At 65.5% G+C, this 218048-nt stretch carries 186 protein-coding genes, 1 other RNA gene and 1 pseudogene (1 of these 188 cut by a window edge); 89 read left to right on the plus strand and 99 right to left on the minus strand.

Annotated features, from left to right (window positions below; genetic code table 11):
* The 8 genes from U5768_RS12255 to U5768_RS12290 form a co-directional block, all read right to left on the minus strand.
* Positions 1-1211, minus strand: partial view of an oligosaccharide flippase family protein gene (locus tag U5768_RS12255; protein ID WP_322030660.1) — the 5' portion only. It extends 88 nt beyond the left edge of the window; only the first 1211 of its 1299 coding nucleotides appear in the window; the start codon lies at positions 1209-1211; its stop codon lies off the left edge, out of view.
* Positions 1204-2604, minus strand: a complete 1401-nt coding sequence (locus tag U5768_RS12260) for a hypothetical protein (protein WP_322030661.1) — start codon at positions 2602-2604, stop codon at positions 1204-1206. The genes U5768_RS12255 and U5768_RS12260 overlap by 8 nt, the downstream gene beginning before the upstream one ends.
* 65 nt (positions 2605-2669) lie before the next feature.
* Entirely contained in the window at positions 2670-3887 is a 1218-nt protein-coding gene (locus U5768_RS12265; RefSeq protein ID WP_322030662.1) for a glycosyltransferase family 4 protein, read from the minus strand.
* Positions 3875-4981 (minus strand): glycosyltransferase family 1 protein, encoded by a 1107-nt coding sequence (locus U5768_RS12270; protein ID WP_322030663.1) that lies wholly within the window; start codon positions 4979-4981, stop codon positions 3875-3877. Before U5768_RS12270 ends, U5768_RS12265 begins: the two co-directional genes overlap by 13 nt.
* 227 nt (positions 4982-5208) lie before the next feature.
* Positions 5209-6033: a methyltransferase, TIGR04325 family gene (locus tag U5768_RS12275; protein WP_322030664.1), complete on the minus strand. Its 825-nt coding sequence runs from the start codon at positions 6031-6033 to the stop codon at positions 5209-5211.
* Positions 6034-6111: 78 nt separating this feature from the next.
* Positions 6112-8352, minus strand: a complete 2241-nt coding sequence (locus tag U5768_RS12280) for a GNVR domain-containing protein (protein WP_322030665.1) — start codon at positions 8350-8352, stop codon at positions 6112-6114.
* 61 nt (positions 8353-8413) lie between these two features.
* Entirely contained in the window at positions 8414-9616 is a 1203-nt protein-coding gene (locus U5768_RS12285; RefSeq protein WP_415913888.1) for a polysaccharide biosynthesis/export family protein, read from the minus strand.
* Between the two features lie 101 nt (positions 9617-9717).
* Positions 9718-10824: a sugar transferase gene (locus U5768_RS12290; RefSeq protein ID WP_322030666.1), complete on the minus strand. Its 1107-nt coding sequence runs from the start codon at positions 10822-10824 to the stop codon at positions 9718-9720.
* Between the two features lie 525 nt (positions 10825-11349).
* On the opposite strand from U5768_RS12290, the gene U5768_RS12295 reads away from it, so the two are divergent.
* From U5768_RS12295 to U5768_RS12305, 3 genes are all read left to right on the plus strand, one after another.
* Positions 11350-12699, plus strand: a complete 1350-nt coding sequence (locus U5768_RS12295; protein WP_322030667.1) for a calcium-binding protein — start codon at positions 11350-11352, stop codon at positions 12697-12699.
* 90 nt (positions 12700-12789) lie between these two features.
* The gene (locus U5768_RS12300) at positions 12790-13893 is read left to right on the plus strand and encodes a glycosyltransferase (protein ID WP_322030668.1); all 1104 of its coding nucleotides are present in this window, start codon (positions 12790-12792) and stop codon (positions 13891-13893) included.
* A gap of 295 nt (positions 13894-14188) precedes the next feature.
* Complete coding sequence (locus U5768_RS12305) at positions 14189-14644, plus strand: host attachment protein (RefSeq protein ID WP_322030669.1); 456 nt, start codon at positions 14189-14191, stop codon at positions 14642-14644.
* A 34-nt stretch (positions 14645-14678) separates the two neighbouring features.
* Here U5768_RS12305 and U5768_RS12310 read toward each other — a convergent pair whose 3' ends face one another.
* Both U5768_RS12310 and U5768_RS12315 read right to left on the minus strand, forming a co-directional pair.
* Positions 14679-14855 (minus strand): DUF1427 family protein, encoded by a 177-nt coding sequence (locus tag U5768_RS12310; protein WP_322030670.1) that lies wholly within the window; start codon positions 14853-14855, stop codon positions 14679-14681.
* Positions 14856-14883: 28 nt separating this feature from the next.
* Positions 14884-15852 carry a zinc-binding alcohol dehydrogenase family protein gene (locus tag U5768_RS12315; protein ID WP_322030671.1) on the minus strand — a complete coding sequence of 323 codons (969 nt, stop codon included), beginning with the start codon at positions 15850-15852 and terminating at the stop codon, positions 14884-14886.
* A gap of 271 nt (positions 15853-16123) precedes the next feature.
* Between U5768_RS12315 and U5768_RS12320 the strand changes: the two genes are divergently transcribed.
* On the plus strand, positions 16124-17227 hold the full coding sequence (locus tag U5768_RS12320) for an acyltransferase (protein ID WP_322030672.1): 1104 nt from the start codon (positions 16124-16126) through the stop codon (positions 17225-17227).
* A 49-nt stretch (positions 17228-17276) separates the two neighbouring features.
* Here U5768_RS12320 and U5768_RS12325 read toward each other — a convergent pair whose 3' ends face one another.
* A complete protein-coding gene (locus U5768_RS12325; RefSeq protein WP_322030673.1) occupies positions 17277-18164 on the minus strand; it encodes an MBL fold metallo-hydrolase in 888 nt (295 codons plus the stop codon).
* 140 nt (positions 18165-18304) lie between these two features.
* On the opposite strand from U5768_RS12325, the gene U5768_RS12330 reads away from it, so the two are divergent.
* The 4 genes from U5768_RS12330 to U5768_RS12345 are packed head-to-tail and all read left to right on the plus strand — an operon-like array spanning position 18305 to position 21200.
* Complete coding sequence (locus U5768_RS12330; RefSeq protein ID WP_322030674.1) at positions 18305-18640, plus strand: metalloregulator ArsR/SmtB family transcription factor; 336 nt, start codon at positions 18305-18307, stop codon at positions 18638-18640.
* The gene (locus U5768_RS12335; RefSeq protein WP_322030675.1) at positions 18637-19083 is read left to right on the plus strand and encodes a YeeE/YedE family protein; all 447 of its coding nucleotides are present in this window, start codon (positions 18637-18639) and stop codon (positions 19081-19083) included. Before U5768_RS12330 ends, U5768_RS12335 begins: the two co-directional genes overlap by 4 nt.
* Positions 19084-19095: 12 nt before the next feature.
* On the plus strand, positions 19096-19518 hold the full coding sequence (locus U5768_RS12340) for a DUF6691 family protein (RefSeq protein ID WP_322030676.1): 423 nt from the start codon (positions 19096-19098) through the stop codon (positions 19516-19518).
* A gap of 47 nt (positions 19519-19565) precedes the next feature.
* Positions 19566-21200 (plus strand): beta-lactamase hydrolase domain-containing protein, encoded by a 1635-nt coding sequence (locus U5768_RS12345; protein WP_322030677.1) that lies wholly within the window; start codon positions 19566-19568, stop codon positions 21198-21200.
* Positions 21201-21230: 30 nt separating this feature from the next.
* On the opposite strand, the gene U5768_RS12350 is transcribed toward U5768_RS12345, so the two are convergent.
* Together U5768_RS12350 and rarD are read right to left on the minus strand one after the other, a co-directional pair.
* A complete protein-coding gene (locus tag U5768_RS12350) occupies positions 21231-21611 on the minus strand; it encodes a DUF5594 family protein (RefSeq protein WP_322030678.1) in 381 nt (126 codons plus the stop codon).
* A 170-nt stretch (positions 21612-21781) separates the two neighbouring features.
* Positions 21782-22669 carry an EamA family transporter RarD gene (gene rarD / locus U5768_RS12355; RefSeq protein WP_322030679.1) on the minus strand — a complete coding sequence of 296 codons (888 nt, stop codon included), beginning with the start codon at positions 22667-22669 and terminating at the stop codon, positions 21782-21784.
* A gap of 267 nt (positions 22670-22936) precedes the next feature.
* Between rarD and U5768_RS12360 the strand changes: the two genes are divergently transcribed.
* Positions 22937-23725 carry a sulfite exporter TauE/SafE family protein gene (locus U5768_RS12360; protein WP_322030680.1) on the plus strand — a complete coding sequence of 263 codons (789 nt, stop codon included), beginning with the start codon at positions 22937-22939 and terminating at the stop codon, positions 23723-23725.
* 40 nt (positions 23726-23765) lie between these two features.
* Here the strand turns inward: U5768_RS12360 and U5768_RS12365 are convergent, their stop codons facing one another.
* Positions 23766-24026 (minus strand): hypothetical protein, encoded by a 261-nt coding sequence (locus U5768_RS12365; RefSeq protein ID WP_322030681.1) that lies wholly within the window; start codon positions 24024-24026, stop codon positions 23766-23768.
* 245 nt (positions 24027-24271) lie between these two features.
* Complete coding sequence (locus tag U5768_RS12370) at positions 24272-24622, minus strand: BON domain-containing protein (RefSeq protein WP_322030682.1); 351 nt, start codon at positions 24620-24622, stop codon at positions 24272-24274.
* A gap of 543 nt (positions 24623-25165) precedes the next feature.
* Here U5768_RS12370 and U5768_RS12375 point away from each other — a divergent pair.
* The 4 genes from U5768_RS12375 (at position 25166) to U5768_RS12390 (ending at position 29658) form a co-directional block, all read left to right on the plus strand.
* The gene (locus U5768_RS12375; RefSeq protein ID WP_322030683.1) at positions 25166-26665 is read left to right on the plus strand and encodes a TAXI family TRAP transporter solute-binding subunit; all 1500 of its coding nucleotides are present in this window, start codon (positions 25166-25168) and stop codon (positions 26663-26665) included.
* Positions 26666-26744: 79 nt separating this feature from the next.
* Positions 26745-27410: a 2-hydroxychromene-2-carboxylate isomerase gene (locus tag U5768_RS12380; RefSeq protein WP_322030684.1), complete on the plus strand. Its 666-nt coding sequence runs from the start codon at positions 26745-26747 to the stop codon at positions 27408-27410.
* 150 nt (positions 27411-27560) lie between these two features.
* Positions 27561-28571 (plus strand): LysR family transcriptional regulator, encoded by a 1011-nt coding sequence (locus U5768_RS12385; protein ID WP_322030685.1) that lies wholly within the window; start codon positions 27561-27563, stop codon positions 28569-28571.
* Between the two features lie 136 nt (positions 28572-28707).
* Complete coding sequence (locus U5768_RS12390; protein ID WP_322030686.1) at positions 28708-29658, plus strand: M23 family metallopeptidase; 951 nt, start codon at positions 28708-28710, stop codon at positions 29656-29658.
* A gap of 14 nt (positions 29659-29672) precedes the next feature.
* On the opposite strand, the gene xdhC is transcribed toward U5768_RS12390, so the two are convergent.
* The 3 genes from xdhC to xdhA are packed head-to-tail and all read right to left on the minus strand — an operon-like array spanning position 29673 to position 34217.
* Positions 29673-30263, minus strand: coding sequence for a xanthine dehydrogenase accessory protein XdhC (gene xdhC, locus U5768_RS12395; protein ID WP_322030687.1), 591 nt, complete (start codon positions 30261-30263; stop codon positions 29673-29675).
* Entirely contained in the window at positions 30260-32626 is a 2367-nt protein-coding gene (gene xdhB / locus U5768_RS12400; RefSeq protein ID WP_322030688.1) for a xanthine dehydrogenase molybdopterin binding subunit, read from the minus strand. Before xdhB ends, xdhC begins: the two co-directional genes overlap by 4 nt.
* A 40-nt stretch (positions 32627-32666) precedes the next feature.
* Entirely contained in the window at positions 32667-34217 is a 1551-nt protein-coding gene (gene xdhA / locus U5768_RS12405; RefSeq protein WP_322030689.1) for a xanthine dehydrogenase small subunit, read from the minus strand.
* A gap of 443 nt (positions 34218-34660) precedes the next feature.
* Between xdhA and U5768_RS12410 the strand changes: the two genes are divergently transcribed.
* Positions 34661-35914: an MFS transporter gene (locus U5768_RS12410; RefSeq protein WP_322030690.1), complete on the plus strand. Its 1254-nt coding sequence runs from the start codon at positions 34661-34663 to the stop codon at positions 35912-35914.
* 83 nt (positions 35915-35997) lie between these two features.
* Here the strand turns inward: U5768_RS12410 and U5768_RS12415 are convergent, their stop codons facing one another.
* The 3 genes from U5768_RS12415 to aspT (U5768_RS12425) all read right to left on the minus strand — a co-directional run bounded on the left by U5768_RS12415 (position 35998) and on the right by aspT (U5768_RS12425) (position 41217).
* Positions 35998-37659, minus strand: coding sequence for a bifunctional aspartate transaminase/aspartate 4-decarboxylase (locus U5768_RS12415; protein WP_322030691.1), 1662 nt, complete (start codon positions 37657-37659; stop codon positions 35998-36000).
* Between the two features lie 74 nt (positions 37660-37733).
* The gene (gene aspT, locus U5768_RS12420; RefSeq protein ID WP_322030692.1) at positions 37734-39419 is read right to left on the minus strand and encodes an aspartate-alanine antiporter; all 1686 of its coding nucleotides are present in this window, start codon (positions 39417-39419) and stop codon (positions 37734-37736) included.
* 115 nt (positions 39420-39534) lie between these two features.
* Positions 39535-41217, minus strand: a complete 1683-nt coding sequence (aspT, locus tag U5768_RS12425) for an aspartate-alanine antiporter (protein WP_322030693.1) — start codon at positions 41215-41217, stop codon at positions 39535-39537.
* A gap of 581 nt (positions 41218-41798) precedes the next feature.
* Between aspT (U5768_RS12425) and U5768_RS12430 the strand changes: the two genes are divergently transcribed.
* Positions 41799-42779: a LysR family transcriptional regulator gene (locus U5768_RS12430; protein WP_322030694.1), complete on the plus strand. Its 981-nt coding sequence runs from the start codon at positions 41799-41801 to the stop codon at positions 42777-42779.
* A 70-nt stretch (positions 42780-42849) separates the two neighbouring features.
* Here the strand turns inward: U5768_RS12430 and U5768_RS12435 are convergent, their stop codons facing one another.
* On the minus strand, positions 42850-43380 hold the full coding sequence (locus U5768_RS12435) for a plasmid fertility inhibition factor family protein (RefSeq protein ID WP_322030695.1): 531 nt from the start codon (positions 43378-43380) through the stop codon (positions 42850-42852).
* 117 nt (positions 43381-43497) lie between these two features.
* Here U5768_RS12435 and U5768_RS12440 point away from each other — a divergent pair, with 117 nt between their 5' ends.
* The 3 genes from U5768_RS12440 to U5768_RS12450 all read left to right on the plus strand — a co-directional run bounded on the left by U5768_RS12440 (position 43498) and on the right by U5768_RS12450 (position 46860).
* Positions 43498-44319, plus strand: a complete 822-nt coding sequence (locus U5768_RS12440) for a crotonase/enoyl-CoA hydratase family protein (RefSeq protein WP_322030696.1) — start codon at positions 43498-43500, stop codon at positions 44317-44319.
* A gap of 136 nt (positions 44320-44455) precedes the next feature.
* Complete coding sequence (locus tag U5768_RS12445; RefSeq protein WP_322030697.1) at positions 44456-45640, plus strand: MFS transporter; 1185 nt, start codon at positions 44456-44458, stop codon at positions 45638-45640.
* A gap of 62 nt (positions 45641-45702) precedes the next feature.
* Positions 45703-46860, plus strand: a complete 1158-nt coding sequence (locus U5768_RS12450; RefSeq protein ID WP_322030698.1) for an MFS transporter — start codon at positions 45703-45705, stop codon at positions 46858-46860.
* Positions 46861-46935: 75 nt separating this feature from the next.
* Here the strand turns inward: U5768_RS12450 and fahA are convergent, their stop codons facing one another.
* Positions 46936-48249, minus strand: a complete 1314-nt coding sequence (gene fahA, locus U5768_RS12455) for a fumarylacetoacetase (protein WP_322030699.1) — start codon at positions 48247-48249, stop codon at positions 46936-46938.
* On the minus strand, positions 48246-49595 hold the full coding sequence (gene hmgA / locus U5768_RS12460; protein ID WP_322030700.1) for a homogentisate 1,2-dioxygenase: 1350 nt from the start codon (positions 49593-49595) through the stop codon (positions 48246-48248). Before hmgA ends, fahA begins: the two co-directional genes overlap by 4 nt.
* A 242-nt stretch (positions 49596-49837) precedes the next feature.
* Between hmgA and U5768_RS12465 the strand changes: the two genes are divergently transcribed.
* On the plus strand, positions 49838-50665 hold the full coding sequence (locus tag U5768_RS12465; protein ID WP_322030701.1) for an EAL domain-containing protein: 828 nt from the start codon (positions 49838-49840) through the stop codon (positions 50663-50665).
* A gap of 60 nt (positions 50666-50725) precedes the next feature.
* Here U5768_RS12465 and murB read toward each other — a convergent pair whose 3' ends face one another.
* Positions 50726-51781 carry a UDP-N-acetylmuramate dehydrogenase gene (murB, locus tag U5768_RS12470; RefSeq protein WP_322030702.1) on the minus strand — a complete coding sequence of 352 codons (1056 nt, stop codon included), beginning with the start codon at positions 51779-51781 and terminating at the stop codon, positions 50726-50728.
* 226 nt (positions 51782-52007) lie between these two features.
* Between murB and U5768_RS12475 the strand changes: the two genes are divergently transcribed.
* Complete coding sequence (locus U5768_RS12475; RefSeq protein WP_322030703.1) at positions 52008-52493, plus strand: YajQ family cyclic di-GMP-binding protein; 486 nt, start codon at positions 52008-52010, stop codon at positions 52491-52493.
* A 128-nt stretch (positions 52494-52621) separates the two neighbouring features.
* Here U5768_RS12475 and U5768_RS12480 read toward each other — a convergent pair whose 3' ends face one another.
* From U5768_RS12480 to queG, 9 genes are all read right to left on the minus strand, one after another.
* Positions 52622-53110, minus strand: coding sequence for an SRPBCC family protein (locus U5768_RS12480; protein ID WP_322030704.1), 489 nt, complete (start codon positions 53108-53110; stop codon positions 52622-52624).
* Positions 53103-53426, minus strand: coding sequence for a helix-turn-helix domain-containing protein (locus U5768_RS12485; protein WP_322030705.1), 324 nt, complete (start codon positions 53424-53426; stop codon positions 53103-53105). Before U5768_RS12485 ends, U5768_RS12480 begins: the two co-directional genes overlap by 8 nt.
* Before the next feature lie 62 nt (positions 53427-53488).
* The gene (locus U5768_RS12490; RefSeq protein WP_322030706.1) at positions 53489-53962 is read right to left on the minus strand and encodes a DUF2442 domain-containing protein; all 474 of its coding nucleotides are present in this window, start codon (positions 53960-53962) and stop codon (positions 53489-53491) included.
* Positions 53949-54197 carry a DUF4160 domain-containing protein gene (locus U5768_RS12495; RefSeq protein ID WP_322030707.1) on the minus strand — a complete coding sequence of 83 codons (249 nt, stop codon included), beginning with the start codon at positions 54195-54197 and terminating at the stop codon, positions 53949-53951. Before U5768_RS12495 ends, U5768_RS12490 begins: the two co-directional genes overlap by 14 nt.
* A gap of 247 nt (positions 54198-54444) precedes the next feature.
* A complete protein-coding gene (plsY, locus tag U5768_RS12500) occupies positions 54445-55065 on the minus strand; it encodes a glycerol-3-phosphate 1-O-acyltransferase PlsY (RefSeq protein ID WP_322030708.1) in 621 nt (206 codons plus the stop codon).
* 198 nt (positions 55066-55263) lie between these two features.
* A complete protein-coding gene (gene ybaK, locus U5768_RS12505; protein ID WP_322030709.1) occupies positions 55264-55755 on the minus strand; it encodes a Cys-tRNA(Pro) deacylase in 492 nt (163 codons plus the stop codon).
* A 43-nt stretch (positions 55756-55798) separates the two neighbouring features.
* Positions 55799-56779 carry a site-specific tyrosine recombinase XerD gene (gene xerD, locus U5768_RS12510; protein WP_415913889.1) on the minus strand — a complete coding sequence of 327 codons (981 nt, stop codon included), beginning with the start codon at positions 56777-56779 and terminating at the stop codon, positions 55799-55801.
* Between the two features lie 4 nt (positions 56780-56783).
* The gene (locus U5768_RS12515; RefSeq protein ID WP_322030711.1) at positions 56784-57269 is read right to left on the minus strand and encodes a methylated-DNA--[protein]-cysteine S-methyltransferase; all 486 of its coding nucleotides are present in this window, start codon (positions 57267-57269) and stop codon (positions 56784-56786) included.
* A 172-nt stretch (positions 57270-57441) separates the two neighbouring features.
* Positions 57442-58821 carry a tRNA epoxyqueuosine(34) reductase QueG gene (gene queG / locus U5768_RS12520; RefSeq protein WP_322030712.1) on the minus strand — a complete coding sequence of 460 codons (1380 nt, stop codon included), beginning with the start codon at positions 58819-58821 and terminating at the stop codon, positions 57442-57444.
* Positions 58822-58838: 17 nt separating this feature from the next.
* On the opposite strand from queG, the gene tsaE reads away from it, so the two are divergent.
* Both tsaE and U5768_RS12530 read left to right on the plus strand, forming a co-directional pair.
* On the plus strand, positions 58839-59420 hold the full coding sequence (tsaE, locus tag U5768_RS12525; protein WP_322030713.1) for a tRNA (adenosine(37)-N6)-threonylcarbamoyltransferase complex ATPase subunit type 1 TsaE: 582 nt from the start codon (positions 58839-58841) through the stop codon (positions 59418-59420).
* Positions 59402-60979: an N-acetylmuramoyl-L-alanine amidase gene (locus U5768_RS12530; protein ID WP_322030714.1), complete on the plus strand. Its 1578-nt coding sequence runs from the start codon at positions 59402-59404 to the stop codon at positions 60977-60979. Before tsaE ends, U5768_RS12530 begins: the two co-directional genes overlap by 19 nt.
* A gap of 88 nt (positions 60980-61067) precedes the next feature.
* Here the strand turns inward: U5768_RS12530 and U5768_RS12535 are convergent, their stop codons facing one another.
* A complete protein-coding gene (locus tag U5768_RS12535) occupies positions 61068-61964 on the minus strand; it encodes an EamA family transporter (protein WP_322030715.1) in 897 nt (298 codons plus the stop codon).
* A 231-nt stretch (positions 61965-62195) separates the two neighbouring features.
* Between U5768_RS12535 and U5768_RS12540 the strand changes: the two genes are divergently transcribed.
* Both U5768_RS12540 and trxA read left to right on the plus strand, forming a co-directional pair.
* Positions 62196-63077 carry a pirin family protein gene (locus tag U5768_RS12540; RefSeq protein WP_322030716.1) on the plus strand — a complete coding sequence of 294 codons (882 nt, stop codon included), beginning with the start codon at positions 62196-62198 and terminating at the stop codon, positions 63075-63077.
* Between the two features lie 96 nt (positions 63078-63173).
* Entirely contained in the window at positions 63174-64022 is an 849-nt protein-coding gene (trxA, locus tag U5768_RS12545; protein ID WP_322030717.1) for a thioredoxin, read from the plus strand.
* Between the two features lie 53 nt (positions 64023-64075).
* On the opposite strand, the gene U5768_RS12550 is transcribed toward trxA, so the two are convergent.
* On the minus strand, positions 64076-65617 hold the full coding sequence (locus U5768_RS12550; protein ID WP_415913890.1) for a mannose-1-phosphate guanylyltransferase/mannose-6-phosphate isomerase: 1542 nt from the start codon (positions 65615-65617) through the stop codon (positions 64076-64078).
* A gap of 737 nt (positions 65618-66354) precedes the next feature.
* On the opposite strand from U5768_RS12550, the gene U5768_RS12555 reads away from it, so the two are divergent.
* Positions 66355-67089, plus strand: a complete 735-nt coding sequence (locus U5768_RS12555) for a Crp/Fnr family transcriptional regulator (protein ID WP_322030718.1) — start codon at positions 66355-66357, stop codon at positions 67087-67089.
* A gap of 88 nt (positions 67090-67177) precedes the next feature.
* Here U5768_RS12555 and tcdA read toward each other — a convergent pair whose 3' ends face one another.
* A complete protein-coding gene (tcdA, locus tag U5768_RS12560) occupies positions 67178-68050 on the minus strand; it encodes a tRNA cyclic N6-threonylcarbamoyladenosine(37) synthase TcdA (RefSeq protein ID WP_322030719.1) in 873 nt (290 codons plus the stop codon).
* Between the two features lie 169 nt (positions 68051-68219).
* On the opposite strand from tcdA, the gene pdxH reads away from it, so the two are divergent.
* The 3 genes from pdxH (at position 68220) to U5768_RS12575 (ending at position 71707) form a co-directional block, all read left to right on the plus strand.
* Positions 68220-68861 (plus strand): pyridoxamine 5'-phosphate oxidase, encoded by a 642-nt coding sequence (pdxH, locus tag U5768_RS12565; protein WP_322030720.1) that lies wholly within the window; start codon positions 68220-68222, stop codon positions 68859-68861.
* A gap of 152 nt (positions 68862-69013) precedes the next feature.
* The gene (locus tag U5768_RS12570; protein WP_322030721.1) at positions 69014-70228 is read left to right on the plus strand and encodes a cyclopropane-fatty-acyl-phospholipid synthase family protein; all 1215 of its coding nucleotides are present in this window, start codon (positions 69014-69016) and stop codon (positions 70226-70228) included.
* 123 nt (positions 70229-70351) lie between these two features.
* Positions 70352-71707 (plus strand): DUF72 domain-containing protein, encoded by a 1356-nt coding sequence (locus U5768_RS12575; protein ID WP_322030722.1) that lies wholly within the window; start codon positions 70352-70354, stop codon positions 71705-71707.
* A 31-nt stretch (positions 71708-71738) separates the two neighbouring features.
* Here U5768_RS12575 and msrA read toward each other — a convergent pair whose 3' ends face one another.
* Positions 71739-72287, minus strand: a complete 549-nt coding sequence (gene msrA / locus U5768_RS12580) for a peptide-methionine (S)-S-oxide reductase MsrA (protein ID WP_322030723.1) — start codon at positions 72285-72287, stop codon at positions 71739-71741.
* Between the two features lie 201 nt (positions 72288-72488).
* Between msrA and U5768_RS12585 the strand changes: the two genes are divergently transcribed.
* Positions 72489-73001, plus strand: a complete 513-nt coding sequence (locus U5768_RS12585; protein WP_322030724.1) for a flavin reductase family protein — start codon at positions 72489-72491, stop codon at positions 72999-73001.
* Positions 73002-73039: 38 nt separating this feature from the next.
* Here U5768_RS12585 and U5768_RS12590 read toward each other — a convergent pair whose 3' ends face one another.
* Complete coding sequence (locus U5768_RS12590; protein WP_322030725.1) at positions 73040-73546, minus strand: Lrp/AsnC family transcriptional regulator; 507 nt, start codon at positions 73544-73546, stop codon at positions 73040-73042.
* 130 nt (positions 73547-73676) lie between these two features.
* Between U5768_RS12590 and kynB the strand changes: the two genes are divergently transcribed.
* From kynB to kynA, 3 genes are read left to right on the plus strand one after another with little or no spacing between them, the layout of a single operon-like run.
* Positions 73677-74321 (plus strand): arylformamidase, encoded by a 645-nt coding sequence (kynB, locus tag U5768_RS12595; RefSeq protein WP_322030726.1) that lies wholly within the window; start codon positions 73677-73679, stop codon positions 74319-74321.
* Between the two features lie 34 nt (positions 74322-74355).
* Positions 74356-75606, plus strand: coding sequence for a kynureninase (kynU, locus tag U5768_RS12600; protein WP_322030727.1), 1251 nt, complete (start codon positions 74356-74358; stop codon positions 75604-75606).
* Positions 75607-75617: 11 nt separating this feature from the next.
* Complete coding sequence (gene kynA, locus U5768_RS12605; RefSeq protein WP_322030728.1) at positions 75618-76562, plus strand: tryptophan 2,3-dioxygenase; 945 nt, start codon at positions 75618-75620, stop codon at positions 76560-76562.
* Positions 76563-76644: 82 nt separating this feature from the next.
* Here kynA and purM read toward each other — a convergent pair whose 3' ends face one another.
* A complete protein-coding gene (purM, locus tag U5768_RS12610) occupies positions 76645-77718 on the minus strand; it encodes a phosphoribosylformylglycinamidine cyclo-ligase (protein WP_322030729.1) in 1074 nt (357 codons plus the stop codon).
* Between the two features lie 295 nt (positions 77719-78013).
* Here purM and hda point away from each other — a divergent pair.
* The 6 genes and pseudogenes from hda to panB all read left to right on the plus strand — a co-directional run.
* Positions 78014-78715: pseudogene (gene hda, locus U5768_RS12615) on the plus strand (DnaA regulatory inactivator Hda); the annotation flags it as partial.
* A 635-nt stretch (positions 78716-79350) separates the two neighbouring features.
* Positions 79351-80037 carry an HAD family hydrolase gene (locus U5768_RS12620; RefSeq protein ID WP_322030730.1) on the plus strand — a complete coding sequence of 229 codons (687 nt, stop codon included), beginning with the start codon at positions 79351-79353 and terminating at the stop codon, positions 80035-80037.
* Complete coding sequence (gene pcnB / locus U5768_RS12625; RefSeq protein ID WP_322030731.1) at positions 80034-81665, plus strand: polynucleotide adenylyltransferase PcnB; 1632 nt, start codon at positions 80034-80036, stop codon at positions 81663-81665. Before U5768_RS12620 ends, pcnB begins: the two co-directional genes overlap by 4 nt.
* Before the next feature lie 72 nt (positions 81666-81737).
* Positions 81738-82277: a 2-amino-4-hydroxy-6-hydroxymethyldihydropteridine diphosphokinase gene (gene folK, locus U5768_RS12630; RefSeq protein ID WP_322030732.1), complete on the plus strand. Its 540-nt coding sequence runs from the start codon at positions 81738-81740 to the stop codon at positions 82275-82277.
* A complete protein-coding gene (locus U5768_RS12635; RefSeq protein ID WP_322030733.1) occupies positions 82274-82966 on the plus strand; it encodes a deoxynucleoside kinase in 693 nt (230 codons plus the stop codon). Before folK ends, U5768_RS12635 begins: the two co-directional genes overlap by 4 nt.
* Positions 82967-83032: 66 nt before the next feature.
* Entirely contained in the window at positions 83033-83848 is an 816-nt protein-coding gene (panB, locus tag U5768_RS12640) for a 3-methyl-2-oxobutanoate hydroxymethyltransferase (protein ID WP_322030734.1), read from the plus strand.
* A gap of 100 nt (positions 83849-83948) precedes the next feature.
* Here panB and pabB read toward each other — a convergent pair whose 3' ends face one another.
* The 7 genes from pabB to hrcA all read right to left on the minus strand — a co-directional run bounded on the left by pabB (position 83949) and on the right by hrcA (position 93385).
* The gene (pabB, locus tag U5768_RS12645; protein WP_322030735.1) at positions 83949-85844 is read right to left on the minus strand and encodes an aminodeoxychorismate synthase component I; all 1896 of its coding nucleotides are present in this window, start codon (positions 85842-85844) and stop codon (positions 83949-83951) included.
* A 53-nt stretch (positions 85845-85897) separates the two neighbouring features.
* Positions 85898-87031: a molecular chaperone DnaJ gene (gene dnaJ / locus U5768_RS12650; RefSeq protein ID WP_322030736.1), complete on the minus strand. Its 1134-nt coding sequence runs from the start codon at positions 87029-87031 to the stop codon at positions 85898-85900.
* A 282-nt stretch (positions 87032-87313) separates the two neighbouring features.
* Complete coding sequence (dnaK, locus tag U5768_RS12655) at positions 87314-89272, minus strand: molecular chaperone DnaK (RefSeq protein ID WP_322030737.1); 1959 nt, start codon at positions 89270-89272, stop codon at positions 87314-87316.
* A 239-nt stretch (positions 89273-89511) separates the two neighbouring features.
* Complete coding sequence (gene grpE / locus U5768_RS12660; protein ID WP_322030738.1) at positions 89512-90108, minus strand: nucleotide exchange factor GrpE; 597 nt, start codon at positions 90106-90108, stop codon at positions 89512-89514.
* Between the two features lie 544 nt (positions 90109-90652).
* On the minus strand, positions 90653-91060 hold the full coding sequence (locus U5768_RS12665) for an RNA-binding S4 domain-containing protein (protein ID WP_322030739.1): 408 nt from the start codon (positions 91058-91060) through the stop codon (positions 90653-90655).
* 36 nt (positions 91061-91096) lie between these two features.
* The gene (gene hemH / locus U5768_RS12670) at positions 91097-92164 is read right to left on the minus strand and encodes a ferrochelatase (RefSeq protein WP_322030740.1); all 1068 of its coding nucleotides are present in this window, start codon (positions 92162-92164) and stop codon (positions 91097-91099) included.
* A gap of 201 nt (positions 92165-92365) precedes the next feature.
* A complete protein-coding gene (gene hrcA, locus U5768_RS12675; RefSeq protein ID WP_028202023.1) occupies positions 92366-93385 on the minus strand; it encodes a heat-inducible transcriptional repressor HrcA in 1020 nt (339 codons plus the stop codon).
* A gap of 233 nt (positions 93386-93618) precedes the next feature.
* On the opposite strand from hrcA, the gene U5768_RS12680 reads away from it, so the two are divergent.
* Positions 93619-94530, plus strand: a complete 912-nt coding sequence (locus U5768_RS12680) for an NAD kinase (protein ID WP_322030741.1) — start codon at positions 93619-93621, stop codon at positions 94528-94530.
* Positions 94531-94651: 121 nt separating this feature from the next.
* Positions 94652-96328: a DNA repair protein RecN gene (gene recN, locus U5768_RS12685; RefSeq protein WP_322030742.1), complete on the plus strand. Its 1677-nt coding sequence runs from the start codon at positions 94652-94654 to the stop codon at positions 96326-96328.
* A 52-nt stretch (positions 96329-96380) separates the two neighbouring features.
* Here recN and glnE read toward each other — a convergent pair whose 3' ends face one another.
* Positions 96381-99200, minus strand: a complete 2820-nt coding sequence (gene glnE, locus U5768_RS12690; RefSeq protein WP_322030743.1) for a bifunctional [glutamate--ammonia ligase]-adenylyl-L-tyrosine phosphorylase/[glutamate--ammonia-ligase] adenylyltransferase — start codon at positions 99198-99200, stop codon at positions 96381-96383.
* A 275-nt stretch (positions 99201-99475) separates the two neighbouring features.
* Here glnE and U5768_RS12695 point away from each other — a divergent pair, with 275 nt between their 5' ends.
* The 4 genes from U5768_RS12695 (at position 99476) to aroG (ending at position 107902) form a co-directional block, all read left to right on the plus strand.
* A complete protein-coding gene (locus tag U5768_RS12695; protein ID WP_322030744.1) occupies positions 99476-103924 on the plus strand; it encodes a YhdP family protein in 4449 nt (1482 codons plus the stop codon).
* Positions 103925-103999: 75 nt separating this feature from the next.
* Positions 104000-104827, plus strand: coding sequence for a carbon-nitrogen hydrolase family protein (locus U5768_RS12700; RefSeq protein ID WP_322030745.1), 828 nt, complete (start codon positions 104000-104002; stop codon positions 104825-104827).
* A 123-nt stretch (positions 104828-104950) separates the two neighbouring features.
* Complete coding sequence (tldD, locus tag U5768_RS12705) at positions 104951-106417, plus strand: metalloprotease TldD (RefSeq protein ID WP_322030746.1); 1467 nt, start codon at positions 104951-104953, stop codon at positions 106415-106417.
* A 411-nt stretch (positions 106418-106828) separates the two neighbouring features.
* Complete coding sequence (gene aroG, locus U5768_RS12710; protein ID WP_322030747.1) at positions 106829-107902, plus strand: 3-deoxy-7-phosphoheptulonate synthase AroG; 1074 nt, start codon at positions 106829-106831, stop codon at positions 107900-107902.
* A gap of 34 nt (positions 107903-107936) precedes the next feature.
* Here the strand turns inward: aroG and U5768_RS12715 are convergent, their stop codons facing one another.
* Positions 107937-108854: a glycosyltransferase gene (locus U5768_RS12715; protein ID WP_322030748.1), complete on the minus strand. Its 918-nt coding sequence runs from the start codon at positions 108852-108854 to the stop codon at positions 107937-107939.
* A 413-nt stretch (positions 108855-109267) separates the two neighbouring features.
* Here U5768_RS12715 and U5768_RS12720 point away from each other — a divergent pair, with 413 nt between their 5' ends.
* Entirely contained in the window at positions 109268-110434 is a 1167-nt protein-coding gene (locus U5768_RS12720; protein ID WP_322030749.1) for a glycosyltransferase, read from the plus strand.
* A gap of 22 nt (positions 110435-110456) precedes the next feature.
* Here the strand turns inward: U5768_RS12720 and U5768_RS12725 are convergent, their stop codons facing one another.
* On the minus strand, positions 110457-111704 hold the full coding sequence (locus tag U5768_RS12725; protein WP_322030750.1) for an oligosaccharide flippase family protein: 1248 nt from the start codon (positions 111702-111704) through the stop codon (positions 110457-110459).
* A gap of 276 nt (positions 111705-111980) precedes the next feature.
* Here U5768_RS12725 and U5768_RS12730 point away from each other — a divergent pair, with 276 nt between their 5' ends.
* A complete protein-coding gene (locus U5768_RS12730) occupies positions 111981-113285 on the plus strand; it encodes a glycosyltransferase (protein WP_322030751.1) in 1305 nt (434 codons plus the stop codon).
* A gap of 12 nt (positions 113286-113297) precedes the next feature.
* Here the strand turns inward: U5768_RS12730 and U5768_RS12735 are convergent, their stop codons facing one another.
* Positions 113298-114479, minus strand: coding sequence for an acyltransferase (locus U5768_RS12735; protein WP_322030752.1), 1182 nt, complete (start codon positions 114477-114479; stop codon positions 113298-113300).
* A 312-nt stretch (positions 114480-114791) separates the two neighbouring features.
* Here U5768_RS12735 and U5768_RS12740 point away from each other — a divergent pair, with 312 nt between their 5' ends.
* The 3 genes from U5768_RS12740 (at position 114792) to U5768_RS12750 (ending at position 118875) form a co-directional block, all read left to right on the plus strand.
* On the plus strand, positions 114792-116189 hold the full coding sequence (locus tag U5768_RS12740) for a sulfite exporter TauE/SafE family protein (protein ID WP_322030753.1): 1398 nt from the start codon (positions 114792-114794) through the stop codon (positions 116187-116189).
* Positions 116186-117415 carry a glycosyltransferase gene (locus U5768_RS12745; protein ID WP_322030754.1) on the plus strand — a complete coding sequence of 410 codons (1230 nt, stop codon included), beginning with the start codon at positions 116186-116188 and terminating at the stop codon, positions 117413-117415. Before U5768_RS12740 ends, U5768_RS12745 begins: the two co-directional genes overlap by 4 nt.
* Positions 117416-117735: 320 nt before the next feature.
* Entirely contained in the window at positions 117736-118875 is a 1140-nt protein-coding gene (locus tag U5768_RS12750; protein ID WP_322030755.1) for a polysaccharide biosynthesis/export family protein, read from the plus strand.
* 65 nt (positions 118876-118940) lie between these two features.
* Here the strand turns inward: U5768_RS12750 and U5768_RS12755 are convergent, their stop codons facing one another.
* Positions 118941-119645, minus strand: a complete 705-nt coding sequence (locus tag U5768_RS12755; RefSeq protein ID WP_322030756.1) for a DapH/DapD/GlmU-related protein — start codon at positions 119643-119645, stop codon at positions 118941-118943.
* A 166-nt stretch (positions 119646-119811) separates the two neighbouring features.
* On the opposite strand from U5768_RS12755, the gene U5768_RS12760 reads away from it, so the two are divergent.
* Positions 119812-120435 (plus strand): hypothetical protein, encoded by a 624-nt coding sequence (locus U5768_RS12760; RefSeq protein ID WP_322030757.1) that lies wholly within the window; start codon positions 119812-119814, stop codon positions 120433-120435.
* Between the two features lie 58 nt (positions 120436-120493).
* Here the strand turns inward: U5768_RS12760 and U5768_RS12765 are convergent, their stop codons facing one another.
* From U5768_RS12765 to U5768_RS12795, 7 genes are all read right to left on the minus strand, one after another.
* Entirely contained in the window at positions 120494-121846 is a 1353-nt protein-coding gene (locus U5768_RS12765) for a glycosyltransferase WbuB (RefSeq protein WP_322030758.1), read from the minus strand.
* Between the two features lie 201 nt (positions 121847-122047).
* Entirely contained in the window at positions 122048-123007 is a 960-nt protein-coding gene (locus U5768_RS12770; protein WP_322030759.1) for a GDP-L-fucose synthase, read from the minus strand.
* 4 nt (positions 123008-123011) lie between these two features.
* Positions 123012-124130 (minus strand): GDP-mannose 4,6-dehydratase, encoded by a 1119-nt coding sequence (gene gmd, locus U5768_RS12775; protein WP_322030844.1) that lies wholly within the window; start codon positions 124128-124130, stop codon positions 123012-123014.
* Positions 124131-124232: 102 nt separating this feature from the next.
* Entirely contained in the window at positions 124233-126464 is a 2232-nt protein-coding gene (locus tag U5768_RS12780; RefSeq protein ID WP_322030760.1) for a polysaccharide biosynthesis tyrosine autokinase, read from the minus strand.
* A 92-nt stretch (positions 126465-126556) separates the two neighbouring features.
* Complete coding sequence (locus tag U5768_RS12785) at positions 126557-127948, minus strand: undecaprenyl-phosphate glucose phosphotransferase (RefSeq protein ID WP_322030761.1); 1392 nt, start codon at positions 127946-127948, stop codon at positions 126557-126559.
* Positions 127949-127990: 42 nt separating this feature from the next.
* The gene (locus U5768_RS12790; protein WP_322030762.1) at positions 127991-129499 is read right to left on the minus strand and encodes a mannose-1-phosphate guanylyltransferase/mannose-6-phosphate isomerase; all 1509 of its coding nucleotides are present in this window, start codon (positions 129497-129499) and stop codon (positions 127991-127993) included.
* Positions 129500-129612: 113 nt separating this feature from the next.
* The gene (locus U5768_RS12795) at positions 129613-130617 is read right to left on the minus strand and encodes a GlxA family transcriptional regulator (RefSeq protein WP_322030763.1); all 1005 of its coding nucleotides are present in this window, start codon (positions 130615-130617) and stop codon (positions 129613-129615) included.
* Between the two features lie 640 nt (positions 130618-131257).
* Here U5768_RS12795 and U5768_RS12800 point away from each other — a divergent pair.
* From U5768_RS12800 to U5768_RS12810, 3 genes are all read left to right on the plus strand, one after another.
* Complete coding sequence (locus U5768_RS12800) at positions 131258-133219, plus strand: hypothetical protein (RefSeq protein WP_322030764.1); 1962 nt, start codon at positions 131258-131260, stop codon at positions 133217-133219.
* 192 nt (positions 133220-133411) lie between these two features.
* On the plus strand, positions 133412-133864 hold the full coding sequence (locus tag U5768_RS12805; RefSeq protein ID WP_322030765.1) for a GDP-mannose mannosyl hydrolase: 453 nt from the start codon (positions 133412-133414) through the stop codon (positions 133862-133864).
* A 305-nt stretch (positions 133865-134169) separates the two neighbouring features.
* The gene (locus U5768_RS12810; protein WP_322030766.1) at positions 134170-135177 is read left to right on the plus strand and encodes a GlxA family transcriptional regulator; all 1008 of its coding nucleotides are present in this window, start codon (positions 134170-134172) and stop codon (positions 135175-135177) included.
* Positions 135178-135296: 119 nt separating this feature from the next.
* Here the strand turns inward: U5768_RS12810 and hmpA are convergent, their stop codons facing one another.
* Entirely contained in the window at positions 135297-136499 is a 1203-nt protein-coding gene (gene hmpA / locus U5768_RS12815; RefSeq protein WP_322030767.1) for an NO-inducible flavohemoprotein, read from the minus strand.
* Positions 136500-136689: 190 nt separating this feature from the next.
* Positions 136690-137271, minus strand: coding sequence for a cob(I)yrinic acid a,c-diamide adenosyltransferase (locus tag U5768_RS12820; protein WP_322030768.1), 582 nt, complete (start codon positions 137269-137271; stop codon positions 136690-136692).
* Positions 137272-137472: 201 nt separating this feature from the next.
* On the opposite strand from U5768_RS12820, the gene U5768_RS12825 reads away from it, so the two are divergent.
* The 6 genes from U5768_RS12825 to proC all read left to right on the plus strand — a co-directional run bounded on the left by U5768_RS12825 (position 137473) and on the right by proC (position 144653).
* The gene (locus U5768_RS12825) at positions 137473-138888 is read left to right on the plus strand and encodes an FAD-binding oxidoreductase (RefSeq protein ID WP_322030769.1); all 1416 of its coding nucleotides are present in this window, start codon (positions 137473-137475) and stop codon (positions 138886-138888) included.
* 48 nt (positions 138889-138936) lie between these two features.
* The gene (locus U5768_RS12830; RefSeq protein WP_322030770.1) at positions 138937-140442 is read left to right on the plus strand and encodes an FAD-linked oxidase C-terminal domain-containing protein; all 1506 of its coding nucleotides are present in this window, start codon (positions 138937-138939) and stop codon (positions 140440-140442) included.
* Positions 140443-140595: 153 nt separating this feature from the next.
* Complete coding sequence (gene glcE / locus U5768_RS12835; RefSeq protein WP_322030771.1) at positions 140596-141684, plus strand: glycolate oxidase subunit GlcE; 1089 nt, start codon at positions 140596-140598, stop codon at positions 141682-141684.
* An 18-nt stretch (positions 141685-141702) separates the two neighbouring features.
* Complete coding sequence (glcF, locus tag U5768_RS12840; protein WP_322030772.1) at positions 141703-142932, plus strand: glycolate oxidase subunit GlcF; 1230 nt, start codon at positions 141703-141705, stop codon at positions 142930-142932.
* 184 nt (positions 142933-143116) lie between these two features.
* Entirely contained in the window at positions 143117-143815 is a 699-nt protein-coding gene (locus tag U5768_RS12845) for a YggS family pyridoxal phosphate-dependent enzyme (RefSeq protein WP_322030773.1), read from the plus strand.
* Between the two features lie 22 nt (positions 143816-143837).
* A complete protein-coding gene (gene proC, locus U5768_RS12850) occupies positions 143838-144653 on the plus strand; it encodes a pyrroline-5-carboxylate reductase (RefSeq protein ID WP_322030774.1) in 816 nt (271 codons plus the stop codon).
* 77 nt (positions 144654-144730) lie between these two features.
* Here the strand turns inward: proC and ubiA are convergent, their stop codons facing one another.
* From ubiA to recG, 6 genes are all read right to left on the minus strand, one after another.
* Positions 144731-145594 (minus strand): 4-hydroxybenzoate octaprenyltransferase, encoded by an 864-nt coding sequence (ubiA, locus tag U5768_RS12855; protein ID WP_322030775.1) that lies wholly within the window; start codon positions 145592-145594, stop codon positions 144731-144733.
* 154 nt (positions 145595-145748) lie between these two features.
* Entirely contained in the window at positions 145749-146237 is a 489-nt protein-coding gene (locus tag U5768_RS12860; RefSeq protein ID WP_322030776.1) for a Dps family protein, read from the minus strand.
* Positions 146238-146378: 141 nt separating this feature from the next.
* Positions 146379-146567, minus strand: a complete 189-nt coding sequence (locus U5768_RS12865; RefSeq protein ID WP_322030777.1) for a hypothetical protein — start codon at positions 146565-146567, stop codon at positions 146379-146381.
* Between the two features lie 88 nt (positions 146568-146655).
* A complete protein-coding gene (locus tag U5768_RS12870; protein WP_322030778.1) occupies positions 146656-148095 on the minus strand; it encodes a catalase in 1440 nt (479 codons plus the stop codon).
* Positions 148096-148481: 386 nt separating this feature from the next.
* A complete protein-coding gene (locus U5768_RS12875) occupies positions 148482-149441 on the minus strand; it encodes a hydrogen peroxide-inducible genes activator (RefSeq protein ID WP_069268466.1) in 960 nt (319 codons plus the stop codon).
* Between the two features lie 149 nt (positions 149442-149590).
* Positions 149591-151987, minus strand: a complete 2397-nt coding sequence (gene recG / locus U5768_RS12880; RefSeq protein ID WP_415913891.1) for an ATP-dependent DNA helicase RecG — start codon at positions 151985-151987, stop codon at positions 149591-149593.
* 135 nt (positions 151988-152122) lie between these two features.
* Here recG and queA point away from each other — a divergent pair, with 135 nt between their 5' ends.
* From queA to secF, 5 genes are all read left to right on the plus strand, one after another.
* On the plus strand, positions 152123-153184 hold the full coding sequence (gene queA, locus U5768_RS12885) for a tRNA preQ1(34) S-adenosylmethionine ribosyltransferase-isomerase QueA (RefSeq protein ID WP_322030780.1): 1062 nt from the start codon (positions 152123-152125) through the stop codon (positions 153182-153184).
* 103 nt (positions 153185-153287) lie between these two features.
* On the plus strand, positions 153288-154499 hold the full coding sequence (gene tgt / locus U5768_RS12890; protein WP_322030781.1) for a tRNA guanosine(34) transglycosylase Tgt: 1212 nt from the start codon (positions 153288-153290) through the stop codon (positions 154497-154499).
* Between the two features lie 222 nt (positions 154500-154721).
* On the plus strand, positions 154722-155051 hold the full coding sequence (yajC, locus tag U5768_RS12895; protein WP_322030782.1) for a preprotein translocase subunit YajC: 330 nt from the start codon (positions 154722-154724) through the stop codon (positions 155049-155051).
* Positions 155052-155202: 151 nt separating this feature from the next.
* Positions 155203-157266 (plus strand): protein translocase subunit SecD, encoded by a 2064-nt coding sequence (gene secD / locus U5768_RS12900; protein ID WP_322030783.1) that lies wholly within the window; start codon positions 155203-155205, stop codon positions 157264-157266.
* Between the two features lie 15 nt (positions 157267-157281).
* Entirely contained in the window at positions 157282-158232 is a 951-nt protein-coding gene (secF, locus tag U5768_RS12905; RefSeq protein ID WP_322030784.1) for a protein translocase subunit SecF, read from the plus strand.
* 73 nt (positions 158233-158305) lie between these two features.
* Here secF and U5768_RS12910 read toward each other — a convergent pair whose 3' ends face one another.
* Positions 158306-158869 carry a YceI family protein gene (locus tag U5768_RS12910; protein ID WP_322030845.1) on the minus strand — a complete coding sequence of 188 codons (564 nt, stop codon included), beginning with the start codon at positions 158867-158869 and terminating at the stop codon, positions 158306-158308.
* A gap of 42 nt (positions 158870-158911) precedes the next feature.
* A complete protein-coding gene (locus tag U5768_RS12915; protein WP_322030785.1) occupies positions 158912-159511 on the minus strand; it encodes a YceI family protein in 600 nt (199 codons plus the stop codon).
* 298 nt (positions 159512-159809) lie between these two features.
* Between U5768_RS12915 and U5768_RS12920 the strand changes: the two genes are divergently transcribed.
* The 5 genes from U5768_RS12920 to U5768_RS12940 all read left to right on the plus strand — a co-directional run bounded on the left by U5768_RS12920 (position 159810) and on the right by U5768_RS12940 (position 165150).
* Positions 159810-160640 carry a paraquat-inducible protein A gene (locus U5768_RS12920; RefSeq protein ID WP_322030786.1) on the plus strand — a complete coding sequence of 277 codons (831 nt, stop codon included), beginning with the start codon at positions 159810-159812 and terminating at the stop codon, positions 160638-160640.
* Positions 160637-161299, plus strand: a complete 663-nt coding sequence (locus U5768_RS12925) for a paraquat-inducible protein A (protein WP_322030787.1) — start codon at positions 160637-160639, stop codon at positions 161297-161299. Before U5768_RS12920 ends, U5768_RS12925 begins: the two co-directional genes overlap by 4 nt.
* Positions 161292-162905, plus strand: a complete 1614-nt coding sequence (locus tag U5768_RS12930; RefSeq protein ID WP_322030788.1) for an intermembrane transport protein PqiB — start codon at positions 161292-161294, stop codon at positions 162903-162905. The genes U5768_RS12925 and U5768_RS12930 overlap by 8 nt, the downstream gene beginning before the upstream one ends.
* On the plus strand, positions 162902-163606 hold the full coding sequence (locus tag U5768_RS12935; protein WP_322030789.1) for a PqiC family protein: 705 nt from the start codon (positions 162902-162904) through the stop codon (positions 163604-163606). The genes U5768_RS12930 and U5768_RS12935 overlap by 4 nt, the downstream gene beginning before the upstream one ends.
* Positions 163607-163821: 215 nt before the next feature.
* Positions 163822-165150, plus strand: coding sequence for a class I SAM-dependent RNA methyltransferase (locus U5768_RS12940; RefSeq protein WP_322030790.1), 1329 nt, complete (start codon positions 163822-163824; stop codon positions 165148-165150).
* Positions 165151-165245: 95 nt separating this feature from the next.
* Here the strand turns inward: U5768_RS12940 and U5768_RS12945 are convergent, their stop codons facing one another.
* Entirely contained in the window at positions 165246-166022 is a 777-nt protein-coding gene (locus U5768_RS12945) for a glycosyltransferase family 2 protein (RefSeq protein ID WP_322030791.1), read from the minus strand.
* Positions 166023-166247: 225 nt separating this feature from the next.
* On the opposite strand from U5768_RS12945, the gene U5768_RS12950 reads away from it, so the two are divergent.
* Together U5768_RS12950 and U5768_RS12955 are read left to right on the plus strand one after the other, a co-directional pair.
* Positions 166248-166637, plus strand: a complete 390-nt coding sequence (locus tag U5768_RS12950) for a VOC family protein (protein WP_322030792.1) — start codon at positions 166248-166250, stop codon at positions 166635-166637.
* A gap of 79 nt (positions 166638-166716) precedes the next feature.
* Positions 166717-167403, plus strand: a complete 687-nt coding sequence (locus U5768_RS12955) for a YafY family protein (protein WP_322030793.1) — start codon at positions 166717-166719, stop codon at positions 167401-167403.
* A gap of 101 nt (positions 167404-167504) precedes the next feature.
* On the opposite strand, the gene U5768_RS12960 is transcribed toward U5768_RS12955, so the two are convergent.
* Genes U5768_RS12960 through U5768_RS12970 form a run of 3 tightly spaced genes read right to left on the minus strand, consistent with a single transcriptional unit; the run spans position 167505 to position 170466 of the window.
* Complete coding sequence (locus U5768_RS12960; protein ID WP_322030794.1) at positions 167505-168968, minus strand: NAD(P)(+) transhydrogenase (Re/Si-specific) subunit beta; 1464 nt, start codon at positions 168966-168968, stop codon at positions 167505-167507.
* Complete coding sequence (locus U5768_RS12965) at positions 168968-169297, minus strand: NAD(P) transhydrogenase subunit alpha (RefSeq protein WP_322030795.1); 330 nt, start codon at positions 169295-169297, stop codon at positions 168968-168970. Before U5768_RS12965 ends, U5768_RS12960 begins: the two co-directional genes overlap by 1 nt.
* 17 nt (positions 169298-169314) lie before the next feature.
* Entirely contained in the window at positions 169315-170466 is a 1152-nt protein-coding gene (locus U5768_RS12970) for a Re/Si-specific NAD(P)(+) transhydrogenase subunit alpha (RefSeq protein WP_322030796.1), read from the minus strand.
* Positions 170467-170746: 280 nt separating this feature from the next.
* On the opposite strand from U5768_RS12970, the gene U5768_RS12975 reads away from it, so the two are divergent.
* From U5768_RS12975 to U5768_RS12985, 3 genes are all read left to right on the plus strand, one after another.
* Positions 170747-171268 (plus strand): NUDIX hydrolase, encoded by a 522-nt coding sequence (locus tag U5768_RS12975; RefSeq protein WP_322030797.1) that lies wholly within the window; start codon positions 170747-170749, stop codon positions 171266-171268.
* Positions 171265-172464, plus strand: coding sequence for a tRNA 2-thiouridine(34) synthase MnmA (gene mnmA / locus U5768_RS12980; protein ID WP_322030798.1), 1200 nt, complete (start codon positions 171265-171267; stop codon positions 172462-172464). The genes U5768_RS12975 and mnmA overlap by 4 nt, the downstream gene beginning before the upstream one ends.
* A gap of 244 nt (positions 172465-172708) precedes the next feature.
* A complete protein-coding gene (locus U5768_RS12985; protein WP_322030799.1) occupies positions 172709-174316 on the plus strand; it encodes an FMN-binding glutamate synthase family protein in 1608 nt (535 codons plus the stop codon).
* Between the two features lie 88 nt (positions 174317-174404).
* On the opposite strand, the gene U5768_RS12990 is transcribed toward U5768_RS12985, so the two are convergent.
* Positions 174405-175016, minus strand: a complete 612-nt coding sequence (locus U5768_RS12990) for a glutathione S-transferase C-terminal domain-containing protein (protein ID WP_322030800.1) — start codon at positions 175014-175016, stop codon at positions 174405-174407.
* A 271-nt stretch (positions 175017-175287) separates the two neighbouring features.
* Here U5768_RS12990 and U5768_RS12995 point away from each other — a divergent pair, with 271 nt between their 5' ends.
* From U5768_RS12995 to U5768_RS13035, 9 genes are all read left to right on the plus strand, one after another.
* Positions 175288-176697, plus strand: a complete 1410-nt coding sequence (locus U5768_RS12995; protein WP_322030846.1) for an aminopeptidase P N-terminal domain-containing protein — start codon at positions 175288-175290, stop codon at positions 176695-176697.
* Between the two features lie 58 nt (positions 176698-176755).
* Positions 176756-178060, plus strand: coding sequence for a UbiH/UbiF/VisC/COQ6 family ubiquinone biosynthesis hydroxylase (locus U5768_RS13000; RefSeq protein ID WP_322030801.1), 1305 nt, complete (start codon positions 176756-176758; stop codon positions 178058-178060).
* A 258-nt stretch (positions 178061-178318) separates the two neighbouring features.
* Positions 178319-179386 (plus strand): tRNA dihydrouridine synthase DusB, encoded by a 1068-nt coding sequence (gene dusB, locus U5768_RS13005; protein ID WP_322030802.1) that lies wholly within the window; start codon positions 178319-178321, stop codon positions 179384-179386.
* Entirely contained in the window at positions 179383-179616 is a 234-nt protein-coding gene (locus tag U5768_RS13010; protein WP_028216158.1) for a Fis family transcriptional regulator, read from the plus strand. Before dusB ends, U5768_RS13010 begins: the two co-directional genes overlap by 4 nt.
* A 64-nt stretch (positions 179617-179680) precedes the next feature.
* Positions 179681-181246 carry a bifunctional phosphoribosylaminoimidazolecarboxamide formyltransferase/IMP cyclohydrolase gene (gene purH / locus U5768_RS13015; RefSeq protein WP_322030803.1) on the plus strand — a complete coding sequence of 522 codons (1566 nt, stop codon included), beginning with the start codon at positions 179681-179683 and terminating at the stop codon, positions 181244-181246.
* A gap of 153 nt (positions 181247-181399) precedes the next feature.
* Positions 181400-181942, plus strand: coding sequence for a crossover junction endodeoxyribonuclease RuvC (ruvC, locus tag U5768_RS13020; RefSeq protein WP_322030804.1), 543 nt, complete (start codon positions 181400-181402; stop codon positions 181940-181942).
* 106 nt (positions 181943-182048) lie between these two features.
* Positions 182049-182630, plus strand: a complete 582-nt coding sequence (gene ruvA / locus U5768_RS13025; RefSeq protein WP_322030805.1) for a Holliday junction branch migration protein RuvA — start codon at positions 182049-182051, stop codon at positions 182628-182630.
* A gap of 99 nt (positions 182631-182729) precedes the next feature.
* The gene (gene ruvB / locus U5768_RS13030) at positions 182730-183806 is read left to right on the plus strand and encodes a Holliday junction branch migration DNA helicase RuvB (protein WP_322030806.1); all 1077 of its coding nucleotides are present in this window, start codon (positions 182730-182732) and stop codon (positions 183804-183806) included.
* A 25-nt stretch (positions 183807-183831) separates the two neighbouring features.
* Complete coding sequence (locus tag U5768_RS13035) at positions 183832-184776, plus strand: oxygenase MpaB family protein (protein WP_322030807.1); 945 nt, start codon at positions 183832-183834, stop codon at positions 184774-184776.
* An 89-nt stretch (positions 184777-184865) separates the two neighbouring features.
* On the opposite strand, the gene U5768_RS13040 is transcribed toward U5768_RS13035, so the two are convergent.
* The 6 genes from U5768_RS13040 to U5768_RS13065 all read right to left on the minus strand — a co-directional run bounded on the left by U5768_RS13040 (position 184866) and on the right by U5768_RS13065 (position 189479).
* Positions 184866-186011 (minus strand): branched-chain amino acid ABC transporter substrate-binding protein, encoded by a 1146-nt coding sequence (locus U5768_RS13040; RefSeq protein ID WP_322030808.1) that lies wholly within the window; start codon positions 186009-186011, stop codon positions 184866-184868.
* Between the two features lie 309 nt (positions 186012-186320).
* The gene (locus tag U5768_RS13045; RefSeq protein ID WP_322030809.1) at positions 186321-187004 is read right to left on the minus strand and encodes a histidine phosphatase family protein; all 684 of its coding nucleotides are present in this window, start codon (positions 187002-187004) and stop codon (positions 186321-186323) included.
* A gap of 31 nt (positions 187005-187035) precedes the next feature.
* On the minus strand, positions 187036-187506 hold the full coding sequence (gene dtd / locus U5768_RS13050) for a D-aminoacyl-tRNA deacylase (RefSeq protein WP_322030810.1): 471 nt from the start codon (positions 187504-187506) through the stop codon (positions 187036-187038).
* Positions 187503-188756 carry a tyrosine--tRNA ligase gene (tyrS, locus tag U5768_RS13055; RefSeq protein WP_322030811.1) on the minus strand — a complete coding sequence of 418 codons (1254 nt, stop codon included), beginning with the start codon at positions 188754-188756 and terminating at the stop codon, positions 187503-187505. Before tyrS ends, dtd begins: the two co-directional genes overlap by 4 nt.
* A 123-nt stretch (positions 188757-188879) precedes the next feature.
* On the minus strand, positions 188880-189191 hold the full coding sequence (locus U5768_RS13060) for a HigA family addiction module antitoxin (protein WP_322030812.1): 312 nt from the start codon (positions 189189-189191) through the stop codon (positions 188880-188882).
* Positions 189192-189200: 9 nt separating this feature from the next.
* On the minus strand, positions 189201-189479 hold the full coding sequence (locus U5768_RS13065; protein ID WP_322030813.1) for a type II toxin-antitoxin system RelE/ParE family toxin: 279 nt from the start codon (positions 189477-189479) through the stop codon (positions 189201-189203).
* A gap of 276 nt (positions 189480-189755) precedes the next feature.
* On the opposite strand from U5768_RS13065, the gene U5768_RS13070 reads away from it, so the two are divergent.
* Positions 189756-190934 carry an anhydro-N-acetylmuramic acid kinase gene (locus U5768_RS13070; protein WP_322030814.1) on the plus strand — a complete coding sequence of 393 codons (1179 nt, stop codon included), beginning with the start codon at positions 189756-189758 and terminating at the stop codon, positions 190932-190934.
* 83 nt (positions 190935-191017) lie between these two features.
* Here U5768_RS13070 and erpA read toward each other — a convergent pair whose 3' ends face one another.
* The 3 genes from erpA to rplM form a co-directional block, all read right to left on the minus strand.
* A complete protein-coding gene (erpA, locus tag U5768_RS13075) occupies positions 191018-191383 on the minus strand; it encodes an iron-sulfur cluster insertion protein ErpA (protein ID WP_042262553.1) in 366 nt (121 codons plus the stop codon).
* A gap of 214 nt (positions 191384-191597) precedes the next feature.
* Positions 191598-191990, minus strand: a complete 393-nt coding sequence (gene rpsI / locus U5768_RS13080) for a 30S ribosomal protein S9 (RefSeq protein WP_158948273.1) — start codon at positions 191988-191990, stop codon at positions 191598-191600.
* A gap of 11 nt (positions 191991-192001) precedes the next feature.
* Complete coding sequence (gene rplM / locus U5768_RS13085; RefSeq protein WP_028201949.1) at positions 192002-192430, minus strand: 50S ribosomal protein L13; 429 nt, start codon at positions 192428-192430, stop codon at positions 192002-192004.
* 611 nt (positions 192431-193041) lie between these two features.
* Here rplM and U5768_RS13090 point away from each other — a divergent pair.
* Positions 193042-193464: an OsmC family protein gene (locus U5768_RS13090; RefSeq protein ID WP_027795839.1), complete on the plus strand. Its 423-nt coding sequence runs from the start codon at positions 193042-193044 to the stop codon at positions 193462-193464.
* A gap of 83 nt (positions 193465-193547) precedes the next feature.
* Here U5768_RS13090 and rnpB read toward each other — a convergent pair.
* From rnpB to pyrC, 3 genes are all read right to left on the minus strand, one after another.
* An RNA gene (gene rnpB, locus U5768_RS13095) (RNase P RNA component class A) lies at positions 193548-193958 on the minus strand.
* A gap of 69 nt (positions 193959-194027) precedes the next feature.
* Positions 194028-194969 carry a DUF3025 domain-containing protein gene (locus tag U5768_RS13100; protein ID WP_415913892.1) on the minus strand — a complete coding sequence of 314 codons (942 nt, stop codon included), beginning with the start codon at positions 194967-194969 and terminating at the stop codon, positions 194028-194030.
* Positions 194966-196042, minus strand: a complete 1077-nt coding sequence (gene pyrC / locus U5768_RS13105) for a dihydroorotase (RefSeq protein WP_415913893.1) — start codon at positions 196040-196042, stop codon at positions 194966-194968. The genes U5768_RS13100 and pyrC overlap by 4 nt, the downstream gene beginning before the upstream one ends.
* Positions 196043-196190: 148 nt before the next feature.
* Between pyrC and U5768_RS13110 the strand changes: the two genes are divergently transcribed.
* Positions 196191-197099 (plus strand): class II glutamine amidotransferase, encoded by a 909-nt coding sequence (locus U5768_RS13110; protein ID WP_322030816.1) that lies wholly within the window; start codon positions 196191-196193, stop codon positions 197097-197099.
* A 70-nt stretch (positions 197100-197169) separates the two neighbouring features.
* On the opposite strand, the gene U5768_RS13115 is transcribed toward U5768_RS13110, so the two are convergent.
* From U5768_RS13115 to U5768_RS13145, 7 genes are all read right to left on the minus strand, one after another.
* Positions 197170-197895 (minus strand): amino acid ABC transporter ATP-binding protein, encoded by a 726-nt coding sequence (locus tag U5768_RS13115; protein WP_322030817.1) that lies wholly within the window; start codon positions 197893-197895, stop codon positions 197170-197172.
* Positions 197892-198569, minus strand: coding sequence for a glutamate/aspartate ABC transporter permease GltK (gene gltK / locus U5768_RS13120; protein ID WP_322030818.1), 678 nt, complete (start codon positions 198567-198569; stop codon positions 197892-197894). The genes U5768_RS13115 and gltK overlap by 4 nt, the downstream gene beginning before the upstream one ends.
* A complete protein-coding gene (locus tag U5768_RS13125) occupies positions 198569-199309 on the minus strand; it encodes an amino acid ABC transporter permease (RefSeq protein WP_322030819.1) in 741 nt (246 codons plus the stop codon). The genes gltK and U5768_RS13125 overlap by 1 nt, the downstream gene beginning before the upstream one ends.
* Before the next feature lie 90 nt (positions 199310-199399).
* Complete coding sequence (locus U5768_RS13130) at positions 199400-200293, minus strand: glutamate/aspartate ABC transporter substrate-binding protein (protein ID WP_322030820.1); 894 nt, start codon at positions 200291-200293, stop codon at positions 199400-199402.
* Positions 200294-200482: 189 nt separating this feature from the next.
* Positions 200483-201769: a Glu/Leu/Phe/Val family dehydrogenase gene (locus tag U5768_RS13135; protein ID WP_322030821.1), complete on the minus strand. Its 1287-nt coding sequence runs from the start codon at positions 201767-201769 to the stop codon at positions 200483-200485.
* A 157-nt stretch (positions 201770-201926) separates the two neighbouring features.
* Entirely contained in the window at positions 201927-202883 is a 957-nt protein-coding gene (locus U5768_RS13140; protein WP_322030822.1) for a LysR family transcriptional regulator, read from the minus strand.
* 112 nt (positions 202884-202995) lie between these two features.
* Positions 202996-204786, minus strand: a complete 1791-nt coding sequence (locus U5768_RS13145; protein ID WP_322030823.1) for a tetratricopeptide repeat protein — start codon at positions 204784-204786, stop codon at positions 202996-202998.
* Between the two features lie 265 nt (positions 204787-205051).
* Between U5768_RS13145 and purB the strand changes: the two genes are divergently transcribed.
* Positions 205052-206440 (plus strand): adenylosuccinate lyase, encoded by a 1389-nt coding sequence (gene purB, locus U5768_RS13150; protein WP_322030824.1) that lies wholly within the window; start codon positions 205052-205054, stop codon positions 206438-206440.
* 74 nt (positions 206441-206514) lie between these two features.
* Here the strand turns inward: purB and U5768_RS13155 are convergent, their stop codons facing one another.
* From U5768_RS13155 to edd, 4 genes are all read right to left on the minus strand, one after another.
* On the minus strand, positions 206515-207024 hold the full coding sequence (locus tag U5768_RS13155; protein ID WP_322030825.1) for a gluconokinase: 510 nt from the start codon (positions 207022-207024) through the stop codon (positions 206515-206517).
* Between the two features lie 14 nt (positions 207025-207038).
* Entirely contained in the window at positions 207039-208400 is a 1362-nt protein-coding gene (locus U5768_RS13160; protein WP_322030826.1) for a GntP family permease, read from the minus strand.
* 309 nt (positions 208401-208709) lie between these two features.
* The gene (gene eda / locus U5768_RS13165) at positions 208710-209351 is read right to left on the minus strand and encodes a bifunctional 4-hydroxy-2-oxoglutarate aldolase/2-dehydro-3-deoxy-phosphogluconate aldolase (RefSeq protein WP_322030827.1); all 642 of its coding nucleotides are present in this window, start codon (positions 209349-209351) and stop codon (positions 208710-208712) included.
* Positions 209352-209374: 23 nt separating this feature from the next.
* The gene (gene edd / locus U5768_RS13170) at positions 209375-211273 is read right to left on the minus strand and encodes a phosphogluconate dehydratase (protein WP_322030828.1); all 1899 of its coding nucleotides are present in this window, start codon (positions 211271-211273) and stop codon (positions 209375-209377) included.
* A gap of 291 nt (positions 211274-211564) precedes the next feature.
* On the opposite strand from edd, the gene U5768_RS13175 reads away from it, so the two are divergent.
* On the plus strand, positions 211565-212422 hold the full coding sequence (locus U5768_RS13175) for a MurR/RpiR family transcriptional regulator (RefSeq protein ID WP_322030829.1): 858 nt from the start codon (positions 211565-211567) through the stop codon (positions 212420-212422).
* Positions 212423-212661: 239 nt separating this feature from the next.
* Here the strand turns inward: U5768_RS13175 and U5768_RS13180 are convergent, their stop codons facing one another.
* Positions 212662-213726, minus strand: a complete 1065-nt coding sequence (locus U5768_RS13180; protein WP_322030830.1) for a hypothetical protein — start codon at positions 213724-213726, stop codon at positions 212662-212664.
* On the opposite strand from U5768_RS13180, the gene U5768_RS13185 reads away from it, so the two are divergent.
* Entirely contained in the window at positions 213691-216120 is a 2430-nt protein-coding gene (locus U5768_RS13185) for a hybrid sensor histidine kinase/response regulator (RefSeq protein ID WP_322030831.1), read from the plus strand. The two genes, U5768_RS13180 and U5768_RS13185, sit on opposite strands and share 36 nt — an antisense overlap.
* A gap of 286 nt (positions 216121-216406) precedes the next feature.
* Here the strand turns inward: U5768_RS13185 and U5768_RS13190 are convergent.
* Positions 216407-218048, minus strand: a 1642-nt coding sequence (locus U5768_RS13190) for a YadA family autotransporter adhesin (RefSeq protein WP_322030832.1), incomplete at its 5' end; no start/stop codon positions are given.

Consider the following 218048-nt stretch of genomic DNA (forward strand, 5'->3'; position numbering starts at 1 on the left):
CCGACGACCAGCATGGCCAGCAACGAGCCCTCCGCCAGCAATCGCGCCAACACCATGCCCGTGGCTCCCCAATAGCCTGCAAAGGGAATGGCCGCAGCCAGATTCACCAGTGCGCTAGTCACCCCGCTCAGGGCGAGCAACTTCTCGAGTTTTCGGGGGATCAGGAAATACATGCTCAACACCCGCGTACAAACGGCAAGTGGCATAACGAGCACCATGATCTTGAGAATGGGGACCGCATGAACGAATTCCCGTCCGAACAGCAGCGGGACGAGCCGTTCCGAAAGCAATGTCGTGAGGATCACGCCGGCTACCGAACCAAAGAAGAAAATGGCGAATGTCCGTCGAGCGAGCAGATTGGCTCGCGCCTCGTTGCGGGTAACCAGATACATGATTTTCGGCGCCAGAATTTGCGACGCGGGCGCCATGATGCTCAGCCCGGCTGAGACCAGGCGCTCAGAGAGACCGAAGGCGCTCACCTCCGAGGGCGAGGCCAACACCGACAAGATATAGGTGGACGAGACGAGCACCAATACCGCCGTCCCCCCGTAGATGAAGATCGTGGCCGATCGCTTGATCAGATCGATGGCTGCACGCAGCGGCGCAATGAACCCGGTGTGCTCCTTTCGAACAAGCCAATAGGCGAGCACCGTCTGCGCCAGATTGGAAGCAAATATCACGGGGAAAACACGGTCGATATCCGCCGGCTTTCGAATGAACGTAAATAGCAGCGTGAGCGAAAGCATGAGCCCCAGCATTTCGATCATCACGCTCGTGCGCGGGCGGCCTGTGCTGGTGAAATACCAGCCCAGGTTAAAAGCGTTCAGCAGCCCTCCGACCACGACAAAAAAACTCACACCGGGAACACCGGAAATGATCTCCGACCTTGACGCCGCAAGTCCGCCGATGATCAAACCCGGAATGCACAACAGCAGCCGGGCCGTGAACTGATCGCGAAAAATCGAATCGCGTTCGCTAATGTTTTCGGTATGGACGATATCCCGTCCACCGATGGTGGAAAAACCGAAGTCGGTGCAAAGCCAGATCGTGCTGGACAACGACATCCCCGCCAGCACCACGGCGTAGCCGTTGGAACCCAGCACTCTCCCGTAATAAGGAACCAGAATGAGCGGGTAGATGTACCGCACAACATACGAGAAATAAACCGCTAGCAATTCGATCTTTGATAGCGACGCGTGAACTTTATTCATGAGCCCCCCTGATAGCCCACCCTCTGCGCGCGGACGCACGTCGCGGCACACGCGACGAAAGCGCGCCTGCTGCAGCCGCAAATATGTAGAAACAAGTACCGAGTTCGAACACGCTGAGCGACGCCGACGCTACGATCAGCGTCGAAATCATGGCGTGACGCGCCGCATAGCAGACAGCTCGCTCGGTGAACGAATAATGGGCAGGCACCGGCAACAGCAGCGACTTCCCGAGGAACATCCCATAGCACACCACCCCCACGACACCCAGGCTTCCCACCAGCACGACCAGAAAACTCGATGCACGAATGCTGCCCAGCCCAACGCCTATTCCGTACGTATCGAAGAAGTTGGTGATACCTTGAGCATTCCATCCCATCCGCTCGACGCCTGAGTCGCTCCCCGCCTTGCTCAGGACCGCTGCGTCTACGAAATCACTGAGCACGTTCACCACCCCCGGCAGAAAGACGATCACGTAGAGCACGCCCAGCAGACCAACGCACGACGAGATAACCCACATGCGCTGTTTGCGTACGATCGCGCTACGCGAAATGACGCCGGGCCGGCTCACCAGCAGGACAAGCTGATACACACCCAGTCCGACATACGCCGTTCCCGAAGTCGATAACAGCAGGAGGATTGCGGTCGCAATCGCAAGCGAACCGGCGATCTTCGGACGCAAGCCGACGAGCCAGAGATTCAGACAAAAGACAAAGAGCGGCAGCGTAAAGGCCGAAAACCCGGAAGTTTCGCTGAACGTACCGCTGATGCGGACCAGGCCGCCCATTTCCTCGCCCGTCAAATCGGCGAACTGCGCCGTCTTGACCACCGAGAGCATGTCGATGCCCGCAGCGTGTGAAACGATATCGATTACGCCGGCAAGCACGTCGAGCGCGGCGAGCAAAAAGATGGCGTTCGCGAGCGTCCGGTACACACCACGATATTTCAGGAACACGAACATGGAGCAATACACCACCACGTCGCTAATACAATAAATCGTCTGGGACAGATTGCCGGAGACCGGCCGGAGCGGCTGCAAAAAAATGTACTGACTGCTGCGATCGACGGGAAACACGAGTGTCGCGCCACCCAGCAAGCGCGGCAGCAGGATGGCTCCCGCAACAGCCCACAGACATGTGCAGAGCAGCCAGAAACCGGGTTTTTCCTGCGTGAGCGCCTCAGCAAGCCCCTTGCCGCCTGAGAGATTGAATGCCCTGAGTGCGAAGAACGCGAGAAACAATTGTGCTGGCAAAATGCCGATGCCGGCCAGATTAAGCGCGAGCGTGCATCCAAACAGCGAAAACGCCGCCATGGCGTAAATCACACCGCGATGCGACGCGTAAAGCGCCGCCAGCCCGGTGACGAATACGAAGACTCCAAATATCGTCAGTTCCACTTTGCTGAAACCCCCATCCGTTCATCCGGCATTCGCGCGCGAACGGTTCTCGTTATTTCGCCAGCTCAGGCCGAGTGCCAGCGCCGCACCACGGGCGGCGTGTCGGCGGGCACTTTGTCGGCATCCATCGCGCGTTCCACAACACTGAGGAACTCTTGCTTGAATCGATCTCTTGTAAAGCGCATGGCATTGCGGCGGCAGACTTCCGCTTTGAGCGGGGGTTGCCGCTCGAAGCGCTCCACCGCATCGACTATCGATTCCACGCTCTGCTCGCTGAAGAACAACCCCGTGCCGCGCTCGGGGTCCGGCGAATCCACCACGATCTCGCGCGACCCGCCGCGACCCAGCGCGATGACCGGAGTGCCACAGGCTTGTGCCTCCACCACCGAAATGCCGAAGTCTTCTTCTGCGGCGACGACGAACGCCCGCGCGCGCTGCATGTAGTCGACCAGCACCTCGTCGGGCTGATAGCCGAGCAACGTCACATTGGGCGTGGCGCAAGCCTTCACGCGCGCAAATTCGGCGCCGTCGCCGATCACCACGAGACGCCGCGACGGCATCGCGGCGAATGCCTCGACGATGAGCGGTATCCGCTTGTACGGCACCATGCGCGAAGCAATCAAATAGAAGTCTTCGTGCTGCTCGCCCAATTCGAATCGCTCCACATCGACCGGCGGGTAGACCACCGTGGCGTCGCTCCCGTAAGCCTTGCGAATGCGTCGCCCAACAAAAGCGGAATTGGCCACAAAGGCATCCACGCCATGCGCCGTGCGCTGATCCCAGATACGCATGTAGTGAAGCAACGCCCGCACGATCCAGCTTTTCATGCCGCGCTGCAGCCCTGCTTCGCACAGGTATTGATGCTGCAGATCCCACGCATACCGGATAGGCGAGTGCACGTAACTGACGTGCACCTGGTGCGGCCCGGTCAAAATGCCCTTGGCCACCGCATGGCTCGAGGAAATCACGAGATCGTAGGACGAAAGGTCGAATTGCTCGATCGCCAGCGGCATAAGCGGCAGATACGTGCGAAACGATTTGCGCGCTCGTGGCAAATGCTGAATGAACGAGGTCGTGGCGTGTCGACCGCCCAGCACGCCTCGCAGCGACTCGGGGAAAAAGTCCACGACGCTGTAAAGATCGGCCTGGGGAAAGAGCTGAAGTATCTGCTCCACCACCTTCTCCGATCCCGCATACGTAACAAGCCATTCATGCACGAGCGCGACACGGCCGAACCGGCGCGGATCGTTGGCGAGACTGGATGCAAGCGTTACATTAGCCACGGCGAGATCTCCTCGATCAACCTGGTGGCGGTGGCTTGCCAGGTAAGTTCAGCGGTCCGCGCGCGGCCCCGGGTACGCAAGCCTTCCCGCAATGCGGCGTCGCTCGTGATTCGCTCGAGCAGGCTCGCCAGCTCCGCGGGATCGTCCGGGGACGTGTAGAGCACGGCGTCGCTGCATGCCTCCTGGACAGCCGGCAGCCGCGAAGCAATCACCGGGCAGCCCAGCGCCAGCGCTTCGACCGGCGGCAACCCGAAGCCCTCGTAGCGTGACGGATAAACGAAGCACGCTGCACGCCGATAGAGCGCAGCGAGTTCACCGTCGCTCACGTACCCGAGATGCTTGACGAACGCGGGCAACGCGTCCTGGCCCGTTCCGTATACGCGGGCGTCCCCTCCACCCACCACGACGATATCGAACTGCGCCTCGCGAATGAGGCGCGCGGCGTCGGCCACGAGCTGAAAATTCTTGTGACGGTTCAGGCTTCCCACTGCAAGCACGAAGGGACGTTCGTCGGGCGCCGCTTCCGCCGTGGCGCTCGCATCCTGTTGCACGCGCAACATATGCTCGCCGCTCTCTGGCACGACGCCGATCTTCTCCGCCGGAATCCGGTAGGCGTCGCACAGTTCGCGCCGCGAGAATTCGGACACCGTAATGACACGCTGCGATATACGGCCCAGGCGCGGCGCCATCAGCCGGTACCAGGCCACGAAGGCGCGGCTGTAGCTGTCTGGCACGCGCGCCGGCGCAGCATCGTGCAGCACCGTAATTTGACGGCGATACATCAGCGGCCCGGAGTTGCAGAGATTGAGCAGTAGCCGGCCGCTTGCCGCTTGTGGCAATGCGAGTTGCTCCCAGCGCAGACCGCCGCCCTTTCCGCTCGCGCGCAGGCCGACGTGCCGGAACGGATTCGGCAGGGCGGCCAGCGCTTCGGGCACGACGATCTCAGTGCGCAATCCGGCGACGCGCGGATCGCGCAGTTCGATCAACTGGTCGAGCGCGCGGATCGTCTCGAACGCAAAGCGATCGACACCCGTCGCGCGGCGGCCGAGGAAGCGGCCATTGATCATGAGATTCGGGGCATGCACGTTTTTCATCGCTGGGTCCAGAGCGTCGCTCACGGCTGGATTTGCCAAGCCGCGACATGCAATTTGTATGTATTGCAGTGTGGCCCGTCTTTGATCCGGCGAATGTTCGCCGTCGCTCATGCCGCTCCAACTCACGCATCCCGAACCGGTTTTAAGCAATCGAAGGCGAATAGGGCAGGCACGCGCGTCGTGGTGCGGCCAGCGGCTGTCGGAGAAGGAATTGGGTGAATCCGGATCTACCGGAGTTCAAGCCATAGGCCCGTAAAGGCACCCACGCTGGAGGAAGGCCGATCCAGCACCGGAACCCGGAAATCGGGCGACTCCCATTCGCCGACCACCTGGTAGCCCAAACGCCCGAAATCAGCAATGAGTTTCGAGCGGTTGTAGAGCATGCAAGCGACACGAATGTGGCCGCCATCCTGAACAACCGCGAAGTCCTGTCCCTCTGTGAGCGGAGTTCGGTTAATCAGTACGTATTGGGGAAGCCGCCCGACGTGCGAGAGCAGCTCCGGCACTGACTTGTCGAAATAGTGAAGGGATCCGCTGGCAACGAACAAGTCCGCGCCGTCGATCTGCCGGAAGTCATCGGTAAACTGGAGATTCGTTATATTCCTGCTGCTTGCGAGCGCTTCTCCGCGCGCAATCGTTTCCGGCAAGTCATAGACTATCCAGCGTATGTCCGTTCTCAGAGGCACGTAATTTCTATAGCAATAGAAAAGATTGCCGACATTCCCGCCCAGATCAAATACCTTTTGAATGTGAAGCACGCGATCCCGCAGGTAATAAAACGCGGCGTAGTCGCTCAATCTGACCGAAAAGCCGATATGCAGGTCGACGTTTGCGGTACTTTCGTGGCCGCCTTTCCCGTATGGCTTGACTGCCCTCTCGGCCTCACCGAGTGTACGGAAACTACGCCGATATCCCAGCATCAATCCCAGTGTCGCGGCTCCGACCCGCGTGCTTCCCGTTGCTTCTATCAGCCGGCAACCATAGCCGCTCTTGCCGAGGGCCCGGAGGATTTTCGCCGTCGTGACGATTTGCATGTCGCGTAGAGTGTTCATATCTCGCATCCGGAGGTTCGGACACGACATTGATATTCGCTAGCACGGTCATCAAATCAACGCTGCCGGCGATACCCGCTATTCGGCCCCTGCTCTCCCCGCCTCCTTGGCAAAGCCATAGCTCGAATAGCCATATGCCGCGTACTCGTTGCCATAGCGTCCCGGCCGCGCGGTCATGTCGTTGAAGATCACGCCGTGAATCGGTACGCCAACCTGCTCGAAACGACGAACCGACTCGCGCAGGTCGGCCACGCTTGTCGCGCCCTGGCGCGCGATCACGAACACCGTGCCCGCCAGTTTCCCGATGATCCCGGCGTCGGCCACGGGCAGCACCGGGGGCGCGTCGATCAGCACGAGGTCGTAGGTCATGTTGGCCCAGGCCACGAAATTCTTGAAAGCGTCCTTTCGCAGCAGTTCGCTCGCATTCGTCACATAGCCGCCGGTCGCGACGAAGTCGACGCCCGGCATCACATCGCGGTTCACCACGTGCTCGTAGCTTTGGCAGGGCTCGAAGATGTTCGTCACGCCCGGCATACCCGGCACCGCCATATGCAGGTTCAGCGACCCGCGCCGCAAATCCGCGTCGATCAGGAGCACACGCTTGCCCGATGCGCCGAACACGGCCGCGAGATTGACCGAGACGAACGACTTGCCGACCATCGGCGTGGGGCCCGCCAGCAGCACCACGCGGTTGTCCGCATCCTCGAGCTTGTGTTCGAGCGCGCTACGGAAGCTGCGCAGACTCTCCACCGCGGGATCGAACACGGCCGTATGGGCGAGCACCGTATTCGTGCCCGGCGCGCCATGCGGCAGGCGGCGCGTAAGCCCATGCTGGATGCGGCTGCGCGGCACGGCGGCAAAGACGGCGAGCCCCGTTCCCGCTTCGATCTCGTCCACGACCGAGACACCGCGATTGAGCTTGCGACGAAGCAGCACGAGCGCCGCGCCGGCAAACAAGCCCGTAAACACCGCTGCAACCACGGCGACCGCGCGCTTGGGCCGGATGGGCCACTCGGGCGGCACCGCCGCATCGATCATGCGCACATTCGATACACGGCCGGCCTTGAGCAGACGCAGTTGCTCGCGGCTATTCAGAAGGTTCGTGTAGATGTTCGTGTCGACCGTCACTTCCCGCTGCAGGCGCACGAGCTGCTGCTCCACCGGCGGCAGCGCGCGGGTCTGGTCGGCCAGGTGTTCCAGCGACTTCTGGGCTTCGGCCAGTTGCCCGTTTACCGCGACGAGAGCGGGATTGTCGTCGGTAAAACGCGCCTCCAGTTGCGCGCGCTGCTGGTGCAGATCGGAGATACGTTGCTGCGCCAGCGCCGAACTCTGCAACAGCGCCGACGCTTCGGCGCCCAGGTTCACCGCGCCGTGATCCGAGCGGAACGAGTTGTACTCGTTCTCGGCCTTTTCGAGCTGGGCCTTGAGCACCGGCAGTTGCTGATCGAGAAAGGCAATCTGCTTTTGCGCCTCTTCCTGGGTGCGCTGGGCGTTCTGCCGGATGTATTCGTTGCCGATCGCATTGAGAATGGTGCTGGTGAGAACCGGGTCTTCGCCATCGAGCGAAACGCCGATAACGTCGGATTCCTTACCTTTTTCCGTAATGGCGATGGAGTTCTGCAACGACTGGATCGCACTCAGTTCGGACAGGCGCATCACATTGAATATCGTGCCCGGCCGTCCGGCGATCCGGTTCACGAGGAGGTCGATGGTGCCGCCCACGGTCGGCGCATGCAGCGTTTCACCCACGCGCCCTTCGAGCGTGAGGCCGCCGCCCTCCAGGGTGTAGGCGCCGTTGCCCCGGTAGGTGAGGACGAACGGTCTGCCTTGCAGCCGGGCCGGCACGTCGAATTGCGTCACGTCGATCGCTTCGTCGCCCCACGCGTAACCGCCCCATCCCAACCAGTTGCCGAGGTTCAGATGGCGTGCGGCCCAGCGGCCCACCACGGGGAAATACCGCGGCGTCGCCTTGATATACAGCTTCGTCGCATCCACGGCGGAGGAAACGACCATCCGCGAGCGCAATACCTCCATTTCCGCCGACGCCTGCGTCTTCACCGCGAACTGGGACAGATCGGCTAGCGCCGATTTCGCGGCATTCGGGCTCTCTTCGACCTGGATGAGCATGTCCGACTGATAGACGGGCGAAGCGAGCAGCGCATAGACGCAGCCCACAAGCGTAAAGAGAATCGTGACGAGCAGGATCGTCTTGCGGCCCGAATACAGCGTATCCAGCAGATTGCCCATATGCCCGCCATCGGGGGCGATCGGCATGACTGTCTCCACAGTCCCTTCGAGCAGATAGTCGCGGTTATTCATCGTGTTTCCCCGAAAAGGTCGACCGGCGCGGTTCGTATGGTCTATATCGTTCATGTGCGCATCAGTATCCAATCGCGCGGCTGGCTGCCGCGGCCTGGGTCGTCGGCAAAATCAGGCTGATGACACGACTCCACTTCACGAGAGAAGACGTATCGACGAATACGACGTCGTTGGGCTTGAGGTCGAACGAATCGGCCGTGGCCATCGCGGCGGCACTGCTGGCGTCGAGATGGAACACCACCGGCTGGCTGGTGTCGCGTCCGCGCACGACGTACACCTGCGATGCATCGCCCGACGACTGGCTGATCCCGCCCGCGTTGCCCAGCGCTTCGTTGAGCGTCATGTGGCCGTTGTTGAACGTCACGCCGCCGGGATGCTCGACTTCGCCCACGACGAAAACCTTGCTGTCGGTCGCTGCGAAAACACGCACGAGGTCGCCGTCGTCCAGAATGATCCGGTCCGGATTGAAGCCCTTGCGGATCATCGACGGCATGTCGATATCGACGGTCGTGTCGCCACGCGTGACCGAAACATGCGAGCGGTCGGCATTGGCAGTGAAGCCGCCTGCCCGGTTGATCGCCTCGGGCAACGTCATCGGCCGGTCGTTGAGCACCTGCACGCCAGGCGTTTTGACCTCGCCGTCGAGATACACGCGCTTGCTGCGGTACGACTGGATGCGCACGGTGATCTGCGGCTGACGCACGTATTTCGCGAGTTTGTCCGCGAGAATATCGCGCACGCCCATTTCCGAGAGACCCGCGACCTTCAGCGGGCCAATATAGGCGTACTGAATAAAGCCGTTGGTGTCGACGGTGTAGCCGGCCGAGACCGAGCTTGATGCGCCGTCGCCACCGCCGCCGGCGGCGGGAAGATTGAGTTCGGGGTGGTCCCAGACCACGATGGTGAGAATATCGCCGGGGCCGATTTGATACGGCGTGGCCTTGGCGAAGAGCTTTTCCACATCGGTGGGAATGCCCTTGGGCCGCTGCGCGATCTCCTTGTCCACCAGTTCGCGCGTGATCTCCACGAGCGATCCCGATGGCGCGCCGGAGAATCCCTTGGCGACCACGCTATCCGGCACCGAGGCGCCGGCCGGCGTCCCGCCGCCCGAGTTCGACGCCGTGTACGACATGCCCGGCGCGAGGGCGCAGCCGCTCATCGCAACGAGCGCCAGCCACGCCGCACACGCGGCCCCGCGGCGCAGCGCTCTCGCCACGCCGAATTTCTGCCCGAGACGCCCGGACGCAGCCTCGATAGATTCCATCGCGTTCAGTCCCATTGCAAATACCCCCAATCCCTTTACCCGTGTTCCAGGCCATGCCGTGTGGCCCGGATACCCGAAAAGAACAGCCGCTTCTGCGCCAGTCAATACGCGCCAGTACCGCGAATCACCACGAAAAACGTCTTGAACAGAATCCCGATGTCTTTACGGAAGGTCCAGTTCATCACATAGGCCACGTCGAGCGACACGCGCGTTGCGTAGTCGATATCGTTGCGCCCGCTCACCTGCCACAGACCGGTGATGCCGGGCGTCGCCATCAGGTAATACTTGCTGGCCTCGCCATAGCGCTCCAGTTCCTGGTCGATGATCGGACGCGGGCCGACGAAGCTCATCTGGCCGCGCAGCACGTTCCACAACTGCGGCAATTCGTCGAGACTCGTGCGCCGCAGGAAGTGGCCGATGCGCGTTACGCGCACGTCGTTCTTGAGCTTGAATTCACGCTCCCATTCGGCGCGGGCTTCGGGATCGTGTTCGAGCAGATCCTTGAGCACCTGCTCCGAATTCATCACCATCGACCTGAATTTGAGGCAGCGAAATTTCTTGCCGTGACGGCCTACACGCGTATGGCCGTATAACGCGGGACCATGATCGCGCTTGACCATCAACGCGATCACGACGAGCAGCGGCGAAAGGAGAACCATCGCACTGACTGCGGCGACGATATCGAACGCACGCTTCAGCGCATGCCCGATTACGGCGTCGCGAACCGTGCTGCGCGAATCCACTTCCAGCGCTTCCCGGCGCCACCAGGCACGGGTCAGTCGCAGTACGCTGAATTCCGAAAAGAACAGGGTGTGCGACGCGAGCAGCGAAATGCCCGTTGTCAGCGTCCAGTACATGAACCACGGCAGCGCCAGCAGGTGATCGTGATGAATCGAGTAAAGCAGTACGAGTCCGCAGAGCTGCACGGCAAGCCATGCGATCGCCGTGCGGCCCGCGACGCTGAAAAGCGACCGGCTGCCACGCGTGCCATAGGTTCCGCATGCGGGAAACACCGATAACGCGAGCGCGGCGCAGAACGCCACCAGAGTGGGATCGGGGTGATGCACCGCGGCCACCTGCGCGGAATTCAGATTCAGGTGCACCGCGCATATGGCGCCCAGCACGATCAGCACGACATCGACCGTGCGTTGCAGCACGACGTCGACCGTACGTTGCGTAAACTCTGACCGTTGCGTTAGCTCTGACATTTCCCTACCCCAGTGCGTGTCGTGTTCGTCAGACGTTCATGGTCTGGCGCGGTCGTCCGCCACCGGCGAACGCACGGATCTCCTTGTTTCGGGCGATCCCTATGTGCGCGACGCCCGCCCCGATAAGTCACGACAACACATTACGGCGGGGGCGACGCAGGAACCGTGCGCAACCCCACCAACGGTTTGTGATCGTCGCCGCCTCATGAGCCGAACCGCGCGCGAGCCGCTCCACAAGCCACGTGCGCACCTTGCGCTATGTGCGATAGCGCACATAGCGCAACGCTCCCGCGACAGGATCAGCCGATTAATATGAAGGAATCCTGAATGTTTACCCTGGGCGCCGCGGGATTCAGTGCGATTTTTATTATTCACTCGCGCCATCTGTGGTAAGCGGAATCTAATCTCCTGCGGAATACTTATCCGTTCGCCGTCGCACATAGGGCTGGGGCAACCACACGGCAAAATGACTTTCGAGTGCGCAGTAACCGGCAACCGGCAACCGTCTCAGGCGAGGAATATGGCGTGAAGGAATCCGTACCAGTCACCCCTGCTCCGCTTGCCGATTCCATCCGCCGGTTCGGCATGCGCGCCGTCGGTAGCTTCGCCGCGGCTGTCTGCGCGCTCGGATGCGTGTCGAGTGTGCACGCGAGCGGCGCCGTGCAGGCCATGCCGGCCGAGAACTTTCTCCAGACGCTCGCTGTCGTGACCCACGTGAGCTACACCGACGGCGCGTACGTCAACGTGCACAACGTCGCCGACGACATGGCCTGGCTCGGCATCCACCACGTTCGCGACTACGCGCCGGGCTCCTCCATTCCGTTCTCGAGTTACGTCTATCTCGCGCAGCGCGGCGTGAAATTCAACTTCCTGATGGGCGCGGACTTCGAAAAGCAGATCGGGCAGGTTGCGAAGTTGAATACCGAAGTGCCAGGCAGCGTCGCGGCCATCGAAGGGCCCAACGAACTCAACAACTTTCCCGTGGCTTACCAGGGGCTTACCGGCGCCGCAGCCGGGCTTGCCGTGCAACGCGACCTCTACGCACGCATACACGGCATGCCGGAACTTAAAGGAGTGCCCGTATACGACGCGACCGGCTTCGACCCCAAGTCGGTCGAGACGCGCGCCAATTCGGCGGATTACGCGAATCAGCACGTCTATCCGCAAAACGGCGAACAACCGCTTTGGAACGAAAACGGCGACAAGTGGATGCTTGCCGCCATTCACCTCGGCCAGCGGTTCCAGTTGCCGCTCGTCATCACCGAGTTCGGCTACTTCTCCTTGCCGCAGGCTGGCTGGTACATGCTCGGCGTGGACGAGCCGACACAGGCCAAGGGCGTTCTCAACGGTTATATGGACGCGGCGGCGGCGGGCGTAAAGCGCCTCTACGTGTATGAACTGCTAGACGAAAAACCCGATCCCACGCGCAAGAACGACGAAATGCATTACGGGCTCTTTCGCAACGACAACAGCCCCAAGCCCGTGGCCTACGCGATTCGCAATCTCACGTCGATCCTGAGCGCCAACGCCACGCGACGCGCAAACGCAGCGGCGCACACTACGCTCGCCTATACGCTTTCGGATATGCCGGTATCGGCAAACAGCCTGCTGCTGCAAAAGAAGGACGGACGCTTCGTGCTGGTGCTCTGGAACGAAACGCTCATCTGGAACCGGGCCACGGGCACCCCGCTCGCGAGCCCGCCCGCGCGCGTCGATCTCAGCTTTGGCGGAAAAGCAAAACGTGTCGACCTGTACGATCCGCTAGCTTCGGCGCAACCGTTCGAAAGCCATCGCGACCTGAGCCAGCTCACCGTGAACGTGCCCGATCACGTCATCCTGCTCGAGATCACACCGGCGGACACGCCGGGAACCTGAGCGCGCCGCCGGCCGCAGGAGGTTCCGCGCGGGCGGCGTGTCCGCCTTTGTATAATCGCGCATTCCTCCTTCCGGTCGCGGTTCCCTTTCATGCTCAGTTTCGCCCTCGGCTTTCTCGTTTCCTTGCTGGTCACGCTGCTGATCGTGCGTTACGCGCATCTGCATGAACGGTTTTCCGTCGATTCCGATCTCGCGGGCGTGCAGAAATTTCACGTGCGGCCCGTGCCGCGCATCGGCGGAACGGGCATCCTGGCCGGGCTCATCGTGGCCGCCGCGCAGTTGCACGGGGCGTATCCGGCCGTCTCGGGCGGCATACTCGGCATTGTCGCTTGCGGGCTGCCCGCGTTCGCCTCGGGGCTGATCGAGGACCTCACCAAGCGCGTCTCGCCGCTTGCGCGCCTCATTTGCACGATGGCCGCCGCCGCGCTCGCGTTCTGGTTCCTCGGCATCGCGGTCACGCGAATCAGCGTGCCGCCGCTCGACTTCCTGCTTTCCTACGCGCCGATTTCATTCGTCATCACCGTGCTCGCGGTCGCGGCGCTCGCCAACGCGATCAACATCATCGACGGCTTCAACGGCCTCGCCTCGATGGTCGCGTTCATGATGTTCGCCTCGCTCGCCTACGTGGCTTTCCAGGTGCACGATCCCGTGGTGCTCTCCGCGTCGTTCATCATGATGGGCGCGGTGCTGGGCTTTTTCATGTGGAATTTCCCGGCGGGGCTGATCTTCCTTGGCGACGGCGGCGCGTATTTCATCGGCTTCATGCTCGCCGAACTGTCGATCCTGCTCGTCATGCGCAACCGCGACGTCTCGGCGTGGTATCCGGTGCTGCTCTTCATGTATCCGATCTTCGAGACCTGCTTCTCGATCTACCGGAAGAAGTTCGTGCGCGGCATGTCGCCCGGCATTCCCGACGGCGTGCACCTGCACATGCTCGTCTACAAGCGTCTCATGCGCTGGGTGGTGGGCGCGCGCAACGCCCGCGAACTCACGCGGCGCAATTCGCTCACGTCGCCGTACCTGTGGCTGCTCTGCCTGATCGCCGTGATTCCCGCCACGCTGTTCTGGCGCCACACGCTGCACCTGTTCTGTTTCGTCGTGCTGTTCGCGCTGACCTACGTGTGGCTCTACGTGAGCATCGTGCGTTTTCGCTCGCCCAAGTGGCTTGTGGTGCGCAGGACGCGCAAGCGCTGAAAACGGCGGATGACGGCCAGGCGGCGCGCTCGCGCCGTCTCGCCGCATGCGGCCCCGTTTCGCTTCGAAAGACGGTTTGAGGGGCAGGCGACGGCCGCGCGCGGCTCGCGCTCCCCACGCTTCGCGCTCGGCGCGAATGCCAGTGACCCCGCCAGCGGGCCGCCTGCAAGGGCGGCGGCACTTCCCGTGCCGTGCGGCGCGAAGCGCGCTACCCTTGATGTTCACGCCGCGTGGCGCGAGTCCACTCAACCGCCCGGCAGCCGCAGGCGCCGGGCGCCATGGCAGGGAGTCGAACATGTCGAAAACGATCTGGATTGTCGTCGCCAACCGCGTGACCGCGCGCATTTTCGCCGCAGAAAGCCCGCTGGGCGCCATCGACGAGGTCGAAACCCTGCTGCATCTTCAGGGCCGCATGACGGACGAGAACCTCGTGACCGACAAACCGGGGCGGACCACCGACCGCGTCGGCTTCGGGCGCAGCGCCACCGATCCCGACACCAGCCAGCACGACCACGAAGCCACCGTGTTCGCGGCGGAAATCGCGGCGACGCTCGCGAAGGCCCGCAACGACGCACGCTACGGCACGCTCGTGCTCGCGGCGCCGCCCGCGTTCCTCGGCGTGCTGCGCAAGGCGATCGACGCGCAAACGCGCAGCCTCGTCACGCTCGAACTCGACAAGGATCTGGCCGCGCTCGACGCGCGGGCCCTGCGCGCGCGTCTGCCCGAGCGGCTCGTGCGGGCCGAGGCGTAAGCCGGAGGTACACGGTGAGCGAGGAACGCCCCGCTCACCCCACGAGATGCGCAACACAAGCGCGCACAAAGCCGACGGCATTCTCGCCCGCCAGCATGCCGAGCAGCCCGACGAGCGCGATGGTCGGCGGCGCGGGCGATTTGACGTGCAGCACGTTGTAGAGCAGCCCCGCGAGCGCGCCGACCGCGAACGACACCAGATACCCCTTCATCGTCATCTCCCGTTCGTTCGTGGGGCGCTTACGCCATGTCGATCACGACGCGCCCGGGCGTGCCCGCCGCCACCGCCTCGTAGGCTTCGCGCGCACGCGCGAGCGGAAAATGCGCGGCCACCACGGGCGGCTCGAACTGGCCCGCGTCGAACGCCTGCGCAATCGCGTGCATGAGCGGCGCGGATTCGGCCACGCCGAGCTTCGCGCTATCGGCGCCCAGCAACTGCGTTTCGTTGTGGTAGAAGTCGATGAGATCGAATTCCACGCGCCGCTTGCCCGTTGCGCTGATTTCGACCACGCGGCCGCGCCGCTTCGCAAGCGACAGTGCCAGTTCGAACGCCACGCCGCCCACGGCGTCGTAGACCACGTCCGCGCCCGCGCCGCCGGTTAGCTCGCGTACGCGTTCGGCCGTGCGCTCGTTCATGGGCACGAAGGCGTCGATGAGACGCGCGGCCGGCGAACCGGCCAGCGGCGCCTCGCGGCCCACGCCGATCACGCGCGCGCCGCGCGCCTTCGCGATCTGCGTGACCGCGCCGCCCACCCCGCCCGACACGCCAGTCACGGCGATCGTTTCGTCCCTGGCGAGACGCGCGTAATCGACGACGCCGAGCCACGCCACGACAAAGTTCACGCCGATCGACGCCGCCTGCGCGTGCGAGAGCGCCGCGGGCTTGCGCGCGAGCGCGGCCACGGGCACCTCGATGAACTCGGCATGCGTGCCGTCGCGCGTGAAGCCGATGTCGCCGCCCGTTCCCCACACCTCGGCGCCGAGCCACGCTTCGGGGCCCGCCACCACGACGCCGCTGAAGTCGCGCCCAGGCACCCGCGGCGGTACCGTATGCTCGAAATGGCCGGAGACGTTTTTCACGTCGCTCGGGTTGACCGAGGCGGCGTACACCTGCACGAGCGCGCTGCCCGCGCCGGGCGCGGGCGTCGGCAGATCGACGTACTCGAGCACTTCCGGCTTGCCGAATGTTTTGAACTGAATGGCTTTCATATCGCGACTCCGTGGAATCCGCTTTCGCGCCACTGCGTGCGCGAAAGCGGTATTGGACTGGAAGTCAATGTAATGTGCTGCGGCCCGGTTGTGCGGACAGAGACTTTCGAATTTCGGACAAGCTCAATTCGCTTTAACTAATTGCTGACTTCTGTACGGCCGCACACAAAAATACGTATCCGCATACTTTTCGACAATGTCAGAATAGCCGCGCAAATACAGTGCATTCATTCCGGCCGCCACTGGCGAACGCGCAGACCGCGCATCCACCATGCAAAAGCTCACGTCCCTTACCGTGCTGCGCGCGGTTGCAGCGATAACGGTCATCTTCTTTCACATCATGTCGCCCACCGGACATACGTTCGGTGAATTCGGCGTGGACATATTCTTTGTGATAAGCGGTTTCGTCATCGCGCTCGTGCTGGACAATCCCGAACTGACTACACAGCGCTTTCTCGCGGACCGCATTGCGCGCATCGTGCCGCTCTACTGGGTGCTGACGTTCGGCGTATTCGCCGGCGCGCTCGTCGCGCCCGCGTTGTTGAATTCGACCACAGCGGACCCTGGCAATCTGCTGAAGTCGCTGTTCTTCATTCCCTATCGCAAGGAAAGCGGCCAGATATTTCCGATGTTGTTCGTCGGCTGGACGCTGAATTACGAAATGCTGTTTTACGCGGCCACAGCCGTTTCGCTGGTGCTGGTGCGCCGCCACCGCCTGCTGTTCACGTCCGTGGTGATCCTTGCGATCTTTTGTGCGGCGAAGGCGTCCCGCTCGCACGGCGTGTTTGCCGCGTTCTACACGAACGAGCGCATGTTCGAATTCCCGCTCGGTTTCGTGGCGTACCGGTTCTGGAAATTCGGTATCCCGATCAAGCCGACGCTTGCCGGGTGCATCGCGCTGGCCGCTTATGCATGGATGGCCTTTATCAACTGGCACGACCTTTCCAATGCGCCGTTGCTCTTTTACGGTCTTCCGGCTTTCGTGCTGATTGTCAGCACACTGAGTCTCGAATCGGCGATGGGCTCGGGGCCGATGACTCGCGCCGCGATATTCATCGGCAACGCGAGCTATGCCATCTACCTGAGCCATCCCTACTGCGTGGAAGCCGCGCGAAAGCTGCTGCCGGGCGCGATCAACGGCTTCGACCCGACGGCTCCGCTCGGGGTGATCCTCACGATGATCGTCGCTACGGCGATGGGCGCCGCGCTCTACCAGTTCGTCGACTGGCCGCTGCACAGACGCGCCCGTCGTCTGCTGCACCGCGCACCGACCGTTGCGCCGCGCAGAGCCCCTCTCGCCCAGGCGTGCCGCCCTGGCACGATTACCCGGCGAGAACCGGCCGGTCGCGTTCCGGTCAACGAGGACGCGCACTGAATAGCGACGCGCGCGTTCCCTGGCGGCACGCGATCCTTCAATGCGCGTTTCAAAGCGCGTCAACCGGAATCTTCAGATACCGCACGCCGTTGGCTTCGGGCTCCGGCATGCGGCCCGCGCGGATATTCACCTGGATCGACGGCAGGATCAGGTTCGGCATGGCGAGCGTGCGGTCGCGCGCGGTGCGCATCTGCACGAACGCCTCCTCGCTCACTGTGTCGTTCAGGTGGATGTTGCCGCTGCGCTGCGCGCTCACCGTGGTCTCGAAGCAGGGTGCGCGGGAAGCCGGCGGATAGTCGTGGCACATGAAGAGACGTGTGTCGCCCGGCAGGTCGAGCAGCTTGCGCGCCGAGCGGTAGAGCGTGTGGGCGTCGCCGCCCGGGAAGTCGCAGCGCGCCGAGCCCACGTCGGGCATGAAGAGCGTGTCGCCCACGAACACGGCATTGCCGATCCGGTACGCGAGGTCGGCGGGCGTGTGGCCGGGCACGTGCAGCGCGCGCGCCTCCAGGGCGCCGACCTGGAACGTCTCGCCGTCCCGGAAAAGCACGTCGAACTGGCTGCCGTCCGGCTCGAGCGTTTCGCCCAGATTGAACACCGCGCGAAACACGCCCTGCACCGCGCGAATATGCTCGCCGATGGCAATGCGCCCGCCCAGTTGAGCCTTCAGATACGGCGCCGATGAAAGATGATCGGCGTGTGCGTGCGTTTCCAGCAGCCACTCGACGCGCAGTTCGTATTCGCGCACGAATGCGATCACGCGGTCCGCGGACTCGGTGGAAGTGCGGCCCGATCTGGGATCGTAGTCGAGCACCGGGTCGACGATCGCGCACGCCGTGCCGCGCCCCGCATGCACAACGTAGGTGACCGTGGCCGTGACGGGGTCGAAAAAAGGCTCGACGATCGGTTCGGATGTGTGTGGCTGGACAGGGATGGACATGAGCGGCTCCGCGAAAATATCCCTCTATTGAAACACATATTATTAATTTATATAATGTTTTCAGGGAAAGTATAATGCGACCATTCGCCCTCTTTCGCCCTGTCACTTCGGCCGTTTAACCTCGTCCAGCGAGGCGACCCATGAACTCACCCCTCACCCCCGAAGCGCTCTCAGCCCTGCGCGAATCCGCCGAAAAATGCTGCGCGCTGCTCAAGGCGCTGGCGCACGAAGACCGTCTGCTGCTGCTTTGCCAGCTCACCGAAGGCGAGCGCAACGTCGGCGAGCTGGAGGAGCTGGTGGGCGTGCATCAGCCAAGCCTTTCGCAGCATCTCGGCAAGCTGCGCGACGAAGGTCTCGTCGATACGCGCCGCGAGGGCAAATACATCTACTACCGCCTCGCGAGCCCCGAGGTCATCCAGGTCATGCAGACGCTGTCGAGCCTGTATTGCGGGCGCCTGAAGGCGCAAGCAGCGTGAACCTCGACCTCACCCACTTCACGCCCTACGCGTCGTTTGCGGGCGGCCTCATGATCGGCGCGGCCGTCGCGCTCTTCGTGCTCGTGAATGGCCGCATCGCCGGCATCAGCGGCTTGCTGGGCGGGCTGTTGAGCGGATCGCGGCCGGGCGCGGGCGGCGAGCGCGGCGTGAACGCCGCGTTCGTCATCGGGCTCGTGGCCGCGCCGTTGCTCTGGCGGCTGCGCATGGCGCTGCCGGCCATGCATATCGATGCGTCCGCGCTCACGCTCGCCGTGGCGGGCCTGCTGGTCGGCGTGGGCACGCGTTACGGGTCGGGCTGCACGAGCGGCCACGGCGTGTGCGGAATCGCGCGCGGCTCGCGGCGCTCGTTCGTCGCCACGGGCGCGTTCATGGCGGCGGGCTTCGCCACCGTGTTCGCCGTGCGTCATCTGACTGGAATCTGACTGGAGGCCGGGATGCGAAAACTCAGTGCGTTCGTGTGCGGCCTGCTGTTCGGTCTCGGCTTGCTCGTCTCGGGCATGGCCAATCCGGCCAAGGTGCTCGGCTTTCTCGATCTCGCCGGTAACTGGGACCCCTCGCTTGCCTTCGTGATGGCGGGCGCCGTCGCGCTCGCCGCACCCGCGTTCCGGCTCGCGCGCACGCGCGCGTCGAGCCTCGCCGGCGCGCCCATTCAACTGCCTGCGTCGCGGCGCATCGACGCCCGGCTGGTCGGCGGCGCCCTGCTGTTCGGCGCGGGCTGGGGACTCGCGGGCTTCTGCCCCGGCCCCGCGCTCGTCGCGGCGGGCGCCGGAGAGCCGCGCGCCTGGCTCTTCGTCGCCGCCATGCTCGCGGGCATGGCGATTTACGCCGTACTGGAGTCGCGCCGCCGCCCGCAATAAATCATCTCCATCCGTACTACGCCGCATCAGCCTCGGGATCCAACGCCATGCAAATCACTCAACACGACGCGCGCTTCGCGAGCGCCGACCAGATCACGCCCGACGACCTCGCCGCCATCCACGCCGCGGGCTATCGCTCGATCGTCTGCAACCGGCCCGATGGCGAAGGCGGCGAAGCGCAACCCACGGCGCAGGCGCTGCGCGACGCCGCCTCGCAGTTCGGCCTGCAGTTCGCGTATCTGCCGGTGAAGCCCGGCCAGATCACCGCCGAGGCCGCCGCGCAGTTCGCCCAGTTGCTCGTCGATCTGCCCGGCCCCGTGCTTGCGTACTGCCGCAGCGGCAACCGCGCGGCGAGCCTCTACCGGCTCGCGCATCAAGGCGCGCCGGCGCAAGCGTCGCAAGCCACTAATGCCGCTAATGCCACCAATGCCGCCCGCGCCGCGACGGCCGCCTGCGCATGGGAAGGCGAAACCTGGGACGTCGTCGTGATCGGCGGCGGCACGGCGGGCATTTGCGTCACCGCGAGCCTGTTGCGCCGCGAGCCGAACCTGAAGATCGCCGTGGTCGAGCCGAGCGATCATCACGACTATCAGCCGGCCTGGACGCTGGTCGGCGGCGGCGCCTACGACGTGACGAAAACGCGCCGCCCCATGGCGAGCGTCATGCCTGCGGGCGTGAAGTGGCTGCGCACGGCGGCCACGCGCGTCGAGCCGGATGCGAACGTCGTGCAGCTCGAGAACGGCGAGCGCGTGGCCTACCGCCAGCTCATCGTGGCGCCGGGGCTGCGGCTCGCGTGGGAGCGCATTGCAGGCCTCGCGGAAACGCTCGGCAAGAACGGCGTGACCTCGAACTATCGCTATGACCTCGCGCCGTACACGTGGCAGCTCGTGCAGCAGATGAAGGGCGGCACCGCGCTCTTCAGCCAGCCCGGCATGCCGATCAAGTGCGCGGGCGCGCCGCAAAAGGCCATGTATCTCGCGTGCGATCACTGGCGCCGCGAAGGCGTGCTCGGCAAGATCGGCGTGGAATTCAATCTTGCCGGCCCAGTGCTGTTCGGCGTGCCGACTTTCGTGCCGCCGCTCATGGAGTACGTGAAACGCTACAACGCGAACCTCGCGTTCTCGTCGAATCTCGTGGCCGTCGATGGCCCGGCGCGTATCGCCACGTTCGAAGTGAAGGATGCAAACGGCAACGTCACGCGCGTCGAGAAGCGCTTCGACATGCTGCACGCCGTGCCGCCGCAGGTCGCGCCCGACTTCATCCGCGACAGCCAGCTCGCCGACGAAACCGGCTGGTGCGAGGTGGATCACGCCACGCTTCAGCACCTGCGCTATCCGAACGTGTTCTCGCTCGGCGACGTGTGCTCCGCGCCGAACGCCAAGACCGGCGCGGCCGCGCGCAAGCAGGCCGTGATCGTGGCCGGGAACCTGCTCGCCGCGCGCGCGGGAGCGCCGCTGCCCTGGCGCTACGACGGCTACGGATCGTGCCCGCTGACCGTGGAAAAGGGCAAGGTCGTGCTCGCCGAATTCGGTTATGGCGGACGCCTGTTGCCCACCTTCCCGCTCGACCCCACGCGGCCGCGCCGCCTCATGTGGCTGCTCAAGGCGAACGTGCTGCCGGGCTTCTACTGGTGGGGCATGCTCAAGGGCCGCGAGTGGCTCACGCGCGCCGCGCGCGGCTGATGAAGCGAACGGGATTCGAGGGCCGCTGGATCAGCCCTCGAAATCGAGCCCGCCGAGCAGCACTTCGGGCTCGCGCTGCGTGCGCGAAGCAAAATCGATCGCGCGCGCCGACTCCCACGACGCCAGCTTGCGCCCCGTCGCTGCGAGGTAATGCTCGAAGCGCGCTTCGCCGCCGGGCTCCATCAGACTCTCGATCTCCTCGGTGTCCCACGTCAGCGAGACGTTCAGCGGATATCCATAGGGATGACGGTGCTCGTTCGCGAGCCCGCGCAGACGCACGCGCGTAGGATGGCCGTGTCCGGCGTTGGGCACGATGTCGACGTGCACCGACGCTCCGAACTGTTTCGCCAGCTTCGCCGCAATGCGCGGCGCGAATTCGGCTTCGAACCGGCGAAGGGCTTCGATACTCATGCGCGGGGCTCTCCACGGAGGGTTGGCTGCGGGCCAGAGCGCCGCGGGCGCGACCGTATCGCTACTGAACCGCGACCGACTCGCGCGACCGTACTGCGCACTGTGCTGGCATCCTACCGCGCCGTCGGCCTGTCGGCCAATGTCCGACAGCGCATCGCCGCCCAGCCGGCTCACGCCGCCCGGCGCTCGCGCGAGGCTGCAAGGCTGCGCACGCCCTCGAGCGAATACACGCCGAGCGCGACCCAGATCGCGCCATAACCCACGGCGCGCACCGCGCCGAACGGCTCGCCGTAGATGAGCACGCCAGTGAGCAACTGCAGCGTGGGCGTGACGTACTGGATCAGACCGAGCATCGAGAGCGGAATGCGCCGCGCGGCCGCGCCGAAGAGGAGCAGCGGGATCGCCGTGATCGGGCCGGACGCCGCGAGCAGCACTTGCAGCCCGCGCGAGGCATGCGTGAAATGGCTCTCGCCCGCGAGCCCCACGATCGTCAGATAGACGATCGCAACCGGAAAGAGCAGCACCGTTTCGAGCGCGAGGCCCTCCAGCGCGCCGAGCTGCGCCGTCTTGCGCAGGAGCCCATAGCCGCCGAAGGTCACGGCGAGCGCGAGACTGATCCACGGCGGCGCGCCGTTCTGCCACGTGAGCCATATCACGCCCGCGGCGGCCAGCGCCACGGCGGCCCATTGCAGGGCGCGCAGGCGCTCGCGCAAAAACGCATAGCCGAACAGCACGTTGATGAGCGGATTGATGAAATAGCCCAGGCTCGCCTCGACGATGTGCCCGGCGTTGACGGCCCAGATATAGGTGCCCCAATTGGCCGACAGCAGCACGGCGCTCGCCGCGAATCGCCCGAGCAGGCGCCGGTCGCGCAGCACGGGCCCGAACCAGCGCCAGTGGCGGCGCGCGACGAGCACGGCGGCCACGAACAGCAGCGACCATGCCATGCGGTGCGCGAGCATTTCGAGCGCGGGAATCTGGTGCAGCGACTTGAAGTAGATGGGGAAGAGCCCCCAGAGAACGAATGCAGCGAACGCGTAGAGGATGCCGTGATTCATGTTCGATTGGTTAGGGTGACGCCAGTCCCGCGCGGCGCTGTCCGGCATGGGCTCGCGCGAGAACGGGTCCGTGCGAAGGCAACCGAAAGCCACTGGAAACGCGCGCGATTTGGCTCAACCCTGCGCCAGGGCGCCGGTTTTGCGACAATAGCGGATTTTCGCCGCCAGCCCTGGCCGTTGTCCAGCCTGACGCGCCGCTTACGGCGCGCGCTGTTCTCGACGCAGCAGGCAACGGCGTAGCCCAATGAACCGGCCTCCTCGCGCGCGATGTCCTTCCCCCATATCGATCTGCTGTATTCGCTGTCCGGCCTGTTCGTCGGATTTCTGGTCGGCCTGACCGGCGTGGGCGGCGGCTCGCTGATGACGCCGATCCTCGTCCTCGTCTTCAACGTGCATCCCGCCACGGCGGTCGGCACCGACCTGCTCTACGCGGCCGCGACCAAATCGGCGGGCACCCTCGTGCACGGGCTCAAGGGTTCGGTGGACTGGCGAGTGACGCTGCGGCTCGCGGCCGGCAGCGTGCCCGCCGCGACGCTCACGCTGATCATGCTGCACCGCTATGGCATGGACACGCCGCGCGCGGGGCATCTGATCCAGGCCGTGCTGGGCGTGGCGCTCCTCATCACGGCGGTGGCGCTCATCTTCCGGCCGCAGCTCGCGGCGTTCGCCGCGCGTCACCGCCACGGGCCGGGCGAAGCGCGCACGCTCTTTTTCACGATCCTCACCGGCGCGGTGCTCGGCGTGCTCGTCTCGCTCACCTCGGTGGGCGCGGGCGCCATCGGCGTGACCGTATTGCTGCTGCTCTATCCGGCGCTGCCCACGGTGCGCATCGTCGGCTCCGACGTCGCGCACGCCGTGCCGCTCACGCTCCTCGCGGGCGCGGGCCACTGGCTGCTCGGCTCGATCGACTGGCACATGCTGCTTTCGCTCTTGTGCGGCTCGCTGCCCGGCATCGCCATCGGCAGCCTGCTTTCTTCGAAGGCGCCCGAAAGGCTGCTGCGCGTGCTGCTCGCCGCGACGCTCACGCTCGTGGGCGTGCGGCTAGTGCTCTCCTGAACCGAAGGCGCCGCTGTGCGCGTGCGTCCGGCGTACGCGCTCAGGCGTGAGGCGCCTGGCGAAAAAACCTCCCGTTGAGATCGACCTCGAACTGACGCAGCCACTGGCCGCGCGCATCGATGCGATACGCCTGCGCCCAGGCGCCGCGCCGCACGATCAGCATGTCGCCGTGGTTCGGGTCGTTCGGATCGGCTTCGCCGCGAATATCGAACTGCATGGGTGCGAAGCCGTGCCGCGCACAGGCCAGCTCGAAGGCCGCCCGGTCGACGAGCGGCAAGTCGGTATAGGTATGGATGGTCATGGCGATTTCCTGCTTGCCAGCAATGAGGCCGCGCTCGACCCCGGAAAGACGCGCGATACCCACGGTATACCCCCAAAGGCGGGAAAACTGTGTGTCAAACTACACTTTGGCGGCTGCGGTGCAGCATGACGCGAGTTGCCTGGCGGCCGCCTTCCGCGCGCATAAAAAAAGTCCGGCCTGCGAAGGCCGGACTTTTTTCCTTCCGCTTGCCGCAAGCGCCCTGTTACCAAGGCGCGCGACAGCGTTTATTGCTGCATGACCGTCAACTTGTTCGTGACCGACTTCACGCCTGCCACGCCCTGCGCAACCTGGCCGGCCTTGTCGATCTGGCCCTGGTCGGGCACCGTGCCGGACAGCGTCACCGCGCCACCGCGCGAGCGCACGGCAATGTTCGAAACGTCGACGCCCTGGGTCTTCGAGAGCGCCTTGCGCACCGTATAGCCCAGCTTGCGGTCGGTCTTCTTGGCCGACGTCGCCGGCGCAGCCGTCGTAGCAGCGGGTGCGCTCGCCGAGTCGTCTTGCGCGTAGGAGGCGCTGCAAGCCACCGACAGGCACAGTGCCGCGCCCAGCATCTTCAGAATAGCGATCGATTTCATGTTTTCTCCTTGTGTCTTCGCATTGTTGCGGGTTGTTGCCTGAAATAGGACCGCCTCCCTTGCCGGCGGACAGCGCGCAGGCCGCCCGTCAGTCATGGTCTGACGGCTTCGTTACCACTACCGATGACAGCGCACGGCGCGCAATGCGCGCGTACGCGGCCAGGGTCTGGACGCGATGCGAGAGGCAAGGATGAAGGACGTCGAATTACCACTGCTTGTTAAACCCGCCCGGACAGGTCTGCGCCTGTTTCCTGTTTGTTATGCATGTCGTGCGTTGATACGCGACGCGAGGCGCAGCAGGCGAATCACAATTTAGCCTGGCCGCGTCACAAGCGCAAAGAGTTTAGCGCAGGCGCATGGGGCATGCGCCCAGGGCGTGCCGCGAGGCACGCGAGCATGCCGCCGCAACGCCGATTCTCATGTACCATCGGCTCCACAGAGCCCGCGCGGCGCGCGCGGCCGAGCCCATCCGGCGCGAGCGCCGGACCCGACGCGGACCCGACCCGCACTTCTTTCGAACCACCCGAGGCCCGCCTTACCCCGATGAAGTTCCGCACCGGCCGCAAACCTCCTCCCCGTCTCGTCGCGCGCTTCGTGGCGATTTCGTGGCGCGACCTGGCAGTCACGTTCGGCCCCATCCTGCTCGTGAGCGCGGCGGCCATCTGGCTCGCGGTGCGTCTCATCCAGCCCGCGCCGCCCAACACGCTCGCCATGAGCGCCGGGCCCAAGGGCAGCACCTTCTGGAATGCCGCGCAAAAGTACAAGGCCATCCTCGCGCGCAACAACATCACGCTGAACGTGCTCGAATCGGAAGGCTCGGCGCAGAACCTGCAGCGTCTCGCCGATCCCAACGCGAACGTCGACGTCGCGTTCGTGCAGGACGGCCTCGCGAGCAACGTGCCTGGCGGCCTGGTCTCGCTCGGCAGCGTGGCTTACGTGCCGCTCGCGGTGTTCTATCGCGGTCCCGTCGCCACGCGCCTTTCGCAGTTTGAAGGCCAGCGCATCGCCATCGGCGCCGAGGGCAGCGGCACGCGCGAGCTTGCGCTCACGCTGCTCAAGGCCAACGGCATCGAACCCGGCGGCGCGACGAAACTCCTGCCGCTTTCCGGCGACGACGCTGCGCGCGAACTCGTGGCAGGCAAGCTCGACGTCGCCATTCTCGCGGGCGACTCCGCGCAGCCGCCCGTCATGGGCCGCCTCATGCGCATGCCGGGCATACGCTTTTTCGACTTCACCCAGGCCGAGGCCTACGCGCGCCGCTTTCCGTTCCTCACGGCCATCACGATCCCGATGGGCGCGTTCGACTTCGGCCGCAACCTGCCGGCGGCGCCGCTGCATTTCATCGCGCCCACGGCCGAGCTGGTCGCGCGCGATTCGCTCCATCCCGCGCTCTCCGACCTCCTGATCGAAGCAGCCAAGGAAGTGCACGGCCGCTCCACGCTGCTGCAGCGCGCCGGCGAATTCCCCGCGCCGCGGGCCCAAGACTTCCCGATCAGCGCCGACGCCGCGCGCTACTACAAGTCGGGCAAGAGCTTCCTCTACCGCGTGCTGCCCTTCTGGGTGGCGAGTCTCGCGGACCGGCTCGTGGTGCTGCTCGTGCCGATCATCGTCGTGCTGATTCCGGGCCTGCGGATCGTGCCTTCGCTCTACGCCTGGCGGGTAAAATCGCGCATCTACCGCTGGTACGGCTCGCTCATCGCACTCGAGCGCGCCGCGATGGCCGACAACTCGCCCACCGAGCGCCGCGCGCTGATCCGCCAGCTCGACAAGATCGAGGAATCGGTGAACGGCATGAAAATGCCGCTCGCCTACGCCGAACAGTTCTACGTGCTGCGCGAACACATCGGCTTCGTGCGCGCGCGCCTGTCTGAAACGCGCGAGGCGCCGGACGCAGGCGCGAGTACCGACGAAGAGCAGACAGCGGAAAGCGCCGAAGAGGCGCACGCGCCGCAAGGCACGAGCAACGACGCAGGCACAGCGGGTACAGAGGCGAGCCATGCAGACGAAAGCGGCAGCAACGAAACAGGCGAGCGCACGCATTAGCGCCGCTGCACGCATTTTGAACCGAACAATGGGCCATGCAGGCAATGGCCCGGATATCGCCCAAGAGCGGAGGAACAGCATGATCGACGGCATCGACGCCAGCAAGCCGGCCTGGTTTTACGACTTCGTGTCGCCGTTTTCGTATCTGTTGCTGGAACAGCACGAGAAATGGCCCGGCTTCGACTTCGTGCCGACGCCCGTGCTGCTGTCCGAGCTATACCGCCACTGGGGCCAGCCGTTCAGTTCCGCGGTGCCGGCCAAGCGCGTCTTCACCTACCGGCACGCGCTCTTTCGCGCCGAACAGCTCGGCATTCCGTTCAAGATGCCGCCCGCCCACCCGTTCGATTCGGTCAGGCCCATGCTGCTTGCCATCGCCGCGGGCGGCGACCTCGCGTGCGTGCGCGAGATCTTCCGTTTCATCTGGCGCGAGGGGCGCGACCCGTCGAGCGACGAGGGCTTCGAGCAGCTTTGCGAGCGCGTGGGCATCGCGCACGGCGAGTCGCTGATCGAGGAAGAAGCCGTGCGCGCGCAGTTGCGCCGCAACACCAACGACGCCATCTCGATGGGCGTGTTCGGCGTGCCGACGTTCTGGATGAACAAGCAGCTCTTCTGGGGCGAGGACGCCTTGCCGATGGTGCTGTACTGCGCGCGCAGCCCGAACTGGCTCGACTCGCGCGAGGTCAAGCGCATCAGCTCGCTGCCTTCGGGGCTCGCGAAGCCGGTGACGAAGCCGGTTACGGAGTAAGCGGCAACGCGCCCGGCGCGCCTTTCTGATCCCCGTCATGCCGCGCAGCCTATGGCGGTGACGCGCGCGCCGGCTTATGGTTATGGGTGAACGCGTGCGCGCGCAGGTCTTATCGCTCAATCGCGCACGTGCCTTAGCCCGCCACGCCCCATGGACGACGATAACGCCCTCACCCTCGACATCTGGCTGGTGCGCGTGCTGCGCACGCTGCTGGTCGAGCGCAGCGTCACGCAGGCCGCGCTGCGCCTGAACCAGACGCAACCCGCCATCAGCACGGCGCTGCGCCGGCTGCGCGAGATCCTGGGCGATCCGATTCTCGTGCGCGGCAAGGCCGGCATGGTGCCGACCGAATATGGCGAGTCGCTGCTGCAGCACGCGCAGCGCGTGCTGCGCGACGTGGAGTTCGTGGCCACGCCGCACGGCGACTTCGACCCGGAGCGCTCGAAGCGCACGTTCCGCGTCGCCGCGCCCGACTATCTCAACGACTTCTTCATGCCGACGCTGATCGCCCGCTTTCGGGAGACGGCGCCCGCCGCGCGGCTGGAGATTCTCTCGCTCTCGCCCACGCTCGACCACCACGGCGCGCTGGACGCGGGCGAACTCGACATCGTGATCGGCAACTGGCCGAAGCCCGAGCCGCGGTTCGCGCGCAGCGATCTGTTCTCCGACAAGGTGGTCTGCATGATGCGCGCGGATCATCCGCTCGCGCGCCGCGAACTCACGCGCGAGGCGTATCTCGCCGCGCCCCATCTCGCGCCGACGCCCTACACGGGCGCGCATGCCAGCGCGATCGATCTAGGCTTCGCGAAGGCGAAGGCCGAGCGCCGCATCGTCGCGACGCTGCCCTACTTCGGGCTCGTGCCGCAGGTCTTGCTGCAATCGGATCTGATCTTCACGACGACGCGGCGCTTCGCGCAGCATTACGCGAAGCTCATGCCGATTGCCGTGGTGGAGACGCCCATCGCGTTTGCGCGCATTCACTGCTATCAGATGTGGCATCCGCAGCCCGACCGGCCGAGCGACGTGGGATGGCTGCGCGGATTGATCGACGAGGTGTCGCGCACGCTGACGGCCGAGCGGCGGCCGAAGCGCCCGGCGGCGAACCGGTCGGCTCCCGCGGCGGACCGCGAGACGCCCACGCCGCCCGTCGAGGCTGCCTGAAGCCGCCTGAAGCTGCCGGAAGCTACCTGAAGCGGACACGATCAGATTAGAACCCTTTCGATATAAGCCGCACGCGTCCTGGCCCACCATCTCAATATTGATTGGATATTGACTGCAAGCCAGCGTGGAGAGATCGATGGGGCCCGTTTTCCGTATGCCGCAAGGCAGGTTTCGCGTGATCATTGCGTGCGCCGCGGCCGTCTTCGCGCTTGCGACCGGTTTCGCAACCGGCCGTCTCACCAGCGCGTATTCATCGACGCCCCGGACTGGCGCCGATGCAATGGCCAACGAGCGCCACGCCACAACAGGCGCAATCGGGCGTTCGACCGCCGCTAACGCCTCACTCGATACGCGTATCGCCCGGCTGAGCGGCCAACTCGCTGCGCTGGATCAGTTCGACCAACGCATGCGGGCCCAGCCGCCGCGCGGGACGGCCGGTGAAATCACCCTCGCCGCCGCGCGCCCGCACGATGGCGCAGACGCAAACACAGACGCAAAGGGCGGCCCCGAACTCGGGCCGCGCAAGTGCCTCGACGCGTCAACGGCACGTGCGAACGCGACGCCCGGCGACGACGAGTACGACTGTGTATCGGCGACGCTCTCGGCGCTCGAACAGGCGACTGCGGAGCACGAGGCGGCCTGGCGGGCGTATCCCGGTCGCCGCCCGATCAGCGGCGGACGCGATGGCTCGCCGTTCGGCAATCGCATCGATCCGTTCACGCACCGCATGAGCTTTCATCCCGGTATCGATCTGGTCGCGCCCGCCGGCACGCCCATTTTTGCCGCGGCGTCCGGCCGCGTCGTCTTTGCGGGCCCGAAGGCGGGATATGGCAACGCGGTCGAGATCGACCACGGCAACGGCTTCGTCACGCGCTACGGGCACGCCTCGAAAATCGACGTGCGCGTGGGCCAGATCGTGCAGCCGCACGAACACATCGCCGACGTGGGCACCACCGGACGCTCAACGGGGCCGCACCTGCACTTCGAGGTCCTTGTCGCCGGGCGCGCGGTCGATCCGGCCGCGTATCTCGCGCTCTTTGCCGCTCCGCTCGATGCGGGGCTCACACCGCATGGTCAGGACGCCTGAGCAAAGGCGCAGCATCAAACCCTTTCGAGCGCCACCGTCCTCGTCACAGCCGGGCGCTGCGCCACCCGCATCTGCATGAGTTGAGCGGCCACGGCCACCGCAATCGACGAAGGCGCCTTGTCGACGATACCCGTCACGCCGATCGGGCACGTCATCTCGTCCATGCGCCGCGCGTCCACGCCGCGCTCCATGAGCCGCCGCTCGAACTTCACGCGCTTCGTTTTCGAGCCGATCAGGCCGAACCAGGCGAAATCGCGCCGTCGCATGATGCGCTCGGTCAGTTCGAAATCGAGCGCGTGGTTGTGCGTCATCACGAGAAAATAGGCGCCCGCCGGCGCTTCGTCCACGATGGCCGCGGGCGTGTCCGTCGCTTCGACCTGCACGTTGGCGGGCACTTCGTCGGGAAACAGTTCGTCGCGCTCGTCCACCCACTGCACGACGCACGGCAGCATGCCGAGCAGCGTGACGAGCGCGTGGCCCACGTGGCCCGCTCCGAACAGCACGATGTGCATCGGGCCGTAGTGTGGGACCGGCGTGCTGCGGCGGCCGACGATCACGCGTCCTGCCTCGTCGACGCGCACGCAATGTTCAGGATGCCGATTCATTTTGCGGCCCCCGCGCGCGCCATGGTCCGCACCGCGCGCACGCCCTTGAGGATTTCCTCGGCGGTGGCCGGCGCGTTCATCGGCGGATTGAAGCGGTAGTCGGCCACGCTCGCGACGGCGTCGCGAATCGCGAAGAACACCGAGAACGGCAGCAACAGCGGCGGCTCGCCCACGGCCTTCGAGCGGTGAATGCTGTCCTCCGCGTTGCGGTTCTTGAAGAGCCGCACGTTAAATTCGGCGGGCGTGTCGTTCACGGTCGGAATCTTGTAGGTGGATGGCGCGTGCGTCATGAGCTTGCCGTCCGGCTTCCACCACAGTTCTTCCGTGGTGAGCCAGCCCATGCCCTGGATGAAGCCGCCTTCCACCTGGCCCACGTCGAGCGCCGGGTTCAGCGACGCGCCCACGTCGTGCAGCGCATCGGCGCGCAGCACGCGCATTTCGCCCGTGAGCGTGTCGATCACGACTTCCGATACCGCCGCGCCGTACGAGTAGTAGTAGAACGGCCGCCCGCGCAGCGCCGCCTGATCCCAGTACAGCTTGGGCGTGGTGTAGAAGCCATCGGACCAGAGTTGCACACGCGCGAGATAGGCCTTCGAAACCAGCGTCTCGAACGGCACGATCGTCTCCCCCACGATCACGGAGTCGTTGGCAAAGATCACGTCCGCAGCCGTGATGTCGCCCTTGCCGTACGTCGTCGCCGCCAGTGTGGCGAGGCGCACGCGCAACTGGCGCGCGGCGTCCTGCGCGGCCTTGCCGTTCAGGTCGGTGCCCGTGGATGCGGCCGTGGCGGACGTGTTCGCGACCTTGCTCGTGTCCGTTGCGGTCACGCGCACGCGGCCGAACTCGATGCCCAGTTCCTGCGCCACGACCTGCGCGACCTTAGTGTTCAACCCCTGGCCCATTTCGGTGCCGCCGTGGTTCACGAGCACGGAGCCATCGGTGTAGATGTGAACGAGCGCGCCCGCCTGGTTGAAGTGCGTGACGTTGAACGCAATGCCGAACTTCACGGGCGTAAGCGCAATGCCCTTCTTGAGCACCTCGTTGTTCGCATTGAATTCGCGGATCGCGGCGCGGCGCGCGCGGTAGCCGCTCGTTTCCACCAGCTCGTCGATCAGTTCGTGAATGACGTTGTCCTCGACGACCTGGCCGTACGGCGTCTCGTTGTTCTGCGTCTTGCCGTAAAGATTGCGGCGGCGCACGTCGAGCGAATCGAGGCCGAGCGAGCGCGCCACGTCGTCCATGATGTATTCGATCGCGAACGCGCCCTGCGGGCCGCCGAAGCCGCGAAACGCCGTGTTCGACTGCGTGTTGGTCTTGCCGCAGAAACCGGCGATCGACACGTCGGGCAGCCAGTAGGCGTTGTCGAAGTGGCAGACGGCGCGCGTCATCACCGGGCCCGAGAGGTCCGCGGAAAAGCCGCAGCGCGAGGTCATGTCCACGCTCACGCCTTCTATCGTGCCCTGATCGTCGTAGCCCACCTCGTACGTGTAGTGGAAATCGTGACGCTTGCCCGTGACCATCATGTCGTCGTCGCGGTCCGGGCGCAGCTTCACGGGGCACAGCAGCTTCCATGCGGCGAGCGCCGCGCAGCACGCGAAGAGGCCCGACTGCGATTCCTTGCCGCCGAAGCCGCCGCCCATGCGGCGGCATTCCACGAGCACGTTGTGCGAGGCGACGCCCAGCACGTGCGCCACCAGATGCTGCATCTCGCTCGGGTGCTGCGTGGAGCACCACACGTGCATGCCGTCGTCGTCTTTAGGCACCGCGTAGGCAATCTGGCCTTCGAGGTAGAACTGTTCCTGGCCGCCCAGCAGCATCTCGCCTTCATGACGATGCGCGGCACGAGCAGCCCGCGTGGACGCCTCGCCACGCGCGAGTTTCATCGGCGGCAGCACGGATTGATTGGCGGCGCGCGCCTGCTGCGCCGTGAGCACGGCGGGCAGCTCTTCGTACTGCACTTCGGCGCGGCGCGCGGCGAGGCGCGCGGTATCGTGCGACGTGGCCACGACGATGAACATGGGCTGTCCCACGTACTGCACGACGCCGTCGGCGAGCACCGGATCGTCGTGGATGATCGGGCCGCAGTCGTTCACGCCGGGGATGTCCTCGGCCGTAAGCACCGCCACGACGCCCGGCGTCGCCCGCACTTTGGCGAGGTCCATCGACACGATGCGCGCGTGCGGCTTCTGCGAGAGTCCGAGCGCGGCGTGCAGCGTGCCGGCAACGACCGGAATGTCGTCGGTGTAAGTGGCGCGGCCGCTCACATGCAGATGCGCCGATTCGTGCGGCCGCGATACGTGCACTTGCGCGAAGGGCTCGCGCGCCTTGAGTTCGTCCAGGAACGGTTCGGCTTGCTGGTTCATTGTTTCGTTCTCCGTATTTCTCTTCCGGTTCCTGAATGTCTCAAGCCGTTTCGGCGGCTACGTTGCGCACGTTGAGCGCTTGCGGCGCAAGCGGATTGTGCGCGCGCGTTTCGAGCCAGAAACGGTACAGCGTGTTCTTCGCGGCTTCGAGACGGTACTCGCTCGTCGCGCGCATGTCGGAAAGCGGCGCGTAGTCCTGGCCCAGCGCGATCATCGCGGCCTGCGCGGTAGCCTCGTGCCATTGAGCGTCGGCGAGCACGGCTTCGGCGTGGGTCGCGCGCTTCGGCGTCGCGGCCATGCCGCCGAAGGCGATGCGAGGCTCGCGGATCGTGTCGCCATCGGCGATATAGGAGAAAGCGGCACACACCGCCGAGATGTCCGAGTCGAAGCGCTTCGAGACCTTGTAGGTGCGAAAGCGCAGGTTCGCGCGCGCGCCGGTGCGCGTGGGCACCTTGAGCGCGAGCACGAATTCGTGCTCGGCCATGTCCTTCTTCTGGTAGGCGAGATAAAGCTCTTCGAGCGGCATTTCGCGCTCGGTGTCGCCGCCGCGCAGCACCACGCGCGCGCCGAGCGCGATCAGGCCCGGCATCGAGTCGCCGATGGGCGAGCCGTTCGCCACGTTGCCGCCGATGGTGCCCGCATTGCGAATGGGCAGCGACGCGAAGCGCTGCCACATCTCTTCGAGTTCCGGGTAATGCTTCGCGAGTTCCGCATAGCCGCGCTCGACGCTCACGCCCGCGCCGATCTCGATGAACGCGGGGTTCACGTCGATTTTGCGCATCGCGTCGACCTGGCCCACGTAGACGATGTCGCCGAGTTCGCGCATCTGCTTCGTGACCCACAGGCCGATGTCGGTGCTGCCCGCGAGAATGCGCGTGTTCGGGCGCGCGGCCTTGATGGCGGCGAGCGACTCGACGGTGCGCGGCGCGTCGTAGTGCTGGCCACGGTTTTCGTAGTGGAACGTGTCCTTGCGCTCAAGCGTGGCGAGGGTTTGGGCGAGCGCCTTGACGTCGAGGGGCTGCTTCGGCGCGCCGGCCTGGAACATTTGCTCGGCCGCGTCGAGGATCGGCCGGTAGCCCGTGCAGCGGCACAGATTGCCCGTGAGCGCATTGGCGATCTCGTCGCGCGACGGCACGCTGCAGGCGCCCTTGCCCGCACACGCGCTTCGGCCCGCCTGGTCCGCGTGACCCGCGTGCTCGTGGCCATGTTTTTCGTACAGCGCCCACATCGACATCACAAAGCCGGGCGTGCAGAATCCGCACTGCGAACCGTGGCAATCGACCATGGCCTGCTGCACGGGGTGCAGCGAGCCGTCGGGCTGGCGCAGGTCTTCGACGGTAAAGAGCGCACGGCCGTCGAGCGTGGGCAAAAACTGGATGCAGGCATTGACCGCCTTGAAGCTCACGCCGCCCGCTTCGTCGCGCTCGCCCACCACGACGGTACAGGCGCCGCAATCGCCTTCCGCGCAGCCTTCCTTGGTGCCGGTGCAGCGCGCGTCTTCGCGCAGGTACTGGAGAACGGTGCGAGTGACGCCCGCGTCGCTGACTTCGCGAATCGCGTTGCGGTGATAAAAGCGGATCGGCTGGCTCATGGTTTCTGGCTCGTCGTGGGAGGCGGCTCGCAAAAGGCGTATGCCGCTCGAGTGGACGATTCGAAAACTATCACCGCCAATATTGGCAACCCATAGCGGGAGGTGCATGGGGGATATATCGTTGAATCGATAAATTGGCGTGCTGCGGTGCGTTCGCGCTTATGTTGATGTGTCTCGATCGCGCGATTTCTTTGCGGATTTGTGAGTATCGGACATCATTCGCTCATGCCAACGATTAGACGAATTGGGGCGTTCGCCTCAAATTCGGGCAACGTCGCCCAATGCCACGGGAACTTCGCAAACACCCAATCGCACGCAAAACCCCTCATAACCGCCGAAAACCGCGCGTTCCGCGCGCTGGAACAGCTTTTCAATTTCTGCATAAAAACCGGTTCCATGGGACAATTGCGCCTTTCCCGCCGTTTTCCATCCGCGTTTTCCCCATGTCTGCTGATTTGCCGCTCAGGCGCAACGCCGCATCGACGACCCTGCAGATCATTCCGGTCGTCTTTTTCACCTTCCTCTGTTATCTGACGATCGGCATTCCGCTCGCGGTGCTCCCCGGTTACGTCCACAACGACCTCGGTTTCAGCACTGTGGTGGCGGGCGCCGCGATCAGCGTGCAGTACATCGCCACGCTTTGCTCGCGCGCGCTCGCGGGCCGCTCGGCGGACACGCTCGGTCCCAAGAAAACTGTGACGATCGGCCTGACGATCTGCGGCGCGAGCGGCGTGCTGCTGTTGCTTGGCACGCTCGTCGATCACTGGCCGGCGCTCTCGCTCGCGCTGCTGGTGGTGAGCCGCCTGCTGCTCGGCTGCGGCGAAAGCCTCTGCGGCACGGGCGCGATTCTCTGGGGTATCGGCCGTGTGGGCACCGCGCACAACGCGAAGGTGATCTCGTGGAACGGCATCGCCACTTACGGCGCGCTCGCGATCGGCGCGCCGCTCGGCGTGGTGATGGCGCACGCCATCGGCTACTGGATGCTCGGCGTTTCCGTCGTCGCGATGGCCGCGCTCGGCTTCTGGCTCGCCCGCCCCATCGCGCCGGTGCCGGTCGTGCACGGCGAGCGCATGTCGTATCGCAGCGTGTTCACGCGCGTGCTGCCGCATGGCATCGGCCTCGCGCTCGGCTCGGCGGGCTTTGGCTCCATCGCCACGTTCATCACGCTGTTCTACGCCGCGCGCCACTGGCCCAACGCGGCCTTCACGCTCACTGTGTTCGGTCTGATGTTCATCGGCGCGCGCCTGTTGTTCGCCAATACGATCAAACGCTTCGGCGGCTTTCGCGTCGCGATCGCTTCATTCTCGTTCGAATGCGCGGGCCTGCTGCTGCTGTGGCTCGCGCCCACGCCGCAAGTCGCGCTCGCGGGCGCGGCGCTCACGGGCTTTGGCTTCGCGCTCGTGTTCCCGGCGCTCGGCGTCGAGGCGGTCGGGCTCGTACCGCCCGCCAGCCGCGGCGCGGCGCTTTCGGCGTACTCGGTGTTCCTCGACCTCTCGCTGGGCATTACCGGCCCGCTCGCGGGCTATGTGGCGAACCTGTTCGGGTACGGGTCGGTGTTTCTCTTCGCGGCCATCGCGGCGGCTTGCGCCGTGGCGCTTTCTGTTTCGCTTCATCGCAAGAGCGTGCGCGCGCACGCCGCGCAAGGCGCAAGCGCTGCAAGCGGCGCCAGCGCCCCCGCCGGGCAACACGTCGAATAAAAAAAACCGCACCCGGCCAACCACGCCGGATGCGGCCCGGACTTCAGACAGCCTCACAACGGGCGGCTGCGCGCCGCCTGCGCTCACTTCTGCACTGCAGCCGTATCGATCTTCTTGCCGGTCGCCTCGTTATAGCGCTGCACGTACGCCTCGGTCAGCCTGGCCACCGCACGGCCGATCTTGCGGTAATCCGACTCGTTGAGGTTCGCGAGCGACACGCGGCCCGACGGATGCGCCGTGCCAAAGCCTTTCCCCGGCAGCAACACGACCCGCGCCTCGGCCGCTAGCTGGAACAACAGTTCGTTCGGCTTCACCTGCTTAAGCAGCCAGTCGACGAAATCCCGTCCGAAGCGCTTCTCGCCCAGGTACTCCATATCGAGAATCGTGTAGTAGTCGACCTGGTTCGGATCGTCTTCGTCGTAAGTCGCGCCCATGGCTTCGAAAAGCGCGCGCTTGCGGCTGCGAATCAGGCGCTTGAGCGCATTCTTGTATGCGTCGGGGGTATCCATCAGCGAGAACAGCGAGAACAACACCATCTGCACCTGTTGCGGCGTGGAGAGACCCGCCGTGTGATTGAGCGCAACGGTGCGGCTGTCCGCCACCAGACGGTCGATGAACTTGAGGTTGTCCGGGTCCGTCGTGATCGACTCGTAGCGGTGGTGCAGTTCTTTCTTCTCTTCCTTCGGCAGCTTTGCGAGCAGATGATCGAGGACGTTGTCGCGGTGCGTCGCGATGGCGCCCAGACGCCAGCCGGTCGCTCCAAAGTATTTTGAATAGGAGTACACGAGAATCGTGTTCTTCGGCGCGAGCGCGAAGAGCGAGACGAAGTTGTCGGCGAAGGTGCCGTACACGTCGTCGGTGAGGAAGATGAGATCCGGGCGCTCCTTGACGATCTCGGCAATGTATTCGAGGCTCGCGTCGTCGAGCTTCACGGAAGGCGGGTTGCTCGGGTTCACGAGGAAGAACGCCTTCACCTTCGGGTCGCGCAACTTGTCGAGTTCTTTCTTCGAGTACTGCCAGTTGTTCTCCACCGTGGCGTTCATATGCACCACGTTCAGCTCGTAGTCGTTGAGCTCGGGAATCTCGATGTAGGGCGTAAAGATCGGCATGCCGAGCGCAATCGTGTCGCCCTTCTTGATCAGGAAGTTCTCGCGCATCGTGTTGAAGATGTACGTCATGGCCGCCGTGCCGCCTTCCACGGCGAACACGTCGAACTCGCCGACGAACGGATGCTTGCCGATCATCTCGCGGCGCAGATACTGGCCAACGATGATCTCCGAAAGCTTGAGCATGCGGTCCGGCACCGGGTAATTACAGGCCAGAATGCCTTCGCACATCTCATAGAGGAAGTCGCCCGCCGAGAGGCCCAGTTGGTCGCGCACGTATGAAACCGCACCGCCGATGAAATCGATGCCGGCCTGGCCCTTGTTCTCACGCAGGAACTGATCGAAGCGCTCGACAATGCCGGGGCGCTGCGGGAAGCCGCCCACGCCTTCGGGCATGTAGGCGAACGAGCGCTCCGATTCGCGCATGGCGAAGAGGCCCAGTTGCCAGAAGCCATGGCGCGGAATGGTGGCGAGGAAGTTGGGGTTGCCGCGGCCCGCGTTGAGCATCGAGAGATTGGCCGGGCGCTCGGCCGCGCCGCCGCCGGCGGCCTTGATGAGTTCGTCCTTCAGTTCGAACGGGCTCAGTGCATCGAGACCCGACTTTTCCTTCGTGCCGTTACCCTTCGCTTTCGTTGCCATGGTGTTCTCCATTGGAAGACGTTGCGTGTGCCGCGCGCTTGTCGCTTCCTCGCGCGGCGCACATGGGGTTCATGTCATGCAAGACCGACCACGAGCGGCCCGAGCAGCGTGAGCAGCACGTTCGCGATCGCGTAGGTGATGGCGAACGGCACGGTCGGCACCGCGCTTTCCGCCTTGTCGAGAATGCCGCCGAAAGCCGGGTTCGCGCTGCGAGAGCCGGAGAGCGCGCCCGCGAGGATGGCGGCGTTGTTGTACTTGAGCACGTAGCGGCCAAACAGCATGGTGAGGATGAGCGGTACGATCGTCACCACCACGCCGAGCAGGAAAATGGTGAGGCCGCTCTGCTTGATCGTCACGACGGCCTGCAGGCCCGAGTTCAGCCCCACCACCGCCACGAACGCCGCCAGCCCGAAGTCCTTGAGCAGTTGCGAAGCGGCAGGCGGCATGACGCCGTACATCGGATGCTTGCCGCGCATCCAGCCGAACACAAGACCCGCGAGCAGGCAGCCGCCGCCGGAACCGAGCGTGAGCGGAATGCCGGCCACGTTCACGACGACGAGACCCACCAGCAAGCCGAGCACGAGGCCCACGCCCATGTAGATGAAGTCGGTCTTGTTGCTGTACGCGAGTTCATAACCGGCGGCCTGCACGGCGCGCTTCGTGTCGGTGGCCGTGCCGTAGACCGTCACCACGTCGCCGTGCTCGAGCTTCGTTTCGGGCAGCAGCGGCACGGGCTGGCCCACGCGCTCGATCTTCTCGATGTACACGCCATGACGCAGATCGCGGTCCACGTTCTTGCGCACCTCGGCAATCGTCGTGTGATTCATGCCTTTTTTCGTGAAGACGAGCTGGCGCGTTTGCATCACGAGGCTCATGCCGCCCGAGTCTGGCACTTCCGGCCCGATCAGCGCGCCCACTTCGACCATCTGCTCGCGGCGGCCCACTACCAGCACGATGTCGTCGCGGCTCAGCACGAAGTCGGGCGTGGCGTCGAGCATTTTCCCCGCGCGGCGAATTTTCTCCACCGCGACGAAGTCGCTCTCGGCCAGTTCGATCTGCTTGACGGTCTTGCCCGCCGCATTCTCGACACGGAACACGCGGCCGAACAACTCGGGCAGCGCCGTGATCTGGCCGGGCCCCGTGACGGGGGTGCCGCCCGACATCTCGCGCTCGGCGTCCGCCGATGCGTCCTTGAGGCTGCGGCCCATGAACTTCGGCAGGATGTTCACGCAGACGATGATCGCGCCGAGCGAGCCGAACACGTAGGTCACGGCATAGCCGATGGCGACGTCGGCCTGCATGGCCTTCACCTGGTCGGGCGGAAGTCCCAGACGCGCGATGGCGTCGCCGGCCGTGCCGATGATGGCCGACTGCGTCATGCCGCCCGCGGCGAGGCCGGCCGCGAGGCCCTTGTTGAGGTGAAAGAGCCTCGCGCAGATGAGCACGGTGGCGAGACCCGCCAGCGCCATGAACACCGCCATGGCGATTTCGCGCAACGTCTTGCGGTTGAGCGAGTTGAAGAAGCCCGGGCCCGAGTCGTAACCCACGGCGTAGATGAAGACGGCGAACATCACCGACTTCACGCCGTTGTCGACCGTCACGCCCACCTGACTCACCACGACAGCCGCGAGCAGCGAGCCGCCTACGCCGCCTAGCTGGAACTTGCCGAAGTTGATCTGGCCGATCCAGTAGCCAATGGCCAGGGAGAGAAATAGGGCGATTTCCGGGGATTTGTGAAAGATGTCATGTAGCCATTCCATCGTGTCCTCGCTTTGGGAAAGAACCGTCCGTTGCTGCCGGGATGGCCGGGAAGCTCGAATCAACGCCGGCCAGATCCAGCAAGAAACGCCAGCCAAAAATCATCAGCTTGACCAATCAACCGAACTTCGCCGCGAGCCCGACCACCACCGGGCCCATGAGCGGCAAGAGGATGTTCGACAGCGCATACGTGATCGTGTAGCCGATCACCGGAGTCGAGTTGCCGGCTACGCCGACGAGCGCACTGATTGCCGGCGTGCTGCACTGCTGGCCTGCAATCGCGCCGAGCAGCATCGGCGCTTCGAGCTTGAGGAACATGTGCCCGATCCAGAGTGAGAGGAGCCCGGGAATGAGCACCATCAGAATGCCGGCGAACGGCAGCGCGAGACCGTACTCGCGCACGAGCTTGATGGCGTCCGGGCCCGCGGAAAGCCCCACGGCCGCGATGAAGGTGGCAAGACCGAAGTCCTTGAGCACCTGCGCGGCGGCCGAGGGCAGCGAGCCCACCACCGGGAAATGCGAACGCAGCCAGCCGAAGAAAAGGCCCGAGAGCAGGCAGCCGCCGCCCGTGCCGAGCGCGAGCGTGATGCCGCCCATCGTCACGCCGAAGCGCCCGATCATCATGCCGACCAGCACGCCCAGGCCCAGATAGACGAAGTCGGTTTTCTGGGTCTGCTGGATCACGTAGCCAAGGCGCTTCGCGCCGCGCGCGACGTCGCTGGGCGTGCCGACCAGCGTGAGCACGTCGCCGCGATGCACGACCGTGCCGGGCAGCGCGGGCACCGTGGTGTCGAGCCGCGTGATCGCGCCCACATAGATGCCGCGGCCCGCTTCCGGCGAGGCGCGCTCGCGCATTTGCGCAAGCGTGAGGCCGTTGACGTCGCGCTGCGTGATCATCACGTCCACGCGTTTGGCGAGCAGCTTGAACAAGCCCTCGCCCGGCATCTCCTCGCCGAGGCTGCGCGCGGCCTCGATCACGGCTTCGCGGCGCCCGGCGACGAGCACGATGTCGCCCGCCTGCAGCACGGTCTGCGCGGCGGCGTCGAGCTGGCGTCCGTCGCGCAGCACGTGCTCGATCGTGACGTTGTTGCCGAAGCGTGCCTCGAAGCCGGCGACGGCGGCCCCGGCCGCGGGCCCCACCTTGAACGCGCGGCCCACGAGCGGCGGCAGCGCAAGCCGCTGCCCTTCGTCGAGCGCGCCGTCGCCGCCTAGCTTGCGATACAGGCGCGCGGCCTCATCGCGCAGATTCACGCGCAGGATGAGCGGTGCAATCTGGCTCGTGAAGAGCACGATGGTGATGAGGCCGAAGAGGTAGCTCACGCTGTACGCGGTCACGATGTGCGCCTGCAGCGCGCTCACCTGGGCGTCGGCGAGACCAAGCCGCGTGATCGCCTCGGAAGCCGTGCCGATTACGGCCGATTCGGTGGCCGCGCCCGCAAGCAGGCCCGCCGCCGTGCCCGCATCGAGCTTCATCACGACGACCGCGATCATGATGAGCGCCATGACCGAAACGATCTCGACGATCGACAGGAGACCGTAGCGCCAGCCGCGCCCGACGTTCGCGAAAAATTGCGGACCGCCCGTGAAGCCGAGCGCGAAGATGAAGAGCGCAAAGGCGATGTTCTTGAGGTCGGCCGAGATGCGCGCGCCGGTTTGGCCGAGCACGAGCGCGACGATCAGCGTGCCGCACACGCCTCCGAGCGAGATGGGCCCGAAGCGGATGGAACCAATCAGATAACCGAGCGCGAGGCTCACGAACAGGGCAATCTCGGGTTGCGACTTCAGCAATTCGACGATCATATCTGCTCTGCCGATTTACGTTTTAGTTAGCCCGAAAGCTTGCTCGAAAAACGCGTGGTAATGCACATTAAATAACATGCAATGGAAATTGCCGGCCGCAATTCCCCCATTTGCAACAATTCTTTCACACAACAAAAGAATCAATGCGCGCTTATTGCCGGCTGGTGAATTACGACGAATTCACGGAATCTAATGATCTACAATTCACCATGCGCAAAGATGCATCCGTTATGAATCTGACATAGCCGCCACGGGCTCGCCGCCTGCATGAAACGCCCAGAAAATCTATCCGCAATGCACAAAAATCACATGATGCAAAAATCGCGCAATGCATTCCTCATTCATTGATTCCATTCGAACTATTGGAACTAATGAACCTTTTACAAGTGTGAAATGCTGGTGCGTGTTGAGATAGATATTGTAATTCTCCGGGACTGTCAATATTATTTTTGTTAGTTTGCCGCGCCCGTCCATTCGAGGTATTTCGCACGGAACAACGCGACTCACCGCTTCGGTCCCCCGCTTCGCAGCAGTCGCAGCGCCCCTCAACCGGTCCATGCACCGAGCATACGAGGCTACACATGAATCAGATCCACGCCATGCGCGTCTTCGTCAGGGTTGCGGAAACCGAGAGCTTTCGTCGCGCCGCGCAGCAGCTCGACGTCTCCAACGCGCTCGTCACGCGCTCCGTCGCGATGCTCGAGGCGCACCTGAACACACGCCTCATCAATCGCACCACGCGCAATCTCGCGCTGACCGAGGCGGGCCTGCGTTATCTGGAAGGCTGCCGTTGCGTGCTCGAAGAACTCGATCATCTGGAGCGCTCGCTCGCGCACACGGAAAGCGAGCCGAGCGGCACGCTGCGCGTCGTGGCCGCGGGCGCGCTCTCGCTCGCCACGCTCACGCCGCTCATCGACGGCTACCGGCGTCTGTATCCGCGCGTGAACGTGCGGCTCACGCTCGCCGAGCGGCCCGTGGATCTCGTGGAAGACGGCTTCGACGTGGGCATTGTCGGCGCCACGCCCGCGCGCAACGGCGAGTGCGTGGCGCGCGCGCTCGGCACCACGACGTTCGTGCCGTGCGCGGCGCCCGCATGGCTCGCCGAACACGGCGAGCCGCATACGCCCGAGCAGCTCGCGCAGTGCGCGGCGGTCGCGCTGCCTCCCGAGGAGCGCAGCGCGACGTGGCAGTTCGCGAAGGCCGGCGAGCGGGCGAGGCAGGTCACGCTGCAGCCAGGCTACGCCGTCAACAACATGCTGATGGTGCGGCTCGCGGCGCTGGCCGGCATGGGCGTGGCGGTCGTGCCAGCGCCGCTCGTGGCCGACGACTTCAGCGCGGGCACCTTGCGGCGGCTTTTGCCCGACTACGATATCGACGACCCGGAAGCGCGCATGTCCATCGTCTATCCGAGCCGCCAGTATCTGCCCGCGAAGACGCGCCGCTTCGTCGACTACACCGTCCAGCATTTCGAACACGCGCACAACGCAACAGGCGCGACGAACCCCGCATCGTTGTCGGCGAATTCTCCTGACACGCCGGCGCGCCCGCTGAGCGTGGCATAAACAAACAACGAAGCGCACCGCGTTGGTGCGCCCGTTGTTTGTGAACATGCGCGTCGCGCGCAGTGGTGCATCAGCGCCTGGGCGAATGGCCGTCGACGGGAACCAGCAAATCCAGGTCGCCCGCGCCGCAGAGTTCGCGCAGCAAGGCCGCTTCGCGCTCGTGCACTTCCACAGGCAGCCACGAGGCCCCCGCCCACGCGAGATAGCGCGCGCGGTGCTGGCCGTTGCGAAACGCCACCACGCCCTCGTGCGCGAGTCTGAACCAGCCGGCCAGTCCCGCCACGCGTCGCCTGCTGATCGTCACGTAGGGCATCTGCGGCACACGCTCGTTGCCGGGGTCGAGAAATTCGCGAATGCCGCGCACCTTGCCGCTATGCCAGTCGTCCACGGGCTTGAGCACGTAATCGGTATCGTCGCGGTCCGCGCAGAGCAGCAGCTTGTGCAGATCGACGATCACGACGACATGGCGCGTGCCGTCGGTCGTGAAGACGCGCTTGAAACGCACGTGGTCGTACGCGTCGTGCTCGGGCAACGGGACGCTCCAGAAGGGTCCACAAGCGGGATACGGCGAGGAATCCGGAACGGAGGTGATGCTGGACATGGACGTCGATTGCATGCGTGCGAGAGATAGCGTGGCTCGGGCAATTAAACCGGCTTAAGCTACGGATGGACCATGAAATTTTTATGACGAATGCGGGGCGCATCGAGGATGGAGCCTATGACCATCGAAACCTTCGGCGAACACGTCCGCATCGAAACGCAAAATCGTGTAGCAATTCTCGTGCTAGATCGTCCCGCGCGGCGCAACGCCATCGACCGGCCCGTAGCGAATGCGCTCGCCGCCGCCTTTACGCGCTTCGAAGAAAATCCCGCATGGCTCGCGGGCGTGCTGTACGGCGCGGGCGGCACGTTCTGCGCGGGCGCCGACCTCGCCGCGCTCGCCGACCCCGCACGCCGCAACGAGATTCACGCGGACGGCAGCGGCCCCGGCCCGCTCGGCCCCACGCGCATGTCGCTCAGCAAGCCCGTGATCGCCGCGATTGCGGGCCATGCCGTTGCGGGCGGCCTCGAACTCGCGCTGATGTGCGACCTGCGCGTGGTCGAGGAAGACGCCGTGCTCGGCGTGTTCTGCCGCCGCGTGGGCGTGCCGCTCATCGACGGCGGCACGGTGCGTCTGCCACGCCTGATCGGCCTTTCGCGCGCGCTCGATCTGATCCTCACGGGCCGCACCGTCGATGCGCAGGAAGCCCTCGCGTTCGGTCTCGCCAATCGCGTGGTCGCGAAGGGCTGCGCGCGCGAGGCCGCCGGGCAGCTCGCCGCGCAACTCGCGGCGTTTCCGCAAGCCGCGTTGCTCGCGGACCGCCGCTCCGCGCTCGAACACAGCATGCTGCCCGACATGGCCGAGGCGCTGCGCCGCGAAGGCGCGTGCGGCTATCGCGCGGTGCTCGAAGAAGGGCTCGCGCTCGCGGCGCGCTTCGCGGCGGGCGCGGGCCGCCATGGCGAACCGCTCGACGAACCGCCCACGCGCCCGGCGCCCTGACGCCCCTGTTGTTTTCCCCCACAGTGTTGAAATGCGCAACGTATGCGGTGTGTCCGGTTTCAGTACAATTCCGCGTCGACTTAAATAAATCGGCTTCGTGCTCGAGCGCGTCGCCGGACTGCGCCGAATCCACGCCATGCCCCTTCCCCTCCTCGCTCTTGCCGTTGCCGCCTTTGGCATCGGCACCACCGAATTCGTCATCATGGGCCTCTTGCCCGACGTCGCGCGCGACCTGAGCGTGTCGATCCCGGCGGCGGGCATGCTCGTCTCGGCCTACGCGCTCGGCGTGACGATCGGCGCGCCCATCGTCGCCATCGCCGTTGCCAACGTGCCGCGCAAGCAGGCGCTCATGCGCCTGATCGGCATCTTCATCGTCGGCAACCTGTTGTGCGCGCTCGCCCCGAACTACGCGATCCTGATGGCCGCGCGCATCGTCACCGCGTTCTGCCATGGCGCTTTTTTCGGCATCGGCTCGGTGGTCGCCGCCGGCCTCGTCGCGCCGAACCGCCGCGCCCAGGCCATCGCGCTCATGTTCACCGGCCTCACGCTCGCCAACGTGCTGGGCGTGCCGCTCGGCACGGCGCTCGGTCAGATCGCCGGCTGGCGCACGACGTTCTGGGCAGTGACGGCCATCGGCATTCTCGCGGCGGCGGCGCTGCAGGTGTGCCTGCCCGCGAAGATCGAAATGCAGAAGGCGAGCCTCGTGCATGAGTTCGGCGTCCTGAAGAACCCGCAGGTGCTCATGGTGCTCGGCATGAGCGTGCTGGCATCGGCTAGCCTCTTCGCGGTGTTCACCTACATCACGCCGATTCTCGAAGACGTCACCGGTTTCTCGCCGCATGAAGTGACGTTCGTGCTGCTGCTGTTCGGCCTTGGCCTCACGGTGGGCAGTACGCTGGGCGGCAAGCTCGCCGACTGGAAGCTCATGCGCTCGCTGCTCACGTTCCTCGCGATGATCGCCGTGGTGCTCGCGGTGTTCTCTGCGACGATGCACGACCCGATCGCGGCCATGGCGACGATCTTCGTGTGGGGCATTCTCGCGTTCGCGATCGTGCCGCCGCTGCAGATGCTGATCGTCAACCGCGCGAGCGACGCGCCCAACCTCGCCTCCACGCTCAACCAGGGCGCGTTCAATCTCGGCAACGCGGGTGGCGCGTGGATCGGGGGCGTGGCGATCAGCGCGGGCGCGCCGCTCACGGCGCTGCCCTGGGTGGGCGTGGCCACCGCGTTCGCGGCGCTCGCGCTCACGCTGGTTTCGGCGCAGATCGACCGGCGCGCGCGCCGCCGCGTGGCGGTTTCCGGGCCGGCTTCCTGCGCTTGATAAACCGCTAACAGGGCATGGGACTGCCTGCTCGAGGCAGCGCCGTAGTAGCATCTCGCCCGATGAAAACCGTCCTCACCCGCGACTTTCTCGCGCTGATCCTGAGCGTGGCCGTGGTTGGCCTCGGCTCCGGCGCGACGCTCCCGCTCACCGCCCTCGCCCTCACCGACGCCGGCTACGGCACCGCCATCGTCGGCCTGCTCACGGCCGCCCAGGCGCTGGGCGGCCTCGCCGTCGTGCCGTTCACGGCATGGATCTCCACACGCTTCGGCTCGCGCCAGGTGATCGTCGGCTCGGTGCTGAGCGTGGCCGCCGCGACCGCGCTGATGCAGGCGAGCGACAACCTGTGGCTGTGGGCCGTGCTGCGCATGCTCTGCGGCGCCGCGCTCATGCTGCTCTTCACGATCGGCGAAGCGTGGGTCAACGAACTCGCCGACGACTCTAACCGTGGCCGCGTGATCGGCATCTACGCCACCACGTTCACGCTGTTCCAGATGTCGGGCCCCGTGCTCGTGAGCCAGATCGCCGGCTACACGGCATGGCGCTTCGCGATCTGCGGCGCGATCTTTCTCATCGCGCTGCCGATGCTCGCAGCGATCCGCACGAGTCCGCAGCAAACCGACATGCACGAGCCGCACGGAAGCTGGCGCCACGTGATGCCGAAAATGCCCGCGCTCATCATCGCCACGGGGTTTTTCGCATTGTTCGACACGCTCGCGCTCTCGCTGCTGCCGCTCTTCGCGATGGGGCATGGCATCAGCAGCGAAGTGGCCGTGCTGTTCGCCTCGGTCGTGCTGCTCGGCGACACGATCATGCAGTTCCCCATCGGCTGGCTTGCCGACCGGCTTGGCCGCGAGCGCGTGCATGCGCTCATGGGCGTGATCGTCGCCGTGCTGCTGCCGCTGCTGCCCTTCGTCGTCGATACGCCGTGGCTGCGCTGGCCGCTTCTCTTCGTGCTGGGCGCGGCGGCGGGTTCCATCTATACGCTGGCGATCGTCGCGTGCGGCGAGCGTTTCGAGGGCGTCGCGCTCGTTTCCGCGAGCGCTCTCGTCAGCGCTGCGTGGAGCGCGGCAAGCTTCGGCGGCCCGATCGTCACCGGCGCGCTGATGGAGCACGCGGGCCGCGACGCGATGCTGTGGGTGCTGTTCGCGGGCGCGCTCGTGTTTCTCGGCGCGCTGCGCTGGGAGCGTTCGCGAGGTTTGGCGCAAGCTCGCGCATAGCGGCTTCGCAAACGAATGACGGCCGATACGCCTTCAAGGCGCATCGGCCGTTTTGCTTGTCAGACTACCAGGCGGTTACTTCAGCGCAGGCAGAATCTTGCCGACGCACGCGCCAAAGCCCACGCGATAACCGTCGCCCTGGCACCAGCCCGCGAGCGTGAGCTCGTCGCCGTCTTCGATGAAGCCGCGCGTGCCGCCGCCCTTCAGTTCGAGCGGATGCTTCGCGTTCCACGTGAGTTCGAGCAGACTGCCGAACGAGTCCGGCGTCGGGCCCGAGATCGTGCCCGAACCCATCAGGTCGCCCACGCGGGTGTTGCAGCCCGCCACGGTATGATGCGCGAGCTGCTGCGCCATCGACCAGTACATGTGGCGGAAATTCGTGCGCGCGATGGTCGTCGCTTCTTGAGCGCCCTCGGGGCGCATCAGCACTTCGAGCGAAATATCGAACGCATGATCGCCTTCGTGGCGCAGGTATTCGAGCGGCTGCGGCTCCTGCGCCGGCTGCGCGACGCGAAACGGCTCCAGCGCGTCGAGCGTAACGACCCACGGGGAGATCGTGGAAGCGAAGGTCTTCGCGTTGAACGGCCCGAGCGGCACGTATTCCCATTGCTGGATGTCGCGCGCGCTCCAGTCGTTGAGCAGCACCATGCCGAAGATATGGTCCTCGGCGTCCTCGCACGCGATCGGCTCGCCGAGCGCATTGCCGCGCCCGATGATGAAACCCGTTTCCAGCTCGATATCGAGCTTGCGGCACGCGCCGAACACCGGACGCTCCTGGTCCGGCAGCTTCAACTGGCCGTTCGGGCGGCGCACCGGCGTGCCGCTCACCACCACCGACGAAGCGCGGCCGTTATAGCCGATCGGCATTTCGGACCAGTTCGGCAGCAGCGCATTCTTCGGATCCCGAAACATCGAGCCGACGTTCGTCGCGTGTTCCTTCGACGAGTAGAAGTCGGTGTAGCCTGGAATCTGCACGGGCAGATGCAGCTTTGCATCGCCGAGCTTCACGAACGCGCGCTGGCGCAATGCCGCGTCGTCGCGCAGCGTGGCCGTTTCCCGCGCGAGCAGCGACGAAAGCTGCACGCGCACGCTGCGCCACGTATCGCGGCCGAGCGCGATGAAGTCGTTCAACGCCGCACGCGCAAAGACGTCCTGCTGCGCGCTCGCGGGCAAACGCAGCAGCCCCGTCTCGTGCAGCACAGCGAGGTCGGCCACGAGGTCGCCGATCGCCACGCCCACGCGGGCTTGCGCATTACCTGCATCGGAGAACACGCCGAACGGCAGGTTCTGGATCGGGAAGTCGCACTGGGCGTCGTTCGCGCTCTCGACCCAGCTCTTGCGCGTGGGATCGAGCGTCGCCTTGAGTTCGTCCGTGATGGTGCTGATCATTGCTGCTCCGGATTGAAGTGTTTCGTGAGCCCTTGCCAGCACTCGTAGTAATGCGCCTGCAACTGGCTCGTTTCGAGCGCATAACGCGTCGGGCGAATCAGCGTGCGGGTCTCGAACATGAAGGCCATCGTGTCGCCGACCTTGTGCGGTTTCGTCGTGTCGGCGTTCGAGGCTTTCTCGAAGGTCTCGGCATCAGGCCCGTGACCCGACATGCAGTTGTGCAGGCTCGCGCCGCCGGGCACGAAGCCTTCGGCCTTGGCGTCGTACACGCCGTGCACGAGGCCCATGAACTCGCTCGCCACGTTGCGGTGATACCAGGGCGGCCGGAACGTGTTTTCGGCGGCGAGCCAGCGCGGCGGGAAGATCACGAAGTCGATCGCGTCGACGCCCGGCGTATCCGTGGGCGACTGCAGCACGAGGAAGATCGACGGATCGGGATGGTCGTAGCTGATCGAGCCGATGGTGTTGAAGCGGCGCAGGTCGTACTTGTAGGGCGCGTAGTTGCCGTGCCACGCCACCACGTCGAGCGGCGAGTGGCCGATGTCGGCGCGCCAGAGCTGGCCGTTCAGTTTCGTGACGAGTTCGAAATCGCCTTCGCGGTCTTCATAGGCGGCGACGGGCGTCAGGAAATCGCGCGGATTCGCGAGGCCGTTCGAGCCGATCACACCCAGATCCGGCAGACGCAACAGCGCGCCGAAGTTCTCGCAGATATAGCCGCGTGCTTCGCCATCGGGCAGATCGACAGTGAAGCGCACGCCGCGCGGGATCACCGCGATCTCGAACGGCTCGACGTCGAGGCGGCCCATCTCCGTGCGGATGGCGAGGCGCCCTTGCTGCGCGACGATCAGCAGTTCGCCATCGGTGTTGTAGAAGAAGCGGTCAACCATCGGCCGGTTCGCGGCGTAGAGGTGGATCGCGCAGCCGCTCATCGAAGCGGCCGAGCCGTTGCCCGCCATCGTCACCCAGCCGTCGATGAAATCCGTGGGCTCGGCGGGCATGGGCAGCGCGTCCCAGCGTAGCTGGTTGGGCGGCGTGGGCGGCACACCCCCGAAATCGGCGACAAGGCGCGGCGCGCCGCTCACGGCGAGGCGCGAGGCGACCGGCTCAAACGGCTGATGCACGGCGCCCGGGCGGATCCGGTAGAACCACGTGCGGCGGTTGTGCGAGCGCGGCGCGGTGAACGCGGTGCCCGAAAGCTGCTCGGCGTACAGGCCATAGGCGCAGCGCTGCGGCGAGTTCCGGCCTTCGGGCAGCGCGCCCGCGAGCGCCTCGGTCGCGAATTCGTTGGCGAAGCCGCTCATGTAGCCACGCTGGACTTCCGTTGGGTGCCGCAAAGGTGCGTTCATTGCTGTCTCCACGTTCTCGGAACGTGACATAAGGTCACGCGATTTACGGATGGTAAAACGAATTACGTTTAGTGAAATCAAGCGTAAACCCTGGCACGCTGCAGGTGGCCTCCAGAACCGGGACAAGCTGCCGATAACGATATGACCAAACAGTCCATCAAGCGCGGCTGCGGGCTGCTACCATCGGGTCATACGACCCCGTCGTGGGCTCGCGCTCTTCACCCGCTTCCCGCTACATCGCCATGATCGCTCCCACCATTCCCGAGCTTGTTGCCCGCGCCGCCGAACATCCGTTTCTCGGCGAGCATCTGGCGATGGGCGCAGGCGCGCACGCCAACGAGGCCGTGGCGCGGCGGCGCGGCGTGGAGCTATTGAGCGCCTATGAGCCGATTTACGACATCAGCGTGCACAGCGGCGCCCAGTCGCTCACCGCCGACCTCGCGATGGCTTCGCGCTTCGGCGACGAACTCGGCTACCAGGCGGTCACGCTGCGCGAGCAGAACGGCGTGCTCGCGCCTTGCGACCCGTTCAGCGACACGCTCGACGACCCCGACCTCGTCGCGGTCGATCGCATGGTGCGCGCGCTGCACGCCATCAATTTTCTGGGCGGCCAGCAGCACGGGCTGCTCTTTCTGCGCGTGCACGAGCGGTTGCTGAAGAGCGTGAAGTACGACCATGGACGCCATTTCTCGAACGTGCTGGTGTCGTTCGGGCTCAACCCCGGGCGCATCGTGATCGAGCTGCCGCCGGCCGCGGTCGCGCACCGTACGTTCCTCGGCTATCTCACGAAGAGCTATCAGCGGTATGGGTTCAAGGTGGCGGGCAATCTGCCCAATGCCGGGCAGATTCTCTCGGTGTCGGACATCCCCCGGCCCGACTTCGTGAAGATGGATGCTGCGTCCGCGCTGCGCGATTCGATGGTGAAGCCGCTCGTGAGCTACGCGGCGCGGCTGCGCATTCCGCTCATTTTCAACCGCGTGACCGATGCGGCGCAGTTCGAGCAGTTGCAGCAGTACGATGTGCGCTTCGTGCAAGGGCCGGTGTTCGCGGCCCAGGACAAGGTGGTTTGAGGGCGATGCAGGCGTGGAGGCGCGTTCTGGGCTCGTTTGGGCCTCGTGTGGGCCTTGGCCTTACAGGCTGACGGGTTCCTGCTCCAGCGTCACGCCGAAGCGCGCGAGCACATCGCGCTGGATCGCTTGCGCGAGTTCGAGAATGTCCGCGCCGGTCGCGCCGCCCCGATTGACCAGGACGAGCGCCTGACGCTCATGCACCGCCGCCGCGCGCAGCGCCCGGCCTTTCCAGCCGCACCGGTCGATCATCCAGCCGGCCGCGAGCTTCACGCGTCCATCGGCCTGCTGATACGAAACGATCTGCGGTTCGCGCACGACGAGCGCCTCGAACTGCTGGACTTCGATCACGGGATTCTTGAAGAAACTACCCGCATTGCCGAGTTCGAGCGGATCAGGCAGCTTCGCGCGCCGCACCGCGACCACGGCGTCGAACACGGCGCGCGCATGCGGCGCGCGGCCCGCGTGGTGCTGCGCCAGTTCGCGCGCCAGATCGGCATAGCCCGCGTTGGGCTGCCACACCTTCGGCAGGCGGAACGTGACCGAGGTAATGACGAAGCGGTCGCGCCCTTCGCGCTTGAAAAAGCTGTCGCGATAGCCGAAGCGGCAGGCGGCCGCGTCGAATTCCACGGCTTTTCCCGACGCCATTTCGATGGCGCGCACCGCGACGCAGCGCTCGGCCATCTCCAGTCCGTAGGCGCCGATGTTCTGAATGGGCGCCGCGCCCACCGTGCCCGGAATCAGCGCCAGATTCTCGAGGCCCGGCATACCGGCTTCGAGCGTCCAGGCCACGAAATCGTGCCAGTTCTCGCCCGCGGCCGCTTCCACATACCAGGCGTCGCCGTCCTCGCGGGCCACGCGCTTGCCCGCCAGCGCCATGAGCAGGACGAGACCGTCGAAGTCGCGCGTAAGCACGACGTTGCTGCCGCCGCCCAGCACGAGTGTGCGTAAGCCCTGGGCGCGCGGATCGCGCACGGCGGCGGCGAGATCGGCCTCGCTTTCGATCCGGCACGCGTAGCGAGCGCGCACGTCGAAGCCGAACGTGTTGTGCGCGCGCAGCGCAAAGCCGGCGGCAAACCATACGGAAGACGTAGCGACGGGCGTTTGGACGGCGGGCATGGGGGAAGAACAGAACACGGACAGCGGACGGAAAAAGGCCGGAAAGCGCCGGAAAGCAGTGCCTGGCGGCGGCAAACCGCCTTGGGCAAACGCAACGACGCCGGTAGAATGACGTCGGTCCGTGATTATAGCGAGTGCGCGAACCGCTGCCTGAAAATGCGGCAGCGAGACGCGGGCGCGTAGTTTGCACCGCCGTTTGCGCACCTCGTACTTTTTGGAGAAAGCAATGCCATCGTTTGACGTCGTCAGCGAAGCCAACATGATCGAAGTTAAGAACGCCGTCGAGCAATCCAACAAGGAGATCTCCACGCGCTTCGACTTCAAGGGCTCGGATTCGCGTGTCGAGCAAAAAGAGCGCGAGCTGACCGCGTTCGCCGACGACGACTTCAAGCTCGGCCAGGTGAAGGATGTGCTGGTCTCCAAAATGGCCAAGCGCAAAGTGGACGTGCGCTTTCTCGACTACGGCAAGATCGAGAAGATCGGCGGCGACAAGGTCAAGCAGGTCATCACCGTGAAAAAGGGCGTGTCGGGCGACCTCGCGAAGAAGATCGTCAGGCTCGTGAAGGACAGCAAGATCAAGGTCCAGGCGAGCATTCAGGGCGACGCCGTGCGCGTGACGGGCGCCAAGCGCGACGACCTGCAAAGCGTGATCGCCATGCTGCGCAAAGACGTGACCGACACACCGCTCGACTTCAACAACTTCCGCGACTGAAGCGGCTCAAAGCCGCTCACGCGGCAACGCTAAAGCGCTCACGCGGCAAGTCCATCGCAGCGCGGGGCGGCTCGGGCCGCCCCGTTTCGTTTCACGCGCTCCCGATTTTTTCTCGCCCGGTTTCTCGCTCAGTCCGCCGTCACCACGGCCGGCATGAGCACCTCGCCGGTTTCCAGCAGCGTCTTGAGATTCGAGAGAATGCGCGGCCAGCCGCCCGATACTTTCTCGATGAAAATCGACCCCGGCCGCGCCATGGTGTGCGTAATCGTGAGCTTCACCGCGTGCTCGACAGCCTCGATGTCGATCGTGCATTGCGAATCGCCCTCGGCATTCAGTTCGGCCAGGAACATGTTGCGCCAGCGCAGGACGAGCCGGCGCGGGGGATCGGATTCGACCACGGCGCCCGAGTCGGCGATACGGCCATCGCCAAAGCGCAGCGACCAGGGCGAGCCCGGTTGCCAGTCGCATTCGTGATGCATGCCGAACCAGTAGCGCTGCGTGAACTCGCGGCTCGTGAGCGCCGTCCACAACGCTTGCGGCGTGGTGCGGATGAACGTGACGTAGACGAACGTCGAGTTGCCAGCGGCATTGCCCTGCGCGCGCGTTTCGCTACTCATGACTGTCTCCTTCGAGTGAGCGTTTGAGGTCGACGAGCGCGCCCACGCGCCCGTGCTCGAACTTGCCGATCCACCGGGCCGCAATCTCGCCGATGGGCACCGGGTTGATGAAATGCCGTTTCTCGCGCCCATGCCACTGCGTCGCGACGAGATTCGCCTCTTCCAGCACCGCGAGATGTTTCGTGACCGCCTGGCGCGACATGGCCAGCCCCTGGCACAAATCGGTCAGCGTTTGCCCGTTTTTCGCGTGGAGTCGGTCGAGCAGTTGACGGCGGCTCGCGTCCGCCAGCGCCCGGAATACGGCGTCGTCATTCATGTATCGATTATGCAACCAAATAGTTGCATGTCAAGCCGGAAAAACGGGGCCGCGACCAGGTATCAGGTGGTCGGGGCTGCTTGAGGGAACGCCTGGACGCCCGCTTCTTCGTCGCTCGCCTCGCGGGCGGCCTGCTTGCGAGGCCGGCCGCCCTTGCGCCCGTTCGCGCGCGCCGCGGCAGCCTTTGCCGGCGACGTGGACGAGCCCATCGCCCGCGCGAGTTCGCGCATCCATTCCTGCGTGCCGAACACGCCTTGCAGCAGGCCGGGCGCCCACAGCAAAAGATCGAGCCGCGGGAGGTAGAGCGACTGGCCGCCGCCCCAAATCTCGACCTCGGCCAGTTGCGCGGCCGTGGGCGCGCGCGCAAGGCTTTGCAGCTCCTGGATCAGCTCAACAGGCACGCCAATGGCCACGCCGCTGGCGAACTCGATGTCGAGCCGGGCGCGCGCACGGCTGTAGCGCGCGGATACGGCAACCGGACTTTGCGCGCCAGCCTCGCGCGCCGCGGCAATCTGCTTCTTGCTAATGGAAACCATGAATCCTCCACCACGCCATGCACAACACGTTGATTTCCGGCTCGAGCGCGCGTGCGAGGCGCGCAACCTGCTGTTCCGCGAGTTCGTACAGCTCGCGCAATTCGAGCGGACCTTCAGGGCAATTCAGCTTGAATACACACGATCCTTGCGGACTGGCGACATGAACATGGGCGGGACGATGATCGTGCGGGAAGATCGCCACGCGGTAACCAGCTACGCGATGAACAGTGGGCATGGTTCGGATAATAACCTAACGTTGGGTTTTAAATACCTCGATTCGAGGCGCGCACGCACGCCCTTTGTCTTATGACAAACTTTGGCGTCCGCGTGAAATCAGCTTACCGACGTGGCGTCTGGCGCAAAGTCATCCGTTAGGGATAAGCCGTTTCCGAAAGGCCGATGGCGGCCCGAATGGCAGCGCATGGCAGATTCAGGGCGAAAAAAAAGGCGCCGCAGCGCCGTTTCTCTTGCTTCGCGCCCACCTACTTGCTGGCGCCCGCAGCCTTCTTCTCGCCGATGCGGCTTTCCTTGCCCGCGATGAGCTTGGAAATGTTCGCGCGATGCCGCCAGAACAGCAGCACGCTCATGGCGAGGATAGCGAGCGCGACCACGCGCGGACCGAACATGAACACGTAGTAGAGCGGCGCGAACACGGCGGCTGCCAGCGCCGCGAGCGACGAGTAACGCGTGAAGAACGCGACGATGAGCCACGTGGCGAGCGTGGCGACGCCAAGGATCGGATTCACGGCGAGCAGCACACCGGCCGCCGTGGCGACGCCCTTGCCTCCCTGGAAGCGGAAGAACACGGGATAGAGGTGGCCGAGGAACACGGCGATCGCCGCGAGCGCGACGGCTGCATCGCCCAGACCGTAGCGCGGGCCGAAATGCGCGACGAGCCAGACGGCGAGCCATCCCTTGAACGCGTCGCCGATCAGCGTGAGGATCGCGGCCTTCTTGTTGCCGCTGCGCAGCACGTTGGTCGCGCCGGGATTGCCGGAGCCGTAGGAGCGCGGATCGTCGAGGCCCATGGAGGCGCTCACGATCACGGCGAACGAAACCGAGCCGACCAGATAGGCGAGAACGGCGACGAACAGGTTGTACATGCACGAAACCCGGAGGAAGTGGAACGATGCGCGCCGGGCCGACGTTGTGATCGTCTGCGCCCGGCAACGCGCGACGGCGCTCATTCTACCGAAGCGCGGGCGCGTACCGCCCGCACGAGCGGCACAACCGCGCGCAAACCAGGGTAAATCAGGGAGCCAACGGCAACCGGCCGCAAGGCGCGCAGCGACCGCCGCGCGTCACTCCACGCTCGCGCACTGCACCGGCTTCGCGTTCAGGAGCGCCGTGAGCACGGCGGGCGCCAGGCTCACAAGATAGCCGCGCCGGCCGCCGTTGAGCCAGATTTCGTCGAGTTCGAGTATGGTCGATTCGACGTACACAGGCATCGCTTTCTTCGTGCCGAACGGCGACGTGCCGCCCACCAGATAGCCCGAATGACGGTTCGCGACGTCGGGCTTGCAGGGCTCGATGCGCTTCGCCCCGATCTGTCGCGCGAGATTCTTCGTCGACACCTTGCGGTCGCCGTGCATGAGGACGATGAGCGGCTTCGCGTGCTCGTCCTCCATCACGAGCGTCTTGACGACGCGATGCTCGTCCACACCGAGCTGGCGCGCGGATTCTTCCGTGCCGCCATGCTCGACATACTCGTAGGGATGCTCGCCGAACGCGACGCCCGCGCGGCGCAGCATCTGCGTGGCGGGCGTTTCGGACACATGTTTCGTTTTGCTCATCGGCGCATTGTAATCGGAGGGCTCGCAACGAACCGCACCGCGCTCAGCCGCGCGGATGATGCTTTGCGTGCAACAGCCGCAGTCGCTCGCGCGCGACGTGCGTGTAGATCTGCGTGGTCGAAATGTCGCTGTGGCCGAGCAAAAGCTGCACGACGCGCAGGTCGGCGCCGTGATTGAGCAGGTGCGTCGCGAACGCATGGCGCATGGTGTGCGGCGAGAGCGGCGCATGCACGCCCGCCGCCGCCGCGTGGCGCTTGATGATGTGCCAGAACTGCTGGCGCGTCATGCCTTCGGCGCGCGCGGTCACGAAGAGCGCGTCGGCCGTGCGCGCGCCGAGCAGCGCGGGCCGCGCCTCGCGCAGGTAACGCTCGATCCACGCGTGCGCCTCCTCGCCGAACGGAATGAGGCGCTCCTTCGAGCCCTTGCCGAGCACGCGCACGACGCCTTCGTTCAAGCCCACCTCGACGGTCTTGAGCGTGACGAGTTCGGTCACGCGCAGGCCGCTCGCGTACATCAGCTCGAGCATCGTGCGATCGCGCAGGCCGAGCGGCGTTTGAACGTCGGGCGCGCCCAGCAGCGCCTCGACCTGCGCCTCGCTCAACGTGGACGGAAAGCGCGGCGCCTGCTTCGCCGAGCGGATGCGCACGGTCGGGTCCGAATGCACGTGCTGTTCGCGCAGCGCCCAGCCGTAATAGCGGCGAAACACCGAAAGGCGCCGGTTCGCCGAAGTGGATTTATCGTCCTTGCGGCGAGCGCTGTAGGCGAGCAAATCGTCTTCGTGGGTCGTGTCGAGCGCGTTGGAACGCTCGCGCGCGAGCCACTGCGCGAAGAGACGCAAATCGCGCCGATAGGCGTCGAGCGTATTGCGCGAAAGGCCGTGCTCCAGCCACATGGCGTCGCAAAACGTGTCGATGGCGGTGAGGCTCGAAGCGAGCGCTTCGGCCGCCGCGGGGTCGAGCGGCGGCTGCGTTTCGCCTGCGGCGTCGCTTGCGGCAAACGGCGGCGGATTCGTCGTCATCGTCATCGTGTCAGCGCAGTTGAAACCGGTTCGAGGTGCATTCGTGGGCGAGCAGCCAGCGCTTCACGTCGCGAAAGAAGCCCTCGCCGCCGTGATGCGCAAAGCCGCCAAGGCCGCTCGCCGACACCACGCGATGACACGGAATCACGAGCGGAAAGGGATTGTCGCCGCACGCCTGGCCCACGGCGCGCGGGCTCACGTCGCCGATGCGTCTCGCAAGTTCGCCGTAGGTCAGGACCTCTCCCGCCTCGATTGCGCAGATGCCGTCCCACACGCGTCGCTGGAATTCGGTGCCACGCGGCGCGAGCGGCAGGTCGAAGCCGGCATCGGCGCTTTCGAAATACCGGCCGATCTGTTCGGCCGCGCGCGCGGCGAGTTCGCTATCGGGCTCGACGGCCGCCGTATTCCCCGGCAGATAGACGATCTCGCACAGCGCCTGCCCAGCCGTGCGAATGCCGACCTTGCCGAAGGGTGCGTCGATCACGGCGTTGAACATCGTCTTCTCCTGTCGATTCGGAGTTCGCGCTTCACCGCTTACTCCGATCCCATGCAAAACCATGCGCGAACGTTGCACGCCATGGTGCCGCGTTGTGCGCGCAATTTCCAGCGCGCCGTCGTTCAGTTTCATGCCATGTCCGCCTCTGCCGTTTCCGGTCGCATGAGCCGCTTCAAGCGGCCTCCAGCGCCCACAACACGTGTTCTCGCACGATCGCCGAGTCGTCGTGCTCGCGGCCGCGCAGCGCCTGCACGATCGCAGCGCGCGCGGCGTCGCGGGCGTTATCCGCGCCCGCGCGCGGCGCGCGCAGCGCATTGCCCATCGCCACCGCGATATTGCGCGACCAGCTTTCATAGCCGATGCGCCGGATCGCACTGCCCTGCATGCGCTCGTCGAACTGCGCCGCGCTCCACGCGAACAGATCGACGAGGCTCGCGCGATCGAGCCCGTGACGCACGTCGAAATCCGCGACGGGCGCGGCTTGCGCGAACTTGTTCCATGGGCACACGAGCTGGCAGTCGTCGCAACCATACACACGATTGCCGATCAGCTCGCGCAGTTCCAGGGGAATGCTGCCCTTGAGTTCGATCGTCAGATAGGAGATGCAGCGGCGCGCATCCACGCGATACGGCCCGGTGATCGCGCCTGTCGGGCACGCGTCGATGCAGCGCGTGCAACTGCCGCAATGCGCGCCCGGCGTTTCGGGCGCGACGCTCGCGGGGTCTTGCGCGTCGGTCGGCAGCGGCACGTCCACGTAGATCTCGCCGAGAAAGAACAGCGAGCCCGCGTCGCGCTGCAGCAGCAGCGTGTGCTTGCCGCGCCAGCCCAGGCCGGCCTTCTGCGCGAGTTCGACTTCGAGCACGGGCGCCGAGTCGGTGAACACGCGAAAACCGAACTGGCCTATCTCGGCCTCGATGCGCTCGGCAAGCTGCTGCAGCCGCGCGCGCAACACCTTGTGATAGTCGCGGCCACGAGCGTAGATCGACACGACGGCGGCATGCGGATCGGCAAGGCGCGTGTGCTCGCGCAGACGCCAATCGGCGTGAATGCTCTCCTGGGCAACGTTTGTGCCAGCTTCCTTGCCAACGTCGCCGCCAGCTTGCGAAGCACTTTCGCGCGTCTTTCCCGCTGCATTCGGCGCGAGCGTATCCACAGGCAGATAGGCCATGCGTGCGGTGATCACGCGTCGCGTGCCGGCCACAAGCTCGGCTGGCCGCGCGCGTTTCATCCCATGTTTGGCCATATAATCCATCTCGCCGTGGCAGCCTGCTTCGAGCCACGCGGCGAGGCCCGCCTCGGCATGGGAAAGGTCGGTGTCACTGATACCGATCGCACCGAACCCCAGCTCGCGCCCCCACGTCCGGATACGCGCCGCGAGCGCGGCGAGCGCCGCCTCGTCGGGCAGCGTGGCCTGCTCAAGGGCCGGCGCAGACGACTCTCGCGACGCATGCGCATGCGCTTGAGCACGCGCCTGAGCGGCCGTTGGGTCGAGCGCCTCCGAAGACGCGCGCGCACCCTGCGCGGAGTTGGAAGGAGAATGCGTGGGGTTCATTACGTCATTTTACGAGAATGCCCGACACCCCCGGTCACGACCACGCGCCGCTTCCGCTTGATCCCTCCGCCGCCGTTCTCCTCGAACGCCGTTTCGATCTCGCCGATGCCGACGCCACCGACGCCTTCGGCGCACGCTTTGCGCACGCGCTGGATTCGCTGCGCGCGAATCGTGGGGAAAACGCGCCGCCCTTTCACGGTCTGCACGTGCAGTTGCACGGAGACCTCGGCGCGGGCAAGACCTCGCTCGTGCGCGCCACGTTGCGCGCGCTCGGCCATGCGGGCCGCGTGCGCAGCCCCACTTACACGCTCGTCGAACCGTACATGGTCACGACGCCCGGCGCGGCGGGTGGGGAACTCCAGCTCTATCACTTCGATCTGTACCGTTTCAGCGATCCGGCCGAATGGGCCGACTCGGGCTTTCGCGAATATTTCGCGCAAGGCGCGGTGTGCCTCGTCGAATGGCCGCAGCGCGCGGGCGGCCTGCTTGGCGTACCCGATCTCGTGTTTTCGCTGGAGCCGGACGCAAGCGGCGAAGGCCGCGTGCTCACCGCCTACGCATACAGCGCATCAGGAAAGGCATGTCTAGAAAGATGTTAATCAAACCGTTCCGCTCGATCGAATCGGCCGCCACCGCCACGCACAACTGGCGTCGCCGGCAGATTCTGAAGGCGGGCGCCTCCACGCTCGTGCTCGGGCTTGCCGTGCCGCGCCTCGCGTGGGCCACCTCGGTCATCGGCGTGCGTGTGTGGCCCGCGCGCGACTACACGCGCGTCACCATCGAGTCGGACCAGCCGCTGCAGAACGCGCAGCAATTGCTGCAAGGCCCCGATCGTCTCGTCGTCGACCTGACCGGACTCGATCTCGACGACGCGCTCAAGAACCTCGTCTCCAAGATCACGCCGAACGATCCGCAGATCCAGGCCGTGCGCGTGGGCCAGTACCAGCCGCACGTGGTGCGCATGGTGTTCGACCTCAAGGGGTCGGTGAAGCCGCAGGTGTTCTCGCTGCAGCCGGTGGGCTCGTACAAGTACCGGCTCGTGTTCGACCTCTATCCGGCCGTCGCGCCCGACCCGCTCATGGACCTGCTGGCGCAAACCGAGCGCAAGCAGCAGCAGCTCGACGCGCACGAAGCGATGAAGGACAGCGCGCCGCCTTCGCCGCCCACGCTCGCGGGTCCCAGTGCGGGAATCGGCGCGCCCTCCGCGCGCGACAACAGCGACGCGTTTTTCGAGCGCTACGCGCAGAACGACGCCGGCGCCACGCCCAGCGCGCCGCGTCCCGCGCCCCCGGCGCCGCCCGCCGCGGTCGTGCCGCGTCCGGGCAAGCCTGCCGTGCCGAAGCCGCCCGTCGTCGCCCAGCGCAACAACGACGACAACAATAACGACAGCGCCAGCGCCGACGACAACTACGGCTTCACCACGCCGAAGTCCACGCGAGGCGGCACCACGCGTCTGTTGACCGTCGCGATCGATCCGGGCCACGGCGGCGAGGACCCGGGCGCGATCGGCAGCGCGGGCACGTACGAGAAGCACGTCGCGCTCGATATCGCGAAGAAGCTGCGCGCGAAGATCGACGGCCAGCCCAACATGCGCGCGATGATGACGCGCGACGCCGACTTCTTCGTGCCGCTGAACGTACGCGTGCAGAAGGCGCGCCGCGTGGGCGCGGACCTGTTCGTCTCGATCCACGCCGACGCGTTCACGACGCCCTCGGCGCGCGGCTCGTCGGTGTTCGCGCTTTCCGAGCACGGCGCGACGAGCGCCGCGGCGCGCTGGATGGCGAACAAGGAGAACTCGTCGGACCAGATCGGCGGCATCAGCGTGCAAACGGCCGACGCCGCCGTGAACCGCGCGCTCTTCGACATGTCGACGACGGCGCAGATCCGCGACTCGCTGCGTTACGGCGGCTTCGTGCTCAACGAGGTCGGCGAAATCAACAAGCTGCACAAGGGCTCGGTCGAACAGGCGGGCTTCGCGGTGCTCAAGGCGCCCGACATTCCGTCGATCCTCGTTGAAACGGCCTTCATCAGCAATCCTGAAGAAGAGACGAGGCTCAACGACGACGCCTATCGCGACAAGATGGCCAACGCCATTCTCAAGGGCATCAAGCGCTATTTCGCGGCCAATCCGCCGCTTGCGAAGAGCCGCATGACCTGAGCGCCGCGCGAGGCGTTCAGCGGCTAAAAAAGCGCCGCGCAAGCCTTCGGGCTCGCGCGGCGTTTCTCTTTCGTTTGCAGCGGGACGATTACGGGCGCGCGGCCCCGAGGCGCTGCTTGACCCAGCCGCCGAAGACGTTGACGGCAAGGCCGCCCATCACGAGCACCGCGCCGCCGATCTCGGCTGCGCTCAACTGCTCGCCGAGCAGGAGCGACGCCGACGCGAGCCCGACGATCGGCACGAGCAGCGAGAACGGCGCCACCTGGCTTGCGGGATACTTCGAGAGCAGGCGGCTCCAGAGGCTATAGCCGACGAGCGTCGCGACGAACGCGAGATACACGATCGCGCCTATCGAAGTCATGCCGATGCCCTCCAGCGCGGACGCGATGCGCTGCGGCCCCTCCATCAAATACGAGAGCGCGAGAAACGGCAGCGGCGGCACGAGGCTCGCCCACACTACAAGCCCGACGAGATCCACCTTGCCCACCTTCTTCGTGACGATATTGCCGAGCGCCCACATGCAGGCCGCGCACAACGTGAGCAAGAAACCGGCTATGGTCATGCCTTGCGCGCCGCCACCCATCGACTGCACGCCGATCAGCGCGAGACCGCCCGCGGCGATCAACAGGCCGATCACGTTCTGCGCGTGAAAGCGCTCGCGCAGGAACACCGCCGCAAAACCGAGCGTGAAAAACGCCTGCGCCTGCAGCACGACCGAAGCGAGGCCCGCGGGCATGCCCACGTACATGGCGGTGAAGAGAAACGCAAACTGGCCGAGCGAGATGGTCGCGCCGTAGGCCAGCAGCCAGCGCAGCGGCATGCGCGGGCGCTTCACGAACAGCACCGCAGGAAACGCGGCCAGCATGAAGCGCAGCGCGCCGAGCAGGAGCGGCGGCACGCCGTGCAATCCCACCTTGATCACCACGAAATTCACGCCCCACGCGAGCACGACAACCAGCGCGAGCAACAAGTCCTTCGGCGACATCCCCTCTCTCCCTTATTGCGTCATACCTTTTCTTCGAAGCGGCGATCTTACCGCCTCGCGCTACGTCGTGAACGCCAGCGCCGCGCCTGCGCCGCGTCCGGGCATTGGCCGCACGTGTGGAACACCGGCGTTAGAATGAGTGCCAGCCTCGCGCGCAGCTTGCTTCGCGTACCGAATTCGCCCATGAGGCGGCCTTAGGGCAGCCACCGTCCGACTCATTCAGGAAGCGTCATGTCCTCATCGATCAAAGCGGTTCTCAAGCCTCATCAACGCGACATCGGCAATCTCTATGTGCGGCGCGTGCTGCCCGCGCTTGCGGCGCGCCTCGTCGGCCCGTTCATTTTCTTCGACCACATGGGTCCGGCCACGCTGGCGCCGGGCTCGGGCGTGGACGTGCGCCCGCATCCGCATATTGGCCTCGCGACGGTCACTTATCTCTTCGACGGCGCGCTCATGCATCGCGACAGCATCGGTTCGAGCCAGAAGATCGTGCCGGGCGACGTGAACTGGATGACGGCCGGGCGCGGCATCGTCCACTCGGAGCGCACGCCCGACGAAGACCGCGCCACCGGTCTCACCATGCACGGCATCCAGACGTGGGTGGCGCTGCCGTTCGATCACGAAGACACCGAGCCGTCGTTCTTCCATCACGCCGCCGCCACGCTGCCCGAAATCGAGCGCAACGGCGTCACGATGCGGGTGATCGCGGGCACCGCGTTCGGCGCGGCCTCGCCGGTCGCGACCTTCTCGGGCACGCTCTACGTCGCCGCCCATTTCGCGCCGGGCAGCGCATTCGCGCTCGACGCCGAGCACGAGGAGCGCGGCGTCTATCTCGTGGAGGGCGATCTCGCGATCGACGGCACGCCGCTCGAACAGCACACCATGGCCTTGCTGGCGCCGGACGAAACCGTCACGCTCGCGAGCACGAATGGCGCGCGCGTGATGCTGCTCGGCGGCGAAAAGCTCGAAGGCGAACGCTTCATCGAATGGAACTTCGTGGCAAGCTCGCGCGAAAAGATCGAAGCGGCGAAGCAAGCGTGGATGCGCCAGGAAATGGGGCATGTTCCCGGCGAAACGGAATGGATTCCGCTGCCGGAAAAGAAGCCGCGCTAAGGGGCCTCAAAGCGGCAAGCCAACGCCGACGGACGATTGAAACCCGCGCGTTTCGTCCCCAACTAGCGGCATAACGGATTTCTCAACGAGGACGCAATGGACACCACTCTCGCCACTTTCGAAAAAGACGTGATCGAAGCGTCGGCGCTCGCGCCGGTGCTGGTCGACTTCTGGGCGCCCTGGTGCGGCCCTTGCAAAAGCCTCGGCCCGATGCTCGAAAAGCTCGAAGCCGAATACGAGGGCAAATGGAAGCTCGTGAAGGTGAACGTCGACGAAAACCAGGAGCTGGCCGCGCATTTCGGCGTGCGTAGCATTCCGCACGTCGTGGCGTTCGCCGACCGCCAGGCGGTCGATCAGTTCGTGGGCGTGCTGCCCGAAGGCCAGTTGCGCCAGTTCCTCGACGGCCTGATCCCCGACGGCGTCGACGCCGCGCGCCGCGCCGCGCAGGAAGCGCTGGCCGAAGGCCGCCGCGACGAAGCCTATGAAGCGCTGCAGTCCGCGCTCGCCTTCGATCCGGGCAACGATGAAGTGCGCATGGACCTGATCGAAATGCTGCTAGCCGACAACCGCGCCGACGACGCGCAAAAGGAAGTCGAACTGCTTTCGCCCAAGACCACGCAGGGCATCGACGCGCGCTTCAACGCGCTCAAGACGCGCCTCGACGCGCTCGACGCCGCCGCAGACCTGCCGCCCACCGACGCGCTCGAAGCCCAGGTCGCCGCCCATCCCAGCGATCTCGAAGCGCGCTTCGACCTCGCGAACGCGCTGATCGCACGCCGCAAATATGCGGGCGCGCTCGAGCATCTGCTGGAGATCGTGAAGCGCGACCGCGCCTTCCGCGACGACGTGGGCCGCAAGACCATGCTCTCCGTATTCGATCTCGCGGCGCATCAGCCGCAGCTCGTGGCCGAGTGGCGGCGCAAGCTGAGCGCGACGCTGAATTGATGTCGAGCGAGAGGACGCCGCGTGCGTCCTCTCGCCAGTTTCAGTCAGCGGCTTCAGCCAACGCGGCCATACTGGTCGTCGAAACGCACGATGTCGTCCTCGCCGAGATAACAGCCCGACTGCACCTCGATGATCTCGAGCGACGTCTTGCCCGGATTCTCCAGCCGGTGCTTCATGCCAAGCGGGATATAGGTCGATTCGTTTTCGGAAAGCAACAGCACCTCGTCGCCGCGCGTCACGCGCGCCGTGCCGCGCACCACGGTCCAGTGCTCCGCGCGGTGATGATGCATCTGAAGCGAAAGCCGGCCGCCGGGCTTCACGACAATGCGCTTGACCTGAAAGCGCTCGCCCTGATCGACCGAGTCGTACCAGCCCCACGGACGCTCCACGCGCCGGTGCTGGCGCGCCACTTCGCTATGCTGCGCCTTGAGCTTCGCGACCACGGCCTTGACGTCCTGAACGCGGTCCTTCGCGGCAACGAGCACGGCGTCCGCCGTCTCGACCACCACCATGCCCCGCACGCCCACGCAGGCAACGAGCCGGCCGTCGGAGTGCACGAAGGTGTCCGTCGCGTCCTCGAACAGCACGCGCCCGCGCGCGACGTTGCCGTTCTCGTCCTTCTCCGAGACCTGCCACAGCGCATCCCACGCGCCGACGTCCGACCAGCCTGAACGAAGCGGCACGACCACACCCGCCAGGCGCGCATTCACGCCGACCGATTCCATCACCGCGTAGTCGATCGAATCGGACGGGCAGGCCGCGAGCGCATCGCGATTCAAATGGACGGTACCGTCGGCGTCGACGGCGGCGCATTCGAACGCCGCTGCGCATTGCGCCGCGATAAGCGGCCGGCTGTGCGTAATCGCCGCGAGCCAGACCGATGCGCGCACAACGAAAATTCCGCTGTTCCAGAGATAGTTGCCCGAAGCGACATAGCTCGCCGCGCGCGCCGCATCGGGCTTCTCCACAAAATGCTCGATGCTGCGCGCCCCGCTGCTGCCAAGCGGCAAACCCGCGCCGATATAGCCGTAGCCCGTTTCGGCACGCTGAGGCGGCACGCCGAGCGTGACGATCGCGCCGCGCGCCGCGTGCGTCACGGCTTCTTCCAGCGCGGCGGCGAACGCGGCGCCATCGGCAATCAGATGGTCGGCGGGCATGGCGACGAGCACGGGATCGCCCTCGACGCTCGCGGCCAGCGCCACCGCCGTGAGCGCGGGCGCCGTGTTGCGCGCGAGCGGTTCCAGCACGAAGCGCGCGGCCATGCCGCTGCGTCCAAGACGGTCGGCGGTCAGATGGCGCAGGTCTTCGCTGCTCACGACGAACGGCGCGACTTTGCGCACTGCCGTATGTGCTGTATGCGCTTCATACGATGCGCCGTTGGCGTTCACGAACGCGCCGTCGAGACGCCGCACGGTCGCCTCGAGCAGCGACTCGCCGCCGAGCAGATCGATCAGTTGCTTGGGACAGTGTTCGCGCGAAAGCGGCCAGAGCCGCGTGCCGGAACCGCCCGCGAGCACGACGGGTTGAACGATGAGTTCGGCTTCGCTCTCATCGATAGCGGCCATCAGGCCGGCAGACGTCGCATCGTTGTTCATTCGAATCCCTCCCCCCACAGCAATGCATCTGGTCTCATTTGTGGTCCGCGCAGGTTCGCGGACGAATGACATTTGACCAGGACGCGTTGCGCGAATCTGTTCGCGCAACCACATTGATCGCAAGGAGCGCGACGAATGCTTTCTGCGCGACGGCGATGCAGCCCATCGCTATGTGCGGCAGCGCACGAAGCCCGGACGGGGCCGCGCGAGGTGATGTTTCACATCCGAACGTTTTTGCGCGAGTGTCAGCGGGACCCCAACAGAACTGAGTCAAAACCGCGTCGCTTCAGAGGCCCGCGCGCAAGGCTCGCGAAACCTTGGCCCAGGGATGTTTCAGCAAGGACTCATTTCCTGCAACCCTCAGACAGAACGCAAATATTCAAATAAATCAATACCTTATACGCATCAATCTTCAGCGGATTCGCAAGCTGCGCCCCATGGGCGCTGTACAGATTTGAAACAATAATGCGGCAATACGTCCTCCTGGAAATTGCCCGCGCCGCGCGAACCCGCAAGCGTCCTCACTTTCGCCCCCGCTGGCATAGCCCCTGCTAAGTAGAGTTCGCCACCGGGCGTACATGCCGACAGTCGAGATCGACAAGACGCTAACGGGCTAATGGGGCTGGCGAACGAACGAATAGCCGACGTTGATAACAACGGCGACAACAAAAAAAGTTCAGAAACCGGAAACAGAAAAAACAGGAGGCGGCATACGCCGCTTTACGCGAGGACCGATCATGTTGACCCTTCAATCCGATCTGCACGGCAACCATCTGCTGGGCGCACTTCCGTCCAACGAGTGGCAAGCACTGGCACCGCATCTCGAACTCGTTCAGCTACGCACAGAGCAACTGCTTTGCGACTGCGGCCAGCGCATCCATCATGTGTATTTCCCGACGACCGCCGTCATCTCGATGCTCACGACAATGGAAGACGGAAGCTCCGTCGAAATTGCAGCCGTGGGCCGGGAAGGCATGACCGGCGTGCCCGTGCTGACCGGTGGCGAGACGATGCCGAACCGCGTGCAGGTGCAGAGTTCCGGCTTTGCCTACCGCATCAGCGCACAAGCGCTCAAGCAGCAGTTCGCGCGCTCCGAACTTCTGCGCCGCATTACGCTGCTCTACATGCACGCCCTGCTCACGCAGATCGCACAGACGGCCGCCTGCAACCGCCACCATTCGCTGAGCAAGCAGTTGTGCCGGTGGCTGCTGATCGAAGTGGATCGCGTGGACTCCAACGATCTGAGCGTGACCCAGCAACTCATCGCCGATATGCTCGGCGTGCGCCGCGAAGGCGTCACGGAAGCGGCCGGCAAGCTGCATGACGAAGGGCTGATCCATCACAGCCGCGGCAAGATCCGCGTACTCGATCGCACGCGGCTCGAGGCGCGCGCATGCGAGTGCTACGGTCTCGTGCGCCGCGAGTTCGATCGCCTGCTGCCGCGCCTGCACGAAGCGGAAGCCGTGGAATAGGCGAGTCGTTTTTCCGGGGCTGGAAAGCAGGAAAGCGTGTCGTACGAGACACGCTTTTCTGCTTTTTAGCCGCCGGTTTCAGCGCGCGTCAGCCCTTCATCGCCTGATGCGCCAGCGCCCGCAGCACATACGAAGCCGCCGCGAAACCAAAGCTCGCCGTCACACACACGCTCGAACCGAAGCCCGCGCAGTTCAGTCCCACTGGACCGTGATGGCCCGGCGACGTGGTCACATGCTCGGCCTCGGCGTCGATATCGCACACCGCCGCTTCGGGATAGATGAGCGGCTCGTCCGAATACACCGCACTCACCTTGAACCTGGATTTCGGCCCGCGCGGAAAACCGTGCTGCTTGCGCAACTGGCCGCGCACCTTGGAGAGCAGCGGGTCCTGAATGGTGAGCGCGAGATCGTCGATGCGAATGCGCGTAGGGTCGAGCTGTCCACCCGCGCCGCCCACGGTGATGAGCGGCACGCGATGCTCCACGCACCAGGCGATCAGCGCGGTCTTGGTGCGCACGCTGTCGATGGCGTCGATCACGAAGTCGAAACCGCCGCCGAGCAGTTCGGCAAAGTTCGACGGCTCGACAAAATCTTCCACGAGACGCACCTCGCAGGCCGGGTCGATCAGCTTGATGCGCTCGGCCATGGCCTCGACCTTGGGCTTGCCGTAGTTGCCGTCGAGCGCGTGAATCTGGCGATTGGTGTTGCTCTCGGCCACGTTGTCGAGGTCGATGAGCGTGAGCTTGCCGATCGCGCTGCGCGCGAGCGCCTCGGCGGCCCAGGAGCCCACGCCGCCAATGCCGATCACGGCGACGTGGGCGCGCTCGAAGGCGTCGAGCGCGGGTGCGCCATAAAGCCGCGCGATTCCGCCGAATCGGCGGGCGCGGTCGGCAACATCGCCGGCAGGGCTCGCGGTAAGATCGACGGAGCCGGCGGGAGGGGAAATCGGGGTACTGGACATGACGGTAGGCAATCGTAAGCGGACCGCGGACCGGTCGCACACTGCCGTCGCGGTCCTCGCAAGACCCGTATTCTGCCTGATCGCGCCGTATGAGGCCGCGCGCCGCGGTGACTTCGTCTCTTTCCCGTCCGTTCGATATCCTTGTCCGCATGAAGCGTCTGCATAAAAAATGACCTCCCTCGCCGATCTCCGCAAGACCTACTCGCTCGGTTCGCTCGACGCCGCCGACGTCGATCCCGATCCGATCCGCCAGTTCCAGACCTGGTTCGCCCAGGCGCTCGACGCGAAGCTGCCCGAACCCAACGCCATGACCGTCGCCACGGTCGACACCCAAGGGCGCCCTGCCGCGCGCATCCTGCTCATCAAGGGCGTGGACGAGCGCGGCTTCGTGTTCTTCACGAACTACGAGAGCCGCAAGGGCCGCGAACTGAGCGCGAATCCGCACGCGGCGCTGCTCTTTCACTGGATCGAGCTGGAGCGTCAGGTCCGCATCGAGGGCAAGGTCGAACTCACGAGCGCCGAAGAAAGCGATGCCTACTTCAACTCGCGGCCGCTCGGCTCGCGCATCGGCGCGTGGGCTTCGGAGCAGAGCACGGTGATCGCCAGCCGCGAAACGCTCGAAGCACGCGAGCGCGAGATCGCCGCGCAGTATGGCGAAACGCCGCCGCGCCCGCCGCACTGGGGCGGCTACCGGCTCGTGCCGGAGGCCATCGAGTTCTGGCAGGGGCGGCCTTCGCGGCTGCACGACCGCATCCGCTATACGCGTGACGGCGCAAGCGCGCCGTGGAAGATCGAACGCCTCGCGCCTTGAACGCGGGCGCGCGGCGGTCAATGCTTTACGCCGCGCCTGCCCAGGTTTGTTCCGTAGCTAGCTGTTGCCGTAACGCTGTTGCCAAAAAACCTGCATCGCAATTCGCTTTTGTCGTTGGGCTTCAATCGTTCATCTGACAGGGAGAGAAACGCATGTTCTGGGAGAAAAAACTCGCACAGTGGGCAGACGAAGTGCGCAGCAAGGCCAATCTGCCCGCCCGCCTCGTGCTCTGGAGCGGGCAGCAATACGACTTCGGCCACTTCGCGGCGCCTGCCGTCACGCTCAAGGTCAATAGCGCGTCGGCGCTGCCGCTCCTGCTCACGCCGAGCCTCGACAATCTCGGCGAGGCTTACGTGAAGGGCAAGATCGACATAGAAGGCAAGCTCGCCGACATCATCAACATCAGCTATTCGCTCGCGCGCAACACCGTCACGAGCGCCGGCAAGCTCGCGCGCGTGCGCCGCTATTTCACGCACTCGAAGTCCACGGACAAACAGGCCATCCAGTACCACTACGACGTCTCGAACGAGTTCTACCAGCTCTGGCTCGACGAGAACATGGTCTATTCGTGCGCGTACTTCGAGAACGGCGACGAAGATCTCGCCACCGCGCAGCTCAAGAAAATCGACCACATCCTTACCAAGATCCAGGTGCGGGAAGGTCAGACGCTGCTCGATATCGGCTGCGGCTGGGGCGCGCTCGTGCTGCGCGCCGCGCAGAAGTTCGGCGCGCGTTGCGTGGGCGTAACGCTTTCGCAAAACCAGTTCGATCTCGCCACCGCGCGCGTGAAGGCCGCGGGCCTCGAAGAGCGCATCGAGATCCGGCTGCAGGACTATCGCGACATACAAGGCCAGTTCGACCGCATCACGAGCGTGGGCATGTTCGAGCACGTGGGGCGCAAGAATCTGCCCGGCTATTTCCGCAAGGTCCACGACCTGCTCGCCGACGACGGCGTCGCGATGAACCACGGCATCACCTCGTCGGACGCCGACTCGGGCGAAACGGCGCTCGGCGGCGGCGAATTCATCGACCGCTACGTTTTCCCCGACGGCGAGCTGCCGCACATCGGCCTCGCACTCGAAGCGGCGCAGCGCGGCGGGCTCGAAGCGGTTGACGTGGAAAGCCTGCGCCGTCACTATGCGCACACGCTCGATTTGTGGGCGGAGAATTTCGAGGCGCGCGCCGAGGAAGCGAAACGGCTCGTCGACGACGAGAAGTTCCGCATCTGGCGCGTTTATCTGGCGGGTTGCGCGTACGCGTTCGAGCACGACGACGTGTCGATCTTCCAGATCGTCTGCCGCAAGGCCGGCCGCAGCGCGGCAACGCTGCCGTGGTCGCGCCGGTATATGTACGAGAAGCCGCTCTGACGCAGGCGGCGGCGCGGGGGCATCGCCTGCGCGCCGCCTGAGCCGTTATTGGCGAGCAGGCGGCTTCGCCCCACGACCGCCATCACCACGACACTGCGCGACGGCACTGCGCAACGCCACTGCATGAACGAACGCGACGACGGCCACGACCTGTTCGGCGACATGACGCCCGGAGCGGGCAACCATTCCGGACCCGCCGACGCCCACCCGGCCGCGCGCCCAGCCACCCGCCGCAGCCCGCCGAAGGAGGCCGAAGCGCGCGCCGAACCGCAGCCAGACCTGTTCGGCTTCGCGGCGCCCGTGGCCGCCCCAAAATCCCACACCCAGCGCGCCCCGCACGAGGACGACGCCGAAGAGGAGGAAGGGGAGCCGCGCGCTAAAGCTTCGAAGCAGCCCGCGCCCAACTCCGACGCCCCCAAGCGCCGCGGCCGCGGCGTGCTGCCCGCCGTGGCGACGCAGGACACGCTCGACGTCGCCGCCGCGCTGCCCGCGAACGTGCGCCTCGGCACCTCGTCGTGGTCGTTTCCGGGCTGGCGCGGCATCGTCTACGGCGAGGACTACAGCCAGTCGAAGCTCGCCCGCGACGGCCTTTCTGCCTACGGCGCGCATCCGCTGCTGCGCTCGGTAAGCATCGACCGCTCCTTCTACGCGCCGCTGACTGTCACCGACTACCTGCGCTATGCGCAACAGGTGCCGGACCATTTCCGCTTCATCGTGAAGGCGCCCGCGCTCGTCACTGACGCCAGCGTGCGCGGCGAACGCGGCGAGCCCGTTTCGGCGAACCCGTGCTTTCTCAATGCGGAGCTGGCCGTGCGCGAATTCGTCGAGCCGTGCCTCGCGGGCCTCGGCAGCAAGGCAGGCGCGCTCGTGTTCCAGTTTCCGCCGCTGCCCGACCCGCTACTGGCCGACCCGGCGGTATTCGTCGAACGCCTGACCGTCTTTCTCGCCGCGCTCCCGCCCCTGCCCCGACAGACCGGGCCCGATGCAGCCGACGACGGCCCTTACTACGCCGTCGAGATCCGCGACGCGATCCTGCTCACGCCGCGCTTCGTGCGCGCGCTGCGCGCCGCAGGCGTGCGCTACTGCGTGGGCCTGCACGCGCGCATGCCTGACCCGCTACGCCAGGCCGCCGCGCTGGCGCTGATGGACGGCGAAGCGCCGGCCGGCCCGCTGATCGTGCGCTGGAACCTGCACAGCGGCTTCAAGTACGAGCAGGCGAAAGCCCGCTACGAACCCTTCGACAAGCTGGTGGACGAAGACCTGCACACGCGGGTCACGCTCGCGGAACTGGCCGCGCGCTATGCGATGGCGGGCCGCCCCGTGCTGATCACGACGAACAACAAGGCGGAGGGATCGGCGCCGCTAACCTGCGCGAAGCTCGCGCGGGCGATTACGGAGGAGATGGAGCGGCTGCGCGCGGAAACGGCGCCGGACGAAGCATCGCCCGGCGCGCACGAAGAGCAGGCACACGAGGATTGAGGCGCGAACCCGCCCGCGCCCCTGCCGAACCTTATTCCGCCTTGAGCCGGTGCGCGAACTTCTGGCGGAACTTCGCGACCTTCGGCGCGACCACGAACGAGCAATAGCCCTGGTTCGGGTGCTGCGCGAAGTAGTTCTGGTGATACGCCTCGGCGGGGAAATAGTTGCCGTCGAGCGGCAGCACCTGGGTGACGATCTTGCCGTCGTATACGCCCTCGGCGGCCAGTTCGCGAATCGCCTGTTCCGCCGTTTCGCGCTGCGCCTCGGAGTGCGTGAAGATCACCGAGCGGTACTGCGTGCCCACGTCGTTGCCCTGGCGGTTCAACTGCGTGGGGTCGTGAATCGCGAAGAAGATGTCGAGAATCTCGCGATAGCTGATCTTCGCGGGATCGAAATCGACCTTCACGACCTCGGCGTGGCCGGTCTCGCCGTCGCAGACCTGTTCGTAGCTCGGGTTGGCCGCGTGGCCGCCCGCGTAGCCCGACTCCACGGCGCTCACGCCATCCACGCGCAGATACACCGCCTCCAGGCACCAGAAGCATCCGCCGCCCAGGGTGGCCGTTTCGACTGTCTGACTCATGCTATTCGCTCCTTTGATCGTGAATGCGGACGTCGCTTCGGATACAAGCGCGGATATCGCTGCGCGGCAGCCCGCGCGACCCGCCTGCCGCCGCTTCCGTTAAAATTGTGACAATTCGCCGATTTTCCACATGACGTTGATCCCGATTTCCGCTCCCGCCGCCGCCCTCGCCGCCCGCATAGCCGCTACAGGCCTGCACCGATGACCCGCCGCGCCACCCCGCCCAACTTCGACGACGGCGCATTCCGCCGCGCGCTCGGCCAGTTCGCCACCGGCGTGACCGTGATCACGACGCGCGCACCCGACGGCGCGCTCATCGGCATCACGGCCAGTTCGTTCAACTCGGTCTCGCTCAATCCGCCGCTCGTGCTGTGGAGCCTCGCCACGCGCTCGGCATCGATGCCCGTGTTCCGCTCGAACAGCCATTATGTGATCAATGTGCTCGCCGCGTCGCAGCTCGACCTGTGCAAGCGCTTCGCGACCGTCAAGGGCGACCGCTTCGAGGGCGTCTCGCACGCGGCCGGCGACACGGGCATGCCCGTGCTGGAAGGCGCGATCGCGTGGTTCGAGTGCCACAACCGCAGCCGCTACGACGAAGGCGACCACGTGATTTTCGTCGGGGAAGTGGAACGCTGCGGCGTGCGCGAAGACGGCACGAACGCCTCGCCGCTCGTGTTCCACGGCGGCGCGTTTCACCAGCTTCAGTCGCTCTGATACGGCGCGGCGCCAAACGAGCGCCCTCGCCCGGACCCTTACGCAGGCGTGTTCTTCGGCTCGCGCTGCGCGATCAGGTCCACGGGCACGCCCGATTCCACCTTGAGCGTCGTGAGCACGATGTTCGAGCGGATGTCCATCACGCCCGGCGCCTTGTACAGCTTGTTGAGCACGAAGTCCGAGTAGTGCTTGAGGTTGTGCGCGAGCACGCGCAGCAGGTAGTGCGTCTCGCCCGTCACCACATACGCCCCCACCACCTCCGGCCAGTCGCGCAGCGCCGTGACGAAACGCTCGTGCCAGCTCTCCTGGTCGTTGCGCATCGACACCTGCACGAAAGCCTCCATCTCGAAGCCGAGAATTTCCCGGTTCAGACTCGCGCGGTAACGCTCCACCACGCCCTGCTCCTCCAGCAGCCGCAAACGGCGCAGGCACGCCGATGGCGAAAGCGAAATGCGCTCCGCCAGATCCAGGTTACTGATCCGCCCCTCGTTTTGCAGCACGGCGAGAATACGGCAATCGGTAGCATCCAGTGAGATTGCGTTCATATTTGGTCTCCATTCCCCTTTTGAGACAAATTATGTGCCAACAACCGAAGTTTGCGGCGTTTTTTTCGCAAGCACATTTCGCGTGGGGTTGCCTATCATTCGAAAGATCAGGAGACGAAGCAACTTCGAGATGACCCAAATCAAAGACATTTCCCCGCCGATTCGCCCCGAAACGCCCGTCTGGCCCGGCGATACGCCTGTTGGCGTCGAGCGCGTGTGGCGCATGGAAGCGGGTTCGCCGGTCAACGTCGCTCGCGTGACGCTCTCGCCGCACACCGGCGCGCACACCGACGCCCCGCTGCACTACGACGCCCAGGGCGCGCCGATCGGCGAGGTGCCGCTCGACACGTATATCGGCGCGTGCCGCGTGATTCATTGCGTGAGCGCCGCGCCGCTCGTGCTTCCCGAGCATGTGGAAGCCGCATTGCCGGGCGTCCCGCCGCGCGTGCTGCTGCGCACCTACGCACAAGCGCCGCAGGACCGCTGGGATAGCAAGTTTTGCGCCGTCGCGCCGGAAACCATCGATCTGCTGGCCGCGCACGGCGTGCGGCTCATCGGCATCGACACGCCTTCGCTCGACCCGCAGGAATCGAAGACGATGGACGCGCATCACCGCATCCGCGCGCACGGCATGGCGATTCTCGAAGGCGTGGTGCTCGACGAAATAGCGCCCGGCGACTACGAACTCATCGCGCTGCCGCTGAAGTTCTCGACGCTCGACGCGAGCCCCGTGCGCGCCGTGCTGCGCGCGTTGCCTCAAGCCGCAGCCAACTGATTCCACTTAACCCGCCAAACAACGAAACGCAGACATGAACGACCGCAACGAAGCCCTGGCAGCCGATCGCGCCGATCCGCTCGCCGCCCTGCGCGAGCAATTCACGCTCGCGGCCGGCACCATTTATCTCGACGGCAACTCGCTCGGCGTGCCGCCCTCGGCTTCGGCCGCGCGCGCACAGGCCGTGATCGGCGGCGAATGGGGCGAAGGCCTCATCCGTAGCTGGAACACCGCGGGCTGGTTCGCCATGCCCAAGCGCCTCGGCAACAAACTCGCGAAGCTGATCGGCGCGGCCGACGACGAAGTGGTCGTCACCGACACCATCTCGATCAACCTCTTCAAGGCGCTTTCCGCCGCGCTGCGCGTGCAGAACGCGCGCGACCCGAAGCGGCGCGTGATCGTCTCGGAGCGCTCGAACTTCCCGAGCGACCTGTACATCGCGCAAGGGCTCATCGAGCAACTGGACCGCGGCTACGAGCTGCGCCTCGTCGACGACCCGTCCGAGCTGCGCGCCGCGATCCGCGAAGACGTCGCGGTGGCGATGATCACGCACGTGAATTACCGCACGGGCGAGATGCACGACATGCGCGCGCTCACCGGGCATATTCACGCGCAGGGCGCGCTCGCGCTGTGGGACCTCGCGCATTCGGCGGGCGCCGTGCCAGTGGACCTGAACGGCGCGAACGCCGATTACGCCGTGGGCTGCACGTATAAATATCTGAACGGCGGCCCCGGTTCGCCGGGCTTCGTGTGGGTGCCCAAGCGCCACCAGAGCGCGTTCTCGCAGCCGCTTTCGGGCTGGTGGGGCCACAAGAAGCCGTTCGAGATGAGCCCCGAGTACCGCCCCGACGACGGCATCGCCCGCTACCTCTGCGGCACGCAGCCGATCGTTTCGATGGCGCTCGTCGAATGCGGTCTCGACGTGTTCCTGCAAACCGACATGCAGGCCATTCGCCGCAAGTCGCTCGCGCTCACGGATCTCTTCATCGAACTGGTGGAAACGCGCTGCAAGGAATACGGCCTCACGCTCGTCACGCCGCGCGGCCATGCCGGGCGCGGCTCGCACGTGAGCTTCGAGCATCCGCACGGCTATGAGGTGATGCAGGCGCTGATCGCGCGCGGCGTGATCGGCGACTATCGCGAGCCGCGCGTGCTGCGCTTCGGCTTCACGCCGCTGTATGTGCGTTACGTCGACGTGTGGGACGCCGTGGAGACGCTGCGCGACGTGCTCGCGACCGAGTCCTGGCGCAAGCCCGAATTTGCCGAACGCGGCGCGGTGACCTGAGGAACATTTCGATGAACGATCACATGCAGGTTCCCGGCATGCCCGACGCGGGCGAAACCGGCAAGACCGAACGGACGGCGCAAGGCGGCTGTCCTTTCGGACACGGCGCGGCGACTGCGGAACAAGCGACGCAAGGCGAAGGCTGGCACGACGCGCAGCTCGACTTCTCGAAGTCGATGAGCTACGGCGACTACCTCGCGCTCGATTCGGTTCTCAACGCGCAGCATCCTTTGTCGCCCGATCACAACGAGATGCTGTTCATCGTGCAGCATCAAACGAGCGAACTGTGGATGAAGCTCGCGCTTTATGAGCTGCGCGCGGCCCTGGCGAATGTCCATCGCGACGCGCTGCCGCCCGCGTTCAAGCAGTTGGCGCGCGTGTCGCGGATCATGGAGCAGTTGGTGCAGGCGTGGAATGTATTGTCCACGCTCACGCCTTCCGAGTACACGGCCATGCGGCCGTACCTCGGCGCATCGTCGGGCTTCCAGTCGTATCAGTACCGGCAAATCGAATTCCTGCTCGGCAACAAGAACGCGCAGATGCTCAAGCCGCACGAGCATCGGGACGAGATTTTCGGGCAGGTGAAAGCGACGCTCGAAGCGCCCTCGTTCTACGACGAAGTGATACGCCTGCTCGCGCGGCGCGGCTTTGCGATCGCGCCCGAGCGTCTGAACCGGGACTGGTCGCTGCCGACCGAACACGACGCCACCGTCGAGGCGGCATGGCTCGCGGTGTATCGCAATCCTTCGGAGTACTGGGATTTGTACGAGATGGCCGAAGAGCTTGTCGACCTCGAAGACGCGTTCCGTCAATGGCGCTTTCGTCACGTGACGACGGTCGAGCGCATCATCGGCTTCAAGCAGGGCACGGGCGGCACGAGCGGCGCGCCGTATCTGCGCAAGATGCTCGACGTCGTGCTTTTCCCCGAGCTTTGGCACGTGCGCACGGTGCTGTAACGCGTATCGCGCCGGCAAAAAAAATGCCCGCCAACGATGGCGGGCATTTTTATGAGCGTCAGCGCGTGAAGGCGCGTAAAGCTTAGATCACCACGGTCTGCGCTTCGCCTTCCTTGCTTTCGCGCACGAAACCGATCTTCCACACCAGTTCGCCGCCGGCTGCGAGCAGCGCGGCGGCCGCATCGGCCTGATCCGCCGACACGACCACGGCCATGCCAATGCCGCAGTTGAACACGCGGTGCATTTCCGCATCGGCCACGCCGCCGTGCTTTTGCAGCCACGAGAAGAGCGGCGGCAGCGGCCATGCAGCGTGGTTCAGTTCGGCCGTGAGGCCTTCGCGCAGCACGCGCGGAATGTTCTCGACCAGACCGCCGCCCGTGATGTGCGCCATGCCCTTCACCGTGATGGTTTCCATCAGCTTGAGCAGCGGCTTCACATAGATGCGCGTGGGCGCCATCAGCGCGTCCGCGAGCGAGCGGCCGTCGAAGTCGGCGGCGAGGTCCGGCTGCGCGCGCTCGATGATCTTGCGCACGAGCGAGAAGCCGTTCGAGTGGATACCGCTCGAAGCGAGACCGAGCACCACGTCGCCCGGGGCGATCGTGCTGCCGTCGATGATCTTGCTCTTTTCGACCGCGCCCACCGCGAAACCGGCCAGGTCGTATTCGCCGTCGGGGTACATGCCCGGCATTTCGGCCGTTTCGCCGCCGATCAGCGCGCAGCCCGACAGTTCGCAGCCTTGCGCGATGCCCTTCACGACCGTGGCCGCCGTATCGACGTCCAGCTTGCCGCAGGCGAAGTAGTCGAGGAAGAACAGCGGCTCGGCGCCCTGCACGAGGATGTCGTTCACGCTCATCGCGACGAGATCCTGGCCGACCGTGTCGTGTTTGTTCAGATGAAACGCGAGGCGCAGCTTGGTGCCCACGCCGTCGGTGCCCGAAACCAGCACCGGCTCCTTGTACTTCTTCGGCACTTCGAAGAGCGCGCCGAATCCGCCGATACCGCCCATCACGCCTTCGCGCAGGGTCTTCTTCGCAAAGGGCTTGATGCGGTCGACGAGCGCGTCGCCCGCGACCATGTCGACGCCCGCGTCGGCGTAGGAGAGGCCTTGGCCCTGCGACGGGTCCTGATTAGCGGGGCCGGATTTCGGTTGATTCATGGGGAAGCGCCAGAAGGTCGGTAAAATGCGATTTTAACCGATTGACGGCGCCCCGCCGCCGCGCCTGGAGCGAGATTTGGCACGCGCCTCGCCCCGCGCCCCACAACCGGAAACCGAGTTTTGCCGCAGAACACACCGTACATCGCACCGCATATTGCACCGCAGCCGCGCCGGGCCGCCATCCGCACCGGAATCGCGCACGCCTTCGGCAACGGGCTGCGGCGCGCGCGGCCCCGTGATCTGCGCGATTCTCACGAGAGCACGCTTTACTAGAACCGACTCCGCCCAGACCACCGTGCAGCGACAGTTAACGCTCGATCTCGGCACCCCGCCGCCATCGACCTTCGACAACTTCCATATCGGCGCCAACGCCGAGCTGGTCGCGCGCCTGCGCGGGCTGGACGCGGCGCTCACGGCGGGCCCGGTCGCCGATCGCACGTTCTATGTCTGGGGCGAGCCGGGCAACGGGCGCAGCCATCTGCTGCACGCGCTCGCCGACGAAGCGCCGCCGGGCCACGTGCGCTATCTCGGTCCGCAAAGCGCGCTGGCCGCATTCACGTTCGATCCGCGCGTGACGATCTACGCCGTGGACGACTGCGATTCGCTCTCGGGCGCCCAGCAGATCGCGCTCTTCAACCTGTTCAACGAGGTGCGCTCGTACCCCGCCTGCGCGCTCGTCGCGACAGGCAATGCGCCGCCGATGGGTCTCGCGGTGCGCGAGGATCTGCGCACGCGCCTCGGCTGGGGCCTCGTGTTCCACCTCGCGCCGCTCTCCGACGAAGGGAAGGCCGCCATCCTCAAGCTCGCGGCGCGCGAGCGCGGCATTGCGCTCGCCGACGACGTGCCCGCCTACCTGCTCACGCATTTCCGGCGCGACATGCCGAGCCTCATGGGTTTGCTCGACGCGCTCGACCGCTTCTCGCTCGAACAGAAGCGCGCGGTGACGCTGCCCCTCTTGCGCGCGATGCTCGCGAAGGGCGTGGGGGACCTGGTGAGCGCGGCGAGCACGCTGGCGACGGAAGACGCGTTTTCCGGCGAAGAACCGGCGCAGGCGGACAACGCGAACGAAGCCCACGAAGACGAGAGCGCATGCGCCGCGGCGCAGGCTCGGCCAGCCGAAGATAACGAGCCGCCCGCCGCTCCGGCGCTCTTCCCCGACGAGCCAGAGGCGCCCGGCTCCGAACCCGACGACGCCGCGCCCTACGAGGCGCCGAAAGCGCCGGCCTTGCAGGCGCGCGCACTGGCGCCCGCGCCCTTCGTCAAGCCGACCGACAATGTCGAAGGCGAATTGGGGGCCAAATATCGTCATGTGGTCCACAAGGAACTGGGCACGGAACTCAAGGGCGAAGTCGAAGCCGACGTGAGCAACGAAATGAGCGGCGAGCTGCGCGGCGATCTCGATCCGCCGGACGCAAGCACCCCAAATGCTTCAAACGCCCCAAATGCCGCAGGCGCCGGCGAGGCATCCGCAGAGGTCCCGGCCACGCCCGACCCCTCCCCCGCGCCGAACACCGAACCAACGCCGGCGAACGGCACGCCTTGCGAACCCGAATCCTCCGCGGACCCCGCCGCGCCGACACCGCCCGCCGACGGCGGCAACGGCGTTCCCCGCTTCAAGTAAAATGAGCGCCCATGGCTAACCTTGCACTTTTTGACCTCGATCACACCCTGATCCCCACCGACAGCGACCACGAATGGGGCCGCTTCATGGTGAAGCTGGGCATTGTCGACGGCGAGCGCTTCGCGCAGCAGAACGACCGCTTCTACGCCGACTACAAGGCCGGCAAGCTCGACATCCAGGCGTACCTCGTCGCCATGCTCACGCCGCTCGCGAAGTATTCGCGCGCGCAGCTCAAGGAATGGCACGACCAGTACATGCACGAGGTGATCAAGCCGACCATCCTGCCGAGCGCGGTCGAACTCGTGAAAAAGCACAAGGAAGCGGGAGACCTCTGCTGCGTGGTCACGGCCACCAACGAATTCATCACGGCGCCGATCGCCGATGTGTTCGGCGTGGACAAGCTGATCGCGTGCGAAGTCGAAACCGTGGACGGCCATCCGGCATCGGCCTTCACCGGCCGCCCCACGGGCACGCCGAGCTACCGCGAAGGCAAGATCGTGCGCGTCGAGCAATGGCTCGCCTCGCTCGGCAAACGCTGGTCGGACTTCGAGCACAGCTACTTCTATAGCGACTCGCACAACGACATCCCGCTGCTCGAAAAAGTCACCGACCCGATCGCCACCAACCCCGACGACACCCTGCGCGCTCACGCGCAACAAAAGGGCTGGCGCATCCTCGATTTGTTCCAAGCCCAGTGATCAAGAAATTTATCCGCAAGCTGTTCGGCCAGGACGACGCCGAAGCCGCGCAAGACACCGAAGTCCCCGCCGATTCGCGCACGGCCTCGCATGAAGGCGCGGCCGCCGTCGCCGGCACTCCCCGCGCGCGCCGCAAGCCGGCCAGCGCGAAGAAAGCATCGAAGCCGCGCGCAGGCATTGGCGCGCAGCACGATCCGGCCACGCCCATCATCCTTTCGGCCGACGTCCACGGCATCAATCCCGCGCTCATCTCGCGCAACGCCGTGCGCGTGACCGAAGGCCTGCAGCAGGCGGGCTTCCGGGCGTTCATCGTGGGCGGCGCGGTGCGCGACCTGCTGCTGGGCATCGCGCCGAAGGACTTCGACGTGGCTACCGACGCCACGCCCGACCAGGTGCAGAAGCTGTTCCGCCGCGCGCGCATCATCGGCCGGCGCTTCCAGATCGTGCACGTGCAGTTCGGCCAGGAAATCATCGAAACGTCGACGTTCCGCGCGCTGGTCGATCCGCCGCCCGCCGACGCCGCGCCTGCCGCCGCGCCGCAAAAGCGCATGCGCCGCGACGAACTCGACCGCAAGACGCATCACGTCGACGCGAGCGGCCGCGTGCTGCGCGACAACGTGTGGGGCGAGCAGCACGAAGACGCCACGCGCCGCGACTTCACGATCAACGCGATGTACTACGATCCGGCCACGCAAACCGTGCTGGACTATCACAACGGCATGGCCGACATGCGCGCGCGTCTGCTGCGCATGATCGGCGACCCGGCCACGCGTTATCGCGAAGACCCGGTGCGCATGATGCGCGTGGTGCGTTTCGCGGCCAAGCTCGGCTTCGAGATCGAAGAGCACACGCGCGAGCCGATCGTGAAGCTCGCGGACCTCATCAACAACGTGCCGGCGGCGCGTCTCTTCGACGAGATGCTCAAGCTGCTGCTCTCGGGCCACGCGCTCGAATGCCTCAAGTGGCTGCGCAAGGAAGGGCTGCATCACGGTCTGCTGCCGCTGCTCGACGTGGTGCTCGAACAGCCGCAAGGCGAGCGGTTCATCACGCTCGCGCTCTCGAACACCGACGCGCGCGTGCGCGCGGGCAAGTCGGTGTCGCCGGGCTTCCTGTTCGCGACGCTGCTGTGGCACGACGTACAGCAGCGCTGGCAGCAATACACGGCCGAAGGCGAATTGCCCGTGCCGGCGCTCCATCGCGCGATGGACGACGTGATCGACGCGCAAACGGAGAAACTCGCGATCCATCGACGCTTTTCGTCGGACATGCGCGAGATCTGGGGTCTGCAGTTGCGCCTCGAAAAACGCGGGCGCGGCGCGCTCAAGCTGCTGGAACACCAAAGATTTAGAGCGGGGTATGATTTCCTCCTGCTGCGCTGCGAATCGGGCGAGCTGGATGCCGAAGTCGGCCAATGGTGGACCGACTTCATCGACGGCGATCTCACGGCGCGCGAAGCGCTGCTCACGCAAGGCGGAACGAAGGAGCGCGCGCCGCGCAAACGCCGCCGCCGCGGCGGTGCGAAGAGCCGCAGAACGGGCGAAGGCGCGGCGTCGGAAGCCGCGGGCGGCGACGTGCACGAAGCGAGCAGCGCCGACTACGACGGCCACGCCGGTCCGCACGAGGACTGACGCCGCGCGGCGTCGCGGCGAGCCGCGGCGCGCATGTGTCGAACAGCAACAAAAGTCGCAGGAAGTGAAGCCATGACGGTTGCCTGGCTGGGAATCGGCGCGAATCTGGGGGATGCGCGCCAGACCCTCAAAGACGCGGTGGTGTGCCTCGCACAACAGCACACCCTCACCGTCGTCGCGAAATCGAGTCTGTACCGCACCGCGCCCATCGACGCGGGCGGCGACGACTATTACAACTGCGTCGTGAAGATCGAGACGAGTCTCGACGTTCACGCGCTGCTCGCGCTGTGCCAGCGCGTGGAGCATCACTTCGGCCGGGAGCGCCCCTTTCGCAACGCGCCCCGCACGCTCGACATCGATATTCTGCTTTTCGGCAGCGCCATCATCGACGAAACCGACCTCGTCGTGCCGCATCCGCGCATGACGGGCCGCGCGTTCGCGCTCGTGCCGCTCGTCGAGATCGACCCTCAACTCGTGATTCCGGGCCAGGGGCCCGCCAGCGCGTTGCTGCCCGCCGTGGCCGACCAGCGCATCGAGAAGGTCAAGCCGCTGTGCCAGTGCATGGGCACGGCGCCCGCCCCCGACACGCCGCCCTCCGGCAACTGCCGATGAGCACCACGCCTCTTCCCGTCGTCAGCGCGCGCCCCACGCGGCCCGCCGCGCTCCAGTACGTCGTCATCGAAGGGCCGATCGGCGCGGGCAAGACCACGCTCGCCACGCGCCTCGCCGAGCGCTGGTCGATGCAGACGCTCTTCGAATCGAACGCCGAGAATCCGTTTCTGGAACGCGTGTATCGCGACACCGCGCCCTCGTCGCATGCGCTCGCCGCGCAGTTGCATATCGCGTTGCAGCGCGAGCAGCTTTCGCGCGAAGTGGCCGCGCGCCGGGAAACGGGCGCGCCGCTCGTGACGAACTTCCTCGCCGAACGCAACGACCTGTTCGCACGCCTGACACTGGCGGACGACGAGTTGCCGCTCTACCGCACGCTCGCCTCGCGCCTGACTTCGTCGGCGCCCGCGCCCGACCTCGTGGTCTATCTGCAGGCGAGTCCCGAAGCGCTCTATGCGCGCATCCAGAAGCGGGCTGTGCCGCGCGAGCTGTCCATTTCGAGCGCGTTCCTGCGTGCGCTCTGCGACAGTTACAACGATTTTTTCTATCATTACGATCATGCGCCGGTGCTCACCGTCGGCGCGGAGCATCTGGATCTGCTCGATTCCGATGCGGATCTCGCGCTCGTCGCCGAACGTATCGAGACGATGCGCGGCCGCAAGGAATCCTTCGTCAAGGGCACGTCGCTGTAGTCGCCCACAGGCACGGCACCTCGGCGCGGCCTCTCCCCGTTTTCCCTTTCCCCAACGGATTTCCCTATGAGTTACCTGCAGGAAGCGACCCGCAGCGCGGTCACCGTGCCCAAACTTCAGGCCATGCGCGACGCGGGCGAGCGCATCGCCATGCTGACGTGCTACGACGCGAGCTTCTCGGCGCTGTGCGACCGCGCGGGCGTCGATACGGTGCTGATCGGCGACTCGCTCGGCAACGTGCTCCAGGGCCACACGACGACGCTGCCCGTCACCATCGACGACATCGCGTATCACACGGCATGCGTAGCGCGCGCGCACACCAGGGCGCTGATCGTCGCCGATTTGCCGTTCGGCACCTTCGGCACGCCCGAAGACGCGTTCGCGAACTCGGTGAAGCTCATGCGCGCCGGCGCGCAGATGGTGAAGATCGAGGGCGGCGAATGGCTCGCGCCCACGGTGAAGATGCTGGTGGAGCGTGCGGTGCCCGTGTGCGCGCACATCGGTCTCACGCCGCAGTCGGTGCATGCGTTCGGCGGCTTCAAGGTGCAGGGCAAGAGCGACGCGGCCGCCACGCAGATGATTCGCGACGCGCTGGCGCTGCAGGACGCGGGCGCGCAACTCGTGGTGATCGAAGCCGTGCCCGCGGCGCTCGGCGCGGAAGTCACGAAGCAGTTGCGCATTCCGACGATCGGCATCGGCGCGGGCGTGGACTGTTCTGGCCAGGTGCTCGTGCTGCACGACATGCTCGGCATTTTTCCGGGCAAGCGGCCGCGCTTCGTGAAGGATTTCATGACGGGCCAGCCCGATATCGAATCGGCGGTGCGTGCGTATGTGCAGGCCGTGAAGGAAGGCACGTTTCCGGGAGCCGAGCACGTGTTCTGAACCCTTCATGCTTTTGCTTCGCGGCATGAAAAAAGCGCGCTCCGGTTTCGGGCGCGCTTTGTTTTTGGCGGGTACGCCTGGGCGAGGCGCTACGGCCGCCTCATCGAATCAGGCGCGCGGGCACCGCACCGCGCAGCGCGTTCGTCAGCATCAAGGCTTCGGCGCCCAGCACGTCGTCGCGCGTAAGCACGCGTTCCTGCGCGCCGAGCGCCTCGTCATCGAGCAGCACGGCGCGCATCACGCCAGGCAGCACGCCTGAGGAGAGCGGCGGCGTGAACCACTTGCCATCGAGCTTCACGAACACGTTCGAGCGGCCGCCTTCGGTCAGTTCGCCGCGCTCGTTGAAGAACAGCATGTCGAAGCCACCCAGCGCTTCGGCCTCGCGCCACGCGCGGTCGAATTCGGCGCGGCGCGTGGTCTTGCGCAGTAACAGCGCGTCGGCGGATCCGGTCGGCGCGAAGCCGTGATCCGGCGCGAGCAGCACGCCCACCGTGCCGTGCGCGAGCGCGGCGAGCGGAGCGCTCGCGAGCGTAGCTGCGCCGCTCTTGCCGAGCGCAAGACGCACACGGTGCGGCGCATGATCGTCCGCAAACGCGGCGCAGGTTTCGTCGATGCGCTTGCGCAAGGCTTCGACGTCGCACGGGAAACCGAGCCACGCCGCGCTCGCCGCCAGCCGCGCGAGATGGCGCTCCACGTGGCGCACGCCGTGCGCGCGCGTCGCGTACATCGTTTCGAAGCATTCGATGCCCGGGTCGGCATCGGTCAGAAAACGGGCTTTCAAGCGGCACTCCTCGTATTCGTCGGCGGCCACGCTGTCGAGCACGATGCCCGCGCCCACGCCCATTTCGCCGCGCCGAGCCGCGCCCGCGCCGCCGGAGGGCGCTTCGAGTATCAACGTGCGGATCACGACCGAGAGGCAAAAGTCACCGCAAGTCTCGCCTGCCGCAGGCGCTTCGAGCCAGCCTGTCGTGCCCGTGTACAGCCCGCGCGGCGCGTGTTCGAGCGCTTCGATCAACTCCATCGTGCGATGCTTGGGCGCGCCCGTGATCGAGCCGCAGGGAAAGAGCGCGCGCATGGCGTCGGCGAACGTTGTGCCTTCGCGCAGCGACGCTTCCACGGTGGACGTCATCTGCCAGACGGATGCGTAGGGCTCCACGCTGAAGAGCGCCGGCACGCGCACCGAACCGGTTTGCGCGACGCGCGAGAGATCGTTGCGCAGCAAGTCCACGATCATCACGTTTTCGGCGCGGTTCTTCGGATCGTTCGCGAGAAAACGCGCGGCGGCGGCGTCTTGCTGCGCGTCGGCGCAACGGGCGGCCGTGCCCTTCATGGGTTTCGCACGCAACGTTTTGCCGTGCTTCTCGACGAAAAGCTCCGGCGAGCACGAGAGCACCCAGCGCTCGTCCGGCAACGCGATAAGCGCGCCGTAACGCACGCGCTGACGCTCGCGCAAACGCCGGTAGAGCGCGAGCGGCGAGCCGTACGCCTCGAAGCCGAGCCGGTACGTGTAGTTGATCTGATACGAGTCGCCCGCGCGCAACGCGTCCTGCACGGCGGCGATGTCCTGCTCGAAGCGCTCGCGATTCACGCCGATCGTCACGCCCGCCACGCCGGCAGGCGCAGGCGCTTCACTGCCCTCCTGGGCGGCGAGCCACGCATCGGCCTCTTCGCGGGAGAGCTTTTCGCAGCGTTCGAATAATAAAAAACGCAGCGCGGCGTGGCCGTGCTGCGTTTCAGTGGACGAGGTCGTGTCGCGCCTGGCGAATTCGAGCGTGCGCCCGAACTCGTAATCGCCGATCACGAGCGCGTGCAAACCCGCGCTCAGCCCGGCGTTCACTTGCGCGCTCAGTGAGTCGAGATCCGCCGCGCGCTCGCATGCAAGCTCGCGCACGAACCCCGTATAAAGGCGGCTCGAACGGCTGAGCGCCGTTGCGTCGCCGTCGTCGAGCAGCGCGAAAATCGCGGCGCCCGCCGCGCCGCCAGGATTGACTGCCATTGCGCTAACTACCTGCTATCTACCTGCTGCCGTGCGTCGAGCCGAAAAACGCATCAATCGAAAAAGCTCTTCACGCGGTCGAACCAGCTTTTGCTTTGCGGGCTGTGGCGCGAACCGCCTTCCACCAGCGACTTTTCGAATTGCTGAAGCAGTTCGCGCTGATTCTCGGTGAGCTTGACCGGCGTTTCCACCTGCACGTGCACATAGAGATCGCCGGCGATGCTCGAACGCAAGCCCTTGATGCCCTTGCCGCGCAGACGGAACGTCTTGCCCGACTGCGTGCCTTCGGGCACCGTGAAGCTCGCGCGGCCGGCGAGCGTCGGCACTTCGATCTCGCCGCCCAGCGCCGCCGTGGTGAACGGAATCGGCATCTGGCAGTGCAGGTCGTCGCCGTCGCGCTCGAACACCGCGTGTTGCTTGATGTGAATCTCGACGTACAGATCGCCCGACGGCCCGCCGTTGATGCCCGGCTCGCCGTTGCCGGCCGAGCGAATGCGCATGCCGTCGTCGATGCCTGCGGGAATCTTGACTTCGAGCGTCTTGGTTTCCTTCACCTTGCCCGCGCCGTGGCAGTTCGTGCACGGCTCGGGAATGTAGGAACCCGTGCCATGACACTTCGGGCAGGTCTGCTGAATGCTGAAGAAGCCCTGCGACATGCGCACCTGGCCGGAGCCGTGGCAGGTCGGGCAGGTTTCGGGCTTGGTGCCGGGCTTCGCGCCCGAGCCGTGACAGACTTCGCAGCCGCTCCAGCCCGGCACGCGAATTTGCGTCTCGTAGCCGTGCGCCGCCTGCTCCAGCGTGATTTCCATGCTGTAGCGCAGGTCGGCGCCGCGATACACCTGCGGACCGCTGCGCTGGCCGCCGCGGCCGCCTGCGGCCTGGCCGAAAATATCGCCGAAGATGTCGCCGAAGGCGTCCGCAAAACCGCCGAAGCCCTGCGCGCCCGCGCCGCCCATGTTGGGGTCGACGCCGGCGTGGCCGTACTGGTCGTATGCCGCGCGCTTTTGCGAGTCCGACAGCATTTCATAGGCCTCCTTGGCCTCCTTGAAATGCTCTTCCGCATCCTTGTTGTCCGGATTGCGGTCGGGGTGGTACTTCATCGCGAGCTTGCGATACGCCTTCTTGATTTCGTCGTCGCTCGCGTTCTTCGCGACGCCCAGAACCTCGTAGTAATCCCGTTTCGCCATATCGGTTCAACGCCGGCCTCGCGCTTCGCGGCGCGCGCCGGCTCCTCTTGAATGCTGGATCCCGTGACCCGTTTGCCGTTCCTTCGAACATCCGCACGAGCGCTTTTCACGCCGCGGCGGCCCCTGAAAGAGAACGGCCTCCATAAAACAAATGTGCCCGGAGAGCCAGAAGGCTCGCCAGGCGCTGCAATGCCGACACGCATCGTAACCGATACGGCCGCTTTCGTCGGGCCTTGACCGTTCGCCGATCAGGCAGAACGGTCATGGCCGCCACGAACCGACTCAGTCCTTCTTGACTTCCTTGAACTCGGCGTCGACCACGTCGTCGGCGTTGTTCTGCGCGCCTTGCTCGGCGGCGCCGGCACCTGCTGCGCCCGCACCCGCTGCGCCGGCCGCGCCCGCCTGCTGCGCCTGCATGTCGGCGTACATCTTTTCGCCGAGCTTCTGCGAAGCCGTGGACAGCGCCTCGACCTTCGCCTCGATCGTCGCCTTGTCGGCCGACGTGCTCTTCAGCGTTTCTTCGAGGTCCTTCAGTGCGGCTTCGATCTTTTCCTTCTCGCCGGCGTCGATCTTGTCGCCGTACTCGGCCACGGCCTTCTTCGTGCTGTGAACCAGCGCGTCGCCCTGGTTGCGGGCGTCGGCGATCTCACGCAGACGGTGATCTTCTTCCGCGTTCGCTTCCGCGTCCTTCACCATCTTCTCGATTTCGGCTTCCGACAGGCCCGAGTTCGCCTTGATGGTGATCTTGTTTTCCTTGCCGGTGGCCTTGTCCTTCGCGCCCACGTGCAGAATGCCGTTCGCGTCGATGTCGAAGGTCACTTCGATCTGCGGCACGCCGCGCGGTGCGGGCGGAATGCCTTCGAGGTTGAACTCGCCCAGCAGCTTGTTGCCCGCCGCCATTTCGCGTTCGCCCTGGAACACCTTGATCGTCACGGCCGACTGGCTGTCGTCCGCCGTCGAGTACACCTGAGCGTGCTTGGTCGGGATCGTGGTGTTCTTGTTGATCATCTTCGTCATCACGCCGCCAAGCGTCTCAATGCCGAGCGAGAGCGGGGTGACGTCGAGCAGCAGCACGTCCTTGCGGTCGCCCGACAGAACCTGGCCCTGGATCGCGGCGCCAACGGCCACGGCTTCGTCCGGGTTCACGTCACGGCGCGGGTCCTTGCCGAAGAACTCCTTCACCTTTTCCTGCACCTTCGGCATACGCGTCTGGCCGCCGACGAGAATCACGTCGTCGATGTCGCTGACCTTCACGCCCGCGTCCTTGATCGCCACGCGGCACGGCTCGATGGTGCGCTCGATCAGGTCTTCGACCAGCGCTTCCAGCTTGGCGCGCGTGATCTTCAGATTCAAGTGCTTCGGACCCGAGGCGTCGGCCGTGATGTACGGCAGATTGATTTCGGTCTGCTGACCCGACGACAGCTCGATCTTGGCCTTTTCAGCGGCTTCCTTCAGGCGTTGCAGCGCGAGCACGTCCTTCGAGAGGTCGACGCCCTGCTCTTTCTTGAACTCGCCGATGATGTAGTCGATGATGCGCTGGTCGAAGTCTTCGCCGCCGAGGAACGTGTCGCCGTTGGTCGAGAGCACTTCGAACTGCATTTCGCCGTCAACGTCCGCGATTTCGATGATCGAGATGTCGAACGTGCCGCCGCCCAGGTCGAACACGGCGATCTTGCGGTCGCCCTTTTCGGCCTTGTCCAGACCGAACGCGAGCGCGGCCGCGGTCGGCTCGTTGATGATGCGCTTGACTTCCAGACCGGCGATGCGGCCGGCGTCCTTGGTGGCCTGACGCTGGCTGTCGTTGAAGTACGCGGGAACCGTGATCACGGCTTCGGTGACCGGCTCGCCGAGGTAGTCTTCAGCGGTCTTCTTCATCTTGCGCAGCACTTCGGCCGAAACCTGCGAGGGCGCGAGCTTCGAGCCATGCGCCTCGACCCATGCGTCGCCGTTGTCGTGCTTGACGATCTTGTAGGGCATCAGGCCGATGTCCTTCTGCACTTCCTTCTCTTCGAAGCGGCGGCCGATCAGGCGCTTGACTGCGTACAGCGTGTTCTTCGGGTTCGTGACCGACTGGCGCTTGGCGGGCGCGCCCACCAGCACTTCGTTGTCGTCCATGTAGGCGATGATCGAAGGCGTCGTGCGGGCGCCTTCCGAGTTCTCGATCACCTTGACCTGATTGCCTTCCATCAGCGCCACGCACGAGTTGGTGGTGCCGAGGTCGATACCGATGATTTTGCCCATTTTTGTCAAATCTCCAGATTTTGATCGCTGTGCGGACGCCGCTTTCGCGCTGCGCAGGTAACTGCATGCTCGAGCCGCGTTTTCCCTTGTGCGCGGCTGGCGTCCACTTCAATACGGAACTGCTGCCCAAATAAGTGCCGTTACGGCGATTTCAAGGGGTTCGGGCTATGCGTTCCATCATTTTTTTCAATCGCGGGGCGCTTTTCGTTTCGTCGGGCTCCGCGCTTCTTACGTCTTGCTTACTTCGGCGCTGAAACGGTCACGAGCGCCGGACGCAGCACGCGGTCGGCGATCACATAGCCCTTTTGCAGCACGCTCACCACCGTATTCGCTTCCTGCTCCGACGGCACCATCGAGATAGCCTGGTGGCGGTGCGGGTCGAACTTCTCGCCGACGGGGTTGATGGCGAGGACCTTGCCCTTTTCGAGCGCGCCGGTCAGTTGCCTGAGCGTGAGTTCGACGCCCTCGTTGACCTTGGCGAGGTCGTCCGAGTTATGGGCGAGCGCGGCTTCGAGGCTGTCCATCACCGGCAGCAGATGCTCGGCGAAGTTTTCGATCGCGAACTTGTGCGCCTTGGCGACGTCTTCCTGCGCGCGGCGGCGGACATTCTCCGTCTCGGCCTTGGCGCGCACGAACGCGTCCTGCAATTCGGCGACCTTCAATTGCGCTTCGGCCAGCGCAGCTTCGGCTTCGGACTGCGCGGCAGCGTTCTGGTCCACGCCGCCTTGGGCTGCCTGCGCGGCCGCGTCCGCCGTTTGCGGCTGGGCGGCGGCTTGCGACGCCTCGTCCGCGGGCGTGGGGTTCTGGCTCGTCGGGTTCTCTTGCGTGTTTTCCATGTCGCTGAACGTCGTTGAAGAGTGAAAAAGAAACAAAGCCCCGGGCGCCATTTCGCCGCCCTCGCACCATGCCGACAACTGTTGCGCCGGCACGACAGAGGCTTTGTACATTGCGACAGCAGTTGGGTGCCGGATCGCCTGTTTCAAGGGGTTCGTGCGGCTTTTTTATACAAGGATCAAAGCCGCGAAACCGCCCGTTACAACCATTACTGCAGCGCCGCAAAAATGAAATTGAGTAGGGGACATCCCTGACCTACACTCAGGAACAGGTGCTGCTCGCGGCGTGTTTACCCTGAGCCGGCACCGCACCGAACGGGCTGCGGTCAGCACGTTTTTTAGCGGCATTGCCGCACACAAAACGCTGGCCGAGCCGCGAACTGGCCGTTTTGCCGCGATCCCAAGGGGAGTACCGTGAAACTGACCTTTGCCATATCGGTGGTCGCTCTGGTACTCATCGCCGGAACCACGACCATCTGCATGTCGGGCGCCGTGAACGAAAACACGACGGAATACGGGGGCGTGCACGCGACGATGGAAGCGCTCTTCAATCCTCACGCGAAAATTTGTCGATAGTGCGTCGGTCGCGCTTGGTTGGCCTGCCCTGCAACACGGCAGCCGGTTCGCGAAAGAGCCGCCGCCGGTCCTGCTCCGCCGTGCGTTTCTCGCGCCCGGCTTCGGTTTCCGCATAAAGCGTCTGCGCGATGCTGGCGGGGCCGCGCACCTCGCAAATGCCCAGCACCCGCACCTCCCACACCACGTGATCGATCTCGATTTCGACGAGGTCGCCCACGCGCACGTCTTTCGAGGCTTTGACGGCGTCGCCGCCAATGCGCACGCGCCCTTTGCCCACGGCGTCCGACGCGAGCGAGCGCGTCTTGAAGAAGCGCGCCGCCCATAGCCATTTGTCGATGCGTAGCCGCGCGCCAGGTTCAGTCGAAATCTTGTAGTTCATCAGAAGCTTTCCGGATGCGCCGCCCGGTTTCCCGGGTTACGCCACTGCGCCGGCCGGCGCCGCGGCCTGAACGGGCCAGCCCTGCAGGTGCTGCGCAACGATCTCGCCCAGCGCCGCGATCCACGCGGGCGAGGCATTGAGGCACGGAATGCGGTGAAACTCCTTGCCGCCGCCGTGCAGGAACTCGTCGCGCACTTCCATGCCGATTTCCTCGATGGTTTCCAGGCAATCCGCCGTGAAGCCCGGGCAGAACACGTCTGCGCGGCGCACGCCGCCCGCGCCCAGTTCCCGCAGGGTGGGCGCCGTATACGGCTGGAGCCACTGCGCCCGCCCAAAGCGCGACTGGAAAGTCACCCGGCATTCGACCGGCGTCAGTTCCAGCGCATGCATGAGGAGCGTGGCCGTTTGCTGGCACTGGTCGTGGTACGGGTCGCCCAGATCGAGCGTACGGCTCGGCACGCCATGAAAGCTCAGCACGAGGCGCTCGCCCGACGCGAAATCGGGCCGGCCGTGCGCGTGCCAGTACTGATGCACCTGGGCCGCGAGCGCCGCGATATACGCCGGATGGTCGTGATAACCGCGCACCGTGCGGATTTCTGGCTGGTTGCGCATGCGGCGCAACGCAGCGAAGGCCGCGTCGAACGCCGTGGCCGTGGTCGACGCCGAGTACTGCGGATACATCGGCATGAGCAGGATGCGCTCCGCGCCCGCCAGCTTGAGCTGGTTCAGCATCGCGGGGATGTCGGGCGTGCCGTAGCGCATCGCGTAATCGACGAGAACCGTGTAGTCGTTGATCTGGAGGAGATGGCGCAGGCCGTCGGTCTGTTTTTGCGTGTGCACGCGCAGCGGCGAACCCTCCGGTGTCCAGACCGCCGCGTACTTTTTCGCCGACGAGCGGCCGCGAAACGGCAGGATCAGCGCGCGCAGGATAACTTGCCAGACCGGCGCCGGAATCTCGACCACGCGCGGATCGGAGAGAAACTGCGCCAGATAGCGGCGCACGGCGCGCGGCGTGGGCGCGTCCGGCGTGCCGAGGTTGATGAGCAGCACGGCGACGCGATGCGCCGCGGCGGACTGCGAAGGCCGCTCCAGGTCGAAACGCATAGGCGATCAGTGGCGCCGCGCGAATGCGCAGCAACGGTTGCACGAAACAAACATTATAGCGGGCGGTCCTGGCGAGCCAAGCCGGCCCGCGCCCACGCGGCTCGCCCGGCGTTAGCCATTCGGCCAATGGCGCGCGGCACGGCTTTCGGAGATGATCTTCGGGAAGGGAAAGGCCGGTTTGCCCGAGGCCCGGCGCGGCGCTCAGTTCTGGCTGAGCGTGAGCGAGAGCAGGCGCGCGGTGATGTCGACAATCGGAATTACGCGGTTGTACGCCATGCGCGTCGGCCCGATCACGCCGAGCGTGCCGACGATCTTGCCGTTCACCTCGTAGGGAGCCGTCACCACGCTCATTTCCTCGATCGGCACGAGTTGCGACTCGCCGCCAATGAAGATCTGCACCCCCTGCGCGTGGCTCGAGACGTCGAGCAGTTGCAGGAGGCTGGTTTTCTGGTCGAACACGTCGAAGAGCTTGCGCAGGCGCGCCATGTCCGAGGAAAGATCGGCCACTTCGAGCAGGTTGCGCTCGCCGGAAATGAGCAGGGTGTCGCCGCTTTCGGGCTCTTCGGTGCTCGCGGTCACGGCCGCATGCATGAGCGTGGTCATGTCGCCGCGCAGCGCGTCGATTTCCTCGCGCAGGCGGCGGCGCACTTCGTCGAAGGAGAGGCCCGCGAAGTGCGCGTTGATGTAATTGGAGGCTTCGATGAGTTCGGAAGGCGTGAAGTCGCGCTGCGTCGCCATGATGCGGTTCTGCACGTCGCCTTCGGGCGTCACGATGATGAGCAGGATGCGCTTGTCGGACAGGCGCATGAACTCGATCTGCTTGAACACGTGGCTGCGCCGGGGCGTCAGCACCACGCCGGCGAACTGCGACAGGTTCGAAAGCACGCTGGCGGCCGCCGCCACCACTTTCTGCGGCTCGCCGGGGCGCAGCGTGGTCTTCACTGCGCGCGTGAGCGCGTCGTCGTCCGAACTGGGCTCGACGGTGAGCATGGTGTCGACGAAGAGGCGATAGCCGCGCGGCGTGGGCACGCGCCCGGCCGAGGTATGAGGGCTCGACACGAGACCCAGCTCCTCGAGGTCGGACATGACGTTGCGGATCGTCGCCGGGCTCAGCTCCAGGCCGGAATAGCGCGACAGCGTGCGCGAGCCGACCGGCTGACCTTCGGCGATGTAGCGCTCGATCAGCGTCTTGAGGAGGGTTTGTGCGCGGGGATCTAGCATGACTGAAAATTTTAGCCTAATGGCGGGTTGGCCGCGAGTGCGCCGCCCCAGCGGGCCTCGCGGGCGAGCCCGCGGATCGGCACGCGGCGGGCTCGTGCTTCGCGCGATACCGCGCGCTTTGTCATCGCCGTGTCACCGGCGTCGGGCCGGAAGGCACGGCGCGCAAGGCCCGGCGGCCCTGTCCCGGCCTGCGCCAGGTTCTTTTCGCGACGTGACTATGGTGTAATGCCGGCATGCAGATCCAGAAGATCCAGAGCCAGTTCAAGACGGTTGCGCTCGTTGGGCGCAGCAATACGCCAGGTATCGCCGAGCCGCTGTCGGCGCTCGCCCAGACCATTTCGAAGCGCGGCTTCGAGGTCGTGTTCGAAGCGCAGACCGCAGAGGAAATCGGCGCGCAGGGCTATCCCGCGCTGCAGCCCGCCGAGATCGGCGCCCGCGCGGACGTGGCCGTCGTGCTCGGCGGCGACGGCACCATGCTCGGCATCGGCCGCCAGCTCGCGCCTTACCGCACGCCGCTCATCGGCATCAACCACGGGCGGCTCGGCTTCATTACCGACATCGCGTTCTCCGAGATGCAGGAGGTCGTGCCGCAACTGCTCGCCGGCTCGTTCGAACGCGAGGAGCGCTCGCTGCTGGAGTCGCGCATCACGCGCGACGGCGACCCGATCTACCACGCGCTCGCCTTCAACGACGTGGTCGTGAACCGTAGCGGCTTTTCGGGCATGGCCGAACTGCGTGTGAACGTGGATGGCCGCTTCATGTACAACCAGCGCTCGGACGGCTTGATCGTCGCCACGCCCACGGGTTCGACCGCTTACGCGCTCTCGTCGCAGGGGCCGATCCTGCATCCGCAGTTGCAGGGCATCGTGCTCGTGCCGATCGCGCCGCACGCGCTCTCGAATCGCCCGATCGTGCTGCCCGACGACTCCAAGGTAAGCATCCAGATCGTGGCGGGCCGCGACGTCAACGTGAATTTCGACATGCAGTCGTTCACGGCGCTCGAACTGAACGACGTGATCGAGGTGCGCCGCTCGCGTCATACCGTGCCCTTCCTGCATCCGGTCGGCTACAGCTATTTCCGCACGCTGCGCAAGAAGCTGCACTGGAACGAGCACCCGTCGCTGCAGGGCGATCCGGAGGACTAAACCTGCGTCTTCGTGCGACGCGCGCGTGCGCTGCCACGCAGTCGTCACGCAGTTGCCGCAGTTGCCCATACAGCGAGCCGTGCCACGGTAATCAAAGCCAACCAGAAAAGAACCAGACGCCATGCTTCGCCATCTCTCGATTCGCGACTTCGTGATCGTCGCGGCGCTCGACCTCGAATTCGATAGCGGCTTCACCGTGTTTTCCGGCGAAACGGGCGCGGGCAAGTCGATCCTGATCGACGCCCTCGCGCTCACGCTCGGCACGCGCGCTGACGCGAGCGTCGTGCGCACGGGCGAGAACCGCGCCGACATCACCGCCGAGTTCGATGTGCCGGCGCACGCGGCGCTTTGGCTCGACGAGCAGGCGCTCGCGAACGGCGACGGCGAGCACACCGTCATGATGCGCCGCGTGGTGGACAGCAACGGGCGCTCGCGCGCGTTCATCAACGGCACGCCCGCCACGCTCGCGCAGTTGCGCGAACTGGGCGAAATGCTCGTGGACATCCACGGCCAGCATGCGCACCAACTGCTCATGCGCCCCGACGCGCAGCGCGAACTGTTCGACACGCACGCGGGCCTCACGGATCTCGCCGCCACGGTCACGCGCGCGTGGCGCGGCGCGCGCGACGCGCGTCTCGCCCTGCAAAGCGCCATGTCGCGCGACCGCGAACTGCAGCTCGAGCGCGAGCGCCTCGCGTGGCAGCTCGCCGAACTCGACAAGCTCGCGCCGCAGCCGGGCGAATGGGCAGAGGTGAACGCGGAGCACGTGCGGCTTTCGAACTCGGCCAACCTGATCGAAGGCGTCCAGGGCGCGCTCGCGGCGCTATCCGAATCCGACGAGGCGATGCTCTCGCAACTGAACTCGATCGTCTCGAAGCTGCGCGGCCTCGCCGAGGTCGACGCCGAACTCAACGACGCGCTCGCCGCGCTCGAACCGGCCGCGATCCAGATCCAGGAAGCGGCGTATTCGCTTTCGCATTACGCGCAACGTCTCGATCTCGATCCGCAACATCTCGCGCAGGTGGAACGGCGCCTCGACGCGCTGCATTCGACGGCGCGCAAGTTCCGCCTTCCGGCCGAAACGCTGCCCGAGGAACACGCGTCGCGCCGCCAGCAGCTCGCGACGCTCGACGCCGCGTCCGACCTCGACGGCCTGCGCGCCGCCGAGCAGAAGGCGCAGGAAGCGTATCTCGTGCAGGCGCGCCAGCTCTCAAAGGCGCGCGCCAAGGCGGCTAAGGCACTCGGCGCGGCGGTTACGCAGGGCATGCAGGAACTGTCGATGGCGGGCGGGAGTTTCGAAGTCGCGCTCGTGGCGCTCGGCAGTTCGAACGGCGAGCCGATCGGCGGCGCGCATGGTCTGGAGCAGATCGAATTCCGCGTGGCGGGCCATGCCGGCGTGCCGCTGCGCCCGCTCGCGAAAATCGCCTCGGGCGGCGAACTCGCGCGTATCAGTCTCGCGCTCGCCGTGATCGCGAGCGCGGCGAGCCCCACGCCCACGCTGATCTTCGATGAGGTCGATACCGGCATCGGCGGGGGCGTGGCCGAAGTGGTGGGGCGTTTGCTGCACCAGCTCGGGCGCGCGCGCCAGGTGCTGTGCGTCACGCACTTGCCGCAGGTCGCGGCGCGCGGCGATCACCACTTCCAGGTGGCGAAGTCCGGCGACGGCAACGGCGGCACGGTTTCGTCGGTCATGCCGCTCGACAGGGGCGGCCGCGTGGAGGAGGTCGCGCGTATGCTCGGCGGGCTGGAGATAACCGCGACGACCCGACGCCATGCGAAGGAGATGCTGGCGGCGTGAAGGCGCGCCTTTCTGCTGATGGCGGCCCGGATATCCCTGAGTCACTGAGGCCCTAAGCCTCCCCCCGCTCCCCGAACACCCGCTTCCACAACGCCAGCACCGTCTCGCGCTCGCGCGCAACGCGCGCCGGATCGACCCGCGCCTTCTCCATGCCGTCGAGCCGCAACTGGTGTTGCAGCTTGCGATAGAGCCGGTACGCCGAGCCTATCGTTTCGGCCTCCTCCTCGCTCATGAGCCCGAAGCGCGACACTTCGCGCAGCAGCGCGATATTGCCCGTATTGCGGATCAACTCCGCGTCCTGTGCCGCGTGCAGCAATACCCAGTACTGCACGAGGAACTCGATATCGACCATACCGCCGCGGTCGTGCTTCAGGTCGAAGAGTTCGGTGCGGTTCGGGTGGCCGTCTTCCACGCGCTGTCGCATCTCGACGATTTCCTTCGCGAGCGGCGCGGCGTCGCGCGGCGTGGTCAGCACCTGCACGCGGATCGCCTCGAAGGCGCTGCCGATCGCCGCGTCCCCGGCCGAGAAGCGCGCGCGCGTGAGCGCCTGGTGCTCCCAGACCCACGCCGTATTCGCGGCGTCGCCCTCGCGCAACTGGTAGCGGCGGAATGCGTCGAGGTCGGTCACGAGGAGGCCCGACTCGCCGTTCGGCCGCAAGCGCAGATCGACGTCGAACAGCGTGCCCGCGCCCGTGGCCGTGGTGAGCCACGTGATGAGGCGGCGCGCGAAGGTCGCGTAGATCTCCGAGGCGCGCTCGTCCTCGTCTTCGTAAAGAAAGATGATGTCGAGGTCCGACGCGTAGCCCAGCTCCTTGCCGCCAAGCTTCCCGTACGCGATCGCCGCGAAGCGCGGCACTTCGCGATGGCGTTTGGCGAACTGCTTCCACACGGTCTCGATGGTCACGTCGAGCACGGCGTCGGCTAGCTCGGAGAGCCGGTCGCTCACGTGCTCCACCGAAAGCCGCCCCGCGAGATCGTTGAGCAGGATGCGGAACACCTCGGCCTGGTGCGCGTGACGCAGCAGGTCCATCAGCTGCTCGACGTCGGCGGCAGCGGCAAGGCGCGCGCGCAACAGGCGCGAAAACTCGGGCCAGTCGAAGGGCGACGCCACCGCTTCGTCGTCGAGCAATTCGTCGAGCAGTTGCGGATGGCGGATCAGATAGCCCGCCGCCCAGCGCGAGCCGCCCAGCACCTTGAGCACGCGGTTGAGCGCGTCCGGGTATTCGGTGAGGAGCGCGAGATACGCGCCGCGCCGGATCACGGCTTCGAGCAGGTCGAACATGCGCGCGAGCGTGTCGCCGCGGCGCTCGCGCGGCTCCAGCGTGCGCGCCGCTTCGAGCGCGCGCTGCGCGACGCTGTCGAAACGCTCGCGGCTTCTCTCGGGCAGCCCCGCATAGCGCGACGACTGCCAGAGGCCGCGCAGGCGCGCGAGCAGCGGCGCAGGATCGTCGATGCCCAGTTCCGTGAGGCGTTCGAGCAACGTGGCGTCGGCGCCCTCGTCCACGAGCGCGCCGCTCCACACCCACGCCGCCGCGCCGTCTTCGGAAGCGCCGCAGCCGCCCTCGCCGCCCACCTTGTCGGAGAAAATCTGCACGAACTGGCGCTCGACCTTCCCGCGATGGCCGTCGAGCGTCGTCATCAACGCGGCGTAGTCGGCGAAGCCCATCGATTTCGCGAGCGCGGCGCGCTCCCCGGCGTCGACGGGCATGGCGTGCGTTTGCGCGTCGTCGCGGTACTGCAGGCGATGCTCCAGCTCACGCAGAAAGTGGTAGGCGCGCGTTAGCTCGCCGCACACCTCGGGGGCGATCAAGCCGCGCGCGGCGGCGTAGCCGAGCACGGCGAGCGTCGGGCGCACGCGAAAACCCGCGTCCTGGCCGCCGCGAATCAACTGGAACACCTGGGCGCTGAATTCGATCTCGCGAATCCCGCCGCGTCCGAGCTTGATGTCGTCGGCCTTGTCGGGGCGCATCATGGCGCGCCGCTGCGCTTCCTGGCGAATCTGCACGTGCAGGGAGCGGATCGCGCTGATCACGCCGAAGTCCAGGTAGCGCCGGTAAACAAAGGGCTTCACGAGCGAATCGAGCTGGCGCGCAAGACGCAGCACGCTGTCGCTCTGATCTTCGGAAACGAGCCGCCCCTTGATCCACGCGTAGCGTTCCCACTCGCGGCCCTGCACGTAGAAGTACTCTTCGAGCATGCCGAGGCTGCACACGAGCGGCCCGGAGTCGCCGTTCGGGCGCAGGCGCATATCCACGCGGAACACGAAGCCATCGGCCGTCACGTCGGAGAGCGCGCCGATCAGGCGCTTGCCCACGCGCGTGAAGAAGTCCTGCGTGGCGATGGGCGGGCGCTGGCCGCCCGTGGTTTCGCCGTCGTCCTCGTACACGAAGATCAGGTCGATGTCCGACGAAACGTTCAGCTCGCGCCCGCCCAGCTTGCCCATGCCCACCACGCCGAGCGTGAGACGCTCGCCGCCCGGGCCGCGCGGCTCGCCGAAGAGCGTCTCGAGGTCGGCGCTCACGCAGGCGAGCGCGCGCTGGATCGCGACTTCGGCCAGATCGGTCATGGTGCCGGTCACTTCGGCGACGTCCGCCACGCCGCCGAGGTCGCGCTCCATCACCGCGCAGATCACTTCCGCGCGCAACTGGCGCAGGACTTTCTTCAACTGCTCGTCGTTCAGCGGCGCGCCGGGTGCAGCGTTTGCTGCGGTAAGCACTTGCCCGCTCAACGCGTCGAGCCGCGCGACGATGCGCTCGCGCGAAAGCGGCGCGGCGGCCAGCGCCTCGACCTGCGCCGCCAGTTCGGGGCGCGCGGCGCAAGCCCGTGCCGCATAACGGGAATAGCTGGAACTCAGAAGGGGAATGTCGGTCATGAAGTGCTGCTTGCCGGGAAGGCCCGCTATCCGCTGTGGTTTCGCTGCGCGCCTGGGTTGATGACAGTGTCGATGCGACGATGCCGATATCGATGGTTCGACCGCGGCAGTGCGCGTGGCCGATGCGTCCGGCGTCGCCGCCGCTGCGGTGCGAAAGACCATGCGGGTTACGCGCCGCGCGGCCATCCCGGCTTCTCCGGATGGGCGTTTTGACGCCCCTCTGTGATACATTTCGTCGTTAGAACGCAACGCTACCATACCCCACCCGCCGCAGCATGTCCGAGCGAAACGACCACGCCGGCCTACCCCGATCTGGACATGCCAGCCAGGCTACGGAGCCCGAGGGGCCGCACCACCATCACCCGGTCCTGCGCCACACGCTGCGCGTGCTGGCGATCTTCGCGCTCGTCCTGTATTTCGTCGTCTCGGTGCTGCTGCTCGGCCTGCGCTACGTCGTGCTGCCGTACGTGGACAACTTCCGCCCGCGCATCGAGCAACTCGTCTCCTCCAGGATTCACGCCGAATTCCGCATCGGCAAGCTCGCGCCGCACTGGTCGGGCTTTCAGCCAGGCATCGACATCACCGATCTGACGATTCGCGACCGCCACGGCAACGTCGCGCTCGACGTGCCGCACGCCACGGCCTCGGTGTCGTGGCGCTCGGTCGTGCTGCTCGAACCGCTGCTGTCGAGCATCGTGGTCGAACAGCCCGACGTTCATATCGCGCGCGAGGACGACGGCACGCTCACCGTGGCGGGCGTGCCGGTGCCCACCGCCCACACGGGCAACGCCAACTTCACGACCTGGCTCATGCGCCAGGAGGCCATCGTGCTGCGCGGCGGCACGCTGCGCTGGCACGACGCCACGCGCAACGTGCCCGACCTCGCGCTTTCGCACATTCGCCTCGCGATTCTCAACGACGGCTACGACCACCGTGTCGCGCTCCAGGCGCCGGCCGAAGGCACCGTGCTGCACGGCCCGCTCGACTTCCGCGCGCACTTCACGCACGCGCACCACGCGCAGGCGGGCAAGCCTATCGGCTGGACCGGCGACACCTACCTCTCGACCGGCCCCGTCGATCTCCCCACGCTCGCGCGCTACATCAACATCCCGATCGCCACCTACGCCGGGCGCATCGACAACTCGATCTGGGCGCGTTTCTCCAATGGCCGCATCCTCGACGCAAGCGGCGCGCTAGAAGGCACGAACATTTCGCTGCGCACGCGGCCCACGCAGCCGGTGCTCGACATGCCCGTCGCGAGCTTCCAGTGGAGCGTGGGCATCCAGCCCGGCGACTACGCACTCAAGCTGCGCGACTTCCACGCCGAACTCGGCCAGCCGCCGCTCGACGACGGCACGCCGCTCACGCGCTCGCTCGCGCTCTCCACGCTCGACGCGCGCTTTCGCCAGCAAACGCTGCAGCACGGCCAGCTCGTCAGCGTGCGCGGCGACCGCATCGATCTGGGCATCCTCGCCGAGTTCATGCGCGCGCTGCCGCTGCCCGCTCGCGTGCAGGGCGCGCTCGTGCGCTTCGACCCGCGCGGCCTGGTGGCGAACTACGATCTCGCGCTCGAGCGCGCGCAGCCCGAATCGGGCGAAGCGGCCGCCGAGCAGCGCACGACGAGCGCCGAGCCGGTCACGCGCTATCGCTTCAAGGGCGACCTGCAAGGCATCAGCGTGAACGCGCAGGAGCCGGGGCCGGGCCTCACGCCGCGCGGCCATCCGCGCGCGGGGCTGCCGGGAGTCGAGAACCTGTGGGGGCATATCGACGCCGACGAGTCGCACGGCACGATCGACCTCGATACGACCAACGTGGCCATCACGCTGCCCGGCGTCTTCGACAATCCGCGCCTCACGTTCGACCGGCTCTACGGCGCGGCCAAATGGACCGTGGCCGCCGAACGCGAGCCCGGCAAGCGGCTGAAGGCGTTCACCGTCGACGTCGCGAACCTGGGCGTCGAAAACGCCGACGCGCGCGCGAAGATGACCGCGCACTACACGAATCCCGGTCAGGGGCGCGGCTCGCTCGATCTCGTCGCGCACTTCGACGAGGCCAGGGTCAGGGCCATCCCGCGCTACCTGCCCACCGCCATCACCGAAAAGACGCGCATCTATCTCGGCCACGGCCTGCAGGCGGGCATGTCGAAGGGCGCGACGATCGAGATTCACGGCGACCTCACCAAATTCCCCTACTCGCGCGATCCGGACGCCGGCCAGTTCCGCATCGTCGCGCCGTTCACGGGCGGGCGCTTCGACCCGTCGCCGTTCCCGCCGCGCAAGATGCGCAACGGCGCGCCGAACGTCTGGCCCGCGTTCGACGGCATCGACGGCACATTCAGGCTGCACGAGAACAAGCTGCGCTTCGACGTCGATCGCGGCCACTATCGCAACTTCGTGCTGCGCAACGTGAGCGGGCGCATCGAGGAACTGGGCATCAAGGGCTCCGATATCGTGATCGAGGGCAGCGGGCGCGGTCCGCTCGCGGACCTGCTCGACTATGCGGACAACAGTTCGATCGGCTACATCGCGAAGCACGCCACCGCCAAGGTGCACGCGCAGGGGCAGTCCACGCTCGCCCTCAAGCTCACGATCCCGCGCCATCCGATGCCGAAGGTGCTGCTCGCGGGCGCCATCGGCTTCGAGAACAACACGCTCACGGCGAAGAACGTGCCGCCGGTCTCGAACCTCACCGGCCGCGTGCGCTTCACGAACCACAGCGCCGATGTCGACCGGCTCACGGCGCACTTTCTCGGCGGCGACCTGCGCGCAAGCGGCGGCATGCGCGACGACGGGCACTATGCGGTGAACGTGGCGGGCGACGTCGCGGTCGATGCGGCGCGCGGCCTGAACCTGCACGGCATGGCGGCGGCGGCGATCGGGCGGCTTTCGGGCGCGGCGCCCTACTCGCTTTCGGTGGCGGGCCAGCGCGGCCGTCTGCCCGACGTGAAGGCCAACGCCGATCTCACCGGACTCGCGCTCGACCTGCCCGCGCCGTTCGGCAAGGCGGCCGGCACGCCGATGCCGCTGAACTTCGAGTTGCAGCCGGGCACGGGCGCACCCGCGGGCACCGCCACCGACGCGAGAGCCGACGACGCCACCTTCGAACACGCGGAACTCACGCTCGGCCCGCTTGCCGCGCGCTACGTGATGCGCCGCCATCCGGGCCACGTACCGGAAGTGGTGCGCGGCGCGATCGGCATGAACCGGCCAGCGGATCTGCCCTCGGAAGGCGTGACCGCCGCCGTCGATCTGCCGACCTTCGACGCCGATGCCTGGCGCGCCGTGGTGCAGCAGTTGCGCGGCACGGCGGCGGCGCAGGCGCAAGGCTCGACGCCAGCGCCCGCGAGCGGGGTCCGCGCGCAGGTTCCCCCGCCGCGAACGGCGGCAGAACGGGCTGCGGAGCGCATGGCTCAAAACGCGGCGCCGGGCGCGGCCTCCGAATCGGCCGCGGCTGCGGCCAACGCCGCCACGGCCGGGTCGCAAAACCCCGCATCGGCCGCCGCGCCCAGCGCCGCCTCGTCGCCGCTCGCCCCCGACGGCGCGGTCGGCCAGTTCCTGCCGTCGCGCTTCGCTGTGCACGTCGGCATGCTCACGCTGCTCAAGCGCCACTGGGAGAACGTCGTGCTCGGCGCGTCGCGCAGCGGCGAGCGCGGCAACGAATGGCAGGCCAACGTCGCTTCCAACCAGGTCTCGGGCCACGTCTCGTGGAAGCCGGGCGCCGTGCCGGGCGCGCCGGGCACGCTCGAAGCGCGGCTCGCGCGGCTCACGGTGCCCGCCGCCACGGAAAACGATCTGCTCGGCCAGGCGATGTCGCAGCCCGCGCAGAACATGCCGTCGATCGACCTTGTGGTGAACCAGCTCATCGTGCGCGACCGCGATCTGGGCCGCCTTCAGGTGAACGCCCACAACTTCGACGACAACGGCGTGCCCGTCTGGCAGCTCGATCAGCTCGACATCAGCAATCCGGACGCGCACCTCACCGCCACGGAAAACTGGCGCGCGGTGGGCGACACGGCCGCCGGCGACGATTCGGCCGCCGCCGGCATGCAAACGCCGCGCCGCACCGCGCTCGACTTCCATCTGGAAATCAAGGACGCCGGCGCGCTGCTCGTGCGCGCGGGCAAGCCGCATGTGCTCAAGAACGGCACGGGCACGCTCTCGGGCAACCTGGCGTGGCAAGGGGGTCCCACGCGCATCGACTTCCCGTCGCTCAACGGCAATCTCACGCTCGACCTGCGCCACGGCCAGATTCTCAAGGTCGATCCGGGCGTGGCGAGGCTGCTGGGCGTGCTGAGCCTGCAAAGCCTCGCGCGTTTCGCCACCACGGACTTCCGCGACATCCTCGGCGAAGGCCTGCCCTTCACGAGCGCGACGGCCACCGCGCAAATCCAGAACGGTATTGGCAGCACCAACGACTTCAAGCTCGTCACCGCTCCGGCGCGCGCGACGATGGCGGGCAGCGTCGACCTCGCGCACGAAACCCAGGACCTGCGCGTGCACGTGGTGCCGACGGTCAGCGCGGGTGCGGGCGTGGTCGCGGCGGCCATCATCAACCCGCTCTTCGGCCTGGGCGCGCTGATCGGCGACGTCGTGCTCTCGCACACGATCGAGCATGCCTTTGCGATGGACTTCGCGATCACGGGCCCGTGGGCCAAGCCGCACGTCGAGCGCCTGCATGGCGATCAGGGTAAGATGGACGCGCAGGCGCCGGCCGCAGTGCACTGAGTTAGGCACCGGGCGCCGCGCCGCGGGCACGCGCGAGGCGCGCCATCTTCCCCGAATCCCATTCACGATCTGCCGATGAGCGCTCCTCCTCTCGACCCGTTTCGCGTCGCCGCGCTGCAGATGGTCAGCACGCCGGATCGCGAGCGCAATCTCGCCGAAGCGGACAAGCTGATCGCCGAGGCCGCCGCCGCAGGCGCGCGCCTCGTGTTGCTGCCCGAATATTTTTGCTTCATGGGCCACAAGGACAGCGACAAGCTCGCGATCCGCGAGCCCTACGGCGACGGGCCCATTCAGCGCTTTCTCGCCGACGCCGCGAAGCGCCATGGCGTGTGGATCATCGGCGGGACCTTGCCGCTCAAAGCGCCCGAAGAAACCCGTGTGCTCAACACCACGCTCGTGTACGACCCGAGCGGCGAGGAGCGCGCCCGCTACGACAAGATCCATCTCTTCAACTTCGAAAAAGGCGCCGAATCATTCGACGAAGCGCGCACCATCCGGCCCGGCGCCGAGGTGCGCACCTTCGAGGCGCCGTTAGGCCGCGTCGGCCTGTCGGTCTGCTACGATCTTCGCTTTCCCGAGCTGTACCGGCGCATGGGAGACTGCGCGCTGATGGTCGTGCCTTCCGCGTTCACCTACACCACCGGCCGCGCGCACTGGGAAATCCTGCTGCGCGCGCGTGCGATCGAGAACCAGTGCTACGTGCTCGCCGCAGCGCAAGGCGGCACGCACGAGAATGGCCGGCGCACGTGGGGCCATACCATGCTGATCGACCCGTGGGGCGAGATCGTCGCGGTTCGCGACGAGGGCGCGGGTGTCGTGGCCGGCGACATCGACCTCGAACGCATCGCCAGCGTGCGCGCGAGCCTGCCCGCGTGGCGGCACCGCGTGCTCGACTGCGCGTGACGACTCACCTGCGCCAATGAATATCCTCGAATTCCATGTGAATTCCACCCGCAAGGCGCTTGATTTCGCAGCACCGCGCCCGAATCTCCATTGACAGACTCATCGATTGATCCCAAAGAGCGCATGAACATCATCGAACCCGGCATCCGCAATCTGGCGACCGCGAAGGACCTGCTCCTCACGCCCTACGGCCTCGACGAGGCAGTGCTCACGCGCACGCTCGGCGAGATCTTCACGCATCGCATCGACTACGCCGACCTCTACTTCCAGACCACGCGCAGCGAGGCATGGAGCCTGGAGGAAGGCATCGTCAAGTCGGGCAGCTTCAGCATCGACCAGGGCGTCGGCGTGCGCGCCGTGTCCGGCGAGCGCACCGCTTTCGCCTACTCCGACGACCTCTCGCCCGAAGCGATCCGCCAGGCCGCCATCGCCACGCGCTCAATCGCGAGAGCCGGCGGCGGCAAGCAGAAGATCCAGGTAGCGAAGTCGCTCACGGGCATTGCGGGCCGCGACCTCTATCTGCCGTCCGATCCGCTCTCCTCGCTCGACGCCACCGAAAAGGTGAAGCTGCTCGAACGCATCGAGGAGATGGCGCGCGGGCGCGACCCGCGCATCACCCAGGTCATGGCCGCGCTCGCGGGCGAGTACGACGTGGTGCTCGTCGCTCGCAGCGACGGCGCGCTCGCCGCCGACATCCGCCCGCTCGTGCGCGTCTCCGTCACGGTGATCGCCGAGCAGAATGGCCGCCGCGAAATCGGCAACGGCGGCGGCGGCGGCCGCTACGACTACGCCTATTTCACCGACGACATCCTCTCGAAGTACGTGGACGACGCCGTGCACGCCGCGCTCGTGAACCTCGAAGCGCGCCCGGCGCCCGCGGGCGCGATGACGGTCGTGCTCGGCCCGGGCTGGCCCGGCGTGCTGCTGCACGAGGCGATCGGCCATGGTCTCGAAGGCGACTTCAACCGCAAGGGCTCGTCGGCGTTCGCGGGACGCATCGGCGAGCGCGTGGCCGCCAAGGGCGTGACCGTGGTGGACGACGGCACGCTGCCCAACCGCCGCGGGTCCCTGAACATCGACGACGAAGGCAACCCCACGCAGTGCACGACGCTGATCGAAGACGGCATCCTCAAGGGCTACATTCAGGACTCGCTGAATGCGCGCCTCATGAAGATGCCCGTCACGGGCAATGCGCGCCGCGAGTCGTACGCGGCGCTCCCGATGCCGCGCATGACGAACACGTACATGCTCAACGGCGACAAGGATCCGCAGGAAATCATCGGCTCGGTGAAGAACGGTTTGTATGCCGTGAACTTCGGCGGCGGCCAGGTGGACATCACGAACGGCAAGTTCGTGTTTTCCGCTTCCGAGGCGTACATGATCGAAAACGGCAAGATCACCTACCCCGTGAAGGGCGCGACGCTCATCGGCAGCGGCCCGGAATCGCTCAAGTACGTGAGCATGATCGGCAACGACATGCGGCTGGATTCGGGCGTGGGTGTGTGCGGCAAGGAGGGTCAGAGCGTGCCGGTGGGCGTGGGCCAGCCAACGCTGCGCATCGACCGCATGACGGTGGGCGGCACGGTTTAAGCCGTCGCGCGCGCGGATTCCATGCACGGCGACGCGGAATTTCCGCATCGCCGTGCGGGTTTTCTGCGCATGAACCATTTTTTGCGCAGATAAGCCGCTTTTTTACCGCACCCCGCTTGCCAGCCACGAGAAGGCCGGGTTATAAAGGCAATCACCCTTTCGACGCAACGAACGTTCAGACCCATCGCCATGTTCGCCACGAAGTTTTATTTTTACTTCTTTTGGTATCTCAGACCGCTGGCGGATCGAGAGGGTTGATAGTACGCGCAGGACCCCGAACACACGAGAAACCGCCAGCCAGAACTGGCGGTTTTTTTTTGCCCCAACCACACGAGTTGCAGCCTTCATCTAACCGGATTTGAAGCACCGTCCACGCGACGCACGCTACGCACAGGATCAGGAGAAAACGACATGCCCCCGCACAACACCGACGATGTCCGCATTCGCGAACTCAAGGAACTCACGCCGCCCGCTCACCTGATCCGCGAATTCCCGTGCTCGGAAGCCGCCTCCACGCTGATCTTCGAATCGCGCCGCGCCATGCATCGCATCCTGCACGGCATGGACGACCGCCTGATCGTGATCGTCGGGCCGTGCTCGATTCACGACACCAAGGCCGCGGTGGACTACGCGAAGAGGCTCGTGGAAGAGCGCAAGCGCTTCAGGAACGAACTGGAGATCGTGATGCGCGTGTACTTCGAGAAGCCGCGCACGACGGTGGGCTGGAAGGGCCTCATCAACGACCCGTACATGGACAACAGCTTCAAGATCAACGATGGTCTGCGCACCGCGCGCGAACTGCTCGTCTCGATCAACGAACTGGGCCTGCCGGCCGGCACCGAATATCTCGACATGATCAGCCCGCAGTACATCGCCGACCTGATCTCGTGGGGCGCGATCGGTGCGCGCACAACGGAATCGCAGGTGCACCGCGAGCTGGCTTCGGGGCTGTCGTGCCCGGTGGGCTTCAAGAACGGCACGGACGGCAACGTGAAAATAGCCGTGGACGCGATCAAGGCCGCGTCGCAGCCGCACCATTTCCTCTCGGTAACGAAGGGCGGCCACTCGGCCATCGTCTCGACCGCGGGCAATGAGGACTGCCACGTAATCCTGCGCGGCGGCAAGACGCCGAACTACGATGCTCCAAGCGTGGACGCCGCGTGCAGCGACATCGGCCGGGCGGGGCTCGCCGCGCGCCTCATGATCGACGCGAGCCACGCCAACAGTTCGAAGAAGCACGAGAACCAGATTCCCGTGTGCGCCGATATCGGCCGCCAGGTGGCGTCGGGCGACGAGCGCATCGTCGGCGTGATGGTGGAGTCGCACCTCGTGGCGGGCCGCCAGGACCTCAAGGAAGGCTGCGAACTGACCTATGGCCAGAGCATCACCGACGCGTGCATCGGCTGGGACGAAAGCGTGGGCGTGCTCGAAGGGCTCGCGCAAGCGGTCAAGCAACGCCGCGTCGCGCGCGGTTCGGGGAACTGAGGGCGGTCGTATGTGAAGCGCGCTGCGCGCGAATTCAAAGTCGCGCTGCGCGCTCGGGCCGCACCGCGCCGATACACAGATCGGCAATGCCGATCACGTTGCCGATGAGCCTGCCGCGCCGGTCGAGATGCGCCTCCGGGCGCACCGACTTCACGCAGTTCATGCTCAACGCGCGCAGGATGTTGCTGGTCGCTTCCTTGCGCGACATCACGCCCTTGTTGCACAGGTACATCGCGTTGACCACCTGCGAATAACCGAAGCGCCGGCCCGACACGCGCCCGCCTCGCAACCCGAGATGGACGCCCAGCAGATAATCGCAATAGACCACCCCGCCACGGCGCGCAAGGCGTCGTGAGAAGTCCTTATCTTCGAGCCAGCCGTACAGCACGAGACGCTCGTCGAAACGCAGATCGGCGACAGCCCGCGCGCGGCACGCCATGTTGCAGCCATAAAGCTCCGCACACGGACGCAGCGGCGGTCGCCGCAGCACCTCGGCTTGCGCACCGTCCACGAGCGCGACGGCTTCTTCCCATGCGATCGGTTGCGTGTTCGCGCCGTCGCGCAGCGTACGCCCCGAAAAACCCACGAGATTCGCATCGCTCTCGAACAGCTCCACGCAAAGCTCGATCCAGTGACGCTCGGGCGCGAAGTCGTCGTCGAGAAAGACCACCACGTCGATGTCCGGCAGAAGCGCATCGAGCCCGCGATTGCGCTGCACGCTCGAACCCGCCGTGCCGATGATTTCCGTCACGCGTAAGCCGTTGGCGTCGTAGGGTCCGATATCGTCTGCGCTGCTGCCTGAGAGAATGACTTGAGCCGGCCGTACCGTTTGCCGCGCGAGCAAACGCACGACCCACGCGGTGGCGGTTGGCCGCCCTTTCGTCGCGATCACCACCGCGACGCGCATGCGCGGCCGGGAAGACGCGAGATCATCGGTTGCGAGCGTTGTCATCGGTTTCTCCGCATTCCGGTGGTCGTTTCGACTCGAATCGAGGTTAGCACGAGGCCTGCGCGCCTTCGGCCGGCCCGGATTCAAGTTGTCCGAAACGATCTATTCAACGACTGATTCCAACGGTTTGTGAACGGTGCGCGTCTTGCGCACGCGCTGCGCGTCGACGCACGTTTTACCGCCTCTGTTTCGTTAATTAATTCCGCATTTATTGCACTTTTTTTGCGCATTTATCGATTACGCATCGCCCATAGGGCGCCACCCGCTGCGAAAGTCGTTCAATAGCAATTTTCGGATTCCTCTTTCGCGAAGACTCGCCTACAACTACCAGGAGAGATTTGCGCAAATATGACCGACTCACCCGCCCCCGGAAAGATCCTCTCAACATGACTGCGTCGACGCGTCGGAGCCAGCCAGTGGAACACGAGATCCTCTCTGCGGGCACAGCGGTTTGCGAAACGGAATGCGGCGCGCGCCGAAAACGCCCGGTGGTGTTCTACGTGCAGCCGCTGATCGCGCGCTATCGCATCGAAGTCATCGAATCGCTCAACCGGCTTTTCTCCGTCAAGGTGTTCGCGTGCTCCGAGGGCGTCGAGGCCAACGGCTTTTCGCGCGAAAAACCCGCGTGCGACGAATTCGTCGAAACGCATATCGCGCGTTTCGCTGGCCCGCCCTCGTGGCGTATCCGCATGCAAAGCCGCGTGCTGGGCCGCATCGTTTTCGAACGTCCCGACGCCGTCCTCATCTTTGCGGACGTTCGCTATCTCTCGCTGTGGCTTGCGCTCCTCGCCGGGCGCGTGATGCGCGTGCCCGTCTTGATTCACGGCCAGGGGCTATACCGGCACGAGTCCGCCGGATTCATGCGCACGGTGTGCTACCGCCTCGCGGTTGCGCTCGCCGTGCGCTACGTGTGTTACACCGAAGCTTCGCGGCGCTCGCTCGTCGGCATCGGCTGCCCGCTCGCAAAGCTCGTCGTCGCGAACAATGCGCTCACGGTTTCGTGCAGCGTGGAGGCCGCCACTAAGACAGGCGCCGAAAACGGCGTACTCTTCATCGGCAGGCTGCGCGAAGGTTCGGAGATCGAACCACTTATCGACGTGGTCGGCCAGCTTCATGGCGAAGGCAGCGACATCACCCTGCACGTGATCGGCGACGGCGAGCATGGCGAGCGGCTGAAGCGCAAGTACAGCGATCGCACCTACGTGGTCTGGTATGGCGCGGTGTTCGACGACGACGCGATCGCGACCATCAGCCGGCGCTGCCGCGTGGGATGCTATCCGGGCTCGGCGGGCCTGAGCGTCGTGCACATGTTCGCGCTGAGCCTGCCGCCCATCGTGCACGACCGGTTGCCGCTGCACATGGGCCCCGAGCCGGGCTATGTCGAGGACGGCCGCACGGGCTTTTTCTTCGGGCGCGACGGCGGCACGGCAGCGCTTGCCGCCACGCTGCGTCGCATCTGGTCCATACCGCCCGAGGACATGCGCGCGGCCGCTGCCGCCGCGCATGCGGTGTACTGCCAGCTCAACTCGCCCACGCTCGGCCATCAGCTCGCCGAGATCGTCGAGGCGGCGCTGCGCGCCTGAATCCCTTGCGCAAGCGTCCCGCTTATTTCTGACGCGAGACGCGATACAGCATCCACGCTGCGCACGAGGCGAGGCCGAAGGTCATCGACCACGCAACGCCCGTCACGCCCCACATATGCAGCGAAGGCGGCACGGACACGATCAGCGCCATGACCTGGAGCAGCGACGCGACGGTAACGGCACGCGCGTCGCCCACGGCGCGCAGATACGAGGCGAGCACCGAGTTCAGCGCGCTGATCGCCATGTTGATGACGAAGATGCGAAAGAGCGGCACGGCCGACAGCCACGCGGCGCCGAGCACGAACGAGAAGAGCGGCTCGGCGGCGAAGCGCAGCACGACCACGACGCACGCGAGCCCCGCCACGGCCACCATGAGATACATCCGGAACAGGCGCGCGGCCGATTGCGGGCCGCCGCGATGATGCGCGGCAAACGTGGGAAACAGATACTGCGAGAGCGCGAGCGCGGCGTCGGCGAGGAGCATCTGCGCGAGCTTCGAGGACATCTGCCAGGCGCCCAGTTGCGTCGGCCCGAGCAGCTTGCCCACCACCACCTTGTCGAACTGGTTGGTGATGAGAATGATCACGCTGCTCGCCCAGATCCAGCGGCTAAAACCCACGTAGTGGCCGATGCCCGACCAGCGCAGCCGGATCGGCGGCCGCGGCGAAAGCGCGATCCACGTCAAGGCGCTCTTGAAGGCCTCGCCGACCATCATGCCGAGCAGCAGCGAATACGGCCCGGCGCCCGCGAACGCGAGCGCAATGCCGAAGCCGCAGTCGAGACACGACGACGAGATTTCGATCGCCGCAATATGCTGGAAGTGGCGCTCGCGCTGTGTGATGAAATACGCGGGCGATGCAAGCCCGCGCAAGAGCGGCAGCAGCGCGGCAAGCTGCACGAGCCCGATGGCGCCGCCCAGGTGGAACTGCGCGTCCATGAGCGGCGCGCTCGCGACGAGCAGGCCGCCGATCAGCAGGCCGCGCGTAGCGAGCGTGGTCCAGACGGCGCCGGCCTCGTCGCGCGTGGGCGGCGCGCGGCCCTGAATCACGGCTTGCGCGAGACCCGTGTCGGAGAGCGCTTCGGCAATCGCAACCGCGAGCAGCGCGACGCTCGCAAGGCCGATTGCGGAGGGCCCGAGAATGCGCCCGATCACGAGGAACTTGACGGCCACGAGGCCGCGCACGACGACCTGCTGCAACAGCACCCAGGTCGCGGCGCCGGGTCCGAAGCCGGCCTTGATCGGTATTGCTGGCAGCCGCATGACGCGCAAAATGCATCTCCTGTTTTCGATCCCTGAGCCGGCGTTTCAGTGCGGTTCCGGGTTCCCTTCGAGCCTGTGCGAGAGCGCGCTTTCGTCACCCGTTCTGGACCTTACCGCGCCGCGCTTGCCACGACGCGCCATCAGCCAGGCGGATTCGGACGCGCGGTCAAACGGCGTCTGCCCAGGCTTTTTCGGCCACCGCGCCGCGCAATCTGGCGCATACCGCTTGCGCACCACTGCTATGTTGTTCGTCATAACGCTCATCGGGCCCCCCGCATGGAAAACGTGTCGACAGCCAGATACCGCAATGCCGACCCCGACACCACGGACGCCGCCGCATTGTCCGGCGCCGAGGGCGACACGGTCGTGACGGCCGGCCCGCGAGGCGTGCGCGCATCGGCGAGCGGCGACTGGATCGCCATCATCGAGCCGAACTTCACCGGCCACCGCTGGCGCTACGTCGAGTGGGTCGCGCAGGCGTGCGTGGAAGCCGGGCACCGCTGCGTCGTCGTCACCGACACGGAATACGCGAATCATCCGCTCGCGCAGCGCATCGCGCGCGAAGCGCGGCCCGACCTGCGTCTCGTGGCGCTCGACCTGCACACCGTTCCGCCCGGGCCGCATTTCGCCGCGAGCGTGTACATGCGCTTTCGCAACTTCTATGCACGCGCGTTCCGGCAGATCAGCAAAACGATGTACGTGCGGCTCGTCGTGGCGCCCTACGCCGACTATTTCTTCTACACGCTCGCGGGGTTCGACTCGCCCTTCGGCGAGACGCCCTGGATCGCCATCGTCATGGGCATGACGTTTCATCATGCGCGCATCGGCCTGCGCACGCCGCGCCGGCGCTTCGTGGACATGGCGAAGTCGGCGCTGTTTCGCCGCGCCATGCGCTCGCGCGGGCTGCGCGAACTCTTCACGATCGATCCGACGCTGCCCGACTGGTTCGCCACCACGAACCCCCAGCGCGCCGCGCCCCTCAGCTATCTGGCCGATCCGTTTCCCGAAATCGAAGGCATGGACCCCGCGCTCGCGCGCGAGAAGCTGAAGCTCGAAGCGCATACGCGCTATCTGCTCGTGTACGGCGCGATCGGCGAACGCAAGGGCATTCGCGAACTGATGCTCGCGCTCGAACAGAAACCCGATGCGCCGTGCCTCGTGATCGCGGGCCAGCAGGACGACGAGACCCGCGCGTTCATCGACGCGCACGCATCGCGACTCGCGAGCGCGCCTGTGATCTTCAACCAGTTCATTTCTGACGAGATGGAGCGCGAACTCTTTTCCGCCTGCGACGCCGTGTGGCTTGGCTACAAGCAGCACTACGGCATGAGCGGCGTGCTCGTGCAGGCATATCGATTCGGCAAGCCGGTAGTGGCCAGCGCCGATGGCCTGATTGGCTGGTATTGCCGCGACGGCGCGCTCGGCCCGCTCCTCGACGACCTCGAACCGGCCACCATCGCGCGCGCGCTCGAAGCGCTCGCGCAGCGCTGGCGCGCGGGCCCGAATGCCGCGCAGCCCGCTGGCGACCATCTCCTTTCGGCTAACACGCTCGCACGGTTCAAGCACACGCTGCAGACCGCGATGGCGTGAGCGCACGCAACCTCACGCCACGCCTTCGATCTTGTTGTCCCCCGCGCCCGCGGTGGTCGTGTTGGTCGTGTCAGGACGCTCGGCAGGCACGGCCCCGCGCGAGTCGGGGAACATCACTTCGCGCAGACGCAGGAACGGGAATTCGACCGCGCGCGTGGTGAGATAGCCGAGCACCGCAGCGATGAAGAACTGCGCGAACAGCACGACCGGCCACGCGGCGAGCGGCGGCACGCCGAGCGCACTCGCCTTGTGGATCAGATAGTCGCCGGGCGCGAGCGCGAGCGAATGCCAGAGATAGATGCCGTACGAATACACGCCGAGCCACGCGAGCCCGCGATACAGCCACGTCGAGCGCAATCTGCCCGAATGTTCGAGCACGAGCATGATGAGCGCGCAAAATCCGATGGCCTGGAGCGTGTAGCCAATGCTTTCATCGAGCGCGACATCGGGCGTCGCGAACACGAGCCATGCGAGGAGCAGTCCGACCGCGCCGAACAGCCAGCGCTTCTTCGCGGCGAGCATGCGCCAGACTTCGGGCTTCATCCAGTAGATGGTCGCGAGTATTACGCCGATCAGCAGGCTGTCCATGCGGTACTGCGTGTAGTTGAACGCCCCGACGAGATCGCCGTGCGACACCGCTATGCAACGCGCGCTGAGGACGAGCGCGCAGAGGCCCGCCATCACGGCGATCAATGCATTCGCGCGCAACCGGAAGTGCGCAAGCAGGATCAACAGCGCGGGCAGAAACAGATAGAAGTGTTCTTCGACAGCGAGGCTCCACGTTTGCGCAATGGAGGTGCCGAAGTAATTCTGCATGTGCGTGAGATTCTGCCAGAGGAACGTATCGGGCCGATGGCGCCCGGCCAGCAGGTGAAAGAAAATCAGCGCGTAATACGCCGGCCAGATCTTGAAGATCCGCCGCACGATGAAGCGGCGCGCGCCGATGCGGCCCGTTTGCGAGTATTGGCGCAGCAGAAGGCCGCCCACGAGAAAGCCGCTTAGTGTGAAGAAAAGATTCACGCCTTCGTGGCCGAAGCTTTTCAGCGGATACTCGAGCACGCTCACCCACGGATGGCCCGTGCGCACGGTGTGGAAGTGAAAGCCCATCACGACGAAGATCGCAATGCCACGCACGAAGTCCAGCTCGACGGAACGCCCTTTCGTCGGCGGTCTCACTCCGTGTAGTAGCTTCATGACCTTTCCTCGCTTTCGTCCGTGCCGGATTCTTGCGCAAGGCAGACGATGGAAAAACCGGCTCCTGCCGACCCCATCATGAACACTGGCACCGTGCAGCGTGCGCCAAGTTCCCGCCGTTCTCAGCCAGTTGTGTGCGCGAAACCACACGCCGAAGCAGAATATTTTTCCTGCCGCCACAACCCTGCCGCTTCCCGCCACGCGCGTACGCAAGCCGCTTGCGGCGTTTTATATTGAGTCGAGCCCACGCGTGCGGCACGCATGGTTATTGCGCCGCACGCAACCCTATGCACCGCACCGGGAGGAACGCCGATGCGAAACAAACATGCTGCTCTATGGCTCTGGGTGTGCCTCGTGCCTCTCGCTTTCGACTACAAGGCGCCTGACTCCCAGTTCGGCCACGGCGCGCAATGGCTGGCCGTCATTCCGGCCCTGGCTGGCGCGCTCATTCTGGCGATGATCGGCCCGCGCTTCGCGCGTCCGAACCGCCTGCGCTCGTTCATCACGGCCGCGATCGTGGCGAGCCTCGCCGGCAGTCTCATCGCGCAAGTGCTGCAACACAATCCCGTTGGCCAGTACCTGCGCGTGATTTTGCCGTTCCTGCTGTTCGCGCTCGGCTACTGGGCCATGTGCCGCCCGTGGCACCCCGTTCGCGTCATGCAGATGCAGCGTGCGCTCTACTACGCGAACGTGCTGGGTCTCGTGTTCACGTTCTTCTTCGGCTTGCTGGCCGTTGGCGGCCCGCTCGCCGACATCCGCTTTCGCATTGTCTCGCCGACGATGCTCGCGCTGCAGGCCATGTTGCTGCACCAGTTCATCGTCGCGCGGCGCTTCAACATGACGATGGTCCTCGTGTTCCTCGCCACGCTGATCGTCGAGTTGCTGAGCGTCACGCGCAGCCTGCTGATCGCGACCATTCTGCTCGCCATGTTCGCCGCGTGGCTCGCGTCGCCGTCGCTGAGTCATCTGATCAAATCGTTCTTCCGCACGGGCATTGCGCTTTCGTTCGTCGTGGCGCTCGGCGTGGGGACGGCGTGGCTCTTCCCGTCCATCACGGAACACTGGACGCAGCGTGTGACGGCCGCGCAAAACGCGGACTCAGACCGTGACCCGACCACCGTCACGCGTATTGCGGAAATGCGCGACCAGTACGATCAGGTCACCGAATCGGTGGAATCGGTGCTGTTCGGCAAGGGGTATGGCCACCTCTACCGCTACTCGCCCCTTTACTACCAGTACGTGAACCAGACGTTCAGCAAGGACGATTACTTCAACACCAGCGACTGGGTGGCGGGCCACAACTTCTGGGTGTACCAGCTCTACGCCGAAGGCATCGTGTTTGGCGGCTGCATGCCGGTCGCGGTGATCGTCGCGCTCATCGTTGCGGGCCGCGCATTCAGACGCTGGCGCCGCATTGCGCCGCGCCACCCGTTGCTCATGCCGCTCAGCATGGCGCTGCTCGTGCTCGCCGCGCTGCCCGGCGCGTCCATTGGCGGCAATCCGCTCGGAACGCGTTTTTCGGGCCTCGTGTATGGCCTCGCGCTCGGGCTCATCGTCTCGCTGTATTCGCAGCTTCATTACCGCATCGACCTTCAACGCAAGCGCCAGCGCCTGCACCCTTCCTATGGGCGCGAGCCGGCCTTCCGACCCACGGCGCCCGCGGCGGCGCCGGTGCCGCTCAACACCTATGCGACTCCGGAGCCTCGATGAAAATCCTCCACCTCGTGTCCACGGTCGACCCGCGTTCGGGCGGCCCGATTGAAGGCGTGCGCCAGAGCGGTCTCGCGATGACGGCGCTCGGTCATCAGATCGAAGTGGCCTCGCTCGACCCCATCGATGCGCCTTACGTGCGCGAATTTCCGCTCCCGCTGCACGCCCTGGGCCCGGGCCGCGGCCACTACGGATACTGCCCGGCCTACGTGGCGTGGCTGCGCGCGAACGCGCGACGCTTCGACGCGGCGATCGTGCACGGGCTCTGGCAATACCACGGCTTTGGCGCGCGGCGCGCGCTGCGCCACGCCCAGGTGCCGTACTACGTGTACACGCACGGCATGCTCGACCCGTGGTTCAAATCCACTTATCCGCTCAAGCATCTGAAGAAATGGGCTTACTGGCCGTGGGCCGATTTTCGCGTGCTGCGCGACGCGGCCGCCGTGATCTTCACGACCGACGAAGAACGCCTGCTGGCGCGCGAATCGTTCTGGCTGTACCGCGCAAACGAGCGCGTCGTGCCGTTCGGCACCAATGCGCCCCAGGATCACCCGGACGCGTTGCGCGAGGCCTTTCTGCAGGAATCGCCGCATCTGCGCAACAAGCGCATCGTGCTGTTTCTCGGCCGTATGCATCCCAAGAAGGGTTGCGACGTGCTGGTTCACGCGTTCGCCGCCCACGCGCGCGAAACGCCGGACGCGCATCTGCTGATGGCGGGCCCCGACCAGAGCAACTGGCAGCCCGCGCTGCAGGCAATAGCGCAGTCGCACGGTATCGCGCATCGCATCAGTTGGCCGGGCATGCTGCAAGGCAACCTCAAGTGGGGCGCGCTTTTTGCTAGCGACGTGTTCGTGCTGCCGTCGCACCAGGAGAACTTTGGCGTGTCCGTGGCGGAAGCGCTTGCCTGTGGATTGCCTGCGCTCGTCTCGGACAAGGTGGGCGTGTGGCGCGAGATCGACGAGGACGGCGCGGGGTTCGTCGCGCCCGACACGGTGGCGGGCACGCAGCGCAACTTCGCGTCGTGGCGCGCGCTCGACGATCGCGCGCGCGACGCAATGCGCGCGCAGGCGCGGCGCACGTTCGACGCACGCTTCGCGATGGACGGCATGGTGCGCTCGCTGCTCGGCTTGTTGCAGGAGCATCCGTCGCTCGCGGCCGCGCGATTTCGCGCCGGGCGCCCGATGAACGCCATGGCGCCGGGCGAGCCCGCGGAGCAAACCGAATAAGCATGAACAAGCGTGAACACGCGCGAATATGCGAAGAAAAAAGCGGCAACGGATAGCGAAACTGGTAAGGATTGGCAGGGGTGACGAAGCAACGCAGCCGAAGCGTCATAACGAATCGAACGATGAGCCCGCGTTGCACTTTCGTGGCGATGTGCGAATCCTGTGAGTAAGGGGGCAACACCATGTTGAGCAGCACACCTGATTGTTCTGGCGGCGAGAGCGTGGATGCAATGGCAGCAATTGCAACGCAACCCGCGACTCAGCCCGCGCGCAGTTTGCGCAGATTCACATCCGGCCGCGCACGGGCGGCCTTGTCGGCAATGGCGGCCATTGTGGCGGCCGCGGCCCTGATTTCGGGCTGCGGGCTCTCGCCGGGCATGCAGGCGCCATCGAGCGTCACGCAGGCAAAGGCGGCAACCGATGCCGCGCGCACGGGCGGCAGCGGGGATCAGCCGCCACCGGGCGCGCTAGTCGAGATCAATAACGAGCTGGTCGCGAAGCAGGCCGCGTCGAGACCGACGACGGTCCCCTCCAACGTCGAGACCCTGTTCGGCACGCCCAAGCCCTACACGCTCGGGCCCGGCGACGTGCTGAGCATCGTCGTGTGGGATCACCCCGAGATGAACCTGCCGACGGGCGGTGGCACGGGCGGCAACGGGCAGCAGGACCAGAGCGCGAGCCAGGTGCAGTCGGGCTATACCGTCGACTCGACAGGTGCGATCCAGGTGGCCTACGTGGGGCCGATCCACGTGGCCGGGCTCACCGAAATGGAAGCGCGCAACCTCGTGGCGAGCAAGCTCGCGTACTACCTGAACAAGCCGCAGGTGACGCTGCGCATCGAGTCGTACCGCAGCCGGCGCGTCTATGTGGACGGCGAAGTGCGCACGCCCGGCCTCATGGTGCTCAACGACATGACGATGTCGCTGCCCGAGGCGATCAACCGCGCGGGCGGCTTCACGGCGGCGGGCGACCGCTCGCGGGTTAGCGTGACGCGCGGCGACAAGACGATCATGGTGAACATTCCCGACATGATCAAAAAAGGCGTGAATCCGGACAAGATCCTGCTGCAAAACGGCGACCTCGTGCGCGTGTATTCGGCGAACGAAAGCCGCGTGTTCGTGCTGGGCGAAGTCGGGCACCCGGGGCCGCTTCCGTTCGATAACGGCCACCTCTCGCTGAACGATGCACTGGGCGACGCGGGCGGCGTGAGCCAGGGTTCCGGCGACGCCTCGCAGGTGTACGTGGTGCGTGGGCAAAAGGAAGGACACCGTACGGTCTTCCATCTCGACGCGTCGTCGCCGGAAGCCATGGCCACGGCGGACGAGTTCGACCTTCAGCCGAACGACGTCGTGTTCGTGGATGCCTCGGCGCTCGTGAAGTGGAGCCGCGTCATCAACCTGATCCTGCCGAGTACGCAGGCGGCTGCGGCGGGCCGGGCGGTGGGTTACGGCGGGTACTAGCGCACGGAGTTCGCGTATGAATACGGGCAGGCCATCAGGCCTGCCCATATGCGCATGACGCCGCCTTATTCCTGAGGCGCGCGTTCATCGAAACGCCAGCGGATAAAGCGGCACGGATTGCCTCCGTACACGCCGCCCGCGTCCAGCGAGCGATGCACGACCGAAAGCGGCGTGACGACCGCCGAGCGCCCGATCGTCACGCCCATCTGCACCACGCATTTCGACGAGATCCACGCGCCGTCCTCGATCACGATGGGCGCGACGTGCAGATCCATGTTCGTGCGCATGTCGTGCGAGCCCGCGCTGAGAAACGCGCCCTGCGAAATGCAGACGTTCGAACCGATGCGGATAGGCGCCTGGTTGTAGATCCACACGTCCACGCCGATCCAGCAGTTGTCGCCCATCTCCAGGTTCCACGGCGCCTTCACGCGCATGGGGTGCACGAGGCGGCAACGCTCGCCGACCTTCGCGCCGAACAGGCGCAGCAAGCCCACGCGCAGCGCGGAGAGCGGCAGCAGACGATTGTCGAGCACGCACGTCTCGACCAGATACCACGCGGCCTGCACGAGCTTGCCGCGGCGCGCGACATAGTTGCCCTTGCCCGCGCGGCTCAAATCGATCACGCGGATTTCCGCGCCCTCGCCCTCGCCCGCGGACGGCGCCGCGGCTTGGGCGGGCGCCGCGCCAATGCCATCCCGGCGGCCAGCATTGCCGACGTTCGCGTTGACGTTTCCCTTGAGAGTGCCGAGACCTTCGACCGTTTCCGCCATGAACGCTCCTTGCCCATCATCAAGCGACGATTCGATTATCCGGCGGCCTCCGCTTCGGCTCGCGCGCGTGGCCGACACCGCCGGGGTTTTGGCGCGGCGCGGCGACGCGGCGTAGGCACCATGAAGGCTTGACGCCGCATCGTTCGCGGCGCGCGGGATCCATGCCATGTCCGTCTTTTCTCGTCGTCAGTTCGCGCTTTATACGTTCGCCGCGTCGCTACAGGCCGCGTGCGCGGCGTGGCCGTGCGCCGTGCTTGCACAGAATGCCCCTTACGGTGCGGCAACCGGCGGCTCGTCCCTCGGCGGCACGTCCGTTACGGCGGGCAGCCGGAGCAACACCGCGGCCAGCCCCGCGCAGCGTCAGCAACTCGACGAACAGCGGCTGCTCGGGGGCCCGAGCACGTCGTCGGGCAGCCCCTATAGCATGACGCCATACAAGAGCAATGGCGCTTCGCCGGACGACGCTCAGGACGCGCTCACGAACGAAAAGCACATGCACGTCGTGACACCGGGGGATTACGCGGCGAGCGCGGCAAGAGCCTCGGGCGGCCGCAGCGACAGAAGCGGCGGCGCGGGCAGCAGGATCGGGTCGAACGGCAGGTCGCGCGCCGGCAACGCGGTGGCGCGCGGTTCGGCTGGCACGCCCGCGGGTGGGCGCCGCTCGAGCGCCGGGTACGACTACGGCGCGAGCCAGACCTCGCCGACCGCCCAGGTCTATGGCAATCCGTACGGCAGCCCGTACGGCTCGCCCGACCAGTCCAACTCCGATCTCTACAAGTCGCCGTGGTAATGTCCTGGTGACGCACCGTGGTAACGACGCGCCGGCGGTTCAAGCCGGGCGCCGTCGATCACACGTCGGACTGTTCGACCTCCTGCAACGTCGATCCGCCATTACCCGCTTGTTGCGCCGAAGCCGCGCCCATCGCCGCGGGCTGCGGCTCGACGTGCGATTCGCCCGCCTGCCTGGCCGCCCCATCCGCGAGTCCTGCGAGCTTCGCTTCGAGCACCTCGAAGATCGCTTGCGGCGACAGCGTGCGCTTCGCGTAGCGCCGCGCGGCACGGCCTAGCGTGGCGCGCCGCGCAGGGTCGCCCGCCAGTTCGACGATTGCCGCAGCGAGCGCCTGACCATCCTCGGGCGGCACGACGATCCCGTGGTTCGACACCACGTCGAAGAGACTCGTGCCGGGCCGCGCCATGGCGACCACGGCGCGGCCGCTGGCGAGCATGCCGGTGAGCTTCGAGGGCATCACGAGATCGGCGGCGTCGTTGCGCTGCGGCAGCACGTGGATATCGGCCACGTTCAATAGTTCGTTGAGCATGGACACGGGCTGCAGCGGCAGCACATGGCAGTTCGAAAGCGGCTCGCAACGCGCCACTAACTCGCGCCTGGCCGCGCCGTCGCCGCAAAACACGAAGCTGATATCGGTGCGCGCGGCGAGCGCCGTGGCGACGTCCGCGAGAATTTCGATGCCCTGCTTCGCCCCCATGTTTCCCGAGTAAAGCACGACAGTGTTGTCCTGAGGGATACCGAGGCGCCGCCGGAACGCGCTCGGATACGGCAGCGGAAAGATGGCGCGGGTATCGACCCAGTTCGGCAGGCAAACGGCGCGCGACGCGTCCACGCCCTTGTCGATGGCGCGCTCGACCATGCGCGTCGAAATCGACGAGACCACGTCGAAGCGCCGTAATATCCAGCGTTCGGCGGCAAAGGCCATTCGCCCGAGCCGTGACTCCTGACCGCCCTTCAGCAAGCCCAGATCGAACGCCGCATCGACTTCGAAGTCCTGAATATGCAGCCAGCTTTTCGCCCCGGCGGCGCGCGCGAGCATGAGCGCGCCGGGCGCGCAAAAGAGCGTCGGCGCGATCAGCATGACGGCCTGCGGCCGCCACGCCGCGAGCCGCGCGAGAAGCGGCAGCGACGAGAGTGCGAAGCTCGCCAGATGCACGATGCGTTTGAGGCCGCCCTGCTGCGCGGGCACCCACAGCGGCGCGCGCCAGATACTCACGCCGCGCAACGTTTCGCGTGTGTAGCGACCCGCGCGATAGCCCTCGTGCACACGCCACTGCGGGTAATAAGGCGGCGCGCAGATCACGCGCACGTCATGGCCGTGCGCCACGAGCAGTTCCGCCATTTCGGCCGTGTATTTGCCGACGCCCGTTACCTCGGGCGCGTAATTCAGTCCGTAGATCAGGATTCTCATTGCGTGGGTTCCGTCCCTGAGCTGGCTCATGAGCGAACTCGTAACTGCTTATGTGCCGCTTATGAGTTGCTTTTTGTGCCGCTTTCAATCGTCTCGCGCGCCGAGCGAAAAAAAGCGGGCGTCGTGCATCCGGTCCGCGCACGACGCCCACCACCTAACCAGACGCCTTGTCTGCCAGCCATCGGTCCCCGTCAGGCCGCATCAAGCCCGCATGCCCGCCTCGTACGCCGGGGCGGCCCAGGTTTGAAGAAAGTCGTCGTAGGTGCGGGCGAGCCCCTCTTCGAGGCCAATGTGCGCGCGCCAGCCCAGATCGCCCAGGCGCGAGACGTCGAGCAGCTTGCGCGGCGTGCCGTCGGGCTTGGTCGAATCGAATACCAGTTCGCCATCGAATCCCACCACGTCGCACACGCGCTGCGCGAGATCGCGAATCGACAGGTCCTCGCCCACGCCGACGTTGTAGACGCCGTCGCCGGTCTCGTGCTCCAGCACGAAGATCGTCGCATCGGCGAGATCGTCCACGTGCAGGAACTCGCGGCGCGGCTTGCCCGAACCCCAGACGGTCAGCGTGCGCTGGCCGTTGCTGCGCGCCTCGTGCGCCTTGCGGATCAGCGCGGGGAGCACGTGGCTGCTGTTGAGGTCGTAGTTGTCGTGCGGGCCGTACAGGTTGGTCGGCATGAGCGAGACGAAATGCGTGCCGTACTGGCGGTTATAGGCTTCGCACAGCTTGAGGCCCGCGATCTTCGCAATCGCGTAGGCCTCGTTGGTGGGTTCGAGCGGCGAGGTAAGCAAATAGGTTTCGCGGATCGGCTGCGGGCATTCGCGCGGATAAATGCACGACGAGCCGAAGAACACCAGCCGCTCCACGCCCGCGTTGTACGCCGCGCGGATCACGTTGGTCTCGATTGCCAGGTTGTCCCAGGCGAATTGGGCAGGCTGCGTCGAATTCGCCAGAATGCCCCCCACGCGCGCGGCCGCGAGCAGAACCGCATCGATGGCTTCGCCTTCGAAAAAGGCGTCGACCGCGGCCTGGTCGGTGAGATCCAGTTCGGCATGAGTGCGCATGACGAGGTTCCAGTAACCCTTCGCCTGCAACGCCCGCACGAGCGCCGAGCCCACCATGCCACGATGGCCGGCCACGAAGATTCGGGAGTTCTTGTCCATGCGTTCACTCGTGATGTTCGAGAGCCTTGAATCCGGCCAGTTTGACGAGCGCGTCGCGCCGGGCAACCTGATAGTCGGCCCGCACCATTTCCTTGACCAGCTCCTGGAACGTCGTGACCGGCTTCCAGCCCAGCTTCTCCTGAGCCTTCGAGGCGTCGCCAAGCAGCGTCTCCACCTCGGTCGGACGGAAGTAGCGCGGGTCCACGCGCACGATCACGTCGCCGGGTTCCAGCCGCATGTCGCGCGCCTCCACGCGGTCGACGATGCCGACTTCGTCCACGCCGCTGCCCTCGAACCGCACCGTGATGCCCAGTTCCTCGGCGGCCGCGCGCACGAAGTCGCGCACGCTGTATTGCACACCGGTCGCGATCACGAAGTCCTCGGGCTGATCCTGCTGAAGCATGCGCCACTGCATATCGACGTAATCGCGCGCGTGGCCCCAGTCGCGCATGGCGGAAAGATTGCCGAGATACAGCATCTTCTGCAGCCCGACCGCGATACGCGCGATGGCGCGCGTGATCTTGCGCGTGACGAACGTCTCGCCGCGTTGCGGCGACTCGTGATTGAAGAGGATGCCGTTGCACGCGAACATGCCGTGCGCCTCGCGATAATTGACCGTGGTCCAGTACGCGAACAGCTTCGCCACCGCATACGGACTGCGCGGATAGAACGGCGTGGTCTCGCGCTGCGGCACCTCCTGCACGAGCCCGTATAGCTCGGAGGTCGAGGCCTGATAAAAGCGCGTTTTCTTCGTGAGGTCGAGAATGCGGATCGCCTCCAGAATTCGCAGCGTGCCGAGGCCATCCGCGTTCGCGGTGTACTCGGGTTCCTCGAACGACACCGCCACATGGCTTTGCGCGGCGAGGTTGTAGATTTCGTCGGGTGCAACGCGCTGGATCACGCGCAACAGCGCCGTGGAATCGGTCAGTTCGCCGTGATGCAACTGAATGCCGGGTTCCGGATCGTGCACGTCGCGATACAGATGATCGATGCGGTCCGTGTTGAAGAGCGACGAGCGCCGCTTGATGCCATGCACCTCGTAGCCTTTGTTCAATAGCAGTTCTGCCAGATACGAACCGTCCTGTCCGGTGATACCGGTGATCAACGCAACCTTGCGAGCCATCGCCATCGTTCTCTCCTCGCGTGAGCGAAATGGAATTCGGTGGTTCCACTATCCGCGCCGGCCCCCCGGCCGGCCGCGGACCTGCCGCTTTTTTCCCGCTATTTACCCTGAAACGCTTTCGTAACCGTAGTACCCGCCGCGATACCCGCCGCCGATGAACGCGCCCGTCTTCGGCACATCGGTGAGCAGCACGCCGCGCAGATTCACGCCGCCGATGCGCAGGCGCTTGACCGTTTCCTCCAGCTCCGAAATCGGGTGACGGCCGTGGCGGATCGCCAGCAGCGTCGTGCCCGCGTAGCGTCCGATCACCGTCGAGTCGGTCACCGCGAGCACGGGCGGCGTGTCGACGATCACGAGGTCGTATTTCGCGCCCAGTTCCTGGAGCAGCGACTCGAAGCGCGGACTCATCAGCAGTTCGGACGGATGCGAGTGCAGCGAACCCTTCGCGAGCACGTCGAGCCCCGGCAGCACCTCGTGCTGGATCGCGCGCTCCAGGTCCGCGCCGAGCAGCACGTCCGAGAGGCCCGGCTGGTGCGCGATGCCGAAGTGCGAATGCACGTCGCCGCGCCGCATGTCGCCGTCGACGATCAGCACGCGCTTTTGCACCGACGCAACCAGGGCCGCCAGGTTGACCGAAAGGAACGATTTGCCGATGTCGGGCCGCGAGCCCGTGAGCATCACGATGTTGTTGCGCGCGTCGTTCAGCGTGAGCTGAAGCGAGGTGCGAAGGCTGCGCACGCCTTCCACCGCGACGTCCTGCGGATTCTGCTGCGCGAGCACATGCAGCCCGCGGCGGCGCGACGACACGTGATGCTGCAACCGCAGTTGCTGCGGGCTGCGCGGCACCACGGCGAAGACCGGCACGCCGAGCGCGGCTTCGAGTTCGTCCGGGCGCTCCACGCCGCCGTACAGCGACTTGCGCACGAACGCGACGAGCACGCCGAGCACGAGCCCCGCGCCGATCGCGAGCGCGATCACGAGCAGCTTCTTCGGACGCACGGGGTCATCCGGCGCTTCGGCGAAATCGACCACGCGCACGTCGCCTACCTGGCCCGCGCGCGCCACACGCAGTTGCTGCGCGCTGTTCAGCAGGCTCGTGTAAAGCTCCGTGCTCACGTGCACGTCGCGCAACAGACGCACGGCGGACTGCTCGGTATCGGGCAGTTGCGCCACGTTGCGCGTGAGTTGCGATTGCGCGGCTTGCAGCGTGCCGATCTGCGCGTCGAGCGCCTGCACGGCCGGGTGATGCTCGGTGAAACGCTGCGCGAGTTCGGCGCGCTGCTGGCGCAGGTCTTCGAGACGAATCTTGTTGTCGCTCACCTGCTGCAGCAGCAGCCGGCTTTCTTCGCCGAGATCGACGGTGCCGTGCTCGTTACGGAACTTGTTGTACTTCTGTTCGGCTGCATCGACCTGCGCGCGCAATTGCGGCAACTGGTCGTCGAGGAAAGCGAGCATATGTTCGGCTTCGGCCGAACGGCTGGCGATGTCCTGCTTGATGAACTCGTGCGCCACGTTGTTGAGGATCGCGGCCGTCTGCTTGCTGTTGTGGCCTTCGAGACTCGCGCGGATCACGCCCGACTGCAGCCCGACTTCCTGGATTTCGAGCGCGCGCTCCAGCCGCTCGACGGTGGTGAGCGTCGAGGCGCGCGTGAGCAGGAACGGCGTGCCGGGTTCGCCGCTCAAACTGTCCACGTGCAGCGAGATCGGCCCGACCGAGGTGTTGGCGCTCACGTCCTCGCCCACGCGGCCTTGCAGGAGCGGAATGCCGTCCGGGTCGCGCAGCGTGAAGGTGCCGGGCTCGTCGCCGGCCACGACCGTGAAGTCGCGCTCGTACATCGCTTCGGGCGTATCGAAGCGCGACACCGTGATGTCGCCGCCGCCCCATGCATAGCCGGAAGGACGCATGAATCCGGGCAGGTGCCGCCCCCACGACGAACTCAGGATGCCGGAGAGCATGCCGCCGATCACGGGCATTTCGCGCGGCCGCGCGGAAATGTCGAGGTGCAGCTTGCGCACGGTTTCCTCGGTCACGTTGCGCGACTTCAGCATTTCGATCACGCCGTTGGCCGTCGACTTTTCGTCGAACATGCCCGTGAGCGGCGGCAGGCTGCTGTCCTTCTTGCTGGCATCGCCCTTGTCGACGAGATGGAACAGCACGTCGGCGCGATAGGTCGGCGTGGCGAGGAAGGCATAGGCCGCGCCGAGCAGCGTGACGGCGAGCGTCACGATCGCGATAGCGCGCCAGTTCGCGACCATCGTTTGCAGGTAGTCGCCTAGGTATCGCTCATCGGCGCCTGCTGCGCCATAGTAAGCGCCGTCATAATTCATCGCCATCTTGCTTCTCCCGAAACCTGGTGTTGCTTCGCTGGTGATGCTTGCCCGAATGCGCCGCCGCGCCCATTACCGTCAGTACACCTTAGTAGGCCTTAGTAAGCGTTACGGCCCCCGAGCCCATGAACGATCGTGGCCGCGATGATGCGCATATCGAGCCAGAACGACCAATGGCCGAGGTAATACAGATCGTGCGCGACGCGCATTTCCATCTTTTCGAGGCGATCGGTTTCGCCGCGAAATCCATTGACCTGCGCCCAGCCGGTAATGCCGGGCTTGATGCGATAGCGGTGGATATAGCCTTTCACCACGCTCTGATAAAGATCGTCGTGCTCGAGCGCATGCGGGCGAGGCCCCACCACCGACATCTCGCCGCGCAGCACGTTGTAGAACTGCGGCAGTTCATCGAGGCTCGTGCGGCGCAGGAACGCGCCCACGCGCGTCACGCGCGGGTCGTCGCGCGTCGCCTGGCTCACCGTACCGGGCGCTTCCTTGTGCTCGCGCATCGTGCGGAACTTGTAGATCGTGAATACGCGGCCGTCGGCTCCCTTGCGCCGCTGCTTGAACAACACCGGCCCCGGCGAGGAAAACTTCACCGCAATGGCAATGCCGATGAGAATCGGCGTGAGACTCACGAGCGCAAGCGCCGCGAACACGCGGTCGAACACCGCCTTCTTGAACTGCGCGCTCGCAGGCAGCGGCGAGGCGACGAGGTTGATCGCGGGCACGCCGAGCAGCTCGATCACCGTACTGGTGTCGAACAACGCCAGCGAGCGCACGTCCGGAATGAAGCGGATGTTCACGAGATCATTGCGAAACTCGCTCACGAGCCGCACGACCGTGCGCTCTTCGGCAAGCGAAAGGGCGAGCCACAATTCGTGCACGTCGTGCTCGCGGATATACTGCGCGAACGCCTCGATCGTCTCGCACACGGGCGCGACTTTTTCGCTCGCGGGCCGGGCCGACTGGGGCATGGTGTTGTAGAGCGCGCTCGCACGAAAGCCCGAACCCGGCTCCGCATCGATGCGCCGCACAATTTCATCGCACTGCGAAGCAGATCCGGCAATGGCGACCTGATGAAGATTCATGCCCGCGCGCCGCATGTGCGATAGCACGCCGTGCGCGAGAAAGCGCCACGTAATGAGCAAGCCGCCCGCAAGCGCCGTCCAGTAAGCAAACCACAGGCGCGAAACAGCATCGACATGATGCATCGTTGAATACATCGAGATCAGCGCGCAGCCCTGCACGACGAGCCAGGCAAGCGACACCTGGCCCGCCAGCAACGCCTTCGAGCGGCCGCGCCACGACTGATAAAGCTCGAACGCCGGGAAGATCACGAGCGCGAACGCCGCGGCGAGCAGCACGAATGATTCGTTCACGCCGCGCGGCGAGATATCGTCGAAGCGAATCTCCGAAGCCACGCTCGCGCCGATCATCACGGCCGATACGTCGAGCACTCTCGCCATCAGATTTTGCAGCTCGCGCATGCTTTCTCCTTTTTCTTCTCCCTGCAGACCGTGCCGCTGCCTTCAACCGCAGCGACCGTACGTATCGTCGAGACGGACGATGTCGTCCTCTCCCAGGTACGCTCCCGACTGCACCTCGATGATTTCGAGCGGCACCTTGCCCGGATTTTCGAGCCGGTGACGCACGCCGAGCGGTATGTAAGTGGATTCGTTTTCCGTCAGAAGAAAGGATTCCTCACCACGTGTGACGAGCGCGGTGCCGCGCACGACCGTCCAGTGCTCGGCGCGATGATGATGCAGTTGCAGCGAAAGCCGCGCGCCCGGCGTGACGACAATGCGCTTGACCTGGAAGCGCTCGCCGGAATCGATGGAATCGTAGAAGCCCCACGGACGTTGCACCTTGCGATGCGAATCCGCCTCGGGCGCGTGCGCGGCCTTGATGCGCGCCACGAGCCCCTTCACGTCCTGCACCTTCGAGCGGTCCGCGACGAGCACGGCGTCCGCCGTTTCGACCACCACGAGGTTCGACGTGCCGACGCACGCGACGAGCCGGCCATCGGAATGCGCGTAGGTTGCCACGGCGCCCTCGAACAGCACGCGCCCGCGTCCCACGTTGCCGTCCTCGTCTTTTTCCATCGCGGCCCACACGGCGTCCCACGAGCCGAGATCGGACCAGCCCGCGTCGAGCGCGACCACCACGCCCTCGGGCGTCCAGCCGTTGCTCGCCGATAGCCGCTCCATCACCGCGTAATCGATCGAGTCGGACGGTGCGCGCTTGAATGCTTCGGTGTCCGGACGGAACACCGCGCCGTCTTGCTGGCCGTCGACGAACGCGGCAAGACACGCGGCATGCATGTCGGGCTGCAGCGCGCGCAGCGAGTCGAGCCAGACGCTCGCGCGCATCACGAAGATGCCGCTATTCCACCAGTAGCCGCCCTGCGCGATGTATTGCGTGGCGAGTTCGGGCGCGGGCTTTTCGACGAATCCGTCGATACGGTGCGCGCCGTCGGCAATCGCCTCGCCTACGCGGATGTAGCCAAACCCCGTTTCGGGCGAACGCGGCGGCACGCCCAGCGTGACGATCGCGCCGCGCTGCGCATGGCGCGCGGCGCATTCGAGCGCGCGCTGCAACGCAACCGTGTCGGCGATCGCATGGTCCGAAGGCATGACGATCAGAATCGCGTCGTCGCCGTTTGCGCACGCGAGCGCCGCGCCGAGCGTGAGCGCCGGCGCCGTGTCGCGGCGCGCGGGTTCGACCACGAGCCGCGCGTCCATGCCGCACGCGCGCAACTGGTCCACTATCACGAAGCGGTGTTCTTCGCCACATACGACGATTGGCGAACTCGCGACCTCCCATTCCGACGAGAAGCCGTCGAGGCGATGCACGGTTGCCTGCAACAGCGTATCGCTGCCCACCACGCCGATTAGCTGCTTGGGGAAATGTTCGCGCGACACGGGCCACAACCGCGTGCCGGACCCGCCCGCGAGTACGAGCGGCACGATACGCGTGCACGCCGCGGCTTCGACCCGGGCCTGGCTCTGGCCCTCCTGAATCGGTGATCTTTCATTCATGTTCGGACTCCTGCATATCGGGCGGGATCGCCTCGACTCGCGACGAGCGACCCATGAGCAACCCTTAACGGCGATGTGCGATCGTTATTACCGCGGCGTGACAGCGTCCGCGGTTACAGTGCCTCTACCCCGGCCTCGCGACGGCTCTGCTCGCGATATTCGGTAGGCGAAATCATCATGCGTTTGCGAAAGATCTTGGCGAGGCGGTCGCCATTGCCCATGCCGGTGCGGCGCGCGATCTTGTCGACCGGCAATTCCGAATCGGTGAGCAGGCTGCAGGTAATGGCCAGACGTGCATGCAACAGGTAGTCCGATGGCGTGATGCCCATCTCCAGCTTGAAGCGGCGCAGGAAATTTCGCTCGCTCATCGCGGCGACCTGCGCAGCGTCCGCTATCGATATGGCGCGCTGACAGTTTTCCTGCAGCCAACGCGCCGCGGCACGCACCTTGTCAGCGGGAGCGCTGCCAAGCGCATCGCCGAGAAACGGCAACAGATTGCCGCCCGAGTCCGGCATGAGCCGCTCGGTCACTGCGCGCGCAACGTCCACGCCCAGGTCTCGCTTGACGAGCGTGAGCGCACTCTTCATCGACTCGAGCCGGTCGCCGGCGTCGCCGCCCGCGTCCTCGCGTCCCGTTTGCATCGCATACGAGCCGAACTCGTGCTGCGTGCGCTGGCCGCACAGGCTCGCCGCCTCGAGCAGCGAACGGCCTTCACCAATCGGACGAATGGTGCCGGTGTTCGCATGCACGCGACGCAGCCACGCGACGAGACGCTCGTCGTTGGCCGCCGCGAACGCGCCCTTTCCGCCCGCCACGAACAAAGCGTCGAAACCGACGTAGTGGCGTGCATCGAGTCCATCCGTCCAGACCCGTACCGACGACGAACACGTTACGTTGCCGCCATCGGCCGAAAGAATGCTGACATCGTATGGTGAACTGCGAGCGGTGTCTGTCGAGAGTTCATTCGCCACATGAAACACTTCAGCCACAATACCGGCGCCGAGGAGCGAACAACCATCGAACAGCAGAATTGCGATATGACGCACCTCTCGACTGATGCCCGCGGTCACGAGATGCGGGCGACTGAACGACGGTAAATCCAGACTTGCGTACGCCATGCTTTTCCCCTAAACAATCCCCCGTCCCAAGCGAAAAGTCGCGGTAATAGCATTTCGATAGCGTTCCGTGTGCAGTGCATCATATGCGGAGAAAAATTCCCGAAACGACGACTGACCGAAACTGGCGAGACATTGGCGCATTTAGTCCGGTCGAGGACCGTTTAGAAGTCCGTGCGCCGAGGTCGAATGGCCAAAAGCAAACTGCGAGCAAACTGCGTGAAAGGCAATTAGTTCGATTACATCGAATTGGGCAAAAGTGCCGGATAAGCGCGACGCGCCGGTATTTTCGCCTTTGTTACGACAAAATCATTCGATGCCTTCCGATCGATGCGCACGCATTGGATGGAAGTGAAACGGGTAATAAAAGACTGCGACGCTATTCGTCTGATTAAATGATGTTTAAGTCGCGTTGCACGTGGATTTCAAACGTGCGCAACGCATTTTAAACCTGTTAATTCCTGTTTGCGCCGCACAATAAAAAAATTCTCAAAAAGCCGCTTTATATGATTGGACTCCGCGAGCACTGCACAACACTCTAACGAGGCTTCCAGGGAAAATTGCGCGAAAAGCCTGGACGCTGGCGTCAAATGACTGGCTCGAACAACTAGGCTTACCCTTTCATGCTGTGAGGAACCTGCCAATGACATTGCGCCTAGCCCTTGCATCCACATTCGCGACTCCTCCTGGCGCGCGCCGCTCGCGCGCCTTTTCATGGGTGCAGGCTGCAACGCTCGCGCTCGGCACGTTCGGCATTCTTCTGACGGCAGTGAGTTGCCGCGCCGCCGACGCGCCCGTTTGCAGGAGCGCCGGCAGCCGCGCGGCGACGGACGCCAGCGACGATCCCATCACGGCCGACACGCCCGGCAGCGATGGTACGCGGCTTTTTCCGCGCGGCAAGAGCGTGCGCATCGACGTGAGTACGCGCGCAACGCGTGACGACAAGGTGAACTGGCAGATCACGGATACCTGGAGCCGCCCGCAGGCTAGCGGCAACTTCGCGGTGGCAGCCGGCCCGCGCGTCACGTCGCTGACCTGCGCGCTGCCGCAGGCGGGTTATTTCGCGTTTTCCGCGTCGCTGGCTTCGCAGCCCTCTGCGGGTTTGCCCCAGCGCGGCACCCGGCCGGCCGGCATCACCACGTTCGGCGTGCTGCCCGATGTGGGCGCGGCACTCCCCGCTCCCACCTTTGCACGCCAGGACCTCCACCGCTTCGGAGGGCAAGGCTCAGCATATATCGCGCCCGGCCAGCACTGCTGCGGCGGCGACGGCTTGCGTCCGCTCTATACGGACCTCGGCCTTGCGTGGGCCAACGACAAGCGCGGCTGGTACGTCATGGAGCCGAAGGATCCCAATACGTTCAATGCGGCCACCTCCCAGCTCGATCTGCAGTTCAAGCCCGGCGACATCATGCGGTTGATCACGGTGGACGGGTTTCCCGCGTGGGCGAGTCCGGGCAACCAGGAGACCCACAGCTATCTGCCTTCTTCGTTGCCGCAGTTGCGCGAGTACATGTCGCGCGTAGGCGCGGAGTCCGCACGCATCCGCGCGCGTGTTTTCCCGCGCCAGGCGCATAACTACTATCAGGTCACGTGGGAGCCCGACAAGGACGGAGGGCTGCCATGGAAAGACACGGACGCGCATTTCGTCGATCTCTACAAGACCGTCTACGAAGGTATACACTCCACCGACCCCTCGGCCATCGTGATGGGTCCGACCTATGCAGGCGTGCAGGGCAATACGGAATGGCTCAAGAAGTTCGCACCGCTCGGCATTGCTAAATATCTGGATGGCGTGACGATCCACGGCTATTACGATTTCGGCACGAGCCCTTCGCATCCGCCCGAGCGTCTTTACGGCGCGCCCGAGAAAGGCACGCTTTCGCTGCCCGAAGCCATGCGCGAGCTGCGCGCGACGATGCGCGACATGCTCAAGCCCGGCGCCCCGCTCTTCGTGACCGAAACGGGTATTAGTTACGACATCGGTACGAACTACGCGGCCAATTATCCCGATGCGCAAACGCTCTACGCGCAGGGCGCGGTGGTGGCGCGCGCGCATCTGATCCTGCTGGGCGAAGGCGCGGACACCACGTTCGTCTTCTATGGCGCGGACATGCCGGAGACCGCGGCCGGCTACGGCGTGTTTTTCGAACTCGAGCATCCGAAGGGCATGTACGGTGCGTCGAACATCAGCCCGAAGCCCGCCGCGCTCGCGGTCGCGGCCATGACGCGCCTGATCGACGGTACGTATACGCTCGGGCCGCTGCGAGGCACGCCCGCGGGCGTCTACGCTTACGCGTTCGCGCGCCCGGGCGGCGGCGGCAAGGTCGTCACGGCGTTGTGGAGCCACGACAACGCGCGCTGGAGCGCAAAGACGGGCTTCGACGCAACGCGCGCCACGAACTACACGCTTCAGGTTGACGCGCGCGGGCGCTCGGGCCAGGTGAGCGTGTTCGACATGATGGGCAACCCGACCTCGATGACCTACAACGACGGCCTGCTGCCGCTACGCCTGACCGAATCGCCCATATATGTAGTGTCGGACAACGCCGATGTCGCCCGATCGAACGCCATCACGCCCGCGGGTTATGTCGCGCCCAAGCCTTGAGCGCGCATGGGCCTGTGCCTGCATCTTGGCCCACGATAGCGAGACTTAGGCGGCTGCGGACAGTGCAACGCGATATCGGGCCGCCTAGACTGCTGTAGAACGCGACGCGTGCCCCGCACGCGCCGTATGCGCAGCGGCTGCGCATCGGACCATCTAATCGACACGACCGACACCCCGCGGATACGCTCGTCCATGCTCTCACCGACAGAATTCCTGGAGGTGGTGCGGCTCGCACCGCTCGTCGCGATCGACCTGATCGTCGCCGATGCCGACGGCCGCGTGCTCGTAGGCCAGCGGCGCAACCGCCCCGCGCGCGGCACCTGGTTCGTTCCGGGCGGACGCATTCGCAAGGACGAACGGCTCGACGCCGCCTTCACCCGCGTCGTCGAAACCGAGCTAGGCATTGCGAGCATGCAGCGCTCCGCGGCCCGCTTCGTCGGCGTGTACGAGCATCACTATCCCGACAACTTCGCGGCGGAAAACGGTATCGGCACGCACTACGTCGTGCTCGCCTATGCGTTCATGCTGGACAGCGCGGCGCCTGTGGGGCGCTTCGACCAGCATAGCCAGTACGCGTGGCTCTGGCCCGAGGAGCTACTCACGCGCGACGACGTTCACAAGAACACGAAACAGTACTTTCGCTGAAAGCGCGCCAGTGCGGCACACTTGCGCGTTCGCTTTTTCGCGCCCCGCGACGCTTGCGCGGGGCTCGCTTCGTGGCTCGCTTCCGGGTTTGCTTCGGGGCCGCCCCAATCTACAGTCCATACCGAGCCATTCTGCCAACTTCTCGGCATTTTCAGACTGTGCCGTGCGCCAGGGGCTCACGCGCCTATCATGAATCCCGAGAGCGTGATGTGACCGCATGTAACAGCCCCACACAGCCGGATCAGGGCGCGCGGCGCAAAAGCGCAACGTACTCCTGCGAATCCTTTCTGCGCGAGGAACCGGCCATGTACATCGACAGGGTGGTCTGCCGGCAAGCCGCTTTCCAGCCGCGCGGCGCTCACTTGAAGATCGGACACGTGGCCAAACGCATAGGCATCCTGGTTTTCGAGGGCTTCCCGCTCGGGGACGTGACCTTGCTCGCCGACGTGTTTCGTCTCGCCAACGACGCCTGCGCCGACACACTTCCCGCCTATTCGATCGTCATGCTGTCCGAGCCTGGCGGCAACGTGGCCAGCGGCTGCGGCCTGCGGATCTGGTCCGAGAGTCTGCATGGCCCGCTGCGCAGCGGCTTCGACACATTGTTCATCGCCGGCGGCCCCGGTGCGATCCAGGCGCGCGACAATGCGCGGCTCATCACGCGGCTGCAAACGCTCGCCCCGAAGGTGCGCATCATCCGCGCGCTCGGCGAAGGACGCGCCGTGCTCGCCGCCGCCGATGTGCCCTTCCTGCGCACGGGCGGCGGCAATACGGCAAGCTCGGCGCAGCGGCTGCGCCGCGCGCTGGAGGCGCGCAACGCAGGCGCATCCGTGGTGACGCCCTCCGAGGCGCTCGTCGCCGCGCTCAAGGTCGTCAAGCGCAATCACGGCGTGGCGCTTGCACAGCGCGTTTCGGAGGACTCCATGCCGGGCTCCTGGGAGCGGCTCGGCCCGATGCTCGACGACGGCGAGGCGGACAGCGCGAACGGCAAGATCAACTCGGCCGCGCACTGGCTGCGCGAGAACTACCATCAGCCGATCTCGGTCGCCGACGCGGCGCGCGTCGCGCAAATGAGCATGCGCAACTTCCTGCGCCACTTCAAGACGCAAACGGGCCTCACGCCCTCCGAATACCTGTTGCGTACCCGGCTCGACGCCAGTTGCCTGTTGCTCGCGCAAACCAATCTACCCATCGACGAGATCGCGCAACGCTGCGGCGTGCCGCGCGGCGAGCGTCTCGCACGAATCTTCCGGCGCAGACTCTCGATTTCGCCGTCGGGGTATCGCGCCGTGAACCGGCGGCCTTCGACAGAATGACTGCGCTCGCCGATCGCGTTGCAAATCGATACATGATTTACCGCTCCCCTAAGCGAGACGCCGCACTTTTCGCGCGGCGTTTTTTTACTTCGGTCTGCCAGGCGTTTTAATGTGTTTCGTTACAGCATGCCGGAGCCGAAAATCTCCGTGTGAATGCGCGAGGCATCGACACCGCGGGCGAGTAGCGCGTCGCGTTGTTCGCGCATGAACGCCACGGGGCCGCACAGATAGTAGTCGGCGTCGGGCAGCAGTACGTCCGCTTCGATTCGGCCGAGGTCGATGCGCCCTTCGAAGTCGTAGTCCACGCCGTGGCGATCGTTTGCGCCCACTTCCTCGTAGAACACCGCACGCCTGACGTTCGGATACCCGGAAACGGCGTTACGCAGAAAGTCGCGGAATGCATGCACCTTCGCGTTACGGCAGGCGTGCACGAACGTCACCTCACGCTGGCTGCGCTCGGCGATCAGCGTGGAGAGCATCGACTTCATCGGCGTGATGCCCACGCCGCCGCTCATCAGCACGACCGGCGTCGTCTTCTTGCGATCGAGCGTGAATTCGCCCATCGGCGCGCTCACGTGCACCACGGCGCCCTCTTCCACGCCGTCATGCATGATGTTCGACACGTGACCCGGCTGCGCTTCGCCGCGCCCCGCTTCCCGCTTCACCGAGATGCGCAGCCACTTGCCGTGGGGCGCGTCCGAGAGACTGTACTGGCGCGGCTGGTCCACGCCAAGCTTGTCGACGAAGCGCGTCACGCTCACGTACTGGCCCGGCTCGAAGCCGCCCGCGGATGCGCCGTCGGCCGGCGCGAGATAGAACGAGGTGATCTCGTCGCTTTCAACTTGCTTGCGCAATACCTTGAACGGGCGGAAGCCGCTCCACGACGCGCCCTCGTAAAGCTTCGCCTCGGTGCCGATCATGATGTTCGCCAGTTGCTCGTATGCCACGGCCCAGGCGTCGAGCGTGGGCTGGTCCACGGCGTCGCCGAGCACGTCCACGACCGCGCCGAGCAGATGGCGCCCCACGATCGGGTAGTGCTCCGGACGGATATTCAGACTCGCGTGCTTGTGCGCGATGTGCGTGACCGCGCCGCCGAGCGCGCCCAGGTTGTCGATGTTCGCCGCGTAGGCGTAGACCGCCCGCGCGAGCGTTTCGGGCTGGCTGCCGCTTTGCTGATGCGTCTGATTGAAGATGTTCTTAAGTTCGGGGTGCGCGGCAAACATCCGCTTGTAAAAATGCCTGGTGATCGTGGCGCCGTGCTCGGCGAAAACGGGCGCAGTAGCCTTCACGCGGGCCATCTGGTCGGCGGTGAGCGCAGTCATTCGCGGCTTCTCCTTTTAAAGATGTATAAACGATACATCTTTAATGCGACAGGCCAACCCAGGCATTTTGTCGCACCCCAGCAATTTTCAGATGGCGGTAAGAGGGTGGCCCGCGGCGGCCGGCCTTCCGGTATGGCTCTGCGCGCGTTTTGCGGTGCGGGAAATGGACGTATTGGCGCCCTTTTATGCTTTAGGCGCGCTCGTCCTTGCTCGCCCCGCGATCGTGCCGCCATAACACGTCGCTGCCGCCCGCAGCCCGATTGAGCACGCGTGCGAGCACGAACAGCAGATCGGAGAGCCGGTTGACGTAGCGGCGCGGCGTATCGGCGAGCGGAGGCCCCGAGTTCGGCGCGGCGCCGAGCGCGACGACCGCGCGCTCGGCGCGCCGGCAGACGGTGCGGCAAACATGCGCGAGCGCAGCCGCCCGCGAGCCGCCTGGAAGAATGAATTCCTTGAGCGGCGGCAGCGTGCCGTTGTAATGCGCGAGACCGGCATCGAGCCGCGCGAGGTGTTCGTCCGTGATGAGCGTGTGGCCCGGCATGCATAGCTCGCCGCCCAGATCGAACAGGTCGTGCTGGATGGCGACGAGCAAACCGCGTACGTCGTCGGGCAGCGTCTCGCACAGCAGGACGCCGATCTGCGAATTCAGTTCGTCGACGTCGCCAATCGCCGCGATGCGCGCGTCGTCCTTGCGCACGCGGCTGCCGTCGCCGAGTCCGGTCGAACCGTCGTCGCCGGTGCGCGTTGCGATCTTGCTCAGGCGATTGCCCATTTCGTGCTCTCCGAAGCTGAAAATTGGCGCTGGTTGCGCGTCTTGGGCGCCCGGCGGCCGATAAGGCGTCCCACCGCGCTCACACCCGGCGGCCATTATAGGTTTCGTGCAGCGCAGCATGCGGAGCGCCGCTTTGCGCTCCGGACGTTCGGCGTAAAATGGTCTGACCAGCAGTCATATCCATACGAAGGAGACACCCGCGTGAATCACCCCGCGCCGCCGGCCCTCGCACGCCGCCCGTTCCCCGCCGAACTCCTCGAACAACTGCGCAGCGCGTTCGGCGAACGCGTCTCCACCTCCGAAGCCGTGCGCGCCCACCACGGCCGCGACGAATCGCCGTTCGATCCGCAACTGCCCGACGCCGTGGTATTCGCGCGGAGCACCGAGGACATCCAGACCATCGTCAAGCTGTGCGGCCGCCACGGCGTGCCGATCATTCCCTACGGCAACGGCTCGTCGCTCGAAGGTCATTTGCTGGCCGTGCAAGGCGGAGTGTCGATCGACCTCTCGCAGATGAACCGCGTGCTCTCGATCAACGCCGAAGATCTCACCGTGACCGTCGAGCCGGGCATCTCGCGCAAGCAGCTTAACGAGGCGCTGCGCGACACGGGCCTGTTCTTCCCGATCGATCCGGGCGCCGACGCGAGCATCGGCGGCATGACGGCGACGCGCGCCTCGGGCACCAACGCCGTGCGCTACGGCACGATGCGCGAGAACGTGCTCGGCTTGACCGCCGTGCTCGCGGACGGCCGCGTGGTCAAGACCGGCACGCGCGCGCGCAAGTCGTCGGCAGGCTACGACCTCACGCGCCTTTTCGTGGGCTCGGAAGGCACGCTGGGTGTGATCAGCGAAATTACGGTACGGCTCTACCCGCAACCCGAGGCGGTCTCGGCGGCGGTGTGCGCGTTCCCTTCGATGGCCGAGGCCGTGCGCACCGTGATCGAAACGATCCAGATTGGCGTGCCGATCGCGCGCGTGGAATTCATCGACTCGCTCGCGGTGCGCGCGATCAACAAGCATTCGAACCTCACGCTGCGCGAGAAGCACACGCTCTTCTTCGAATTTCACGGCACCGAGGCAGGCGTCGCGGAACAGGCGCAACTCGTGCAGGAGCTTGCGGCGCAGCACGGCGGCGAAGGCTTCGAGTGGGCCACGCGCCCCGAGGACCGCAGCCGCCTGTGGAACGCGCGCCATAACGCCTACTTCGCGATGCTGCAGCTCAAGCCGGGCTGCCGCGCCGTGACGACCGACGTGTGCGTGCCGATCTCGCGCCTCGCCGAATGCGTGATCGAGACGGAAACCGATCTCAAGGCCTCGCCGCTGCCCTGCCCGATCGTCGGCCACGTGGGCGACGGCAACTTCCACGTGGCGATCCTGATCGACCCGGACAAGCCCGAGGAAATCGAGGAAGCCGAGCGCTTGAATCACCGCATCGTGCAGCGCGCGATTGCGATGGACGGCACCTGCACCGGCGAGCACGGCGTGGGCCTGCACAAGATGGGTTTTCTCGTGGAGGAGCACGGCGCGGACACCGTCGACACGATGCGCGCGATCAAGCATGCCCTGGACCCGCACAACCTGATGAATCCGGGCAAGATTTTCACCTGGGCGGCGTAACCGGCAAGCGCAAACGCGCGTCGATAAGCGCAACACACGGGAGGAGACATGAACGCACCAGAGGCGAACTTGCCCGAGCTGAGCCCGCAAGCGCTCGCGCAACGCCAGCGCGAGGTGGTCCAGGCGTTGATGGCCGTGTTGCCGGCGCATTGCCTGCTGCATCGCGAGGAAGATACCGTTCCCTACGAATGCGACGGCCTCGCCGCCTACCGGCGGCTGCCGCTCGCGGTGGCACTGCCGGAAACCGAGTCGCAGGTACAACGCATCGTGCAGATCTGCCGGCGCCTGGATGTGCCGGTCGTGCCGCGCGGCGCGGGCACCGGCCTCTCGGGCGGCGCCATGCCGATCCGGCACGGCATCGTGCTTTCGCTCGCGCGCTTCAAGCGCATTCTCGAAGTCGATCCGTACGCGCGCACGGCCACCGTGCAACCCGGCGTGCGCAATCTGTCCGTTTCCGAAGCGGCGGCGCCGTTCGGCCTTTACTACGCGCCAGATCCCTCCTCGCAGATCGCCTGCACGATAGGCGGCAACGTTTCGGAGAATTCGGGCGGCGTGCATTGCCTCAAGTACGGCCTCACCGTGCACAACGTGCTGCGCGTGCGCGCCGTGACGATGGACGGCGAGATCGTCGAATTCGGCTCGCTCGCGCCCGATGCGCCGGGCCTCGATCTGCTCGCGGTGATGATCGGCAGCGAGGGCATGTTCGCCATCGTGACCGAAGTGACCGTCAAGCTGATTCCGCGCCCGCAAACGGCGCAGGTCATCATGGCGAGCTTCGACGACGTCGTGAAAGGCGGCGACGCCGTGGCGGGCATCATCGCCTCGGGCATCATTCCGGCGGGCCTCGAAATGATGGACAAGCCGGCCACGCGCGCCGTGGAGGAGTTCGTGAACGCCGGCTACGACCTCGACGCCGCCGCGATCCTGCTGTGCGAAGCCGACGGCACGCCCGAGGAAGTCGCCGACGAAATCGCGCGCACGACCACGGTGCTGCGCGAGCATGGCGCCACGCGCATCCAGATCTCGCGCACGGAAGAAGAGCGCCTGCGCTTCTGGTCGGGCCGCAAGAACGCGTTTCCGGCGGCGGGCCGCATCTCGCCCGACTATTACTGCATGGACGGCACCGTGCCGCGCCGCGCGATCGGGCCGCTGCTCGCGCGCATCCACGAAATGGAAAAGCAGTATGGGCTGCGTTGCATCAACGTATTCCATGCCGGCGACGGCAACATGCACCCGCTCATTCTCTTCAACGGCAACGATCTCGACGAATGGCACCGCGCAGAGGCTTTCGGCTCGGACATTCTCGAAACCTGCGTCGAACTGGGCGGCACGGTGACGGGGGAGCACGGCGTGGGCATCGAGAAGATCAACTCGATGTGCGTGCAGTTCTCGCCGCAGGAGCGCGACGCGTTTCATGCCGTGAAACACGCGTTCGACCCCGCGCGGCTGCTCAATCCCGACAAGGGCATCCCCACGCGAGCGCGCTGCGCCGAGTACGGGCGCATGCACGTGCGGGGAAATCTGCTGCCGCATCCTGAGTTGCCCCGCTTCTGACAGACGTACTGGCAGACGGACAAACGCGCGCAACGCGCCGCGCCGCTTATGCGTTTCGCGTGACCCGCATGAGGGTCCGCTCCGGGTTGTCAGGAAAGGTTCGCTCAGTACAATCGAACGAACCATATAACGAACGAGCGCGACCATCACGACATGGAAGAGGACGACATCGTCTCGGACTGGTCCGAACGCATAAGGGCGGCGAGCGCCGATGGGCGAGCGCTGCGCATTCGCGGCGGGGGCACCAAGGACTGGTACGGCCAGACGCTCGAAGGCGAGATTCTCGACACGCGCGCGCACCGCGGCATCATCGCGTACGACCCGGCTGAACTGGTGATCACCGCACGCGCCGGCACACCGCTCGTGGAAATCGAAACGGCGCTTGCGGCCCACGGCCAGATGCTCGCGTTCGAGCCGCCGCACTTCGGCGCACAGGCAACGCTCGGCGGTTGCATTGCGGCAGGCATTGCCGGGCCGCGGCGCGCGAGCGCGGGCGCGCCGCGCGACTTCGTGCTGGGCGCGGTGCTCATGAACGGCCACGGCGAGGTGCTGCACTTCGGCGGCCAGGTCGTGAAAAACGTGGCGGGCTACGATGTATCCCGGCTCATGGCGGGGTCGCTCGGCACGCTCGGCCTGCTGGTGGAGCTTTCGGTGAAGGTGCTGCCGGTGCCGCAAGCGGAAACCACGCTCAAGTTCGACATGAACGGCACCGACGCCGTGCGCAAGCTCAACGAGTGGGGCGGCCGCCCGCTGCCCATGACGGCAAGCGCCTGGCGCAACGGCACACTCGCGGTACGCCTTGCCGGTGCGGAAGCGGCCGTGAAAACCGCGCGCGCGAGCCTGGGCGGCGAAGTGGTGGACGCGGTGGAGGCCGAACGTTTCTGGGCCGGCCTGCGCGAGCAGACCGATCCCTTTTTCGCCTCGATTGCCCCCAACGCGGCGCTCTGGCGCCTCGCGCTGCCCTCGATCGCCGAGCCCCTGCAACTGCCGGGCGCGCAACTCATGGAATGGGGCGGCGCGCAACGCTGGTGGATCACGGAAACCGACGCGCAAACGGTGCGCATCAGCGCAAAGCAGGCCGGCGGCCACGCCACGATGTTCCGCACGGGGCGCGACTATGACCGCAGCGCGGGCGTCTTCACGCCCCTGCCCGCGCCGCTCATGAAGATCCATCGCGGCCTGAAGGCCGCCTTCGACCCGGCCCGCATATTCAATCGCGGCCGGCTGTATTCCGACTTCTGACGACATCCACACGCGGCGATGCAGACGAACCTCGCGGACTTCATACGCAACACCCCGGACGGCGACGAAGCCGACGCGATCCTGCGCAAGTGCGTGCATTGCGGCTTCTGCACCGCGACGTGCCCGACCTATCAGTTGCTCGGCGACGAACTGGACGGCCCGCGCGGGCGCATCTATCTCATGAAGCAGATGGTGGAAGGCGCGCCGGTCACCAAGAGCACGCTCACGCACCTGGACCGGTGCCTCACGTGCCGCAGTTGCGAGACCACCTGCCCTTCGGGCGTGCAGTATGGGCGCCTCGTGGAAGTGGGACGCAAGCATGCCGAACAAATGGTGAAGCGCCCGCTGCGCCAACGCGTCATGCGTCGCCTGCTCGCGGGCGTGCTGCCGCGCCGCGCGCTCTTCACGCCGGCCATGCGCCTCGGCCAGCAGGTGCGCCCGCTCCTGCCCAAGCGCCTGCGCGACAAGGTGCCGGTGCGCCAGCGCTCGCTCGCGTGGCCCACTGCGAAGCACGCGCGCAAGATGCTCATGCTGCAAGGCTGCGTGCAGCCCTCGATGATGCCCAACATCAACATCGCCACCGCGCGTGTGCTGGACGCGCTGGGCATCGAAACGATCGTCGCGCCGCAATCGGGCTGCTGCGGCGCGATCCGCCTGCATTTGGGCTACGTCGACGACGCACTCGGCGACGTGCGCGCGAACATCGACGCCTGGTGGCCGCACATAGAGCAAGGCGTGGAAGCGATCGTGATGAACGCCTCGGGCTGCGGCGCGACGGTGAAGGAGTACGCCCACCTGCTGCGCGACGATCCGGCCTATGCGGAGAAAGCGCGCCGCGTGGTCGAACTCACGCGCGATCTTTCGGAACTGCTGCCTGCGTACGAGGAACAGCTCGTGGCCGCAACGAGACGGCGCAGCATCAAGACCGTGGCCTGGCACCCGCCCTGCACGCTGCAGCATGGCCAGCAGTTGCGCGGCGGCGTGGAAAAGCTGCTCACCGCGCTCGGACTCGACGTGCGGCTGCCCGCCGACAGCCATCTTTGCTGCGGCTCCGCGGGCACCTATTCGATCATGCAGCCGCGCCTTTCCTACACGCTGCGCAACCAGAAGGTGGACCGGCTGCAGGCGCTGGAGCCGCAATTGATCGTTTCCGCCAACATAGGCTGCATCACGCACCTGCAAAGCGGCACGGCGATTCCGGTCACGCACTGGATTGAACTGGTCGAACATATGCTGGCAACGAAATGAGCCATCGGGAACGGAATCAGCGTAACGAAGCGCGCGCCGCACCAACAGTCATCCATTCGGTATAGGCTTTCCGGCCAGTATTTCGCGCAGTGCGCAGTCCGTATAATGGCCCTCGTTCTGTTCGTTTTGGATCCAGAGGCGGCGCGGGCTGAACAGGCCAAACGCGCGCCAGCCTTCACGCCCGATGACCGATCTCTCCCATAATCTCGAAGCTGTCCGCGAGCGCATCGCGGCCGCCGCCCGCAACGCCGGTCGCGACCCGCAAGGCGTGGCGTTGCTCGCGGTGTCGAAAACGTTTCCCGCGCAGGACGTGCGCGCCGCTCACGCCGCCGGCCAGCGGGCGTTCGGCGAGAACTACGTGCAGGAATCCGTGGACAAGATCGAGGTGCTCGCCGACCTGCGCGCGAGCATCGAATGGCATTTCATCGGGCCGCTCCAATCGAACAAGACGCGGCCCGTAGCGGAGCGTTTCGACTGGGTGCATTCGGTCGATCGGCTGAAGATTGCCGAACGCCTTTCGTCGCAACGCCCCGCCGGCATGGCGCCGCTCAACGTCTGCCTCCAGGTCAACGTGAGCGGCGAGGCCAGCAAGAGCGGCGTCACCCCGCAAGAAGCGCAGCAAGTCGCAAGACAGATCGCCGCCCTGCCCAATCTGCGGCTGCGCGGGCTCATGTCGATCCCCGAGCCGGAAAGCTCGCTCGAGGCGCAACGCGCGCCGCACCGCCGGCTACGCGACCTCTTCGACTCGCTGCGCGCCGAAGGCCTCGCGCTCGACACGCTCTCCATGGGCATGTCGGCCGACCTCGAAGCGGCGGTGCTCGAAGGCGCGACGATCGTGCGCGTGGGCACCGCGATTTTCGGCGCGCGCGACTATTCTCACTGATTCACTGAACCACTCCCTCACCATGAAAATTGCCTTCATCGGCGGCGGCAACATGGCCGCCGCACTCATCGGCGGCCTGATCCGCAAGGGTGTTTCCGCCGACAACCTCTATGCGATCGATCCGAACGAGGAAGCCCGCAAGCGCACCGCCGAACAGTTCGGCGTGCGCACCGGCGCGGCGGCCGACGCCACGCTCGCGTCGTACGACGCGGTGCTGATCGCCGTGAAGCCGCAAATCGCCAAGGCCGTGGCCGTTGGCATCGCCCCGCACCTCGGCGCGCAGCAAGTCGTCATCAGCATCATGGCCGGCATTCGCATCGACGACCTGTCGCGCTGGCTGAACGGCCATGCGCGCGTCGTGCGCACGATGCCGAACACGCCCGCGCTGATCGGCATGGGCGCAACGGGTCTCGTCGCGAGCAGCGGCGTGGACGCGGCGGGCCGCCAGCTTGCCTCGGACGTGCTCGGCGCGGTCGGCCAAACGGTGTGGTTCGACGACGAAGCGAAAATCGACGCGGTCACGGGCGTCTCGGGCAGCGGGCCGGCCTACGTGTTCTATTTCATCGAAGCGCTCGAAGAAGCGGCGCGCCAGCTCGGCATGGACGAGCAGCAAGGCCGAGCGCTCGCCATCGCCACGTTCGCGGGCGCGGCGCAACTCGCGCTCCAGTCTGACGAGCCGCCCGCCGTGTTGCGCGAGCGCGTGACCTCAAAGGGCGGCACGACTGCCGCCGCGCTCGCGTCGTTCGACGCATCGGGCGTGAAGGCCGCCATCGTCAAGGGCGCGCTCGCGGCCGATGCGCGTGCGAAAGAAATGGGCGAGGAATTCGGCAAGCAGTAAGCCGGCCGCAGCATCCACAAAAAAAGCGCCGGGTGTGTCGTGCACCCGGCGCTCTTTCGGATGAAGCCGCTCCGGCCCTAGAGTCCCGCGACGGCGTAATGGGCTGCGATGCCCACGAACAGCACGCCGCCCAACCAGTTGTTGTGGCGGAAGGCGGCGAAGCAGGGCATGCGCTCGCGGTCCTTGATCAGCGTGTAGTGGTAAATCGCGCAGCCCACCGCAGCCGCCCAGCCGAGCCAGTAGAGCCAGCCGAAACCCAGCGTCACGCCCACCCACACGTAAATGCCGAGCGTGACTGCATAGCAGAGCATGATGGCGAGCACGTCGAACCGGCCGAACGTGAGCGCCGAGGTGCGAATGCCGATCTTGATGTCGTCGTCGCGATCGACCATGGCGTATTCGGTGTCGTAGGCCACGGACCAGAACACGTTCGCGGCCAGCATGATCCACGCGAGCGCCGGCACGTGATCCTGCACGGCGGCGAACGCCATGGGAATGCCGAAACCGAACGCAATGCCCAGGTACGCCTGCGGAATCGCGAAAAAGCGCTTGGTGAACGGATACGACGCCGCCACGAACAGCGCCACGACCGAAAGCTGCTTCGTGAGCGCATTGAGCGGCAGGATCAGCAGGAACGACACGAGCGCGAGGCCGGCGGCAATTGCCACCGCTTCCCAGGCGCGAATGCGGCCCGAGGTGATGGGACGCTCGGCCGTGCGCTTCACGTGGCGGTCGAAGTCGCGGTCGGCGTAGTCGTTGATCGCGCAGCCCGCCGAGCGCATCAGCACGGTGCCGACCGTGAAGATGACCAGCAGCGAAAGCGGCGGATGGCCGTCCGAGGCGATCCACAGCGCGTTGAGCGTCGGCCACAGCAGCAGCAGGCTGCCGATCGGCTTGTCCATGCGGACGAGGCGCAAATAAAGCGGGAGTCGGGCGAACATGATCGAGGCGGGAAAAGCGATGCCGCTATTGTAGGCCAGGGCGGTAGGCCAGGGCGGCGGCCCGTCGCCGCCAGCGTTGCCGCACGCCGCGTCCACGTAAAAACAAAGGCCCGCCGGACATCCGGCGGGCCTTTCACTTTCATCGTGCTGGTTATCAAGCCAGCAGCGAGCGCAGCATCCACGCGGTCTTTTCGTGCGTCTGCATGCGTTGCGTGAGCAGGTCGGCGGTCGGCTCGTCGTTGGCCGCTTCCGTCGACGGGAAAATCGCGCGCGCGGTGCGCACCACGGCTTCCTGACCTTCCACCAGTTGGCGGATCATGTCTTCGGCGGCCGGCACACCGTCCGCTTCGGGGATCGACGAGAGCTTCGCGAACTCCTTGTAGCTGCCCGGCGCATGCACGCCCAGCGCGCGAATGCGCTCGGCGATCGCATCCACGGCCAGCGCGAGTTCGTTGTACTGCCCTTCGAACATCAGGTGCAGCGTGTTGAACATCGGGCCCGTGACGTTCCAGTGGAAGTTGTGCGTCTTCAGATACAGCGTGTAGGTGTCCGCGAGCAGGCGCGAAAGACCATCGGCGATCTTCTTGCGATCCTTGTCGCTGATGCCGATATTCACGTGCTGTACGGTTGCTTTTTTCACCATGACGACTCCTTTTGTAGCAGTGAGATTACGCGTGCTCGTTGTGATCCGGGATCCTGTCGCGCAGTGTAGCCTGGAAACGCCGGAAACCCGGCGCATCCGGCCCTACTGGCCCGCAGCGTTCCGTCAGCGTGCCTGCCTCGTTCAGCGCCCCGCCAGGTGAGCGAAGATTTGCGTGGCGATCGCCACGAAGCCGCTCGCAAAAATCGCGAAGCCCACCACGCGGCGCACGATCTGCGTACCGTCCGCGCGCGTGCGCGCCATCGTGGCGGCAGTGCCGGCACCATCGTCCGCGCCCATGGTCTTGAGGGTCATCGTCATCGTTCGGGTCATGATCGTGCTCCTTGAGCGTTACCGTTTAGTGAGGCTTCAGGCGCGGCCGGTCGTCCCGGTGGTGTGACAACACACCGCGCCTCCAGTGCTACCTCGCGAGCTTCGCGATCGCGTCGATCACGCCTTGCGCATACGCCGGGTCGGCGCGGCGGAAGTGTTCGATCTGCCGCTCCACGATCTCCGCGGGCACGCCGTCGATGTGCCGCGCGATGTTCGCGAAGAGCCGCTCGCGCTGGCCCGCATCGAACAGCCGGAACAGCGCGCCCGGCTGGCTGTAGTAGTCGTCGTCCTCGCGGTGATCGTAGTGATCGACCGCACCCGCGGCGAGCGGCGGCTCACCGGCCTCGCGACGCTGCGCGAAGTCGCCGAAGCGGCTTGGCTCGTAGTTCACGTTACCGCCCAGGTTGCCGTCGGTGCGCATGGCGCCGTCGCGATGAAACGCGTGGAACGGGCAACGCGGCGCATTCACCGGAATCTGATGATGGTTCACGCCAAGCCGGTAGCGCTGCGTGTCGCCATAGGAGAACAAACGTCCCTGCAACAAGCGATCAGGCGAGAAGCCGATACCCGGCACCACGTTCGCGGGCGTGAAAGCGGCCTGCTCGACATCGGCGAAATAATTCTCCGGATTGCGGTTCAGCTCGATCGTGCCCACGTCGATCAGCGGATAGTCCTTGTGTGGCCACACCTTCGTGATGTCGAACGGGTTGTACGGCACCTTCGCGGCATCGGCCTCCGGCATCACCTGAACGCGGAAATGCCACTTCGGGAAATTGCCCTTCTCGATCTCGTTGAAGAGATCGCGCTGCGCCGATTCGCGATCCTGAGCAATCACCTGCGCCGCTTCTGCATCGCTGAAATTCTCCACGCCCTGCGCCGACTTGAAATGAAACTTCACGTAGAAGCGCTCGTTGTTCGCGTTGATGAACGAGAAGGTGTGCGAGCCAAAACCGTGTTGCTGGCGATAGTTCTTCGGAATGCCGCGATCGCTCATGAGGATCGTCACCTGATGCAGCGACTCGGGATGCCGCGACCAGAAGTCCCACGCCGCCATGTTGCTGCGCATGTTGGTGCGCGGGTCGCGCTTTTGCGTGTGGATGAAGTCCGGGAACTTGAGCGGATCGCGAATGAAGAACACCGGCGTGTTGTTGCCGACGATGTCCCAGTTGCCCTCTTCCGTGTAGAACTTGATCGAGAAGCCGCGCACGTCGCGCTCGGCATCGGCCGCGCCGCGCTCGCCCGCCACCGTCGAAAAGCGGATGAAGAGCGGCGTTTCCTTGCCGACTTCACCGAACACTTTGGCCTTCGTGTAGCGCGAGATGTCGTGCGTGACCTTGAGCGTGCCGAACGCACCCGAGCCCTTCGCGTGCACGCGGCGCTCGGGAATCACTTCGCGGTCGAAGTGCGCGAGCTTTTCGAGCAGCCACACGTCCTGCAGCATCACGGGGCCGCGCGGACCTGCGGTGAGCGAATTCTGGTTATCGACGACGGGTGCGCCGGCTGCCGTGGTGAGAGTACGGTCGGTCATGCTGGATTCCTTTCTTGTTTGCGTGTGTGTTCTGAATGCGGGAAATCCGCGGTACGGCGGCGCGAGTCCTTCAGGCGGACAGCGCGCGGTCGACCAGCAGCGAGAAACACACGGTGCGAAGGCCGGAATGGGCGCGGGCCGGGGCGCTGGTTACGGGTGTGTTCGAGTGAGGGGTTTGCATGGCTTCCTCCAGGTTTCCGTTTGGGATCGGTTGGAGGAAACTTTAACAATAACTATCTATCTCGATAATTTGATTTATTTAATCTATCGAATAGGCGCTGGTTATTGGGGTCGCAAGTCACATAAACAGGGGATTGCGGCGCGAACGACGCCGCGCCAAGGAGAGAACCGCGCCGCGCGGCATGAAGCGCGCGGCGCGGTGTACGTCAGGCCGCCTCGGCAGGCGCCTCGATCTTCTTCACGCCGGGCAACTCGCACGCGTGAATCGCGTCGACAATCGCCTCGATCGCCGGCATGCGCGTGAAACTCTTGCGCCACGCGAGCACCACGCGGCGGTCCGGCACGGGTTCGTCGAATGGCACGTAGGACAGCAGCCCGGAATCGACGCCGCCCGCGTGCGGCTTCACCTCGGTCACCGACATGCGGGGCAGCACGGTAATGCCCACGCCGCTCGCGACCATATGGCGAATGGTTTCCAGCGACGAGCCTTCGAAGGTCTTCTGGATACCGTCGGCGTTCTGCGAGAAGCGCATCAGTTCCGGGCACACGCCCAGCACGTGATCGCGGAAGCAATGGCCGCTGCCGAGCAGCAGCATGGTTTCCTGCTTGAGGTCGTCCGGGTCGATTTTCGGCCGCTGTTCCCACGCGTGGCCCGAAGGCAGCGCCACGACGAAGGGCTCGTCGTAGAGCGGGCGCAGCGTGAGGCCCGTTTCGGGGAACGGCAGCGCCATGATCGCCACGTCGATTTCGCCCTGCTTGAGCAGCTCGATGAGCTTGAGCGTGTAGTTCTCCTGCAGCATGAGCGGCATTTGCGGCACGCGCTTGATCATCTGCTTGACGAGCGTGGGCAGCAGGTACGGCCCGATCGTGTAGATCACGCCGAGGCGCAGCGGCCCGACCAGCGGGTCCTTGCCCTGCTTGGCGATTTCCTTGATCGCGAGCGTTTGTTCGAGCACGCGCTGCGCTTGCGTGACGATCTGCTCGCCGATGGGCGTCACGCTCACCTCGCTCGTGCCGCGCTCGAAGATCTGCACGTTCAGTTCGTCTTCGAGCTTCTTGATGGCGACCGAAAGCGTCGGCTGGCTCACGAAGCAGGCTTCCGCCGCGCGTCCGAAATGGCGCTCCCGGGCTACCGCGACAATGTATTTCAGTTCAGTGAGCGTCATTCGGGGACCAATCAAAAAAGGTGAATCAATAGCTTGTAGTTATACACCTATGGCGCGGATTCGCCAATAATCAGCGCCCCTATGCGGGGCGTGATCAGTGCAAAAGGGTCAGACGGCGCAGGTGTCCGCAGGTTCCGCGTAATAGCTTTTTACGCTTTCAGGTACTGTTCGCGCGCGCCGAGCCAGCGGTTCAGATGCTGCGTGACGACGAGCGGAAACTCGTGCAGCAGACGATCGGCGGCGCCGCGCGCGGGTTCGATCAGCCAGGCGTCGTTTTCGAGGTTCGCGAAGCGCAGCATCGCCGCCCCTGATTGACGCGCCCCCAGGAATTCGCCGGGGCCGCGGATTTCGAGGTCCTTGCGCGCGATCTCGAAGCCATCCGTCGTTTCGCGCATGGTTTGCAGGCGCGCGCGGCCCGTGAACGACAAGGGCCCCGTGTAGAGCAGCACGCACACCGATGCGGCGGTGCCTCGCCCCACGCGCCCGCGCAACTGGTGAAGCTGCGCGAGGCCAAAGCGCTCGGCGTGCTCGATCACCATCAGCGAGGCGTTGGGTACGTCCACGCCCACTTCGATCACCGTCGTCGCCACGAGCAGTTGCACTTCGTTGCGCGAGAACGCATCCATGACGGCGGCCTTGTCCGTGGAAGACAGGCGGCCATGCACGAGGCCCACGGTGAGTTCCGGCAGCGCGGCCACGAGCGTTTCGTAAGTCTCGACGGCCGTTTGCAGTTGCAGCGTCTCGCTTTCCTCGATCAGCGGACATACCCAGTACACCTGACGACCCGTGAGCGCCGCCGCGCGCACGCGGGCAATCACTTCCTCGCGGCGCGCGTCGGAAACGAGCTTCGTGAGGATCGGCGTGCGGCCGGGCGGCAACTCGTCGATGGTGGAGACGTCGAGGTCCGCGTAGTACGTCATGGCGAGCGTGCGCGGAATGGGCGTGGCCGACATCATCAGTTGATGCGGCTGGAACTCGCGGTGCGCCTGATCCGGCGAAGGGTTGACCCGGCGCGCGTTCTGCGCCTTGGCGCGCAGCGCGAGCCGCTGCTCTACGCCGAAGCGATGCTGCTCGTCGACGATCACGAGACCGAGGCGCGCGAATTCCACGGCCTCCTGAATGATCGCGTGCGTGCCGATCACGAGTTGCGCCGTGCCGAGCGCCGCGGCTTCGAGCGCCGCGCGCTTTTCCTTCGCCTTGAGACTGCCCGCGAGCCATGCCACCTGCACGCCGAGCGGCTCGAGCCAGCCGCGCAGCTTGCGCGCGTGCTGTTCCGCGAGAATTTCGGTGGGCGCCATGAGCGCGGCCTGATAACCCGCGTCGATGGCTTGCGCGGCGGCGAGCGCCGCGACCACGGTCTTGCCGCTGCCCACGTCGCCTTGCAGCAAGCGCTGCATCGGGTGCGGCTGTTCGAGATCGTGCGCGATTTCGGCCACCACGCGCTCCTGCGCGCCCGTCAGCGTGAACGGCAGCGCGCCGCGCAGACGCGCAAGCAGCGTCTCTTCGCTCCTGCGCCCCGCCACGTGCCGCGCCATGGCGGGAGCGGCGCGCGTGCGGCGCTCCTCGTGCGCGCGCTTGAGAGAGAGTTGCTGCGCGAGCAGTTCCTCGAACTTGATGCGCGTCCACGCGGGATGCGTGCCGTCGATGAGTTCGTGCTCGTCGGCGTTCACGGGTGGATGGTGCAGCGTCTTCACGGCGTCCATGAGCGGCGGCACGTTCAGCGGCGCCATGAATTCGTGCGCCACGGTCTCGGGCAGCAATTCGGGCAGATGCGCGCGCGAAAGGGCGTTGTCGATCGCCTTGCGCAGATACGCCTGGCTCACGCCCGCCGTGGACGGATACACCGGCGTGAGCGCCTGCGGCAGCGGCGCGTCGCCTTCCACGACCTTCACCGCGGGATGCACCATCTCCATGCCGAAGAAGCCGCCGCGCACGTCGCCGCGCACGCGCAGGCGCTTGCCGATCGCCATCTGCGCGACCTGCGAGCCGTAGAAGTTCAGGAAGCGCAGATGCAACTCGTCGCCGTTGTGATCCTGCAGCTTCACGAGAAGCTGGCGGCGCGGACGGTAGGCGATCTCGTTGTCGAACACCACGCCTTCGGTTTGCGCGACGCCGCCCGGCAGCAGTTCGCCGATGGGCGTGAGCGTGGTTTCGTCCTCGTAACGCATCGGCAGATGCAGCACGAGATCGATGTCGCTGCGCAGGCCGAGCCTCGCGAGGCGGTCGGCGGTTTTGGTGAGCTTGGGCTTGTCTTTGGCGGCGGCTTTTTCTGCGGCTTTTTCTGCGGCCTTTTCTGCGGCCTTGTCTGCGGCCTTCTTCGCGGCGCGTTTGCGCGCGGGCGGCGCGGCCTCTTGCGCCGCCTCCGGTTGCCGCGTGCGCGCGCCGTCGGGCGCTTCGCTCGCGGAATCGGGTTCGGACATCAATCGGCTAACGGATGGGGGCATGGGCAGCTTCGCAAGTACAATATCGGCTTTCCGGCATGGCGCGGCGCGTGCAGCGCGACGGCCTTTGCCTTCGGGCGCATCGCAAGCATCGTTATCGCGCATGTCCCGCAATCATAGCCGTTCGTCACGCACGAACGGCCATTGCAGCCGCTTTTTGGGGCGCAACCGTTCGGCGGTTCGGCCCCGCGAAGCCGCCGCGCGCCGGGCCTCCGGCGCATTTCCGTTACTTCAGGCCGCATGTTCAAGCTTTCCGATTTCGATTTCGACCTCCCCGAGGAACTGATCGCGCAAACCGCCCTGCCCGAGCGCAGCGCGAGCCGTCTGCTGGAGGTCGACAACAGCGCGCGACCCGCGCATCTGAGCGATCGCCGCTTTTCCGATCTGCCCGGGTGCGTCGCGCCGGGCGATCTGCTCGTCTTCAACGATACCAAGGTGCTGAAGGCGCGTTTCTTCGGCCAGAAGGCCAGCGGCGGCAAGATCGAAGTGCTCGTGGAGCGCCTGACCGGCGCGCGCACGGCGCTCGCGCAGATTCGCGCGAGCAAGAGCCCGGGCCCCGGCACGGTGCTGCGCCTCGCCGATGCGTTCGACGTGACGGTGGGCGAGCGCGTCGATCAGTTCTACACGCTGCATTTCCCCGACGACTGCCTCACGCTGATCGAGCAGCACGGCCGCTTGCCGCTGCCGCCCTACATCACGCACGACGCCGACGCGAGCGACGAAACGCGCTATCAAACGGTGTTCGCGCAGAACCCGGGCGCGGTGGCCGCGCCCACGGCGGGCCTGCACTTCGACGACGCCCTGCTCGCGAAACTCGACGCCCAAGGCGTGGAGCGCGCGACGCTCACGCTGCACGTGGGCGCGGGCACGTTCCAGCCGGTGCGCGTGGAGAACATCGCCGAGCACAAGATGCATAGCGAGTGGTACGAATTGCCGCAATCGCTCGTCGACAAGATCGCGGCCACGCGTGCGCGCGGCGGCCGCGTGATCGCCGTGGGCACGACCTCGATGCGCGCGCTCGAAGCCGCCGCGCGCGACGCCGACCGCGAAGGCCGCTCGCTCGCGGCGACGCAGGCGGAAACGGATATCTTCATCACGCCTGGGTACCAATTCCGGGTGGTCGATCGGCTGGTGACGAACTTCCATCTGCCGAAGTCGACGCTGCTGATGCTGGTGTCGGCGTTTGCCGGCATCGAAACGATTCGCGCGGCTTATCGCCATGCCATTCAGGAGCGCTATCGCTTCTTCAGTTACGGCGATGCGATGCTGCTCACGCGCACCGATAACGCGCTCGACAGATAACGCTCAACAATTTCCCTCAAGCCGCAGCGCGAAGGCAAAAAACGCGCGGCGGCGTTTTACCATCTGCGCCGGACTGTCTTCCGGTTGCACAGGAGTCCATCGCATGACCGACGGTCATCAAAACAACGCACGCGCCGAACATGGTGCTTATTTGGGTCAACTCGTGGGCGAACGCCCGCAAAATGGCCTGAAATTCGAGCTGCTCGGCACCGACGGCCTCGCGCGGCGCGGCCGCGTCACGCTGAACCACGGTGTGGTCGAAACGCCGATCTTCATGCCCGTTGGCACCTACGGCACCGTGAAGGCCACGCAGCCGCGCGAACTCGAAGAGATGAAGGCGCAGATCATTCTCGGCAACACCTTCCACCTGTGGCTGCGCCCGGGTCTGGAAACGATCGAGGCGCACGGCGGCCTGCACCGCTTCATGGGCTGGAACCGGCCGATCCTCACCGATTCGGGCGGCTTCCAGGTGTTCTCGCTCGGCGACCTGCGCAAGATTTCGGAGGACGGCGTGCGCTTCGCCTCGCCCGTGAACGGCGACAAGCTGTTCCTCTCGCCCGAAGTATCGATGCAGATCCAGAAGGTGCTGAATTCGGACATCGTCATGCAGTTCGACGAATGCACGCCCTACGCGACCAACGGCGTGCCGACCACGCACAAGGAAGCCGCCGATTCCATGCGCATGTCGATGCGCTGGGCGCAGCGCTCGATCGACGAATTCAACCGCCTCGGCAACCCGAACGCACTGTTCGGCATCGTGCAGGGCGGCATGTTCGAGGATCTGCGCGACGAGTCGCTGGCCGGTCTTTCGCAGATGCCGTTCCACGGCTACGCGATCGGCGGCCTTTCGGTGGGCGAGCCGAAGGAAGACATGATGCGCGTGCTCGAGCACATCGCGCCGAAGCTGCCCGCCGACAAGCCGCATTACCTGATGGGCGTGGGCACGCCGGAAGACCTGGTGGCGGGCGTGGCCGCGGGCGTCGACATGTTCGATTGCGTGATGCCCACGCGCAATGCGCGCAACGGCTGGATCTTCACGCGTTTCGGCGACATCAAGATCCGCAACGCCACGCACCGCAATTCGCTGCGCCCGCTCGACGAACAATGCGGCTGCTACACGTGCCGCCACTTCACGCGCGGCTACCTGCATCACCTGCACCGCGTGGGCGAAATCCTCGGCGCGCAGCTCAACACGATCCACAACCTGCACTACTACCTGGAATTGATGGGCGAGATGCGCGCAGCCATCGAAACGAAGACGTTCGCGGCGTTCCGCCAGCGTTTCGCCGAACAGCGCGCGCGCGGCGTGGACTGAGGGCCGCCGCCAGACATTACAATAACCTTTCGCAACAAATGACGCGGATGCGGCATGCGGTCCGCTCGAACCGCCTTGGTTTTCCCGCACGCGCACGCCGCGCCGGGGCGGGATTCGAGATAAGCACTTGATCGCAAAGCCTATTTTGCGTCATCGTCGTGATGAATGCCGGTGGTAGAATAACCGGCTCGCTTTTTGATCGTAAAAAACGGAGAGACCAACGTGTCGTTTATTTCCAATGCCTTCGCGCAAGGCGGTGCAGCAGGTGGTGCCGAATCGAGCCTCATGAGCTTCCTGCCCCTCATCCTGATGTTCGCCGTGCTGTACTTCATCATGATCCGTCCGCAGATGAAGCGTCAGAAGGAACATCGCAACATGCTCGCGGCCATGGCCAAGGGCGACGAAGTCATCATCAGCGGCGGTATCGTTGGCAAGGTGACGAAGGTCAGCGAAGCCTACGTGGGCGTTGAAATCTCCGACACCACGGAAGTTACCGTGCAGAAGTCGTCGGTTACGACCATCCTGCCGAAGGGCACGATCAAGTCGCTGTAAAGCTTCACGGAGTCATCGAGGCCGTTGCCTCCGAAAGAACGGCCTCGCACGCCCGGCCCGCCCTCGCAGCCACTGACCAGAAAACGTCAATGCCAGTACGGGCCGCGCGCGCAGCGCTCAAGGCCTTTCCCCTCCCCCGTTGGGTCAACCAATGAACCGTTATCCCCTCTGGAAATATGTCGTGATGCTGGTGGCGCTCGTCATCGGCTTCGTGTACACATTGCCCAATTTCTTCGGCGAAGCGCCCGCGGTCCAGGTGTCGAGCGGCAAGGCCACCGTCAAGCTCGACTCGGGCACGCTCGCCCAGGTCGAAGCCGCAGTCGCCGCGAACAACATCCACGCGACCGACGTCACGTTCGACAACTCGTCGATGAACGCGAACATCCGCGTGCGCGTCGCCGACACGGACACGCAACTGCGCCTGAAAGACGCGCTCAACAAGGCGCTGAACGCCGACCCGACCGATCCGCAGTACATCGTCGCGCTGAACCTGCAGAGCGCCTCGCCGCGCTGGCTGAGCGGCCTGCATGCGCTGCCGATGTATCTCGGCCTCGACCTGCGCGGCGGCGTGCACTTCCTGCTCCAGGTCGACATGAACGGCGCGCTCAACAAGAAGCTCGACTCCGACGCTTCGGACGTGCGAACGCTCCTGCGCGACAAGAACATCCGCGACGGCGGCGTGAACCGCGTGAATCAGTCGGTGGTCGTCAATTTCGCCGACGCCGACACGGCCGAACAGGCGCGCAAGCTGCTTTCGGGCTCGGGCGGCATCACCGAGCTGCAGTGGGCCTCGCAGAACAATCCTGAAGGCGGCGTGCAGCTCGTCGGCACGTTCACGCCGGCCGTGAAGACCGCCGTTCAGCAAGCCGCGCTCAAGCAGAACATCCAGACGCTGCATAACCGCGTGAACGAGCTTGGCGTGGCCGAGCCCGTGATCCAGCAGCAAGGCGACGACCGTATCGTGGTCGAACTGCCGGGCGTGCAGGACACCGCGAAGGCGAAGGACATCATCGGCCGCACGGCGACGCTCGAAGCGCGTCTGGCCGACCCGATGGGCCTGCATCCGGACGTGAACGCGCCGGTGCCGCCGGGCGACGAACTCTTCACGCAAGGCAACGCCGCGCCGGTGCTGCTGCGCAAGCAGGTGATCTTCACGGGCGACCGCATCATCGACGCGTCGGCGGGCTTTGACGAGCATCAGCGTCCGTCGGTCAACATCCGCCTCGACTCGGCGGGCGGGCGCGCCGTGCGCGCCGTCTCGCGCGACAACATCGGCAAGCCGATGGCGATGGTGCTGTTCGAAAAGGGCAAGGGCGAAGTGCTGACGGTGGCGACCATCCAGTCGGAACTGGGCGACCGCTTCCAGATCACGGGCCAGCCCACGCCGCAGGCCGCCGCCGACCTCGCGCTGCTGCTGCGCGCGGGCTCGCTCGCCGCGCCGATGGAGATCATCGAGGAACGCACGGTTGGCCCGAGCCTCGGCGCGGACAACATTCGCAAGGGTTTCGATTCGGTGATCTACGGCTTCGCCGCCATCGCCGTGTTCATGATCGCGTACTACATGCTGTTCGGCGCGATCTCGATGATCGGCCTTTCGGTGAACCTGCTGCTGCTCGTGGCCGTGCTCTCCATGCTGCAGGCCACGCTCACGCTGCCGGGCATCGCGGCTATCGCGCTGGCGCTCGGTATGGCCATCGACGCGAACGTGCTCATCAACGAGCGCGTGCGCGAGGAACTGCGCCACGGCGCGCCGCCGCAACTGGCCATCCAGAACGGCTACGCGCACGCCTGGGCGACCATTCTCGACTCGAACGTGACCACGCTCATCGCCGGTCTCGCGCTGCTCGCGTTCGGTTCGGGCCCGGTGCGCGGCTTTGCGATCGTGCACTGTATCGGCATTCTCACGTCGATGTTCTCGGCCGTGTTCTTCTCGCGCGGTCTCGTGAACCTCTGGTACGGCGGCAAGAAGAAGCTCAAGTCGCTCGCGGTGGGTCAGGTGTGGCGTCCGGAACCCGATGAAGGCACGCCCGCGCTCGCCGGCGCCGATGCCGGCACGGACACGGGCCGCGCGGTCGCGGCCACCACCAGCGCGCCCCGGCGCGAAGCGGCGAAAGCCGGCGCGAAGGGAGCCGCGCGCGCCAAGCCGGTCGTGCGCCGCCGCGACGCCCAGGGCGGCCCCGGCGGCTCGGGCAACAACACCGGCTCGTCCCGCTGATACGGAGTCAAGAACATGGAATTTTTCCGCATCCGCAAAGACATCCCGTTCATGAAGCACGCGTTGATCTTCAACGCGATCTCGTTCATTACCTTCATTGCGGCGGTGTTCTTCCTCTTCCACCGCGGTCTGCATCTGTCGATCGAATTCACGGGCGGCACGGTCATCGAAGTGCAGTACCCGCAGGCGGTGCCGCTCGAACCGCTGCGCGATTCGCTCACGAAGATCGGCTACGGCGACGCCCAGGTGCAGAACTTCGGCACCTCGCGCGACGTGCTGATCCGCCTGCCGCTCAAGCAGGGCCTCTCCTCGGCGCAGCAGAGCGACCAGGTGATGGCCACGCTCAAGGCGGCCGACCCGCAGGTGCAGTTGCAGCGCGTGGAATTCGTCGGCCCGCAGGTCGGCAAGGAACTCGCCACCGACGGCCTGCTCGCGCTCGCGTGCGTGGTGGCGGGCATCATCATCTACCTGTCGTTCCGCTTCGAGTGGAAGTACGCCGTGGCCGGCGTAATCGCGAACCTGCACGACGTCGTGATCATCCTGGGCTTCTTCGCGTTCTTCCAGTGGGAATTCTCGCTCTCGGTGCTCGCGGCGGTGCTCGCGGTGCTCGGCTACTCGGTGAACGAGTCGGTCGTTATCTTCGACCGGATTCGCGAGACGTTCCGGCGCGAGCGCAAGATGAGCGTCACCGAAGTCATCAACCACGCGATCACGAGCACGATGTCGCGAACCATCATCACCCACGGCTGTACGGAAATGATGGTGCTCTCGATGTTCTTCTTCGGCGGCCCGACGCTGCATTACTTCGCACTGGCGCTGACGGTGGGTATCCTGTTCGGCATCTACTCGTCGGTGTTCGTCGCGGCGGCGCTCGCGATGTGGCTCGGCGTGAAGCGCGAGGATCTCGTCAAGGACAAGAAGGAAAAGTACGATCCGAACGATCCGAACGCGGGCGCGCAGGTCTAGGCTGCGCTCCAGCCAAAAAGCCGGTTCTCGCGAACCGGCTTTTTTTTCGTGCATGCGCAACGGCCTGTCCTCGCTACTGCTTGATGCCTTCGGCCTGGATATGCAGCGTGGTCTTCATCTTGAAGCCGTACTGTTTGCCCGAATCCATGCCGAAGTCGTCGCGGTTGAAAGCGCCCTCGGCCTCCACGCCGCACACTTCGCGTTTGAGCATGGGGTGCTGCATGCACTTGAACGATTCGATCTCGAGCTTGAGCGGCCGCGTCACGCCACGCAGCGTAAGCTCGCCGATTACCTCCCTGGGCGTGTCGCCGTCGAAGACGATGCGCGTGCCCTTGTAGGTCGCGGTGGGATACTTCGCGACATCGAAAAAGTCGTCGCCCTGCAGATGCTGGTCGAGCTGCGGATTGCCGGTCTGGATCGAGGCCGGGTCGATCGTCACGTCCACGGTGCCCGTTTTCGCGGCGCGGTCCAGCGTGACCGTGCCTGTGGTCTTCGTGAACTTGCCGCGCCACGTGGAAAGGCCGCCGAAGTGGTCGGCCACGAAGCTCGGAAACGTGTGATTCGGATCGAGCTGGTAAGTATCGGCGGCGGCGTGCGCCAACTGGGCTGCGAGTGACACGGCAGCCGCGGCGGCCATCAATGCGAGCTTGTTCAAAGGCATCTCCTCAAAGCCGTCGATCTACTTGTGCGCGACGACGATATGAAATTTGATCAGCACTTCGTCGGCGACGATCGAGGTGTCCTTCCACTGGCCGGTGCCGATGTCGAACGCCAGGCGGTGGATGGGCAGCGTGCCGTCGAAGGTCTGCGTCCCGGCCTGCTGAGTGAGCACGACAGGAACGGCCACGGTCTGCGTGCGCCCCTTGATCGTGAGTTTGCCGCTCACGCTGTACTGGTTCGTGCCGGTGGGCGCGATCGCGGTCGAGACGAAGGTTGCCTGCGGGAACGCCTTCGCATCGAACCATTCGGGACCGCGCACCGAATCGTTGTAGGTCGCGTCGCCCAGATCATAGCTGCCCGTGTCGACCGTGATCTTCGCATTGCCGCCCGAAGGCTTTGCGGGATCGAAGTCGATTTGCGCGTCGAACTTCGTGAAGCCGCCCTGGACCGGCACGTTCATCTGGCGCGAAACGGCGACGATCGTGCTCTTCGCCGCATCGAGCTGCGCGTGGGCGCCGCCGCCCGAAAGCAACGCCGCGGCGGCGCCGGCCCACACCGCGACGGCCCCGGCCGCCGGGCGCCACCCGTAAGAACGAATCCGCTTCGACAATGCTTCCATGATCGCTCGCCTTGATTGTGTAGTTTTGCTTCGAGGATTGCCTTGGCCACGGCCCGTAGCCATTTCCGTGCCCATGTCGAAAGATAATCCAATTCAGGTGATGGCAAACATCCGCGGCAAACCTCCGCGGATACGGGCGGCCGCTGGCGAGCCCCACCCGCCAGCGGCCTGCGGGCCAGTTCCGGCACGCCGCCGGGCGCGTTTGGTAACATGGCGCGAGACGTTATTTGCACCTTTCCGACATGCGCGCCACCGCCGCACGTCCTTTCGTTCACGTCGTTTTGCGTCACCTGCCCGCATGGCCCAGGACAAACTCATCGCGTGTCACGATTGCGACGCGCTCTACCGCAAACCGCGGCTGCTCGGCCGCCAGAGCGCGCGCTGCTCGCGCTGCGGCGCCACGCTCTACAGCAGCGCCGCGACGCAGCTCGACCGCATCTGCGCCATCACGGTCGCGGCGCTCGTCACGTTCATCATCGCCCAGTCGTTCCCGATCATCGAACTCGATGCGAACGGTATCACTACCGAGTCGAGTCTGTTCGGCGCCCTCGTGGTGCTATGGCACGAGGACATGCAGGTCATCGCGCTGATCGTGTTCTGCGCAACCATCCTCTTTCCGCTCACGGAGATGGTGGCGCTGCTCTACGTCCTGCTGCCGGTGCGGCGCGGCTTCATTCCGCCGGGCTTCGACCACGTGCTGCGCGCCATCCAGTTCGTGCGGCCCTGGGGCATGCTCGAGGTGTTCATGCTGGGCGTGCTCATCACCATCGTGAAAATGGTGAGCCTCGCCCGCGTGATTCCCGAAACGGCACTCTTCGCCTTCGGCGCGCTCACGCTCATGTTCACCGTCGTCGTCACGTTCGATGCGCGCACGCTCTGGGACATCGCCGACAGCCTGCGCGACGCCGCCCGCGCGGCGCGCGAGGGCGGCGCGGGTCCGCAGGGGCAGGCAGACGGACCAGCCGGTTTCAGCGGGCCACCCGCGCCGCGCCCGCCCGCGCCGGTGCCGCCCGCGCCCGCGCCGGCATCCGCTCATCCGCTCGCCGAGCCCGAGATCCGCGAGCCCGGCGCCAGCGCGCCCGACCCGGCGCCGCCGCGCGGCCGCCCGCTCCCGAAGGGGCCACGATGAAATACCAGACCGCCACCGACGCCGGCTACGTCTCCTGCCACGCCTGCGGGCACGTGCAGCCCCATGAGCGCGCGCGCCAGCACGTTCGCTGCGCGCGCTGCGGCTCGCCCGTACACGAGCGCAATCCGGACAGCATCATACGCACGTGGGCGCTCCTCATTGCCGCGGCGCTGCTCTACATCCCCGCGAATTTGCTGCCGGTCATGCATACGGCCTCGCTCGTCGGCGACGAGGACGACACCATCATGAGCGGTGTGGTCTACTTCTGGACCTCGGGGGACTGGCCGCTCGCCGTAATCGTTTTCATCGCGAGCATTCTCGTGCCCATGCTCAAGCTCTCGGTGCTCGCGCTGCTGGCGTTCACCTCGCAGCGCGGTTCGACATGGCGGCCCGTCGAGCGCACGAAGCTTTACCGGCTCGTCGAATTCATCGGGCGCTGGTCGATGCTCGACGTGTTCGTTGTCACGCTAACCGTGGCGCTGGTACGCTTCCAGTCGCTTGCGGTCATCACGGCGGGCCCCGGCGCGATCGCGTTCGGCTCGGTCGTGATCCTTACGATGATCGCCTCGATGCAGTTCGATCCACGCTTGATCTGGGATCCAGTGGACGAAGACAAACACAAACCTGCGCAACACACACAGGATCAACCCCATGAATAGTCCGAAAGGACCGACCCCGCCCAGCCTGCCGGAGCCGGAGATCGTCAAGCCGCGGCGCTGGCTGCCCTCGCTCGTCTGGATCGTGCCGATCATCGCGGCGCTCATCGGCGTGGCGCTCGTCGTGAAGTCGGTCGCCACGCGCGGCCCGACCATTACCATCAGCTTCGTGAGCGCCGAAGGGCTCGAGCCCGGCAAGACCAAGGTCAAGTACAAGGACGTGGACATCGGCTCGGTGCGCGCGGTCAAGCTCTCGCCCAACCTTTCGCACGTGATCGCCACCGTCGAGCTGACCAAGGACGCCGAACGATTCGCCGTGAAGGACAGCCGTTTCTGGGTCGTGCGCCCGCGCGTGGGCGCAAGCGGCGTCTCGGGCCTCACCACGCTGCTCTCGGGCTCGTATATCGGCGCGGACGCGGGCCGCTCGCAGGAATCGCAAAGCGATTTCGTCGGGCTGGAAGCGCCGCCTGCCGTGACCATCGACGAGAAGGGGCATCGCTACACGCTCCATAGCGCGACGCTCGGCTCGCTCGACATCGGCACGCCGATCTTCTACCGGCGCATTCAGGTGGGCCAGGTGACGGGCTATTCGCTCGACAAGGACGGCACCGGCGTGACGGTGCAGGTATTCGTGAGCGCGCCCTTCGACCAGTACGTGGGCACCAATACGCGCTGGTGGCACGCGAGCGGCGTGAACGTGCAACTCGATTCGAACGGCATCAAGGTCAACACGCAGTCGCTCGCCACGATCGTGGTGGGCGGCCTCGCCTTCCAGGCGCCGCCCGGGCAGTCGATGGGCCCGCAAGCCCCCGACACCGCTACGTTCGCGCTCGCCTCGGACGAAAGCGAAGCGATGCGCGAGCCGGACGGCGCGCCGGTGCGCGTCGTGATGTACTTCAACCAGTCGCTGCGCGGCCTTTCGGTGGGCGCGCCCGTGGACTTCCGCGGCATCGTGCTCGGCCAGGTGACCGACATCGGCATCGAGTACAACCCGAAGGATCACAACTTCACCATGCCGGTGACGATCGACCTGTACCCGCTGCGGCTCTCGCGCCGCGTGCGCGGCGAGACACCCGCGCCGTACACGCCGCAGAGCCACGACCTGCTCAAACGGCTTGTCGACCGCGGCCTGCGCGGCCAGTTGCGCACCGGCAACCTGATCACGGGCCAGCTTTATATCGCGCTCGACATCTTCCCGAAGGCGGGTCCGGCGAAGGCCAACCTCGAACAGGAGCCGATGGAACTGCCCACGGTGCCGAATTCGCTCGAGGAGCTGCAGCAGCAAGTGGCGGACATCACGAAGAAGCTCAATCAGATTCCGTTCGACAAGATCGGCAACAACCTGAACGAATCGCTCAAGAACGCCAACCAGTTGTTCGGCAAGGTGAACGACCAGATCCTTCCGCAACTGCAAGGCACGCTCGACCAGGCGCAGAAGACCTTCAACGCCGCGCAGTCCACGCTGCAGCAGGATTCGCCGCTGCAGTCCGACGTGCACCAGGCGATGCAGGAACTCACGCGCACGCTGCAATCGCTCAACGCGCTCTCCGACTACCTGGAGCGCCATCCCGAATCGCTGCTGCGCGGCAAATCTGGAGACAAGCCATGACGTTCCGACGCGTCCCCGCCCTTGCCACGCTCGGCGCGCTTCTCGTTGCCGCCGCGCTCGCGGGCTGCAGTTCGCCCGCCAGCCGGTTCTACACGCTCAGCCCGACCGACGACACGGCGCGCACCGCGGCCGCGCCCGCGGCGGGCAATGCACGGTGGCTGATCGAGCTGGCGCCCGTGGATGTGCCGCCGCAGGTCGCCAAGGCCCAGATGGTCGTGCAAACCGACGCCAACCAGGTGCGCGTGCTCGAGCAGGAACGCTGGGCTTCGATGCCGGGCGACGAAATCCGCCGCGCACTTTCGGGCGACCTCACGCAGCAGCTCGGCACCATCGACGTGTACGGTTCGCCGCATCCCGAGGGTATCCCCGTGTACCGCGTGAGCGTGAACGTGCAGCGCTTCGAGTCGTGGCCGGGCTCGCATGCGCTTCTCGACGCCGTGTGGAGCGTACGGGCGCTCGACACGCAAACGGTCCTGACCTGCCGAAGCGTGCTCAACGAGAAGGTGGGTGACGGCTACGACGCGCTCGTCGTCGGCCACCGGCAAGCGGTCGAGGCGCTCTCGCAGTCGATCGCGAGCGGCGTGCGCGCGCTCGCGGCGGCCCCACGCGCGAGCGTGGCGGCGAATGGCGCGAAGGGTAATGCGCGCGCGACGCCGGCGCCGGGTGTTGCTTGTCCGCAGATGGATGCCGTTGGGGGGTGAGCAGAGGTTGTTGTCCCCAATGAAGTCCTGCGGCCTGATCCGGATCCAATAAAAAGAGCGGCACCCAGGGCTTCCGACGCGGGGCGGGCGACGAGGCAAATTGCAGCGAGATACGGGCATTGAGCGGTCCTCTCGTCCATACGCGGCATGCACGTCCGGCCGCTCCCGCAAGCCGCGTACAATAGCGCCTTCCCCGCAGCGTCCCATCCTCCTTCATGTCTTTCGATTTCTTTGCCCCTTGCCCGCGCGGCCTCGAAGCCGTGCTCGCCGCCGAACTGGCCGAAACCGCGCAACGGCGCCTCCCGCCCGGTGCCCTCCAGGTCGGCGCCGAGGTGCCCGGCGGCGTGCACTTCCGCGGCAACTGGGCCGGCGGCATCGCCGCCAACCTCCATTCGCGCATTGCGAGCCGCGTGCTCCTGAAGATCGCCCAGCGCCCGTACCGCAGCGAACAGGACATCTACACACTCGCGCGCGAGCAGCAGTGGGAGAAGTGGTTCTCGGCGAACGAGACGATCCGCATCGACATCACCGCGATCAAGTCGCCGCTGCGCAGCCTCGAATTCGCCACGCTGCGCGTGAAGGACGCTATTTGCGACCGCATGCGCGACAAGGCGGGCGCGCGTCCGAGCGTCGATACCGCGTATCCCGACGTGCGTGTGTTCGCATTCCTCACGGCGAACGAGTGCACGCTCTATCTCGACACCTCGGGCGAGCCGCTCTTCAAGCGCGGCTGGCGTCTGGACAAGGGCGCCGCCCCGCTGCGCGAGAACCTCGCCGCGGGCATCCTGCGCCTCACGGGCTGGACGCCCGGCACGCCGCTCTACGACCCGATGTGCGGCAGCGGCACCTTCCTCGCGGAAGCGGCGCAAGTCGCGCTCGACATCGCGCCGGGGCTCGATCGCCGCTTCGGCTTCGAGTCGCTCAAGCAGGCCGACATGGGCGCCTGGCGCCACCTCAAGAGCGAGGCGAACACGGCGCGCAATCTCGCGCAAAGCAAGACCGGCGATCTGCTGATTTACGGCAGCGACATCTCCGACGTCATGCTGGAAAAGGCGCGCGCGAACTTCAAGCGCGCGGGCTTCGGCGCCGTGACGCTCAAGCAGCTCGACGCGCGCAACATGACGCCGCCCGGGGCCGCGCCCGGCATTCTTGTGGCGAATCCGCCGTATGGCGAGCGTATCGAGGTGCGCGGCCGCAATGCGCGCGGCGAGGCGCGCCCAACAGCGCGGGAACTGCGCGGCGACGACGATGGCGCAAGCGGTGAAGGCTTTCGCCGCGCCAAGGACGAGGCACCCGACGCCGAGTTCTTCCAGGCGCTCGGCGACGCGCTCAAGCAGCGCTTCACGGGCTGGCGCGCCTTCGTCCTCACCTCGGACCGCAAGCTGCCGGGCCAGTTGCGCCTGCGCGAAGCCGCCAAAACGCCGCTCTACAACGGCGCGCTCGAATGCCGCCTGTTCCGCTTCGACCTGATCTCCGGCAGCGTGCGCCAGCGTCCCGCCAGCGGCGGCGCGAACCCCGCCACCGGCAACGACGACGCCAACTAAGTGCAACTAAGTGCAACTGCGCGCAACTGAGCGGCCGACGTTCGCAAACACGCACGACAGGTGACGTTTTCCCTGCCGTGCGCGCCGCGCGTGGCTCAGCCCTGGGTCACCGCATCGACGGGCAGCGGATATCCTTCGTACTCCGGAAACATCTTCTGCAACGTGAACGCCGGCATCGAATAGCGCGAAAAGCAGCGCGAGGTGGAAGCCGGGTGGATGAGATGCAGGCAGCTCGCCTGCGTGTCGTCGGCGGCAAGCACCTTGCGGCCCGCTTCGACAATACGGCGGATAAAGCTCTCGTCTTCGCTCAGGTCGATATCGTCGAAGCGCGCCTCGTTAAACAGCGCCTTGCGATACACGTATGAAAACCCGTAGAAGAGGATGAAGTCCGCGCCGATCTTCATCTTGTCGTGGAACTCGACCGTCGCGACGCTATTGCCGGTCAGCACATAGTGCAGCCCCACGCGTGCGTTCAGGTCCATGTAGCCGAAGAACTGCGTGTGCGGCGCGTACATCCAGAACGTCGCGAGCTTCATGAGATCCGCGCCGTTCTCCTCCAGCATCTTCACCATGCCCGCGAGATAGTGCGAGGCGTAGTGGTCGTCGTCGTCGAAGTGGGCGATCAGCGCGCCGCGCGCATGGTTCACGAGCACGTTGCGCTTGGCCCCGATCGACATGCGCGTTTTCGACCAGTAGTAGCGCACGCGCGCGTCGGACTTCGCGAGCGCGCTCAGGAAGGCGCTCGGCTGCGGGCTGTCGTCGAGGATGAGCCATTCCCAGGCCACGCGCTGACGCTGGATGCAGCGCCAGATAGCCGGCAGAAAAGCTTCGCGATTGCCCGTGGGCGTGATGATGGAAACGGTGGGAGACATGCGGGTGCGGGGATTTCGAACCCCTCGATTACAGCAGAGCCGCGTCGAAGTCTCTCTCGAAAAGATTCGAAACGACCGCCGCTGATCGCGCGGCGCGCTGCGTCAAACCTGCTGACAACACGCTGTCAGCAGCCCCCAGGCACACTGCTTCTACGCCATCCGGCGAGGCCGCCGCCGCCCGGCTGCCGCCATTCACCGTCCGCAGTTGCCTTCGAGGAGCGCATCGTGCCTACCGATCTGTCCCGTGTGATCTCGTGGTTCGAAATTCCCGCGCACGACCTGGAGCGTGCCGCCCGTTTCTACGAAACCGCCCTGGACACCGCGCTGCAACGCGAAGTGTTCGGCGGCGTGCCGATGGCGCTATTCGCTCACACCGATACCGACACCGGCGGGTGCATCGTGTTCAATCCGCACGATGCGAAACCCGACCCGAAGGGCGTGCTCGTGTATCTGAACGCGCAGCCCTCGGTCACGGCGGTGCTCGACCGCGTGGAGAGAGCCGGTGGCAAGCAGCTAGGGCCGACGCTCGAGTTGCCGAACAACTTTGGCTACATCGGCTTCTTCATGGATACCGAAGGCAACCGCGTCGGTCTGCACGCGCCCAAGCTCGGTTGATCGCTGCCGGGCGCCGCGTGCCCGGCGCTATCATCTGTGCTTGTCCCGTCACCGTGCCCGCCTTCGCGACCGCCCATCCATGACCCGCCGCGCCGACCGCCTTTTTCGCATCGCCGAACTGCTGCGCGGCCGCCGTCTCACCACCGCGCAGCAACTGGCCGATTGGCTCGAAGTTTCGCCGCGCACCGTTTATCGCGACGTGCGCGATCTGCAACTCTCCGGCGTGCCGATCGAGGGCGAAGCGGGCATTGGCTACCGGCTCGCGCGCACGGCGAGCCTGCCACCGCTCACTTTCACCGCCGACGAACTCACGGCGCTCGCCGTGGGCGCGCGCATGGCCGAATCGTGGGGCGGCGCCGCGCTCGCGAGCGGCGCACGGGGCGCGCTCGCGAAGATCGCGGCGGCAATGCCCGCCGAAAAGCGCGCCGTGCTGGAGCGGCTGGCCGTGTTCGCGCCCGCGTACCACATGGATCACGCGTTCTCGGACAAACTCGACGCGCTGCATCGCGCCGTCGACACGCGGCTCGTCGTGCGCTTCGCGTACTGCGACCGCATCGGCGCGCAAACGCAGCGGCGGGTCTGGCCGCTCGGGCTCGTGTACTGGGGCGCGCAGTGGACCGTGGGCGCCTGGTGCGAAATGCGCGGCGACTTCCGCAACTTCAACATCGCGCGCATGCAAAGCGTGGAAGTGCTCGAACCCTTTCCCGATGTGAGCGGCCGGCGGCTCGCCGATTATCTGCGGCGGGTGAATGCGCCTTCGCTGTGAAAGGCGCCGGGATGCGAGCGCCGATGAAAAAGGCGCGCATCGCTGCGCGCCTGCTGCGGACCTGCTGCGGACCTTTCGCGTGGAAGCGAAGCACGCCGCGCTTACTCCACCGCCTTCACCATCTCCTCGATCACCTTCTTCGCGTCGCCGAACACCATCATCGTCTTGTCCATGTAGAACAGTTCGTTGTCGAGGCCCGCGTAACCCGCCGCCATCGAACGCTTGTTCACGATGATCGTGCGTGCCTTGTACGCTTCGATGATCGGCATGCCCGCGATCGGCGACTTCGGATCGTTCTTCGCCGCCGGGTTCACCACGTCGTTCGCGCCGAGCACCAGCACCACGTCGGTCTGGCCGAACTCGTTGTTGATGTCCTCCATCTCGAACACCATGTCGTAGGGCACTTCGGCTTCCGCGAGCAGCACGTTCATATGACCCGGCATGCGGCCCGCCACCGGGTGGATCGCGTAGCGCACGTCCACGCCCTTTTCCACGAGCTTGTCGGTGAGTTCCTTCAGCGCGTGCTGTGCGCGCGCCACCGCGAGACCGTAGCCCGGCACGATCACGACGCTTTCGGCATTGCCGAGCATGAACGCGGCGTCGTCGGCCGAACCCGACTTCACCGGGCGCTGCTCCTGCGCCCCGCCGGCCGCCGCCCCGCCCGCCCCGCCCGCCTCGCCGCCGAAGCCGCCCAGCAGCACGTTGAAGAACGAGCGGTTCATCGCGTGGCACATGATGTACGAGAGGATCGCCCCCGATGAGCCCACCAGCGACCCCGCGATGATCAGCATGGCGTTGTTCAGCGAGAAGCCGATGCCCGCCGCAGCCCACCCCGAGTACGAGTTCAGCATCGAAACGACCACGGGCATGTCCGCGCCGCCGATCGGAATGATGATGAGCACGCCGAGCGCGAACGCGATCAGCGTCATGACGATGAACGGCAGCCACGACTGCGTGAGGAAGAACAGGACGCCGAAGCCGATCATGGCGATGGCGAGCATCAGGTTGATCAGATGCTGACCCGGATACACGACAGGCGCGCCCTGGAACAGGCGGAACTTGTACTTGCCCGAGAGCTTGCCGAAGGCGATGACGGAACCGCTGAACGTAATCGCGCCGACGAACGTGCCGATGAACAGTTCGATCCGGTTGCCGTATGGCAGGAAGCCCGGATACGGCGCGTCGTCCGCGACCAGTCCGAAGGCCGCCGGTTCGGAGACGACCGCATACGCGATGCACACCGCCGCGAGACCGATCAGCGAGTGCATGGCCGCGACGAGTTCGGGCATCTTCGTCATCTCGACGCGCGCGGCGACGTAGGCTCCAAGGCCGCCGCCCACCACGAGCGCCCCGAACAGCAGCGCAAGCCCGAGCCCCAGGTTCGAGCCGAACTGTGCGGACTCCTTCGCAATCAGCGCAAGGGTCGTGAGAATGGCGATGGCCATGCCGACCATGCCGAACAGGTTGCCGGCACGCGCACTCTTCGGATTTGACAGCCCCTTGAGCGCCTGGATGAAGCAGACCGACGCCACCAGATAAAACAACGTAACTACGTTCATGCTCATTACGCGCCCTCCTTGCTACCGGGCGCAGAGAGCTTTTTCGGCTCCTTCTTGCGGAACATCTCCAGCATTCGCCTTGTGACGAGGAACCCGCCGAACACGTTCACGGCCGCCAGCAGCACGGCAAACGTGCCAAAGAACTTGCCCGCGCCGCCCACGGTCAGGCCCGTGGCGAGCATCGCGCCGACGATCACGATCGCCGAGATCGCATTGGTCACGGCCATGAGCGGCGTATGCAGCGCGGGCGTGACGTTCCAGACCACGTGATAGCCCACGTACACGGCCAGCACGAAAATGATCAGGTTGATGACGGTATGGTTGATGACTTCCATTGTTGGTCTCCTCCTCGTCATGCCTTGCGCGTGACCTGGCCGTCGCGGGCCAGCAGCGTGGCCGCGACGATGTCGTCCGCGAGATCGATGTTGAGCGTGCCTTCCTTCGTGAGAATCAGCTTCAGGAAGTCGAGCAGGTTGCGCGCGTAAAGCGCGGAGGCGTCGGCGGCGACCATCGAGGCGAGGTTCGTGTAACCGCAGATCTGCACGCCATGATGCGTCACGACCTTGTCGGCCTCGGTGAGCGGGCAGTTGCCGCCGCGCCGCCCGCTTGCCTCGTCGGCCACCGGCCCGCGGCCTGCCGCGAGATCGATCACCACGGAGCCCGGCTTCATTGCCTGCACGGTTTCCGACGGCAGGAGCGTGGGCGCGTCGCGGCCCGGAATCAGCGCGGTCGATATGACGATGTCGGCCTGCTTCGCGCGCTCGTGCACCAGTGCCGACTGGCGCGTGAGCCACGATGGCGGCATGGGCCGCGCGTAGCCGCCCACGCCGACGGCGGCTTCGCGCTCCTCGTCGGTTTCGTAGGGCACGTCGAGAAATTTCGCGCCGAGCGATTCGATCTGCTCTTTCACGGCCGGGCGCACATCGGACGCCTCGATCACCGCCCCCAGGCGCTTCGCCGTCGCGATGGCCTGCAGGCCCGCGACGCCCGCGCCGAGAATGAGCACCCGCGCGGCTTTCACGGTGCCGGCGGCGGTCATGAGCATCGGCATGAAGCGCGGATAGAGGGTCGCGGCCAAGAGCACCGCCTTGTACCCGGCGATATTGGCCTGCGACGAGAGCACGTCGAGGCTTTGCGCGCGCGTGGTGCGCGGCGCGGCTTCGAGCGCAAAGGCCGTCACGCCCGCTTCGGCTAGCTTCGCGGCGTTTTCCGCATTAAAGGGGTCGAGCATGCCCACCAGTACCGCGCCGCGCTTCATGAACGGCAATTCGCTGATGGCGGGCGACTGGACCTTGAGCACGAGGTCGGCGCCGAAGGCCGCGGCCGCATCGGCGACTTGCGCGCCGACTGCCGTGTAGGCCTCGTCGAGATAGCTCGCGCCGACGCCCGCGCCGGCCTGGATCGTGACCGTGTGGCCCTGCGCGACGTACTTCTTGACTGTCTCCGGCGTCGCGGCCACGCGGGTTTCGTTCGCCCGCGTCTCTGCAGGCACTCCGATATGCATCGTTGTTTCCTCCTCGACCTTCTTGTTCTAGCTGTTCTGGCTCGAATCGAGCGAAGGGAGACCGACGGCGTTCAGGCGCCGGCATCCATTGCAACGGCAAACGACGGCACCACTTTAACCGAAACGAGCGGCGGCTTTGTAGCGGGATTTGCCCGCTTTTGTGCGATGCACACAACACGCGGCGCCGCCCGACCGGACGGTCGGCAGTGCCAGGCAAGCCGGCAAGCGCGCCGATCCGGCCCCCGGCAGCGTTCGCGCCGTCCCGGTAAAATACCGGTCCATGAACGAGGAAACCTGGGCACCCCACGTCACCGTGGCCGCGATCGTCGAGCGCGACGGGCGTTTTCTGCTCGTCGAAGAGCACACGCCGGCCGGGCTGCGCCTGAACCAGCCCGCCGGCCATCTGGAAGCGGGCGAGACGCTGCACGAGGCCGTGGTACGCGAAACGCTGGAGGAAACCGCGCATGCGTTCACGCCCGAGGCGCTGGTCGGCGTGTATATGACGCACTTCGGCAAGCCGGGCGAAAGCGGCGCGACCTATGTGCGCTTCACGTACTGCGGCAGCGTCGCCGACGCGCCGGAAAACCGCGCGCTCGATCCCGACATCGTCCGCACGGTGTGGATGAGCGCCGACGAACTGCGCGCGGCGAGCGAGCGGCATCGCACGCCGCTCGTCATGCGCTGCGTCGACGATTACCTCGCAGGCAGGCGCGTGCCGCTGGATTTCATCCAGACGCACGCGACGGCGCCCAAGGCAGCGCCCAAGATGAACGAAGGCAGCAACAAGGCAGCAACGAAATGAGCAAACGTAAGGTCGTGGTAGGCATGTCGGGCGGCGTCGATTCGTCGGTGACCGCGTGGCTGCTCAAGGAGCAGGGGTTCGACGTGGTCGGTCTCTTCATGAAGAACTGGGAAGACGACGACGACGGCGAGTACTGCTCGACGCGCCAGGACTGGATCGACGTGGTGTCGGTCGCGGACCTGATCGGCATCGACGTGGAAGCCGTGAACTTCGCCGCCGAATACAAGGACCGCGTGTTCGCGGAGTTCCTGAGCGAGTATTCCGCGGGCCGCACGCCGAACCCGGACGTGCTCTGCAACGCCGAGATCAAGTTCAAGGCCTTTCTGGACCACGCCATGTCGCTCGGCGCGGAAACGATCGCCACGGGCCACTATGCGCGCGTGCGCCAGAACAACGAGCGCGACGGTCGTTTCGAACTGCTGAAGGCGCTCGACCACACGAAAGATCAGTCGTACTTCCTGCATCGCCTGAACCAGGCGCAGCTTTCGAAGACGATGTTCCCGCTCGGCGAGATTCCGAAGACGAAGGTGCGCGAGATCGCCGAAAAGATCGGCCTGCCGAACGCAAAAAAGAAGGATTCCACAGGAATCTGCTTCATCGGCGAGCGGCCGTTCCGCGACTTCCTCAACCGCTATCTGCCGACGAAACCGGGCCCGATGATGACGCCCGACGGCAAGGTCGTGGGCGAGCATATCGGCCTCGCGTTCTATACGTTCGGGCAGCGCAAGGGCATCGGCCTTGGCGGCAGCAAGGACGGCAGCGGCGAAGCATGGTTCGTGGCGGGCAAGGACATGGCTTCGAACACGCTCTACGTGGTGCAAGGCCACGATCATCCGTGGCTGCTCGCACACGAGCTGCGCGCGGGCAACGTGAGCTGGGTGGCGGGCGAGCCGCCGGCGCAGGACCACGCATGCGGCGCGAAAACGCGCTATCGCCAGGCCGATGCGCCCTGCTCGTTCAATACCGCGGACGAATTCGGCGCGGGCCAGTTCACGCTGCGTTTTCCCGACGCACAGTGGGCCGTGACGCCTGGCCAGTCGGCGGTGCTTTATGACGGCGACGTGTGCCTGGGCGGCGGCATCATCGAAGCCGTGACGACGCTCGCGCCGCACGTGCCAGCGGTACTGCCGCCCGAGGCGCCGAAGAAAAAGAAGCGCGCGCCGCGCAGGAAGACCGCTGCGGCCAGTGCGGCATGACGCAAGCAGCGTCACGAAAACCGTAGGAAAACACCGCGCGGCGCCTTGGGCGCCGCTTTTTTTGCGGACTGCCGACGCTTGCTAAACGCCGCTCAAACGGCGTGCCCGCTTCCCTGCCAGATTCACGAACTTGCGGCATCATTCCCGCACGCCGCGCCATGCAACCGCGCGGCCGATGCGCCCTGCCCCTTCACGAGAGGAGAGCCGGGCGCGCAATACATCAAGTTCGAGGAGTTTCCCCCCAATGTTTTCCCGACGTTATCTCGCCATGTGGGGCGCGGTGCTGCTGCTCGCGGCCTGCGTCGCCGCGGCGGCGCTGCATCGCCTGTCGTGGTACTGCGCGATCGTGCCCGCGCTGCTCGTCGCGCTCGGCCTCTACGACATGTTCCAGGAGCGTCACGCGATCCTGCGCAACTATCCGATCTGGGGCCATCTGCGCTTTCTGTTCGAGTTCGTGCGGCCCGAAATCCGCCAGTACTTCGTCGAGGACGACACCGACGAAAAGCCGTTCTCGCTCGCCCAGCGCAGTCTTGTCTACCAGCGCGCGAAGAACGCGGTGGACAGCCGCCCGTACGGCACCGAACTCGACGTGAAGGCCGTGGGCCACGAATGGATCAGCCATTCGCTCGCGCCGACGAAGCTCGCGGGCAGCGACTTCCGCGTGCTCGTGGGCGCCAACCGCGCGCAGCCGTACTCGATGTCGATCTTCAACATCTCGGCGATGAGCTTCGGCGCGCTCTCCGCGAACGCGATCCGCGCGCTCAACATGGGCGCGAAGAAAGGCGGCTTCGCGCACGACACCGGCGAAGGCTCGATGTCGAAGTATCACCGCGAGAACGGTGGCGACATCATCTGGGAAATCGCCTCGGGCTACTTCGGCTGCCGCAACGACGACGGCACCTTCAGCGCCGAAAAATTCCAGCGCCTCGCGAGCGAGCCGCAGGTGAAGATGATCGAGGTGAAGCTCTCGCAAGGCGCGAAGCCCGGCCACGGCGGCATGCTGCTCGCGGCCAAGGTCACGCCCGAGATCGCCGAAACCCGCGGCATTCCGATCGGCAAGGATTGCGTTTCGCCCTCGCGCCACTCGGAGTTCTCCACGCCGCGCGGCCTGCTCGAATTCGTCGAGCGTCTGCGCAAGCTCTCGGGCGGCAAGCCCACGGGGTTCAAGCTGTGTGTCGGCCATCCGTGGGAGTTTTTCGGCATTGCCAAGGCGATGCTCGAAACCGGCATCCTGCCCGACTTCATCGTCGTGGACGGCGCGGAAGGCGGCACGGGCGCGGCGCCCCTCGAATTCACCGATCACATCGGTACGCCGCTGCAGGAAGGGCTGCTGCTCGTGCACAACACGCTCGTGGGCATCGGCCTGCGCGACAAGATCAAGATCGGCGCGAGCGGCAAGATCGTCACCGCGTTCGACGTCGCGCGCACGCTCGCGATCGGCGCGGACTGGGTGAACTCGGCGCGCGGCTTCATGTTCGCCGTGGGCTGCATCCAGGCGCAGAAGTGCCACTCGGACCGCTGCCCCACCGGCGTCGCCACGCAAGACCCCGTGCGCCAGCGCGCGCTGAACGTGCCCGACAAGGGCGAACGCGTCTTCAACTTCCATCGCAACACGCTGCATGCGCTGCAGGAGCTGATCCAGGCCGCCGGTCTCGCGAGCCCCGGGGATCTGCGCGCGCATCACATCGTGCGGCGCGTGTCGTCGTATGAAGTGCAGTTGATGTCGGAACTGCTCAAGTACCTGAAGCCCGGCGATCTGCTCGAAGGCCGCTATCGCTATCAGTTGTACGAGAAGTGGTGGCCGGTCGCGCGCAGCGATTCATTTGCGCCGGCCGAGGAAAAGATCGTCTGAGAAAGGCGTCGCGCGATGCTCGCGAAAACGCCCGACGGCAAGCCATGCCGTCGGGCGTTTTCACATCGACCAGCCTGTGAGCCGCGAATCAGCCTTGCGGCAAGGTGTCGATGAACGACTGGCGCTGCGAGAGCTTCTCGAAGTGGCGCGCGAGATCGGGATGCGCCTCGCGCCAGTTCAGCTCCGGCATGCGGAAGTCGAGATAGCCGAGCGCGCAGCCCACGGCGATATCCGCGATCGTGTAGCGGTTGCCCGCGCACCACGGGTTGCCGTCGAGCCCCTTGGCCATCGCGGCAAGCCCCTCGCGAATCTTGCGCTCCTGGCGCTTCACCCACGCCTCGCTGCGCTGCTCCGGCGTGCGTTGCGTGCTTTCGAGGCGGATCAGCACGGTGGCGTCGAGCATGCCGTCGGCGAGCGCCTCCCAGCAGCGCACCTCGATACGCTCGCGGCCCGCGGGCGGAATGAGCTTGGCCACGGGCGAAAGCATGTCGACGTATTCGCAGATCACGCGCGAATCGAACACGGCCTCGCCGTCGTCCATCACGAGACACGGAACCTTGCCAAGCGGGTTGAAATCGTGGATCGCCGTTTCCTCGGTCCACACGTTTTCGAGCACCAGCTTGTAGTCGATTTTCTTTTCGGCGAGCGTGATCCGCGCCTTGCGGACATACGGGCTGCCGAGCGAACCGATAAGTTTCATACCACCTGCCTTTTCTGGAATCCGGCCGAAGTATACGTTGGATTCGCATTTTTCTGACGCGCCACCTGTTGCGGCGCCGGATTTTTCCTACAAATGATGTAAGCAGGACACAACGCCCGGCGGCTGCGGCGGCGCCCACGGGTCATCGCGGCCCAGCGCGCCCGTTTGTAGCCAGCGCTACAATCTCACGATGGACTCGACCCTCAAGCACAGCGCCCCGGCCGCCCCGAGCGAAGCCCACCCTGCGGCCACCGTGGCCGACGCAGCCGACATGCAGCGCGGCCCCGACGGCGGCGCGGCGCTCTATCGCGCGCGCCGCGAGCGCGTGCTTGCGGCGCTGCGCGCGCAAGGCGGCGGCGTCGCGCTCGTGCCGACCGCGCCCGAAGCGTTACGCAATCGCGACGCGGACTATCCCTACCGGCACGACAGCTACTTCTACTACCTCACAGGCTTCACGGAACCCGAGGCGCTGCTCGTGCTCGACGCGAACGCGGGCGAGAACCAGCCCGCCGCCATCCTGTTCTGCCGCGCGAAGAACGTCGAGCGCGAGACGTGGGAAGGCTTTCGCTTCGGCCCCGACGCCGCGCGCGAGGCGTTCGGCTTCGACGCCGCATTTCCCTTCGACGAACTCGATGCGCGCATCCCTCAGTTGATCGCGAATCGTCCCGCGCTGCACTATGCTCTCGCGGCTTCCGGGCGCTTCGACGCGCAGGTGAAACGCTGGATCGACGCCGTACGCGCGCAGGGACGCAGCGGCGTGAGCGCGCCGGCCGCCGCGTACGACCTGCTGCCGCTCCTCGACGACATGCGCGTGATCAAGGACGCGCACGAACTCGACACGATGCGCCGCGCCGCGAAGATTTCGGCGCTCGCGCACGTTCGCGCGATGCAGACATGCCGGCCCGGCATGCGCGAATACGAAATCGAGGCGGAACTGCTCTACATGTTTCGCAAGCACGGCGCACAGGCGCCCGCCTACGGCTCGATCGTCGCCGCGGGCGCGAACGCGTGCGTGCTGCACTACCCCGCGGGCAACGCGGTGGCGCGCGAGGGCGACCTCGTGCTCATCGACGCCGCGTGTGAATTGAACGGCTACGCCTCGGACATCACGCGCACGTTCCCGGCGAACGGCCGCTTCACGAGCGCGCAACGCGAGCTGTACGACATCGTGCTCGCCGCGCAGCAGGCCGCCATCGACGCCACGCGCGCCGGCGCGAACTTCGAGGCGCCGCACGACGCCGCGGTGCGCGTGCTCGCGCAGGGTCTGCTCGATACCGGCATCATCGACCGGCAACGCTTTGCGAATGTCGACGATGCAATCGCCGAGCGTGCGTACGCGCGTTTCTACATGCATCGCACGGGGCACTGGCTCGGCATGGATGTGCACGACGCCGGCGATTATCGCGAGCGCGGCGGTGAAGGTAACGTCGCGGCAAGCGCCGAAAAGCCCGACGCCCCGCCGCCCTGGCGCACGCTGCGCCCCGGCATGACGCTCACGATCGAGCCGGGCCTCTACATCCGCGCGGCCGAAGACGTGCCCGAGCGTTACTGGGACATCGGCATGCGCATCGAGGACGACGCCATCGTCACCGAAACGGGCTGCGAGTTGATCACGCGCGACGTGCCCGTCGCCGCCGGCGAAATCGAAGCGCTGATGCAGAACGCGCAGCGCGGCGCCTGACTCGCGGACGCAAACGCACGCGAACCGCGAAGATTCCACACGAAGCGAAGCAAACGACATGAACGCAGTTTCCGGCAGCGCGAACGACACCTCCGCCAGCGCCCACGCGCACGCCCATTTCGATCACGACGTGACGATCGTCGGCGCGGGGCCGGTGGGTCTCGCGCTCGCGGGCTGGCTCGCGCGGCGCAGCGCCACGCAAGCGCTATCGATTGCGCTGATCGACACACGCGAACCCGAGGACAGCGCGGGCGACCCGCGCGCCATCGCCGTTTCGCAAGGCAGCCGCACGCTGCTCGAAGCGCTCGCGTGGCCGCACGACGCCACGCCCATCGAGCGCATCCACGTGTCGCAGCGCGGCCATTTCGGGCGCACGCTGATCGACCGCCACGACTACGACCTGCCCGCGCTCGGCTACGTGGCGCGTTATGGCGCGATCGTTCAGGCGCTCGCGCAGGCCGTGCGCGGAACGCAGGTGCACTGGCTGCATCACACGCAGGCGCACGATCCCGTCGTGGAGAACGACGGCGTAACGCTGCCGGTCGTGAGTGCAGGAGTCGAGCGGCTGCTGCGCACGCGCATCCTCGTGAACGCCGAAGGAGGCCTGTATCGCAAGCCGCAGCAACACGCCGCGCAAGACGACGCGCAAGACGATGCCGACGAAGCCAGCGCGAAAGCCACCGGGGCGGCCGCCGAAACGAAGCACCTGACCAAGCGCACGCGCGACTACGGCCAGACGGCGCTGGTCGGCGTGGTGACGCTCGCGGCACCGCAGCCCCATGTCGCGTGGGAGCGCTTCACGAGCGAAGGCCCGATCGCGCTCTTGCCGATGGGCGGCGTGCGCGGCGCGGATTACGCGCTCGTGTGGTGCTGCTCGCCTGCGCAAGCCGAACGGCGCGCTCAACTCGACGACGCCGACTTTCTCGCCGAACTCGGCGCGGCGTTCGGCGCGCGCATGGGCCGCTTCACGCAGATTCACGGCCGCGCGGCCTTCCCGCTCGGCCTGAACGCGCTCGACGCGCTCGTTTCCGGACAGGGCCGCATCGCCGCGGTCGGCAATGCGGCGCAAACGCTGCATCCGGTAGCGGGCCAGGGCCTCAATCTCGGTCTGCGCGACGCCCACGCCCTCGCCGATTCGCTCGCGCAACACGGCGCCACGCCCCGCGCGCTCGCCGAGTTCGCGGGGCGCCGCGCATTCGACCGCCGCCTGACCATAGGCGCGACGGATACGCTCGCGCGCCTGTTTACCGTCGATTTCGGGCCGCTCGCCACGCTGCGCGGGCTCGCGCTCACGGCGCTCGAATTCGCACCGCCCGTGAAAACGGCGCTCGCCCGGCAGATGATGTTCGGGCAGCGGAGTTAATACAGTCGAAAAGCGGTCCCGCGATCCAATCCCCAGCGGCACGAACGATCGACCATCCGCCATATAAGGGTCGAGTCTCATTTCATTGAGCAGGCACGCGTGCGTGGCTCACGCTCCTCCCACGGAACCAGGGTCCGCGGTGCGCGACCTCGCACCCCGCTTACGCTAAAATATGCGTTTCCCCTTTTTCAAATTCACGCCGTTCGCCGCGCCAGCCGGATGCCATCCGGGTCGCGGAACCGGCGTCGCCCGCGCGTCATGTTCACTATCGGCCGTCACACCCTGCGTAATAACCTGTTCGTCGCCCCCATGGCGGGCGTCACGGACCGGCCGTTTCGCCAGTTGTGCAAGCGACTCGGCGCGGGCTATGCGGTGTCCGAAATGGTCGCGTCCAACGCGCAGTTGTGGAAGAGCGAAAAGACCATGCGCCGCGCCAATCACGCGGGCGAAGTGGAACCCATCTCCGTGCAGATCGCGGGCGCGGATCCGGACATGATGGCCGAAGCCGCGCGCTACAACGTCGCGAACGGCGCGCAGATCATCGATATCAACATGGGCTGCCCGGCCAAGAAGGTCTGCAACGTCGCGGCCGGCTCGGCGCTGCTGCAGAACGAGCCGCTCGTCGCGCGCATCGTCAAGGCCGTGGTCGACGCCGTGGGCGTAGGCCCCGACGCCGTGCCGGTCACGCTCAAGATCCGCACGGGCTGGGACCGCGACAACCGCAACGCGCTCACCATCGCGCGCATCGCCGAGGAAAGCGGCATTGCCATGCTCACCGTGCACGGCCGCACGCGCGCCGATCTCTACCACGGTCACGCGGAGTACGAAACGATTGCCGCGGTGAAGGCCGCCGCGCGCATTCCGGTGGTCGCGAACGGCGACATTACGTCGCCGCAGAAGGCGCGCGAGGTACTCGCGCTCACGGGCGCCGACGCCATCATGATCGGCCGCGCGGCGCAGGGGCGCCCGTGGCTGTTCCGCGAAATCGAGCATTTCCTCGCGACGGGCGAACTGCTGCCGCCGCCGCGCGTGGATGAAATCCAGTCGATCATGAACGAGCATCTGGAGGATCACTACGCGTTTTATGGGGAATTTACGGGCGTGCGTACTGCGCGCAAGCATATCGGCTGGTACACTCGCGGCCTTTGCGGCGCCAATACGTTCCGGCATCGCATGAATACGCTGGACACCACGCGCGAGCAGCTCGTCGCCGTCAATCAGTTCTTCGACGAACAGAAGGCGCGCTCCGAGCGCCTCGTCTACGTCGACGACGAGAACAACGACAGCGACGGCAGCGACGAATCAACCGATCGACTGGCAGCATGAGCAAGCACAACATCGAACAATCCGTCCGCGAGAGCCTTGGCATCTATTTCCAGGACCTCGACGGCAGCAATCCGCACGACGTCTACGAAATGGTGATGGCGTGCGTCGAAAAACCGATGCTCGAGGTGGTGCTCGAGCAGGCAGGCGGCAATCAGTCGCTCGCCGCCGAGTACCTCGGCATCAACCGCAATACGCTGCGCAAGAAGCTCCAGCAGCACGGCCTGCTGTAACGCCGCTGCGTTTTACTGGACCTTCGGCGCTGACTCCTCGATCTATCGGCAACTCTCCCACATCATGATCAAGCAAGCGCTCATCTCCGTTTCCGACAAGGCAGGCATCGTCGATTTCGCGAAATCCCTCTCGGATCTCGGCGTCAAGCTCCTGTCGACCGGCGGCACCGCGAAACTGCTCGCGGACGCGGGTCTTCCCGTCACCGAAGTCGCCGACTACACCGGCTTTCCGGAAATGCTCGATGGGCGCGTGAAAACGCTGCACCCGAAGGTGCACGGCGGCATCCTCGCGCGCCGCGACCTGCCCGAGCACATGGCAGCGCTCGAAAAGCACGACATCCCGACGATCGACCTGCTCGTCGTGAATCTCTACCCGTTCGTCCAGACGATCTCGAAGGAAGAGTGCTCGCTCGAAGACGCGATCGAGAACATCGATATCGGCGGCCCGACGATGCTGCGCTCGGCGGCGAAGAATCATCGCGACGTGACCGTGGTCGTCGATCCGGCCGACTACGCCAAGGTGCTGGACGAAATGCGCGCGAACGGCAACAGCGTGAGCTACGCCACGAATTTCCGCCTCGCGACCAAGGTGTTCTCGCACACGGCGCAGTACGACGGCGCGATCACGAATTACCTCACGAGCCTGACCGACGCGCTCGAGCACAAGTCGCGCAACACCTACCCGGCTGTGCTCAACCTCGCCTACGACAAGGTCCAGGACCTGCGTTACGGCGAAAACCCGCACCAGAGCGCGGCGTTCTACCGCGACCTCGCGACGCCCGCCGGCGCGCTCGCGAACTATAAGCAGATCCAGGGCAAGGAACTCTCGTACAACAACATCGCCGACTCGGACGCCGCCTGGGAATGCGTGAAAACGTTCGACGTGCCGGCCTGCGTGATCATCAAGCACGCGAACCCGTGCGGCGTGGCGATCGGCGCGAACGCGCACGAAGCCTATTCGAAGGCATTCCAGACCGACCCGACCTCGGCGTTCGGCGGCATCATCGCGTTCAACCGCGAAGTGGACGAAACCGCGGCGCAAGCCGTGGCGAAGCAGTTCGTCGAAGTGCTGATCGCGCCGTCGTTCTCGGATGCGGCGAAGGCCGTGTTCGCCGCCAAGCAGAACGTGCGTCTGCTGGAAATCGCATTGGGCGACGGCCATAACGCGTTCGACCTGAAGCGCGTGGGCGGCGGCCTCCTCGTGCAATCGCTCGACTCGAAGAACGTGCAGCCGCACGAACTGCGCGTCGTGACGAAGCGTCACCCCACGCCGAAGGAAATGGACGATCTGCTGTTCGCATGGCGCGTCGCGAAGTTCGTGAAGTCGAACGCGATCGTGTTCTGCGCGAACGGCATGACGATGGGCGTGGGCGCGGGCCAGATGAGCCGCGTGGATTCGGCGCGCATCGCCAGCATCAAGGCCGAAAACGCGGGCCTCAAGCTCGCGGGCACGGCAGTGGCCTCGGACGCGTTCTTCCCGTTCCGCGACGGCCTCGACGTGGTGGTGAACGCAGGCGCGACCTGCGTGATCCAGCCGGGCGGCTCGATGCGCGACGACGAAGTGATCGCCGCCGCCGACGAGCACAACATCGCCATGGTGATGACGGGCATTCGCCACTTCCGTCACTAACCCGGTAGTCGATCGTTGTCGATGTCGGCAAAAAGCCCGCTTCGCGCGGGCTTTTTCTTTGGGCCGCGCGCCGTGTTCGCTTGGGCCATCAAGGCTCGCGGCAACTATGCCGTTCGTTGTACCATCGCAGCACATCCGTTTTCCCCGCATTTCATGAGAATTCTCGGCATCGACCCCGGCTTGCGCGTGACCGGCTTCGGCGTGATCGAGCGTCACGGCCATCAGCTCACGTATGTCGCAAGTGGCGTCATCCGCACCGCCGATGCCGATCTGCCCACGCGCCTCGGCACCATCTTCGAGGGCGTCTCCACGCTGATCCGCCAGCACGCGCCCGACCAGGCCGCGATCGAAAAGGTCTTCGTCAACGTCAATCCGCAGTCGACCTTGCTGCTCGGGCAAGCGCGCGGCGCGGCCATTTGCGGGCTGGTGTCGGGCGGTGTGCCGGTGGCCGAGTACACCGCGCTGCAACTCAAACAAGCCGTGGTGGGCTACGGTCGCGCGACCAAGGAGCAGATGCAGCAGATGGTCGTGCGCCTGCTCGCCCTCACGGGCACGCCCGGCACCGACGCCGCCGACGCGCTCGGCATGGCCATTTGCCATGCTCACGGCGGGGATGCGCTGGCCGCGCTCGGCGGGCTCGCGCCCGCGCTCGCGAAGAAGGGCATGCGCGTGCGGCGCGGGCGGTTGATCGGCTGAATTCACGCTTCATGCACCTGGCCGAACGGCCAGCGTTCCGACCGCGCACGCCGCATCGCCCTGCCTCCGCTACACTCTCCACCTTTCCCTCATCACAGAAACCGCCATGATCGGTCGCATTGCCGGCGTATTGCTGGAAAAGAACCCGCCGCACCTGCTTGTCGACTGCAACGGCGTCGGCTACGAAGTCGATGTGCCGATGAGCACGTTCTACAACCTGCCCGGCACCGGCGAAAAAATCGTGTTGCTCACGCAGATGATCGTGCGCGAAGACGCGCATCTGCTCTTCGGCTTCGGCACGCAGGAAGAGCGCGCGACGTTTCGCGAACTGCTCAAGATCAGCGGCATCGGCGCGCGCATGGCGCTCGCCGTGCTTTCGGGCATGAGCGTGCACGACCTCTCGCAAGCGGTCACGCAGCAGGATGCGGCGCGTCTCACGCGCGTGCCCGGCATCGGCAAGAAAACGGCCGAGCGTCTGTTGCTCGAACTCAAGGGCAAGCTCGGCGCGGACCTCGGCGCGATGGCGGCCGCCGCTTCGCCTTCCGACCACGCGAACGACATTCTCAACGCGCTGCTCGCACTCGGCTATTCGGAGAAGGAAGGGCTCGCCGCAATCAAGAACGTGCCCGCGGGCACCGGCGTTTCCGAAGGCATCAAGCTCGCGTTGAAGGCGCTTTCGAAGGGCTGATTTCCATCGCGCGCGGACAACACCGGCTGTTAGTTGCACCTCCGGCGCCGCGCGGGAGACGGCCCCGCCGCCGCATAGTCTGCGCGGTACAATCGCCGGATGATCGAAACCGACAAACTCGCCGCCAACCACGCCGGCGCCGACCGCGTGATCGCCGCCACGCCCGTCTCGACCCACGAGGAGGCGTTCGAACGCGCGTTACGCCCGCGCCAGCTCGACGAATATGTCGGCCAGGAAAAGGTGCGCGGCCAGCTCGAAATCTTCATCGAGGCTGCGAAGCGCCGTTCGGAGCCGCTCGACCACGTGCTGCTGTTCGGGCCGCCGGGGCTCGGCAAGACCACGCTCGCGCACATCATCGCGCGTGAAATGGGGGTCAATCTGCGGCAGACGTCGGGGCCCGTGCTCGAGCGCGCGGGCGATCTCGCGGCGCTGCTCACCAATCTCGAAGCCAACGACGTGCTTTTCATCGACGAAATTCACCGGCTCTCGCCGGTCGTCGAGGAAATCCTGTACCCGGCGCTCGAGGACTACCAGATCGACATCATGATCGGCGAGGGGCCGGCCGCGCGCAGCGTGAAGCTGGACCTTCAACCGTTCACGCTCGTGGGCGCGACCACGCGCGCGGGCATGCTCACGAACCCGCTGCGCGACCGCTTCGGCATCGTCTCGCGCCTGGAGTTCTACAACTCGGCTGAACTCTCGCGCATCGTGCAGCGCTCGGCTTCGCTGCTCGGCGCGCAGATTCATCCCGATGGCGCGCTCGAAATCGCGCGCCGCTCGCGTGGCACGCCGCGTATCGCGAACCGCCTGCTGCGCCGCGTGCGCGACTACGCCGAGGTGAAGGCAGACGGCGCGATCACCGCGAAAGTCGCCGACGCCGCGCTGCGCATGCTCGACGTCGATCCCGTGGGCTTCGACCTGATGGACCGCAAGCTGCTCGAAGCCATCCTGCACAAGTTCGACGGCGGCCCGGTAGGCGTCGATAACCTCGCCGCCGCGATTGGCGAGGAGCGCGACACGATCGAGGACGTGCTCGAACCGTATCTGATCCAGCAGGGCTATTTGCAGCGCACACCGCGCGGCCGCGTGGCCACGCAGCTTAGCTATCGCCACTTCGGCCTCACCGCGCCGGACGACGCATCGGCAGGCGGCGACTGGGAACCGGACGCGTCCTAGGGCGCGGCGCACGCGCGAGAGCACGATGTCCGACCACGCCGGCCTGCCTCCCAACGCGCCTGAACCGACCGGCCTTGCCGGCCAGCTCGCGCGCCGCGTGCGCATGACGCTCGCCGAAAGCATCACGCACCTCACCACCGGCAGCGGCCCGAAGCTCGATTACTCGAACCCGCCAGGCGACCCGGGCCTTTTCGGCCCCGACGCCATCTGCTGGATAGTCCATGCCGATTTCGCGGCAATGATGGCGGGCGGCGTCAGCGCGCTGCTGCTCCAGGCGCTGCATCCGCTTGCGCTCGCAGGCGTGTGGGACCATTCGACGTTTCGCATCGACATACTCGGGCGCTTGCGACGCACCGCGACCTTCATCGCCGGCACGACTTACGGCAGCCGCGCCGACGCACTGGCGTTGATCGAACGCGTCAAGAAAATCCACCTCTCGGTGACGGGCGCCGCGCCCGATGGCAGCTCCTATCGCGCGAGCGACCCCGCGTTGCTGACGTGGGTGCATGTGGCCGAAGTGGCGAGCTTTCTCGGCGCGTATTTGCGCTTCGTGAATCCCGCGCTGCCGGGCGGAATGCAGGATCAGTACTACGCCGAAGTCGCGCGCATTGCCGAATTGCTCGGTGCGACGAACGTACCCCGCTCGCGCGCCGAAATCGCTGCGTATCTACAGTCGATGCAGCCCGAACTCGTCGCGAGCGAGCGCACGTTCGAGGTCGTGCGCGTGCTTATGCAAGCGCCCGCGCCGCGCCCGGGAATGCGCCCCGCCGGCGCGCTGATCAGGCACGCGGGCATCGACCTGCTGCCGCCCTTCGCGCAGCAGATGCTCGGATTCGACTCCTTCGCGTTCGCACGCCGCGCCGTCGTGCAGCCCGGCATGCGCGCGGTCGCGCCGGTATTGCGCTGGGCGCTCGTCAACGGCGTATCGAAACGCGCGCGGCGGCGGGCGGCCGCAAAACCCACGCAATAAACGCCGCAGGGGGCGCGGAATAGAAAAACGGCCAACCCGCTCGCGCAGGTTGGCCGCTCTCCATGCAGCGCGTTGATGCGCCTGCGTGCTTACATCTTCACCACGTCGAGCAGCGTCTTCTTGCCCGCCTTGTAGTTGTAGAGCGAGATCACGCCATGCTTGAGATCGCCCTTCGCGTCGAACGTCGTCTCGCCAATCACGCCCTTGTAGTCCGTACCCGGGATCTGCGCGAGGATCTTCGCGTGGTCGGTCGAGTTCGCGCGCTTCATCGCATCGACGACGATGTACACCGCGTCATACGTGAACGGCGCATCGAATTCGATCGGGTGACCGAAACGCTTCTGGTATTTCGCCGCGAACGCCGCGCCGCCGTTCATGCGCTCGACCGCCATACCGGCCTGCGAGCAGACGATGTTGTCCGTCGCCGCGCCCGCGAGATCCGCGAGGCTTTCCGTGCACACGCCGTCGCCGGAGAGCACCTTCGCCCGCAGACCGAGTTGCTTCGCCTGCTTCGCGAACGGACCGCCCGTGGCGTCCATGCCGCCGTACATGATCGCGTCGGGGTTTTCGCCCTTGATCTTCGTGAGAATGGCGCGGAAGTCCACGGCCTTGTCGTTGGTCGCGTCGTGCGAGAGCACCTTCATGCCGAGCGACTTCGCCGTCTTCTCGAACTCGTTCGCGAGGCCCTGGCCATAGGCCGTCGAGTCGTCGACCACGGCCACAGTCTTCACGTTCAGCGACTTCGCCGCGTAATCGGCGAGCGCCGGACCTTGCTGCGCGTCGGTCGCGACCACGCGGTACGTGGTCTTGAAGCCCTGCTGCGTGTACGACGGATTGGTCGACGACGGCGAGATCTGCACGATGCCCGCGTCGCTGTAGATCTTCGAAGCGGGGATCGATGCGCCCGAGTTCAGGTGGCCGATCACGGCAACGACCTTGTCGTCCACCAGTTTCTGCGCGACCTGAGTGGCCTGGCGCGGGTCGGCGGCATCGTCCTGGGCGTCCAGCACGAGCGTGACCTTCTGGCCGTCGATCGTGAGGCCCTTGGCGTTGATTTCCTCGATGGCGAGGCGCGCGCCGTTTTCGTTGTCCTTGCCGAGGTGGGCCGAACCGCCCGTGAGCGGGCCGACGTGGCCGATCTTGACGACCTGGTCGGCCGACGCGTTGCCCGACAGCGCTGCGAGCGCCATGACTGCTGCGCTCACCGGCAGCAACTTGTGAAGCTTGAACGTCATTGAACTTTCTCCTGCGTGTTTTTCTGGGAATACCCGTTCGTATTGCACCCTTGAGCGCGCGGCCTCACGCTTGTCGTGCGCGCGCGTCCCTCTTCAACGCAGGGTCGGGCTTGCGGCCCGGTGGCAGAGCGCCCAAAGGCAGGACAAATGTTAGCAGGACGCTTAACTTTGTGGTTGGGCTTCGGAAAGAACCTGCAAGCAGGCGGAAAGGAAATCGCGGGGCTTGGCCGTAACGCGGGCTTAAGCCGGCGGGCCAGGCAGGAGGAACAGGACAGCGCGGATGCGGCCCGCGCTGTGCGGGAAGCCAGATTAGCGGCCCGGCTCGGGCGTGCGCCTGAAGCCGTCGTCGGCGCTGACGCCGCCCAGATGCGCCACGTCGCCCCATGCGACGACATGCGCCTGCGTCACGTAGCCGTCGCGCTCGAAATCGACGACGTTCACGCTCGTGTTGAGGAGCGGCCATGCGCGCGGTGCGTCGAGCGTGAGGCCGCTCGCGAACCGGTACACGCAGTCGAGCACGCCGCCGTGCGCGACACAAGCAATACGGCCGCCAGGATGCATGGCGAGGATAGGTTCGAGCGCGTGCAGTACGCGGTGGTAGAACTCGCGCTGCGACTCGCCCTCGGGCGGCGCGAAGCCGGGATCCCGCGTTTGCCAGTGTGCGTATTCGTCCGGAAAGCGCTCGGCGATTTCGTCGCTGTCGTGGCCCTGGAACGCGCCATAGTTGCGCTCGCGAAGGCCATCGGTGAGTTGCACCGGCAAGCCCAGGGCTTCGGCAATGGGTTGCGCAGTTTGTTGCGCGCGCAACAGGTCGCTCGACCAGATCGCGTCAAGCCGCGCGCCCGACTGCGCTTCTTTCGCGAGCCGCGCGCCGAGCAACTGCGCCTGCGCCACGCCGCTTTCGGCAAGCGGAATGTCGATATGGCCCTGGATGCGTTTGATGCGGTTCCAGTCTGTTTCGCCGTGGCGGATAAAGAGAATCTGCGTGTTCATAGGCAAAAGCGCATCGTCAAAAGCGCATGAGTCAGTTACGCACTTGCAGCCAGAACGTGACAGGGCCGTCGTTGACGAGCGACACCTGCATGTCCGCGCCGAACTCGCCTGTCTCGACGGTTGGATGCTTCTCGCGCGCGGCGGCGACGAAATAGTCGAACAGACGCCGCCCTTCTTCGGGCGGTGCGGCCGGCGTGAAGCTCGGGCGCAGGCCGCTGTTCGTATCGGCAGCAAGTGTGAACTGCGAGACCAGCAGCAGACCGCCTGCGGCGCCGTTGCCGTCGACGTTCTGCACGCTCAGGTTCATCTTGCCCGCCGCGTCGCTGAACACGCGATAGCCGAGCAGCTTCGCGAGCAGTTTGTCGGCGTTGGCCTCGGTGTCGCCACGCTCCGCGCAAACCAACGCGAGCAGCCCCTGGCCGATCGCGCCCGTCACGCGTTCGCCGTCGCCTTGCGCCACACACACTTGGGCGCGGCGCACGCGCTGGATCAGCGCAATCATGCGGTGAGCGTCACACGCGCGAAGCGCCGCTTGCCCACCTGCACGACGAACTCGCCCGCTTCGACCTTGAGGCCCTTGTCGGAGACGGTAGCGCCGTCGATCTTCACGCCGCCTTGCTCGATATTGCGCAGCGCTTCGCTCGTGGACGGTACGAGCCCCGCCTGCTTGAGCAACTGGCCGATGGCCAGCGGCGCGCCCGCGAGCGTGATCGACGCAATGTCGTCTGGCACGCCGCCCTTCGCGCGGTGGTTGAAGTCTTCGAGCGCGCGCTCGGCGTCTTGCTGCGAGTGAAAGCGCGCGACGATTTCCTGCGCCAGCAGCACCTTGAAGTCGCGCGGATTGCGGCCCGCCTCGATCTCGCGCCTGAAGCCCTCGATTTCGTCCATGGGACGGAACGAGAGCAGCGTGAAGTAACGCCACATCAGCACGTCGGAAATGCTCATCAGCTTGCCGAACATGTCGTTGGGCTTTTCGCTGATGCCGATGTAGTTGTTCTTCGACTTCGACATCTTCTCGACGCCGTCGAGGCCTTCGAGCAGCGGCATCGTGAGAATGCACTGCTGCTCCTGGCCGTACTGCTTTTGCAGTTCGCGGCCCACGAGCAGGTTGAACTTCTGGTCCGTGCCGCCGAGTTCGAGGTCGGCATTGAGCGCGACCGAATCGTAGCCCTGCATGAGCGGATACAGGAATTCGTGGATCGAGATCGGCACGCCGCCCTGGAAGCGCCGGGTGAAGTCCTCGCGCTCCAGAATGCGTGCAACGGTGTAGCGCGAAGCGAGCTTGATCATGCCGTCGGCGCCGAGCGGCATCGACCATTCGCTGTTGTAGCGAATTTCGGTCTTTTCGCGGTCGAGCACGAGTGCGGCCTGCTCGAAGTACGTTTTCGCGTTCGATTCGATCTGCTCGCGCGTGAGCGGCGGACGCGTGGCATTACGGCCCGACGGGTCGCCGATCAGCGAAGTGAAGTCGCCGATCAGGAAGATCACCGTGTGGCCGAGATCCTGAAGCTGGCGCATCTTGTTGAGCACGACCGTATGGCCGATATGGATGTCGGGCGCGGTCGGGTCGAGGCCGAGCTTGATGCGCAGCGGCTTGCCCGTGGCCGCGCTGCGGGCGAGCTTCTGCTCGAATTCTTCTTCGATCAGCAGTTCGTCCACGCCGCGCTTCGTGACGGCAAGCGCGTGACGGACTTCGTCGGTGACCGGAAAGGCGTCTTTTGCGCCGCTGGTAGGAGTGGACTCGTTGCTCATGCTTCGATCGGTTCTGTCGTTAAGTCTGGGTCTAGACCGCGATTTTACGTGATTCGACGCGCCAGGCCGGGGTTTGCGGGTCTTTGCGGGTCGTGCGCAACGCGAACCCCGCGCTCAACGCGCTCAGGAACGGGCGGCGGCGCGCTCCACGCGCGGAACGCCTTTCACGCGCGCCTGCCAGAGATCGTAGGCGATCTGCATGGCGAGCCACAGATCGGCGCGGCCGCCGTTCTCCTCGCCAAGCCACGCCTCGAGGCGCAGGGCCATTTCCGGCGAAATGCCGGCGCGGCCATTGAGCACGCGCGAGAGCGCCACGCGCGTGACGCCAAGCTGCGCCGCGGCCTCGGTCACGGTGAGTCCAAGCTCCGGGAGAATGTCCTCCCGCAGCGTTTCGCCGGGGTGCGGCGGGTTATGCATGCGTATCGTGTCGTTCATCTTCATGCCTCAGTGATAATCGTGATAGTCGACAAGCACCGCATGGCGGCCTTCGAACGCGAAAGTCAGACGCCAGTTGCCGTTGACGAGAATGGCATGGTGGCCGTCCAGACGGCCCTCCAGCGCATGGCAGCGCCAGCCCGGCACGTTCATGTCCCGCGGCGACTCCGCCTCGTCGAGCCGTGCCAGTTGGCGCCGCAGGCGCGGTATGTGATCGGGCCGGATGCCTGCCTTGCTGCCGGTGAAGAAGAACGCCTTCAGCCCTTTGTGATTCCACGACTTGATCATGATTCTCCAGACTAAGCAGATGAACATCGGTGGGTCTGGAGCCAGGGTCCGGCTTGGTCGGTGCGCGTTCTCCGTATAGCGTATAGCCTCACTATACGGATGGCGCATCGCGCGGTCAACAACAAAACCCCAAGGGTTGATCTCGCACAGGCTCCAGTGCCGCCCGTGTTCGAGCGGCAGAAAGAAGCGTCCCACGCCGCGAAGGCGGCCAACAGTCAGCCGTTCGGCTTACGCTCGAACGGCATTGCGTCGATAATTCCCTCGCAGGAACACTGAATGGCATTGATAAAGGAGCACAACGTGGCGCCACGCGACGCACGAAACGAGAGCGCACACGCCGCCGACGGCGTGTATTTCGGCCTGATGTCGGGCACGAGCATGGACGGCGTGGACGGCATCGCCGTGCGCTTCGAGGCTGGCCAGCGGCCAGTGGTGCTGGCGGAGGCCTTCGTCGGCTTCGCTCAGGGGCTGCGCGAGGCGCTCTTTTCGTTGCAGCAACCAGGCGAGAACGAGATCGAGCGCGAAGCGCTCGCCGGCAATGCGCTCGCGGCCCGCTACGCGGTGTGCTGTCACGAGCTGCTGCGCTCGGGCAATGTTTCGGCCGGCGACGTGCGTGCCATCGGCGCGCACGGCCAGACCGTGCGGCATCGTCCGGAGAAGGGCTATACGGTGCAGATCCAGAACCCGGCCCTGCTCGCGGAACTCACCCACATCGACGTGATCGCCGACTTCCGCAGCCGCGACGTCGCCTCGGGCGGTCAGGGCGCGCCGCTCGTGCCCGCGTTCCACGCGACGCTGTTCGGCTCGCAGGAAGAAACGCGCGTGGTCTGCAACCTGGGCGGCATCAGCAACATCACGGTGCTTTCGTCCACGGGCGCGGTGCGCGGGTTCGACTGCGGCCCGGCCAACGCCCTGCTCGACCTCTGGGCCGAACGCCATCTCGGCAAGCCTTACGACGAGAACGGCAAGTTCGCCGCCAGCGGCAATCTGCATCAGCCGCTTCTGAACGTCCTGCTGGACGACCCGTTCTTCGAGCAGCAGCCGCCCAAGAGCACAGGCCGCGATCTTTTCAACGCGCAATGGCTCGACGACAAGCTCAAGGGTTTCGAGTCGCTCACGCCCGCCGACGTGCAAGCCACGCTGGTCGCGCTGACTGCCGTGAGCGTCGCGCGCGAGATCGAACGGCATGCGAGCGATTGCCGCGCGGTGTATGTCTGCGGCGGCGGCGCGCGCAATGCGGCATTGATGGCGGCGCTGCAAAAAGCGCTCGAAACGGGCGGTGTGGCGGGCGTCCCCGTCATGACGACGGAAGCGCTAGGCGTGCCGCCTAATCAGGTGGAGCCGCTTGCGTTCGCGTGGCTCGCCATGCGCTGCCTCGCTCGCGAGCCGGGCAATCTTGCGGCCGTCACGGGCGCGGCCGGCGAACGCGTGCTGGGCGCGATTTATCCGCGCTGAGTGCGCACGCCCGCACGTCAACCGGGCGCACGAATGAAAAACGGGGCCGAAGCCCCGTTCCGTATTTTACCGCAGGCAATCGATCAAACCGAGAACGACGAGCCACAACCACACGTGGTGGTCGCGTTCGGGTTCTTGATGACGAATTGCGCGCCGTTCAGATCGTCCTTGTAGTCGATCTCGGCGCCGACGAGGTACTGATAGCTCATCGAGTCGATCAGAAGCTGGACGCCGTTGCGGTTCATCACGGTGTCGTCTTCGTTGACCGTCTCGTCGAACGTGAATCCGTACTGGAAGCCCGAGCAGCCGCCGCCCTGCACGAATACGCGCAGCTTCAGCTCCGGGTTGCCTTCCTCGTCGATCAGTTGCTTGACCTTGTCAGCCGCTGCTTCGGTGAAAACGAAGGGACCGGGCATTTCGGTCGCGGTAGTTTCGGTGACAGCGCTCATTCGAACTCTCCAAAAAAGCTTCTAGCCGCTATTGTAGGGCTCTTCCCGATATCGTGCTTAAGCCCACGAAATCAAGGGTTTCTCCAGATTATCGCGGCTTGCGCGCCACGCATGGGACGCGCCGATAAAACGAAAAAGCCGCCCGGCGCACGGAGCGCGGACGGCTTTTGCAGCGGCGCTGCGCCCCGCGAGGGGCGCAGGCCCAAAGCGCCAATTAACGCTTCGAGAACTGCTTGCGGCGACGTGCCTTGTGGAAACCGACCTTCTTACGTTCCACTTCACGTGCGTCACGGGTGACGAAGCCAGCTTGCGACAGTGCCGGCTTGAGCGTTGCGTCGTAGTCCATCAGCGCGCGCGTGATGCCGTGGCGAACTGCGCCGGCCTGGCCGGTTTCGCCGCCGCCCGTCACGTTCACCTTGATGTCGAACGTCTGGCCGTGGTTCGTGAGTTCCAGCGGTTGACGCACGATCATGAGCGACGTTTCGCGCGAGAAGTAGTCGGCGATGGGCTTGCCGTTGACGACGATTTCGCCCTTGCCCGACTTGATGAAGACACGAGCGACGGCGCTCTTGCGGCGGCCCGTACCGTAATTCCAGTTACCGATCATGTGGGCTCCCCTTAGATCTCGAGCGCCTTCGGCTGTTGCGCCGAGTGCGGGTGCGTTGCTTCAGCGTAGACCTTCAGCTTCTTGATCATCGCGTAGCCGAGCGGGCCCTTCGGCAGCATGCCCTTCACGGCCTTCTCGAGCGCGCGGCCCGGGAAGCGTTCCTGCATCTTGCCGAACGTCGTTTCGTAGATACCGCCCGGGTAACCCGAGTGACGGTAGTACTTCTTGTCGGTGGTCTTGTTGCCCGTGACCTTCAACTTGCCGGCGTTGATGATGATGATGAAATCACCCGTATCGACGTGCGGGGTGAACTCAGGCTTGTGCTTGCCGCGAAGACGGCGTGCCACTTCGCTGGCGACACGGCCGAGAACCTTATCCGTCGCGTCAATCACGTACCATTCGCGCTGCACTTCATGTGCCTTGGCGGAAAAAGTCTTCATGATCGATCCAAAAAATATGCTTTGCCCAGTTTCGTCCTGCTTGTGTGGTGACGCTCGTTGACGTCGGCGCAGGCTCTCCCTGTTTTTCTCCCGCGGGCATGGATGCGGGAAACCCAAGATTATAAAAGGAAATTTGCCGTCAAGTCAAAAAATTGCTTGCAGCAAAGCAAAACGCGGGGTGAGGACGAAAAAAAGCCCGAACGCGTTGTTCGGGCTTAATCCACTCTTTGGAGGAGGGTGGAGGAGACATGCTGAGGTGTCGTGAAGCACGACAACCAATGAGCTGAATTATACGGACAGGCCTTGTGCGACGCAAGAGCGTTTGCATTACGAAATGCAACACCACGATATGAAATGAAAATATCAAGGCACACCCAACATAAATTCCTTAAAAATCAAACACCTACCAAATGTCACCTCAAAAATGCGGCGACTTGGCTAGAGCGAAACCCCTAATTGCGTAAGGGAAATCCGCCTTGTTTGACGGATGTCGCGCCGCAACATTCAGGCGTAGGACGTAAGAGGCTTCTGCCCCTGTCCCCTCGGACATACCTGTAAGTGGCGGGCTACAATGCCGTCTGAATCAAGAAACCGCGCAGAGGCATACGCACATGGAATGCAAAGTTAGCTGGATGGGACAGGACGGCATGGCGTTCGCCGCCGAAACGGGCAGCGGCCATCTCGTCAACATGGACGGCGCGCCGGAAGGCGGCGGCCACAACCTCGCGCCGCGGCCGATGGAAATGGTCCTGCTCGGCACGGGCGGCTGCACGGCCTACGACGTGGTGCTGATCCTCAAGAAGAGCCGTCAGGAAGTGAGCGGCTGCAGCGTGACGCTCAAGGCCGAGCGCGCGAGCGAAGATCCCAAGGTTTTCACGAAGATCCACTTTCACTTCACCGTGACCGGCAAGAATTTGAACCCGGCCACCGTGGAGCGCGCGATCAACCTCTCGCACGACAAGTACTGCTCGGCGTCGATCATGATCGGCAAGACCGCCGAGATCACGCATACGTTCGAGATCGTCGCGGCTTAAGGCCCTGCGACGCTCAGGCGGCGACAAAAGAAAAAGCCGGCACGGTTCTTCGATGAACCGTGCCGGCTTTTGCATGAATGAGGCTGCAAAGCAGGCCGATAAGCCGGATTCTGTGCACACGCCGCGTCCGAAGACGCGCCGCGCGTGGCAGCCATTCCTCTAGGCGCGCCATTGCTGACGCGCTCAAGCTTCCTACCCGCTGGCGTGACAGGGGCCCCGTCCTGCATCTCGAAGATGCTAGCCAGCCTACTTGGAATTGCTCCGGGTGGAGGTTACCGTGCCGTCTACGTCGCCGCAGACGCGGTGCGCTCTTACCGCACCGTTTCACCCTTACCTGATCCCGACCGAAGTCGGGCCATCGGCGGTCTGTTCTCTGTTGCCCTGTTCCGCGTGTCGCCACGGATGGCCGTTAGCCATCACCCTGCCCTGTGGAGTCCGGACTTTCCTCGCCTCCTCGGCCGAAACCTCGGAGCCGCGACTGCCTGGCCTGCTTTGCGAGGCGCGATCTTAGCACGTACGCGCGCGCGGCACCTGGGGCCGGATCGAGCCCCGCGTGCCGGTCTTCAGCGCGACCGCCGACCGGCGCGAAAGACCGACGCGTCGTCGTAGAACGACGGGTCCTCGTTCGGCGCCCACCAGCCGGGAATACCGAGCACCGGCAGCGGCGCGAAGCTGCGCCCGTTGAGCGCGGCGTCGGCGGCGAGCGCGGCGCTCACCGTCTCGTCCAGATACGCGTTGCGTTGCGCGCGGGACCACGTGAAATACGCTCGCGGCACCTCGACCACCCATGCGTGCGCCGTACACGCCGCATAGGGCGAGGTCAGCTTTTCGAGCAGCGCATGGCCGAAAACGCGAACTTCGCAGCGCGCCTCGCCAGGCGTCTCTCCGCCCACGGCTTCCCAGCCCGTGCGCTGCGCCACGAACAGCGCGCGCCAGTCGAAGCTGCGCAACGCCGCGATGAGCGCCGCGTCAGACGAGGCAAAGAGCACCGCATTCTCGTCGAAGAGCGTAAGCGCGTCGCGCACGCCGCCGCGCGTGGCGCCCACGCCCAGCACGTCGATCGCCGCGGCCTGGCGTGCGTTCAGCGTCGCCTTGATGCGCGGGAACGCGAACCATGCCAGTGCGTTGAAGAAGTCGTGGAGATTGTGGCGCGTAGGCACGCAACCCGTCGCCGCGATATGCGCCTCGTAGGCCGAGCCTTCGGGCAGGTCGTCCTGCGCGATAAAGCGTAGCGGCTGGCCGCGGCCCGTGCTTTGGGCGGCGGCGCGCGCGTCGGCGTTCAGTTCATCCAGGTATGCCGCGTATCCCGCCAGCGCGGCCTGCTGCCAGCGCCGGCCGCGCGCTTCGTGCTGCGCGGACCAGGGGCGTGACCAGTCGATGTCGTTGAAACTGCCCAGCGGCATGGTCCGGCGCGGCGCGCGGGCCGGCATCGGTGCGTGCGCATCGACTGTGCGGACCGCGTCGATCGTTGCGCCCGCAGCCACGCGCGGCCCCGCCTCGTTCAAGCGAGTTTCCAGCCGATCGTCTCGCCGCCGCGCAGCGGCACGACGGGCGTGTCGCCGGCCTCGACCTCGGCCGGCAGCGTCCAGGTCTCGCGGCGCAGCGTGACGGTTTCGGTCGCGCGCGGCAGCCCGTAGAAGTCCGCGCCGTAAAAGCTCGCGAAGCCCTCCAGCTTGTCGAGCGCGCCAGCATTGTCGAACGCTTCGGCGTACAACTCGAGCGCATGCAGCGCCGTGTAGCAGCCCGCGCAACCGCACGCGTGCTCCTTCAGGCCCTTCGGGTGCGGCGCGCTGTCGGTGCCGAGGAAGAAGCGATGGTCGCCCGAAGTCGCCGCCTCCACGAGCGCCACGCGATGCGTCTCGCGCTTGAGCACCGGCAGGCAGTAGTAGTGCGGACGGATGCCGCCCTGGAAGATCGCGTTGCGGTTGTACAGCAGGTGATGCGCGGTGATCGTCGCGCCGAGCAGGCCCGGCGCGGCGTTATCGGCCCGGATGTAGTCCACGGCGTCCTTCGTCGTGATGTGCTCGAACACCACCTTGAGCGCCGGGAAATCGCGGCGCAGCGGCGTCATCACGCGGTCGATGAAGACCTTCTCGCGATCGAACAGGTCGATGTCGGCGCTCGTCACTTCGCCGTGCACGAGCAGCGGCATGCCCACTTCCTGCATGGCTTCGAGCGTCTTCGCGCACTTGCGGATATCCGTCACGCCAGCGTCCGAGTTGGTCGTCGCGCCCGCCGGATACAGCTTCACGCCGTGCACGAAGCCGCTTGCCTTCGCGCGGCGGATTTCCTCGGGCGGCGTGTTGTCGGTGAGATAGAGCGTCATCAGCGGCTCGAACGCCGAGCCCGCCGGCAGCGCAGCGAGAATGCGCTCGCGGTAGGCGGCGGCCATTTCCGTCGTCGTGACGGGCGGCTTGAGGTTCGGCATGATGATCGCGCGGCCGAACTGGCGCGCCGTGTGCGGCAGGACGGCCGCGAGCATCGCGCCGTCGCGCACGTGCAGGTGCCAGTCGTCGGGACGGGCAAGCGTGAGAGTCGTGGGGGAAGAGGCGTTCATGGCGGCAATCCTGCAATGCATCCGACAAATTTCGTATTGGCGACCCGCAGGCCGGTGATATGCTTGGGAAACCATTATTGTAACGGGTCGACGGCGGGCCCCGCCTTCCACTGCTGCCGCCGCACGAGCCGTCTCAGCCGCCTTCGTTGCATCACGCATCATCAGCACCATGTGCCAACTTCTCGGAATGAATTGCGCCGCGCCGACGGACGTCACGTTCTCCTTCACCGGATTCGCGGCGCGCGGCGGCGCCACCGATCACCATGCCGACGGCTGGGGTATCGCGTTCTTCGAGGACAAGGCCTGCCGCCTCTTCATCGACAACGAGGCTTCGGCGCGTTCGCCCATCGCCGAGATGGTCAAGCATTACCCCATCAAGTCGCGCAACACCATCGCCCACATCCGCAAGGCCACGCAAGGCAACTGCGCGCTCGAGAACAGTCATCCGTTCCAGCGCGAGCTGTGGGGCCGCCACTGGATCTTCGCGCACAACGGCGACCTGCAGGACTTCAATCCGGTGTTGTCGGGCGTATACCAGCCGGTGGGCACGACCGATAGCGAGCGCGCGTTCTGCCTGCTGCTGCAAGGCTTGCGCAAGGCGTTTCCGGGTGCGCAGCCGCCGCTCGACGAACTGTTCGCCGCGCTGGAGTCGCTCACGCGCGAGGTCACGCAGTTCGGCGTCTTCAACTTCCTGATGTCGAACGGCCAGGCGCTGTTCGCGCATTGCTCGACGCATCTCTACTATCTCGTGCGGCGCTGGCCGTTTTCGACGGCGCATCTCGTCGATGCCGATGTCTCCATCGACTTCGCCAAGTACACGACGCCCGAGGACCGCGTGGCCGTGATCGCCACCGCGCCGCTCACCGACAACGAGGTGTGGACGCGCTTCGCCCCCGGCGACCTGCTGATGTTCCAGCACGGCGACGTGATCGCCCAGACGCGCGTGCCGGTGCCGCAAAAGGTGCTCGACAAGCTCGCCAATCCGGCGCTCGATGCGTCGGCCAGCGCGCCGTGCGCCGCGCAGCCCGGCGAGGTCGACTCGCAGGCCGTGGCCGCCCTGCAAACCTGGGGCGAATAAGCGGGGCGAAGCCGAAACGAAAAAGCCGCGCATCGGGCGCGGCTTTTTGCTTGCTGCCAGCGTGCAAAGCTCAGTGCAGGATCTTCGCCAGAAAATCCTTCGCGCGGTCCGATTTCGGGCTCGCAAAGAAGGCTTCCTTCTGGTCGTCCTCGACGATGAGCCCCTGGTCCATGAAGATCACGCGGTGCGCGACCTTCCTGGCAAAGCCCATTTCGTGCGTCACGCACATCATGGTCATGCCTTCCTGGGCAAGCTCCACCATCACGTCGAGCACTTCGTTGATCATCTCGGGGTCGAGCGCCGAGGTCGGCTCGTCGAACAGCATGGCGATGGGGTCCATCGACAACGCCCGCGCGATCGCCACGCGCTGCTGCTGACCGCCCGAGAGCTGCCCCGGGAATTTATCGGCATGGGCACGCAGGCCCACGCGGTCGAGCAACTTCAGGCCCTTTTGCGTGGCCTCGTCCTTGCCGCGGCCGAGCACCTTGATCTGCGCGAGCGTGAGATTCTCGGTAATCGACAGATGCGGGAACAGCTCGAAGTGCTGGAACACCATACCCACCTTCGAGCGCAGCTTCGAGAGGTTGGTGCGCTTGTCGCCCAACGACTCGCCGTTCACGAGAATCTCGCCCTGCTGGAACGGTTCGAGCCCGTTGACGGTCTTGATGAGCGTGGATTTGCCCGAGCCCGAGGGCCCGCAGACGACCACCACCTCGCCCTTCTTCACTTCCGTCGTGCAGTCGGTCAGCACCTGGAACTGGCCGTACCACTTCGAAACGTTCTTAATTGAAATCATCTTGCGACCTTTTTCTGAAGACCTTTCACAAGGCTCGACGCGATCACGCAAATCACGAAATAACACGCGCCCGCGAACAGTACCATCTCGACCATCGTCCCGTCACGGTCGCCGATATTGGTGGCCGTGCGAAAGAAGTCGGCGAGGCTGATCACGTACACGAGCGAGGTGTCCTGAAAGAGCACGATGGCCTGCGTGAGCAAGAGCGGCACCATCGCGCGAAATGCCTGCGGCAGCACCACGTACTGCATGGCCTGGCCGTAATGCATGCCGAGCGCGAACGACGCGTTCACCTGCCCGCGCGGCACCGCCTGAATGCCCGCGCGAATGATCTCCGAATAATACGCGGCCTCGAACAGCGAAAACGCGATCATCGCGGAAGCGAGGCGAATGTCGATGTCGGGCGACAGGCCCAGCACGTTTTGCAGCACCTGCGGCACGATCAGGAAGAACCACAGCAGCACCATCACGAGCGGGATCGAGCGGAAGACCGTGACGTAGCCCTTGGCGAACCATTCGAGCGGCTTCACGCTGGAAAGCCGCATGAGCGCGAGCAGCGTGCCCCACAGAATGCCGACCACGATCGCGCACAGCGTGATCTTGAACGTGATGATCGCGCCCGTCCACAGCGTGGGCAGCGCGCCCGGAATGCCGCTCCAGTCGAAGTGATGCATTACTTGCCTCCGATGTAGCCGGGCAGACGCGCCTTCGCCTCGACCCAGCGCATGAGCGTCATGACGACGAGGTTGATGAGCACATACGCGAGCGTGACGGCGATGAACGACTCATAGGTCTGCGCCGTGTAATCGACGAGCTGACGCGCCTGGGCCGACAGGTCGAGCAGCCCGATCGTCGAGGCGACCGCCGAGTTCTTGAAGATGTTGAGGAACTCGGATGTAAGCGGCGGCACGATGATGCGGTACGCGACCGGCAGCAATACATACCGGTAGGTCTGCCACTGCGTGAAGCCCATTGCAAGGCCGGCCGCGCGCTGACCGCGCGGCAGCGCGTTGATGCCCGAGCGCACCTGCTCGCATACGCGCGCCGCGGTAAAGAGCCCGAGACATATGACCGATGCACTGAAGAACTGCACGGCCGGCGGCGACTGCTTGAATGCATTGCCTATCGATTGGGGCACGATTTCCGGCAGCACGAAGTACCAGATGAAGAACTGTGCGATGAGCGGAATATTGCGGAAGATCGCCACGTAGACCGTGCCGATGCCCGCGAGAAATCGGTTCGGCACCGTGCGCAGCACGCCGAAGAACGACCCGACGATGAGCGCGATCACCCACGCGCACAGCGACACCGATACCGTCACCCAGAGGCCGGAGAGAATCCAGCCGAGGTACGTGGTGGGTTCGCCCGTCGAGACCGGGCTGAGCAGAATGCCCCAGTTCCAGTGATAGGACATCGAGAGACTCCAAGAAAAAGAACGGAAGAAGCGGCGCTTCTTCCGTTCCGTGCTAAACGCTAAATGCGGGGTCGACCGGCCGAGGCCGTATTAATCGATCGCCTTGTCGTTCGGATTCTTGAACAGCGCCTTCATGTCGTCGCTCATCGGGAAGTTCAGGTTGAGACCCTTCGGCGGAATCGGCGATTCGAACCACTTCTTGTAGATCGTGTCGCCTTCGCCCGAAGTCTGGACCTTGGCGATGGCGTCGTCGGCGACCTTCTTGAACTCAGGATCGTTCTTGCGCATCATGCAGCCGTACGCCTCACGCGACTGCGGCTGGCCGACGATCACGAAGTCGCCCGGATTGTTCGACTTGGCGCGCTCGCCCGCGAGCAGTGCGTCGTCCATCATGAACGCCACGGCGCGGCCCGTGGAGAGCGTCATGAACGACTCGCCGTGGTCCTTCGCGCTGATAACGTTCATGCCCATGCTCTTCTCCTGGTTCATCTTGCGCAGGAGGCGCTCGGACGTCGTGCCCGCCGTCGTCACGACGGTCTTGCCCTTGAGATCGGCGAAGTCCTTGACGCCCGAGTCCTTCTTCGTCATGAGGCGCGTGCCGATCACGAAGATCGTGTTCGTGAAGGCGGCCTGCTGCTGACGCTCGACGTTGTTGGTGGTCGAGCCGCATTCGATGTCCACCGTGCCGTTCTGCACGAGCGGAATGCGGTTCTGCGACGTGATGGGCACCAGCTTGACCTTCAGGTTCGGCATGTTCAGCTTCTGCTTGACCGCCTCGACGATTTTCATCGCGTAGTCTTGCGAGTAGCCGATCACATTCTGCTTGTCGTCATAGTACGAAAAAGGAATGGACGACTCGCGGTGCCCCAGCGAGATGACGCCCGTGTCCTTGATCTTCTTGAGCGTGCCCGCGTCCTGCGCGTACGCGCTGGTGGCGACGAAACCAAGGAGGGCGAGCAGAGCGGCGGTCTTTTTGATTTGCATTGTTTTCTCCGGTACAGGAACCGCCGCCAGTGTAGCAAAGTAATTTTTTTGAAAGAATCAAGAGTGACCCTGGCGTAGCACCTGGATGCGGCCTGAATGTGCGAAGGCGGACGCCCTCTTGTGGAGAACGTCCGCCTTCGGTGCGCCTGGATATGGGGCGCAAAAACCTGTCACTGATTCGTCATTCGATCAGGGGTACAGGCCGCGCATTTCGCGCGCCATCAGGATGCGCTTACATGCAACGATGAACGCCGCGGTACGCATCGAGACCTTCTGCTCGCTCGACACCTGCCACACCGCCGTGAAGGCTTCGCGCATCACGCGCTCGAGCCGTTCGTTGATTTCGTGCTCGGTCCAGAAGAAGCTCGAGAAGTCCTGCACCCACTCGAAGTACGAAACGGTCACGCCGCCCGCGTTCGCCACCACGTCGGGAATCACGAGCACGCCCTTGTCGTGCAGGATGTCGTCGGCGGCCGTCGTGGTCGGGCCGTTCGCGCCTTCCACGATGATCTTCGTACGGATCTTGCCGGCGTTTTTCTCGGTAATCTGGTTTTCCAGCGCGGCCGGAATGAGAATGTCGGTTTCGACGGTCCAGAATTCGTCGTTCGCCATGACTTCGGCGCCCGCGAAACCTGCCACGCCGCCCGTCTTCGCGACGTGCTCGAGCAGCGCTTCCGCGTTCATGCCGCTGGAGTTGTAGAGCGAGCCGGTATGGTCCTGCACGGCGACGATCTTCGAACCCGCTTCCTGGAAGAGGCGCGCGGCAATGCCGCCCACATTGCCGAAGCCCTGCACGGCAATGCGTGCGCCGTCGATCGACAGACCCGTGCGGCGCGCGGCCTCGCAGCCGACGACGAACACGCCGCGGCCCGTGGCTTCGCGGCGGCCGAGCGAGCCGCCGAGCGAGATGGGCTTGCCCGTCACAACGCCCGTGGCCGTCTGGCCCTGGTTCATCGAGTAGGTGTCCATCATCCACGCCATGATCTGCTCGTTCGTGTTGACGTCCGGCGCGGGAATGTCGGTGTTCGGCCCGATGATGATGCCGATTTCGCTGGTGTAGCGGCGCGTGACGCGCTCGAGTTCACCGCGCGACAGCGTGCGCGGATCGACGCGGATACCGCCCTTCGCGCCGCCGTACGGCACGTTCACCGCGGCGTTCTTCACCGACATCCACGCGGAAAGCGCCATCACTTCGGAGAGCGTAACGTCCTGGTGATAACGCACGCCGCCCTTGCCGGGACCACGCGAAACGTTGTGCTGGACACGATAGCCTTCGAAGTGCGCAACAGTGCCGTTGTCGAGTTCGATCGGGCAATCGACGATCAGGATGCGCTTCGGACGCTTGAGCGTTTCGAGCCAGCGCGAAAGCGAGCCGAGATACGGCGCGACGCGGTCGACCTGACGAAGATAGTTGCCCCAGGGGCCGAGATCATCGGCGTGGAGATAGGAAGGAACCGACTGCAGTTGGGATGACATGAACGCTCCGATCGAACAAGTGGTGCCATTGTCAGAAAAGGCCCCTCTGAAATCCAATGCCGTTTGTTCATCCCGTTATGCTTTTCGTGCATAACGTCCCCGAAGTCGAAAAAACGTGTCGCGCTCCGTGACTCCGGCCTTACGGGCTGCCGCTTTGTCAGCGCTTACCCTGCGCAAGCTCCGCGCTAACCGCCTCCCACAACTCGCGCACGAGCGCCTGGCGCGCGTCGTCGCCCTGCGTCGCGAGCTTGTCGCGATAGAGGCGAATTTCCATGTCGAGCGTGAACTGGCCCTCCGGCATACCGCGCGTGCCCCGGTCGAGGCGGATCAGCTCGCCTTGGGCTACGGCGTCCTCCACCGCGCTGTGCGGCAGGAAAGCGATGCCGTGACCGGCGAGCGTCATTGCCTTGAGGCCTTCCGCCATGTCGGTTTCGTACACGCGGTCCAGATAAAGCCGCGCTGGGGCGTTGGCGACAATTACCTCGGTCATGCGGCCGAGATACGCATTCGGCGTGTAGGAAAGATACGGCGTGGGCGCGTCGGGCGTGCCGGGCAGAATGTATCGCGCGCGCCCGGCGCGCTGGGGCGCCGAATAAGGGCTGATCGACTCGATGCCGAGCGTGAGCGTGTCGTACCGCGCGGGGTCGAGCGTCACGGGATGGCTCGGGTGGTGATAGCCCATCACCAGATCGCAGCCGCCTTCCACGAGCGACAGCACGGCGTCGTGTACGTTCAGCGCGCGCAGCCGCGTGTGAATGCGGCCGAGCTTCGCCTCGATGCGCTGCAGCCATCGCGGAAAGTACGTGAGCGAAAGCGTATGCGGCACCGCGAACTCGATGGTCGCGGCAGGAGTGGCCGTGTGGCCGCGCAACAGGGTGCGCGCCTCGTGAAACTGCGAAAGCATCGCGAGCGCCTGCTCATAGAACACCTGGCCCGCCGCCGTGAGGCGCGTCGGATAAACCGAACGATCGATCAGTTCGGTGCCGAGCCACGCTTCGAGCGCCTGGATCCGGCGCGAGAAAGCCGGCTGCGTCACGTGGCGCAACTCGGCCGAGCGGCTGAAACTATGCGTTTCCGCGAGCGAAACGAAGTCTTCGAGCCATTTGAGTTCCATGCGGGGCCAGCGAGCGGATGAGAAGTCCGCATTCTAGGCCCGAGGACGCTCGCCCGGGCACCGGCGCGGCGAATTTCGCGCGAGCGCCGGGCCGGATCCTTTAGCGCAACGGCTAGGAGAGCGCGGTTTCCAGTTCGGCAACTACGCCGCGCCAGTCGCCGAGCGTGGCCTGGCGGAACACGCGCGCCGACGGATACCAGACCGAATCCGCGCGATCCTTGCCCCAGCGCCAGTCGGGCTGCGCGGCCAGCATCACCCATACCGGCTTGCCGAGCGCGCCGGCGAGGTGCGCGACCGACGTATCGACCGTAATGACAACGTCGAGCGCCTCGATGAGCGCGGCCGTGGCCGCGAAGTCGTGCAGATCGTCGCCGAGCGCTTCCATCGGCCAGCGGCCCGCGACCGGTGCGAGTTGCGCGGCTCCCGGGCCCTTCTGGATCGCGAACCATGCGTTGCCGGCGAGTGCGGAGAGCGGCAGAAGCGACTTGAGCGGCACGGAACGGAAAGCGTCGAAATGGTGGCGCGGGTTGCCCGCCCAGACGAGCCCGATGCGGCGGTTCGCCGGCCCGGCCAGCGCGTTCACGCGGGCGCGCCAGGCGGCGGCCTGCACGGGATCGGCGTGCATATAGGGCGTCTCGGCATAGATCGGCCGGCCTGGAAACTTCAGCGGCAGGCTCATCACGTCGCACCAGTAGTCGTATTCCGATGCGATTGCTTCGTCGCTCGGCGCGGTGTCGAGCACGCGCGCAACGCCCGGCACCGTCGCCACGAGCGACGCCAGTTCCGGCGCGACCCACGCGTGCACCTGCGCACCCATCTCCGCCAGCAGACCTGCATAGCGCACGAACTGGATCTGATCGCCCACGCCCTGCTCGCGGCAGATCAGGAAACGCTTGCCGGCGAGCGGCTCGCCCTGCCACTCGGCGCCCGGCCGCTTGCGGTAGTTGGCCTTAGCGGTCGAAGTGAGCTTGCGGTTCTCGAAGAGCGGCCAGCCGTCCGTGTAGTCTTCGCGCCGCAGCATGAGCATGCCGAGCTGGAAACGCGATTCGGGCAGGTCCGGGTTCAGCGCCAGCGCGCGTCGATAGTCGATCTCCGCTTCGTCGTAGCGCGCGAGCGCCGTCAGCGCGAATGCCAGATTGTTGATGATGCCCGCGCCATCGGGCTTGAGCTGCGCCGCACGCCGGTAAAGCGGAATTGCGTCTTCATAGCGATGCATCGCGTCGTAGGCATAACCGAGTTCGAAGAGCGCGAGCACGTTCTCAGGCTCGTGGGCGACCACGGTCTCGAAGCAGGCGGCCGCTTCGCCGTGCTTTTCCATCATGCGCAGCAGCCGGCCCGTGTGGATAAACGCCTTCATATCATGGGGATCGAGCGCCACAGCGGCGCGGAACTCCGCAAGCGCGGGGTCTTTTTCGCCGTGGGCTTCCAGTGCGCGTCCGAGATTGAAGGCGAAGTGCGCGGATTGCGGCTCCAGCGAACGCGCTCGTCGATAGTGCTGCGTAGCGAGCGCGGAATCGCCGAGTTCCATCAGCGCGTTGCCGAGATTGTTGTGCGCGTTCGCGAAGTCCGGTGCGAGCGCCAACGCCTTGCGTTGCCAGGCGGCCGCGCCCGCGTGGTCGCCGAGCCGGGTCGCCAGCACGCCGCGGTTAGCCAGATATTCGGCGTTGTCGGGCGCCCCTGCGAGCGCGCGGTCCATGAGGACGGCGGCTTCCTTCAGTTGGTCGCGGCCAAGCGCGATCACACCCAGGTAGTGCAATGCGTCGGCATGTTCGGCGTGCGCGGCGAGCGCAGACTGATAGTAAGTGTAGGCGTCGTCGATCTGGCCCGCGCGGTGGCAAGCAAGACCGGTATTGATTAGCGCGGCGGCCTCGTCGGAAGAAAGGGAGGAAATATCCGTAGTCATGGCGACAAATACTTGATTAAGCGCAAACTTTTGATGTGTCCGCACTCTATATCCGTCTCAAAACTCCCGATCGCGATAAAAGGCAGGCGCGACGTCACGCCTCAGGGAAGGCCGCGACCTGCCGCTCAGCCCGCCGCCGACAGCCCCGCCCGCGGCCCCGGTCGGCAAGGTGATAAAATCTTTGGCTTGCGCCGTCTCGAATCTGACTGCAACTGTCTGCCAACTGAGCCCAACCGAACGTAACGCACCACGTTACGTCCCCATCATGTCCGACACTCGTCCCGATACCCTCTTCGCGCTCAACGCGCTCTCCCCGCTCGACGGCCGCTACGCCTCGAAAACCGAAGCGCTGCGCGACTGGCTCTCGGAAGCCGCGTTCATGCGCAACCGCGTGACCGTGGAAATCCACTGGCTGATCGCGCTTTCGCAGGCCGGCTTCGCGGAAGTGCCGCGTTTTTCGGAAGCGTCGGAGCAGTTCCTGCTCAAGCTCGCCGAAAACTTCACGGCGCACGACGCCGCGCGCATCAAGGACATCGAGCGCGTGACGAACCACGACGTGAAGGCTGTGGAGTACTGGCTCAAGGAGTCGGTGAAAGGTCAGCCGGAACTGGAGCGCGCAAGCGAATTCATCCACTTCGCCTGCACTTCCGAAGACATCAACAACACGTCGCACGGCCTGATGCTCGCGGGCGCCCGCGAGCACGTGATCCTGCCGGCGCTGCGCTCGGTGCATCAACGGCTCGTCGCGCTCGCGCACACGCATGCCGCGCAGCCGATGCTCTCGCGCACGCACGGCCAGCCGGCCAGCCCCACGACGCTCGGCAAGGAAATCGCCAACGTCGCGGCGCGTCTTGCTCGCGCGATCCAGCGCATCGAGAAGGTCGAACTGCTCGGCAAGATGAATGGCGCGGTCGGCAACTTCAATGCCCACCTCTCGGCGTATCCGGAATTCGACTGGGAGGCGTTCTCGAAGGAAGTCGTCGAAAAGCGTCTGAAGCTCACCTTCAACCCGTACACGATCCAGATCGAGCCGCACGACTACATGGCGGAACTGTTCGACGCCGTGGCGCGTGCGAACACGATCCTGCTCGACCTCGACCGCGACGTGTGGGGCTACATCTCGCTCGGCTACTTCAAGCAGAAGACGAAGGCCGGCGAGATCGGCTCCTCGACCATGCCGCACAAGGTCAACCCGATCGACTTCGAAAACTCGGAAGGCAACCTCGGCCTGGCGAACGCCACGCTGCGCCATCTCTCCGACAAGCTGCCCATTTCGCGCTGGCAGCGCGACCTCACCGACTCGACGGTGCTGCGCAATATCGGCGTGGCGTTCGGCTATTCGCTGCTCGCCTACGACGCGCTGATCCGCGGTCTGGACAAGCTCGAAGTGAACCCGCAACGCCTGAACGACGACCTCGACGCCACGTGGGAAGTGCTGGCCGAGCCGGTGCAAACCGTCATGCGCCGCTACGGCATCGAGAATCCGTACGAGCAACTGAAGGAACTCACGCGCGGCAAGGGCATTACGCGCGAAGCACTGCAAACGTTCGTCGGCACGCTTACGATTCCCGAAGACGCGAAGAAGCGCCTGCTGGACATGACGCCCGCGTCGTACGTCGGCAAGGCAGTGGAACTGGCGAAGCGGATTTCGTAATCGCGGCACCGTAAGGCCATAAAAAAAGCGCTCGATTGAATCGAGCGCTTTTTCGTTTACACCGCGACGCGAAATCAGGAGGCCTGATCGCCGCGCGTTTCCATCTGCTTCAACACTTCGTCGACGATCTGTTCCGGCGTGAGTTCGATGCTCACCTCGATCGCCTCGTCGGCGCCCGGCACTTCGAGCGTGTCGAGCTGGCTTTGCAGCAGCGACGGGTCGAAGAAGTGGCCGGTGCGCGAGGCGAGGCGCTCGTGCAGCACCTCGAACGTGCCCTTCAGATAGACGAAGCACACGTCGCGATCGTTGCCGCGCAGGATGTCGCGATACGAGCGTTTGAGCGACGAGCAGGTGAACACGGCCGTTTCGTGCGCGCGCTGCTTTTCCTCGATCGCCGCGCGAATGGTGCGCAGCCACGGCCAGCGGTCTTCGTCGGTGAGGGGAATGCCGTCGTGCATCTTCTTCTTGTTGGCTTCGCTGTGGAAGGCGTCGCCGTCGGTGAAGGTGCACTCGAGGCGCTCGGCGAGCAGTTCGCCGATGCGTGTCTTGCCCGCGCCCGACACGCCCATCGCTATCAGAATCATTGACCGCTCCAGTTTTACAGCACCGCCGCGAGAGCGAACGTAAGGCCAAGCCCCAGCAGCGAAATAATGGTTTCGAGCAACGACCAGGTCTTGAACGTCTGACCCACGGTCATGCCGAAATATTCCTTGATCAGCCAGAATCCGCCGTCGTTGACGTGCGAGAAGATCAGCGAGCCCGAGCCCGTGGCAAGCACGAGCAGTTCAGGCTTCACCGTCATGGCGCTGGCCGATGCGATCGGCGCGACGATGCCGCAGGCCGTGGTCATCGCGACCGTGGCCGAACCCGTTGCGAGACGGATCAACGCGGCGACGAGCCAGCCGAGCAACAGCGGCGACAAATGCTCGTTCTGCGCGAGTTCGACGATCTGCTTCGACACGCCGCTGTCCATCAGCACGCGGCCGAAACCGCCGCCCGCGCCCACGATCAGCGTGATGCCCGCGATTGGCGCAAGGCAGTCGCCGCAGAACTTCTGGATCTGCTCGCGCGTGAAGCCGCGTTGCGCGCCGAAGGTCCAGAAGCTTACCAGCACGGCGATCAGCAGCGCGACGTCCGAGGTGCCGATAAAGTGCAACAGATTGTTCGGCAACGTCTTGGGCGCGAACACGAGATCGGCCCAACTGCCGATCAGCATAAGGATCACCGGCAGCAGGATCGTGAAGAGCGTGATGCCAAAGCCCGGCAGTTCGCTGTCGGGCTTGGGGTCGGCCTTGCTCACGAACTGCTCGGCGAGCGGATTGCTTTCCGGCAGCTTGATGAAGCGGTGGATGAAGATCGCGAAGAGCGGCCCGGCGATGATCGCGCAGGGCACGCCCACGATCAGACCGTAAGCGATGGTCCTGCCGATATCGGCGTGATAGGCCTGCACGGCGAGCAGCGCGGCCGGGTGAGGCGGAATCAGCCCGTGGACGACCGAGAGACCGGCCACCATCGGCAGGCCGATGAGCAGCAGCGACTTGCCGGTGCGCCTGGCGACGTTGAACGCAATGGGAATGAGCAGCACGAAGCCGACTTCGAAGAACACTGGCAGGCCGACGATGATCGCGACGACCATCATGGCCCAGTGAATGTTCTTCTCGCCGAACCAGCGAATGAGCGTCGTGGCAATGCGCTCGGCGCCGCCCGACTCCGCCATCATCTTGCCGAGCATGGTGCCGAGGCCCACCACGATGGCAATGTGGCCGAGCGTGTTGCCGTTGCCGGTTTCGAACGACTTGACGATCTGATCCATCGGCATGCCGACGGCCAGACCGAGCAGCAGCGAAACGATGATCAGGACAAGAAACGGATAGACCTTGAAGCGCGTGATCAGCAGGATCAGCGCGGCGATCGCGACGAGCGCGTAAATCAGCAGCATGCTGCCGTGGGCCACTCCCATGAGGCTCCTCTCCAGGTAGTTGTTCGAAGTCCTTTCACCCTGTGCGGCGACGCGTGTGGCGCGCAACGGCTGCGGCACACGTGGAACTGATTGGGAACGAAAGGGCCAGCCGTCGCCGGGCCGGCGATTGTAGAGCTTATAACGACTTTTGGTGCGGCGTGCTCGAAAGACGAGCGAGCCGCGCAAGGCGCGCGCCGAAAAGGCGTCGTTTGCGCGGCTCGTTGCACCCGCTCATAGGCGCGGGGGCGCGGTGTGCCAGTCGTCGTTGCGCCGCAGCATACGGCGCACGCTTCGAGTGAAAGCGCTCGTTCAGGGCACCGGACGGGAAAGTTCGCTCGCGGCGCGCGCAAGGCGCGTAACTTCGTCCCAGTTCTGCGCGGCAACTGCCGCCTTAGGCGTGAGCCACGAACCGCCCACGCACACCACGTTGGGCAGCGCGAGGAAGGTCGGTGCGGATTCGGCGCTGATCCCGCCCGTCGGGCAGAACTTGAGCGTCGGGAACGGGCCGTGGAAGGCTTGCAGCATGTTCAGGCCGCCGGCGGGAACCGCCGGGAAAAACTTGACGATCTCGTAGCCCAGTTCCATCGCGACGATGATGTCGGTCGGCGTCATCACGCCCGGCAGGAGCGGCAGGCCCGCGTCGAGCGATGCCTGATGGATCTCGCGCGTGAGCCCCGGCGAAACGCCGAACTGTGCGCCGGCCTTCTTCGCGAGCGCGCAGTGTTCCGGCTTCGTGATCGTGCCCACGCCCACGACGATGTCCGGCGCGATCTTCGCGGCGCGCTCGATGGCTTCGAGCCCGGCCTTCGTGCGCAACGTGATTTCCAGTACCTTCACGCCGCCCGCGTGGAGTGCGCGGGAAACGTGCTCGCCCTGCTCCGGCGTGTCGAATGCGAGGACCGGGATGACAGGACCCAGGCGGACGATATCGGCGACTGCGCTATTTGCCATATTCAGGCTCCTTGATGATGAATTCAGTTAGCGGCGTGGGCCGGCGCATGGGTGGCCGCAACGGCGGGTGCGGGTGCGGGCGCGGGTTGCTCGCCCACGAGCGGACCGAACACCGTCGCGCCGAGTTCCGCCGGCGCGGCAGTGGCGCGGAACACGCCGAACAGTTCGCGGCCGAAGCCCACTTCGTTGAGTGCCTGGTGCGCGGGCTGCGCGACCGGGCGCGCGTCCCAGTCGGCTTCGTCGACCTCGACGTCGAGCACGCCTTCCACCGCATCGATCACAATCGTATCGCCGTCGCGCACCTTGCCGATCGGGCCGTGCAGCAGCGTTTCCGGCGAAACGTGGATTACGGCGGGCACCTTGCCCGACGCGCCCGACATGCGTCCGTCGGTCACGAGCGCCACGTGAAAGCCCTTGTCCTGCAGCACGCCGAGCAGCGGCGTGAGACGGTGCAGCTCCGGCATGCCGTTGGCGCGCGCGCCCTGGAAGCGCACGACGGCCACGAAATCGCGCTCGAGTTCGCCACGGTCGAACGCTTCCTGCACGGCTTCCTGCGAATCGAACACCACGGCGGGCGCGCGCACCTTGCGGCGCTCCGGCGCGACGGCGGAAACCTTGATGACGCCGCGGCCCAGACGCCCCTGCATCAGGCGCAAGCCGCCGTCCGGCTGGAACGGCGCCGGCAGCGGCCGCAGCACGGACTCGTCGGCGCTCTTCTCGACGGCCGGCACCCATGTGAGCTTGCCGTCGATGAGCTTCGGCTCCTCGGTGTAGTGACGCAGGCCACGGCCCGCGACGGTATTCACGTCTTCGTGCAGCAGACCGCCGTCGAGCAGTTCGCGCACGAGGAAGGCGATGCCGCCCGCTGCGTGGAAGTGGTTCACATCGGCCTTGCCGTTCGGATACACGCGCGCGAGCAGCGGCACCGCGTCCGAAAGCTCGTCGAAGTCGTTCCAGTCAACGATGATGCCAGCCGCTCGCGCCATCGCCACGAGGTGCAGCGTGTGGTTGGTCGAGCCGCCCGTCGCCATCAGCGCGACGATGCCGTTGATCACGGCCTTCTCGTCGACCACATGGCCGATCGGCGTGTAGTTGCCGCGCTCGACGGTGAGTTCGAGCACGCGGCGCGCCGCGGCGGCGGTCAGTTCGTCGCGCAGCGGCGTATGCGGGTGAATGAAGGCCGAGCCGGGCAGATGCAGGCCCATCACTTCCATCAGCATCTGGTTGCTGTTGGCCGTGCCGTAGAACGTGCAGGTGCCGTGGCCGTGATAAGCCGCCGCCTCCGATTCGAGCAGCGCCGCGCGATCGCACTGGCCGGTGGCGAATTGCTGACGCACCTTGGCCTTGTCGTCGTTCGTGATGCCGCTCGTCATCGGGCCGGCGGGCACGAAAATCGTGGGCAGGTGGCCGAATTGCAGCGCGCCGATCAGGAGCCCCGGCACGATCTTGTCGCAGACGCCCAGACACAGCGCCGCATCGAACATGTTGTGCGTGAGCGCCACGGCCGTGCTCATCGCGATCACTTCGCGCGAAAAGAGCGACAGTTCCATGCCGGCGTTGCCCTGGGTGACACCGTCGCACATCGCCGGCACGCCGCCCGCGAACTGCGCGACGCCGCCGCCTTCGCGGGCCGCCTTCTTGATGATGTCGGGGAAATCCTTGTAGGGCGCGTGTGCCGAAAGCATCTCGTTATAGGCCGAGACGATGCCGATATTCGGCTCGCGAATCGACTTGATCGCGATCTTGTCGCGACCTTCGAGGCCCGCGAAGCCGTGCGCGAGATTCGCGCACGAGAGCGCGCCGCGCGCGGGGAACCGGTCCTGAGCAGCCGCGATGCGGGCCAGATAGGCCTCGCGTGTGGGCTTGCTGCGCTCGATCACGCGCTGCGTGACCTTCATCAACTGAGAATGCGGGGAAATCATCGAATCTCCTTCCTTCTTTGTCTCGGCGGGGACGCTCGGGGCCGGATCGGATGCGTTATCGACGGTCCGATCAGCGATGGCGCGATGTTAGTAGAAAAACTACACGCCGACAATCCCGGAAAGACCCTGAGAGCGCCGCCGTAAACGAACGCCTATTCTTATTGTGGCTGGGCCACACATCGAATAGCGCCGGGTCGGCCGGAAAGAAGCAAACGGTGGTTCTGTAGTTTTTGTACATAACGTCCGATCCGCTATAGTCCACGGATCTTTCAGCATAGTGCGAGTTTCCTGATGCTGCTGTCCCAGGTGAAAGCCATGCGCGAGCAATTGCGCCCGTCGGAGCGCAAGCTCGCCGATTACGTCGTCGAGGCGCCGCGCGAAGTGCTCGATCTCTCGATGACGGAGGTCGCCGAACGCGTGGGCGTGAGCCAGCCGACCATCGCGCGGTTCTGCCATGCGCTGGGATTCTCGGGATTCCGGGAATTCAAGATCCGGCTGGCACAGGCGGTCGCGGCGGATCTGCCCACAGAGCATCCGGCCGTCTACCGCGACGTGAGCCCGGATGAGCCGGTGCCCGGCGTCGCGGCCAAGGTGCTCGACCGCACGATTGGCGCGCTCGTGCAGGTCCGCAACAACCTTTCGACCGACTCGCTCGCCGCCGCGATCAATCTGCTCGCGCGTGCGTCGCGCATCGAGTTCTATGGCGCGGGCGGCTCGGGTATCGCCGCACAGGACATGCAGCACAAGTTCTTTCGCCTCGGCATGCCGAGCGTCGCGTATTCCGATCCGCATACGTTCCTCATGTCCGCGGCGCTGCTCGGGCCCGGCGACGTAGTCGTGACAATCTCGAACACCGGGCGCACGCGCGACATCGTGGATGCCGCGCGCACCGCCCTCGATCGCGGCGCGAAGGTGATCGCGATCACGCACGGCACCTCGCCGCTTGCGCGCCTCGCCAGCGTGGGACTGCATGCCAACGTCGATGAGGACACCGACGTTTTCTCGCCGATGACCTCGCGGACATCGCATCTCGCGATCGGCGACATCCTCGCGGTGGGCGTGGCACTGCAGCGCGGACCGGAGCTTGCGGAAAAACTCGCCGACGCGAAGGACATCATTGCGCGGCGACGGCTCGATGCAAAGGGCTGAAGCCTGGCTGTCCGAGGCCTGCGGCGTCGTCCGGAAACGCCATCGCTGCGCCGCCCTCAGCAAAACAAGCTAATGGCGACCAGCCTCCGACAAGCGATCAGAAAATCCTGACTATAATCAGGCCAATCACGGTGAAAACAAGCAGGAATCGGGTCCGCGCCGGGCTGGCCGCGCCGGGCTGGCCGCGCCGGGCTGGCCGCGCCCGGCTGGCCCCGCCCGCGGCCACTGATTTGAGTCGACTATCTGACGTCCATGACGAACGCAACCTCCGGCTTGTGTATCGCAGTGACCAACGACCCTCCAGCCGGCCCGACGGCCATCGCCGACTCTCGCGGCGCAGCACGGAGCCACGCTGTCTTTGAAGCGGCCGGAAACGCGTAATGCCACGCCGATTCCGCCCCAGCGCTTCGCCCGACGCCTCGCCAGCCATTGCGTTGAACGCGCTCGAACGCAGCCTGAAGCGCGAGCAGCGTGTCTTTACGATGCTGACCGGCCTGCTGATTTTCGCCGCATTGTGCACGACGGCGATCGCCATCAGCAGCGTGCTCTTCTCCGCGCTGCGCGAGCAGCGGCTGGAGGCGCGCGTAATGAGCGCACAAGCCAATGCACAGATTGGGCGGCAGTTCGCCATACTTGGCGGCGCGGCAGTTGTCCTTTCGCTCCAAAATACGTCGCAGACCGGGGCGCAGACCGATGTCATAACGCCTTCGCGCTGCTCGCCAACCTTCGAGGGCATCCAGGATTCGCCGGATCTGCTTGCGGCATGCGAGAAGTTCGTCGCAGGCATCACGATTTCGTCCGACTTCCCCGTCATGCTGGCGCGCATCGACGGCAGCGCCGCCTACGGCTACCGCCTGCCCTCCAAGGGCGCACAATTGCCGTCGGGAGAGGCCGTGCACCTTCTCGTCGACACAGTGCTGCTGCAGATCGCGGCGCGAGGTCAAAATCCTGAAACCGCCGCGAAGCAATTCAAGATAGTCTGGTTCCGCCCTCCTGCGACGCTGGGTTTCGCGCCCGATCTCGTGCTCGGTGCGGTTCCGGTGCTCAAGGAAGGCAAGCCTTACGCGCTCGTGATCACGAGTATCGATCTCGACACGCTCGGCGCGACCGCCCCCGCAAACGCGGGGCAGCTCAGATTCACGCTGTTCGGCACGAACGGCGCAATCCTGGCGACACAGCTCTCCCCTGCCGGCGCTCAATACCTCGATCGTCGAGTCGAGAATCTGCCGCTCGGAGTGGCCCACGCTATCCCGCGCTTCGGACTCGTAGTGCGCGAAGAGCCGCTCGCACGCGACTTCGGCCACTACATGGTCGCGCTCTCGTGGCTCGACCTTTTCGCGCTGACCCGCACCCCGGTCATCCTCATCCTCGTCCTCACCGCGGCGCTCGTTGCCATGCTCGTCACGCTCTCGCGCTACTGGAATCGCCGCGTGCTGACGCAGACCTATAACGAGGCGACACGCGCCCTCGAAGGGGAACTGCTCAACCATCTGCTCGTTCATGCTACGCCGGTCGGGTTGTGCATCGTGAGGCGCAGCAACTTCGAGATCATCGTTGCGAACCAGATCGTGCGCAACGTACTCGGACTCGACGCTCAAGCAACACGCCTGCCCAGCGCGCTGTGCGCCGAATTCGAAAAGAACTGGCCGTGGCCCGCGCGTCTCGACGACGAAACACCCGTCTACGAGTTGCCGTTCTCGCTGGAGCGCGCCGGCGACGATGGCCTCCACCTTGCTATCACCTACGCGCCCGCCACGATGAATCGAGAGGACGTCATGTTCTGCGCCGTCACAGACATGTCGAAGCACTACGAGATCGAACGTCTTCTGCGCGAAGCGAAGCTTACGAGCGACGAAGCGGCGCGCGCGAAGGTCAGCTTTTTCGCTGCGATGAGCCATGAAATCCGTACGCCGCTCGCATCGTTAATCGGCAATATCGAACTTCTGGCTCGTGGGTCGCTCGCACCCGAACAAGATGCGCGTGTGCAGGCGATGCAGGTTTCCGCCAGCGAACTGCTGCAAATCGTAAGCGACGTGCTCGACTTTTCGAAAATCGACGTTGGGCAGATGAAGCTAAACGAAGGCCTCGGCTCTATCGTTGCCCTGCTGGAGCGCATCACACTCGCGCATGCGCCGCTCGCCGTACGACAGAGGCTCCCCTTCTATCTCGTCATAGACCGGACGCTCCCGGCGCAACTTCACTTCGATGCCGTGCGGCTTGCACAGATCGTCAATAACCTGCTCAGCAACGCGTTCAAGTTCACGCAATCGGGGAAGATCGTACTGCGCGCCCGCTGGCGCGAAGACGCACTGGAAATCAGCGTAAGCGACTCAGGTAGCGGCATCCCGGCCGAGTTGAAGAAGCACCTGTTTCAGCCGTTCACGCAAGGCGACAGCCACAGCCTCACACAGGTGCGCGGCACCGGTCTCGGGCTTTCGATCTGCGCGCGCCTCGCGCACCTGATGCAGGGCCGCGTGGAGATCGACAGCGCACTCGGCGTGGGTACGCGCGTGAACGTCACCCTGCCGCTACGTCGCGAAGGCGAAGCCATTGCGGGCGACGAGTGGACCCTTCCCGACACGCATCCGGCCATCCTGTGCCGTGCGCCCGAAAACCGCGAATGGATCGGCAACCTGTTCGACTCCCGCGTAGGCACATTGACGTTCCTTAGCCGCGATGAACCGCCGCGCGACGGTACCTTCGATTTTCTGCTGGTTACCGATGAATTCACGCCGAGCGAAGTAAGAGCGCTCTGGAGCGACGCCGCAAAAATCGTCTGGTTGTGCCAGGACGGGCCGCTCGTCCCGCTCGCCCTCGAGGGCGGCGGCGTCAAAGTCAGCCTTTTCAGCCTTTCCGGAATCCGCGCCGCAACCCGGATGCTGCGCTCAGACGCCATTGCCTCTGCGTCGGCACCTCAATCGGCACCCAGTGCTCCCGCAGAAGAAAACGACTTTCCTTCTCTGACCGCGTTGATCGTTGAAGACAATGTTCTCAATCGCGCTCTTCTGCGTGATCAGTTACGCACGCTTGGCGCGACGGTCGTAGAGGCCAAAGACGGGGAAGAAGCTCTTGCACGGCTCGACGAGCGGAACGTGGATCTGGTCTTCACCGACATCAACATGCCAGTCATGAATGGCTATGAGTTACTGAAGGCCGCACGCACGAAGCACCCGCAACTGCCGATCTACGCAGTAAGCTCGAACGCGCTACCCGAGCAAATCGCACAAGGCCGCGCGACAGGTTTCACCGATTACCTGAGCAAACCGGTCACGCTCGCCGATCTTGCGCGCTTGCTGGCCGGAGCGGCCTCGCTGGGCGGCAGCATATCGAGCGCACCATCGTCAGATATCCTGTTTGCAAGCGAATCGCAAACCTCCGGGGAAGGCCAACTGGCACGCTTCCCCACAATCGCTCCCGGCATGGTGGGTCTCTTCGTGGAACAGGCTGACCATGATGTCGCCGACTACCGGGACATTGCACAACAGCACGATATCAAGCGGCTGCGCAATTGGGCACATCGCGTCTCGGGCGGTCTTGCGGTGCTCGGACCTTCGATGCTCAATGAAGCTTGCCTCGAACTTCGGATGACGATACGCGAAGCGGGCAAGTGGACGGAGGAAGTGGAGGAACTATCGGCGGAAGTCGTGAAGGAACTGGCCGCTCTGCGCGTGATCGCCTCACCTCCGGACGGGAACTGAACAGAAGCCCGATCCTGGCGAAACAGGGGGCCTGACTTTTCGGTCGCAAACCGAAGGCATTCCGGGGAACCCCTCCTCCGATAGCTGACGACCACCTTCGCCGCTGCAAAAAGAACAGGCCGTGGGACGAATGTGTCCACACGGCCGGGATTACAACAAGAGGCTTTGAAACAGGCGGGCTCCCAAAGGCGCCCGCCCGGTTTTGGCATGCAGACCAATTCAACGCTGCATTGAGACCGACAGCAAACGGCCGAGCTGCGCCGTGTGCTGTCTAGCGGTCAAACGCTTACCACTGGTACGACATACCGCCGCCAACCGTGGCACCGCCACCCGACGCATAACCGCCGCCCACCTTCACCTTGATGTTCTGGGTGATGCGAGCCGACGCGCCGAGCGCCACTGCCTGGTAGCCCTGGAAGTTGGCCGTACCGACACCCACCGCGATGGTCTTGCCCTGATCGACATCCGGGATCATCGTCAATGCGGTTGCGGCTGCGACACCACCGTAGGCGTTGCGCGCCACGGAGTTCACGTTGCTCTGGAGCGCATTCAAGCCGCTCTGGAGCTGACCCATGTTCGCAGCGTCGGTCGGGTTGACGCCGTTAGCGACGTTGGTGATACGACGCTCGTTGCCTTGCGAGCCCACGGACACGGTGTTGTCCTCGTCCGCCACCGAGTTCGCACCCAGCGCGACCGAGTTGTTACCCGTGGCCTTGGCCATGTCGCCAATCGCCGTCGAATTCGCACCCGATGCAATCGCGCCGCCACCCGCCGCGATCGAGTTCGTACCCGTTGCCGAGGACGCACCGTTCGTGGTGTTGGTCGACAGATACTCAGAACCGTTGACGTTGATGTTCTGGATCTGCGTGGTCAGATTCGCGACATCCTGGTTCGTTGCGTACAACTGCGAACCGTTCACCGCGTCGAGGCTATCGGCGCTCAACGTGCCGTTTGCCACGTTGGTCAACGCGACGGCTGTCGTGGCGTCCGTACCGCCCAGCGTGATCTTGTCGTGAGCCGACGAGTCGTACTGGACAGCGTTCGCTACCGAAGTGGAGATGTTGGTCACCGTGCTCTCGATGTTCGACACGCGGCCGTCAAGATTCGTCAGTGCGCCACCCACATTGTTGAAGGTAGTGCTGCCGTTCAGGACGTATGTCGGAGCCGAGATCGTACCGTCCGCGCCAGCCGTCGAACCGCCACCCAGCGCGCTGGCCGTGCTCGAGGCCGTAGCGTAGAGCTGAGCGCCGTTCACAGCGTCGGTGCTGCTTGCCGACAGATTACCCGCCTTGACGTTGGTGATCAGGACCGGTGCGTGATTAGCGCCGCCGAGCGTCACCTGGCTCATCGAGGAATCGTCGTAGGCCACGAACGCGTTGGTGACGTTGCCCGAATGGTCGATGTTCGCACCCATCGCTTCGAGCTGCGCAACGTTCACCGCGTCGGTCGATGCCACACCGTTCGCCACGTTATGCAGCACGACAGGAGCATGACCCGAGCCACCGAAGGTCACCGAGTTCATCGACGTGTCGTCATACGCCACGAACGCGTTCATCAGGTTGCCCGAAGCATCCGTCTTCGCACCCAATGCGTAGAGCTGCGAGCCGTTCACCGCATCGGAACTCGATGCCGTCAACGTGCCGTTTGCCACATTAGTCAGCACGACCGGCGTGGTCGAACCCACACCACCCAACGTGATCTTGCTCTTCGACGCATCGTCGTAGGTCACGAACGCGTTGGTGATGTTGCCCGAGGCATCCGTCGTTGCGCCCAGTGCGTAAAGCTGCGAACCGTTGACAGCGTCCACGCTCGATGCGCTCAGCGAACCGTTGGCGACGTTCGTCAGCGTCACCGGACCGGTCGTCCGGTTCAAGCCGCCAAGCGTCAGCTTGTTGTGCGTCGAGTCGTCGTACACCACGCCATTGACC

The organism is Paraburkholderia sp. J76 (assembly GCF_905220295.1).
Taxonomy (GTDB): Bacteria; Pseudomonadota; Gammaproteobacteria; order Burkholderiales; family Burkholderiaceae; genus Paraburkholderia.

Coding starts and splice junctions, on each gene's coding strand:
- U5768_RS12270 (WP_322030663.1), bottom strand. CDS start 4,981: ATGAAAAACGTGCATGCCCCGAATCTCATGATCAATGGCCGCTTCCTC.
- U5768_RS12275 (WP_322030664.1), bottom strand. CDS start 6,033: ATGAACACTCTACGCGACATGCAAATCGTCACGACGGCGAAAATCCTC.
- U5768_RS12280 (WP_322030665.1), bottom strand. CDS start 8,352: ATGAATAACCGCGACTATCTGCTCGAAGGGACTGTGGAGACAGTCATG.
- U5768_RS12285 (WP_415913888.1), bottom strand. CDS start 9,616: ATGGAATCTATCGAGGCTGCGTCCGGGCGTCTCGGGCAGAAATTCGGC.
- U5768_RS12290 (WP_322030666.1), bottom strand. CDS start 10,824: ATGTCAGAGCTAACGCAACGGTCAGAGTTTACGCAACGTACGGTCGAC.
- U5768_RS12300 (WP_322030668.1), top strand. CDS start 12,790: ATGCTCAGTTTCGCCCTCGGCTTTCTCGTTTCCTTGCTGGTCACGCTG.
- U5768_RS12305 (WP_322030669.1), top strand. CDS start 14,189: ATGTCGAAAACGATCTGGATTGTCGTCGCCAACCGCGTGACCGCGCGC.
- U5768_RS12310 (WP_322030670.1), bottom strand. CDS start 14,855: ATGAAGGGGTATCTGGTGTCGTTCGCGGTCGGCGCGCTCGCGGGGCTG.
- U5768_RS12315 (WP_322030671.1), bottom strand. CDS start 15,852: ATGAAAGCCATTCAGTTCAAAACATTCGGCAAGCCGGAAGTGCTCGAG.
- U5768_RS12320 (WP_322030672.1), top strand. CDS start 16,124: ATGCAAAAGCTCACGTCCCTTACCGTGCTGCGCGCGGTTGCAGCGATA.
- U5768_RS12325 (WP_322030673.1), bottom strand. CDS start 18,164: ATGTCCATCCCTGTCCAGCCACACACATCCGAACCGATCGTCGAGCCT.
- U5768_RS12330 (WP_322030674.1), top strand. CDS start 18,305: ATGAACTCACCCCTCACCCCCGAAGCGCTCTCAGCCCTGCGCGAATCC.
- U5768_RS12340 (WP_322030676.1), top strand. CDS start 19,096: ATGCGAAAACTCAGTGCGTTCGTGTGCGGCCTGCTGTTCGGTCTCGGC.
- U5768_RS12345 (WP_322030677.1), top strand. CDS start 19,566: ATGCAAATCACTCAACACGACGCGCGCTTCGCGAGCGCCGACCAGATC.
- U5768_RS12350 (WP_322030678.1), bottom strand. CDS start 21,611: ATGAGTATCGAAGCCCTTCGCCGGTTCGAAGCCGAATTCGCGCCGCGC.
- rarD (WP_322030679.1), bottom strand. CDS start 22,669: ATGAATCACGGCATCCTCTACGCGTTCGCTGCATTCGTTCTCTGGGGG.
- U5768_RS12360 (WP_322030680.1), top strand. CDS start 22,937: ATGTCCTTCCCCCATATCGATCTGCTGTATTCGCTGTCCGGCCTGTTC.
- U5768_RS12365 (WP_322030681.1), bottom strand. CDS start 24,026: ATGACCATCCATACCTATACCGACTTGCCGCTCGTCGACCGGGCGGCC.
- U5768_RS12370 (WP_322030682.1), bottom strand. CDS start 24,622: ATGAAATCGATCGCTATTCTGAAGATGCTGGGCGCGGCACTGTGCCTG.
- U5768_RS12375 (WP_322030683.1), top strand. CDS start 25,166: ATGAAGTTCCGCACCGGCCGCAAACCTCCTCCCCGTCTCGTCGCGCGC.
- U5768_RS12380 (WP_322030684.1), top strand. CDS start 26,745: ATGATCGACGGCATCGACGCCAGCAAGCCGGCCTGGTTTTACGACTTC.
- U5768_RS12385 (WP_322030685.1), top strand. CDS start 27,561: ATGGACGACGATAACGCCCTCACCCTCGACATCTGGCTGGTGCGCGTG.
- U5768_RS12390 (WP_322030686.1), top strand. CDS start 28,708: ATGGGGCCCGTTTTCCGTATGCCGCAAGGCAGGTTTCGCGTGATCATT.
- xdhC (WP_322030687.1), bottom strand. CDS start 30,263: ATGAATCGGCATCCTGAACATTGCGTGCGCGTCGACGAGGCAGGACGC.
- xdhB (WP_322030688.1), bottom strand. CDS start 32,626: ATGAACCAGCAAGCCGAACCGTTCCTGGACGAACTCAAGGCGCGCGAG.
- xdhA (WP_322030689.1), bottom strand. CDS start 34,217: ATGAGCCAGCCGATCCGCTTTTATCACCGCAACGCGATTCGCGAAGTC.
- U5768_RS12410 (WP_322030690.1), top strand. CDS start 34,661: ATGTCTGCTGATTTGCCGCTCAGGCGCAACGCCGCATCGACGACCCTG.
- U5768_RS12415 (WP_322030691.1), bottom strand. CDS start 37,659: ATGGCAACGAAAGCGAAGGGTAACGGCACGAAGGAAAAGTCGGGTCTC.
- aspT (WP_322030692.1), bottom strand. CDS start 39,419: ATGGAATGGCTACATGACATCTTTCACAAATCCCCGGAAATCGCCCTA.
- aspT (WP_322030693.1), bottom strand. CDS start 41,217: ATGATCGTCGAATTGCTGAAGTCGCAACCCGAGATTGCCCTGTTCGTG.
- U5768_RS12430 (WP_322030694.1), top strand. CDS start 41,799: ATGAATCAGATCCACGCCATGCGCGTCTTCGTCAGGGTTGCGGAAACC.
- U5768_RS12435 (WP_322030695.1), bottom strand. CDS start 43,380: ATGTCCAGCATCACCTCCGTTCCGGATTCCTCGCCGTATCCCGCTTGT.
- U5768_RS12440 (WP_322030696.1), top strand. CDS start 43,498: ATGACCATCGAAACCTTCGGCGAACACGTCCGCATCGAAACGCAAAAT.
- U5768_RS12445 (WP_322030697.1), top strand. CDS start 44,456: ATGCCCCTTCCCCTCCTCGCTCTTGCCGTTGCCGCCTTTGGCATCGGC.
- U5768_RS12450 (WP_322030698.1), top strand. CDS start 45,703: ATGAAAACCGTCCTCACCCGCGACTTTCTCGCGCTGATCCTGAGCGTG.
- fahA (WP_322030699.1), bottom strand. CDS start 48,249: ATGATCAGCACCATCACGGACGAACTCAAGGCGACGCTCGATCCCACG.
- hmgA (WP_322030700.1), bottom strand. CDS start 49,595: ATGAACGCACCTTTGCGGCACCCAACGGAAGTCCAGCGTGGCTACATG.
- U5768_RS12465 (WP_322030701.1), top strand. CDS start 49,838: ATGATCGCTCCCACCATTCCCGAGCTTGTTGCCCGCGCCGCCGAACAT.
- murB (WP_322030702.1), bottom strand. CDS start 51,781: ATGCCCGCCGTCCAAACGCCCGTCGCTACGTCTTCCGTATGGTTTGCC.
- U5768_RS12475 (WP_322030703.1), top strand. CDS start 52,008: ATGCCATCGTTTGACGTCGTCAGCGAAGCCAACATGATCGAAGTTAAG.
- U5768_RS12480 (WP_322030704.1), bottom strand. CDS start 53,110: ATGAGTAGCGAAACGCGCGCGCAGGGCAATGCCGCTGGCAACTCGACG.
- U5768_RS12485 (WP_322030705.1), bottom strand. CDS start 53,426: ATGAATGACGACGCCGTATTCCGGGCGCTGGCGGACGCGAGCCGCCGT.
- U5768_RS12490 (WP_322030706.1), bottom strand. CDS start 53,962: ATGGTTTCCATTAGCAAGAAGCAGATTGCCGCGGCGCGCGAGGCTGGC.
- U5768_RS12495 (WP_322030707.1), bottom strand. CDS start 54,197: ATGCCCACTGTTCATCGCGTAGCTGGTTACCGCGTGGCGATCTTCCCG.
- plsY (WP_322030708.1), bottom strand. CDS start 55,065: ATGTACAACCTGTTCGTCGCCGTTCTCGCCTATCTGGTCGGCTCGGTT.
- ybaK (WP_322030709.1), bottom strand. CDS start 55,755: ATGAGCAAAACGAAACATGTGTCCGAAACGCCCGCCACGCAGATGCTG.
- xerD (WP_415913889.1), bottom strand. CDS start 56,779: ATGACGATGACGACGAATCCGCCGCCGTTTGCCGCAAGCGACGCCGCA.
- U5768_RS12515 (WP_322030711.1), bottom strand. CDS start 57,269: ATGTTCAACGCCGTGATCGACGCACCCTTCGGCAAGGTCGGCATTCGC.
- queG (WP_322030712.1), bottom strand. CDS start 58,821: ATGAACCCCACGCATTCTCCTTCCAACTCCGCGCAGGGTGCGCGCGCG.
- tsaE (WP_322030713.1), top strand. CDS start 58,839: ATGCCCGACACCCCCGGTCACGACCACGCGCCGCTTCCGCTTGATCCC.
- U5768_RS12530 (WP_322030714.1), top strand. CDS start 59,402: ATGTCTAGAAAGATGTTAATCAAACCGTTCCGCTCGATCGAATCGGCC.
- U5768_RS12535 (WP_322030715.1), bottom strand. CDS start 61,964: ATGTCGCCGAAGGACTTGTTGCTCGCGCTGGTTGTCGTGCTCGCGTGG.
- U5768_RS12540 (WP_322030716.1), top strand. CDS start 62,196: ATGTCCTCATCGATCAAAGCGGTTCTCAAGCCTCATCAACGCGACATC.
- trxA (WP_322030717.1), top strand. CDS start 63,174: ATGGACACCACTCTCGCCACTTTCGAAAAAGACGTGATCGAAGCGTCG.
- U5768_RS12550 (WP_415913890.1), bottom strand. CDS start 65,617: ATGAACAACGATGCGACGTCTGCCGGCCTGATGGCCGCTATCGATGAG.
- U5768_RS12555 (WP_322030718.1), top strand. CDS start 66,355: ATGTTGACCCTTCAATCCGATCTGCACGGCAACCATCTGCTGGGCGCA.
- tcdA (WP_322030719.1), bottom strand. CDS start 68,050: ATGTCCAGTACCCCGATTTCCCCTCCCGCCGGCTCCGTCGATCTTACC.
- pdxH (WP_322030720.1), top strand. CDS start 68,220: ATGACCTCCCTCGCCGATCTCCGCAAGACCTACTCGCTCGGTTCGCTC.
- U5768_RS12570 (WP_322030721.1), top strand. CDS start 69,014: ATGTTCTGGGAGAAAAAACTCGCACAGTGGGCAGACGAAGTGCGCAGC.
- U5768_RS12575 (WP_322030722.1), top strand. CDS start 70,352: ATGAACGAACGCGACGACGGCCACGACCTGTTCGGCGACATGACGCCC.
- msrA (WP_322030723.1), bottom strand. CDS start 72,287: ATGAGTCAGACAGTCGAAACGGCCACCCTGGGCGGCGGATGCTTCTGG.
- U5768_RS12585 (WP_322030724.1), top strand. CDS start 72,489: ATGACCCGCCGCGCCACCCCGCCCAACTTCGACGACGGCGCATTCCGC.
- U5768_RS12590 (WP_322030725.1), bottom strand. CDS start 73,546: ATGAACGCAATCTCACTGGATGCTACCGATTGCCGTATTCTCGCCGTG.
- kynB (WP_322030726.1), top strand. CDS start 73,677: ATGACCCAAATCAAAGACATTTCCCCGCCGATTCGCCCCGAAACGCCC.
- kynU (WP_322030727.1), top strand. CDS start 74,356: ATGAACGACCGCAACGAAGCCCTGGCAGCCGATCGCGCCGATCCGCTC.
- kynA (WP_322030728.1), top strand. CDS start 75,618: ATGAACGATCACATGCAGGTTCCCGGCATGCCCGACGCGGGCGAAACC.
- purM (WP_322030729.1), bottom strand. CDS start 77,718: ATGAATCAACCGAAATCCGGCCCCGCTAATCAGGACCCGTCGCAGGGC.
- U5768_RS12620 (WP_322030730.1), top strand. CDS start 79,351: ATGGCTAACCTTGCACTTTTTGACCTCGATCACACCCTGATCCCCACC.
- folK (WP_322030732.1), top strand. CDS start 81,738: ATGACGGTTGCCTGGCTGGGAATCGGCGCGAATCTGGGGGATGCGCGC.
- U5768_RS12635 (WP_322030733.1), top strand. CDS start 82,274: ATGAGCACCACGCCTCTTCCCGTCGTCAGCGCGCGCCCCACGCGGCCC.
- panB (WP_322030734.1), top strand. CDS start 83,033: ATGAGTTACCTGCAGGAAGCGACCCGCAGCGCGGTCACCGTGCCCAAA.
- pabB (WP_322030735.1), bottom strand. CDS start 85,844: ATGGCAGTCAATCCTGGCGGCGCGGCGGGCGCCGCGATTTTCGCGCTG.
- dnaJ (WP_322030736.1), bottom strand. CDS start 87,031: ATGGCGAAACGGGATTACTACGAGGTTCTGGGCGTCGCGAAGAACGCG.
- dnaK (WP_322030737.1), bottom strand. CDS start 89,272: ATGGGCAAAATCATCGGTATCGACCTCGGCACCACCAACTCGTGCGTG.
- grpE (WP_322030738.1), bottom strand. CDS start 90,108: ATGGAAAACACGCAAGAGAACCCGACGAGCCAGAACCCCACGCCCGCG.
- U5768_RS12665 (WP_322030739.1), bottom strand. CDS start 91,060: ATGAACTACAAGATTTCGACTGAACCTGGCGCGCGGCTACGCATCGAC.
- hemH (WP_322030740.1), bottom strand. CDS start 92,164: ATGCGTTTCGACCTGGAGCGGCCTTCGCAGTCCGCCGCGGCGCATCGC.
- hrcA (WP_028202023.1), bottom strand. CDS start 93,385: ATGCTAGATCCCCGCGCACAAACCCTCCTCAAGACGCTGATCGAGCGC.
- U5768_RS12680 (WP_322030741.1), top strand. CDS start 93,619: ATGCAGATCCAGAAGATCCAGAGCCAGTTCAAGACGGTTGCGCTCGTT.
- recN (WP_322030742.1), top strand. CDS start 94,652: ATGCTTCGCCATCTCTCGATTCGCGACTTCGTGATCGTCGCGGCGCTC.
- glnE (WP_322030743.1), bottom strand. CDS start 99,200: ATGACCGACATTCCCCTTCTGAGTTCCAGCTATTCCCGTTATGCGGCA.
- U5768_RS12695 (WP_322030744.1), top strand. CDS start 99,476: ATGTCCGAGCGAAACGACCACGCCGGCCTACCCCGATCTGGACATGCC.
- U5768_RS12700 (WP_322030745.1), top strand. CDS start 104,000: ATGAGCGCTCCTCCTCTCGACCCGTTTCGCGTCGCCGCGCTGCAGATG.
- tldD (WP_322030746.1), top strand. CDS start 104,951: ATGAACATCATCGAACCCGGCATCCGCAATCTGGCGACCGCGAAGGAC.
- aroG (WP_322030747.1), top strand. CDS start 106,829: ATGCCCCCGCACAACACCGACGATGTCCGCATTCGCGAACTCAAGGAA.
- U5768_RS12715 (WP_322030748.1), bottom strand. CDS start 108,854: ATGACAACGCTCGCAACCGATGATCTCGCGTCTTCCCGGCCGCGCATG.
- U5768_RS12735 (WP_322030752.1), bottom strand. CDS start 114,479: ATGAAGCTACTACACGGAGTGAGACCGCCGACGAAAGGGCGTTCCGTC.
- U5768_RS12740 (WP_322030753.1), top strand. CDS start 114,792: ATGCGAAACAAACATGCTGCTCTATGGCTCTGGGTGTGCCTCGTGCCT.
- U5768_RS12745 (WP_322030754.1), top strand. CDS start 116,186: ATGAAAATCCTCCACCTCGTGTCCACGGTCGACCCGCGTTCGGGCGGC.
- U5768_RS12750 (WP_322030755.1), top strand. CDS start 117,736: ATGGCGGCCATTGTGGCGGCCGCGGCCCTGATTTCGGGCTGCGGGCTC.
- U5768_RS12755 (WP_322030756.1), bottom strand. CDS start 119,645: ATGGCGGAAACGGTCGAAGGTCTCGGCACTCTCAAGGGAAACGTCAAC.
- U5768_RS12760 (WP_322030757.1), top strand. CDS start 119,812: ATGTCCGTCTTTTCTCGTCGTCAGTTCGCGCTTTATACGTTCGCCGCG.
- U5768_RS12765 (WP_322030758.1), bottom strand. CDS start 121,846: ATGAGAATCCTGATCTACGGACTGAATTACGCGCCCGAGGTAACGGGC.
- U5768_RS12770 (WP_322030759.1), bottom strand. CDS start 123,007: ATGGACAAGAACTCCCGAATCTTCGTGGCCGGCCATCGTGGCATGGTG.
- gmd (WP_322030844.1), bottom strand. CDS start 124,130: ATGGCTCGCAAGGTTGCGTTGATCACCGGTATCACCGGACAGGACGGT.
- U5768_RS12780 (WP_322030760.1), bottom strand. CDS start 126,464: ATGGCGATGAATTATGACGGCGCTTACTATGGCGCAGCAGGCGCCGAT.
- U5768_RS12785 (WP_322030761.1), bottom strand. CDS start 127,948: ATGCGCGAGCTGCAAAATCTGATGGCGAGAGTGCTCGACGTATCGGCC.
- U5768_RS12790 (WP_322030762.1), bottom strand. CDS start 129,499: ATGAATGAAAGATCACCGATTCAGGAGGGCCAGAGCCAGGCCCGGGTC.
- U5768_RS12795 (WP_322030763.1), bottom strand. CDS start 130,617: ATGGCGTACGCAAGTCTGGATTTACCGTCGTTCAGTCGCCCGCATCTC.
- U5768_RS12800 (WP_322030764.1), top strand. CDS start 131,258: ATGACATTGCGCCTAGCCCTTGCATCCACATTCGCGACTCCTCCTGGC.
- U5768_RS12805 (WP_322030765.1), top strand. CDS start 133,412: ATGCTCTCACCGACAGAATTCCTGGAGGTGGTGCGGCTCGCACCGCTC.
- U5768_RS12810 (WP_322030766.1), top strand. CDS start 134,170: ATGTACATCGACAGGGTGGTCTGCCGGCAAGCCGCTTTCCAGCCGCGC.
- hmpA (WP_322030767.1), bottom strand. CDS start 136,499: ATGACTGCGCTCACCGCCGACCAGATGGCCCGCGTGAAGGCTACTGCG.
- U5768_RS12820 (WP_322030768.1), bottom strand. CDS start 137,271: ATGGGCAATCGCCTGAGCAAGATCGCAACGCGCACCGGCGACGACGGT.
- U5768_RS12830 (WP_322030770.1), top strand. CDS start 138,937: ATGAACGCACCAGAGGCGAACTTGCCCGAGCTGAGCCCGCAAGCGCTC.
- glcE (WP_322030771.1), top strand. CDS start 140,596: ATGGAAGAGGACGACATCGTCTCGGACTGGTCCGAACGCATAAGGGCG.
- glcF (WP_322030772.1), top strand. CDS start 141,703: ATGCAGACGAACCTCGCGGACTTCATACGCAACACCCCGGACGGCGAC.
- U5768_RS12845 (WP_322030773.1), top strand. CDS start 143,117: ATGACCGATCTCTCCCATAATCTCGAAGCTGTCCGCGAGCGCATCGCG.
- proC (WP_322030774.1), top strand. CDS start 143,838: ATGAAAATTGCCTTCATCGGCGGCGGCAACATGGCCGCCGCACTCATC.
- ubiA (WP_322030775.1), bottom strand. CDS start 145,594: ATGTTCGCCCGACTCCCGCTTTATTTGCGCCTCGTCCGCATGGACAAG.
- U5768_RS12860 (WP_322030776.1), bottom strand. CDS start 146,237: ATGGTGAAAAAAGCAACCGTACAGCACGTGAATATCGGCATCAGCGAC.
- U5768_RS12865 (WP_322030777.1), bottom strand. CDS start 146,567: ATGACCCGAACGATGACGATGACCCTCAAGACCATGGGCGCGGACGAT.
- U5768_RS12870 (WP_322030778.1), bottom strand. CDS start 148,095: ATGACCGACCGTACTCTCACCACGGCAGCCGGCGCACCCGTCGTCGAT.
- U5768_RS12875 (WP_069268466.1), bottom strand. CDS start 149,441: ATGACGCTCACTGAACTGAAATACATTGTCGCGGTAGCCCGGGAGCGC.
- recG (WP_415913891.1), bottom strand. CDS start 151,987: ATGCGCGATAACGATGCTTGCGATGCGCCCGAAGGCAAAGGCCGTCGC.
- queA (WP_322030780.1), top strand. CDS start 152,123: ATGTTCAAGCTTTCCGATTTCGATTTCGACCTCCCCGAGGAACTGATC.
- tgt (WP_322030781.1), top strand. CDS start 153,288: ATGACCGACGGTCATCAAAACAACGCACGCGCCGAACATGGTGCTTAT.
- secD (WP_322030783.1), top strand. CDS start 155,203: ATGAACCGTTATCCCCTCTGGAAATATGTCGTGATGCTGGTGGCGCTC.
- secF (WP_322030784.1), top strand. CDS start 157,282: ATGGAATTTTTCCGCATCCGCAAAGACATCCCGTTCATGAAGCACGCG.
- U5768_RS12910 (WP_322030845.1), bottom strand. CDS start 158,869: ATGGCCGCCGCGGCTGCCGTGTCACTCGCAGCCCAGTTGGCGCACGCC.
- U5768_RS12915 (WP_322030785.1), bottom strand. CDS start 159,511: ATGGAAGCATTGTCGAAGCGGATTCGTTCTTACGGGTGGCGCCCGGCG.
- U5768_RS12920 (WP_322030786.1), top strand. CDS start 159,810: ATGGCCCAGGACAAACTCATCGCGTGTCACGATTGCGACGCGCTCTAC.
- U5768_RS12925 (WP_322030787.1), top strand. CDS start 160,637: ATGAAATACCAGACCGCCACCGACGCCGGCTACGTCTCCTGCCACGCC.
- U5768_RS12930 (WP_322030788.1), top strand. CDS start 161,292: ATGAATAGTCCGAAAGGACCGACCCCGCCCAGCCTGCCGGAGCCGGAG.
- U5768_RS12935 (WP_322030789.1), top strand. CDS start 162,902: ATGACGTTCCGACGCGTCCCCGCCCTTGCCACGCTCGGCGCGCTTCTC.
- U5768_RS12940 (WP_322030790.1), top strand. CDS start 163,822: ATGTCTTTCGATTTCTTTGCCCCTTGCCCGCGCGGCCTCGAAGCCGTG.
- U5768_RS12945 (WP_322030791.1), bottom strand. CDS start 166,022: ATGTCTCCCACCGTTTCCATCATCACGCCCACGGGCAATCGCGAAGCT.
- U5768_RS12955 (WP_322030793.1), top strand. CDS start 166,717: ATGACCCGCCGCGCCGACCGCCTTTTTCGCATCGCCGAACTGCTGCGC.
- U5768_RS12960 (WP_322030794.1), bottom strand. CDS start 168,968: ATGAGCATGAACGTAGTTACGTTGTTTTATCTGGTGGCGTCGGTCTGC.
- U5768_RS12965 (WP_322030795.1), bottom strand. CDS start 169,297: ATGGAAGTCATCAACCATACCGTCATCAACCTGATCATTTTCGTGCTG.
- U5768_RS12970 (WP_322030796.1), bottom strand. CDS start 170,466: ATGCATATCGGAGTGCCTGCAGAGACGCGGGCGAACGAAACCCGCGTG.
- U5768_RS12975 (WP_322030797.1), top strand. CDS start 170,747: ATGAACGAGGAAACCTGGGCACCCCACGTCACCGTGGCCGCGATCGTC.
- mnmA (WP_322030798.1), top strand. CDS start 171,265: ATGAGCAAACGTAAGGTCGTGGTAGGCATGTCGGGCGGCGTCGATTCG.
- U5768_RS12985 (WP_322030799.1), top strand. CDS start 172,709: ATGTTTTCCCGACGTTATCTCGCCATGTGGGGCGCGGTGCTGCTGCTC.
- U5768_RS12990 (WP_322030800.1), bottom strand. CDS start 175,016: ATGAAACTTATCGGTTCGCTCGGCAGCCCGTATGTCCGCAAGGCGCGG.
- U5768_RS12995 (WP_322030846.1), top strand. CDS start 175,288: ATGCAGCGCGGCCCCGACGGCGGCGCGGCGCTCTATCGCGCGCGCCGC.
- U5768_RS13000 (WP_322030801.1), top strand. CDS start 176,756: ATGAACGCAGTTTCCGGCAGCGCGAACGACACCTCCGCCAGCGCCCAC.
- dusB (WP_322030802.1), top strand. CDS start 178,319: ATGTTCACTATCGGCCGTCACACCCTGCGTAATAACCTGTTCGTCGCC.
- U5768_RS13010 (WP_028216158.1), top strand. CDS start 179,383: ATGAGCAAGCACAACATCGAACAATCCGTCCGCGAGAGCCTTGGCATC.
- purH (WP_322030803.1), top strand. CDS start 179,681: ATGATCAAGCAAGCGCTCATCTCCGTTTCCGACAAGGCAGGCATCGTC.
- ruvC (WP_322030804.1), top strand. CDS start 181,400: ATGAGAATTCTCGGCATCGACCCCGGCTTGCGCGTGACCGGCTTCGGC.
- ruvA (WP_322030805.1), top strand. CDS start 182,049: ATGATCGGTCGCATTGCCGGCGTATTGCTGGAAAAGAACCCGCCGCAC.
- ruvB (WP_322030806.1), top strand. CDS start 182,730: ATGATCGAAACCGACAAACTCGCCGCCAACCACGCCGGCGCCGACCGC.
- U5768_RS13035 (WP_322030807.1), top strand. CDS start 183,832: ATGTCCGACCACGCCGGCCTGCCTCCCAACGCGCCTGAACCGACCGGC.
- U5768_RS13040 (WP_322030808.1), bottom strand. CDS start 186,011: ATGACGTTCAAGCTTCACAAGTTGCTGCCGGTGAGCGCAGCAGTCATG.
- U5768_RS13045 (WP_322030809.1), bottom strand. CDS start 187,004: ATGAACACGCAGATTCTCTTTATCCGCCACGGCGAAACAGACTGGAAC.
- dtd (WP_322030810.1), bottom strand. CDS start 187,506: ATGATTGCGCTGATCCAGCGCGTGCGCCGCGCCCAAGTGTGTGTGGCG.
- tyrS (WP_322030811.1), bottom strand. CDS start 188,756: ATGAGCAACGAGTCCACTCCTACCAGCGGCGCAAAAGACGCCTTTCCG.
- U5768_RS13060 (WP_322030812.1), bottom strand. CDS start 189,191: ATGAACGACACGATACGCATGCATAACCCGCCGCACCCCGGCGAAACG.
- U5768_RS13065 (WP_322030813.1), bottom strand. CDS start 189,479: ATGATCAAGTCGTGGAATCACAAAGGGCTGAAGGCGTTCTTCTTCACC.
- U5768_RS13070 (WP_322030814.1), top strand. CDS start 189,756: ATGGCATTGATAAAGGAGCACAACGTGGCGCCACGCGACGCACGAAAC.
- erpA (WP_042262553.1), bottom strand. CDS start 191,383: ATGAGCGCTGTCACCGAAACTACCGCGACCGAAATGCCCGGTCCCTTC.
- rpsI (WP_158948273.1), bottom strand. CDS start 191,990: ATGATCGGTAACTGGAATTACGGTACGGGCCGCCGCAAGAGCGCCGTC.
- rplM (WP_028201949.1), bottom strand. CDS start 192,430: ATGAAGACTTTTTCCGCCAAGGCACATGAAGTGCAGCGCGAATGGTAC.
- U5768_RS13090 (WP_027795839.1), top strand. CDS start 193,042: ATGGAATGCAAAGTTAGCTGGATGGGACAGGACGGCATGGCGTTCGCC.
- pyrC (WP_415913893.1), bottom strand. CDS start 196,042: ATGCATTGCAGGATTGCCGCCATGAACGCCTCTTCCCCCACGACTCTC.
- U5768_RS13110 (WP_322030816.1), top strand. CDS start 196,191: ATGTGCCAACTTCTCGGAATGAATTGCGCCGCGCCGACGGACGTCACG.
- U5768_RS13115 (WP_322030817.1), bottom strand. CDS start 197,895: ATGATTTCAATTAAGAACGTTTCGAAGTGGTACGGCCAGTTCCAGGTG.
- gltK (WP_322030818.1), bottom strand. CDS start 198,569: ATGCATCACTTCGACTGGAGCGGCATTCCGGGCGCGCTGCCCACGCTG.
- U5768_RS13125 (WP_322030819.1), bottom strand. CDS start 199,309: ATGTCCTATCACTGGAACTGGGGCATTCTGCTCAGCCCGGTCTCGACG.
- U5768_RS13130 (WP_322030820.1), bottom strand. CDS start 200,293: ATGCAAATCAAAAAGACCGCCGCTCTGCTCGCCCTCCTTGGTTTCGTC.
- U5768_RS13135 (WP_322030821.1), bottom strand. CDS start 201,769: ATGTCATCCCAACTGCAGTCGGTTCCTTCCTATCTCCACGCCGATGAT.
- U5768_RS13140 (WP_322030822.1), bottom strand. CDS start 202,883: ATGGAACTCAAATGGCTCGAAGACTTCGTTTCGCTCGCGGAAACGCAT.
- U5768_RS13145 (WP_322030823.1), bottom strand. CDS start 204,786: ATGACTACGGATATTTCCTCCCTTTCTTCCGACGAGGCCGCCGCGCTA.
- purB (WP_322030824.1), top strand. CDS start 205,052: ATGTCCGACACTCGTCCCGATACCCTCTTCGCGCTCAACGCGCTCTCC.
- U5768_RS13155 (WP_322030825.1), bottom strand. CDS start 207,024: ATGATTCTGATAGCGATGGGCGTGTCGGGCGCGGGCAAGACACGCATC.
- U5768_RS13160 (WP_322030826.1), bottom strand. CDS start 208,400: ATGGGAGTGGCCCACGGCAGCATGCTGCTGATTTACGCGCTCGTCGCG.
- eda (WP_322030827.1), bottom strand. CDS start 209,351: ATGGCAAATAGCGCAGTCGCCGATATCGTCCGCCTGGGTCCTGTCATC.
- edd (WP_322030828.1), bottom strand. CDS start 211,273: ATGATTTCCCCGCATTCTCAGTTGATGAAGGTCACGCAGCGCGTGATC.
- U5768_RS13175 (WP_322030829.1), top strand. CDS start 211,565: ATGCTGCTGTCCCAGGTGAAAGCCATGCGCGAGCAATTGCGCCCGTCG.